This is a genomic window from uncultured Ferrovibrio sp. (genome assembly GCF_937960835.1).
Classification (GTDB): Bacteria; Pseudomonadota; Alphaproteobacteria; order Ferrovibrionales; family Ferrovibrionaceae; genus Ferrovibrio.
This window is the reverse complement of sequence record NZ_CALGPC010000009.1, coordinates 170254-341657: the sequence shown is the minus strand read 5'-3', so window position 1 is coordinate 341657 and position 171404 is coordinate 170254. Positions and strand designations below refer to the sequence as shown.

170 protein-coding genes, 1 tRNA gene and 2 pseudogenes (1 of these 173 running past the window's edge) are annotated in these 171404 nt (G+C 63.5%); 91 read left to right on the top strand and 82 right to left on the bottom strand.

What is annotated here, in order from left to right:
• On the bottom strand, nucleotides 1-1922 hold a 1922-nt coding region (locus Q0603_RS09995), incomplete at its 3' end, for a methyl-accepting chemotaxis protein (RefSeq protein WP_298725149.1).
• 583 nt (nucleotides 1923-2505) lie between these two features.
• On the opposite strand from Q0603_RS09995, the gene Q0603_RS09990 reads away from it, so the two are divergent.
• Nucleotides 2506-2961: a helix-turn-helix domain-containing protein gene (locus Q0603_RS09990; protein ID WP_298725147.1), complete on the top strand. Its 456-nt coding sequence runs from the start codon at nucleotides 2506-2508 to the stop codon at nucleotides 2959-2961.
• A 243-nt stretch (nucleotides 2962-3204) separates the two neighbouring features.
• A complete protein-coding gene (locus Q0603_RS09985) occupies nucleotides 3205-4053 on the top strand; it encodes a hypothetical protein (protein ID WP_298725145.1) in 849 nt (282 codons plus the stop codon).
• A gap of 10 nt (nucleotides 4054-4063) precedes the next feature.
• On the opposite strand, the gene Q0603_RS09980 is transcribed toward Q0603_RS09985, so the two are convergent.
• Nucleotides 4064-4927 (bottom strand): hypothetical protein, encoded by an 864-nt coding sequence (locus tag Q0603_RS09980; RefSeq protein WP_298725143.1) that lies wholly within the window; start codon nucleotides 4925-4927, stop codon nucleotides 4064-4066.
• A gap of 215 nt (nucleotides 4928-5142) precedes the next feature.
• Here Q0603_RS09980 and hslV point away from each other — a divergent pair, with 215 nt between their 5' ends.
• The 3 genes from hslV to Q0603_RS09965 all read left to right on the top strand — a co-directional run bounded on the left by hslV (nucleotide 5143) and on the right by Q0603_RS09965 (nucleotide 7901).
• On the top strand, nucleotides 5143-5700 hold the full coding sequence (gene hslV, locus Q0603_RS09975) for an ATP-dependent protease subunit HslV (RefSeq protein ID WP_298725140.1): 558 nt from the start codon (nucleotides 5143-5145) through the stop codon (nucleotides 5698-5700).
• Nucleotides 5697-7010 carry an ATP-dependent protease ATPase subunit HslU gene (gene hslU / locus Q0603_RS09970; RefSeq protein ID WP_298725138.1) on the top strand — a complete coding sequence of 438 codons (1314 nt, stop codon included), beginning with the start codon at nucleotides 5697-5699 and terminating at the stop codon, nucleotides 7008-7010. Before hslV ends, hslU begins: the two co-directional genes overlap by 4 nt.
• 99 nt (nucleotides 7011-7109) lie before the next feature.
• Nucleotides 7110-7901: an SDR family oxidoreductase gene (locus tag Q0603_RS09965; RefSeq protein WP_298725136.1), complete on the top strand. Its 792-nt coding sequence runs from the start codon at nucleotides 7110-7112 to the stop codon at nucleotides 7899-7901.
• 18 nt (nucleotides 7902-7919) lie between these two features.
• On the opposite strand, the gene Q0603_RS09960 is transcribed toward Q0603_RS09965, so the two are convergent.
• The 9 genes from Q0603_RS09960 to Q0603_RS09920 form a co-directional block, all read right to left on the bottom strand.
• Complete coding sequence (locus Q0603_RS09960) at nucleotides 7920-8696, bottom strand: endonuclease/exonuclease/phosphatase family protein (protein ID WP_298725135.1); 777 nt, start codon at nucleotides 8694-8696, stop codon at nucleotides 7920-7922.
• Nucleotides 8693-10882 (bottom strand): VTT domain-containing protein, encoded by a 2190-nt coding sequence (locus Q0603_RS09955; RefSeq protein ID WP_298725132.1) that lies wholly within the window; start codon nucleotides 10880-10882, stop codon nucleotides 8693-8695. Before Q0603_RS09955 ends, Q0603_RS09960 begins: the two co-directional genes overlap by 4 nt.
• A 191-nt stretch (nucleotides 10883-11073) precedes the next feature.
• Nucleotides 11074-11424, bottom strand: a complete 351-nt coding sequence (locus tag Q0603_RS09950; RefSeq protein WP_298725129.1) for a helix-turn-helix domain-containing protein — start codon at nucleotides 11422-11424, stop codon at nucleotides 11074-11076.
• On the bottom strand, nucleotides 11421-12524 hold the full coding sequence (locus Q0603_RS09945) for a M14 family metallopeptidase (RefSeq protein WP_298725126.1): 1104 nt from the start codon (nucleotides 12522-12524) through the stop codon (nucleotides 11421-11423). Before Q0603_RS09945 ends, Q0603_RS09950 begins: the two co-directional genes overlap by 4 nt.
• 75 nt (nucleotides 12525-12599) lie before the next feature.
• Nucleotides 12600-13166: a Smr/MutS family protein gene (locus Q0603_RS09940; protein WP_298725124.1), complete on the bottom strand. Its 567-nt coding sequence runs from the start codon at nucleotides 13164-13166 to the stop codon at nucleotides 12600-12602.
• A 28-nt stretch (nucleotides 13167-13194) separates the two neighbouring features.
• Nucleotides 13195-13896 carry an LUD domain-containing protein gene (locus Q0603_RS09935; RefSeq protein WP_298725121.1) on the bottom strand — a complete coding sequence of 234 codons (702 nt, stop codon included), beginning with the start codon at nucleotides 13894-13896 and terminating at the stop codon, nucleotides 13195-13197.
• Nucleotide 13897: 1 nt separating this feature from the next.
• On the bottom strand, nucleotides 13898-15340 hold the full coding sequence (locus tag Q0603_RS09930; protein ID WP_298725169.1) for a LutB/LldF family L-lactate oxidation iron-sulfur protein: 1443 nt from the start codon (nucleotides 15338-15340) through the stop codon (nucleotides 13898-13900).
• 15 nt (nucleotides 15341-15355) lie between these two features.
• Nucleotides 15356-16147, bottom strand: a complete 792-nt coding sequence (locus tag Q0603_RS09925) for a (Fe-S)-binding protein (protein WP_298725120.1) — start codon at nucleotides 16145-16147, stop codon at nucleotides 15356-15358.
• A gap of 24 nt (nucleotides 16148-16171) precedes the next feature.
• On the bottom strand, nucleotides 16172-16876 hold the full coding sequence (locus Q0603_RS09920; protein WP_298725117.1) for an FCD domain-containing protein: 705 nt from the start codon (nucleotides 16874-16876) through the stop codon (nucleotides 16172-16174).
• Nucleotides 16877-17074: 198 nt separating this feature from the next.
• Between Q0603_RS09920 and Q0603_RS09915 the strand changes: the two genes are divergently transcribed.
• Both Q0603_RS09915 and Q0603_RS09910 read left to right on the top strand, forming a co-directional pair.
• Nucleotides 17075-18226 (top strand): PqqD family peptide modification chaperone, encoded by a 1152-nt coding sequence (locus Q0603_RS09915; RefSeq protein WP_298725114.1) that lies wholly within the window; start codon nucleotides 17075-17077, stop codon nucleotides 18224-18226.
• Nucleotides 18223-19341 (top strand): nucleotidyltransferase family protein, encoded by a 1119-nt coding sequence (locus Q0603_RS09910; RefSeq protein ID WP_298725111.1) that lies wholly within the window; start codon nucleotides 18223-18225, stop codon nucleotides 19339-19341. Before Q0603_RS09915 ends, Q0603_RS09910 begins: the two co-directional genes overlap by 4 nt.
• 13 nt (nucleotides 19342-19354) lie before the next feature.
• Here the strand turns inward: Q0603_RS09910 and Q0603_RS09905 are convergent, their stop codons facing one another.
• The 5 genes from Q0603_RS09905 to Q0603_RS09885 form a co-directional block, all read right to left on the bottom strand.
• The gene (locus Q0603_RS09905) at nucleotides 19355-19618 is read right to left on the bottom strand and encodes a hypothetical protein (protein WP_298725108.1); all 264 of its coding nucleotides are present in this window, start codon (nucleotides 19616-19618) and stop codon (nucleotides 19355-19357) included.
• A gap of 111 nt (nucleotides 19619-19729) precedes the next feature.
• The gene (locus Q0603_RS09900; protein ID WP_298725105.1) at nucleotides 19730-20053 is read right to left on the bottom strand and encodes a hypothetical protein; all 324 of its coding nucleotides are present in this window, start codon (nucleotides 20051-20053) and stop codon (nucleotides 19730-19732) included.
• 125 nt (nucleotides 20054-20178) lie between these two features.
• Entirely contained in the window at nucleotides 20179-20739 is a 561-nt protein-coding gene (locus Q0603_RS09895; protein WP_298725104.1) for a GNAT family N-acetyltransferase, read from the bottom strand.
• A gap of 134 nt (nucleotides 20740-20873) precedes the next feature.
• The gene (locus Q0603_RS09890; RefSeq protein ID WP_298725103.1) at nucleotides 20874-22070 is read right to left on the bottom strand and encodes an MltA domain-containing protein; all 1197 of its coding nucleotides are present in this window, start codon (nucleotides 22068-22070) and stop codon (nucleotides 20874-20876) included.
• A gap of 12 nt (nucleotides 22071-22082) precedes the next feature.
• Entirely contained in the window at nucleotides 22083-22757 is a 675-nt protein-coding gene (locus tag Q0603_RS09885) for a Tim44/TimA family putative adaptor protein (protein ID WP_298725102.1), read from the bottom strand.
• 251 nt (nucleotides 22758-23008) lie between these two features.
• Between Q0603_RS09885 and secB the strand changes: the two genes are divergently transcribed.
• The gene (gene secB, locus Q0603_RS09880; RefSeq protein ID WP_298725101.1) at nucleotides 23009-23497 is read left to right on the top strand and encodes a protein-export chaperone SecB; all 489 of its coding nucleotides are present in this window, start codon (nucleotides 23009-23011) and stop codon (nucleotides 23495-23497) included.
• Nucleotides 23498-23536: 39 nt separating this feature from the next.
• Here secB and Q0603_RS09875 read toward each other — a convergent pair whose 3' ends face one another.
• The 7 genes from Q0603_RS09875 to Q0603_RS09845 form a co-directional block, all read right to left on the bottom strand.
• Nucleotides 23537-25123, bottom strand: a complete 1587-nt coding sequence (locus Q0603_RS09875; RefSeq protein WP_298725099.1) for a GMC family oxidoreductase — start codon at nucleotides 25121-25123, stop codon at nucleotides 23537-23539.
• Nucleotides 25120-25587, bottom strand: coding sequence for a sugar dehydrogenase complex small subunit (locus Q0603_RS09870; RefSeq protein WP_298725097.1), 468 nt, complete (start codon nucleotides 25585-25587; stop codon nucleotides 25120-25122). Before Q0603_RS09870 ends, Q0603_RS09875 begins: the two co-directional genes overlap by 4 nt.
• A gap of 86 nt (nucleotides 25588-25673) precedes the next feature.
• Nucleotides 25674-26363 carry a DNA polymerase III subunit epsilon gene (gene dnaQ / locus Q0603_RS09865; RefSeq protein WP_298725095.1) on the bottom strand — a complete coding sequence of 230 codons (690 nt, stop codon included), beginning with the start codon at nucleotides 26361-26363 and terminating at the stop codon, nucleotides 25674-25676.
• On the bottom strand, nucleotides 26363-26974 hold the full coding sequence (gene coaE, locus Q0603_RS09860) for a dephospho-CoA kinase (RefSeq protein ID WP_298725093.1): 612 nt from the start codon (nucleotides 26972-26974) through the stop codon (nucleotides 26363-26365). Before coaE ends, dnaQ begins: the two co-directional genes overlap by 1 nt.
• Nucleotides 26975-27007: 33 nt before the next feature.
• Nucleotides 27008-27856 carry a shikimate dehydrogenase gene (locus Q0603_RS09855; protein WP_298725091.1) on the bottom strand — a complete coding sequence of 283 codons (849 nt, stop codon included), beginning with the start codon at nucleotides 27854-27856 and terminating at the stop codon, nucleotides 27008-27010.
• Nucleotides 27853-28446 carry a Maf family protein gene (locus Q0603_RS09850; protein ID WP_298725089.1) on the bottom strand — a complete coding sequence of 198 codons (594 nt, stop codon included), beginning with the start codon at nucleotides 28444-28446 and terminating at the stop codon, nucleotides 27853-27855. Before Q0603_RS09850 ends, Q0603_RS09855 begins: the two co-directional genes overlap by 4 nt.
• Nucleotides 28443-29294 (bottom strand): pyruvate, water dikinase regulatory protein, encoded by an 852-nt coding sequence (locus tag Q0603_RS09845; protein ID WP_298725087.1) that lies wholly within the window; start codon nucleotides 29292-29294, stop codon nucleotides 28443-28445. The genes Q0603_RS09850 and Q0603_RS09845 overlap by 4 nt, the downstream gene beginning before the upstream one ends.
• Before the next feature lie 394 nt (nucleotides 29295-29688).
• On the opposite strand from Q0603_RS09845, the gene hemE reads away from it, so the two are divergent.
• Nucleotides 29689-30759: a uroporphyrinogen decarboxylase gene (gene hemE / locus Q0603_RS09840; protein WP_298725085.1), complete on the top strand. Its 1071-nt coding sequence runs from the start codon at nucleotides 29689-29691 to the stop codon at nucleotides 30757-30759.
• A gap of 170 nt (nucleotides 30760-30929) precedes the next feature.
• A complete protein-coding gene (hemH, locus tag Q0603_RS09835; protein WP_298725083.1) occupies nucleotides 30930-31970 on the top strand; it encodes a ferrochelatase in 1041 nt (346 codons plus the stop codon).
• A gap of 38 nt (nucleotides 31971-32008) precedes the next feature.
• On the opposite strand, the gene Q0603_RS09830 is transcribed toward hemH, so the two are convergent.
• Nucleotides 32009-32221: a hypothetical protein gene (locus tag Q0603_RS09830; RefSeq protein ID WP_298725081.1), complete on the bottom strand. Its 213-nt coding sequence runs from the start codon at nucleotides 32219-32221 to the stop codon at nucleotides 32009-32011.
• A 2-nt stretch (nucleotides 32222-32223) separates the two neighbouring features.
• The gene (locus Q0603_RS09825; RefSeq protein WP_298725079.1) at nucleotides 32224-32688 is read right to left on the bottom strand and encodes a thioesterase family protein; all 465 of its coding nucleotides are present in this window, start codon (nucleotides 32686-32688) and stop codon (nucleotides 32224-32226) included.
• A 103-nt stretch (nucleotides 32689-32791) separates the two neighbouring features.
• On the opposite strand from Q0603_RS09825, the gene Q0603_RS09820 reads away from it, so the two are divergent.
• The 5 genes from Q0603_RS09820 to Q0603_RS09800 all read left to right on the top strand — a co-directional run bounded on the left by Q0603_RS09820 (nucleotide 32792) and on the right by Q0603_RS09800 (nucleotide 39550).
• Nucleotides 32792-33367, top strand: a complete 576-nt coding sequence (locus tag Q0603_RS09820; RefSeq protein WP_298725077.1) for a MarR family transcriptional regulator — start codon at nucleotides 32792-32794, stop codon at nucleotides 33365-33367.
• Between the two features lie 8 nt (nucleotides 33368-33375).
• Complete coding sequence (gene hemJ / locus Q0603_RS09815; RefSeq protein ID WP_298725075.1) at nucleotides 33376-33801, top strand: protoporphyrinogen oxidase HemJ; 426 nt, start codon at nucleotides 33376-33378, stop codon at nucleotides 33799-33801.
• A gap of 346 nt (nucleotides 33802-34147) precedes the next feature.
• Nucleotides 34148-35434, top strand: a complete 1287-nt coding sequence (locus Q0603_RS09810; RefSeq protein ID WP_298725074.1) for an efflux RND transporter periplasmic adaptor subunit — start codon at nucleotides 34148-34150, stop codon at nucleotides 35432-35434.
• A gap of 21 nt (nucleotides 35435-35455) precedes the next feature.
• Nucleotides 35456-38647: a multidrug efflux RND transporter permease subunit gene (locus Q0603_RS09805; protein WP_298725072.1), complete on the top strand. Its 3192-nt coding sequence runs from the start codon at nucleotides 35456-35458 to the stop codon at nucleotides 38645-38647.
• 183 nt (nucleotides 38648-38830) lie between these two features.
• Nucleotides 38831-39550: a type 1 glutamine amidotransferase domain-containing protein gene (locus Q0603_RS09800; RefSeq protein WP_298725070.1), complete on the top strand. Its 720-nt coding sequence runs from the start codon at nucleotides 38831-38833 to the stop codon at nucleotides 39548-39550.
• Between the two features lie 15 nt (nucleotides 39551-39565).
• Here the strand turns inward: Q0603_RS09800 and Q0603_RS09795 are convergent, their stop codons facing one another.
• The gene (locus Q0603_RS09795) at nucleotides 39566-40750 is read right to left on the bottom strand and encodes an adenylate/guanylate cyclase domain-containing protein (RefSeq protein ID WP_298725068.1); all 1185 of its coding nucleotides are present in this window, start codon (nucleotides 40748-40750) and stop codon (nucleotides 39566-39568) included.
• Nucleotides 40751-41028: 278 nt separating this feature from the next.
• On the opposite strand from Q0603_RS09795, the gene Q0603_RS09790 reads away from it, so the two are divergent.
• The 5 genes from Q0603_RS09790 (at nucleotide 41029) to Q0603_RS09770 (ending at nucleotide 46903) form a co-directional block, all read left to right on the top strand.
• Nucleotides 41029-41115, top strand: a tRNA-Leu gene (locus tag Q0603_RS09790).
• A gap of 78 nt (nucleotides 41116-41193) precedes the next feature.
• Nucleotides 41194-41820 (top strand): PadR family transcriptional regulator, encoded by a 627-nt coding sequence (locus tag Q0603_RS09785; protein ID WP_298725066.1) that lies wholly within the window; start codon nucleotides 41194-41196, stop codon nucleotides 41818-41820.
• A 238-nt stretch (nucleotides 41821-42058) separates the two neighbouring features.
• Nucleotides 42059-43045 carry an HlyD family efflux transporter periplasmic adaptor subunit gene (locus Q0603_RS09780; protein WP_298725064.1) on the top strand — a complete coding sequence of 329 codons (987 nt, stop codon included), beginning with the start codon at nucleotides 42059-42061 and terminating at the stop codon, nucleotides 43043-43045.
• 10 nt (nucleotides 43046-43055) lie between these two features.
• Entirely contained in the window at nucleotides 43056-45776 is a 2721-nt protein-coding gene (gene rbbA / locus Q0603_RS09775; RefSeq protein ID WP_298725062.1) for a ribosome-associated ATPase/putative transporter RbbA, read from the top strand.
• Between the two features lie 2 nt (nucleotides 45777-45778).
• Complete coding sequence (locus Q0603_RS09770) at nucleotides 45779-46903, top strand: ABC transporter permease (RefSeq protein WP_298725060.1); 1125 nt, start codon at nucleotides 45779-45781, stop codon at nucleotides 46901-46903.
• Between the two features lie 3 nt (nucleotides 46904-46906).
• Here the strand turns inward: Q0603_RS09770 and egtD are convergent, their stop codons facing one another.
• The gene (gene egtD, locus Q0603_RS09765) at nucleotides 46907-47908 is read right to left on the bottom strand and encodes an L-histidine N(alpha)-methyltransferase (RefSeq protein ID WP_298725058.1); all 1002 of its coding nucleotides are present in this window, start codon (nucleotides 47906-47908) and stop codon (nucleotides 46907-46909) included.
• Between the two features lie 13 nt (nucleotides 47909-47921).
• Nucleotides 47922-49355: an ergothioneine biosynthesis protein EgtB gene (egtB, locus tag Q0603_RS09760; RefSeq protein WP_298725057.1), complete on the bottom strand. Its 1434-nt coding sequence runs from the start codon at nucleotides 49353-49355 to the stop codon at nucleotides 47922-47924.
• A 404-nt stretch (nucleotides 49356-49759) separates the two neighbouring features.
• On the opposite strand from egtB, the gene Q0603_RS09755 reads away from it, so the two are divergent.
• Nucleotides 49760-51010: an amidohydrolase family protein gene (locus Q0603_RS09755; protein ID WP_298725056.1), complete on the top strand. Its 1251-nt coding sequence runs from the start codon at nucleotides 49760-49762 to the stop codon at nucleotides 51008-51010.
• A gap of 79 nt (nucleotides 51011-51089) precedes the next feature.
• Here the strand turns inward: Q0603_RS09755 and Q0603_RS09750 are convergent, their stop codons facing one another.
• The gene (locus Q0603_RS09750) at nucleotides 51090-53027 is read right to left on the bottom strand and encodes a cadherin-like domain-containing protein (RefSeq protein WP_298725055.1); all 1938 of its coding nucleotides are present in this window, start codon (nucleotides 53025-53027) and stop codon (nucleotides 51090-51092) included.
• Nucleotides 53028-53322: 295 nt separating this feature from the next.
• Nucleotides 53323-55401, bottom strand: a complete 2079-nt coding sequence (locus tag Q0603_RS09745; protein WP_298725053.1) for a thioredoxin domain-containing protein — start codon at nucleotides 55399-55401, stop codon at nucleotides 53323-53325.
• 57 nt (nucleotides 55402-55458) lie between these two features.
• Here Q0603_RS09745 and Q0603_RS09740 point away from each other — a divergent pair, with 57 nt between their 5' ends.
• From Q0603_RS09740 to Q0603_RS09720, 5 genes are read left to right on the top strand one after another with little or no spacing between them, the layout of a single operon-like run.
• Nucleotides 55459-55710, top strand: a complete 252-nt coding sequence (locus tag Q0603_RS09740; RefSeq protein WP_298725051.1) for a DUF6489 family protein — start codon at nucleotides 55459-55461, stop codon at nucleotides 55708-55710.
• Nucleotides 55711-55743: 33 nt separating this feature from the next.
• Entirely contained in the window at nucleotides 55744-56121 is a 378-nt protein-coding gene (locus tag Q0603_RS09735; RefSeq protein WP_298725049.1) for a (2Fe-2S) ferredoxin domain-containing protein, read from the top strand.
• Nucleotides 56122-56134: 13 nt separating this feature from the next.
• Nucleotides 56135-57472, top strand: coding sequence for a tRNA uridine-5-carboxymethylaminomethyl(34) synthesis GTPase MnmE (gene mnmE / locus Q0603_RS09730; RefSeq protein WP_298725047.1), 1338 nt, complete (start codon nucleotides 56135-56137; stop codon nucleotides 57470-57472).
• A gap of 3 nt (nucleotides 57473-57475) precedes the next feature.
• On the top strand, nucleotides 57476-57787 hold the full coding sequence (locus Q0603_RS09725) for a hypothetical protein (protein ID WP_298725045.1): 312 nt from the start codon (nucleotides 57476-57478) through the stop codon (nucleotides 57785-57787).
• Nucleotides 57784-58368: a GNAT family protein gene (locus tag Q0603_RS09720; RefSeq protein ID WP_298725043.1), complete on the top strand. Its 585-nt coding sequence runs from the start codon at nucleotides 57784-57786 to the stop codon at nucleotides 58366-58368. The genes Q0603_RS09725 and Q0603_RS09720 overlap by 4 nt, the downstream gene beginning before the upstream one ends.
• Nucleotides 58369-58378: 10 nt before the next feature.
• Here Q0603_RS09720 and Q0603_RS09715 read toward each other — a convergent pair whose 3' ends face one another.
• From Q0603_RS09715 to Q0603_RS09705, 3 genes are read right to left on the bottom strand one after another with little or no spacing between them, the layout of a single operon-like run.
• Nucleotides 58379-58717: a hypothetical protein gene (locus Q0603_RS09715; protein WP_298725041.1), complete on the bottom strand. Its 339-nt coding sequence runs from the start codon at nucleotides 58715-58717 to the stop codon at nucleotides 58379-58381.
• A 51-nt stretch (nucleotides 58718-58768) separates the two neighbouring features.
• Nucleotides 58769-59575: an alpha/beta hydrolase gene (locus Q0603_RS09710; protein ID WP_298725038.1), complete on the bottom strand. Its 807-nt coding sequence runs from the start codon at nucleotides 59573-59575 to the stop codon at nucleotides 58769-58771.
• Nucleotides 59576-59594: 19 nt separating this feature from the next.
• Nucleotides 59595-60431 (bottom strand): MOSC domain-containing protein, encoded by an 837-nt coding sequence (locus Q0603_RS09705; protein WP_298725037.1) that lies wholly within the window; start codon nucleotides 60429-60431, stop codon nucleotides 59595-59597.
• Between the two features lie 168 nt (nucleotides 60432-60599).
• Here Q0603_RS09705 and Q0603_RS09700 point away from each other — a divergent pair, with 168 nt between their 5' ends.
• A complete protein-coding gene (locus Q0603_RS09700) occupies nucleotides 60600-61034 on the top strand; it encodes a DUF4149 domain-containing protein (protein WP_298725036.1) in 435 nt (144 codons plus the stop codon).
• A gap of 412 nt (nucleotides 61035-61446) precedes the next feature.
• Complete coding sequence (mnmG, locus tag Q0603_RS09695) at nucleotides 61447-63321, top strand: tRNA uridine-5-carboxymethylaminomethyl(34) synthesis enzyme MnmG (RefSeq protein WP_298725034.1); 1875 nt, start codon at nucleotides 61447-61449, stop codon at nucleotides 63319-63321.
• A gap of 579 nt (nucleotides 63322-63900) precedes the next feature.
• On the opposite strand, the gene Q0603_RS09690 is transcribed toward mnmG, so the two are convergent.
• Nucleotides 63901-64875, bottom strand: coding sequence for a glycosyltransferase (locus Q0603_RS09690; protein ID WP_298725032.1), 975 nt, complete (start codon nucleotides 64873-64875; stop codon nucleotides 63901-63903).
• A gap of 179 nt (nucleotides 64876-65054) precedes the next feature.
• Between Q0603_RS09690 and rsmG the strand changes: the two genes are divergently transcribed.
• The 3 genes from rsmG (at nucleotide 65055) to Q0603_RS09675 (ending at nucleotide 67789) form a co-directional block, all read left to right on the top strand.
• Nucleotides 65055-65744 (top strand): 16S rRNA (guanine(527)-N(7))-methyltransferase RsmG, encoded by a 690-nt coding sequence (gene rsmG, locus Q0603_RS09685; RefSeq protein ID WP_298725030.1) that lies wholly within the window; start codon nucleotides 65055-65057, stop codon nucleotides 65742-65744.
• A gap of 278 nt (nucleotides 65745-66022) precedes the next feature.
• Entirely contained in the window at nucleotides 66023-66805 is a 783-nt protein-coding gene (locus Q0603_RS09680; protein ID WP_298725167.1) for a ParA family protein, read from the top strand.
• Nucleotides 66806-66844: 39 nt separating this feature from the next.
• Nucleotides 66845-67789 carry a ParB/RepB/Spo0J family partition protein gene (locus Q0603_RS09675; protein WP_298725028.1) on the top strand — a complete coding sequence of 315 codons (945 nt, stop codon included), beginning with the start codon at nucleotides 66845-66847 and terminating at the stop codon, nucleotides 67787-67789.
• 10 nt (nucleotides 67790-67799) lie between these two features.
• Here the strand turns inward: Q0603_RS09675 and soxA are convergent, their stop codons facing one another.
• From soxA to Q0603_RS09640, 7 genes are all read right to left on the bottom strand, one after another.
• Complete coding sequence (gene soxA / locus Q0603_RS09670; protein ID WP_298725026.1) at nucleotides 67800-68570, bottom strand: sulfur oxidation c-type cytochrome SoxA; 771 nt, start codon at nucleotides 68568-68570, stop codon at nucleotides 67800-67802.
• Complete coding sequence (gene soxZ / locus Q0603_RS09665; protein WP_298725024.1) at nucleotides 68567-68887, bottom strand: thiosulfate oxidation carrier complex protein SoxZ; 321 nt, start codon at nucleotides 68885-68887, stop codon at nucleotides 68567-68569. The genes soxA and soxZ overlap by 4 nt, the downstream gene beginning before the upstream one ends.
• Nucleotides 68888-68891: 4 nt before the next feature.
• Nucleotides 68892-69359 carry a SoxY-related AACIE arm protein gene (locus tag Q0603_RS09660; RefSeq protein ID WP_298725022.1) on the bottom strand — a complete coding sequence of 156 codons (468 nt, stop codon included), beginning with the start codon at nucleotides 69357-69359 and terminating at the stop codon, nucleotides 68892-68894.
• 29 nt (nucleotides 69360-69388) lie between these two features.
• Nucleotides 69389-69805 carry a sulfur oxidation c-type cytochrome SoxX gene (gene soxX, locus Q0603_RS09655; protein ID WP_298725019.1) on the bottom strand — a complete coding sequence of 139 codons (417 nt, stop codon included), beginning with the start codon at nucleotides 69803-69805 and terminating at the stop codon, nucleotides 69389-69391.
• 86 nt (nucleotides 69806-69891) lie between these two features.
• Complete coding sequence (locus Q0603_RS09650; RefSeq protein WP_298725017.1) at nucleotides 69892-72087, bottom strand: molybdopterin cofactor-binding domain-containing protein; 2196 nt, start codon at nucleotides 72085-72087, stop codon at nucleotides 69892-69894.
• 19 nt (nucleotides 72088-72106) lie between these two features.
• Nucleotides 72107-72586, bottom strand: a complete 480-nt coding sequence (locus tag Q0603_RS09645; RefSeq protein ID WP_298725015.1) for a (2Fe-2S)-binding protein — start codon at nucleotides 72584-72586, stop codon at nucleotides 72107-72109.
• 25 nt (nucleotides 72587-72611) lie between these two features.
• Nucleotides 72612-72911 (bottom strand): hypothetical protein, encoded by a 300-nt coding sequence (locus Q0603_RS09640; protein WP_298725012.1) that lies wholly within the window; start codon nucleotides 72909-72911, stop codon nucleotides 72612-72614.
• Between the two features lie 413 nt (nucleotides 72912-73324).
• Here Q0603_RS09640 and Q0603_RS09635 point away from each other — a divergent pair, with 413 nt between their 5' ends.
• The 4 genes from Q0603_RS09635 to Q0603_RS09620 all read left to right on the top strand — a co-directional run bounded on the left by Q0603_RS09635 (nucleotide 73325) and on the right by Q0603_RS09620 (nucleotide 78051).
• On the top strand, nucleotides 73325-74683 hold the full coding sequence (locus Q0603_RS09635) for an ammonium transporter (RefSeq protein ID WP_298725009.1): 1359 nt from the start codon (nucleotides 73325-73327) through the stop codon (nucleotides 74681-74683).
• Between the two features lie 160 nt (nucleotides 74684-74843).
• Complete coding sequence (locus Q0603_RS09630; protein ID WP_366132473.1) at nucleotides 74844-76328, top strand: circularly permuted type 2 ATP-grasp protein; 1485 nt, start codon at nucleotides 74844-74846, stop codon at nucleotides 76326-76328.
• Nucleotides 76329-76330: 2 nt separating this feature from the next.
• On the top strand, nucleotides 76331-77278 hold the full coding sequence (locus tag Q0603_RS09625) for an alpha-E domain-containing protein (protein ID WP_298725004.1): 948 nt from the start codon (nucleotides 76331-76333) through the stop codon (nucleotides 77276-77278).
• A gap of 35 nt (nucleotides 77279-77313) precedes the next feature.
• The gene (locus Q0603_RS09620; RefSeq protein ID WP_298725003.1) at nucleotides 77314-78051 is read left to right on the top strand and encodes a peptidase; all 738 of its coding nucleotides are present in this window, start codon (nucleotides 77314-77316) and stop codon (nucleotides 78049-78051) included.
• 9 nt (nucleotides 78052-78060) lie between these two features.
• On the opposite strand, the gene Q0603_RS09615 is transcribed toward Q0603_RS09620, so the two are convergent.
• The gene (locus Q0603_RS09615; protein WP_298725002.1) at nucleotides 78061-78666 is read right to left on the bottom strand and encodes a PA14 domain-containing protein; all 606 of its coding nucleotides are present in this window, start codon (nucleotides 78664-78666) and stop codon (nucleotides 78061-78063) included.
• Between the two features lie 90 nt (nucleotides 78667-78756).
• Entirely contained in the window at nucleotides 78757-79584 is an 828-nt protein-coding gene (xth, locus tag Q0603_RS09610) for an exodeoxyribonuclease III (RefSeq protein ID WP_298725000.1), read from the bottom strand.
• Between the two features lie 104 nt (nucleotides 79585-79688).
• Between xth and Q0603_RS09605 the strand changes: the two genes are divergently transcribed.
• Nucleotides 79689-80186, top strand: a complete 498-nt coding sequence (locus Q0603_RS09605) for a GFA family protein (RefSeq protein ID WP_298724997.1) — start codon at nucleotides 79689-79691, stop codon at nucleotides 80184-80186.
• 132 nt (nucleotides 80187-80318) lie between these two features.
• On the opposite strand, the gene Q0603_RS09600 is transcribed toward Q0603_RS09605, so the two are convergent.
• Complete coding sequence (locus Q0603_RS09600; protein WP_298724995.1) at nucleotides 80319-80684, bottom strand: nuclear transport factor 2 family protein; 366 nt, start codon at nucleotides 80682-80684, stop codon at nucleotides 80319-80321.
• A 74-nt stretch (nucleotides 80685-80758) separates the two neighbouring features.
• Here Q0603_RS09600 and Q0603_RS09595 point away from each other — a divergent pair, with 74 nt between their 5' ends.
• Nucleotides 80759-81043 carry a hypothetical protein gene (locus Q0603_RS09595; RefSeq protein WP_298724993.1) on the top strand — a complete coding sequence of 95 codons (285 nt, stop codon included), beginning with the start codon at nucleotides 80759-80761 and terminating at the stop codon, nucleotides 81041-81043.
• 258 nt (nucleotides 81044-81301) lie between these two features.
• Complete coding sequence (locus Q0603_RS09590) at nucleotides 81302-81664, top strand: class I SAM-dependent methyltransferase (protein WP_298724991.1); 363 nt, start codon at nucleotides 81302-81304, stop codon at nucleotides 81662-81664.
• A 131-nt stretch (nucleotides 81665-81795) separates the two neighbouring features.
• Here the strand turns inward: Q0603_RS09590 and Q0603_RS09585 are convergent, their stop codons facing one another.
• The 5 genes from Q0603_RS09585 to Q0603_RS09565 all read right to left on the bottom strand — a co-directional run bounded on the left by Q0603_RS09585 (nucleotide 81796) and on the right by Q0603_RS09565 (nucleotide 86472).
• Entirely contained in the window at nucleotides 81796-82425 is a 630-nt protein-coding gene (locus Q0603_RS09585) for a hypothetical protein (protein ID WP_298724989.1), read from the bottom strand.
• A 137-nt stretch (nucleotides 82426-82562) separates the two neighbouring features.
• On the bottom strand, nucleotides 82563-83633 hold the full coding sequence (gene gtdA, locus Q0603_RS09580) for a gentisate 1,2-dioxygenase (RefSeq protein WP_298724987.1): 1071 nt from the start codon (nucleotides 83631-83633) through the stop codon (nucleotides 82563-82565).
• 153 nt (nucleotides 83634-83786) lie between these two features.
• On the bottom strand, nucleotides 83787-84497 hold the full coding sequence (locus tag Q0603_RS09575) for a Phenylacetic acid catabolic protein (protein WP_298724985.1): 711 nt from the start codon (nucleotides 84495-84497) through the stop codon (nucleotides 83787-83789).
• 26 nt (nucleotides 84498-84523) lie between these two features.
• A complete protein-coding gene (locus Q0603_RS09570) occupies nucleotides 84524-85444 on the bottom strand; it encodes an SDR family NAD(P)-dependent oxidoreductase (RefSeq protein ID WP_298724983.1) in 921 nt (306 codons plus the stop codon).
• Nucleotides 85441-86472, bottom strand: a complete 1032-nt coding sequence (locus Q0603_RS09565; RefSeq protein WP_298724981.1) for a 2Fe-2S iron-sulfur cluster-binding protein — start codon at nucleotides 86470-86472, stop codon at nucleotides 85441-85443. The genes Q0603_RS09570 and Q0603_RS09565 overlap by 4 nt, the downstream gene beginning before the upstream one ends.
• A 293-nt stretch (nucleotides 86473-86765) precedes the next feature.
• Between Q0603_RS09565 and Q0603_RS09560 the strand changes: the two genes are divergently transcribed.
• Nucleotides 86766-87320, top strand: coding sequence for a MarR family transcriptional regulator (locus Q0603_RS09560; protein ID WP_298724979.1), 555 nt, complete (start codon nucleotides 86766-86768; stop codon nucleotides 87318-87320).
• Nucleotides 87321-87347: 27 nt separating this feature from the next.
• Here Q0603_RS09560 and Q0603_RS09555 read toward each other — a convergent pair whose 3' ends face one another.
• The 3 genes from Q0603_RS09555 to Q0603_RS09545 are packed head-to-tail and all read right to left on the bottom strand — an operon-like array spanning nucleotide 87348 to nucleotide 89425.
• The gene (locus Q0603_RS09555) at nucleotides 87348-88181 is read right to left on the bottom strand and encodes a response regulator transcription factor (RefSeq protein WP_298724977.1); all 834 of its coding nucleotides are present in this window, start codon (nucleotides 88179-88181) and stop codon (nucleotides 87348-87350) included.
• A gap of 18 nt (nucleotides 88182-88199) precedes the next feature.
• On the bottom strand, nucleotides 88200-88838 hold the full coding sequence (locus Q0603_RS09550; RefSeq protein WP_298724975.1) for a PAS domain-containing protein: 639 nt from the start codon (nucleotides 88836-88838) through the stop codon (nucleotides 88200-88202).
• A 5-nt stretch (nucleotides 88839-88843) separates the two neighbouring features.
• Nucleotides 88844-89425 carry a PAS domain-containing protein gene (locus Q0603_RS09545; RefSeq protein ID WP_298724973.1) on the bottom strand — a complete coding sequence of 194 codons (582 nt, stop codon included), beginning with the start codon at nucleotides 89423-89425 and terminating at the stop codon, nucleotides 88844-88846.
• A 179-nt stretch (nucleotides 89426-89604) separates the two neighbouring features.
• Here Q0603_RS09545 and Q0603_RS09540 point away from each other — a divergent pair, with 179 nt between their 5' ends.
• Together Q0603_RS09540 and cueR are read left to right on the top strand one after the other, a co-directional pair.
• Nucleotides 89605-92067, top strand: coding sequence for a heavy metal translocating P-type ATPase (locus tag Q0603_RS09540; protein WP_298724971.1), 2463 nt, complete (start codon nucleotides 89605-89607; stop codon nucleotides 92065-92067).
• A gap of 38 nt (nucleotides 92068-92105) precedes the next feature.
• On the top strand, nucleotides 92106-92585 hold the full coding sequence (gene cueR, locus Q0603_RS09535) for a Cu(I)-responsive transcriptional regulator (protein WP_298724969.1): 480 nt from the start codon (nucleotides 92106-92108) through the stop codon (nucleotides 92583-92585).
• Nucleotides 92586-92602: 17 nt separating this feature from the next.
• Here the strand turns inward: cueR and Q0603_RS09530 are convergent, their stop codons facing one another.
• Nucleotides 92603-93229 (bottom strand): outer membrane beta-barrel protein, encoded by a 627-nt coding sequence (locus Q0603_RS09530; RefSeq protein ID WP_298724967.1) that lies wholly within the window; start codon nucleotides 93227-93229, stop codon nucleotides 92603-92605.
• A 395-nt stretch (nucleotides 93230-93624) separates the two neighbouring features.
• Here Q0603_RS09530 and Q0603_RS09525 point away from each other — a divergent pair, with 395 nt between their 5' ends.
• Nucleotides 93625-93939, top strand: coding sequence for a (2Fe-2S) ferredoxin domain-containing protein (locus Q0603_RS09525; RefSeq protein WP_298724965.1), 315 nt, complete (start codon nucleotides 93625-93627; stop codon nucleotides 93937-93939).
• Nucleotides 93940-94062: 123 nt separating this feature from the next.
• Entirely contained in the window at nucleotides 94063-94287 is a 225-nt protein-coding gene (locus tag Q0603_RS09520) for a hypothetical protein (protein ID WP_298724963.1), read from the top strand.
• 20 nt (nucleotides 94288-94307) lie between these two features.
• On the opposite strand, the gene Q0603_RS09515 is transcribed toward Q0603_RS09520, so the two are convergent.
• The 3 genes from Q0603_RS09515 to Q0603_RS09505 form a co-directional block, all read right to left on the bottom strand.
• Entirely contained in the window at nucleotides 94308-95636 is a 1329-nt protein-coding gene (locus tag Q0603_RS09515; protein ID WP_298724961.1) for an NAD(P)/FAD-dependent oxidoreductase, read from the bottom strand.
• Between the two features lie 72 nt (nucleotides 95637-95708).
• Complete coding sequence (locus Q0603_RS09510; protein ID WP_298724960.1) at nucleotides 95709-96857, bottom strand: hypothetical protein; 1149 nt, start codon at nucleotides 96855-96857, stop codon at nucleotides 95709-95711.
• Between the two features lies 1 nt (nucleotide 96858).
• A complete protein-coding gene (locus Q0603_RS09505) occupies nucleotides 96859-97461 on the bottom strand; it encodes a TIGR00645 family protein (protein ID WP_298724959.1) in 603 nt (200 codons plus the stop codon).
• A gap of 342 nt (nucleotides 97462-97803) precedes the next feature.
• Here Q0603_RS09505 and Q0603_RS09500 point away from each other — a divergent pair, with 342 nt between their 5' ends.
• Complete coding sequence (locus tag Q0603_RS09500; RefSeq protein ID WP_298724958.1) at nucleotides 97804-99063, top strand: glycoside hydrolase family 2 TIM barrel-domain containing protein; 1260 nt, start codon at nucleotides 97804-97806, stop codon at nucleotides 99061-99063.
• 30 nt (nucleotides 99064-99093) lie between these two features.
• Here the strand turns inward: Q0603_RS09500 and Q0603_RS09495 are convergent, their stop codons facing one another.
• Nucleotides 99094-99813 carry an extensin family protein gene (locus Q0603_RS09495; protein WP_298724957.1) on the bottom strand — a complete coding sequence of 240 codons (720 nt, stop codon included), beginning with the start codon at nucleotides 99811-99813 and terminating at the stop codon, nucleotides 99094-99096.
• 382 nt (nucleotides 99814-100195) lie between these two features.
• Between Q0603_RS09495 and Q0603_RS09490 the strand changes: the two genes are divergently transcribed.
• Nucleotides 100196-100375: a DUF1328 family protein gene (locus Q0603_RS09490; protein ID WP_298724956.1), complete on the top strand. Its 180-nt coding sequence runs from the start codon at nucleotides 100196-100198 to the stop codon at nucleotides 100373-100375.
• Nucleotides 100376-100417: 42 nt separating this feature from the next.
• On the opposite strand, the gene Q0603_RS19355 is transcribed toward Q0603_RS09490, so the two are convergent.
• The 3 genes and pseudogenes from Q0603_RS19355 to Q0603_RS09480 form a co-directional block, all read right to left on the bottom strand.
• A complete protein-coding gene (locus tag Q0603_RS19355) occupies nucleotides 100418-100780 on the bottom strand; it encodes a pentapeptide repeat-containing protein (RefSeq protein WP_366132471.1) in 363 nt (120 codons plus the stop codon).
• A 157-nt stretch (nucleotides 100781-100937) separates the two neighbouring features.
• Nucleotides 100938-102242: pseudogene (locus Q0603_RS19350) on the bottom strand (methyl-accepting chemotaxis protein); the annotation flags it as partial.
• 1107 nt (nucleotides 102243-103349) lie between these two features.
• A complete protein-coding gene (locus Q0603_RS09480) occupies nucleotides 103350-103931 on the bottom strand; it encodes a chemotaxis protein CheW (RefSeq protein ID WP_298724954.1) in 582 nt (193 codons plus the stop codon).
• Between the two features lie 164 nt (nucleotides 103932-104095).
• On the opposite strand from Q0603_RS09480, the gene araD reads away from it, so the two are divergent.
• Together araD and Q0603_RS09470 are read left to right on the top strand one after the other, a co-directional pair.
• Nucleotides 104096-105835, top strand: a complete 1740-nt coding sequence (gene araD / locus Q0603_RS09475; RefSeq protein ID WP_298724953.1) for an L-arabinonate dehydratase — start codon at nucleotides 104096-104098, stop codon at nucleotides 105833-105835.
• 18 nt (nucleotides 105836-105853) lie between these two features.
• A complete protein-coding gene (locus Q0603_RS09470) occupies nucleotides 105854-106639 on the top strand; it encodes an HpcH/HpaI aldolase/citrate lyase family protein (RefSeq protein ID WP_298724951.1) in 786 nt (261 codons plus the stop codon).
• Here Q0603_RS09470 and Q0603_RS09465 read toward each other — a convergent pair whose 3' ends face one another.
• On the bottom strand, nucleotides 106640-108769 hold the full coding sequence (locus Q0603_RS09465) for a class I SAM-dependent methyltransferase (protein WP_298724949.1): 2130 nt from the start codon (nucleotides 108767-108769) through the stop codon (nucleotides 106640-106642).
• 73 nt (nucleotides 108770-108842) lie between these two features.
• Between Q0603_RS09465 and Q0603_RS09460 the strand changes: the two genes are divergently transcribed.
• Entirely contained in the window at nucleotides 108843-109784 is a 942-nt protein-coding gene (locus tag Q0603_RS09460) for a dihydrodipicolinate synthase family protein (protein ID WP_298724948.1), read from the top strand.
• 72 nt (nucleotides 109785-109856) lie between these two features.
• Here the strand turns inward: Q0603_RS09460 and Q0603_RS09455 are convergent, their stop codons facing one another.
• Nucleotides 109857-111572, bottom strand: a complete 1716-nt coding sequence (locus tag Q0603_RS09455; protein ID WP_298724947.1) for a long-chain fatty acid--CoA ligase — start codon at nucleotides 111570-111572, stop codon at nucleotides 109857-109859.
• A gap of 170 nt (nucleotides 111573-111742) precedes the next feature.
• Between Q0603_RS09455 and Q0603_RS09450 the strand changes: the two genes are divergently transcribed.
• Complete coding sequence (locus Q0603_RS09450) at nucleotides 111743-113452, top strand: EAL domain-containing protein (RefSeq protein ID WP_298724946.1); 1710 nt, start codon at nucleotides 111743-111745, stop codon at nucleotides 113450-113452.
• Here the strand turns inward: Q0603_RS09450 and Q0603_RS09445 are convergent, their stop codons facing one another.
• On the bottom strand, nucleotides 113453-114319 hold the full coding sequence (locus Q0603_RS09445) for a MaoC/PaaZ C-terminal domain-containing protein (protein WP_298724945.1): 867 nt from the start codon (nucleotides 114317-114319) through the stop codon (nucleotides 113453-113455). It lies immediately after the preceding gene.
• A gap of 105 nt (nucleotides 114320-114424) precedes the next feature.
• Here Q0603_RS09445 and Q0603_RS09440 point away from each other — a divergent pair, with 105 nt between their 5' ends.
• Entirely contained in the window at nucleotides 114425-115273 is an 849-nt protein-coding gene (locus tag Q0603_RS09440) for a crotonase/enoyl-CoA hydratase family protein (RefSeq protein ID WP_298724944.1), read from the top strand.
• A 3-nt stretch (nucleotides 115274-115276) separates the two neighbouring features.
• Here Q0603_RS09440 and Q0603_RS09435 read toward each other — a convergent pair whose 3' ends face one another.
• Nucleotides 115277-115690 (bottom strand): PaaI family thioesterase, encoded by a 414-nt coding sequence (locus Q0603_RS09435; RefSeq protein WP_298724943.1) that lies wholly within the window; start codon nucleotides 115688-115690, stop codon nucleotides 115277-115279.
• A 138-nt stretch (nucleotides 115691-115828) separates the two neighbouring features.
• Between Q0603_RS09435 and Q0603_RS09430 the strand changes: the two genes are divergently transcribed.
• On the top strand, nucleotides 115829-117019 hold the full coding sequence (locus Q0603_RS09430) for an acyl-CoA dehydrogenase family protein (RefSeq protein ID WP_298724942.1): 1191 nt from the start codon (nucleotides 115829-115831) through the stop codon (nucleotides 117017-117019).
• Nucleotides 117020-117043: 24 nt separating this feature from the next.
• Nucleotides 117044-118177 (top strand): acyl-CoA dehydrogenase family protein, encoded by a 1134-nt coding sequence (locus Q0603_RS09425; protein ID WP_298724941.1) that lies wholly within the window; start codon nucleotides 117044-117046, stop codon nucleotides 118175-118177.
• A 171-nt stretch (nucleotides 118178-118348) separates the two neighbouring features.
• Here the strand turns inward: Q0603_RS09425 and Q0603_RS09420 are convergent, their stop codons facing one another.
• Entirely contained in the window at nucleotides 118349-118861 is a 513-nt protein-coding gene (locus Q0603_RS09420; protein ID WP_298724940.1) for a GcrA family cell cycle regulator, read from the bottom strand.
• 347 nt (nucleotides 118862-119208) lie between these two features.
• Here Q0603_RS09420 and Q0603_RS09415 point away from each other — a divergent pair, with 347 nt between their 5' ends.
• The 9 genes from Q0603_RS09415 (at nucleotide 119209) to Q0603_RS09375 (ending at nucleotide 127602) form a co-directional block, all read left to right on the top strand.
• Entirely contained in the window at nucleotides 119209-119418 is a 210-nt protein-coding gene (locus Q0603_RS09415) for a hypothetical protein (protein WP_298724939.1), read from the top strand.
• 45 nt (nucleotides 119419-119463) lie between these two features.
• Nucleotides 119464-120939, top strand: coding sequence for a glucose-6-phosphate dehydrogenase (gene zwf, locus Q0603_RS09410; protein WP_298724938.1), 1476 nt, complete (start codon nucleotides 119464-119466; stop codon nucleotides 120937-120939).
• A gap of 18 nt (nucleotides 120940-120957) precedes the next feature.
• A complete protein-coding gene (locus Q0603_RS09405; RefSeq protein WP_298724937.1) occupies nucleotides 120958-122274 on the top strand; it encodes an ActS/PrrB/RegB family redox-sensitive histidine kinase in 1317 nt (438 codons plus the stop codon).
• 87 nt (nucleotides 122275-122361) lie between these two features.
• Nucleotides 122362-122889 (top strand): ActR/PrrA/RegA family redox response regulator transcription factor, encoded by a 528-nt coding sequence (locus Q0603_RS09400; protein WP_298724936.1) that lies wholly within the window; start codon nucleotides 122362-122364, stop codon nucleotides 122887-122889.
• 6 nt (nucleotides 122890-122895) lie between these two features.
• Entirely contained in the window at nucleotides 122896-123612 is a 717-nt protein-coding gene (locus Q0603_RS09395) for a metallophosphoesterase family protein (RefSeq protein WP_298724935.1), read from the top strand.
• 112 nt (nucleotides 123613-123724) lie between these two features.
• Nucleotides 123725-125179, top strand: a complete 1455-nt coding sequence (gene hldE, locus Q0603_RS09390) for a bifunctional D-glycero-beta-D-manno-heptose-7-phosphate kinase/D-glycero-beta-D-manno-heptose 1-phosphate adenylyltransferase HldE (protein ID WP_298724934.1) — start codon at nucleotides 123725-123727, stop codon at nucleotides 125177-125179.
• Between the two features lie 3 nt (nucleotides 125180-125182).
• Nucleotides 125183-126367: an FAD-dependent oxidoreductase gene (locus Q0603_RS09385; RefSeq protein ID WP_298724932.1), complete on the top strand. Its 1185-nt coding sequence runs from the start codon at nucleotides 125183-125185 to the stop codon at nucleotides 126365-126367.
• Nucleotides 126358-127125 (top strand): aldo/keto reductase, encoded by a 768-nt coding sequence (locus Q0603_RS09380; protein WP_298724930.1) that lies wholly within the window; start codon nucleotides 126358-126360, stop codon nucleotides 127123-127125. Before Q0603_RS09385 ends, Q0603_RS09380 begins: the two co-directional genes overlap by 10 nt.
• A 9-nt stretch (nucleotides 127126-127134) precedes the next feature.
• Nucleotides 127135-127602 (top strand): hypothetical protein, encoded by a 468-nt coding sequence (locus Q0603_RS09375; RefSeq protein ID WP_298724928.1) that lies wholly within the window; start codon nucleotides 127135-127137, stop codon nucleotides 127600-127602.
• 15 nt (nucleotides 127603-127617) lie between these two features.
• Here Q0603_RS09375 and Q0603_RS09370 read toward each other — a convergent pair whose 3' ends face one another.
• From Q0603_RS09370 to Q0603_RS09360, 3 genes are read right to left on the bottom strand one after another with little or no spacing between them, the layout of a single operon-like run.
• Nucleotides 127618-128091 (bottom strand): flagellar basal body-associated FliL family protein, encoded by a 474-nt coding sequence (locus tag Q0603_RS09370; protein WP_298724926.1) that lies wholly within the window; start codon nucleotides 128089-128091, stop codon nucleotides 127618-127620.
• A complete protein-coding gene (locus Q0603_RS09365; protein ID WP_298724924.1) occupies nucleotides 128069-129688 on the bottom strand; it encodes a peptide chain release factor 3 in 1620 nt (539 codons plus the stop codon). Before Q0603_RS09365 ends, Q0603_RS09370 begins: the two co-directional genes overlap by 23 nt.
• A 47-nt stretch (nucleotides 129689-129735) precedes the next feature.
• Nucleotides 129736-131820 (bottom strand): 3-hydroxyacyl-CoA dehydrogenase NAD-binding domain-containing protein, encoded by a 2085-nt coding sequence (locus tag Q0603_RS09360; protein WP_298724922.1) that lies wholly within the window; start codon nucleotides 131818-131820, stop codon nucleotides 129736-129738.
• Between the two features lie 111 nt (nucleotides 131821-131931).
• On the opposite strand from Q0603_RS09360, the gene Q0603_RS09355 reads away from it, so the two are divergent.
• The gene (locus Q0603_RS09355) at nucleotides 131932-132777 is read left to right on the top strand and encodes a hypothetical protein (RefSeq protein WP_298724920.1); all 846 of its coding nucleotides are present in this window, start codon (nucleotides 131932-131934) and stop codon (nucleotides 132775-132777) included.
• A gap of 8 nt (nucleotides 132778-132785) precedes the next feature.
• Here Q0603_RS09355 and Q0603_RS09350 read toward each other — a convergent pair whose 3' ends face one another.
• Genes Q0603_RS09350 through Q0603_RS09340 form a run of 3 tightly spaced genes read right to left on the bottom strand, consistent with a single transcriptional unit; the run spans nucleotide 132786 to nucleotide 135962 of the window.
• Nucleotides 132786-134009: an MFS transporter gene (locus Q0603_RS09350; protein ID WP_298724918.1), complete on the bottom strand. Its 1224-nt coding sequence runs from the start codon at nucleotides 134007-134009 to the stop codon at nucleotides 132786-132788.
• A gap of 13 nt (nucleotides 134010-134022) precedes the next feature.
• A complete protein-coding gene (locus Q0603_RS09345) occupies nucleotides 134023-134682 on the bottom strand; it encodes a glutathione S-transferase family protein (RefSeq protein WP_298724916.1) in 660 nt (219 codons plus the stop codon).
• Nucleotides 134679-135962, bottom strand: coding sequence for an NAD(P)-binding protein (locus tag Q0603_RS09340; RefSeq protein ID WP_298724914.1), 1284 nt, complete (start codon nucleotides 135960-135962; stop codon nucleotides 134679-134681). The genes Q0603_RS09345 and Q0603_RS09340 overlap by 4 nt, the downstream gene beginning before the upstream one ends.
• Before the next feature lie 196 nt (nucleotides 135963-136158).
• On the opposite strand from Q0603_RS09340, the gene Q0603_RS09335 reads away from it, so the two are divergent.
• The 5 genes from Q0603_RS09335 (at nucleotide 136159) to Q0603_RS09315 (ending at nucleotide 139297) form a co-directional block, all read left to right on the top strand.
• The gene (locus Q0603_RS09335; RefSeq protein WP_298724912.1) at nucleotides 136159-136950 is read left to right on the top strand and encodes an N-formylglutamate amidohydrolase; all 792 of its coding nucleotides are present in this window, start codon (nucleotides 136159-136161) and stop codon (nucleotides 136948-136950) included.
• 19 nt (nucleotides 136951-136969) lie between these two features.
• Entirely contained in the window at nucleotides 136970-138112 is a 1143-nt protein-coding gene (locus Q0603_RS09330) for a carboxylate-amine ligase (RefSeq protein ID WP_298724910.1), read from the top strand.
• A gap of 27 nt (nucleotides 138113-138139) precedes the next feature.
• Nucleotides 138140-138460 carry a DUF1244 domain-containing protein gene (locus Q0603_RS09325; RefSeq protein WP_298724908.1) on the top strand — a complete coding sequence of 107 codons (321 nt, stop codon included), beginning with the start codon at nucleotides 138140-138142 and terminating at the stop codon, nucleotides 138458-138460.
• Nucleotides 138461-138584: 124 nt separating this feature from the next.
• On the top strand, nucleotides 138585-138875 hold the full coding sequence (locus Q0603_RS09320) for a DUF2312 domain-containing protein (RefSeq protein WP_298724906.1): 291 nt from the start codon (nucleotides 138585-138587) through the stop codon (nucleotides 138873-138875).
• A gap of 5 nt (nucleotides 138876-138880) precedes the next feature.
• Complete coding sequence (locus tag Q0603_RS09315; protein WP_298724905.1) at nucleotides 138881-139297, top strand: hypothetical protein; 417 nt, start codon at nucleotides 138881-138883, stop codon at nucleotides 139295-139297.
• A 36-nt stretch (nucleotides 139298-139333) separates the two neighbouring features.
• On the opposite strand, the gene Q0603_RS09310 is transcribed toward Q0603_RS09315, so the two are convergent.
• Both Q0603_RS09310 and Q0603_RS09305 read right to left on the bottom strand, forming a co-directional pair.
• Nucleotides 139334-140215, bottom strand: a complete 882-nt coding sequence (locus Q0603_RS09310; RefSeq protein WP_298724903.1) for an alpha/beta fold hydrolase — start codon at nucleotides 140213-140215, stop codon at nucleotides 139334-139336.
• Between the two features lie 163 nt (nucleotides 140216-140378).
• Complete coding sequence (locus Q0603_RS09305) at nucleotides 140379-143879, bottom strand: indolepyruvate ferredoxin oxidoreductase family protein (RefSeq protein WP_298724901.1); 3501 nt, start codon at nucleotides 143877-143879, stop codon at nucleotides 140379-140381.
• A gap of 187 nt (nucleotides 143880-144066) precedes the next feature.
• On the opposite strand from Q0603_RS09305, the gene Q0603_RS09300 reads away from it, so the two are divergent.
• The 13 genes and pseudogenes from Q0603_RS09300 to Q0603_RS09240 all read left to right on the top strand — a co-directional run bounded on the left by Q0603_RS09300 (nucleotide 144067) and on the right by Q0603_RS09240 (nucleotide 154384).
• Nucleotides 144067-145047, top strand: coding sequence for an NAD-dependent epimerase/dehydratase family protein (locus Q0603_RS09300; protein ID WP_298724899.1), 981 nt, complete (start codon nucleotides 144067-144069; stop codon nucleotides 145045-145047).
• A gap of 2 nt (nucleotides 145048-145049) precedes the next feature.
• Nucleotides 145050-145550, top strand: a complete 501-nt coding sequence (locus Q0603_RS09295; RefSeq protein ID WP_298724896.1) for a PaaI family thioesterase — start codon at nucleotides 145050-145052, stop codon at nucleotides 145548-145550.
• The gene (locus tag Q0603_RS09290; protein WP_298724894.1) at nucleotides 145547-145984 is read left to right on the top strand and encodes a PaaI family thioesterase; all 438 of its coding nucleotides are present in this window, start codon (nucleotides 145547-145549) and stop codon (nucleotides 145982-145984) included. Before Q0603_RS09295 ends, Q0603_RS09290 begins: the two co-directional genes overlap by 4 nt.
• Before the next feature lie 92 nt (nucleotides 145985-146076).
• On the top strand, nucleotides 146077-147879 hold the full coding sequence (locus tag Q0603_RS09285) for a M3 family oligoendopeptidase (protein WP_298724892.1): 1803 nt from the start codon (nucleotides 146077-146079) through the stop codon (nucleotides 147877-147879).
• 2 nt (nucleotides 147880-147881) lie between these two features.
• Nucleotides 147882-149225 carry an AarF/ABC1/UbiB kinase family protein gene (locus Q0603_RS09280; protein WP_298724890.1) on the top strand — a complete coding sequence of 448 codons (1344 nt, stop codon included), beginning with the start codon at nucleotides 147882-147884 and terminating at the stop codon, nucleotides 149223-149225.
• A 75-nt stretch (nucleotides 149226-149300) separates the two neighbouring features.
• Nucleotides 149301-150077, top strand: coding sequence for a putative metalloprotease CJM1_0395 family protein (locus tag Q0603_RS09275; protein ID WP_298724888.1), 777 nt, complete (start codon nucleotides 149301-149303; stop codon nucleotides 150075-150077).
• A 123-nt stretch (nucleotides 150078-150200) separates the two neighbouring features.
• Entirely contained in the window at nucleotides 150201-150350 is a 150-nt protein-coding gene (locus tag Q0603_RS09270) for an aa3-type cytochrome c oxidase subunit IV (protein ID WP_298724886.1), read from the top strand.
• Nucleotides 150351-150417: 67 nt separating this feature from the next.
• Nucleotides 150418-151569: a Re/Si-specific NAD(P)(+) transhydrogenase subunit alpha gene (locus tag Q0603_RS09265; RefSeq protein ID WP_298724884.1), complete on the top strand. Its 1152-nt coding sequence runs from the start codon at nucleotides 150418-150420 to the stop codon at nucleotides 151567-151569.
• A gap of 29 nt (nucleotides 151570-151598) precedes the next feature.
• A pseudogene (locus Q0603_RS09260) lies at nucleotides 151599-151868 on the top strand (NAD(P) transhydrogenase subunit alpha); the annotation flags it as partial.
• Nucleotides 151869-151878: 10 nt separating this feature from the next.
• On the top strand, nucleotides 151879-153276 hold the full coding sequence (locus Q0603_RS09255; RefSeq protein WP_298724882.1) for an NAD(P)(+) transhydrogenase (Re/Si-specific) subunit beta: 1398 nt from the start codon (nucleotides 151879-151881) through the stop codon (nucleotides 153274-153276).
• Nucleotides 153277-153612: 336 nt separating this feature from the next.
• Nucleotides 153613-153822 (top strand): cold-shock protein, encoded by a 210-nt coding sequence (locus tag Q0603_RS09250; RefSeq protein WP_298724880.1) that lies wholly within the window; start codon nucleotides 153613-153615, stop codon nucleotides 153820-153822.
• Between the two features lie 113 nt (nucleotides 153823-153935).
• The gene (locus Q0603_RS09245; RefSeq protein WP_298724878.1) at nucleotides 153936-154094 is read left to right on the top strand and encodes a hypothetical protein; all 159 of its coding nucleotides are present in this window, start codon (nucleotides 153936-153938) and stop codon (nucleotides 154092-154094) included.
• A 50-nt stretch (nucleotides 154095-154144) separates the two neighbouring features.
• Entirely contained in the window at nucleotides 154145-154384 is a 240-nt protein-coding gene (locus tag Q0603_RS09240; RefSeq protein ID WP_298724876.1) for a hypothetical protein, read from the top strand.
• A 188-nt stretch (nucleotides 154385-154572) separates the two neighbouring features.
• Here the strand turns inward: Q0603_RS09240 and Q0603_RS09235 are convergent, their stop codons facing one another.
• Nucleotides 154573-155031 carry a YaiI/YqxD family protein gene (locus Q0603_RS09235; protein ID WP_298725165.1) on the bottom strand — a complete coding sequence of 153 codons (459 nt, stop codon included), beginning with the start codon at nucleotides 155029-155031 and terminating at the stop codon, nucleotides 154573-154575.
• A 147-nt stretch (nucleotides 155032-155178) separates the two neighbouring features.
• Here Q0603_RS09235 and greB point away from each other — a divergent pair, with 147 nt between their 5' ends.
• Both greB and Q0603_RS09225 read left to right on the top strand, forming a co-directional pair.
• A complete protein-coding gene (gene greB, locus Q0603_RS09230; protein ID WP_298724874.1) occupies nucleotides 155179-155742 on the top strand; it encodes a transcription elongation factor GreB in 564 nt (187 codons plus the stop codon).
• 163 nt (nucleotides 155743-155905) lie between these two features.
• Entirely contained in the window at nucleotides 155906-157558 is a 1653-nt protein-coding gene (locus Q0603_RS09225) for a GMC family oxidoreductase N-terminal domain-containing protein (RefSeq protein ID WP_298724872.1), read from the top strand.
• Between the two features lie 186 nt (nucleotides 157559-157744).
• Here Q0603_RS09225 and Q0603_RS09220 read toward each other — a convergent pair whose 3' ends face one another.
• On the bottom strand, nucleotides 157745-158173 hold the full coding sequence (locus Q0603_RS09220) for a DUF2795 domain-containing protein (RefSeq protein WP_298724870.1): 429 nt from the start codon (nucleotides 158171-158173) through the stop codon (nucleotides 157745-157747).
• Nucleotides 158174-158775: 602 nt separating this feature from the next.
• Here Q0603_RS09220 and Q0603_RS09215 point away from each other — a divergent pair.
• The 6 genes from Q0603_RS09215 to Q0603_RS09190 all read left to right on the top strand — a co-directional run bounded on the left by Q0603_RS09215 (nucleotide 158776) and on the right by Q0603_RS09190 (nucleotide 162843).
• Nucleotides 158776-159606 (top strand): isocitrate lyase/phosphoenolpyruvate mutase family protein, encoded by an 831-nt coding sequence (locus tag Q0603_RS09215; protein ID WP_298724867.1) that lies wholly within the window; start codon nucleotides 158776-158778, stop codon nucleotides 159604-159606.
• Nucleotides 159606-160031 (top strand): DUF1330 domain-containing protein, encoded by a 426-nt coding sequence (locus Q0603_RS09210; RefSeq protein WP_298724865.1) that lies wholly within the window; start codon nucleotides 159606-159608, stop codon nucleotides 160029-160031. Before Q0603_RS09215 ends, Q0603_RS09210 begins: the two co-directional genes overlap by 1 nt.
• Nucleotides 160032-160171: 140 nt before the next feature.
• On the top strand, nucleotides 160172-160318 hold the full coding sequence (locus Q0603_RS09205; protein ID WP_298724862.1) for a hypothetical protein: 147 nt from the start codon (nucleotides 160172-160174) through the stop codon (nucleotides 160316-160318).
• 120 nt (nucleotides 160319-160438) lie between these two features.
• Nucleotides 160439-161290 (top strand): SDR family NAD(P)-dependent oxidoreductase, encoded by an 852-nt coding sequence (locus tag Q0603_RS09200; RefSeq protein ID WP_298724859.1) that lies wholly within the window; start codon nucleotides 160439-160441, stop codon nucleotides 161288-161290.
• A 188-nt stretch (nucleotides 161291-161478) separates the two neighbouring features.
• A complete protein-coding gene (locus tag Q0603_RS09195; protein WP_298724857.1) occupies nucleotides 161479-162183 on the top strand; it encodes a glutathione S-transferase N-terminal domain-containing protein in 705 nt (234 codons plus the stop codon).
• Between the two features lie 300 nt (nucleotides 162184-162483).
• Entirely contained in the window at nucleotides 162484-162843 is a 360-nt protein-coding gene (locus Q0603_RS09190; RefSeq protein WP_298724855.1) for a zinc ribbon domain-containing protein YjdM, read from the top strand.
• Nucleotides 162844-163351: 508 nt separating this feature from the next.
• On the opposite strand, the gene ppa is transcribed toward Q0603_RS09190, so the two are convergent.
• On the bottom strand, nucleotides 163352-163885 hold the full coding sequence (gene ppa, locus Q0603_RS09185; RefSeq protein ID WP_298724853.1) for an inorganic diphosphatase: 534 nt from the start codon (nucleotides 163883-163885) through the stop codon (nucleotides 163352-163354).
• Between the two features lie 146 nt (nucleotides 163886-164031).
• On the opposite strand from ppa, the gene pyk reads away from it, so the two are divergent.
• Together pyk and Q0603_RS09175 are read left to right on the top strand one after the other, a co-directional pair.
• A complete protein-coding gene (gene pyk / locus Q0603_RS09180) occupies nucleotides 164032-165498 on the top strand; it encodes a pyruvate kinase (protein ID WP_298724851.1) in 1467 nt (488 codons plus the stop codon).
• Nucleotides 165499-165503: 5 nt separating this feature from the next.
• Entirely contained in the window at nucleotides 165504-165836 is a 333-nt protein-coding gene (locus Q0603_RS09175; RefSeq protein WP_298724846.1) for a DMT family protein, read from the top strand.
• 14 nt (nucleotides 165837-165850) lie between these two features.
• Here the strand turns inward: Q0603_RS09175 and Q0603_RS09170 are convergent, their stop codons facing one another.
• Nucleotides 165851-166387, bottom strand: coding sequence for a tetratricopeptide repeat protein (locus tag Q0603_RS09170; RefSeq protein WP_298724844.1), 537 nt, complete (start codon nucleotides 166385-166387; stop codon nucleotides 165851-165853).
• Nucleotides 166388-166526: 139 nt separating this feature from the next.
• On the opposite strand from Q0603_RS09170, the gene Q0603_RS09165 reads away from it, so the two are divergent.
• The gene (locus tag Q0603_RS09165) at nucleotides 166527-166949 is read left to right on the top strand and encodes a hypothetical protein (RefSeq protein ID WP_298724842.1); all 423 of its coding nucleotides are present in this window, start codon (nucleotides 166527-166529) and stop codon (nucleotides 166947-166949) included.
• 63 nt (nucleotides 166950-167012) lie between these two features.
• Here Q0603_RS09165 and Q0603_RS09160 read toward each other — a convergent pair whose 3' ends face one another.
• The 5 genes from Q0603_RS09160 to Q0603_RS09140 all read right to left on the bottom strand — a co-directional run.
• Complete coding sequence (locus Q0603_RS09160; protein ID WP_298724841.1) at nucleotides 167013-167882, bottom strand: alpha/beta hydrolase; 870 nt, start codon at nucleotides 167880-167882, stop codon at nucleotides 167013-167015.
• Nucleotides 167879-168865 (bottom strand): 2-dehydropantoate 2-reductase, encoded by a 987-nt coding sequence (locus Q0603_RS09155; protein WP_298724839.1) that lies wholly within the window; start codon nucleotides 168863-168865, stop codon nucleotides 167879-167881. Before Q0603_RS09155 ends, Q0603_RS09160 begins: the two co-directional genes overlap by 4 nt.
• A 10-nt stretch (nucleotides 168866-168875) precedes the next feature.
• The gene (gene glpD, locus Q0603_RS09150) at nucleotides 168876-170402 is read right to left on the bottom strand and encodes a glycerol-3-phosphate dehydrogenase (protein ID WP_298724837.1); all 1527 of its coding nucleotides are present in this window, start codon (nucleotides 170400-170402) and stop codon (nucleotides 168876-168878) included.
• Between the two features lie 28 nt (nucleotides 170403-170430).
• Entirely contained in the window at nucleotides 170431-170874 is a 444-nt protein-coding gene (locus Q0603_RS09145) for a hypothetical protein (protein WP_298724835.1), read from the bottom strand.
• 97 nt (nucleotides 170875-170971) lie between these two features.
• Nucleotides 170972-171404, bottom strand: partial view of an adenylate/guanylate cyclase domain-containing protein gene (locus tag Q0603_RS09140; RefSeq protein ID WP_298724833.1) — the 3' end only. Its footprint extends 1421 nt past the window's final position; the window shows 433 of its 1854 coding nt (coding positions 1422-1854); its start codon lies off the right edge, out of view — the gene reads right to left on this strand; its stop codon occupies nucleotides 170972-170974.

Below are 171404 nucleotides of genomic sequence, written 5' to 3'. Positions count from 1 at the left end.
TTGAGCGCCAGCAGATTGGTCTGGAAGGCGATCTCGTCGATCAGGCCGACGATGTCGGAAATCTTCTGCGCGCTGCCCTCAATCTCGCTCATCGCCCTGACGGCTTCGCTCACCACCTTGCCGCCGGCTTCCGCCGTGCTGCGCGCGCTCAAGGCCAGCTGGTTGGCAGCCTGCGCATTTTCGGCATTCTGCTTCACCGTGGCGGTGACCTCATGCATCGAGGCTGCGGTCTGCTCCAGCGCGGCCGCCTGGCTTTCAGTGCGCTGCGACAGATCCTGGCTGCCGACCGAGATTTCGTTGGCAGCATCGCGCACGGTGTTGGCGCTGTCGGCAATCTGCCGCAGGGCATCGGCCAGGTTCGCGCTGGCGGTATTCACGTCGTCCTTGAGCTTGGCGAAGACGCCGCGGTAATCGCCGGTGACGCGATGGGTGAGATCGCCCTTGGCCAGACCCGCCAGCACGCCGCCCACCTCGTCGATGGCTGCGCCGATGGTATCCAGAAGCTGATTGACGCCGCCGCCGAGCTTGGCAGCAACGCCGGATAGCGGCGCGGTGTCGATGCGCTGGGTCAGATCGCCTGCAGCGGCAGCTGCGACGATCTCGCCCACGGCGCGATCCAGCAGGTTGTCCTGTTCGATGCGGCGCTGTTCGGCGGCGGCGCGTTCGGCCTCCACCTCGCCGCGCAGCCGCTCGTTCTCGGCGCCGTTGCGCTTGAAGACTTCGACGGCGGCGGCCATGCGGCCGATCTCGTCGCCGCGCTCAAGGCCTGGGATGGCGGCGCTGTAATCGCCTTCCGCCAGGATGCCCATGCTGGTGGTCAGCGCCGCGATGGGATTGGCGATGCTGCGGCCGATCAGCCAGGCGAAGATGATGCCGACGCCGAGCGCCGCCAGCGCCATCACCAGCACGGTGAGGAAGGTGGCGTCGAAGGCCGCATCGGCGGTGACACGCTCGTTGCGCAGCTCCTCGATCTGGCTGATCTTGATCTTTTCCAGCCGGTCGTTGATCTCGGCGATGGCGGTTTCGATTTCCTGATAGATCAGGCGATTGACGTCGCCGGCCACCTTGGAGGCTTCGAGAATGCCGGCGCCATATTGCGTGGCGAAGCCCTCGGCCTCTTCGGCCATCTTGTGCAGGTCCTTCGCATCATCGGCGAGCTGCAGCTTCAGGGACTCGCTCGCCTCCACGAAGTTGAGCACCTTGCCGCTGGCTTCGTTGGCCATGGCCATGTCGCCCTGGCCGATGAAGCGCGTGGCGGCGATGCGGATTTCGGAGAAGGTATCCAGCACCAGGCCGGCTTCGGCAGCGACGGCGAACTTGTTCTGCTGGTTGGCGGCACGGACGAGATGGACCAGCACGTCGCGGGTGCGCGGGCCGTAGACTTCCAATTGGCTGCCGTTGATTTCCTTCAGCTTGTTACGCGCCGCGATCGCCTGGCCGAGATTGTTGAATGTCTGTTTGAGCTGCGCGTCGATCTCTTTCAGAAGCTCCAGCCGCTGCTGATCGGCCGTGGTATCGATCATGGCCGCGAGCGTCTCGTTGAGCTGCGGCTCGACCCGGCGCAGGGCCAGCAGGCCACGCGGATCGTCGCGCTCGACATAGAGCAGCAGGTTGCGGCGCAGATCAAGCAGGTCGCGCTCGAATGCCTGGCCTAAGCGGCCATTTTCGACGACGGCGTCATAGGTGGTGAAAGCCTGATCGCCGCGCTTGATGCCGATGATCGCGGCAACCGCGATGATCACCAGCAGCGACAGGGAGGCGATGAAACCGATGGCAATGCGGGGGCGGATGCCCAGCTTGGAGAACCAGACGGCAAGCGGCGCCCGGCGGCGGGTCGGGACATTGTCCTGAGGCGGCGGAGCATCGGCGGCGTCGGCCATGGAGGCGGCATCATGCTCGGCAGCGGACTCGGAAACGGCCATCGGACGAAACTCCTTCGCGAACTACGATAACGCGCGCCGCAGGCTGGCGCCTTGACTAGAGATTGCAACGGCATGGCTGAAGCGGGCCGGCAGGCCGGGCTCACCGGACGCGGGGCGCCGGGCGGGCAGGGGGCGGCGGGCAGCCGAAGAGCGCATGCGCTACTCCATTGCAGTTCCGCAGAGTCCTGCGGAACGACGTGACACAAAGCCCAAAACTGGCATTCCACCCCTCAACCGGTTTCTACCCTTACGGCAGAACCGATAATGGTCAAGCGATCTACGCGCTAAGATGCATCTTTGACGCGGCCGGAATCCGGCCGCTGGGCTTACGTTACGATAAATTTACATCGCCCCGCTGGACTGGGCGGCCGCGGTCTTCCCGGGCGCCCAAAGAGCGGTTGCATTTGACTAACTCATTCTCTTACAAGGTGGATTTGGGTCCCGGCTGGAGCCCCTAAGTGCCGGAAATCCCCCGGCTTTTGTATTCATGCCAGACCCCCGAGCCCGGTAGCAACGGCTGGCAACTGATGGTAAAAACACTATCATTATTACACCAGCAGACTCACTTTTGAGGGAGAAGTCGATGCGTAAACCGAACCCGTACGACGCGCATGTCGGGGCCCGTTTGCGGGCATGTCGGACCCTCGCCGGTTTCAGCCAGGAACGTCTGGGCGCTGCCGTTAACCTGAGCTTCCAGCAGATCCAGAAGTATGAGAAGGGTTTGAACCGCATCGGCGCCAGCCGTCTTCAGCAGTTTGCCCAGATCCTCAATGTGCCGCCCTCCTACTTCTTCGAGGACATGCCCGGTATCGAGCAGCAGCCGCAGGCGCGCCCCGAGCATGCCGTGGTCTCGGAGATTGAGCAGGACAAGAGCCCGGTTTCGCGCCGTCAGGCGCTCGAACTCGTGCGCAATTTCGGCAAGATCACCGATCCCACCGTCCGCGACCGTATTTTCCAGCTGATCAAGGCGGCGGCTGCCTCCTATAGCGGCAAGCCCGAGGGCGAAGAGGACGCGTCCTCCGAACCTGCGCAGGGATAACGGCTTAAATTAAGCGCTGCCATGCGCGGCGCTTACAGATCGACTCGATCATCTCGAACACGATCGCATTCAATCAACGGGCCGCAACGCGGCCCGTTTTATTTTGCGCAATCGTTTTACATCGAGTTTCCCGTTTCACGGCGCATCGCATAACGCCTGCAACGCTGGCGGGGCGGGGTGTCGTGGACACATCACCATAACGGGATAGTCTCGTTGCTGCCTCGCATAGCAATGGAGACTGCGATGACTATCTTCACTACCGATCTTCGTCCCGCTGCAAACCGGCCGATGACGGCGTTCCGCCGCACGGCGCGTCTGCCTGACCAGATCACCGTCGAACATGGCCCGCGCGAGCAGCTCGCCCGCTTCTTCCTCGCCGCCGACAAGGCTGCGCGCGACCGCGGCGTGATGCTGACGCTGAGCACCGATTTCGAATTGCTGCGGGAGGTGAATGCCCGCAACAGCGGCAGCTGGCACGGGCTGGCACCGGCCTTCGACGCAGCCTATGGCGGCATCAATGCCAGCAACGGCTTCTGGATCATCGGCACCGATGCCGACGGACAGATCGTCACCACGCAGGCGGCGCGCTATTTCGATCTCGGCAGCGAAAGCCTGGCGGACTACCTGACCAGCCTGCGCCTGTTCTATCCCGATCCTGAGCGGCAGAAGCGGCCGGGCGAAAGCTGCACGGTCACCGCGCCGAGCGCCGCGCGCATCAGCGGCCGCATCGTCTTCTCCGGCTCGGGCTGGGTGCATCCCGATTACCGCCGGCGCCACATGATGCTGATCCTGCCGCGCATCTCGCGCGCGCTGGCGCTGACCAAATGGGATATCGGCCATACCATCAGCCTGGTCAGCATGAAGCTGGTGCAGAACAACGTCGCTGCCGCCTATGGCTATCGCAATATCGAGCCGGGAATCGAGTGGCTGAATTCGTCAGTCAGCGCGCGTTACGAAGGCGCGCTGGTCTGGATGGGCCGCGAGGAGCAGCTCAACGACATGGCGCAATTCCCCGCGCAGCTTGAAGCCGCCGAGACCAGGCAGCGCGAGATGCGCGAGGCGGCGGAGAAACCCGTGCTGCTGCCGGCCTGACCGCTGCGGGTCAGGAGGCGCAATCGAGGGGGATCGTCAGATAGGGCGGATTCAGGATCGAACTGCCGGACAGCACGATGCCGCCATCGGGCCGCTGCCAGCGCAGAATCAGGCGCTGGTAGCGGCGACGGCGCGGATCGTGATCGGGCTGCTCGATGATGGCGTCGACATCGTCGACCATCGGACCGCCGCTTTGCAGGCAGGAATCGTAGAACTGCCGCGCCCAGCTTCCGTAAGCCTTGTCCGGCTGGTCCTCGATGCCGTGACCGACCGTGTTCGACAGCGAATAGCTGTCATAGGCGGTAAAGCCCGCGCCGGAATAGATGACCCGCAGGCCATGCTCGCGATGCGGCTCCATCAGCACGGTGCGGGGATTGAGATCGGAACTGGCGAGGAATTCGATCGCGCGCTCGTCGAACACGCCATTGCGTTCGCGCCAGAGGCTGAAGAGCTGTGACAGTGAGCTGCGCTGCGTGCGCGACCAATGCGCGGGATTGTGTTCGCGGCGGATATAAAGATCGCGCAGCTTCGGCTCCCGCAGGTTGGCCAGTTCGCGCAGACGCGGGCCGATCGCCTTGGGCTCGAAGAACACCTCTTCCATCCAGCCCATGGAATAGAAGACGAGCCCGACCGGCGTGGACTTGGCGGCGTTGTTCAGGAACGGCTCGAGCGAGGAAACCGTGGCCTCTGACAGCATCCCGGCGCGGAACTGCACCAGCGTATATTCGGGCAGCACCACCAGCCAGACATAGCCAAGATTGCGCGCAAGATAGCCGGCGAGATCAAAATCCGCCCGCGGATAACCCAGTTCTGCAGCCAGATTCTCTGATGGCCAGCGGGACCAGGCCCCCTTGGGATCGACCAGAAACTCCATATTACCCCCATCGGCCTCTGCCCGCACCGATGCGGCGATTTTAGAAGCAGCCGCCGGGGTCGTCGAGTTTTCTTCCGATTACTCTTTCGTCGTAGAAAACCGATGGTAGCAAAACGCGCCGTTGTACAATTCGACAGTTACCATAACGAGCGTGCTTGCGTCCGGGCTTGGGCTTTCCTACATGAGGAGGCCACCGTAAGACGAAGGTTCCCTCAATGAGCAGCAGCGAAGACCGGCACGCCACCTGGCATGGCACTACCATTTTGGCGGTGCGTAAAAACGGACAGGTTGTGCTGGCCGGCGACGGCCAGGTCAGCCTCGGCCAGACTGTGATCAAATCGAATGCCCGCAAGGTGCGCCGTCTGGGCGACGGGTCGATCATCGGCGGCTTTGCCGGCGCGACCGCGGATGCCTTCACCCTGTTCGAGCGGCTGGAAAACAAGCTGGAGCGCTATCCCGGCCAGCTCGCCCGCGCCTGCGTGGAACTCGCCAAGGACTGGCGCACCGACCGCTATCTGCGCCGCCTGGAAGCAATGATGGCGGTGGCCGACAAAAACGTGTCCCTGGTGCTGACCGGCACCGGCGACGTGCTGGAGCCCGAGGATGGCCTGATCGGAATCGGATCGGGCGGCAATTACGCCCTGGCCGCGGCCCGCGCCCTGATTGACCGCGACGATATGGACGCCGAAGCGATCGCCCGGCGCTCTCTCGAGATCGCCGCTGACATCTGCGTCTATACCAACCGCAACATCATCATCGAAAAGATCGCATGACCTCCTTTTCGCCGCGCGAAATCGTTTCCGAACTCGACCGCTACATCGTCGGCCAGGCCGAGGCCAAGAAGGCCGTCGCCGTCGCCCTGCGCAACCGCTGGCGCCGTCAGCAGCTGCCCGAAGGCCTGCGCGAGGAAGTGCTGCCGAAGAATATCCTGATGATCGGCCCAACCGGCGTCGGCAAGACCGAGATTTCGCGCCGCCTGGCGAAACTCGCCAACGCGCCCTTCCTGAAGGTGGAAGCGACGAAATTCACCGAGGTCGGCTATGTCGGCCGTGATGTCGAGCAGATCGTGCGCGACCTCGTCGAGATCAGCGTCAGCATGACCCGCGAGCGCCGCCGCAAGGAAGTGCGCGCCCGGGCCGAGCTTGCCGCCGAGGAGCGCCTGCTCGATGCGCTGGTGGGCGAGAAGGCCAGCGTCGAGACGCGGCAGAAATTCCGCAAGATGCTGCGCGAGGGCGAACTCGATAAGCGCGAGCTGGAGATCGACCTGCCCGACAGCGGCGGCGGCATGCCGATGTTCGAGATCCCCGGCATGCCCGGCGCGCAGATGGGCATGATCAATCTGCAGGACATGCTGGGCAAGGCGCTGGGCGGCATCCGCCGGCGGCCGCGCAAGACCACCGTGGAAGAAGCCATGGCGGCGCTGACGCAGGAAGAAAGCGACAAGCTGCTGGACCAGGAGATGGTCACCAAGGAAGCGCTGACCGCGGTGGAGCAGAACGGCATCGTCTTCATCGACGAGATCGACAAGATCTGCGCGCGCAGCGAATATCGCGGCGGCGGCGACGTCTCCCGCGAGGGTGTGCAGCGCGACCTGCTGCCGCTGATCGAAGGCACCACGGTGGCGACCAAGCATGGCCCGGTGAAGACCGACCATATCCTGTTCATCGCTTCCGGCGCCTTCCATCTGGCCAAGCCGAGCGACCTGCTGCCCGAATTGCAGGGCCGCCTGCCGATCCGCGTCGAGCTGAAGGGCCTGACCCGGGAGGATTTCAAGCGCATCCTGACCGAGCCGGAAGCCAGCCTGCTGAAGCAGTATGTGGCGCTGCTGGCCACCGAGCAGGTGACGCTGGAATTCACAGAGGATGCCATCGACACGATCGCGCAGATCGCCGCCGACGTAAATGACGGGGTGGAGAATATCGGTGCCCGCCGCCTGCACACCATCCTGGAGCGCGTGCTGGAGGAAATCAGCTTCACGGCGTCCGACCATTCCGGCCAGATGGTGAAGGTGGATGCCGAATATGTGCGCAAGCGCGTCGGCGACCTCGCCAAGAACAGCGACCTCAGCAAATACATCCTTTGAAGCGGCCTGACCCGGGCAGGCTGCCGCTACGCCAAAGGTGACGGCGCGGCCGAATTCCGCCATTCTATTCGCAACGGCGAAGAATAGCGGAGGAAAGCCATGCCCGAGTCGAAGGCCGAATTGACAGATTGCGTTGCCCTGATCACCGGTGCGTCCAGCGGCATCGGTGCCGCCACGGCTAGGCTGCTGGCGCGGCGCGGCTGTTCGGTTGCGATCAATTACTCGAAAAGCAAGGAAGCCGCCGAACGCGTCGCGGCCGAATGCGAGGCGCTGGGTGCGCGGGCTTTTCTTACGCCGGGCGATGTTTCCGATGACGCCGCCTGCCGCCGCATCGTGGACGAGACGGTGGCTCATTTCGGCCACCTGAATTTCCTGGTCAACAATGCGGGCACCACCAAATTCGTCGCGCATAAGGATCTTGGCGGACTGTCAGCGGAAGATTTCCAGCGCATCTATGCCGTCAACACCATCGGCCCGTTCCAGATGATCCGCGCCGCCGAGCCGTATCTGCGCGCCACCAGGGGCGCGGTGGTGAATGTCTCGTCCACCGCCGCCATCACGGCCATGGGCTCCTCGCTTGCCTATGTCGCCTCCAAGGCAGCGCTGAACGGCATGACCTTGGGTCTGGCCCGCGTGCTGGGGCCGGAGGTGCGCATCAATTCGGTCTGCCCCGGCTTTGTCGAAGGCGAATGGCTGAAGCAGGGCATGGGCGAGGCTGGTTATCAGGCCGCGCAGGAGACCTGGAATACGCTGGCGCCGCTGCGCCGCACCAACCAGCCCGAGGATATCGCGGCAAGCATCGTCTTCTTCCTCACCTCCGCGCCGAATATCACCGGCGAGACGCTGCTGATCGACAGCGGTATGCGGCTGGCGCAGTACCGCCTCAAATGAATCTCACGGCTCAGCCAATCATGGTTCGGCCGGCAGCCGCGCCTCGGGATCGCTCAGGCTGAGCGCCTGCGGGCCGGGCACAGCCGGATCGACATTGGTATCCAGGCGAATGTCGGCAATCACCGGCAGGTGATCGGAAATTTTGCGCGCGGCAGGATCAACCCAGGAGCGGCAAAGCGCGCCATGCGGACGGCAATAGATGCGATCGAGCCGGAAAAGCGGCCGCCGCGCGGGCCAGGTCCGGTGCATGGTGCGGGTCGGCAGGATGGTTTTCAGCACGCTGCGCACCGATCCGAAGAAAAACCAGTCGTTGAAGTCGCCCATCATCACCGTGGTGCGCCGCGAGGTGCCGGCGATGGCAGCCAGCATCGCCGCCTGCTGGCGCCGCTCGTGCCAGCCGAGCCCGAGATGCACGGTGGCGAGATGCAAAGGACCGCAGGGGGTCGCCACCGTGGTTTCGATGGCGCAGCGCGGTTCGCGCCGGTAGATGGAAAGATCGTGCAGCGCGATCTCGCCCATCGGCCAGCGGCTGATCAGTGCATGGCCGTAATAGCCATCGGGCGCCAGGATGGTCTTGGCCTCCGCCGCATGGCTGCCGAGCGACTGCGCGAGAAAGGAAAACGGCGAGGTCTCGCCCTTGCCGCGGGAGTCGATCTCCTGCAGGGCGACGATATCGGGATTATGGCTGCGCACCAGATCGACGACGCGCTTGAGATCGTAGCGTCCGTCCGGACCGATGCCGCTATGGACATTCCAGGTCAGGACGCGGATGCGGGGCGCTTCCTGCTCGCTCACGCCTCCGCCTTCCGGTGCCGGGAGATGATCCGCTGCAGCCAGACGGAGACGCCGAGCCAGCCGGACAGGGTGGCAACGAAGATGAGGATGTCGACAAAGCTTGGCGAGTGCAGCATGTCGAAGACCTGCCCGCCCAGAGCCGACAGAGCGACGATGCCCGGCGCCAGGCCCAGCACGGTTCCGGCCATGTAGTCGGAGATGCGGATCCTGGCCGCGCCCGCCACCAGATTGACCAGCGTGAAGGGCGGCGTCGGCATCAGCCGGACCATGGTCATCGCAACGATGCCGTTATCCTTGACCCGGCAGGCGATGCGATGAATGCGCGGCCCCATGACCTGCCGCAGCATCTGCGCGCCCAGACGCCGGCCGATGGCATAGGTAATCAAGGCGCTGGCCAGCGCGCCCATGGTGGCAAACAGCAGTCCCTGCCAGGTGCCGAATGCCGCAGCTGTGGCCGCGATCAGCAAAGTGACCGGGAATGCCACCAGACCAGCGGCGACGAATACGCCGAGCACGATGGGCAGGGCCCAGGGGCTGTCGGCGATGCGGGCAAAAGACTCCGTCAGGTTTTCCGGCGAGATCGAAGCCGCCAGCGGCGTGTAGCGCCAGGCCAGCACGAGCAGCAGGAGGCCGATGGCGACGGTGCTGAGCTTGATCACGCGGGCAATCCGGCTGACGCGCGGCGGATCGCTGTCGGAGGAGGTGAAGTAATCCTCCGCGCCAAAGGGCCGTTCGGGATCGGCCAGCAGATTGATCGGCGCGATGAGATCGAGGCCGGCCATGGTGCGGTCTTCGACCGGCAGCAGGCGGTGCTCGCGATTTGGGAAAGCATCGAGCACGGCAAAGAGCGAGCCTTGGTTCTGCGCCAGAACCTCGGCGACCTCCTGCGCCGTCGCGCCGCAATGTTCAGCCAGCAGGCTGTTCCGCAGCAGGGTGACGCCATCGCGCTCCTGCTCATTGCTCGCCTCGATCGCAAGATCGCATTCGGTATCCAGGCCGACCGAGCGGTTGCACAGATTGGCGGAGCCGACCCGCAGAATGCGGTCGTCGACGATCATGACCTTGGAATGCACCTTGACATCGGCCTCCTGGCCATCGCGGCAGATATGCGGATAGAGCAGCCGGACACGGTGATCGACGCCGGCCTGGCGCAGGCAGCGCATGAAGCGGATGCGGCCGGACAGCATGCTCTGCTGTTCGAGCCAGCTGTAATAGGTTTTCGGCGTGACGATGACGACTTCCAGATCGGGCCGCGCCTTGAGCTGATCGACCAGAGCCTGGGCCACGATGTTGCAGGTCAGGAACTGGTTCTCGATATAGATGCTGCGGCGCGCGCTGCGGATCATATCGAGGAACAGATGCTCGATTTCGCGGATCTCTACCTCCGCGCCGTAGCGCGGATGCGTCCGCGCGATGCCGATTGTGGTATTGCGGAAATGCGGTTGCAGCGTTTCCGGCCACAGATCTGGCTCGCACGCTACCTCGTCCACAGGAACGTCCACAGGGGCGAGGCGCTCCTGCGTGACGCGCTGCCAGCGCATGCGAACAAGATCTCCCAGCGCGCGGGCAGCAGGGCCATCGACCATCATCTGCACGTCATGGAAGGGCGGGTACATCACGCCGGCAGGATCGACGCGCAGCAAATTGCCCGGCGCATGCTCGGCAGTGTCCCAGCGGCGGATGGTGAGATCGAGGCCGCCGGAGAACGCCACCGCATCATCCACCACAACGATCTTCTGGTGATGCGACGCGCCGATCGGCAGCATCTTGTCGAGGCAAAGCTCGATCTGGGGCGGCGTGCTCCATTGCAGGGTCAGGGCTGGAATCTTCTCGCGCTCCAGCGAATAGAGCGGCGCGTAATCCCACAGCAGCAGCTTGATCGACAGATCCGGGCTGCGCGCCGCCAGTTCGGACAGGAACGGCCCCAGGCGCGGCGGCAGATCGTCGCCGGTCTTGCCGTCGGCACCGACCAGCGGCGTGCGGCTGTCGATATCCCAGCCAATGATGTAGATGCTGCGCTTGGCGTTACGCAAAACCTGCCGCAGCACACCATAATAGGCGGCCGCATCCACCAGCACGGCAACACGCGCGGCCTTTTCGCATCGCCACACATTCCGTCCGGGCTGGAGCAGTGCTGACGCCGTTTTTATCTGGTCGATACCATCCGTTGCTTCGGCGAGACTCACCGGGGACCTCCTTTGACGCCTGTTCAACACGGCAGCCAAGGCTTTGGTAACGCCCGAAGGAGCTACTTAACGATGTAGGGAGGAAAACAGCGTCACCAAGGGGGCGATCACGCGGCAAAGTCGTGACATTCCTGGTCTCAGTGGAGGCCAGAGATCAGCGATACCCGTGGCGCAGGTGAAACTGTTCGCGGTTATCCGCGCAGCAGCTTGAGCATCTGGTCGAGCCTGCTGTCATCCAGGCTGGCGATCTTGCGGCTCAGCTCATTCGCCAGCAGGGTTGCCTTCGGCGACAGACCCGCCGTGTCGATGGTGACGCGCGGATGCGACAGCTTTGCCAGTTCCGCCAGTTCCTCAGCGTCATCCCAGATGATGTTGAGATAGCCGCAGATGCGCTGCAGCAGCAGCCAGGACGGGCGGCCGCGATGGCCATGCTCCAGCGCCGAGAGATAGGCGGCCGACACGCCGATATCGGCTGCCATCTGTTTCAGGGTAACGCCGCGCGCCTGACGCAGGCTGCGGATGCGGGCGCCGAAGGGCGTCATGGCGAAGGCAACGCCGCCGCCAGGCCGGCGATGGCCTGCTGCTGGATTTCCACCGCGCGCGGATAGCAGAGGCCGCGCCATTCATCGCTTTCCGGATAGAAGGCGGCGCGGATCTGCCGCTTGATCTTCTGTCCGAGCGGCGAGAAGACGTCGCCGCGCAGATGCAGCCAGTTATCGGCGATCACCGAAAGCCGCACATCCTGCGAGCTGATGGTGCCGACCTCGATGTTGATCGCCACCGTGGTGGCCGGTTCGCAGAAGCGCACAAGGCCCATGCGCAGATTGCCTTCGATGATCGGCGAGTCCGACTGGCCCATCGCCGGCGAAGTGACCGCATCGCCCCACCAGGCCTGCGCGAGCCGCAGTGCTTCGGACCCCGGCTGATGCCGGCAGATCAGTTCCGAATAGCCGAAGGGGCCAAGCCCGGTATGGAAGTCGATGACGCAGACATGCCGGGCCTGCTTCAGATATTTTTCCGCAATCGCCTTGATGGTGCGGTGCGACCAGCAGGGCTCCTTGCCGCCGTAGAAGATGCCGTCCGGATGGCTGTGCTGGCCGCCGACGATGGCAGCCGTCGCCGCCTTGGCGCCGACGCGCTCGAAATATGCCGTCAGCTTTTCCTGTATGGCGCGGGCGGTGTCGTCGTCCCAGCTTTCCGGCAGCAGCCAGGGATGCACTTCGGCATAGGCCGGGTTGGCGGGCGGCGCGGATTTTTCGAAATCAATGAAGTTGCGGTTGATGTCCATGTTGTCTTCGTTGACCCGCCGACCCCAGGAAAAGCCATAAGGGTTGGACGCATGGATCAGCAGCATCGCCATGCCGGACGGCAGGCGGTTGATATGGCCTTCCGAAAGCCATCCGACCTGGCAGCCGGAGCCGTAATAGCCTTCGATGCCATGGGTGCCCGAGACGGTGACCAGCACGGCTTGGGCATCGCGCGGGCCGAACCAGGCGAGATCGGTGAAAAGATCCTCACCCGCGATGCCTTTCAGCGGATGCGGCATGCTTTCGATGGCGGCAGCATTGGCCTGCCTGGCCGCCTTCAGGAAGGCCTGACGCGCCGTTGCGTAATCGGGGGAGAAATACTGGTGAATGGACATCGACGACTATCCAGAAATCCGAATGAAACCGTGCTCGGGCTTGGCCCGGCTCAAGCCTGCCACGGCAGGCGTCATTTATCGACCGTCATTGCGCTGCCTTCTGAGCAGTACATAAAAAGCCCCCGTGCCGCCCATATGCGGGCGCGCAGGCGTGACGCCCAGAATCTGCTCGCGCCAGGGCCCGCGTTTCAGGTAGTCCGGCAGCCAGGCGCGCAGCACGCCGCGCCCGGACATGGTACCGCTCGACAAATCATTCTCTGAAGCGCTCCGGGCGCCCTTGCCGGTGATTACCAGCAGGCAGCGCTTCTGCTGCGCGAGACTGTCGCGGATCAGCTTTGACAGCGCGCGTTCGGCATTGGCGAGCGTCAGGCCATGCAGATCGAGGCGGGCTTCGACGGGCAGTTCGCCGCGCTGGAAGCGCTGCTTCAGGCGCTTGTCCATCTGCAGCTCCGGCGGCTCGCCATGGCGGCCAGGGGAAACATGGGCCGGCAGCAGCGGACGCTTTTCCTTGGCGTCGATTTTCGCATATGCCGCCGCGCCCGCGCCTTCGGGGCGGTAGAGTTTCGGCAGCGGCGCCAGCGGCTGCGGCGCGATGTTGCTGCGCCGGATCGGCTTAACGCCGCGGGCGATTTCCTGCCACACCTCCGGATCGGGGACGAGCGGTTCCGGCTTAACTTTGCTGCGACGCGGGGCCATCGCTGATGAGTACGATATGCAGGCGCCGCGGTCCATGGGCGCCGAGCACCGGCACACCCTCGATATCGGCGGTGCGCGACGGCCCGGTGACAAGGTTCACTGTGCGGGGCCAGTTTTCGACGGAGCCGAGCTTGTCGCGCAGGCGCTGGAAGGCTTCCTCCAGAGTGCCGGTGATCTGGCTTTCATACATCACCACCAGATGATGGTCCGGCACGAAATGCAGCGTGGTCGGCGTGTTGCTGGCGGAATGCAGCATCAGGGTGCCGGTCTCGGCGATGCCGGCGAAGGCCGGCGTGACGCTGACCAGATCCTGGCTGCGGCCGGGACCGTAATCGACCTGCAGCAGCGGCCGCTCGTGCCAGGGCAGGTTCTGCAGCAGCGGATCGGGCGAGACGCGCAGATGGCTCGGCAGGTTATGGCGGGCCAGATAATCGGCGATCTTGCCGGGCACGTCCTGTTCGCTGGCGACGCTGTCGACGGTGACCGTCAATGCTTCCGCCTTGGCGGTGAACAACGCCACCTGTTCGGCATGAGGAAGCTGGGCGCGCTTCGGCATCAGGTTGCGCGGATGCTGGCCGATGCGCTCGGCCACAGCGGCGCGGCGCGCGGCATCATCGGCACCAGCCGGCAGGCCTTTGCGCAAAGTGGCGAAGATGCGGTCGCGGGACTGGCTCATCTTAGTGCTTCCGCTTCTTGTATTGCGCCATGAAGGTCTCGGCCGATTGCGGCGCCGGCAGGTCGCGGCCATTGGTCCAGCCCGAGGCCAGCGGCAGCTTCGCAAAGCGACCCTTGCCCTTGGACATCATGTTCAGCGCGGCGACGGCAATGCGCGTGCTGAGGCGATAAAGCCAGGGATGTTTGGCAGCAAAGGCCCAGGCCTCGACGCCCCAGCGCGGCAGGGCGGGGCCGATTTTGCGTTCATGCGCCTGTTCGCGCCACCAGCGCATGATGCTGGGCAGCGGAATGCGCATCGGGCAGACCTCTTCGCATTTGCCGCAGAAGGTGGAGGCGTTCGGCAGATGCCGTGCGGTTTCCAGTCCGATCATGTGCGGATCAAGCGCTGCGCCGATGGGGCCGGGATAGACCCAGCCATAGGCATGGCCGCCGACCGAATGATAGACCGGGCAGTTGTTCATGCAGGCACCGCAGCGGATGCAGCGCAACAGCGGCTGCAAGGCCGTGCCGAGCATTTCACTGCGGCCGTTATCGAGCAGCACGACATGGAATTCCTCGGGCCCATCCGGATCTTCCGGCCGCTTCGGCCCGCAGGACAGCGTCGTGTAGACGCTCATCTCCTGGCCGGTGGCCGAACGCGCAAGAATCCGCAGGATGGTGGAAAGGTCTTCCAGATTGGGGATCACCTTCTCGATGCTGGAGACCACGATATGCATCTTCGGCAATGACTGCGTCAGGTCGCCATTGCCTTCATTGGTGACGATCACCGTGGCGCCGGTTTCGGCGATCAGAAAATTCGCACCCGTGATGCCGACATCGGCCTGGAAATAGCGGTCGCGCAGGACGGCGCGCGCTTCCGTCACCAGGGTCTGCGGGTCGGTCGAGCGCGGCCCGGCCTTCACGCCCGGCGCGTTGGGCAGTTCGTAATCGGGATGGTGATCCTCGAACAGTTGGGCGATCTGCTCGCGCGTCTTGTGCAGCGCCGGGCCGATGATGTGGCTGGGCGGCTCATGGGCGAGCTGAATGATGTATTCGCCAAGATCGGTTTCGACCGGCTGAATGCCATGCTGCTCGAGGAAGCCGTTCAGGCCGATCTCCTCGGTCACCATCGACTTGCCCTTGGTCACCGTCTTGGCATTGCGCGAGCGGCACAGCGCCAGGATGGTTTCGCGCGCCTCGCGCGGCGTGCGGCACCAATGCAGCCTGCCGCCGCGCTTGGTAAGCTGTTCCTCGAACTTCTCCAGATAGAGATCGATATGCGCAAGGACGTGGTTCTTGATCTTCACGCCTTCGTCGCGCAGGGCCTCGAATTCTGGCAACGCGCTGGCGGCATCGACGCGGCGGCTGGCCATCGCGCCGCCGATGATGTCCATCGCCTTGCGCAGATTGGGATCGCGCAGGGCCTTGCTGGCATTGGCCTCGAAATCCTGGGCGGTGATCGTCATGCTCATGGCCGCGCCTCACGCTTTCTCGGCTTCGCCGATGGCCGGCGTGTCGGTCATGCCGGCCAGCACTTCCGCCACATGGCGGACCTTGACATTGCGGCCCTCGCGCTGCAGCCGCCCGGCCATGTTGAGCAGGCAGCCCATATCGCCGGCCAGCAGAAGATCCGCGCCGGTCTGCGCGATGTCTTCGGTCTTGCGGCTGACGATGTCGGTGGAGACGTCGCCGTATTTGACGCAGAAGGTGCCGCCGAAACCGCAGCAGGTTTCCGGCGTCTTCATCTCCACCAGTTCCAGGCCGGCGACGCCGTCAAGCAGTTTGCGCGGCTGCTGCTTCACGCCGAGCTCGCGCAGGCCCGAGCAGGAATCGTGATAGGTGGCCCTGGCCTCGCAGGTCACGCCGCTTATCGCATCGATCTTCAGCACGTCGACGAGGAAGCTGGTCAGCTCGAACATGCGCGCGCTCAGATTTTCCGCGCGCTTCTGCCAGACTGGATCGGCGGCGAACAGAGCCGGGTAATGCTCCTTGATCATGCCGGCGCAGGAGCCGCTGGGCGCGACGACATAATCGTAGCCTTCGAATGCGGCGATCACCTGCCTGGCGATTTCGGTCGTGTCCTTGCGGTCACCGGAATTATAGGCCGGCTGGCCGCAGCAGACCTGCGCTTCGGGAACATCGACGCTGCATCCCGCATCTTCCATCAGCTTGATGGCAGCGAAGCCGACAGAGGGGCGGAACAGGTCGACAAGGCAGGTCACGAACAGCCCTACGCGGGGCTTCTTGCCTGCTTCGATGGTTTGGGCATGCATGGGGCTGGTCTCCCTGAACTCACTTTAACCGCTCGCCGGGCGTGGCAATCCGTGGCGCTGAAGGCCGTTATCGATATGGCGCAGCACGGCGGCGCGTGCCGCTTGGGCATCGCGCGCAGCAATCGCGGCCACGATGGCGTCGTGTTCGGCCTCGATCTCATGAAGCCGGTCCTCGTAGCGCAAGCGGCTGAGACGGGCCATCTGCATCGCTTCGCGGGCATGGCGGCCGACAAAGGCCGCAAAGCGGCGCAAGGCGGGATTATGGGCCGCCGCCGCGAGCGTGTCATGGAAGTGAATGTCTTCAGCCAGGCCAAGCCCGCCCGCGGCGATGGCTTTGCGCATCGCCCTCTGGGCTGCGCGCAAGGCGGCAAGATCGGTGTCGGTATGGCGGATGGCTGCCAGCGCGGCGCAGTCGGCTTCGATCAGCGCGCGCAGTTCCAGCAGATCGGCATCCTGTTCCGCCGATAACCTGAAGGCATTGGCGCCGGGGGCTGCGGCGACGAAGGCGCCCTTGCCCTGGCGGGTTTCGACATAACCCTCGCTTTTCAGCCGCGCGATGGCCTCGCGCACCACCGCCCGGCTGACGCCATGGCGTTCGGCCAGGTCATGTTCGGACGGCAGCCGGTCATGCGGCCGCCAGGCGCCCGAAAGGATCGGCTGCAGCAGGGCTTCGGCCAGGCTGTCAGCGCGGCTGGGGACCGGGCGGGAGAGATCAGACAGGGCAGTCATGTCCTTACCTGTCTGACAAGTTACAGAAATTTTCCTTGTAAGTCAATTTTAACATCCGTCCACACACCAGCGCCTCATCTGTCGCAATTCTGTGGCCGAAGCAGCGGCCAGGCCGGGGCATCGGTCATTGCCTGCTCACAGATGCGTGCAAGCCGTTTTGCTTGAATGGCGCGGCCATTTCCGGCAACCCGCAAAACCATGAGACCCGATCCTCTATCCCCGCCTGGCTTTTCCCCCCATGTCAGCCTGCAATTCCTCGACGATGCCGGGGTGTTGTTCCGCGCCGATACCAAGCAGCTTTACGCGCTGAATACCACCGGCACCTTCATCTGGTGCCAGCTGGAAGAAGGCCTGGCGCCGGAGGAGATCGCGCCATTGCTGCAGCAGAGTTTCGGTCTTGATGCGGCTCAGGCCGCAGCCTGCCTGGAGACGGCGCTGAGCCAGTGGCGGTCGCTTGGATTGTTCCGCGACACCGAAAATGCGCCGCGCCAGCCGGAGCCCAATCCCGATTTTGAGGTCGGCTATTTCCGCCTGCTGGAGATGCCTTTCTGCCTGCGGGCTTCTTCAGCGATGCTGCGCGAGCAGCTCGCCGGATTGCTGGCACCGCTGGCCGATCCCAATCCATGCAAGGACGCGGCACTGGATATTCTGGTCGATGAGCGCGACCGCGTTCTGAAGATCGGCAATGAAGACGCGGAGATCTGCGACGACGTCAATCAGATCGTGCCGATGATCAAGGCCGGTCTGGTGCGTCTTGCACTGGAGCGCAGCAATGATGCGCTGGCCTTTCATGCGGCAGGCGTCAGCCTGAAAGGCCGCTGCCTGCTGATGCCCGGCGCATCGGGCAGCGGCAAGAGCACCTTGACCGCGGCTCTGGTGGGCGCCGGTCTGCCGCTGCTGGGCGACGACACCATCGTCCTGACTGACGATTTCCAGGCGCGGCCGATGCCATTCGCCATCTGCCTCAAGAGCGGATCCTGGGCGCTGCTGCAAAGCCGCTTCCCGCGTCTGGCGCTGCAGCCGACCTATTGCCGCATGGATGGCAAATACGTGCGCTATCTGCTGCCGCCTGATCCGAAGCGCTGGATCGACCCCTCCAGCCGCCAGCCGGTGGGCTGGATCGTGTTTCCCTCCCACGCGCCGCAGGCGAAAAGCCGCCTGGAGCCGCTGCCGCGGCCGGAGGCGCTGCGCCGCCTGATGCAGGATTGCTATCCGCTCGGCGCCGGGCTCGATGCGGCGAAAGTCGCGCAGCTTGTGGCCTGGATCCGCGAGGTCGCGTGTTTCGAGCTGCGTTTTTCAGCGCTCGAGGACGCGGTCGAGCAGCTTTGCGGCCTGGCCGCGCGGTCATGATCGCCATCCACTCCCGCCAGGCTCTGCATATCCTGACCGAGGCGCTGCGGCCGATGGCCGGCGGCGAGGCCGGCGTTGCGCATCGCCGCGAGGTCGATGACTGGCCACCCATTCTCGCCCTGGCGAATGCGCATTTCATCAGCGCCGCCCTGTATCCGTCGCTGGCGGCGGCGCAGGACTGGAACAGCCTGCCGGAAGACTTGCGCGATTACCTTGCCCTGCTGCATGAGCAGAACGGCCTGCGCAACAGCCATCTGCGCCAGCAGGCGGAGGAGGTCATCGCCGCCTTCAATGCCGCCGGCGTTGCGCCGCTGCTGCTGAAGGGCGGCGCGGCCCTGTTCCTCGATTATTACGACGATCCCGCCGCGCGGATGATCCGCGATCTCGATTTCCTGGTGCCGCGCAGTCAGGCGGATACGGCCCTGAACGCGCTGAGCCGGATCGGCTACCGCGCTGTTGCCCGCTATCCGGAAGGCCATAACGCCTATGGCGATTTCGCCCGCGATGGCGCGCCGGCAGCGATCGATCTGCATCTGGAAGTGGTCGATGCGCCCTATCTTCTGCCCGCCGCATCCTTGTGGCAGCAGGCGCGTCAGCTCTGCTTGCCCTGCGGCGTTGCCTTCGCGCCTTCGATCCAGCATGCGGTGCTGCACAACATCCTGCATGCGCAGGTCCATCACACCGGCAACTATTACCGCGGCAGTTTCGAACTGCGTCAGCTTTTGGATTTCGTCACTCTTGCGCGGCGCTATCGCGACCAGATCGACTGGACCGAATTATCCGGCCATATGCGCAGCCACCGTCTGACCGGCGTGCTGCATGCCTATCTGCTGGCGGCCGACCGGCTGCTGGGTCTGCCTTGGCCATTGCCGGAGCGGCCCGGCATGCTGACGCGCTGGCAACTGCAGCGCTGCCTGCTGCAGATCCGGATGCCAATGCTGGAGATGGCGACCCTGCCGCTGGCCAATCTGTGGAGTGCATTTGCCGCCCATCGCATGGACGGGCTTTACGGCACCAATCCGCCGCTGTTTCAGCGGCGGATTCAACACGCGGCGCAGTTTTTGCGCAAAAGCACAGGCGATGCGATGGTCGCACGCCTGTTCAAAAGCCACTAGTCAAAAAAGACGATCAGGAATCAGTGAGGCTGCGGAACTGGCGGTCGTTGACCGTCGTCCAGGGCCGGCGCCGTCCGAACACGGTTTCGAAATCGCCGTCTTTCAGATTGGCATTGACCGGAATGCCGCCGGAGCTGGCGAAGGCATAGCTGCGCCCGGACTGCGCCAGCAGCAGCGTGATCGCCGGCGGCGTAGCCGCGGCGAATGTGCCGCAATGCGCCAGGAATTTACGCCGCGCCGCATTATGCTCGGATGCAGTCTTGCTTGGTTCCGTCATGTCTGCTCCTCCCTTGGCCTCAACCCGGTGCACCCTATCGGCACACCGCAGAAAGCGGATGTCGCGACGACCATCTGCTGCCGCGACATCCTGTTCAGCGGCAATCAGTGATCAATGCCGCCCGCCGCGGCCGGAACCGCCGCCATGGCCAGGGCCACCGCCGTGACCCGGCGAACCGCCGCGGCCAGGACCGCCATGGCCGGGACCGTTATGCCCGCCGCCCTTATGGCCGCCACCAAAGCCGCCGCCGAAGCCGCCTCCGCCACCACCGCCATGATGGCCGCGGCCGGATCCGGCAAAGACATAGTTGCGGTTCGACTGCGCCAGCAGCAGCGTAATGGCCGGCGGCGTGGCGATGGCAAACTTGCCGCATGTCGCCAGAAACCGACGCCGCGCTTCGACCTGAGCGTCGGGTGTATCCTTGTCCACTTGCATTTCACTCCTCCATCGCGATCCGCCTGGGGCGGGTTCCGTTTCTTCTTCTTTGCTGGAAGAAGCCACGGTCATTCTGGGCTAAGCGCCAGAAGCGGAGGGTGATTAAATTGTGGCGCGCGACTGGCCTATCGAGCCTGCGGCGTGACCAGCTCGCCCGGCAGCGTGGCATCGCCAGGACCGAGAGGCCGCTGCATGAATACGCTATCAACCCAGCGGCCATGCTTGAAACCGACCGAAGGCAGCGTGCCGACCACGCGGAAGCCAAGCGCGGCATGAAGGCCGATGGACGGCGTGTTGCAGGTATCGCCGATCACCGCAACCATCTGCCGATAGCCCAGGGCCGCGCAGCGCGCGATCAGATCGCTGAGCAGCGCGCGGCCGATGCCGCGGCGCGGCGCATCCGGCGCCACGTAGATGGAATCCTCCAGGGTGAAGCGATAGGCGATCCGCGTCCGGTATGGTCCGGCATAGGCGTAGCCGACCACTTTTCCATCCAGCTCCGCCGTCAGATAGGGCAGGCCTTTGGCAAGAATCTCGCTGCGGCGGCGCGCCATCTCGGCGGCATCGGGCGGCACTTCCTCGAAGCTCGCCGAACCATGCAGGACATGATGTCCGTAGATCGCGGCGATCGCCGGGATATCACTTTCGTGGGAGGGGCGGACAATGAGGGTAGGCTGATTGGTCATGCGCGTCGGCAAATCCGGGATAGAGGTTCTTTTCCCTCATCTTGTCACAAGAGCGCGCGTCCGACCAAGACGACATCGAACGCCCGGCCAGACAACCAGCCGGGCTGGTCTAGCCGAAATGCAAGAGAGGCCGGCTACGAGGTCGCAGCGAGGCGCGCAGCAACAGCCTTGGGCAGCAGGATCCAGTAGCGGCCGGGATGCTTCATGCGTCCGGCAATCGCCTCCGCCGCCGGGCCATGACCCCAAAAGACATCGCCGCGCACGGCGCCGCGAATGGCGCCGCCGGTATCCTGCATCACCATCAGGCGCTGCAGCGGCTGCGGTGCATGCGGTGGCTCGGCGGCAGGATATGCGGCGCTGAGCCAGACCGGCATGCCCAGCGCGAAATGGCTGCGGTCCACCGCCAGGCTGCGGCCCGGCACCAGGGCCACGCCCTGCGCGCCCTGCGGACCGTCGGTATCGTCCTTGGGCGCGGGCAATTCGCGGAAAAAGACGTAAGAGGGGTTCTGCCGCAGCAATTCCGGCGCCGCATCCGGATTGGCGCGCAGCCAGGCGCGGATGCTCTGCATCGAGACATCCTCGCGCGGCAGCAAGCCGCGTTCGATCATCACCTTGCCGATAGCGACATAGGGAAAGCCGTTCTGCGCGGCGAAGCCGACACGGGTCTGCCGGCCATCGTCGAGCTGCACCAGGCCGGAACCTTGTACCTGCAGAAAGAAGGCGTCGGCGGCATCGTCGAGCCAGACGAGTTCGAGATTCTTGCCAGCCAGCGCGCCGGCTTCGATGCGGCTGCGGTCATCGTAGGGACGCAGGCGGCCGTCGCGCACGCGGCCGGCGATGCGCTGACCCTTCAGGCTGTCGCGGAACTCGCCGAGATCGACCTGCACCAGATCGGGCGGCTGGCGGTAGAGCGGCACCTGATAGGGTCCGCCGCGCTGGCGGCTGCCGCGCACCAGCGGCTCGTAATAGCCGGTGAACAATCCTTCCGCCTTGCCGTCGCCGACGACACCGACCGGGGCCAGATGAGCCTCTATCAGGCGGCGCAGCGCGCCATCGTCGCCCGGCTGGATGGCGGCGAGACCGGCGCAGAAAGGTGTCCATTCGGCAGTGGTACCGTAGCGTTCATAGCCATCGAGCGCGCGTTCGGCCGGGCGCGCCTGCAGCCGCGCGCAGGAGCGGCTCAGCGCCGGCAGCGCCTCGCTGACGCGGTCCTGCGCATAACCGGGCAGGTCGTTGAAGCGGGCCGGCTGAAACGCCAGCGGCGCAGGCTTAGGCGCGCAGGCGGAAACGAGCAGGAGAAGGGCAGCGGCGGCGAGGCAGGAACGCAGCACGTCGCACCAGGATCATTGCGGCGCGGAAGTGGCGATCAATGTCCAGTTCGGATCGCGCGAGCTGGTGTCGCGGGCGAAGGTCCAGATATCGGTGACCTGTTCGACGGCATTGGCATGGCCGGCGACGACATGGCCGTTGGCGTCCTTGGTGACGCTGATCAGCTCGCTTTCGAATTTCACCGTGATTTCGGCGATGCGGCCGTTGACCTGCGCATCGATGATATCGGCCGCGCGCATGCCGACGAAAGTGGTTTCCATCGTCTCGTCGCGCTTGGCACGCTCGTCGATGGCGCTGGCGAAATCGGCAAAGACCTCGCGCGACAGCAGGGGGCGCAGGGCATCCTTGTCGCCGGCGGCGAAACTGGTGACGATCATCTCGTAGGCGGCCTTGGCGCCGGCGAGGAATTCGGTACGGTCGAAGCTGGGATCGACCGCGCGCAGGCGGGCCGTGATTGCGTCTTCGGGCGCGGCCTTTTCCGCTTCACGCCGCGGCAGGGCCACGACATTGTCACGCTCGCTGCCCTTATCGGCTTCGCTTTCCTGGCTGGGACCGGCGAAGGGCGGCCGGCGGCGGCGCTGCTCATGGCCGGTGCGCTGGCCCAGAACGGCACGGAGACGCAAGGCGATAAAACCGGCAATCGCGCCAAGCAGCAGAATGTCGAGAAACTGGAAACCGCCGTCGCCCATCGGAAAAAATACCTGTCGCCGTATCGCCTGGAAGCTTAAACCTGGAAATCTGGCCGGTCCAGCCATGGAGCCGGCCTTAAAAAGACCTGCCAGTAGCCGAAAATGCCGTGCCGACAAAGAAATAGGCGGTCTGGCTCAGTTTGCAAGCTTAACGGGCGCAGCCGCCGCCGAATGCCGCCACCGCCTTGTGGGTCCGCTGCAAAGCATGCTAGGGAGGCGCGCCCTTTGGATAAGCAGAAAGATTGCCGGTCATGACCGATACCGCCAACCCGCCCCCGGGCTTCAATCCCGAGAATGCACCGCGCTTCGGGCTCAATGCCCAGTACACCAAGGATCTCTCGTTCGAGCATCCGATGGCGCCGCGCACCTTTGGCATGAATGCTGCGCCGCAGATCTCCGTGAATGTCGGAACCCAGGCCGAGCGGGTCAACGACACCATGTTCGAGGTCACCCTGCGGATTCTCTGCGAGGCCAAGCATGGCGAGGAGACCGCTTTCGTGGTGGACCTGCACTATGCCGGCCTGTTCACCATCGCCAATATCCCGCCCGAGCATATCGAGCCCCTGCTGCTGGTCGAAGCGCCGCGGCTGCTGTTCCCGTTCGCGCGGCGCATCGTGGCGGATGCCACCCGCGATGGCGGCATGCCGCCGCTGATGCTCGATCCCATCGACTTCCTGCAGCAGTATCAGCGCAGCAAGCAGCTCGAAGCCGAGCAGAAGCAGAACCAGAATCTCGCCTGAAGCTTTTTTGGCGATCCCTGACGATGAACGGCCGGCGGGCTAACCGCCGGCCGTTATCGTATCGGCCAGGCGCAAGGCCAGTGCTGCAATGGTCAGGGACGGATTGACCGTTCCCCCGCTGGCAAAGACCGACGATCCGGCGATGAAAAGATTCGGATGGTCATGCGAGCGGCATTCGCGATTCACCACCGCATGGCGGGGATCGTCCCCCATGATCGTCGTTCCCATCATATGGCTGCTGCCGCTCGGGCTGGCGCGCAGTTTGACTTCCGTGGCGCCCAGCACTGCTGCGATGCGGCGATAGCTGCGCAGGGTCTCCTTAATGCCGCGGCGGACATAATCGTCAACGCTGTAGACCGCTTCCGGACGCGGGATACCGAGAATGTCCATCTCGGTGCGGCTGGCCTGGATGCGGTTTTCCAAATCGGGAAGCTGCTCGATGAAGCAGTCGATCGCGGCCCTGCGCGCCACGCGATGGCGGATCTGCCGTTCCAGTTCCGGACCGGATAATCCCTGTTCGATCAGCGCTGCGGTGACGCCTGCCAAATCCGCCATGTTGACAAGATGCAGCTTGCGCGCCGCCTCGCTCGAGCGGAACGGCCCGTCGCGATAATCGACGATGGCCGACATCTCCTGCGGTCCGCGGCCAGGAAAGATCGGCCTGTCCCACAGGAAGCTGACGCCGACATTGAGGTGATCCATCAGGTTGCGGCCAACCTGGCCGGAGCTGTTGCCCACACCTTGCGGCAAGGCATCGGAGCGCGAGATCAGCATCAGCTTCGGCGTCTCGATGCCGTTTGCTGCCAGAACGATTCTGCGCGCGATGATGCGCGCATCGCTGCCATCCGGCCGCCTGTAGCGCAGGCCCGTGACGAGGCGGCCTTCGGCATCGGTCTCGACATGACAGGCGACGGCATTCTCGATCAGCCGCGCACCGGCCGCTTCCGCCTTTGCGACATGCATGGCAGCGCAATAAAGCGCGCCGGTGGGACAGATCGGCATGCAGTTGTTGGCGCCGCAGCAGGCGGGCCGTTCGTCGTAAGCGACCGAATTGCGCGCCGCTGGTTCGGCCACGACGCGAAAGCCATGCGCCTTCAGCTTATTCGCGAATTCGCGGTCCATGTAGCTGAGCGGCGCCGCCGGCATTGGATAAGGCGCGCGGCGCGGCGAGCCGAGATCCTCCTTTGCCGGATCAGGTCCGGCAACGCCAAGCTCTGTTTCCGCCTGCTGGTAATAGGGTTCGAGATCGTCATAGGCGATGGGCCAGTCGCGCCCGACGCCATAGGTCGAGCGCATGCAGAAATCGGCCGGCAGGAAGCGCCAGGCAATTGCCGCCCAATGCCAGGTCGTGCCGCCGACGGCGCGGATATACTGCGCCTTGAACGGCATGGCACCTTTCTGGATGACATATTCGCCCTGCGGCGCATGCGGCGGACTGGGATAGGGCGCCATGAAATCGTTCTTGCGTGGCGCGGCACGAAAGGCGGCAATGATGTCGCTGCGCTCAAGACGCGGACCGGCATCAAGCAGCACCACGCGCTGGCCTTTCAGCGCCAGCCTATATGCCACCAAAGCGCCCGCCAGACCGGCGCCGACAATTAAGGTATCGCAGTCGGCCTCGCTCATCGTTTGGGATGGTCTGGCGGCAGATCGGCGACAACGCGACCCATCAGCGCATCCTCATAACCGATCAGTATTGGCCCCTTCGGCCCCGGCAGGAGCCCGGTATACCAGCCGCGCAGCAGAAGCTTCGCACCCCCCTCACCATCGGATTTCAGGGCTGCGGCAATGGCCTGGGCATTGCTGCCTGCAAGGCGAAGCGCGTCATACAGCGCCGATACGTTCGCCAGGCGGCCGGTTTCTGCGAGAACCGCCAACATGCGCGATGCCATCTCGGCAGAAAGATCGGCATGACCGGTGACAGCGCGCGACAGGGCGAGCAGCGCCTCGACATCCATGTCTTTCGACAGCGGCCGCAGCGGTTCAGCGGCTTGAGCAGCGGCAATCCGCGGCACCATCAGCACCATAGCCGCAGCCAGCAGGCGGCGGCGGTCGATAAGGAATGCTGCTTGCTTCCCGGTCGATGGCATCGCCGAGAATCTGGATCGCGCCACTGCTGCGGCCAGCAGCCGCCTGTGGCTTCGCTGAGTCTAGTTTTCGCCTGTCATCCCAGCCTTCAGGCGTCGCGCAGCCAGAGCGGGTCTTTCAGCTTGGCGATAAAGGCCGCGTGGGCGGCCAGTTCCTCTTCGCTGGCCTGATGCGGGCGCGGCGGGCGGGCCGGGCCACGCGGCATTTGGATGGCAACTATTGTGCTGGCCTCAAGATCGAGGCCGGCCAGGCCAAGGCCCTGCTGACGGCCGCCGATCAGCTCGAGATAGACCTCGGCCAGCAATTCGGCGTCAAGCAGCGCGCCGTGCTTGGTACGGGCGGAATTGTCGATATTGAAGCGTTTGCACAGCGCGTCCAGACTGACCTGCGCGCCGGGAAATTTGCTGCGCGCCAGCCGCACGGTATCCACCGCGCGTTCGGCGGCGATATGCGGAAATCCATCCAGTCGCGCCAGTTCGGCATTCAGGAAGCCGATATCGAAGGCGGCGTTATGGATCACCAGCGGGTCTTCGCCGATGAAGTCGCAGAATTCGCGGGCGATGTCGGCAAAGACCGGCTTGTCCTTGAGGAATTCATCCGACAGGCCATGCACCTTGAAGGCCTCTTCCGGCATCGGCCGTTCGGGATTGATATAGATGTGATAATGGCGTCCGGTCGGAATGTGGTTGATCAGCTCAACGCAGCCGATTTCCACCACCCGGTCGCCATTTTGCGGATCCAGGCCCGTGGTTTCGGTATCCAGCACCACTTCGCGCATCAGTCGGTCCCTTGCTGCATTGCTTTTTGCCGCAATTTGCCGACCAGGTCACGCACCTGCTGCTCGGTTTCCGCCAGACTGACGCCGGTATCCACAACAAAATCAGCCAGGCGGCGCTTTTCCGCGTCGGGAACCTGCTGCTTCAGGATGGCGGCGAATTTTTCTTCCGTCATGCCGGGGCGGCTGAGCACCCGCTGGCGCTGCTGGTCGGCCGGTGCACTGACGACGATGACGACATCGACGCCGGCGCGGCCGCGGCCTTCGAACAGCAGCGGGATATCGAGCACCACAAAAGGCTCGCCGCGCGCTTCGGCTGCGGCCAGAAAGCGCAGCCGCTCCTCGCCGACCAGCGGATGCACGATGGATTCCAGCCGCCTGATCTCGTCAGGCTTGCCCAGCACCAGGCGCGACAGGATCGCGCGGTCCACCGCGCCATCAACCACCGCATCCGGGAAGGCAGCGCGCAAAGGTTCCACCGCTGCGCCGCCTTTGGCATAAAGCGCATGCACGGTGGCATCGGCATCGAAAAGCGGCACGCCCATCTTCGTCAGCATTTTGCCGACGGTGGACTTGCCCATGCCGATCGAGCCGGTGAGTGCGACCTTCAACATAAGTTTAGCCTTAGCCGTCCGGACTCAGCCGCGTCAATCGGCAAGCACGGCAGCTCGCAGGTCCGATGTGACCTGCGGCGCGACGCCGAACCAGGCCTCGAAGCCCGGCCGGCCCTGATGCAGCAGCATGCCCAGGCCATCGACCACCGGATTGCCGCGGGCACGGGCGCGGGCCAGCAGATCGGTTTCCAGCGGCGAATAGACAATGTCATTGACGAGCGCCGCCTTCGGCAGATCGTCAAGCGCAATCTCGAGCGGCGGCTGGCCGCTCATGCCGAGGCTTGTGGTATTCACCAGCAGACCGGCGCCGCTCAGAGCCTCAGCGCGCTTGTCCCAGGCGACCGGCTGCAACCTGTCGCCAAATTCCGCCGCCAGAGCTTCGGCCTTCTCCAGGCTGCGATTGACGATGCGCAGGACAGGCGCGCCGGCATCAAGCAGGGCAACAACGATGGCCCGCGCCGCGCCGCCGGCACCCAGCACCACCGCCGGGCCTTGCGCAGCGGACCATCCTGCCGGCGCGTCAGCTTTTAAGCTTTCGATGAAGCCAAAGGCGTCGGTATTGCTGCCAAACAGGCTGCCATCGGGCCGAATGACGATGGTGTTCACCGCGCCAATGCGCCGCGCCACGGAATCGATTTCCGCCATATAGGGCAGAACCGCCACCTTATGCGGCAAGGTGACATTGATGCCGCGAAAACCCGGCTCTTTCGGCAAAGCCTCGAGAAAGACGCCAAGGTCTTCCGGCGGCACCGGCAGTTTGTCGTAGCGTCCGGCAAGGCCATATTGCTTCAGCCAGAAGCCATGCAGTCTCGGCGAACGCGAATGGGCGACCGGCCAGCCAATCACGCCGGCACGCGGGACAATCTCATCGGTTTCACTCATGCCCGCAGCACCTTGTTCTCACGTAGAATATCCAGCAACGGCAGCAGGGGCAGGCCGAGGATGGTGAAGAAGTCGCCGCGGATGCGGCTGAACAATTGCACGCCGAGGCCTTCAAGCTGATAGCAACCGACGCTGTGCAGGACAGCCTCGCCGGCCTGGGCAAGATAAGCGTCGAGAAAGTCCTCGGAAAAATTGCGCATCGTCAAAGTGGCGATATCGACATGGCGCCAGATGATACTGCCGCCACGCGCAAGCACGACCGCCGAGATCAGGTCGTGATTTTTGCCGCGCAGGGACAAAAGATGCTCGCGCGCTTCCCCGATATCGCGCGGCTTGTCGTACCAGCGGTCTTCGCAGACCAGCATCTGATCGGCGGCAATGACGAAATCCTCGCCCGTTTTGGGCGAGACGCGATGTGCCTTCAGTTCCGCCAAAGCCTCAGCCGCGCGCTGCGGCGTTGCGCCTTCGGCTCGCAAAGCCAGCTTGATCTCTTCTTCATCGACGCGGGCCGGCTGCACATCGAATTCCAGGCCAGCCGAACGCAGCAAAGCAGCGCGCGAGGCGCTGGCGGAAGCCAGAATGATCGTCATACGCCGAGATCCTGCTGCTTGCGCTGCTCGACCCGGCGGGCATGCAGATTGAGAATGGCAGCCGCGGTTTCCTCGATGGAGCGGCGAGTGACATCAATCATCGGCCAGTTGTGGCGCGTACACAGCTTGCGCGCCATGTTGAGTTCCTCGCGCACGCGCTCCTCGTCCACATAATCGCTTTCGGTATTCTGCTGCATGGCGATCAGCCGCGTCTTGCGGATCGACAGCAGCCGTTCGGGTGAGGTGGTCAGGCCGACCACCAGCGGGCCTTTCAGATTCTCCAGCTCCGGCGGAATCGACAGGCCCGGCACAATTGGCACATTGGCCGTCTTGAAGCCGCGATTGGCGAGATACATGGAAGTCGGCGTCTTTGAGGTGCGCGATACGCCGACCAGGACGATATCGGCCTTGTCCAGATCGGAGAGATGCTGACCATCGTCATGGGCGATGGTGAAATGCATCGCATCGATGCGGCTGAAATATTCGGCATCCAGTTCATGCTGGCGGCCGGGCAGGTTCTGCGCTTTCTCGCCCAGATATTTGCCGAAGGCATGGATCACCGGATCGAGCACCGGCACGATCGGCAGCTTGGCATTGGCGCAGCCTTTGATCAGGATCTCACGCAGCTGCTGGTCGACCACGGTGAACAGCACCAGGCCGCCCATCGCCGCGATGGCCTCGATGACGCGTTCCATCTGCAGCGGCTTGCGCACCAGGGCCCAGGTATGAACCTCGACCTCTTCCTGGGATTTCTGGAACTGCACCAGCGCCGCCTTGGCCACCGATTTCAGGGTTTCACCGGTAGCGTCAGACACCAGATGGATATGCGGCCGGGCGGGTTTGGACATGACGGACGGCATCGAATTCCGTGGATAAAGGGGATAAGCGGGCAGTTGTCCCCAGATGGGACATTTTCATGCCCGTAAGCCGGTTTTCATGCAACCAACCTGTCACTCGGGGATCAAATTTCTCCTTACCCTGTGAATCCCGGGGATTGGACACCGTTCAGTCACAGATGGGGTTTTACTCACCTTTTCCCCATAATTCCTATGGCTGAAAAACGGCATCCCGGCACCATTCTCCCAGATGGTTTTCCACCATCTCCCGGAAAGGCTAGCCCATCCGGCGGAGTCTGGATGGAATCCTGCATCCCATCCGGACAACCAGTTATCCCCGTGAACCACCGCACAACCTTCCACCCCATCTCTTTTATTTTTAAATAAAATAGTAGAAGGAATAGGTATGAGCCCTGTTCCGAACGCCCAGGCGACGACGCCGACCAAACCATTCTTACGCACGCTAGCAGGCTTGCCGAGCGCGAGGCCGCCCATATGGTTGATGCGCCAGGCCGGGCGTTACCTGCCGGAATATCGCGAGACCAGGGCCAAGGCAGGCAGCTTTCTGGATCTTTGCTACAACCCCGAGCTTGCCACTGAAGTGACGCTGCAGCCGATCCGCCGCTTCGGCTTCGACGCAGCCATACTGTTTGCGGATATCCTGCTGCTGCCCCAGGCGCTGGGCCAGGGTCTGGCCTTTAAGGAGAACGAGGGGCCGGTGCTGGATGCGATCCGCACCTCGGGCGAGCTGGCCCGGCTCGACGCAAATGGCATCCACAAGAAACTGGCGCCCGTCTACGAGGCCGTATCGCGCATCAAGGCGGGCCTGCCGGACGAATGCGCGCTGATCGGTTTCGCCGGCGCGCCCTGGACGGTGGCGACCTACATGCTGGAAGGCCGCGGTTCCAGCGATCATGCTGCCGCCAAGACCTGGGCGTTTGGCAATCCGGAAGGGCTGGATGCCCTGATGGACATTCTGGTGGAAGCGACCGGCGCCTATCTGGAGCGGCAGGTGCAGGCCGGCGCCGAAGCGGTTCAGATCTTCGACACCTGGGCCGGCGTTTTGCCCGAGCAGGAATTCCGGCGCTATTGCATCGAGCCGGTCAAGCGGATCATTGCCCGCCTGAAGGGAAAATATCCGTCATTGCCGGTGATCGCTTTCCCGCGCGGCGCGGGCGTGATGTATGACGGCTATGCGGCGGCCACCGGCGCCGATGCGCTCGGCATGGATTATACCTTGCCGGTGAGCTGGGCACGCGATCATCTATGGCCGAAGACGGTGGTGCAGGGCAATCTCGATCCGCGGCTTCTGGTGGTTGGCGGGCAGGCCCTGGCGGATGGCGTGAACCGCCTGCTGCGCAGCTTTCCGCAGCAGCGCTACATCTTCAATCTCGGCCATGGCATCGTGCCGGAAACGCCGGTGCGCCATGTCGAGGAACTGGTGCGGCTGGTGAAGGGCATGCAGGTCAGCGCCTGATGAAAGTCAGATAAGCCTGGCCGGCAATTACATACCGCCGTTTGCTGCCGGGCAGCCTTTCTTTGGATTGCGGCGGCTCTGTGGCTGAACTGTCACAGGGCTGGGGCATTTTGCCCGCGCCGTCCATGAAGGGATTGCGTCGCCGGGTCCGGGGCCTACATCCTAGTCGCATGTCCAAGACCGCGATCGTTCTGTTCAATCTGGGCGGGCCCGATAGCCAGGCGGCGGTACGGCCCTTCCTGTTCAACCTGTTCAACGATCCGGCAATCATCCGCTTGCCCGGGCTGCTGCGGTATGTGCTGGCGCGCCTGATCTCGTCGCGGCGTGCGCCCAAGGCAAAGGACATCTATGCCTTGATGGGCGGCCGCTCGCCGATCCTGCCTGAGACGCAAGCACAGGCCGCGGCTTTGAAACGCAGCCTCGGATCGGACGATTACAAGGTGCTGATCAGCATGCGCTATTGGCATCCTTTTTCGACCGAAGCCGCACGCGCGGCTAAGGATTGGGGCGCCGACCGGGTTCTGCTTTTGCCGCTCTATCCGCAATTTTCCACCACCACCACCGCCTCGTCGCTGCGGGACTGGCGCCGGGCGGCCAGCAAGGTGGGGCTGAACGTGCCGACCGCAGCGATTGGCTGCTATCCCGACGAGCCGGGTTTCATCGCCGCCCAGGCGGCTTTGCTGCGTGAAGCTTTGGAGAAGATCGAAACCGATCCCGAGGCGACGAAGCAGGTCCGCATTCTCTTTTCCGCTCATGGCCTGCCGCGTTCGGTGGTACGCGACGGCGATCCCTATCAGATGCAGGTCGAGCGCAGCGTGTCAGCCGTGTTGCGCCAGCTCAACCGGCCGGATCTGGAGACGCAGATCTGCTATCAGAGCCGCGTCGGTCCGCTGGAATGGATCGGGCCGTCGACGGAATCTGAAGTCGAGCGCGGCGCGCGGGAGGGGCGCATTCTCGTGGTCGTGCCGATCGCCTTCGTTTCGGAGCATTCCGAGACCCTGGTCGAGCTGGATATCGAATATGCCGAACTGGCCAAGCAGCATGGTGCGAAGGACTACATCCGGGTGCCGACGGTCGGCACGCAGCCGGAATTCATCGCCGGCCTTGCCCGCATGATTAGGCACACAGAATCCTACGAGGGCCAGGCGATCTGCGGCAGCGGCGCGCGGCCCTGCGGCAATGCCTGGCGGCGCTGCACCTGCCAGAGCTAAGAGCAAAACGTTAGCGATCACGCCAGCCAGGCATCGTCCTAGGGCCGCCAGAACGGTTTTTTGATTTCCCGCTTTACGTCGATATCGCTCAAGCCCAGATCGCCCCAGGCCAGATCCTTCATGGCAGCGAGCTGCTGGCGTTCGCGAGCACGGCGGTACCACAGCGCCAGCAGTCCAAGCAGCGAGAAACCGCCGCCTGCCGGCTTGGCGGCCATGCGAGTGCAATCCTCCGTCATATTGCAGTCCGTCATGATCATGCCTCCACCCTGGTTCTTTCGGCCGGCGCGACGGTCTCGAATCGGATGACGCGACGGATGAGATCCAACGGCACCGGCACCGGCCGGTGGGTCTGCTGATCGACGGCGACGTAAGTGATGCTGCCTTCATTCAGCAGTGCCTCGTCACGCCAGACCGTGAACTGGACCTTCAGGCTGGTGCGGCCGAATTCGATGATGCGGACGCCGATCAGCAGCTCATCGTCGAACCTGGCCGAGGCATGGAATGTCGCTTCGCTGCGGGCGACGACGAAATCGATGCCCAGCACGCCCAGCCCCCGGGGAAAGGGAAAGCCCATCTGGCGCAGATATTCGTTCCAGCCATCGTCGAAGAAGACGTAGTAGTTCGGGTTGAACACGATATTTTGCGGGTCAACATCCGCCCAGCGCACGCGATAAGGATGGAAAAAAGCGATTTCCGTCTTCATGCGCGTACCGTTCATCGGCACCTCCTTCATATGTATGACTTATACATATATATGAGTCATACATATAATGGAAGATGGCGCAAGGCGTTGACGTCTTAAAGGAGCTGGCTTCTTATTGGTGGAAATTGCGGTAAGCGAGGCTGTGTTGCGCGAGGATACCACTGTCAATCTGCTGGGCGCGCTGGGCGTTGCCGTGATGGACCGGATCCACGAGGGTCTGGAGGAGGTGGCCGGCCATGGCGGCCAGGGCGCCGCTGCCCTGGTGACCATCGGCATGCTGCCGGGTCTTTCCATCGGCGACCTGGCCGGGGTTCTGGGGCTTACCCATCCCGGCACGGTCAGGCTGGTGGATCGTCTGGTCCAGGATGACCTCGTAGAAAAGGCGCCGGCGGAGGAGGACGGCCGCACGCTGTCGCTTAAGCTGACCCCGCTGGGCAAGCAGCGGCGGCGTGAGATTTTGGCCCTGCGCGCCAAGAGGCTGCAGCCGCTGCTGGACGTCCTCGCTCCGAACGAACGCAAGCAGTTCGATAATCTGTTGCGCAAGATGCTGAGCAATCTGACGGCGAGCCGCCGGAAGGCCTATACGGTCTGCCGCTACTGCGATGCCGGCGCCTGCTTCCGCAATAACTGCCCGGTGGATATGGGCTGTCAGGGGGCAGACGACGGTATTGCAGTGCCCATGGGCCGGCGCTAAAGAGGCGCATGCTTTACGACTGGCTGAAAGCCCTGCATGTCATATCGGTCATCGCCTGGATGGCCGGGATGCTCTACCTGCCCCGGCTGTATGTCTATCACGCGGTGGCTGAGACCGGCTCGGTGCAGTCGGAAACCTTCAAGGTGATGGAGCGCCGCCTGCTGCGCGGCATCATCAACCCGGCGATGATCGCCAGCTGGATCTTCGGCCTGAGCATGATTTATGCCGGCGATCTGTGGCTGGAGGGCTGGCTGCATGGCAAGCTGGCCCTGCTCATCGGTATGCAGATCGTGCATGCAGGCCTGTCGCGCTGGCGCCGTGCCTTCGCGGAGGACCGCAACCGCCACAGTCAGCGCTTCTATCGCATCATCAACGAAGTGCCGACGCTGCTGATGATCGGTATCGTGCTGCTGGTGATCCTCAAGCCCTTCTGATTTCAAGTCCGCTCTGGGCTTGTCACATAACGCAGCATTCATCCGTCAACGTTCATCCGTCTAAGGACGACGCGCCTGTAACACTGCGAGAATATGTTCTGGTTGTGTACTAGGGCGTTCTCTGCTAGACGGGCGCCCCTTAACGCCGGTTTGGCAAGGTTTCATTTGGGTTCGCGAATACGGACATGCGGATTGTAGCGGTTCAATGTTTCGGCGGCATCGCCGCAGCCTCGTCGCTAAAGTGCTGCAACGTCTGGTTTTCGTGGCATTCATCACAAAGCATTTGCTTGTCGTAACACGACGATATGCCTAGTTCTTCGCGCATGCGAAATTTCGGGGAAATTCAATGACAATCGTAATGGTCCGCCCAGACGGCAAAAAAGCCGAGGCAGCGCTGTTTGGTTTCGCTCTTCTCTCCGCCGTTCTGACCTCGACAGGAATCGCAGCGAACGCCAACGCCCAAGGCGGCCCGGGAGGCCCGCCGCCGGTGACGGTGTCAAAGCCGCTGGTGAAGCCGATTGTCGAGATGGACGAATATACCGGCCGTTTCGAAGCCGTGGGCTATGTCGAGATCCGCGCCCGCGTGAACGGCTATCTCGACAAGGTGCATTTCAGCGACGGCGCGGTGGTCCAGCAGGGCGATCTGCTGTTCACCATCGACCGCCGTCCCTATCAGGCGGTGCTGAACCAGGCGCAGGCCGATCTCAACGCGCTGCAGACCAGGCTCGATTTTGCGCGCAGCGACTATGAGCGCTATCAGCAGCTGGCCAAGACCGGCGCTGCGCCCGTGCGCACGCTGGAAGAGCGGCGTCAGGCCTTCCTGCAGGCCCAGGCCGACATCGCCGGCGCGCGCGCCGCCATGGATACGGCGCGGCTGAATGTGGAATTCACCGAAATCCGCGCACCGATCTCGGGCCGCATTTCCCGCAAGCTGGTGACCGAAGGCAATCTCGTGCGCGAGAACGAGACGCTGCTGACCACCATCGTGCAGCTCGACCCGATCTATTTCTATTTCGATATCGACGAGCGGTCCTATCTGGCCTATCAGCGCATCGCCAAGCGCGGCGGCGCCAGCAGCATGAACGGCAACGGCAATGGAAACAGCGCCGGCGGCCTGCCGGTGCTGGTGCAGCTGACCGACGAAAAAGAGTTCACCCATAAGGGTGTGCTCGATTTCAGCGACAACCGGCTTGATCCGGAAACCGGCACGATGCGTCAGCGCGCCGTGCTGGAGAACAAGGAACTGTTCCTGACGCCAGGCCTGTTCGGCCGCATCGCCGTGCCGGGCAGTCCGGAATATCAGGGCATCCTGCTGCCCGATGAAGCGATCCTCGCCGATCTGGAGCGCCGTTACGTCTATGTCGTGGAGGATGACGGCAGCGTGCGGCAGCAGCCGGTGCGGCTTGGCTCGCGCACCGACAAATACCGCATCATCCGCGAAGGCCTGACGGGCAACGAAACCGTGGTGATCAACGGCCTGCAGCGCGTGCGGCTTGGCGGCGGCAAGGTGACGCCGCAGCCGGTCACCCTGCCGCCGGTCTGGCCGGGACTGATGGCCCTGGCCGCGCAGCAGCAGCAGCAAGGCCAAGGCGGCCAGGCGGGCGGTCAGGCCGCCGCCGCCACCCAGCAATAAGCCGCAAGGCGCGAGGCAGATATGAAATTCGGACACTTCTTCGTCGACCGGCCGATCTTCGCCTCGGTGATCTCGATCGTGACGGTGATCATCGGCGCGATCGCCTATTTTCAGCTGCCGGTCACCGAATATCCCGAGATCGCGCCGCCGCAGATCAACGTGACGGCGCGCTATCCCGGCGCCGATCCGGAGACACTGGCCCGAACGGTGGCAACGCCGATCGAGCAGGAGATCAACGGCGTCGAGAACATGCTGTACATGTCGTCCTACTCGACATCAGACGGCCAGATGCAGCTGACCGTCACCTTCCGGCCGGGCACCGATCTGGATACTGCGCAGGTGCAGGTGCAGAACCGCGTCGCCATCGCCGAGCCGCGTCTGCCTGAAGAAGTGCGCCGCCAGGGCATCACCACGACCAAGCAGGCCGGCGACTTCCTCATGGTGGTGCATCTGCTGTCGCCCGATAAGCGCTACGACGAGCTGTATATCGCCAACTACATGAACCTGCGGATCCGCGAGCAGCTTCTGCGGCTCGACGGCGTGGGCAATGTCATCGTTTTCGGCGGCAGCGAATACGCCATCCGCATCTGGCTCGATCCCGCCCGCCTGGCTGCCTTCAGCCTGTCTGCCAACGACATCGTGACGGCGCTGCAGGCGCAGAACGTGCAGGTCTCCGGCGGTGCACTGGGTCAGCAGCCGGCTCCTGCCGACACGCCGATCCAGGCAATCGTCACCACGCAGGGCCGTTTCGAGGATGTGCGGCAGTTCCGCAATGTCATTGTCAAGGTCGGCACGGACGGCCGGCTGGTGCGCCTGCAGGATGTGGCCCGCGTCGAGCTCGGCGGCCGTGACTATGTCAGCCGCTCGTATCTCGACGGCCAGACCGCCATCGCCATGGGCGTGTTCCAGCGGCCGGGCACCAACGCGCTGGAAACCTCGAAGGCCGTCATCGCCAAGATGGACGAGCTGCAGAAGGAATTCCCGCCAGGGCTGGAATACACCATCATCTACAATCCGACCGAATTCATCGACCAGTCCATCGACGAGGTCTACAAGACCCTGATCGAAGCGATCATCCTGGTCGCGCTGGTGGTGCTGATCTTCCTGCAGAACTGGCGCGCCTCACTGATTCCGATCCTCGCCATTCCGGTCTCGCTGGTTGGCACCTTCTTCGTGATGTCGGCTTTCGGCTTCACCCTGAACGTGCTGACCCTGTTCGGTCTGGTGCTGGCAATCGGCATCGTCGTCGACGACGCCATCGTGGTGGTGGAGAATATCGAACGCAACATCGCGCTCGGCATGTCGCCGCGCGACGCCGCCCATGAAACGATGGATGAAGTCGGCCGCGCGGTGGTGGCGATTGCTGTAGTGCTGTCGGCGGTGTTCATTCCCACCGCCTTCATTCCCGGCATCTCGGGCCAGTTCTACCGCCAGTTTGCCCTGACCATCGCGGTGGCAACCATTCTGTCAGCCTTCAACTCGCTGACCCTATCGCCCGCGCTCGGCGCCATTTTGCTCAAGCCGCACAGGAAGGGCGAAGAGCATCGCTCGCGCTTCCTGCCGGTGCGGGTCGGACAGCTTTTCGCCCGCAAGTTCAACAGCGGCTTCGACAGGATGAGCGGCGGCTATGCCCGCAGCATCGGCGCCATCGTCAAGCGCCGCTTCATGATGCTGGGTGTCTATGGCGCGCTGGTTGCGGCAACGGTGTGGATTTTCGGCGCCGTGCCGCAGGGTTTCATTCCGCCGCTGGATCGCGGCTATGCCATCGTGGTGATCCAGCTTCCTGACGGCGCGACGCTGGATCGCACCGACGAGGTCGTGCAGAAGGCGACCCAGCTGGTGCAGGGCATGCCGGGCGTCGAGCATGTGGTGGGCATCCCGGGCTTTAACGGCGCCACCTTCACCAACTCGAATTCCTCGGCGGTGATGTTCACCACCTTCTCGGCCTTCGAGGACCGTCTGGCACAGGGCCTGACCGGCGATGCGATCATTGGCCAGATGATCGGCCGCCTGCAGGCCATCGAGGAAGCCTTCGTTATCGCGGTGCCGCCGCCGGCGGTGCCCGGTATTGGCTCAGGCGGCGGTTTCAAGATGCAGCTTCAAAACCGCAGCAGCGATGATATGCGCCCCTTGCTGGCGGCCGCCTATCAGATCATGGGCCGCGCGATGCAGACCCCGGGTCTGACCGGCGTGTTCACCACCTTCACGGCAGACTCGCCGCAGGTCTTCCTCAACATCGACCGCGCCAAGGCGCAGATGCTGAACGTGCCGATGGCGAATATCTTCGATGCGCTGCAGACCAATCTCGGCTCGTCCTACGTGAACGACTTCAACGCGTTCGGCCGCGTCTTCCAGGTGCGCGCCCAGGCAGCAGCTGAGTTCCGTCTCGACAAGGCAGATATCCAGCGCCTGAAGGTGCGCTCAGCAAGCGGCGAACTGGTGCCGCTCGGCACGCTGGTCGAGATTCACGAAACAGCCGGCCCGCAGCTTGTGCAGCGCTACAACATGTATGTCTCCGTGCCGCTGCAGGGCAACACCGCGCCGGGCTTCTCCACCGGCCAGGCGCTGACGGCGATGGAGAAGCTGGCCAGCGAAGTGCTGCAGCCGGGCCAGAGCTTCGAATGGACGGAAATCGCATTGCAGGAGCGTTCGACCGGCAACACCGCGATCTTCATCTTCGCGCTGTCGATCGTCTTCGTCTTCCTGGCGCTGTCGGCGCAGTATGAAAGCTGGATTCTGCCGCTGGCGATCATGCTGATCGTGCCGATGTCGATGCTGTTCGCCTTGACCGGCGTCATGCTGGTCGGGATCGACAACAACATCCTGGTCCAGATCGGCCTTGTGGTGCTGATCGGTCTGGCGGCGAAGAATGCGATCCTGATCGTCGAATTCGCCCGTCAGCTTGAGCATGAAGGCCACAAGCCGGTCGAAGCGGTCATCGAGGCCTGCCGGCTGCGTCTGCGTCCGATTCTGATGACGGCCTTTGCCTTCATCCTCGGCGTGCTGCCGCTCGTCACGGCCAGCGGCGCGGGGGCAGAGATGCGGCGCGCGCTGGGCACCGCGGTGTTCTCCGGCATGATCGGCGTGACTTTCGTGGGCCTGTTTTTGACGCCGGTCTTCTATGTCGTGCTGCGGGCGATCACAGCCCGCCGTGCCGCGGCAGCAGCACCGCAGCCAAGGCCACAGCCTGGGCCGGGACCAGCCGGCGAATAAAACGAGAGACTAAAAACCTCGCTTTGCATCATGCCCGGACTTCCATCCGGGCATGATGTTTTTCAGACCTTGTGTGAAGCGCGCTTTGCGCGGAATTTAATTCCGCCGCGCCCTGATTCGTTCCCGTTGAAACGCTTTTTCCGTTACTTATGTAACGGCCATCTTCGAGATGGAGGTTACGTTATGGGCGCCCATATTCTGGTCGTCGCGACATCGCACAATGTGATGAATGACGGGCATGCCACAGGGGTTTGGGCGGAAGAATTGGCAGCGCCGTATTACGTTTTCCTCGATTCCGGCGCGACGATCACTTTGGCGTCGATCAAGGGCGGACCGATCCCCTTCGATCCGCGCAGCGTCAATGGTGGCGAGCCGAAGCCAGATTGCGTTATGCGGTTTTTGGCGGATCGCGCCGCCATGCAGGCAGTGCAGACCACCACGCCGGTGGAGCGCGTCGATATTTCCACCGTGGATGCGATTTTCCTGCCTGGCGGTCATGGCACGATGTGGGATCTGCCGGGCAGCAAGGCTTTGGCAGAGAAGATCGCCGCGCTCGATGCAGGCGGCAAGATCGTCGCCGCTGTCTGTCACGGCCCGGCCGGCCTGACGGATGTGGTGAACAACGATGGCGATCCATTGGTGAAAGGCCGCAGAGTGACGGCTTTCACCAATTCCGAAGAGGAAAAGGTCGGCCTCACCAAAGCCGTGCCTTTCCTGCTGGAAACGAAGCTGCGCAGCCTGGGCGCCGATTTCGTCGCCGCGCCGGATTTCCAGCCGCATGCGCTTCGCGATGGCAATCTGATCACCGGGCAGAATCCGGCATCGTCTGAGCAGGTGGCACAGCTCATCCTGGAAGCGCTGGAAGCGAACCGGGTGAAGGCGGCCGAGGTTGCGGCTGAATAATTCAGCTGAAGCGCTTTAAACGCCGCGCAGCAGGATCGGGTCGAGCGTGAACAATTCCTGCGGCGATTCCACGCCGCGCAGCGCATAGCGGCCAAGCGAGACGGCTTTTTCCTGCAGGCCGCCGGCGGCCTGGCGGAAAGCGGCGGAGAAGATCACTGGCTGCTCGACCGAACGAGCAAGGCCGGAGATGCGCGACAATTCGTTCACCGCCGGCCCCACCACGGTGAAATCGAGCCGGTCCTCGCCGCCGAAATTGCCGTACAGCGCCTCGCCGACATGCAGCGCCACCGACATCTCGGTAACCGGCAGGCCGGCATTGGCGCGCCGGTTGCGCACCTCGCGCAAATTCTTGCGGCATTCGCGCAAGGCTAGCAACGCCGCATGGCAGGCATCACGCAAAGACGCGCTTTCATGATCGTTGCTGCGAAAGATCGCCAGCACGCCGTCGCCGACGAATTTCAGCACCTCGCCGCCCTGCGCATGGATCGCCGAGACGGCGGCGCCGGCGTAGTCGTTGAGCAAAGGCACGATCAGGTTGGGCGAGACGGTATCGACCAGTTTGGTGAAGCCGCGCAGGTCGCTGAACCATAAAGCTGCCGAAATCCGTTCGGCGTCGCCGCGGCCGATCGTGCCGCTCAGCACGCGGCGGGCGGCATCGCGGCCGAGATAGGTTTCGGCCAGCGTATCGGCGATGCGCCGTACGCTGGCGCCGCGCACGGCAGCGGCGGCAAAGGGGATCAATGCCTTCAAGGTCTCTAATTGCGCATCGGTATAGCCGGCATCGCTGGTGGTGGCCCAGGAGGCATAGACGGAATCGAGCTGACCGATGACACCCTTCTCGCCGAAACGCGTCATCGTTACGAGATAATCGGTGAAGCCCTGCTGCGCGAGCTCGCTCAGAACCGGATAGGGATAGTCGCCGTTATGGCCAAGCAGGCGGAATCGAAAGAGCGACTCGCCGCTTGTCTCAAGATAGTAGAAGGGGCTTTCGCGCCATTTGCGGTCGCCTTCGGCCGTCGTGGAGCGGCCGAATTCATGCAGGCCCACATCGGGTATGTCGCGATGCCAGATGAAGATGCGTCCGGCCAGCACCGGATGCAGCGTATCGGCGCCCAGCATGGCGCGCGTGACCGGAATGCCTGCCTCGTTCAGCGCGTTACCGAAACAGGCGAGGATCTCGCCTTCGGTCGAACCGTCCAATGATGCATCCGCAACGCAGCGTGCGATTTTTGTGAAGACGACAGGATCCATGGCCGCAAGATAGGGCCGGGCCTGTCGAAATGCGATAGGCTGCAGGGCTTTTTGCGTGTGAGAGTAGCGACACAATGTTGCGATCTCCCGCGATTGTGTCTGTGGCGGATGGAGTCGCTTCGCCTTTTTCGCGATGGGATGTCCGCCGCGGTACAGGCGGGGCGATGCGGATCGACCCTAGGCGGCGATTGACCGGTTGCGCCGGCAGCCCTAGAGAAGGGACGCCTGCCCGCTTGGCGGAATTGGTAGACGCACGGGACTTAAAATCCCGAGGCCGCAAGGCCGTGCCGGTTCGAGTCCGGCAGCGGGCACCACTGTTCCTGTCTTCTTGCCTTCAGCATCTACAGATATATCTTACGATATATCAAAAGAGCATTTTAGGAAGAAAACTCATGCATTCCTGCCTTAAAGCCGCCTGTCGCGGCCATTCTCTGATGGCCATGGCCCGGCATCGCCGCCATGGCGGCTTTGGTCATGGCCCCTTCGGCGGCGGCTTCGGCATGGGCGGACGCGGCTTCCGCGCCAGCCGCCTGATCGGCTCGGCCGATCTTCAGCTTCTGATCCTGGCGCTGCTGTCGGAGAAGCCCCGCCACGGTTACGAGCTGATCAAGGCATTGGAAGAGTATAGCCACGGATTTTATTCGCCCAGCCCCGGCGTGATCTATCCCGCGCTGACCTATCTGGAAGAGATTGGCCATGCGAATGTGCAAGCCGAAGGCAGCAAGAAGCTTTACCGCATCACGGCCGATGGCGAGACCTTCCTCGCAGCACGGCGCGCTCAGGTCGATGCGATGCTGATGCAGCTGGCGCGGGTCGGCGAGCGCATGGCGCGCGCGCGGCAATTCTTTGCCTGGGGTGAGGATGCCGAGGACGCGCCGGCCGATGAACCCGCCAGCCTGCGCAATGTGCGGCATGCCCTGCGGCGGGTGCTCAACGAAAAAGCCGAGGCATCGCCGGAAGAACAGCGCCGCGTCATCGATATTCTGGTGCGCGCGCTGAAGGACATCCGCGGCCAGTGAACGGCGCGAGGCCGTCGTGTCCATTTTCGCGATACGAATTTGGCAGACGGCAGCACAAGGGTTTTGCTGGCGTCGCGGCAGCATTTCGCGCGTTATCCATTCCGGAAAGAGAATTGATTTACCGCAATGAAGCAAAAGGGGATGGGCGCCAGACTTGGCGCCTTCCCGCTGGCCTGGCCGATACGTGGTGCAAGCGGCTTCTTCAGGACAGCAACACCAGGATAAACGGGCTGAGATCATGCGGCGCCTTCTGCTTTTGCTCTTGGTCATCGTCATCGGTGCCGCAGCCGCTGGCGGCTGGTATTATCTGAAGCAGAGATCGTCCCTGCCGCCTGGCATTGTTGCCGGCAACGGCCGCGTCGAAGCCAACGAGATCGACATCGCCACCAAATACGCCGCCCGCGTTCTTGAGATCGCGGTCGAGGAAGGCGAACTGGTGCAGGCCGGGCAACTGATCGCGCGGCTGGATACCCGCGATCTGGAAGCGCAGTACCGTGCCGCCGAGGCGCAGATCGCGCAGGCGGAAGAAAACCGCAAACAGGTACTGGCGGAAATCCGTCAGCGCAAAAGCGAACTCGAACTCGCCGACAAGGAGCTGCAGCGCACCCTGGTTCTGTCGGGCAAGAACTTTGTCTCCGAGCAGAAGGTCGATCAGCAACGCAACATCCGCCGCACGGCGGAGGCAGCTCTGGCTGCCGCCGAAAGCAAGCTGGGCGGTGCCGATGCCGCCATCCGCGTCGCCTCGGCCGAGGCCGAACGCATCCGCGAACTCCTGGCCGATGGCACGCTGAAAGCGCCGAAGGCCGGCCGTATTCTGTTTCGTCTGGCCGAGCCGGGCGAGGTTCTGGGCGCCGGCGGCAAGGTGGCGACTTTGCTCGATCTGTCCGATGTCTACATGACCTTCTTCCTGCCGACCGAAGTCGTCGGCCGGCTGGCCATCGGCGCGCCGGCGCGAATCCTGCTCGATGCCGTGCCCGATCTGGCGGTGCCTGCGACGATCTCGTTTGTATCCGCGCGTGCACAATTCACGCCCAAGCAGGTCGAGACGCGCAGCGAGCGCGATCGCATGATGTATCGCGTCAAGGCTCGCGTGCCGCAAAGCCTGGTGCAGCAATATCTGGAGCATGTAAAGACCGGCCTGACCGGCATGGCTTATGTGAAGCTGGATGCCGCAGCCGACTGGCCGTCATGGCTGCAATCCGATCTGACCCGCGACACCCCATGAGGGCGATGCGATGACCGCGACGGCTGGCCTGCGGATCGAAGGCGTCAGCCATCGCTACGGCAAGCTGGTTGCGCTGGAGAATATCGCGCTGTCGCTGGAGCCTGGCCGCTCGCTGGCCGTGGTGGGCCCCGATGGGGTCGGCAAGTCGACTCTGCTGGCGCTGGCCGCTGGCGTAAAAAAGATGCAGAGCGGCCAGATTTCAGCATTGGGGGCCGATCTGTCGGACCAATGGGCGCGCATGAATGTGCAGCCGCGCATCGCCTATATGCCGCAGGGGCTGGGCCGCAATCTCTATCCCAGCCTGTCGGTGCGCGAGAACATCGCCTTCTTCGCCCGTCTGTTCGGTCATGACGGCGCCGAGGAGGCGCGGCGCATCCCGCAGCTATTGGAAGCGACCGGCCTTGCGCCTTTCGCCGACCGGGCGATGCAGAAACTGTCCGGCGGCATGAAGCAGAAGCTCGGCCTGTGCTGCGCGCTGGTGCACGATCCGGATCTGCTGATCCTCGATGAGCCGACCACCGGCGTTGATCCGCTCTCGCGCCGGCAATTCTGGGATCTGATCGCCGCCGTCCAGCGCAGCCGGCCGCATCTGGCTTTGCTGGTCGCTACCTCGACCATGGACGAAGCCGAGCGTTTCGACCATGTGGCGATGATCGACCGCGGCCGCATCCTGGCCGAAGGTGCGCCTGACGAATTGCGGCGGCGCACGCAGACGGAGAGCCTGGAGGCGGCCTATATCGCCCTGCTGCCGCCAGAACGGCGGGCGGCGCTGAGCGGCAATGGCGCGCCGCCGCCCCTGGACGATGGGCCGGCGCCGGTGGTGATCGAGGCGCATGGCTTGACGCGGCGGTTCGGCGACTTCACCGCAGTCGATCACGTCGATCTCGCCATCCGGCGCGGCGAGATTTTCGGCTTTCTCGGATCGAACGGCTGCGGCAAGACCACGACCATGAAAATGCTGACCGGCCTGCTGCCGGCCAGCGAGGGTGAAGGCAAGCTGTTCGGCGAACCGGTGGCGGGCGGCGATTTCGCTCTGCGCCGCCGCATTGGCTATATGGCGCAGAGCTTCTCGCTCTATGGTGAGTTGACCGTGCGTCAGAATCTGACCTTGCATGCATCGCTCTATGGCATTGACGAGGCGGATGCGGCGAACCGTATTGCAGTCTTGGCGGAGCGGTTCGAACTGGTCGCCTGTCTCGATACGATTGCGGATTCCCTGCCGCTTGGCGTACGCCAGCGTCTGTCGCTGGCCACCGCAATCATCCACGACCCCGAAATCCTGATCCTGGATGAGCCGACTTCGGGCGTCGATCCGGTGGCCCGCGCGGTGTTCTGGCAGGATCTAACCCGTCTGTCGCGCGAGCGCGGCGTGACCATCTTCATCTCCACCCATTACATGGCCGAAGCCGCGCGCTGTGACCGTGTCGCCTTCATGCATGCTGGCCGGATCATTGCCTCCGGCGCGCCGGCTGAGCTTCAGCGGGCGCAGCATGCCGCGACACTGGAAGAGACCTTCATTGCCTATATGGAGCTTGGCGGGCGCGCGGCGGTGCAGGCCCTGCCTGAAATAGAGATGGCAACTGCCGCTTCAGTGCCGGCAAGACGCTCGCTCTTTTCGCCACGCCGCTGCTTTGCCTACGCCTGGCGCGAGGGCCTGGAATTGTGGCGCGACCCGATCCGTCTGGCCTTTGCCCTGTTCGGCACGCTGCTGCTGATGCTGGTTTTCGGTTACGGCATCACCTTCGATGTCGAGAATATCGCCTTTGCGGTATTGGACCGCGACCAGACGCCGGAAAGCCGCGCCTATATCGAGGAATATGAATCCTCAAGCTATTTCCTGCGCCGCGCGGATGTGGCGGATTCCGCGGAGTTGGTCCGGCGCCTGCGTGCCAACGAGATCGCGCTGGCCATTGAGATACCGCCCGATTTCGGCGCCGATCTGCGGCGCGGGCGCGCCACGGAACTTTCGATCTGGATCGATGGCGGCATGCCGTTCCGCGCCGAGACCATCGAGGGTTATGTCGCCGCCGCGCATCGCCAGTTCGTCGCCAATGCCGCCGAGCAGGCCGGCATTACGCTGTCATCAGTGGCCGAGATCGCCACGCGCTTCCGCTACAACCAGGCCTTCCGCAGCCTTGATGCGATGGTGCCGGCGCTGTTTGCGATGATGCTGATGCTGATCCCGGCCATTCTTGCCACTTTGGGCGTGGTGGCCGAGCGCGAACGCGGCTCGATCACCAATCTTTACGTCACCCCGGTCAGCAAGCTGGAATTCCTGCTGGGCAAGCAGATGCCCTATGTGGCACTGGCTTATATCAACCTGCTGCTGCTGATCGTCATGGCGGTGACGGTGTTTCATGTGCCGCTGAAGGGCAGCCTGGCCGGACTGCTGATCGGCGGCTTCTTTTATGTGCTGGCCAGCACCGCGATTGGCCTGTTTACCTCCAGCTTTACCCGCAGCCAGGTGGCGGCGCTGTTCGGCACTTCGGTGCTGACCATCATGCCGACGGTGCATTTCTCCGGCCTGCTGCAGCCGGTTTCCAGCCTGGAGGGCGGCGCTCGCCTGATCGGTGCGTTGTTCCCCGCCACCTATTTCCTGCGTACCAGCCTCGGCGCCTTCAGCAAGGGCCTGTCGGTGTCTGAATTGCTGCCCTTCATTGCCAGCACCGCGCTGTTCTGGCCGGTCCTGCTGGCGCTGGCCTTCGTCTTTCTGCGCAAGCAGGAGCGCTGAGGATGCTGTCGCTGCGCAACATCTGGACGCTGTGCCGCAAGGAACTGGTCAGCCTGCTGCGCGACCGCGTGCTGTTCGTCTTCATGCTTTACGCCTTCAGCCTGATGGTCTACAGCCAGGCCACCGGCGTCTCGCACGATCTGGTACGCGCCTCGGTCGGCATCGTCGATGAGGACCGTTCGGCCTTGTCGCAGCAGATCGCCGATGCCTTCCTGCCGCCGCGCTTCCAGAAACCGGTGGCGCTTGCCGCCGATGCAGTGGACGAGGCGATGGACCAGGCGCGCTATACTTTCGTGCTGGACATTCCACCCGATTTCCAGGCCGATATCCTGGCGGGCCGCCGACCGGTGCTGCAGGTGCTGATCGATGCGACCGCGATGATGCAGGCGGGGATCGGATCAAATTACATCCAGTCGATCATCAGCGACGAGGTGGGCCGTTTCCTGCGCCGCGAAGGCAAGGCTGAGGCCGATGCGGTGAGTGTGCAGGTCCGCATCGCCTTCAATCAGTCGCTGAACTCGGTGTGGTTCTCCGGCACCATGGCGCTGATCGAGGTGATCAACATGCTGGGCATCCTGCTGGCGGGCGCGGCACTGATCCGCGAGCGGGAGCGCGGCACGCTTGAGCATCTGCTGGTCATGCCGGTGCGCGCCGCCGAGATCATGCTGGCCAAGATTCTCGCCAATGGCGGCATCATCCTGGCGCTCAGCCTGGTCTCGATGTATGGCGTGGTGCGCATGCTGCTTGGGATGCCGGTGGCGGGCTCGCTCTGGCTATTTCTCGCCAGTTCTGTGATCTACCTGTTCTTCGCGACCTCGCTTGGCATCTTTCTCGCCACCATTGCGCGGTCGATGGCGCAGTTTGCGCTGCTGTTCATGCTGATTTTGATGCCGATGACCATGCTGTCGGGCGCGCTGACGCCGATCGAGGCGATGCCGCAATGGCTGCATGCCGCCGTGCAGTTTCTGCCCACCAAGCATTATGTCGCGGTAGCACAGGCAGTGTTGATGCGCGGCGCCGGCCTGGATGTGGTCTGGCCGGCGCTGGCGGCAATCCTCGCCATCGGCGCGAGCTTCTTCGCCTTCAGTCTGATCCGCTTCCGCAGTTTTCTGGCGCAGCAGCAGTAAGCATTACGCCAGTGTCAGCCAATGCAGGCTGAACAGGCGGTCCGGATCGCACCAGACGGCGCTGGGGCGGAAGCCCGCCTGCTCGGCCATGTAGCGGAAACCGGCCAGCGTGTATTTGTAGGAATTCTCGGTATGGATCGACTCGCCTTCCGAGAATTCATAAGACGCCTCGCCAATCCGCACGGTCTGCGCCGCCAGGCTGACCAGGTGCATTTCCACGCGCCGCAGATGCGGCTGGTAGAAAGCGTAATGGGCGAAGCGGTCGACCTTAAAATCACCGCCCAGTTCGCGGTTGATCCGGTGCAGCAGGTTGAGGTTGAAGGCCGCCGTCACGCCAGCGGAATCGTTATAGGCGGCATGCAGGATGTCCGGCGACTTCACCAGATCGACGCCGATCAGCAATCCGCCCGGCGAGGTCAGACCGCCCTGCTTGGCATCGTTCGACAGCATCCGCGCGGCATGGCGCAGGAAGCTATGCGCCTCCTCCGGCGTGAAATTGCCGATGGTGGAGCCTGGGAAAAAGCAGACGCGGCGCGCAGCACCTTTCTGCGGCTGCGGCAGGCGCAGCGGCGCGGTGTAATCGCCCGGCACCGGTTTCACCGCGATATGCGGATAATCAGCGGCAAGCGCCTTGACGGCTGCGGTCAGATGCGGGCCGGAGATGTCGATGGGCAGATAGGCGCGCGGGCGGATCAGCGCATCCAGCAAAAGACGCACCTTGCGCGCGGCGCCGGCACCGAATTCGATCAGCTCGACATCCGGGCCGATGATCTCGGCAATGGCGGGCGCGTTGTCCTGCAGCAGCTTCAGCTCGGTGCGGGTCGGATAGTATTCCGGCAATTCACAGATCTTCTCGAAGAGACGAGAGCCTTCGTCGTCGTAGAAATACTTCGATGGAATGGCTTTCGGCCAGCCGCGCAATCCTTCGTGGACGTCGGTGGCAAAGTCGCGAGCCGGCTGCAAGGGCAAGGTGTCGGCGTGTTGCCGCAGGGCGAGCATCGTCATCGTGACCTCTTGTCTAGGCGTCGTCCGCTAAGCGAATGCCGGAGAATTGCCAGCGCGCAGCTGGCGGGAAGAAGTTGCGGTAGCTGGGCCGCACATGACCGCGCGGCGTGGCGCAGGAGCCCCCGCGCAGCACCATCTGCCCGATCATGAACTTGCCGTTATATTCGCCGATGGCGCCAGGCGCCGGGCGATAGCCGGGATAAGGCTCGTAGGACGAGCGGGTCCATTCCCAGACTTCGCCGAACATCTGCAGGACGCCATCGGGCGCCTGCACCGTGCGCGGATGCGGATGCGTATGATCCAGGAAATTGCCATGCGCGCGGCGCTGCGGCGAGCTGGCGGCATGTTCCCATTCCGCCTCGGTCGGCAGGCGCTTGCCGGCCCAGGTGGCGAAGGCGGCCGCTTCGTAGAAGGAGACATGGCAGACCGGCTCGGCCGGATCGATGGCGCGGCGTCCGTTCAAGGTGAAGATCTGCCAGTAGCCGCGCTTGTCCTGCGACCAGTAGAGCGGCGCCTGCCAGTTTTCCGCCTGGCACAGGGCCCAGCCGTCGGACAGCCAAAGCTCGGGCCGGCGATAGCCGCCATCTTCCATGAAGGCGAGATACTCGCCGCAGGTGATCGGCCGCGATGCGATGCGGAAGGGCTGCAGAATCACCGGATGGCGCGGCTGCTCGTTGTCGAAGGCAAAACCATGGCCGTCATGGCCGATTTCGACGATGCCGCCCTCGAAGCGGATGAAGTCCAGCGCCGGCGCTGGTTCGCGGGTGAAACTCTGCGGCGGCTGATAGGCCGGCGCGTAGGGATGCCGCGAAAAGGCGTGCTTGATGTCGGTGAGGATGAGTTCCTGATGCTGTTGCTCATGCGCAAGGCCCAGCGCCAGCAGCGGCGCGATGGTTTCCAGGATGGCATCGTCGGCCTGGCTGATCAGCTCGGTCATCGCCGCATCGACATAACGGCGGTATTGCGCAATCGCGCCGGTAGTCGGACGGCTCAGGATGCCACGTTCCGGCCGCGGATGCCGTGCGCCCAAAGCTTCGTAATAGGAATTGAACAGATAAGCGAAATGCTCATCGAAAACGCAGTAGCCGGGCAGGTAGGGCTGCAGCAGGAAGGTTTCGAAGAACCAGGCGGTATGCGCGCGATGCCACTTGGTCGGGCTGGCATCGGGCATCGATTGCAGGCACTGGTCTTCCGGCGACAGCGGCGCGGCCAGCTTTTCGGTCAGCTGCCGCACCGCGCGATAGCCGCGCAGCAAGGCCGCCCGCGTGTCGCGGCCATAGGCGTCGCTGAACAGCGTCGTGCTGGCAGAAGACGGATTATCTGTCGCGGAACGTGAACTGGAAGGGGGTGTGTCCGCTCCTGTGCGATCTGATCCGACGCGATCTGGCGCAATATGCTCCGAGACGGGGTGATCCGTGCTGGTCCCGAGCGCCAGGGTTTCGTTCATCCTTGGTCTCCATTTCTTGGCGGTACCGCGCGGCACCGAACCAACATCCTTGACTGGGTTTTTGTTCCGGCTGCTTGGGGCCGGTCATAACCGCGAAGCTAGACCGCGGCAGACGGCGGAAATGTGGCCAAGGCGTGATATGACTTGGGTCATCCCAGCCTGGAAAACCCGCAGCCCGCCGGCCTTTGCGGATATCGCTTTCTACCGCGGCACCGCTGACAACATGGTGTCAGCAGCGATCATTTCATCCCCCAGCAAAGGTCGCGGTTCCACGGGGCTGCTTCGCGCCCCGCGTGCAGTCCTGCGACGAGCATCCGCATACGGATTTCTATTGACCAACATGGCCGCGCCGCGCCAACCTGCAGCCTCCCGTTTTTGTTTCGCGACCAGGAAAGTCCCAGGAAATGCCCACATTATTCATTGGCGGATTCGTATTTGATGGTCACAAGGCGCCGCAGCCGGGTTTCGGCGTGCTGGTCGAAAATGGCCGGGTGGTGAAGGTGGCGCCGGCCGGCGAGTTTGCCGGCTTTGCCGGTGAGACCGTCGATACGACCGGCGGCACCCTGATGCCGGGCCTGATCGACTGCCATGTGCATCTCACCATGGGCGGCGAAGCCGATCCGGGCACCGCGCAGTCGAAGCTGAGCGCGGCGCAGCTGACGCTGAAAACCCTGGAGCGCGCGCAACTGACGCTGCGCAGCGGCATCGTCGCGGTGCGCGATTGCGGCGGCAAGGATTATATCGAGCTGAGCGTGCGCGATGCCATCAAGCGCGGTGAGTTCACCGGGCCGGTGATCCGCGCCTCGGGCAAGATCATCTGCATGACCGGCGGCCATGGCAACCGCACCGGCCGGGTGGCCGATGGCGTGGATGAAGTGGTCAAGGCGGTGCGTGAGCAGATCCATGCCGGCGCCGATGTGATCAAGATCATGGCTACCGGCGGCGTGATGACCCCGGGTGTCGATCCGGAAGATGCGCATTACACGCGCGAGGAAATGGCGGCCGGCCTTGCCGAGGCACGCCGCTTCCGCAAGCGCTCAGCCAGCCATGCGCAGGGCGCGGAGGGCATTCTCAATGCCGTGCTGGGCGGTGTCAGCTCCATCGAGCATGGCATCTTCATGGATGACGAGTGCCTGAAGGCGATGCTGGAGCGCGGCACCTTCCTGGTGCCGACGCTGGCCGCCGTCTTGAACATCGTCAAGAACGCCGACAAGGGCATCCCGGCCTGGGCGGTGGAGAAGGCGCAGCGCGTCTTTGAGATCCACAAGCGCAACTTCAAGCGCTTCGTCGATGCCGGCGGCAAGGTGGCGATGGGCACCGATGCGGGCACGCCGTTCAACCTGCATGGCGAGAATGCCATGGAGCTGAAATACATGGTCGAAGGCGGCATGACGCCGCTGGACGCCCTGCGGGCGGGCACAAGCAACGCTGCCGATCTGTGCGACCTGCCCTCGCATGGCGTGATCAAGGAAGGCGCGCAGGCGGACTTCCTGCTGGTGGATGGCAATCCGGTCGAGGACATCAGCAAGGCTGCCGACCGCAAGAACCATCGTGCGGTTTTCTCCGGCGGCTTGCCGGCAGGCAGCGCCCTGCCGCTGATGGCCGGCGGTCTACGCGCCGCAGGCCTGCCGGGCCTGTCGAAGGCGGCGGTGTAATCGTTCAGCGCAGCTTTTTCGCTGCGTTCAGTGCGGCGGGCGGTGCAACACCGCCCGCCGTCGCTTTTTCAATGCAGCATTACAGGAACAGAAGGTCCGACTGCGCCCAGATATGGTTCGACTGCACCGATTCCGGTTGCGTCGAGGCCGTATCGAAGGTCAGCGTGTTGGTCCCCCAGCCCTTGATATCGGCCAGGGTGTAATCGGTCTTCAGCTTGTCGCCTTCGGCGCGGTTGAAATCGAGGATCTTGTCGTGGCCGCCCTTGCCTTTCAGGAACAGGAAGGTGTCGGCGCCACCGCCGCCCCATAGCTGGTCGTTGCCGCCATTGCCGTTCAGCACATTGGCATTGCCGTCGCCGCGCAGGATGTCGTTCTGCGCCGAGCCGGTCAGGTTCTCGATGCTGGACAGCGTGTCGCGGTTGGCGGCAATGGTATTCTGTTCCACGCCGAGGGATTTGAGCGCGTTGAACCAGTTGCCAGCCAGCTTCTCATAGCCCTGGTCGTTCAGATGCACGCCCCAGTCGCCGCCGAGCGGACGCACGTCGCTGAGGTTCAGATTGCTGTTGTCGACCAGCTTGATCTTCATGCCGCCCGCCGCCTTGGTGGCGACGAGGCTGGGAAGCTGCGCGTTATATTCCGCCACCTTCGAGGGCGGGATGTTGGCGACATTTTCCGGCCGCGGCGGCGGCAGGGTGCCGAGCAGGATCTGCGTGTCGGGTGAATTGGCATAGATCGTATCAAGCAGCTTGCTGAGATCGGCCTTCATCGTCGCGACCGAATCCATCTTGGCGTCGTTGCTGCCCGAGATCAGCAGAATGACATCCGGCTTGTGATCGGCGAGCGCCTTGGCGGCGATGTCATTCAGCTGGTTCGACTGCCAGCCGTTATAGCCTTCATGCTGATTGTCGTAGCCTGCCGGACCGCTGTTCTGGCTGCCGACGAAATCGAATTTCAGGCCGGCGCCCTTCAGCTTGTCAGCCAGCAGGCTGCGATAGCCGCCGCTGGTTTCGTTATTGGTGTAGCCGATCATGCCATAGGTGTGGGAATCGCCCATCGCCATGATGCGGACAGCCTGGGTCGCCACGCCGGTGGCAAGATCCGCGGTGATCGAACCGGCCGCATCAGCGTAGGAGGCAGTGTCATTGCCGGCGCCGCCGTTGAGCTGGTCGCGGCCCGGCCCGCCGATCAGCACATCGTCGCCGCCATTGCCATTCAGCACGTCATTGCCGGCAAGACCGCTGATCGTGTCGTTGCCTGCCGTGCCGTTCAGCGTGTCGGACGCTTTGGTGCCGGTGATGCTGTTGCCGGGCGTTGGCGTGGGTGTCGGCGTCGGCGTGGGAGTCGGGGCCGGCGTTGCTGTGCCGCTGCCGACCTTGATGGTGACGGTGGCGGTATCCGTGCTGCCATCGGCATCGGTGATCGTGTAGGTGAAGCTGTCAGTGCCTTCCCAGCCCTTCAGCGGGCGGTAGATCACCGTGCCATTGGCAAGCTTCTCCAGCCTGGCGCCGGATGCCGTGACATTGTCGATTGCAGCGACCTTGAGGCCACCATCGGGCGCCTTGTCGTTGAACAGCAGGTGGCTGTCGTTGAAGTATTTCACTTCGTCCCTGGCGATGGTCCATCGGTCATCGCCGGCAGTGACGGGATTGCCTTTGCCGGTGGAGGGCTGGCTCGGCGCAGGCGACGGCTCGGGCGCTGGCGCGGGGGCATTGCCGACCTGAATGAAGACGGTGCCGGTATCGGTGCTGCCATTGGCATCGACGAGCGTGTATTCGATGCTGTCAACGCCTTCCCAGCCGGGCTTGGGCCGGTAGATGACGGTGCCATCCGACCAGGTCTCGATCTTCACGCCGGCCTTGCTGGTGGCGCTGACCGTGGTGACCTTCAGACCACCATCGGCGCCCTTGTCGTTCCAGGTCAGATAGCGGGTGCTGAAATACTTGGTCTCGCCCTTGGCGATGACGTAACGGTCATCGACGGCGGTAACCGGATTGTCGACGCTGCTTGATGTGGCCATTGGAACTGCCCTTGCGATTCGTTGCTGATATGGCTGAACGCCGCGGATCGCTGTCGCCGGGCAAGGGGGGATCGTTCGCAAGCGGCAAAGCTTGACGCGACACGCCTGACCAAAACGCGGTGAAACCGGAACGCGGAAATTCGCGGCCAACTTGCAGGGAGCGGCGCAGAAATCCGAGATTAAAAACCGAATACCCACTTGCCGCGCCGCTTTTGTCACAGTTGCGTCACAGCGGATCTGCAAGTTCAGAGCAGAGTTACCGGCTCATAATGTCAAAGCTGCAAGTTACCGCGCGTCAGACTGCACGCGTTGCCTTCAGCGCGGCTGTCAATTCGCCGGGCGTTGTCACCGGCAGGCCGCAGGTCGGCCCGATGCAGACATAGGCCGTGGGTTTGCCGTCCACCTGCGTCTTGCCAAAAGCCGGATGGGTTTCCGGCAGCAGGGCGCCGGGTGCTGTGACCTGCAAGATGCGGTTGGGCAAAGAGACCTTGTAGGCCGCATCGATCAGCGCCTCGGTGGCCGCCTCGCCGCGCTGGCCGATGATCGCCACCTGCACGGCGTTGCTGAACAGGTCGAAGCCGTTCAGATAGGCGCCCATCGGGAAGAAGTTGCGCGCGACATCGCCGGCGAAGGCGTCGATCAGGTTCTGCGCGCGCTCGCGCCAGAGCAGTTCGCCGGTGAGATACCACAGCCGCGCGAAGACGCCGACCAGGGTGCCGTTGGCGGCAGGGGTGGCGTTGTCGGCGGCGCTGCGCGTGCGGGCCACTAGGCTTTCGGCTTCCTTCGAGGTGAGGAAATAGCCGCCGTTCACCGCATCAAGGTAATCGGCCTCCAGGGTCTCGCCCCAGCGTTTCGCCTGATCGAGGTAATCGGGGCTGCCGGTCGCCTCAAACAGCGCAATGGCGGCGCGCATCATGTTGGCATAGTCGTCGGCAAGGCCGGGGAAGATCAGCTTGTCATCGCGCCAGCTATGGCCGAGCTTGGCATCGCCCACCGCCATCGTATTGGTGATGAAACCATAGGCGCGCTCAGCCGCCGCGAGCCAGTCCGGCTTGCCGTATTGGCGGCTGAGATCGGCCAGGGCTGCGATCATCAGGCCGTTCCAGTCGGCCAGCACCTTGTCGTCCCAGCCCGGCTTGATGCGCTGTTCTCGCGCCGCAAACAGCTTGACGCGCGCGGCAGCGAGCCGCTCCTCTGTGGCCTCGTCGCGCAATTCCGGCGTCAGGCTGCGCCGCAGGATGGTTTTGTGTTCCCAGTTTCCGGTATCGGTGACGTCATAGGCCTCGCAGAACAGCGCCGCCTCTTCCGGCCCGAGGATCTGTTCGATCTCGCGCTTCTGCCAGACGTAGAACTTGCCTTCTTCGCCTTCCGAATCCGCATCCTGCGTGGCCGCAAAGGCGCCGCCTTTGGCGACCATCTCGCGCAGCAGCCAGCCGACGGTTTCCTCGATGCGCTGGCGCAGCAGCGGATTGTCGATCTCGGCCTCGATCAGCGCCATATGCGAGAGAAGCTGCGCATTGTCGTAGAGCATTTTCTCGAAATGCGGCGCCAGCCATTCGGCATCGGTGGAATAACGGGCAAAGCCGCCGCCGAGATGATCGTAGATGCCGCCCTGCGCCATGCGGGCGATCGTGTTGGTCACCGCCTGGGCGTAATCGACATTGCCGCTGCGCAGATAGGCACGCCAGAGCAGATCAAACAATCCGGTCTGCGGGAATTTGGGCGCGCCGCCGATGCCGCCATGCTGCGGGTCGACATGGGTGAGCAGCTGAGCGGCGATCTGATCGAGCACCTCGTTGCTCAGCATCAGGCGGTCGCGCGATTGGGGCCTGGCCAGCTCGCGCAGGCCGCCGACCAGCATCTTCACATTCTGCGCCACCGCCTTCTTGTTCTGGTGATAGGCCTCCGAGACCTTGTTCAGAACCTCGACGAAGCCGGGCCGGCCATAGCGGGGCTCGGCCGGGAAATAGGTGCCGCCCCAGAAGGGCTCGCCCTTGGGCGTCAAAAACATGGTCAGCGGCCAGCCGCCCTGCTCGCCCAGGAGATGCAGCGCGTTCATGTAGATGGCGTCGATATCCGGCCGTTCCTCGCGGTCGACCTTGATATTGACGAACAGCTCGTTCATCACCGCGGCAATTTCGGGATTCTCGAAGCTTTCATGGGCCATCACGTGGCACCAGTGGCAGGCGGCATAGCCGATGGAGAGCAGGATAGGCTTGTCCAGCGCCTGGGCGGCCGCCAGGACCTCGGGCCCCCAGACCTGCCAATGCACCGGGTTGTCGCGATGCTGCTGCAGATAAGGCGAGGCTGCCCGGTCGAGATTATTCCGGTTCAGATCGATCTGCTTGGTCCCTGACAAGGGGTCTGCGGCCATGCTAGGTATTTGTCCCGCTTCTGCTTTCGGCGTTTCACTCGAACCTAAGGTGCGGCGATGAAGATAACAGTCAATATCGATTGCACGCCAGAGGAAGCGCGCAGCTTCCTGGGCCTGCCCGATGTGCAGCCCCTGCAAAGCGCAGTCATGCAGCAGATGCAGGACCGCATCATGGGGTCGCTGAACGCCATGGATCCTGAAACCCTGCTCAAGACCTGGGCGCCGCTCGGTCTGCAAAACCTTGAACAGATTCAGAAATTCTTCTTCAGCCAGTTCCCCGGCGGCGGTGCCACAGATAAGAAGAAGTAGAATCTTGTTCTGGTTTCATGAAAGTAATTCGCGATGACATCTCTGCCCGGCGACCCGAAATCCTTCTACCGCGCCCATATCTTCGTCTGCACCAATGAGCGGCCGGAAAATCATCCGCGCGGCTCCTGCGCGCGCAAGGGCTCGGAGAAGCTGCGCAACTACATGAAGACGCGGGCCAAGGAACTGGGCCTGGTCCTGGAAGACGGCGTGCGGGTGAACAATGCCGGCTGCCTGGAGCGCTGCGAACTTGGGCCCACCATCGTGATCTATCCGGATGCCGTGTGGTACCGCGCCGAGACCTTTGCCGATATCGATGAGATTCTCGACGTGCATGTGAAGCAGGGCGGCCGCGTGCAGCGCCTGATGCTCAAGCCCGAAGACGGCCCGGATCATTCCGCCAAGAAGAAGTGACAGCGAAGAACGTGTGACGGCGCAAACTATCTACGCATTGTCTTCTGCACCAGGACGTGCCGGCGTTGCGGTGATCCGCTTGAGCGGGCCGCAGGCCGCCGAGGCCCTGCTGGCGCTGACCGGCCGCGAGGTGCCGAAGCCGCGCGTGGCCAGTCTGCGCCGCCTGAAGGATGCTGACGGCGCCCTGATCGACGAGGCGCTGGTGCTGTGGTTTGAGCGGCCGCACAGCTTCACCGGCGAGGATGTCGCCGAATTGCATGTGCATGGCGGCCGCGCCGTGCTGGCGGCTTTGTTCGAGCGGCTGGCGCAATTGCCCGGCCTGCGTCTGGCCGAACCCGGCGAGTTCAGCCGCCGCGCTTTCGAGCATGGCCGCTTCGATCTGACTCAGGCCGAGGCGCTGGGTGATCTGATCAATGCCGAAACGGAAGCGCAGCGCAAGCAGGCTCTGCGGCAGATGCAGGGCGCCTTGGCCGATCTGTATGAAGGCTGGCGTGCTAAGCTGGTGCATGCGCTGGCGCACCTGGAAGCCGATATCGATTTTCCCGACGAAGACCTGCCGGAAGGCGTAGCCGCAGAAGTGAAGCCGCAGATTGCCCGCCTGCGCGAGGAGATTGCCGGCCATCTGGCCGACAACCGCCGCGGCGAGCGTTTGCGTGACGGTCTGATGGTGGCGATTCTCGGCGCACCGAATGTGGGCAAGTCGTCGCTGCTGAATGCGCTGGCAAGACGCGAGGCCGCGATCGTGTCGGACATCCCGGGGACCACGCGCGACATCATCGAAGTGCATCTCGATCTGGGCGGTTATCCTGTTTTGCTGGCCGATACGGCGGGCCTGCGCGAGACGGCGGACCAGATCGAAAGCGAAGGCGTGAAGCGTGCGCTCAAACGCGCCGAGGCTGCCGATCTGAAGCTGGTGGTGCTGGACGCGACACGGCTGCAGGGCGCCCTGCCGCCGGAGACGCTGGCGCTGATCGACGATAACGCCATTGTCGTTGCCAACAAGGTCGATGCGGGCAGCCTGCCGCAAGGCTATGCGATCAACGGCCGGCCGGTGCTGCCGCTATCGGTCAAAAGCGGCGCGGGCATGAAGGAACTGCTCGCCATGCTGGAGCAGGAGGTAGTTGCGCGCATCGGCCTGACCGGCAGCGCGACTTTGACCCGCGCGCGCCATCGCGAAGCGCTCATTGAATGCGTGGCCGCGCTCGACCGCTTCCTGGCCGGGGGCGTCGATGCAGAACTCGCGGCTGAAGATGTGCGGCTGGCGGCGCGGGCCTTGGGACGCATCACCGGCCGGATCGACGTGGAAGACCTGCTGGATGTGATCTTCCGGGATTTTTGTATCGGGAAGTAGGCGATGACCGACGATAACCGCCGCAATCCCGAGATGGAATTTTTGGAGACGAGTTGGGACATCGCGGCGCTGCCGGAGCCGAAGCTGCGCGATGGGCTGGTTACTGGGAGAGCAAGCGTTTCGGCGACCGGTTGCTGTCGCGTTCGGATATCGAGCCGGATGGAGATCCCGCGCGGGGCCCGCTGTCTTCACTGGTTCAACCGCGCCAGGCATGAGGGGATTGGCTGGGTTGGCCTTGTCATGCCGCTGGCCAGATCAGACGCGCCGGTCGACATGTTGTGCGGTGCCCCCGCCTTTGCCGAGCTTGCACCATGAATGCCATCGATCTGTTTCCCACACTGAAGACAACCCGGCTGTTGCTGCGCCCGTTTCGTGCCGAGGATGAAGCGGCCTTTCAGGACTTTGCGGTCAAAGAGGATTTCTGGCGCTTTCTGCCGGGGCCGGAGCTGGATGCGGAGCTTGTGCATCGCTTCATCGAGGCTCGGCTGCGCGATGCCGAGGCGCCAAGCGGCCGCGACTGGGTTTTCGCCGTGGAGCAGCGCGAGATGCAGCGCGCCATCGGCATGGTGCGGCTCAGCATCGCCAGCACCGAGCACCGGCAGGGCAATATCGGATTTTCGCTGGATGGCCGCCTGCGGCGGCAGGGCTATGCGTCCGAAGCGGTTCAGGCGGCCCTGCGCTATGGCTTTGCCACGCTGGGCCTGCATCGCATCACGGCGCTGGCCGATGTGGAGAATGACCGCAGCCACATGGTGCTGACCAAACTGGGCTTCCGGCGCGAGGGACGGCTGAAGCAGAATTTCTTCGTCCGCGGCCAGTGGCGCGATTGCGATCTTTTCGCCCTGCTGCGCTCTGAATGGCCGAGCGAACAGGAGCCGGAAACGGCTATCGCGTAAAAGAGAGAAATTACTGGGCGCGCTGCGAGGGCGCGGGATTGCCGCTATTGATCGCCGAGGCGCGATCCTTGCCGGTGCGCGGATCGATCTTCATTTCGCGCTTGCCGCCGTCGCGGGTGCGGTACTCGATCTCGTAAAGCCCGTCATCGTGATCCCAGTCGATCTCGTCGATATAGGCGAAATCAGGTTCACCCTCGATCTTGATGATGATCTGCGACAGCGACAGCGAGCCGACCGGCGGTGCGCCGGGCAGTTCATTTGGCAATTGTGCACGGGAGGCCTGAGCGTGAACCGGCGCAGCAGCGCCGGCCAGCAGGGCGATGAGGAGAAGGGAAGCGAGCGAGTTCATGGCCGATATCATCCCGCAAAATCGGGCGGGAAGACGGCAAGGCTGTGACCATTACGCGATTTCTTGCGGGCCTGCGTGGCGCAACAGGAATGCCTTTAACCGCGTGGCAAAAGCATCGGGCTGCTCGTCATGCGGTGTATGGCCGCACTCCTTGAAGACGGTCAGCTCGGTCCGCGGATTGAGCGCCACCATGCGGTCGATCTCTTCGCGGGTAACCGCCCAGCTTTTGCTGCCATGCAGCAGCAGGATGGGACAGCGGATCGCTGCCCAATCGTCGCTCCAGTCGCCGGTCAACGCGGCGCGCACCGGCTTGTACCACTCATCGCTGAAACGGAAACCCCAACCATCCTCGTATTCCACGAGACTGTCGAGCAGCAGGCGGTCCATGCCGATGGGCGTGGTTTGCATGAAGGCGAGGAACTGATCCAGCGTGTCCCAGCGCAGGGGCCAGGACTCCTCCGGCGCCGGTTCGCCGAAGCGGCAGCCGATATCCTCAATGATCAGGGCGCGCACGAGATCCGGATGACGTGCGGCAAGCTGATAGGCATTCACGCCGCCGAGCGAATGCCCGAGCAGCATCACCGGGCCGCGGTTAAGATAACGGATCAGCACTGCTGCATCGGCGATGAAGGCCTCGCGGCTGCGATCCTCGCCATGATCGCTCCAGCCATGGCCGCGCTGGTCCAGCGCGATGACGCGCCAGTCGGGCCGCAGTTTCTGCGCGAGCGGCGCGAAATTGCGCGCCGAGCCCGAGCGGCCATGCAGGGCGATCAGCAGCGGCGCATCGTCATCGCCGCCAAAATCGACGTAAGACAGGCGCACGCCGTCGCGCGTGAAATATGCGCGCCGGCTAGCCATGCTTGCAACGGATCATGGTTCAGACCAGGCTGACGCGGTCATTCAGCCGGATCATGCCGCCTGCCACCACGCGGGCATAGACGCCGCAATGATGGCTGCCGTAATGGGCGCGCAGGGTGCCGACGATATCGGTATCGACCTCCGCCGTGTCCGGGTTCACATGGGTGGCGGCGCAGCGGCCGATCAGTTCTTCCACCTGCAGCACCGCCTCGCCGATCCGCAGGCGCTTGCCGATCCAGTCGCGTTCGGCCCAGGCGGGGAAGCCATCGATCAGCAGATTGGCACGGAAGCGCCGCCAGTCCACCGGCGCGTTGCCATGGGTCGGACCCAGATGCTTGCCGAGATCGGCTATCGAGGCGGTGTTCTGAATAGAGAGAAATGGCTGCGGCACATCGGAGAACCAGGTTTCCGGCGCTTCAACCACCTCGACCTTGCCGCGTGTTTCTTTCTCATCCAGCAGGAAAGCGACCAGGCGCGCCAGGGCCGCACGGCCTTCCGGCGTCGTCAGGTCGGCATTGTCGATGCCATCGTCGCTGGTTTCCGGTTCCGGATCGGCTACGGTGATCCGGGTGCCGGACGGATCAAAGGCGCAGTGCAGCGCGGCAATTTTCGGATTGCGCACCCAGGTCAGGAAATTCGCTTTTTTCTCCCAGCGCGGCTGGGCCGGGTCGAAGGCCGAGGCACCATGCGCCAGCGCGAAGCGGCGGTCGCCGGCAATCGGCTGATCGGGCGTCAGCTGGGCCTGCTCAAGCGGCTGGGCGGACAGGCCCTTGACCGGGAAGCGGGCGATGCGGGTGAGGGAGGCGAAGCTGCTGGTCATGGCAGCGACGATGGGAGAAGGCGCTTTCCGGGTCAATCATCTTCCACACCATCTTGCGGGCGTCTTCCCAGCAGAGGCGGATCGGATACCTGCCTCGATGGAATGCTGCGCCGTGCCGTCATCCGTGACAATCGGGTGCAGGAGGTGAAACTTTTTCCCGATACTGAGAGATTGTACTACTTTCGGTGATCAGGGGCGGGGGGAATGTCCGGTATCGAACTGCTGCTTTTTCTCGTTGCGATCTTTGCTGCTGCGCTGCTGCTCGGCGGCATGATGTTCTTTTCCTTCATCGTGGCGCCGACGGTGTTCCGCGTGCTGGAGCCGGTGCCGGGCCTGAAATTCCTGCGTGCGCTGTTTTCGCTCTATCACATCATCAATGCCATTCTTGCGGCCATAGCGGGCCTGGCCTTGGCGGCCATCCATGACGTGATGCTGGCCGGCACGATGGGATTTGTCGCAGTGCTGGCTGCTTTCGTGCATCAGGGCCTCATGCCGCGCATCAACAACCTGCATGACGCGGCGCGCTGGGGCGACGACAGCGCGCGGCCGAAATTCCGCCGCCTGCATCGCCTGAGCGTTATGATCAACTTCGTGCAGATCTTCGCGGTGTTTGTCGTATTGCTGCGGCTGGTGTATTGAGCCGCGCGGCATAAGCCACACAAATAAAGACAAGGGGCCGTATCGCAGAGCATGTTGCCCGATGAGGGCGATGACCTGCGCGTGGCTTTTTCGATAAGGCCTCGGGTTTCTCATCTCGTAAGGGCGATCGATTTCTCTCGCGCCGCCCTCTTCACCCCGGGAACCATGCCTAGTGAGACGATGTTGGTCGGCGGTCTTCCGGCTCGCCTCTGCGTCAGCCAGTAGCGCTTTGTTCTTTTAGACCCATAGCCCAGACTATTGGCACAATTGTTCCGAACATATCATAAACAAATGCCTCTTTTGCCTATGTTTCACGTGAAACCCCCCCATGAAATGCACCGGTTTCACATGAAACATCCCGCCTTCCGATTCTCTTTGACGCCTGAGGCCGGCTTGCGTAAAACCCGCGCCCATGGCGGATAAATTCGATGTCATCGTGATCGGCGGCGGGCATGCCGGCTGCGAAGCGGCGGCGGCTGCGGCGCGGATCGGCGCGCGCACGCTGCTGCTCACCCACAAGGTCGAGACGATCGGCGAGATGTCGTGCAACCCGGCCATCGGTGGTCTCGCCAAGGGCCATCTGGTGCGCGAGATCGACGCGCTGGACGGCGTCATGGGGCGCGCTGCCGATGCCGCCGGAATTCAGTTCCGCATGCTCAACCGCTCGAAGGGCCCGGCCGTGCGCGGGCCGCGGACGCAAGCCGACCGCAAGCTTTATCGCCAGGCCATGCAGGCCATCCTCGCCGAGCAGGAGAATCTGACGATCCGTGCTGCTGCGGCGGAAGACATCCGGATCGAAGCAGGTGAGGTGAAGGGCGTCATCTGCGCCGATGGCAGCTTCATTGCCGCGCCCAAGGTGATCCTCACCACCGGCACCTTCCTGCGCGGCCTCATTCATATCGGCGAAGAGAAGATACCGGCCGGCCGCGTCGGCGAGGCGCCGTCGCTGGGCCTGTCAAAAACCCTGGAAAGATGCGGTTTTGCCCTGGGCCGGCTGAAGACCGGCACGCCGCCGCGGCTGGACGGCAGGACCATCGACTGGAAATCCTTGGAAATGCAGGCGGCCGACGACCCGCCGGTGCCGTTCAGCTTCCTGACCGAGATGATCACCACGCCGCAGATCGAGTGCGGCGTGACCTATACTTCGCCGGCCGGTCATGACCTGATCCGAGCCAATCTGCACCGCGCGCCGATGTATTCCGGCCAGATCGAAAGCACGGGGCCGCGCTATTGCCCTTCGATCGAGGACAAGGTCGTGCGTTTCGGCCAGCGCGACCGGCATCAGATCTTCCTCGAGCCGGAGGGCCTGGACGACGACACCGTCTATCCCAACGGCATTTCGACCTCGCTGCCTCGCGATGTGCAGCTCGAACTGCTGAAAACCATCCCCGGTCTGGAGCATGCGGTGATGCTGCGGCCGGGCTATGCCATCGAATACGACTTCGTGGATCCCCGGGAGCTGAAGCCGACGCTTGAGACCAAGCGCCAGCCGGGCCTTTATTTCGCCGGCCAGATCAATGGCACGACGGGATATGAGGAGGCGGCGGCCCAGGGTCTCATCGCTGGCATCAATGCCGCCCTGACGGCAGGCGGCGGCGATCGGTCCTTCATTCTGGACCGCGCGGATGCCTATATCGGCGTTCTGATCGACGATCTGGTCACCTTGGGCACCCGCGAGCCCTACCGGATGTTCACCAGCCGGGCGGAATACCGCCTGAGCCTGCGGGCCGACAATGCCGACCAGCGCCTGACCCCGCTGGGGCTGAAGATCGGCTGCGTGGGGGTTTCACGTGAAACATCCTGGACTGCAAAGGCGGCGGCCCTGGCGGAAGCCCGCGCCCTGGTCCGGAGCCTGAAGATGACCCCGCCTGAGCTGGTCAAGCGCGGCCTGCCGGTCAACCAGGACGGCCAGATCCGCTCTGCCGCCATGCTGCTCGGCTATCCCGGCATGACTGTCGCAAAATTGGCGGAGATCTGGCCAGAATTGCGCGGCCTGCGGCCGGATATCGTCGAGCAGCTCGAGATCGATGGCCGGTATGCCGGCTATATGGAGCGGCAGGAGGCCGATATCCTGGCCTTCCGCAAGGACGAAAGCCTGAGCCTGCCGCCGGATCTGGACTATGACGCCGTCGGCGGCCTGTCCAACGAAGTCCGCACCAAGCTCAAGGAGCACCGGCCGGGTACGCTCGGCCAGGCGGCCCGGATCTCGGGCGTCACCCCGGCGGCCCTGTCCGCCTTGCTAGGCTATGTCAAAAAGGCCCGCCGCAACACCGAAGCGGCGGAATAGGGGCATCGTTTCTCTCTTTTTTATATCGCAGACTGTCAAAGGGTATGTTTCACGTGAAACATACCCCCGAAGTCCTATCCCGGCGCAATAAGCCGAGATTGGATCATTCGCTCCGCTTCCTGCGGGAGGAAGCCATGTCTCTTCGCCCGGTTCGCGCCTCGGTCAGGTGATGGCCTCAGGTTCGACCAGGATGCCAGCAAGCCGGTTCATTGATCGACCACAGTATGTCGGGGACTTTACGCTCGGTTCGCGGAGCTGGGGAGATGACATCCTCTCCGAAGCCCCCTGCGATGACCGGTCTTGCAGTCTGCTCTGAGGCTTTCAGTTGGGCCAGCAGACGAGACAGCTTGTTCTTGCCGAGCTTTTCCGCGTCGTCGGCACACGGCAGGATGGATGTCTGGATCGCCGCTGGACGACGGCATCATCCTGAAGAAATCGGAGCCAGGGACTGTCAGGCCTGGCCGCGCAGAATGCGGTGCGGCAGATGATGCAGGACTATATCAGAGGAGAATAGGCAAGCGGCCTTAGACAGCTTCGCCGAAATATCAGAACAAAACGGGTACATCCAGGTCTTCGCTGTTAGAGCGATCCTGTCGGCCACTCATAGGATTCCGAAAGCGGCATGCCGAAGGTGGTTTCCACCATGTAGCGCCCGATGCGGTCGGAGGAAAACAGCCGATGGGCTTTGGTCCAGGCGCGGCGAGCCCTATCACGCCAGGTTTTGTCGTCCTTCAGCGCGGCGCGGATGCCGACTTCGAGATCGCTCATGTCGGAGAAATAAATGACCTCGTCCTCATCGAACCAGCGCTCGAAGCCGCGGCCGCGCAGCAGGCAGGTCAGCAGGCCGTTGCCGAGGTAATGCACCATCCGGTCGGACGAATAGAGGGAGTAGTCGTTATTGCGGTCGAACGATAGGCCGATCTTCGATGCGCCGATGAGCGAAAGATGTTCCGCGCCCCAGACAAAAGGCCGCTTGACCGCCGATCCGAAGAAGCCGAGCCGCAGGTCGCCCAGATTGCGTTGCAGAACCTGCAGGTGCCGCCGCCGCGGATCTTCCGCATTGTCGGTATCCCGGCCGCCGGCAAAGAAGATGTCGAACTGGTGATCAGTGTGATCGAAGGAGCGTCCGACATCGACCGAGGGATCGACGGGGTTCGGGAAAAAGCGAATGAAGGTCTTGTTGGTCTCGAGCTGGCGCAGATACGGATCGGCGGTGGTGATGAAAATGCCGTCCGCGATGCCGACCTTCCGGGCAATCTTCCTAATGTTCTCGCCTTGCGCCAGCGAGTCCACGTTGAGATAGATGATCCGCACTGCCGGATGCTGGCGGCGTATCTCGATAATCGTCTCGTCGGGGATCATCTCGGCATGCGCCAGGATGATCAGATCCGGCACCAAGTCAGCCGCAAGCTGCAGCAGCTTTTTGGGAATATTGCGGGCGCCAAAGCTGCGGGAGCGGAAAATGGTGGTGGCGCGGGCATAGTCTCGTTCGTTGAAAACGTAGACGGCGTGGCCGCAGCGGATGAGGCCCTGCATCAGTTTGGGCCAGATCATGTAATGCTTATGCGCATTACTGAAGCCCATCACATTACCGATAAAGAGTATCTTGAACCCCGAATTCCCCCGGCGCCGAGCTGCCTGCAACCCACGCCGACAGGCCACCCCTGTTTTGGCCTGCAATGGCGGCGCTGTCTTTATGCTGTAATTTTGGGATATTCATCGCAAGGAGCGCCATGCATTGCAAGAGTTGCAAGGCTGACAATCCTGCTCAACTGCGCCATAACTGCGGCGTGACGCCAGACGATTTCCAGTGCCAGACCCAGGCCTCGCCCGAGGTGATCGACCGCCTCAAGACCTATGCCGCCCTGCTGGTCAAATGGCAGAAGGCGATCAATCTGGTGGCGCCGAACACGCTATCCGATATCTGGGGCCGGCATTTTCTGGATTCCGCGCAGCTGCTGCCGTTGGCGCCGCCGGGCGTAGGACGCTGGCTCGATCTTGGCTCGGGCGGGGGGTTCCCCGGCCTGGTCATCGCGGCCATGGGCATCCCCGGCGTTCATCTGGTTGAGAGCGACCAGCGCAAGGCGGCCTTTTTGCGTGAGGCGGCTCGTGTCATGGATGTCCCGGCGATTGTGCATGTCCAGCGGATCGAGGCTGTCGATCCCGCCGCCCTGCATGCTGCCATGGGAGGCTCGCCACAGGTGATCTCGGCCCGGGCGCTGGCGCCGCTGGCCGAGCTGCTGCCGCTTGCCCATCGGCTGGCGGGACCGGACAGCCTGTACCTTTTCCCGAAGGGCCGGCAGGCGGAGGACGAATTGACCACGGCCCAGCGATATTGGACAATCGGCACGGTGGATATGCTGCCAAGTCAAACCGATAAGGCGGCGCGGATTCTGCGCATCAGGGGACTGGAACCCGCTTGACCAGCACGGAACAAGAACACAGCCCGGAGCCCGGCTTTGAGCCGGAGCCGAACTGGCCGGACGCGCCGGGATCAGGCTCGCCAGGCGCAGGCTATCCGGGCGCAGGCTATCCGGGCGCCGGATTGCCCGACCCGGATCTGGAGGCCGAACTGGCGGCATCGGCCGCCGAGGATGCCGGCATGACCTCGGATCCCTCTACAAAGGACGGCAACTCTATAAAGAACGACAACAAGGCACAGAAAGACGACACGCCGCGCCCGCATGCCGCGCCGCAGCGTATGGGACGCGTGCTTGCGGTCGCCAATCAAAAGGGCGGGGTCGGCAAGACCACCACGGCCATCAACCTGGCCACGGCGCTGGCGGCGGTCGGCGAACGCGTGCTGCTGATCGACAGCGATCCGCAGGGCAATGCCTCGACGGGGCTTGGCCTGTCGCAGGACGAACGGCAATTCGGCACCTATGAATTGCTGATGGGCGCCGCGGTGCTGGACGAGACGATCCGCCCGACCAAGGTGCCCAATCTGCTGATCGTGCCGGCCAGCGTCGAGCTTGCCGGTGCTGAGCTTGAGATGATGGATCTCGACCGGCGCCAGCATCGCCTGAAGGATGCCATCGACGGCAAGCTGGGCGAGTTCGATCATGTGCTGATCGACTGCCCGCCATCGCTGACCCTGCTGACGGTGAATGCGATGGTCGCGGCCGATGCAGTTCTGGTGCCGCTGCAATGCGAGTTCTTCGCGCTGGAAGGTCTGTCGCAGCTGCTGCGCACCATCGAGCGCGTGCGCACCACGCTCAACCCCTCGCTCGATGTGCAGGGCGTGGTGCTGACCATGTTCGACAAGCGCAACAATCTCTCCGAACAGGTCGCTGCCGATGTGCGCGGCTTCCTCGGCGAGAAGGTCTACGAGACGGTGATCCCGCGCAATGTGCGCATTTCGGAAGCGCCCAGCCATGGCGTTCCGGCGCTGATCTATGATCATCGCGCGCCGGGCAGCACGGCCTACATGTCGCTGGCGCGCGAGGTGATCAAGCGCGAGCAGGCGATCCGCGACGCCGCGTGACGACAGACGCGTAACGATCAGAGTAGCGAAGGACAGAGTATGAGCGACGATCCGAAACGCCGCCCCGTGCCAGGCAAGGGCCTGGGCCGCGGCCTCGCCGCCCTGATGGGCGACACCGCGCCGCGGGACGGTGAGGCGGCCACGCCGCGTGGCGGCGTGCGCGAGATTCCGATCGAGCAGCTCAAGCCCAATCCCTATCAGCCGCGCAAGATATTCAATACCAGCGCGCTGGAGGAGCTGGCACGCTCGGTCAAGGAGAAGGGCCTGCTGCAGCCGCTGCTGGTACGGCGCGCACGCGACGGCCAGGGCTATGAGATCGTCGCCGGCGAACGCCGCTGGCGCGCGGCGCAGCTGGCGCAGCTGCATGCCGTGCCGGTGGTGATCAAGGAAATCACCGACCGCGACGCGCTTGAGATCGGCCTGATCGAAAACGTCCAGCGCGAGGATCTCAATCCGCTGGAAGAAGCGGGCGCTTTTCAGCGCCTGCATGATGAATTCGGCTACAGCCAGGATCAGATCGCGCAGGTGATCGGCAAGAGCCGCAGTCATGTCACCAATACCTTGCGCCTGCTGCAGCTGCCGAAAAGCGTGCAGGAGATGATCAGCCGCGGGCAGCTGACAGCCGGTCAGGCACGGCCACTCATCGGTCATGCGCTGGCCGAACAACTTGCCCAGCGCATTGCCGAAGGCAGCCTCACTGTGCGCCAGGCCGAAAAGCTGGTCGCCGTTGGCCGCGAAATCGGCACCGAAGCCGCAGCGAAGAAGGGCGGACGGCCGAGCAAGACGCCGGCGCCCACCGGCAATGCTGCTCCGGTGCGCAAGGATCCCGACACGCTGGCGTTTGAGCGCGGGCTGACGGCTGCGCTCGGCCTGAAGGCTGAGATCGAGACCGAACCCGGCAATCCGGAAGCCGGCCGCCTGGTGCTGCATTACCAGACCCTGGAACAGCTCGACGAACTCGCCAAGAAGCTGAGCCGCCGCTAGGCACGGGCGCTCAAGGCCGCACGGCGGGCGTTTCGATGTTCATGCCTGCGGCGCGCTTCATCAGATAGAGTTCAAGCTCCACCATTTCCGGCGCATCCCAGTCGAACGGCTCGGCGCGGATGCCGGTCAGGCAGTTGCGCAGGCGGCGCTGCAGCGAGCCGAGCGTCTGCCATTCCAGCCGGTAGATCGGATATCCGGTGGGATGCGCCTGCGGGATCGGCGCGCCGGCGAGCCTGCCGCCCCAGTTGTCGTCATGGCATTGCGCGCAGGACAGGCCAAGCTGTCCCATCGGCGTTTTGAAAAACTGCCTGCCGTTTTCGAGATGCGGCGCCAGCCGTGCATCTTCAGGCGGCGCAATCGGCAGGCCGCGCGACTGCGCGCCAATAAAAGCGGACAGAGCGAGCAGGGGGCGGGATTCCGGCTCGAAGGCCGGCTGCTGCTGGTTTTCGCTGCGGCATAGATTGATCCGCTGCTGCAGATTGATCGGGCGGTTGAGCCTGTCATTGAAGGCCGGATAGCGCGCTGCCGCGCCGCGCATGCTGTCTTTCGCATCGCCGTGGCATCCGGCGCAGGAGGGCGCGTTTGCCGCCTGCTGCTGCCACAGCGCTTCGCCTTCCAGCACCCAGAGCATGCCCGGATTGAGCATGTCGTCGCGCTGCATGTCCTGGCTCGAGGGCGTCATGAAATCGAAGCCGGAGCGGCGGTCGCGGGTCTTAATCTCAGCGGCCAGGACAGGCAAAGCGGCGACAAGGCAGCAGGCGAGAGAGAGCAGGCGGATCATGTCACCGTGATCGTGCCGCTCTCAACATGGCGGAAGCCGTTATCGCCTTCCCAGGTGAAGGTGAGTTCGCCGCTTTTCGTCGCCACCGTCGTGAATGAAAGATACGGATTGGCGGCGATGGCCTGCCACAGGTCGGCGCGGAAGACTTCCTCGCCATCGTAATGGCAGGTAAAGCGCCGGATGATGTCGCGCGGAACCACCTTGCCCGTGGCATCGGGACGGTAACCGGTTTCCATCACATGCGAGATCAGGGTGCGGATCTCGATAATCTCGCCCTTCTTCGCGGTCTTTGGAAAAGACAGGCGCGCCAGATTCATCGCATCAGCCCTCCACGCAAGCCGCCAGGGTGACGATCACATCCACCTGATCCGACCAGAAGCTGCCATCGCTATGCTGGGCCAGCGCGATCACCTTCTGTGAGGTCGCAAGCCGCATCCGCGTCGTGACGATGGCCCGGCCGCTGCGCGGGCTGAGATGGAAGATGGCGACATTCGGCTGCGGATTCTGTTCGGTGAACAAGGCCAAGGCGCGAACATGATCCTCGGCCGTCATCGGGCTGTCCATTCGGACGGTGACCGAAACCGAGTTGCCGTTCTCCACCAAAGGCGGCAGGTCGAGCTTCACCCGTCCGCGCTGCAGCGTTGCGCCGCCGGTAAACTCGCGGATCGCGGCAGCCAGTGCATCCGGCGTGCCCCAGGACGGCCGCACCAGCAGCAATCCAACGGCTCCGGCAGCACTGGCCGCGAGCGTTTCGCGTCGTGTCCATCGCGTTCGGCCTGGCATCGGCATGGCGGCACTCCTCAACGCAGATCGCTTCTTCACCGCAGGGTCTTCAGATACGCAATCACGTCTTCGATTTCTTCAGCCGACAGCACCGGCTTGCCCTGCCAGGCAGCGCCGACGCGCTGCAAGCCGTCGATCTTGTAATAGGCCGGCATGATGCTGGCCGGATTGAGGCGTTTCGAATCCACCAGCCGCAGCCGCAACTGTCCTTCGCTCCAGCGCGATCCTGCGCCATCCAGCGGCGGTGCCAGATTGCCCTGGAACCGCTCTTCCGGGATCGGGCCGCTGTGACAGAGCAGGCACAGACCCTTCTGCCGGCTGGCGACAATGGCGCGTCCGCGCGCTGCATCGCCAGGCACGCCGGTCAGCGATTGCGGGATCGCATCGCCAACAACCTCGTATGACACCAGCGGCTGCGCGGCGGCGGGCATGGACGCTGCCAATGTCAGCATGGCCGCCGCCAACGCCCTCAACCTCCCTCTCCCGCTTGCGGAAGAGGGTTGGGGTGAGAAGGTCTCAGCTCTGCAGCCGCCGCGATTCACGCCTGCCGGAGATCGTGCTTCTTCAGCGGCAGATCGCGGATGCGTTTGCCGGTGGCGGCGAAGATCGCGTTCAGCACGGCGGGCGCTGCAACGGCGATCGTCGGCTCGCCAACACCGCCCCAGAAGCCGCCCGATGGCACGATCACGGTTTCCACCTTCGGCATCTCGTCGATGCGCATCATCGGATAGGTATCGAAATTCTCCTGCTCGATACGTCCGTTGGCGACCGTGCATTCGCCATACAGCGCCGCCGTCAGGCCATAGACGAAGGAGCCTTCGACCTGCGCCTCGATCTGCTGCGGGTTCACCGCATGGCCCGGATCGGTGGCCGCGACGATGCGATGGATCTTCAGCTTGCCGTCCGGCGCCACCGAAACTTCCGCGCAGGCGGCGACATACGAGCCAAAGCCCATGCATTGCGCCAGACCGCGATAGATGCCCTGCGGCGCGGGCTTGTCCCAGCCGACTTTCTCCGCCACGGCATTCAGCACTGCCAGATGCTTCGGGTGGTTCGCCATCAGCTTGCGGCGCAGTTCCAGCGGATCCTTGCCGGTGGCATGCGCCACCTCATCGAGAAAGCATTCCAGGTAGATGGTGTTGTGATTGAGGTTGACGCCGCGCCAGAAACCCGGCGGCACCGGCGGGTTGCGCATCGCATGGTCGATCAAAAGGTTCGGGATCGTGTAGCCGATCGCCGCCTCCGCGCCGCCCGCATTGAGGCCCTGGAAGACCACCGGGTCCAGGCCGTTGCGGATATTCTGCGGAAAGATGCCGGCCAGAATCGACTGGCCGGAAATGCGCATATGCAGGCCGGTCAGCTCGCCCTTGTCGTCCAATGCTGCGGTGAGCTTGCATTGCGTGACCGGGTGATAGCGGCCATGCAGCATGTCCTCTTCGCGCGACCAGATCAGCTTCACGGGCGTGCCGGGCATCTCCTTGGCGATGAGAACTGCCTGGCGCACCCAGTCATGCACGGCGCCGCGCCGGCCGAAGCCGCCGCCAAGATGGATCTTGTAGACCTCGCATTGCGTCGCCGGCAGGCCCGCGGCTTCGGCTGCCGCGGCCAAGGCCGCCTCGCCATTCTGGGTCGGCGTCCAGACTTCGCAGCGCTCCGGCGTCCATTTCGCCGTCGCGTTCATCGGCTCCATGGTGGCGTGGTTCTGATACGGATAGGAATAGGTGGCGGTGATGGTGCGCGCGGCGGATTTCAGCGCCATCTCGACATCGCCCTGCCTGTTGCCAACCGCGGCTTCCCTGGCGTCCAGCCCCTCCTTCAGCATCTCGGCGATGCTCGCGCTGGAGACGTTCGCATTCGGGCCCTCGTCCCATTCGATCTCCAGCGCATCCAGCGCCGACTTGGCGCGCCACCAGGTATCGGCGATCACCGCGACGGCGCTGTCGCCGACTTGGACGACTTTCTTCACGCCGGGCCTGCTGGCGATGCTGGCGGCATTGAAGCTCTTCACCTTGCCGCCGAAGACCGGGCAATCCCTGATCGCGGCATTCAGCATGCCGGGCAGCTGCAGATCGATGCCGTAGACCTGCTTGCCGGTCAGCTTGTCGGCGGTATCCAGCCGCTTCAGCGGCTTGCCGGCGATGGTCCAGTCTTTCGGATCCTTCAGCGGCACGTCGGTTGGCGGCGCGATCTTCGCGGCTGCTTCGGCCACCTGGCCGTAAGTGACCTTGCGGCCTGACGGCACATGCGTGATCACGCTTTTCTCGGCACGGCATTCGCTGGCCGGCACATTCCATTGCTGGGCGGCCGCCTGCACCAGCATGATGCGCGCGGCGCCGCCGCCCTTGCGGACATAATCGTGGGATTCACGGATCCCGCGGCTGCCGCCGGTGGAGAAATTGCCCCAGGCCCGGTTGCGCGCGAGGTTCTGTCCCGGCGTCGGATATTCTGTGGTTACCTTCGACCAGTCGCAATCCAGTTCCTCGGCGACGAGCTGCGCCAGGCCGGTCAGCGTGCCCTGTCCCATCTCGGAGCGTGCGATGCGGATGACCACGGTGTCGTCCGGTTTGACGACAACCCAGGCATTGATCTCCGGCATGCCGCCCGATTGCGCGGCAGCTTGGCCGAACGGAATGTGAAAGCCGAGGCTCAGGCCGCCGAAAGCGGCAGACGAAGTGATGATGAAGCCGCGGCGGGAAATGGCAGTGCGGGAAACGGAAGCGGCAAGCGCGTTCATTGGCTGTCCTCCCTCGCGATCAGGTGCGGCGGCCGCTGCCATTGGCAGCGCCATTGCCGGCGGCTTCGTGGATCGCGGCGCGCACGCGGTTATAGGTCCCGCAGCGGCAGATGTTGGTGATCTCGGCATCAATATCGGCGTCGCTGGGCTTCGGGTTCTGCTGCAGCAGGGCAGCCGCCGCCATGATCATGCCGGTCTGGCAATAGCCGCATTGCGGCACATCGAGCGCCAGCCACGCCTTCTGCACGGGATGCGATCCATCCGGCGACAGGCCCTCGATGGTGACGATCTTCTGGTCCTCGGTGAAGGCAGAAACCGGCATGACGCAGGAGCGCATCGGCTGTCCGTCGACATGCACGGTACAGGCGCCGCATTGCGCGATGCCGCAGCCGTATTTGGTGCCGGTGAGCTGAAGCTGCTCGCGCAGCACCCACAAAAGCGGTGTGTCCTCCTCCGCTTCGAATTCTCTGATGACGCCGTTCACGTTGAGCTTTGGCATTGCTTATCTCCCTGTTAGCCGGCCGCTAATTGGGCGAACAAAGACCGACGACGGCATGTGACAAGGGTAACGCAACAAAAACTGTGAACGAGATCACAATCGCGGTAGCGGTGAAGAATCCGCACGCCTGGCGAGGCGTTTTCAGCGTTGGAGAAAACCACCCCTGGCGGTTCGCCATTATGAGCGCGGCGGAAAGAAAGACGACGTCATCACCGTCGCCATCGCCAGCCCTCAGCGGACTCAAAGCTTCGCCTTCGACCCGCGCGTTTGAAAACGGAGCGGCAGACTTGATAGCCGGGCGGATCCCCCCTGCCTGAAGCGCCATCCAAGGCCAGTCCTGCTCATTGTCTATCCATCAATGCCACCGGTCAGCGCCACCGATCCCCTGCTCCCGGCCGCGCCTGATTGGCACGCCAGGCTGCCTGACCGACCCCGGACAGTGACGCGAAAATCATCAGATTAGAGGCGTGTGATCAAAATTTGTGCAGCCATCCGGCACGGATACGCGGAAAAACCCGTCTTCCCCAGCGGAATCAGGCCCGACTTCTGCCTGAGTCCCGGCCCTGAGCGCTGGCACGCTTCTTGTAACTCCGGGCCTGAGAGGTATGCGCCAGAGGTGGGCCGGCCGTCGTTCCGTCAGTTGGGGGGAACCGGAGCGGTCTTCCGGAGAAGGGCCTGATCGTCAGGAACGGACCGGGATAATGGCGCGACCTTCCATGATCAGGAGGTCTTATCGTCATGCAACTTCCCACCGTCTCGCGGTCCGCGGCGCAGGTTGCCCGTGTGTCCGGTCAGCGGCAACTCGGCTGGCTCACGCTGGCTGCGGCTGCCGTCATTGCTTTGCTTCCCAGCCTTGGCTTCGCTCAGGACGCCGAACCCACGTTGAATCCCGGCGACACCGCCTGGATGCTCACGTCCACCGCGCTGGTTCTGCTGATGACCATTCCCGGTCTGGCGCTGTTCTACGGCGGCATGGTGCGCAAGCAGAACGTGCTCGCCATCATGATGCAGAGCTTCGCCATCTGCTGCTTGATGAGCATCATCTGGATGGTCGTCGGCTACAGCCTCGCCTTCGCGCCGGGCAATGCCTTCATCGGCGGCTTCGACAAGCTGTTCCTCTCGGGCGTCACCGTCGACTCGCTGAGCGGCACGATCCCCGAGACCGTGTTCATCACCTTCCAGATGACCTTCGCGATCATCACCCCGGCGCTGATCACCGGCGCTTTCGCCGACCGCATGAAGTTCTCGGCCATGCTGTGGTTCATGGGCCTGTGGTCGATCTTCGTCTATGCCCCGGTGGCCCACATGGTCTGGGGCGGCGAGGGCACGCTGATGGGTGACATGGGCGTGCTGGATTTCGCCGGCGGCACCGTCGTGCACATCAATGCCGGCGTTGCCGGCCTGGTCGCCTGCCTCGTGCTCGGCAAGCGCCAGGGCTACGGCAAGGTCAGCCATGCGCCGCATAACCTGACGCTGTCGATCATCGGCGCCTCGCTGCTGTGGGTTGGCTGGTTCGGCTTCAACGCCGGCTCGGCGCTCAGCGCTGGCGGCGGTGCGGGCATGGCCATGCTGGTCACCCAGGTTGCTACGGCTGCTGCCGCCCTGGCCTGGATGTTCTCTGAGTGGCTGGCCCGCGGCAAGCCCAGCGTTCTGGGCATCGTCTCCGGCGCCGTGGCCGGCCTCGTCGCCATCACCCCGGCCGCTGGCTTCGTCGACCCGATGGGCGCTCTGATCATCGGTATTGTCGCCGGCATCATCTGCTTCGTCGCCTCGACCAGCGTGAAGAACGCGCTGGGCTACGACGACAGCCTGGATGTCTGGGGCGTGCATGGTGTTGGCGGCATCGTCGGCGCCGTCCTCACCGGCGTCTTCGCCCGTGCGGCCATCACCGGCGCCGAAGAGCCGCTGGGCCTGCTGGACGGCAATGGCGGTCAGGTGCTGACCCAGATCTATGGTGTCGTGATCACCATCGTGTTCACCGCCATCATGTCGCTGATCATCCTCAAGATCATCGACTGGACGATTGGTCTGCGCGTCGATGAGGCCACCGAGCGCGATGGTCTCGACCTGAACCTGCACGGCGAGACGGTGCAGTAAGGGTTCGCGCGAGCAGAGCCCGGGCCGGCTTCACCCACCCGCCGGCCCGGGTTTCCTTCTTCCCTCCCACTCTTCTAGGCCCGGTTTCTATTTTGATTCGGGCAAGGGTAATCCCTCCTTTCTCGTCGTGGAGGTTGTGGTGATGTCCGCTTTCGACGAGATGAATGAGGCTCCGGCCGCCGCTTGCGAGGCACTGGCCGGCTCGGTACGCAGCCCCTATCGCGCCTACAAGCGCTGGCTCGATTCAGCCCCCGCCGATCTGCTGGCGCGCCGCCGCCAGGAAGCCGATCTGATGTTCCGCCGGCTCGGCGTGACCTTTGCCGTCTATTCCGAAGGCGGCGATACCGAACGCCTGATCCCCTTCGATGTGGTGCCGCGCATTCTGTCCGGCCGCGAATGGCGGCGCCTGGAGCGCGGCCTGGTGCAGCGCGTGCGCGCGCTCAACGCCTTCCTCACTGACATCTATCACGACCAGGAAATTCTCAAGGCCGGGAAGATCCCGGCCGAGCTGATCACCGGCAACCCCGCCTATCTCGCCGCCATGCATGGCGTGAAGATCGCGCGCCAGATTTATACCCATATCGCCGGCATCGACATCGTGCGCACCGGCGAGGACGATTTCTACGTCCTGGAAGATAACGCGCGCACGCCCAGCGGCGTCTCCTACATGCTGGAGAACCGCGAGGCGATGATGCGCCTCTTTCCCGATCTCTTCGGCCAGGTGCGCGTCGCGCCGGTCGGCCACTATCCGGACTCGCTGCTGCAGACCCTGCGCGAAAGCGCGCCGCCCAACTGCGAGGACGAGCCGACGGTGGCGCTGCTCACGCCCGGTGTGTTCAACTCCGCCTATTTCGAGCATGTCTTTCTCGCCGAGCAGATGGGCGTGGAACTCGTCGAAGGCGGCGATCTCGTTGTGAAGGACGATATCGTCTACATGCGCATGGTCGGCGGACTGAAGCGCGTCGACGTGATCTACCGCCGCCTCGACGATGCCTTCCTCGATCCGCTGGCCTTCCGCAAGGATTCGCTGATCGGCGTGCCGGGGCTGTTTGCCGCCTACAAGGCCGGCAATGTCACCTTGGCGAACGCGGTCGGCACCGGCGTCGCCGACGACAAGTCGGTCTATCCTTACGTGCCCGACATGGTGCGCTTCTATCTGGGCGAGGAGCCGCTGCTCGCCAATGTGCCCACCTATATCCTGCGCCGCGCCGAGGATCTGAAATACACGCTCAATCATCTTGACGAGCTGGTGGTCAAGGAAGTGCACGGCTCGGGCGGCTACGGCATGCTGGTCGGGCCGCGCGCCAGCAAGGCCGAGATCGAGGAATTCCGCGCCAAGATCCTGGCCAAGCCGGAAGCCTATATCGCGCAGCCCACTTTGGCGCTTTCGACCTGCCCCACCTTCGTCGAGACCGGCATCGCGCCGCGCCATGTCGATCTGCGGCCCTTCGTGCTCAGCGGCGAAACCATCCGCGTCGTGCCCGGCGGCCTGACCCGCGTCGCGCTCCGCGAAGGCTCGCTGGTGGTGAATTCCAGCCAGGGCGGCGGCACCAAGGATACCTGGGTGCTGGAAGACGGCCTGCACGATCCCGCGCCGCTGACCGCGCAGCATCAGAGCCAGCTTCAGACCGCCGGCGAGGATTGATCATGCTGAGCCGCGCAGCCGACAATCTCTACTGGATGATGCGCTATACCGAACGCGCCGAGGCGATGGCGCGCATCCTCGATGTGGCCCATCGCATGGCGCTGCAGGGCAGCGTCGGCGCGCAGCGCGGCGGACCCTGGGAGCCGGCGCTGATCATCGCGGGCTGCGACAAGGCTTTTGCGCTGCATGGCGGTCCGGCGACGCCGCGCAACGTCATCGACTTCCTCTCCTTCGCGCCCGACAATCCGTCCAGCATCTATGCCTGCCTGCGGGCGGCGCGCGAGAATGCGCGCGCCATGCGGGCGCAGATCACGTCGGAAGCCTGGCAGAGCATCAACGCCGCCTGGCTGGAGATGCGCACGCTCACCCATGACAAGGCCGAGGCGGACGGCTATTCCATTTTCTTCGACTGGGTGCGTGAACGAAGCCATCTCTTTCGCGGCGTGGCCGAGGCCACCATGCCGCGCGGCGATGCCTATCGCTTCATGCGACTCGGCACGCTGATTGAGCGCGCCGATGCCACCGCGCGCATTCTGGATGTCAAATACCATATCCTGTTGCCATCGCCCGGCGATGTCGGCGGCGCAGTGGATTATTATCAGTGGGCGGCCTTGCTGCGCTCGGTGTCCAGCTTCCGCATCTACCGCCAGATCTATCGCGACGCGATCCGCCCGATCAAGGTGGCCGAGCTGTTGATCCTGCGCGAGGATATGCCGCGCAGCCTGCATGCCTGCTTCAGCGAGATCGTCGACATCCTGCATGAACTGCGCGAAGGCTATCGCGTCAATTACCGCTCGGTGCGGCTGGCCGAGCGCATGCTGATGCGCCTGCGCTACGGCAAGATCGAGACGATCTTCGAGCGCGGCCTGCATGAATATCTGACCGAGATCGTCGACGCCAATATCGAACTCGGCGCCCAGATCGCGCAGGATTTCATGCAGCCGGCGTGACGTTGCGTTTGAAAAAGGCAGCCTAGCGTAAGCCAATGACCTATTGCGTCGGCCTCTACCTCAATGACGGCATCGTCATGCTGTCCGACAGCCGCACCAATGCCGGCGTCGATTCCATCGCCACCTTCGGCAAGATGCATCTTTGGGAAAAGCCGGGCGACCGTGCACTGGCCATTGGCACGGCGGGCAATCTGTCGCTCAGCCAGTCGGTGGTGGCCTTGCTGCGCGAGACCTTTACCGACAGCGACGGACGGCTCTGCGACCTGATGCAGGCGACCAGCATGTTCGAGGCGGCCGGCATGGTCGGCGCGGCGATCCGGGAAGTCGCCCGCCGCGATGGCGACAGCCTCAAGCAGCAGGGGCTGGAGCCTGCGCTCTCGATGCTGCTGGGCGGCCAGATCAGCGGCCGGCCGCATGAGCTTTATATGCTCTACTATGCGGGCAACTTCATCCGCGCCACGGAAGACACGCCGTTTCTGCAGATCGGCGAGATCAAATACGGCAAGCCGATCCTCGATCGTGTGATCCGGCCCGACACGCCGCTGGTGCAGGCGGCAAAATGCGCGCTGGTATCGATGGATTCCACCTTGCGTTCCAACATCTCGGTCGGCCTGCCGCTCGATCTCGTGGTGCTGCGCAAGGATCATCTGCAATTCGCGCTGCGCAAGCGCATCACCGAGGATGATCCTTATTTTACCTCGATCCGCAGCCTGTGGGGCGAAGGCCTGCGCAAGGTCTTCCAGACGATTCCCGATCCAAACTGGGGCCTCTAAACCGCCGCTTTACTTCGGCTGATGCGCCAGCACTTCGGCCGGTACGGGAGTGAACTGGCTGGCGCCCGGCGGCTGCCACAGCAATTGCAGCGTCGCGGTGTTGCGCTTCTGGAAATACCAGATGGTCAGCGGATACCAGCCTGGCTGGGTGACATTCACCGCGGCTGGCGTGGTCATGCGGTCGGCGTGCACGTCCGGATCTTCCACCAGCATCGGCCCGCCGAGGAAGACGCGCACGCCATCATTGGAATTGACAACGAAATAATGCTCGCCGCGTTCCAGCTTGATCAGCCCGTCGAAGCGGATGCCGTACAGGCTGTCCATGCGGGACTCCCACAGCTTGCCGGCGGTGCTTTCGTCCAGCACCGGGACCGGTGTGCCCACCTCGCCCTGGGACGGATCGGCGGCGGCGCGCACAAGCTCATCAATATGGTTGAACAGCAGGTTGCGGTAATAACGCGGCAGCAGGCCGGGCTTTAAGCTATCGGATGCAGGCTGCGGACTGAGCGGCTGCGGCTTACCCTGAGCCATGACCTGCGGGACGAGGCCGGTCAGAGCGGCGAAAAGCAGGCCGGCGATGACGGATCTGGCGATGAATGAGCGGCGCGCGATCATGGGCTGTTTTCCTGTTGGAGCCAGCCTATCAAGCTCGTGCCCAAGCCGGCAAGCAAGCCGTCTTGCCGGTCGCGCCTGTCCCGGATCAATCTATCCCAGATCAATGGTGACGATGATCGGTGCGTGGTCGGAAGCCTTTTCCTTGCCGCGCATTTCCTTGATCACCTGGGCATGCTTCAGCTTGCCCTTGAGCTGCGGGCTGACCCAGACATGGTCCAGCCGGCGGCCTTTATCCGCCAATTCCCAGTTGGGTGAGCGGTAGCTCCACCAGGAATACAGCTTCTGCTCCGCCGGCACGAAATGGCGCACGGCATCCACCCAGTCGCGCGCGGCCTGCATTTTCAGCATGCCTTCGGTTTCCACCGGCGTGTGGCTGACCACGTTCAGAAGCTGCTTGTGCGACCAGACATCGGTCTCCAGCGGCGCAATGTTCAGATCGCCGACCAGGATTTCCTTGCCGCCCTTCTTTTTCAGTTCCATCGACCAGGCGGTCATCTCGGCGACGACTTCCAGCTTATGGGCGAATTTGTCGTTCTTGACCGGATCGGGCACGTCGCCGCCGGCCGGCACGTAATAGTTATGCAGCACCGTGCCATCGGGCAGCTTGGCGGAGATATGGCGGCAATCGTTGCGGCCGCACAAAGCGCGCATCTCGTGCAGTTCGACCTGATGTTTGGCGAAGATGGCGACGCCGTTATAGCCGGGCTGGCCCTTGATCAGCCGCGTCGTATAGCCATGCGCATCGAACAGCTCATGCGGAAACTGGTCGTCGCGCACCTTGGTCTCCTGCAGGCAGAGCACGTCCGGCGCGTACTGGCGCAGGAAGCCGTCCATCAGATCAAGGCGGGCGCGGATGGAGTTGATATTCCAGGTGGCGAGGGTGATGGGGCCTTTCGGCGCGGCAGGTTTCTTCGGCATGGCCTTTGATTAGCACGAACCGCGCGGGCGCATAAACGGTCTCGCCCCCCTTGCCTGAGCCGGGAGGAGCCTCACTTTTTGGCTGAACGCCAAGGAGGTGCGCCATGCCGATGCGTTTGGAAGGATCCTGCCGCTGCGGCGCGGTGAAATTCTCGGTCGACAGCCATGCGCCAGTGCCCTACCAGCTCTGCTACTGCTCGATCTGCCGCAAGACCGCCGGCGGCGGCGGCTTCGCCATCAATCTCTCGGGTATTGCCGACAGCCTGAAGGTGACAGGCAAGAAGGCGCTGGGCGTCTACCGGGCGGAAATCTGCGACGACGACGGCAGCAATTGCGAGACCAGCACGGGCGAGCGGAATTTCTGCAGAAAATGCGGCTCGGCCCTGTGGCTCTACGATCCCACCTGGCCGGATCTCGTGCATCCCTTTGCATCTGCCATTGACACCGAACTGCCGGAGCCGCCCGCCAAGGTGCATCTCATGCTGCGCTACAAGCCGGGCTGGGTGAAGCCCGATATTGGCAAGCATGACGAGACCTACGATCTCTACCCGCGGCTTTCGATCGCCGACTGGCACAAGAAGCACGGCGTCTGGGTGGAGTGAGATAAGCTGGGCCGGCTTACCACTTCCGCCATGCCACGGCTGGCCGCGGCATGCACGAGTTCCTTGTCTTTGTTGTGCAGTGAAAACAACGCATGGATGGCGCGCCTGAAGGATGCCATGACGGCATAAGCCTCACCTCTTTATCTGCGCCGGATCGTAATAGAAGCGCTCGCGCCAGATCTTCTCGCCCTTCCAGGTCTGGTGCGCCAGTTCCTCGATGCGCCGCTTCGAGCCGTCCTTGAATTCAAACTCGAATACCCAATGCACCACCACGCTATCGCCCTCGATCAGCACCGGCCGGATGTATCGGCTGCGCACGCTCGCCGCGTGGTCCAGCACCTTCTGCTCATGTGCCATCAGCAGATCGCGGCCCTGGCGCGGTGGGTTTAAGTTCTCCTGCATGCTGGCATCTTCTGTGTAGAAGTCGCGGATCGCGCCGACATGGTCATTGGATTCCACGACGGCGATGAAGGCTTCGACGGTCTCTCTGCTGGGCATGTTTCCTCGGTCTTCCGGTGATTCCTGGCAGGGCCTTGCGGCATTTTGCCACTTGGCTGGACCATAGCAGCCGGATGCGCAATATTGTCATCATCGTCATCCGATCCGAGGTGACTGCGATGTTGACCCGCGCTGACAAGATTTTCGCCATTGCCATTACCGCTGCCCTGGTGGGCGCCCTGCTGGGCGCCAGCGTGATGGCGCTGCGTTTCTGGAACGGCATGCCCGGCGATCTCGATCCGGCGGCGATCACGCCGATGATCATCGGCGTCAGCTTCAGCCTGGTGGTCGGCGCGGTTGTGGTCGGCATTTTCCTCTATGGCCGCCGCAAGGAAATCGAGCGCGACAAGAAGCTCTGACTGGCAGCTCTGTCTCGCTGCCGTTCCAGTCCTGGTGGATTTAGGCGACACCTTCTCCAACCTTATCCCGCAGTACCGTAAAGCGGATATCCACCGTCTTCCGGCAAAATCGCGTACCCCGGCGGGTCGGCCAAATGATGGAGCAAGAGGCCGAGATGGACTGGTCGGGGTGGGTATGTTGCCGGCATCGGCTACACGCATGGGTTTTACCGCCAGCTGACGCCGGCGCTGCAGCAATTCGCGCTGCTGTCGCGCGGGGTGGAAAGCGGCGTCGATCTCGAGCATTTCATCTATTGCGATCTCGGCTGCGGCCAGGGCTTCAACGTCAATCTGGTGGCAGCTGCTCATCCCGGCGGCGAGTTTCACGCAACCGACTTCAATCCGGTTCATATTGCCGGCGCACGCAGGCTCGCCAGGCAGGCCGGCGCCACCAACATCCATTTCTACGATGACAGTTTCGAAGACTTCGGCCGCCGCACCGATCTGCCGGATTTCGACATCATCGTGCTGCATGGCATTTTCAGCTGGGTTTCGGCCGAGAACCGCCGCCTGATCGTCGATTTCATCCGCAGCTTCACCACCAAGCAGCTTCCGGGGCTGCAACAGCTCGGGGTCGCGTAATCTTTTATTGATTTAATCCCTCACGCGCGCCCTAGCGTCACCCGCGGGTTCGATCCGCGGGTCTTGCCGCCATGACACAAAGATGCCCGGGCCAGCCCCGGCAAGAGAGGCGTGTCTCTCAGACCAGAACGTCAGAACAGATTGAACGTGTTGCCGACAATCCCGAGCGGCAGGCGGCCAGCTTCGAACAGGCGGAACTTCACTGCAAAGGGATGCTCGGCATCGCCATCGGCGGCCAGCACCAGAGCGGCCTGATAGGCGGCCTGCGCCGCAGCCCCGGCGGCGACACGGATCAGGGCTTCATCGGCAACGCCGGCGCGCGCAGCCGAAACCGCTGCCAGGCCATGCGAAACCTCGCTTGCCTTGGTCGAGACATGGGTCAGCGCCACCATCAGGTCATGTTCGGGATTGAGGCTGAGCGCTTCCTCCAGCAAAGCCTTGCGCATCTGCTCTTCGGCCTGCCACCAATCCTGGCTCCAGTCCGGCGCCTGCGCGGCAGCGGCTGCAGCCCGCCAGTCTTCCACGGCAGCGACGCTGACATCGGGAAAGCCCAGGGCCGAGACATAGGCTTCGGCATCGGCGATCTCGGACGGCTCCAGCGGCTCGCCGACGGCAGAAAACCAGCTGATCCGGCCGCACAGCTTCGACAGCCGCGCAACCGCGCGCAGGCCTTCGAGGTCGTCGCCCCGCGCCTCGTCGCTCATCGCGTCCATCTCATCGTCGTCATTGGCCACTTCGACAATCTTGGTGATCTTGGGCATGATTCATCCACTTATCGCCGTTACCGGCCGAGCCCTCTGCTGGGTGAGAGCCGGGGTCCCTTTTCATCTCGGCGCCATTCATTTCAACAAATGGGATCCCGGCTCTCCGCTTCGCTTCGGCCAGGATGACATGAAAATTACCTGTTGCCGCGGCTTTCGCGCCACAGGCCGAGTTTCTTCTGCACCGGGCGATCCGAGAAGCTGAAGATCACCGCATCGCTATTTGGCGCATGGTGGCGATGCGGCACCCAGCTCGGGATCACGAAAGTATCGCGCTTGCGCCAGTCGAAACGCAATGCCTCCGGGCCGTCGCCGACCAGGGTATAGCCTTCACCCTCCACCACGCTGAACACCGTGGCGTCGGATGAGCGATAGCGCTCGCCTGCAAAGCCCTTCGGCAGAAGCTGCATGAACGTGCCGATGGTCGGCATCGCGCTTTCGCCATTCGCCGGATTGACATACTGCACCTTCAGCCCGTGACAAGGGTCCCATTCATTGCTGCGGCGCATGGTTTCCAGCGCCTCGCGGGTGCGGCGATAGGGATAGTTGAAAACCGGCGAGGTCGGCGTCGCCGCCTCGTAATCCACCGGCAGAAGGCCCGAGCCGTAGCGCGCCAGCGCATCGCCCACCGGCCGCGCCAGCGGCTGGCTGTCTTCCGGATAGCGTTCCATGAAGGAGCAGTCGAGCGTCTGCACGATGGGGATGTCGAGCCCGTCCATCCACACCATTGGTTTGTCGGTCTCGTTGCCGTGATCGTGCCAGGTCCAGGAGGGCGTGATGACGAAATCGCCTTCCTCCATGATGGTCTTCTCGCCATCAACCGCCGTGTAAGCGCCGCTGCCTTCCACGATGAAGCGCAGCGCCGATTGCGTATGGCGATGCGAGGGCGCCACTTCGCCCGGCATGATCAGCTGCAAGCCGGCGTAAAGCGCGGTGGTGATGCGCGATTGTCCCGGCATGCCAGGATTCTCCAGCACCAGCACGCGGCGCTCGGCTTCCTTGGCCGTGATCAGGCTGCCCGCTTCCATGATGAAGCCACGGATTTCGTCGTAATGCCAAATCGCCGGCTGGCAGGCGCTTTTCGGCTCCTTGATCACCAGGCCATGCAGCACTTCCCATAGCGGCGCGAGCTTGTGGCCGCCGATCTTGTCGTAATAGGCCTTGCGCTGCTGCAGCACCGCGGGATCGATATTGGGGCGCTGGGTCATGGCGTTTTCCTCCTCCCCGCTCGCGGGGCGCCGGTATTTTTTAGGCGAGCTATTTAACCGCCAAACCTCGAGCCCGTCACTCGCGGTCTTAATCCGCGGGTTTTCATTCGTTTGCGAAAGATGCAGATCAAGTCCGCGCATGACGGCAAAGGTTCAGGCCGCCTGCGCGGGCAGTTCGGGCAGCTTCAGCTTGAAATGGCCTTCCACCAGTTCCTTCACGCGCATCAGATAGTCGGCCAGCATGTCTTCGTTGCTGCGCTGCTTGATGCCCCATTTGCGGTAGATCTCGTTATTCTTCGAGCCCGCCCGGCCGAAGAAGGCCGGCAGATAGGGGAAGTAGCGGTTGATGGCGTCCTGCACCTCGGCGCGGCCCTCCTCGGTCTGCAGCAGCTCGTCGCAGAAATCCTTGCCGAACTGCGCATGGAAACGCTCTTCCGGCATGGTCATGCGCGAAAGATTGCGCAAGGGCAGGAAGCTGCAATGGGCGAGATCTTCCACCTGCAGGATTTCCGCCAGATCGGCGATTGCTTTGATCACGCAGAATTCCGCCCAGGTCTTGAGCGGGAATTCAAAGATCGACAGCGGGCGCTTCTCCGCATTGGGGACCATCTTCTCTTCCGGAATCCCCATCTGCTCGCCCAGTTCGCGGAAGCGCACGTGATGGCCATATTCCTCCATGGCGACGCGGCAGGTCAGCCATTTGGCATAGGGCGTCGGCGCCAGCGCGATTGCCGGCTCGTCGAACACCCGCGCGCCATACAATTCGTTGATTGCATGGCTGATCACGATCTTTTCCAGTGCGACGCGGAATTCCTCCGGCTGAGCAGCCAGTTCCTCTACGGTTTTGACGACGGGGGCGTTCATGGTTCCTCTCCTGTTATGATCTTGTCCTAAACGATGGGCTCGGTATTGAAGGCCTCCAGATCGGTCTTCAGATCCGTGTAATGCGGCGCGAACTCCTTCGCCGCGGCCTCGCTCAAGGCAGCAAAATCCCAGTCGCGGTCCAGCTTGGCGATGCGCGCAGCCGGCCGCGGCTGGTTGAACAGGAAGATCTCGCGGCCGCGCACGCCGAAAAGCTGTCCGGTAATCTGCGCGCCATGATCGGAGCATAGCCAGCTCACCAGAGTCGCCACATGTCTGGGCGCTATCTTCAGCGCGCGCTCCTTATAGGCGGCCTGCGCGTCATTCGCCGGCTTGATGCTGTCGGTGACGCGGGTGGCGGCAAAGGGCGCGATAGCATTGCAGGTCACCTGGCTGCGCGCCATGTCCATGGCAATGACGCGGGTCAGGCCCAGCAGGCCAGCCTTCGCGCTGGCATAGGCCGCCTGGCCGAAATTGCCGTAAAGCCCGGCCGAGGACGTGATGTTGACAATGCGGCCGAAAGCGCGTCCGGCCTTCTGCTGTTCGCGCATATAGGGCGTGGCGGCAGCGGCCAGATAGAAGGCCGCAAACAGATTGGTGCGCAGAACGGCTTCGAAATTCGCCGGATCGCTTTTGAAGATGAAGGCATCGCGCAGAATCGCGGCATTATTCACCACGATATCGATGGCGCCGAAGGTATCGACCGCCAGCTTCACCGCCTGGCTCGCCGCTTCGGGGCTGGCAATGCTTTGCGGAAAGGCCACCGCGCCAATATCTGCCGCTGCCGTGGCGGCCACCGCGGGATCGGCGCCCATGCCGTCGATGCCAGTGCCGTGATCGGCGATCACCACTTTTGCGCCGCGTGCCATCAGATCGGCTGCGATGGCAAGGCCGATGCCCCGGCCGCCGCCGCTGACCAATGCCACGCGATCTTTCAACTCCGTACTCATGCAGCGCCCTTGTTCAATGCGGCCTTGTCGGCCTCGGTATAAAACGCATCGGCATGGCAATGCTCGCGCGGCAGGCCAGCCGCGCTCAGCGCCGCCATGCAGGTCTCAACCATCGGCGGCGGCCCGCAGAGATAGGCTTTCGCATCGCTCAGCGCGGGATGATCAGCCTTCACCGCATCGGCCAGGAAGCCAGTGCGCCGGCTGGTCGGGCCGCCCGGCTGCGACAGCACCGGCGTGAAGGTGAAATGCGGATGCTTCCGCTCCAGCGCGCGGAAATGCTCCTCCAGATACAGGTCGCGTTCGTCGCGCACGCCGAAATACAGATGGATCGGCTGTGTCATGCCCAGATGCAGCGCGCGCTCCACAATCGACTTGATCGGCGCCAGCCCCGAGCCGCCCGCCAGCGCCAGGATCGGCCCGCCATGGTTTTCGCGCAGAAACGAAATGCCGCGCGGGCCTTCAACGGTTGCCTTGTCGCCCGGCTGCAGACGCTCCAGCACGTAAGGGCTGACTTTGCCGCCCGGCACCAGGCGGATATGGAATTCCAGCACCGGCTCGCCCGGCTGGCTGGCCATGGAATAATCGCGGGTTGGCAGGCCGGCGAAGGTGACGGCGGCATATTGCCCGGCGGAAAATACGAAGGGTCCGCCGCTGTCGATGGATAGCCGGATGCGGCGGATGTCATGCGTCATCGCATCATTGCTGATCACGCTGCAGCTGAGCTTGCGCTGCGGATGTGCGGCGATCTCACCCTCTTCCAGCCAGGCGACTTCGCAGTCAGACAGCGGCGTGGCACGGCAGGCGAGGATCAGTCCGGCACCGCGCTCTTCATCCGACAGCGCGAATTCCGAATAGGGGATCATCTCGACATCGCCGCGGATCAGCATCGATTTGCAGGCTCCGCAATTGCCCGACTGGCAGCCGCAGGGATAGTCGAAGCCGGCATATTGCGCAGCCGACAGGATGGTGTCGCCATCTTCCACAAGAACGGCTTCCGGCAGCTGACGCACAACCACACGATGGGCCACGGCTCCGTTTCCTCCCTGATTTTCGAGCCGCTCCGATACTAGGAAGCGACAGGATGCATGTCAAATTGTTTGCATGACAAACAATCAGCGTGTTTGCCGATTAATGCTCAATAGGATAGAAGAGAGATGAAGCGGTCCGGGCAAAAGAAAACGCCCGGTCGGGGGGCGAACCGGGCGTTATGCGCATATTTGGTCTGCGCCAGAGAAGTGCCGAGAGGGGGGGATCTCGCGGCACCAGCGACGGCATCGCCGCCGCTTAACTGTCATATGGGTCCGCCAAGCGGGGTTGCCAAGTGGGCGAAATCAACATTTCCGTGAAAAAAGGCCGCGCAGCCGGGAAGGGCCGCAGCTCCGCCAACGAAGCATCATCATCGTCTTCCACGACACCGCCACGCCGCATCGTTGATCGCGGAATTCTGCCGGATTTGCTGGGATACAGCCTGCGGCGCAGCCAGGAAGCGGTATTCAGCGCTTTCGTCAGCATGGTGACGGCCAAGCTCGGTGCGGCGGAACTCACGCCTGGCCAGTTTGGCGTTCTTGCGATCATCGCGGCAAATCCGGGCCTGAAGCAGATCGAACTGGGTGGCGCGCTCGGCGTTGACCGCTCCACGGTGGTTGCTGCCGTCGACAAGCTGGAAAAGCGCGGCTTGGTCGAACGCCGCGCCGTGCCGAAGGATCGCCGCGCGCATGCGCTGACGCTCACCCCGGAAGGCCAGCGCGTCTACAGGAAGGCGCTAGCTTTGGTCGAGCGTCACGAAGCAAAGATCGCGGAGAATTTGAGCGCGGCGGAACGTACAACACTGTTCGCGCTGCTGAGCAAGGTGCAGGCCGCAGCCGAAACCGCCTAGCCGCGCGTCTGTCAGGTATCGAGCGTTTCAGTTCGACGCGAATTCCGGATCGACCAGACGATAGCCCAGCCGCGGCTCGGTCAGCAGAAAGCGCGGCGCATCCGGATCTTTCTCCAGCTTGCAGCGCACCTTGCGCGCCAGCACCCGCAAAGCCTGGCGCTGCTCGGCAGTATCGTAGCCCCACAATGTTTCGGTAAGCTGGCGCGTGCCGACCGGCTGGCCGCTGCGCTGCGCCAGCATCTTCACGAACCGCGCTTCCATCGGCGACAGCCGCACCGGGCGGTCTTCGCGTCTTGTATCGCCGGTGGTGATGTCGATCTGGAACGGCCCGACCTGAACGACGCCATTGCTGGCGGCGGCAGCTTCCTGCTGGCGGCGCAGGGCGGCGCGCACGCGGGCCAGCAATTCGCCGGGATCGAAAGGCTTGGTGACGTAATCGTCGGCGCCCAGATCCAGCGCGCGGATTTTGACATCCACTTCTTCGCGGCCGGACAGGATGATCACCGGCAGGTTGGAATGCTGTCCGCCCCGCAACCGCTCCAGGACATCGAAGCCGCTGATATCCGGCAGGCCGATATCCAGCAGTATCAGATCCACGCCGGCTGTCTGCGTCAGGCCGCCCTCCCCGGTTGCCGCCTCGCGAACCGTGTAATGCGCCGCCTCTAAGGCTGCGCGCAGCGCAGCGCGGACGGGTTCGGAATCCTCGACCAGGAGGATGGTGCGCGGTGAGTCAGGCTTGCGGACGGACGCCAGGATCGTCTCCCCCTTGTTAGGGCCGCTGCCGGCCGACGTATTCGCCTTGTGGAAGAGGTTAACGGGAAAGTCCCGCGCCGCCAAGAGGTTACCATGCGTCAGGCGCAAGGCCTGTCTGCCGGCCGTTCAGCCGAGCGTCGGTATCCCGCCGCCGATATCGAGAAAGCGCAGATTTCTGCCAAGGCTGTGCGCCACCGGATCGGCGGCGCTGCCCCATTGCCAGTGTGGCAGGCGGCTCACGGCGATGAAGAGCTGGCAGGCCGCGCGGTGGTCATCGGGCAGCACCGGCGCGATGGCGAGTTCCACTTCATTGCGCTGGCCCGATTGACGGTCGATTGCCAGATGCAGCAAGGCGGCGCAGGGCTGGTTGACCATCTGCCACAGACGCTGGCCGCGCTGCGGCTGATAGGGCCGATCGGTCAGCGCAATCAGGTTGCGTTTGGTCAGCGTCGAGCCGAATTGACGCTCCACTTCGGTGCCGGCCAGGCGGATTGTCGCGCGATCCGGGCCATTCACTTCCAGGACCATGAATTGCGGCATCAGTTTGCAGATCGAGAGCAGCTCGACATCGCGCCGCAACGGCACCAGCCTGTCGCCGCGCCAGTGATGCCAGGCTTCCAGGAAATGCAGGCTTTCAGGGCTGCACGGCTCGCCGCCGATGGCGTCCGGCTCGCTGGCGGCAATGGCTGGGTTCAGCAGCCGCAAGGGTTCCGTGTGTGCAAAAGGCTCGGCGCATGAGGGAAAAAGATCGCTGTCGGAAAACATGACGGTCACTGCACCCGTTGTGCCAGCAGATGCAGATTGCCGGTCAAGGGCGGAATGCCGGCGCCGATATCGATGAAACGCAGACCTTCACCTTCGGCATAAGATTCCGGTTTTACCTTGCTTTGCCCGGGTGGTGATGTCAGCGGCGTCGCGCAGGCCAGGATCAGCGTCGCCTGCGTCGCGCCATCGGCCAGCAGCGGTGCGGAAACCAGTTCCACCGGCGTCAATCCGCCGGCCTTGCCGTCCAGCCAGTAATAGATCACCGCAGCGCAGGGCTGAGCTGCTTCGGCCAGCAGCAGCGCGGCGCGGCGGGCACGGTTCTGCGGCGTCGTCAGATCAAGATAATTGCGTCCGGACAGTTCGGTGCCCAGCAGGTCGTGCACGGTGCTGCCGGCGAAGCAGATCGTCACTTCATCTCGGCCGCGGATGCCCAGAAGCAGGCAGCGTGTCAGCAGATCGCCCAGGCTGTCGGTATCCAGCCGTCGCCGCTCCGGCAGCAGCTTGCCATCCCGCCAGCTATCCCAGATGGCGAAGAACCGGCGGCTCGGGCCGGTCAGGGGAGTGGGCAAGCTGGCGAGGAGATCCATGCTGTTAAAATAGCAAGGCTCGTTCCAAGTGAATGCTTATGTTTTGATTATGTTTTCAGCCGGTTACGGACGATTTCAGGCGGCATCTTGACCTTCCTATAATGGGAAGCCTTATCTCTCTGAGGCAGAATTCCTGAGAAATCCTACAGCGGCCGCATTCTGCCGCGGAAGAGAGTGTCATGTCCCAGCCTGCATCCGGTCTTGCCACGGCCGCGCCCACTATCAGGCCGTCAAATGACAGCGTGTCCAATGTCGTCGATCTGCCTGTCCAGGGCATGAGCTGCGCCTCCTGCGCCGGCCGGGTCGAGAAAGCCCTGAGCGCCGTTCCCGGCGTCGTCGCGGCGCGGGTCAACCTGGCCAGCGAAACCGCGCGTGTTGAATTCGCCGGCGCGCCGGAGATTGCGCCGCTGATTTCGGCTGTCGAAAAGGCCGGCTATGGCGTGCCGACCGAGCAGCTCAGCGTGCAGGTCAAGGGCATGAGCTGCGCTTCCTGCGTCGGCCGGGTCGAAAAGGCGCTCAAGGCGGTGCCCGGCGTGCAGGCAGCCAGCGTCAATCTGGCCAGCGAACAGGCAACCGTAACCGTCGCGCGCGGCGCTGCTGATCTGGCGGCGCTGATCGCTGCGGTGAAGAAGGCCGGCTACGATGCCTGCCCTTTTGACGATGCTGCCTCGCTGCAGGATGCGCGCGAGGACGAGGCAGCGCGACAGGTCGTGCGCGAACGTAATCTTGCTGTTCTGACGCTGGCGCTCAGCCTGCCGCTGCTGGCCGGCATGGGTTTCGACCTGGCGGGGCTGCATCAATTCATGCTGCCGGGCTGGATGCAATTCGCCATCGCAACGCCGGTGCAGTTCCTGCTCGGCTGGCGCTTCTATCGTGCGGGCTGGAATGCCTTGCAGGCCGGCAGCGGCAACATGGATCTGCTGGTGGCGCTCGGCACTTCGGCGGCCTGGGGTTTGAGCACCTGGATGCTGCTGACGGCAGCCGGCATGCCGCATCTTTATTTCGAAGCTTCGGTGGCGATCATCGCCTTCGTGCGGTTGGGCAAATGGCTCGAAATGCGCGCCAAGGGCCAGACGGTGGCCGCCTTGCGCGCGCTGATGAAGCTGAAGCCGCAGACCGCGCGGGTGCGCCGTGCCGACGGCCGCGAGGAAGAAGTACCAAGCGCGCTGCTGCAATCCGGCGATCTGCTGGTGGTGCGCGCCGGCGAAGCCTTCGCCGCCGATGGCACAATTATAGAAGGCAATGGCAGCGTCGATGAGGCGATGCTGACCGGCGAAAGCCTGCCGTTGGAAAAGGCGGCTGGCGACGCCGTGCATGCGGGCACCATCAACCGCGACGGTCTGATCGTCGCCCGCGTGATTGCGGTGGGCAGCGAGACCATGCTGTCGCGCATCGTGCGCCTGGTGGAAACCGCGCAGGCCAGCAAACCGTCGATCCAGAAGCTGGTCGATCGCATCAGCGCGATCTTCGTGCCGGTTGTCGTCTTCATCGCCTTGCTGACTTTCGTCTTTACGCTGTCGCTTGGCGGCGGCGATATCGAATTGGCGCTGATCCACGCCGTCGCGGTTCTGGTGATTGCCTGCCCTTGCGCGCTCGGTCTGGCGACGCCGGCAGCATTGATGGTCGGCACCGGCGTCGCAGCCAGGCATGGCATCCTGATCAAGGATTGGGAAGCACTGGAAGCGGCGCGCACGGTCGGTGTAGTCGCCTTCGATAAGACCGGTACACTCACTGAAGGCAAGCCGGTGGTCACCGATCTGATTGCCGCCGACGGCGATATGCAGGCGTTGCTCAGCGATGCCGCTGCCTTGCAGGCCGGTTCGCAGCATCCCCTGGCGATGGCGCTGCGCGAGAAGGCCGCTGGCTGTCCGCTTGTTGGCGTGGAAAATTTCCGCGACCTGCCGGGCAAGGGAATCGGGGGCGATCTGGCCGGCCGCAGCCTGCTGCTCGGCAACAGGCGCCTGTTGCAGGAGAATAACATCGATCTGGCGCCGCTGCTGAAGCGCGCCGAAAGCCTGGCGCAGCAGGGCCGCACGATCTCGTGGCTGGCCGAGATCGCGCCGCGGCCAAGGCTGCTTGGCCTGATCGCCTTCGGCGACGAGCCGAAGGCGACGGCGGCTGCAGCCGTGGCGCGGCTGAAGGCGATGGGCATCCGCACAGTGATGCTTTCAGGCGACAGCAAGGGCGCGGCATCTGCCATTGCGGCGCGGCTCGGCATCGATCAGGTCGAGGCCGAAATCCTGCCGCAGGACAAGGCGGCGCTGATTGACAGGTTGCGGCAGCAAGCCAAAACCAAGGTGGCGATGGTGGGCGATGGCGTGAACGATGCGCCCGCCCTGGCGGCTGCCGATGTCGGCATCGCCATGGGGACCGGCACCGACGTTGCCATGCATACGGCGGGATTGACCTTGATGCGCGGTGATCCGGCATTGGTGGCCGATGCCATTGCCATTGCGCGGGTCACCGATGCCAAGGTCAAGCAGAACCTGTTCTGGGCTTTCTTCTACAATGTGGTCGGCATTCCTCTGGCCGCCATCGGCCTGCTCAATCCGGTTCTGGCCGGCGCGGCAATGGCGCTGAGCTCCGTATCGGTGCTGACCAATGCGCTGCTGCTCAGGCGGTGGCGCCCGGCATCGTCGTAAGGCCCGAACCGATCGTCGGGCAGACATCGAGGGATGATATGAATATTGGCCAAGCCAGCGAAGCCTCCGGCGTCACCGCCAAGATGATCCGCTATTACGAAAGCATCGGTCTGATGCCGCCGGCGGGCAGAACCGGCAGCGGCTATCGCGTCTATGGTGAGCAGGATGTGCACATGCTGCGCTTCATCCGCCGCGCCCGCGATCTTGGCTTCGCGCTCGACGATATCCGCACGCTGCTGGGCTTATGGCGCGATCGCGAGCGGCCTTCTGCGGCAGTCAAGGCGATTGCGCTCAAGCATATCGACGAGCTGACGCAGAAAATCGCCGAATTGCAGGCGATGCGGCGCACTCTGCAGCATCTGGCGGAAGCCTGCCATGGCGATGGCCGTCCGGATTGCCCGATCCTCGATGATCTGGCTGAAACCGGTCACGACGGCGCGCGTCCTGCCAAGGCGCAGACATCCACAAAGATGCAGATCAAGAAAAACGGCGGGGATCGCTCCCCGCCGTGCCACTAGGCCGGTTTCAAGCCGGATTAGTTGAACCAGTAACGCAGGCCGATGCGGGCGACATGCTGGCTGCCGTCATCGGTGCCGTTGCCGCCATTGTTGATCCACTGCAAGCGATAGGCCGGAACGATGTCGATCTGCTGGGTCAGGCGATAGCTGACGCCGATTTCGCCGAACAGCGTCAGATCCGTGCCGTCGTCGCCCGCCGCGATCGTGTTGCCGCCCGAGGTCACAGCCCGGCGGTCGTCGCGGGTATACAGGATGCCCGCGCCCGCGCCGGCATAGGGCGTCAGGCCGACCCAGCTGCCGAAATCGTAAAAAACGGCGCCGGTCAGGCTGTATTGATCCACGCTGCCATTGGTCTGCACGGTGGCGGCCGGCGAGCGGAAGCGCACGAGGTCATGGTCGAACTGGCCGTAAGCGGCTTCGACTTCGGTGCGGAAGCCGTTGCCATAGCTGTAGCCGGCGCCCAGATAGAAGCCGTAGCCGTTATCGTGCTTCAGCTCCTCGACGGCGCCATTGCCTTCGTAATCGCGCGGCACTACCCAGGCGCCGCCCGCCGTGCCGTACCAGCCGGTCTTGAAGGAATCCTGGGCCAGGGCCGGCGTTGCGAGAAAAGCCAGAGCCGCAGCGGAAAGCAGAAGACGACGCATGTGATCAAACCTTAAACTATTGGGGAGATGGTTACGCGGATTTGCGAATTCACAGATCAGCCGGGGAGCCTCGAATCACCGAGCCTTGAATGGAGAGCGGCATGGACAGCGGCGGAACCCGGAGAGGTCCCGCCGCCCCCCAGTTCGACGCCCCCCGGCGCTGAACTGCGAAATTCGGCTGGTCAATCCCGCATCCAGGCTCACGCACCGGAATGCCAGTACCAGGCTGCGGCATGAACCGTGGTCTAACTAGTCAGAACCGCCGGAGCAGCAAGATAGTGTCGGCAGAAAACCGAGCAGCGTTGTAGATTTGCAACAGTTCCAGCGCAGCACTTGCGATTGAGTCCGACCGCGTTACATCAGGCCTTTGGACGGTCAAGGCAGGCGTTTACTTCATGTCTCGCGACGATGACGACCCGGTTCGGCCGGTGGAGCCGGACTGGTCGACAGCCTTGGTGCTGGTCTGTTCCGAATGCGACGGCGGCAGGGGCGCGGATCTCGCCAGCGAGCTTAGGCATGCGGTCAAGGATGCCGGCCACAAGAAGGATGTGCGGGTGGCACGCTGCCGCTGCCTCGGCATCTGCCCCAAGCATGGCGTTTCGGTGACGGTGGCCGGATCAACCCGCCCTACGCGCAGCTATGTCGCCGCGCCGAAGGCAAAAGGCACCATCGCAACGTTGCTGTCCGCGATTCTGAAGCGCGAAAGCTGAAAAGCTGACGAAAACCCTTCTTCCGGGAACTTCTGTGCAGAACGCGGGTTGCAGGGCTATCCCGACAATTCCAGAAACCCCGCGACCCATTCAAGAAACCCCGCGACGCATGAGGAGGAGTGAATGCGTCTGTATAGCGCCGATATTGCTTTCGTTCCGGTCCATCCTGGCCCGACGGCTTTTGTGCTCGCCACCCACCGCAACAAGACGGTGCGTGTGCGCGCCACCAAGTCGGAAGAGGCCGCCCGATCGCTGGCGGATGAATTGCAGCATGCCTTCGATGCCCATGCGCTGCCCGACGACGTGGCCGACAAGCTCAGCGACCGCTTTCAGCTTTCCAATAAATAGCAGGCGCGATGAAGTGACGGTCACGAATGCGCCTGCCACTGGCGGGCGCTCTTTTGCTGCTCGCTTGCATGGCATTCGCGCGTGATCAGGCGCGCGCTGCGCTGGCCGGTCGTGTAGATCCACAGCCAGCGGATTGCGACCAGCATGCGGTTCTCGAAGCCGACCAGCAGAAAGACATGCACGATTCCCCAGATCAACCAGGCGAGGAAGCCACGCAGCCTGGTGCGGCCGAACTGCGCCACGGCAGCATTGCGCCCGACGGTGGCGAGACTGCCGCGCTCGCGATAGCGGAAAGGCGGGATCGGCGCACCGTCGTCGAGATGCCGCGCCAGGGCATGGCCCAGATGCCGGCCCTGTTGCTGCGCGACCTGCGCAAGGCCCGGCAGCGGCTTGCCGCTTTCATCCAAGCAGGCAGCGGCATCGCCCAGCACGAAGACCTCAGGCCGTTCAGCCAGCGACAGGTCCGGCTGAACCACGACGCGCCCGGCCTTGTCGGTCGGTACCCCAAGCCAGCGTCCCAGCGGCGGCGCAGCCACGCCTGCGGCCCATAGCACGGTGGCTGCGGGCACGACGCTGCCATCGGCGGTCAGGCCGTCCGCGCGCACATCCTGGACCGGCGCGCCGGTGCGCACTTTCACGCCAAGTTTCACCAGTGCCCGCTCGGCATAGCGGGCCAGATCTTCCGGCAGTTGCGGCAGCAGCTGCGGCCCCGCCTCGAACAGAATGATCTCCGCCTGCTCGGGTTTGATGCGGCGGAACTCACGCGGCAGGGTCTCGCGCGCCAGTTCCGCCAGCGCGCCGGCCAGCTCCACGCCGGTTGGGCCGCCGCCGACCACCGCTATTGTCATCAGCCGCCGACGTTCGACCTCATTGTCGCTTTGCTCGGCATGCTCAAATGCCAACAGGATCTGGTTGCGGATCCGCCGCGCATCGTCCAGCGTCTTCAGGCCCGGCGCAAAACGTGCCCATTCGGGATGACCGAAATAGCCATGGGTCGCACCGATGGCGAGCACCATGATGTCGTAATCGAGCGGCCCGGCGCCCTCCAGCATCACGCGCTGTCGGTCGGCATCGAGGCTGGTCATCTCATCCAGCAGCACGGTCGTATTGGCGCAGTTTCGCAGAATATGGCGGATCGGTTGGGCGATTTCGCCCGCCGACAGCGCGGCGGTGGCAACCTGATACAGCAGTGGCTGGAACAGATGATGGTTCACGCGGTCCACCAGCGTCACCCGGCAGGCGGCATCCTTCAGTCCGCGCGCCACCTCCAGGCCGGCAAAGCCGCCACCTACGATCACCACATGCGGCACCGCGCGCGCCGGCCGCGCGCTGTCCTTTCGCATCGCCATTGCATAGCTCCAGTCGGTTTCCAGGACAGAAACCGGGGCGCCAGCCTTTGTTCAGGAAGAAGTTCGCCGCGTTTACGGCGTGATGCGATAGAGCCGAACGCCATAGGGCTCGAATGTGTCGTAAAAGCGCCCGCGCGCTGAATCCTGCTCCAACGACAAGGCGGCGTCAGGCCCGGTAAACCGCGCGATCCGCCGCAATGGCCTGTCGAAATCGACGCGGATCGCATGGTCATAAGCGTCGAGATTGACCGCGATCATCAGCCAGCCGTCCTCCCAGGGTTTCAGCAGGCTGCGCACCGGTGCGGGCATGGCGCTTTCAGACGATGCCAGCGCGATCATGTAGGGCTGATCGATATCGGGCCGCAGCAGGGCAGGCCTCAGCCGCGCAATCGCGCGGTTCAGCCCCGCAACCGTATCCCATAGCCTTTTTGATGCTGCGACCTCCGCCGGGCTGGCGCGGTAGGGCGGTGCCATGATTGCCACATGATCGGTCTCGCCGCGCATGCCGATGCCGTAATCGATCTGCGGCGCCGCTGCGATGCCGATGGCGCCGGCATTGCGCGCGGCATAATTGTCCTCGCCCTGCCAGATCAGGCCACTGGCGCCATGCACCAGCGCGGCATAAGCCAGTGCGCGCGCTTCATTGGGCTGCAGCAGGCGCTGCTCCGCCGTGCCATGGGCGGGCAGCAGCGCCCAGACTGGCCGCCCGTCTTTGATCGCCGCCTGTGCCGCGGCAGCGAAATCGTCGATGCGGACGGGATCGCGCGGCATGGCGATCACTGCGGCGGCCGAGGCATCGAGCAGAACCGTCAGGCCGCGATCGCTGTCATCTTCGTGCCGGGGCCGCAGCAGGCGGACGCCCGAGCCTTCTGCGGCGCGCAGCAGGGCGGGCAGCGGCTGATCGGGATCGCCAACCACGGCATTGAAATCGGCGGCGAAGGCATCGGCAAAGCCGCGGCTGACGCCGCGCCGGTAGTCGACCAGCGCGCCCCCTAAGGCCAGCGGAAGGAAGGAAAGCTGCGGATCGAAGCTGTGCCGCAGCCGGCCGGCCTCATCCAGATGCGGCAGGATCTGCAAATGCGGCCGCTGCACCGCGCTGTCTATGCGCAGATAAGCCGCGTCGCGGTCGGCGGCGCAGCCGGCCAGCAGAAGCAGGCCAGGCAGCAGCAAGCCGAACAGCCATGCGCCGGGCAGCAATGTGCTGGTCCAGCGCGGCGCCACGTCAGGACGACTTGTTCTGCTGGTTGTCCGATTTGCCATCGGATCCGTGTTCGATCACCGTGCCCTCGGCAACTACCGTTCCCTTTTCGAGATGCGGATCCTTGCCATGGCCCTCGGCGGATTCCGTCAGCCGGTCCATCAGCGCCAGCAGCACGCCGGAGACCACGAAGGTCATGTGGATACCGACCAGCCAGGCGAGGTCGGCCGTCTCCATGGCGCCGATATTCATGAAGGCGCGCAGAAGCTGAATGGCCGAGATGGCAACGATGCTTGCCACCAGTTTCAGCTTCATGCCGGAATAGTCGATCTTGCCCATCCATTCCGGGCGGTCGCGATGGTCGCCGATATCCAGCTTGGAGACGAAATTCTCATAGCCCGAGAAGATCACCAGCAGCAGCAGGTTGCCGGCCAGCGACAGATCGATCAGGGACAGGATCGACAGCACCAGCTCGCTTTCGCTCATGGCCACGACATTGGGGATGGCGTGGAACAGCTCCTGCAGGAACTTCACCAGCAGCAGCACCAGGGCAGCGGCCAGGCCGAGATAGAAAGGCGCCATCACCCAGCGGCTGGCGAAGAGGGTACGTTCGAACAGACGTTCCATGCGGGCTATCCAGAAACCATGAACCGGAAAGACGAGAAATGCGCGATAAGGTAGCGGAAGCCATTGCGAGTGCCTAGGTATAGCAGCCGGACGACTGCATTGCAGCGGCGGCGCCATCGATTGACACAGGACGGCACCGGAACCGGGACTGCCGCCGGCTGTTGCAGGGAAGCGACACTTGGAATGCTGGACCGGACCCCCCAACTTGAACGTCTCACTTTGAACCGCATCAGCCGGCCATGTCCCGCTTCGCCAGACCTGCCGTCTGCCGGTGGACGCCGCCGGAGGAAACCGCTACACGCGGCTTGCGTCCGGCTGTGCTTCTCGGCAAGAGTTGCCCGCATGCCTCATATACTCGCAAACACTTTCCGGTCCGCTGTTCTGTCGCTTGCCCTGCTGTCGCTCGCTTGCGCGTCCGGCGCGGCGGCGCAGGCGGCTGAAGTCACCATCCAGGGCGAGCGCATCCTGGTCGATGGCCGCCCCTTCACGATCCAGGGCGTTGCCGGCCAGGGCCGCCTTGGTCTGCTGCGCCAGCTCGGCGCGACCACCATCCGCACCTATGGCGATGAAACCGGCTATGTGCTCGATGAAGCGCAGAAGCATGGCCTGAAGGTGATCGCCGGCTTCTGGATGGAGCATCCACGCCGCGGCTTCAATTACACCGACCTGGCGCAGACCGGTCCGCAACTGCAGAAGCTCACCGAATTCGTCGAACGTTTCCGCGATCATCCCGCTCTTCTGATGTGGGGCATCGGCAACGAGGTCGAGGCTGAACTGACCGACGATTCCCAGGTCTGGCCCGCCATCGAGGAAGCCGCCCGCATCGTGCGCCGGCTCGACCCCAAGCATCCGACCATGGCGGTGCTGGCGGAAACCGGCACCGACAAGATCGTCAAGCTGCGCCGTCATGCGCCCAGCATCCAGGTGCTCGGCATCAACTCCTACGGCGATGCGTTGCTGACGGTTGGCGAACGCGCCCGCGCCCAGGGCTGGAAAGGCCCCCTGGTCATCACCGAGATGGGCCCGAAGGGCCAGTGGGAGGCGCCGCGCACCGACTGGGGCGCGCCGATCGAACCCTCCAGCGGCGAGAAGGCGGTGCTGCTGGCACGCTATCTGCACGCGCTGAAATCGACCACCCAGGGCCAGATCGTTTTCTACTGGGGCCAGAAGCAGGAAGTCACGCCCACCTGGCACAGCCTGCTGCTGCAAAGCGGCGAATGGCAGCGCACAGCCGAGGTAATGGCCTCTGCCTGGGGCGGAGCCACGCCCAACCGCAATCAGGCGCCGCGCATCGAAAACTTCCAGTTCGTGCAGGGCAATGAATGGAACCGCGACGCCACGGCCCGCGCCGAGATCACGGTCAGCGATCCCGATGGCGACCCGCTCGGCGTGGTATGGACCGTGATGGCGGAAAGCGCGGAGCAGCGCAAATTCGGCGATGCCGAACAGGTGCCGCCTGCCTTTCCGCAGGCGATCCGCGATCCAAGCCCGAAAGGCGTCGGCATCGCCGGATTGCAGCCGGGCCATTACCGCCTGTTCGTGACCGTGCGTGACGGCAAGGGCGCAGCGGCGACGGCGAACCTGCCCTTCCGGGTAAAGTAAATCCCAAGTGAAGCAGTCGCCACGGCATCGTCAGCGGCAGATGGTGAAGCCGCTGCCGACGCCGAGATGGAAGTGATCGTGATGGGCCGCGTTGTAATCCGGCCCCAGCACAATGCGGAAGAAGCGGCAGGCTTCATTGCGCAGGTCACGCAGGAACGCCGCCTCCGCCGCTTCGCTTTTCGTATCCTTCTGCCAGTGCCGTCGCACATCGATGCGGCGGCCATCCCGCAGCGTCAACGCCGCAAGATCGAGTGCATTGGCGGTGGCATGCTCGCTGCGGCGCGCGCTGCCGCGAACATTGCGGCAGGCATAGGATCCCAGATGCGATACGCTGTCGACCTCCTGGCCGAAATGCTTACGCGCCAGCGGCTGCAGGCCGTGGTGCTCGAACATCGCGTAAGAAACCGCCAGCGGACAGCTCGCCACAAATGAGGCGTTGAAACGCAGATGCGAGCGCGCAACCCGCACAGTGTTCAGCAGCACGCAGCCCTCCTCGCGGCTCATATCGGCGACGGGAAGATAATCGAGCTGCGACGATTCCAGTGACAGGCTGCAATAGCCGTCATCGCTGCGCAGGCGCCGGAGCTTGAAGCCGGTGACGATGGTGCGCGGGTCGGCGACATGAAGCGGCGCGAAGGGATCGTATTCGCGCGGCAACACAATCCATCCGGAACGCCAGGCCAGCACCGCGCCCAGAATGGCCAAAGGCATCAACCACACCCGTAACCATTTCTTGGGCTGCGCAGCCATGCCGATGTCCACCGCCTCGCATTTTGATGCGTCAGATTGATGCGTGACAGAACTGCGGTGACAACGGCGTGAACCCGGCCGGCGTTCCCGCACGGCGAAGCAAATGCCCCGGTATTGCCTAAATTTGAATGGAATCCCGCCCCAATCGAACCCGACCATCCTCGCATTGGAACGACGGGTTGCGTCATCTCCCTGCTCAGTTCTCCCGCGTCTCCGACCAGTCGTTACCGGAGACATGCCCTGCGGAAGCGCTCTGAAAGGCGATGGCACAAATCCGACGCAGCCGGGTTAGTGGCTAGCCGCGTCCCAATGCAAAGCGGTTCCGGTCAGGCCAGCAGGTTGCAGGCTTGCGACCGGCGGTCAGATGCAAAGGAGAGCGACCATGCTGTACTGGGCTTTGATCTTCTTCATTCTCGCGATTATCGCCGGCGTATTCGGATTCACCGGTATCGCTGCGGCTTCCGCCAGCATCGCGCAGATACTGTTCTTCGTCTTCCTGGCGGTCTTCGTGGTCAGTCTGATCGCCCATCTCATCACGGGTCGGCGACCGCCATTGACGTAAGCGTCCGATGACCCCGGCGCGGTTCAGCGGCCGCGCCGGGATCTAGTTTCCTGTCCTTCCCCCCAACTCGACGGATACTTCGGTATCCGTCATTTTTTTGTCTGCATCCTGCGATACGGATGCGGGAAGGACAGATGCAGAAAGGGTGGCTGGCTCAGAATTCCTGCCAGTCGTCGTCGTCAAACGACGGGGCGGTGTTGCTGGCCGCCGGGGCTGCAAGGGCTGCAGGCTGTGCCTTCGGCTGCGGCGCTGGTGCAGGCTTGGCCGCCGGCGCGGCTTTACGCGCTTCAGGCTCGCTCGCTTCAGCTTTGCTCTTGTCAGCCTTGGCCTTGTCAGTCTTGCTCGGCTCAATCTTGCGCGCCTCAGCAGGCTGCGTTGCAGACCTGGCTGCGGCCGGCGCGGCATTGGTATTGGCGATGCGCGCTGGCGCGGCAGAGACGGTTTCGTTGCCAGTGCGGAAGAAGGCGACCAGTCCGGCCAGATCCTGCGCCTGACTTGCCAGCGCCTGCGCCGAGGCCGAAGTCTCTTCCACCAGTGCGCCGTTGCGCTGGGTCATCTCGTCCATGCTGGCCACAGCCGTATTGATCTGCTCCAGACCCATGGCCTGCTCGCGGCTGGCGGCGGCGATCTCGGCTACGATATCGGCCACCTTCTTTACGGCATTGACGATCTCCTGCAGGCTGCCGCCGGTCTGGCCGACCAGGGTCGCGCCGGTCTTCACCTGCTGGTTCGATTCCGTGATCAGCGCCTTGATGTCCTTCGAGGCATTGGCCGAACGCTGTGCCAGCGCACGCACTTCCTGCGCCACCACGGCAAAGCCCTTGCCCGCTTCGCCCGCACGCGCGGCTTCCACCGAGGCATTGAGCGCCAGCAGGTTGGTCTGGAAGGCGATCTCGTCGATCAGCGAAACGATGTCGCTGATCTTCTGCGCGCTTTCCTCGATGCGGCTGACAGCAGCGACGGCGTCGGCCACGACCATGCCGCCCTTCTCGGCGGTATCGCGTGCGGCACCGGCAAGCTGATTGGCGGCCTGCGCATTCTCCGCGTTCTGCTTCACCGTCGTGGTGATCTCGTGCATTGATGCGGCAGTCTCTTCGATCGAAGCAGCCTGGCTTTCGGTACGCTGCGCCAGATCCTGGCTGCCGGCGGAAATCTCCGCAGACGCGATCTTCACCGACTGCGCCGTCTCGGTCAGCCGGTTGGCAAAATCACGCAGGCGGCCGGCCATGCCGTTGACGCCCTCCTTCAGCTGACCGAAGACGCCGTGATAGTTGCCCTTCACCGATCTGGTCAGGTCGCCATTGGCCATGGCGCCCGCGGTGTCGGCGAGTTCGTTCGTCATGGTCTGCAAGGTTGCGGTGAGGCGGTTCAGCTGCTGGCTGGTGGCGAGGAAGAAGCCCTCCTTGCCACTTTCGTCGATGCGACCGCTGAGATCGCCTGCGGCCACCTTGCTGACCAGCGCGGCGATCTCCTCACCGGCCGCTTTTTCACGTGCCTCGCGTTCGCGGCGCTGCTTGTCGTCCTCTTCGCGCTGGCGCGCGATCTGCGCCTCGGCCTCTTCGCGGGCGATCATGTTGTCCTTGAACACCTGCACGGCCTTCGCCATCTGGCCGATTTCCGCGCCGCGATCGACATGCGGGATTTCGACGCTGAGTTCACGGTTGGCCAGCCTCTGCATCGCGGCCGTCATATGCTGGATCGGCCCGCTGACGCGCCATTGCACGATCAGGAAGCCGATGGCTGTGAAGGCAACCGCAACAGCCAGCAGAACGCCATTCAGCACCAGACTACGGGTCGCTTCGGCAGCCTGCTTGTCAGCATGGATCACCAGAACATCCAGCGCCGCATTGGCTACCGCATTAAGCATGCTGAGGTCGGCGCTGGCATGCTCCTGATACTTGGCCTGTGGGACAGGAGATTTCTGACCGCTGCTGAACGCCTTTGCGATGAGCTTGCGCTCTTCCAGCAGTGGACCGGAGAAGAATGCCTTCGCCTTGTTGATGGCTTCGGCCACCGCTGGCGGCGTATCGATGCGCGCGCCGATGGCGGAGACGATGTTCCAGGCTGTCTGAGTACGGCCGTCATCCTCGGCGTAGGCGATGATGTCCTCGGTGCTCCAAACCTGGTCGGCAGACATGGTTGTCAGCAGCCGCAGCACCATCGATCCGGCATTGGCGCGTATCGTCCAGGCATTCTGCTTTACGCTCAGCAATTGATCGACCACGGGATCGATTAGCATCGCAGAGCTTTCGAGGAAATCGGAAGTCTCCTGCACCGTGTCGAGAAACGACTGCGTGACGCGCGGCCATTCCTGTAGGACTTGCACATCGCGCTGGGCTTTGGGCTGGGTCATGGCGGTGAACACCTTCGGGCGCAGTACTTCGACGGCGTCGTGGGTGGATTTCAGCCGCAAAAGCAGTTGCGCCGCGCCGGGCAGATCGGGGATTGCGGCAAGCGCGTTATAGCCGGCGTTGAAGGCTTCGCGAGTTCCATCGCGCTGCGCAGCGATCTCGTCGATCGACTGCTTCGTGGCGGGGGCATCGGCACGCAGGTTGATCAGAATATTGCCGCGTTCGAGGCGATGCTGCTGCAGGCTCCTGAACAAGTTCTGGCTGATCGGCGCAAGCTGGGCAACCTTATGAGCCGTACGGTTGCGCTCCAAAGCAGTGTTTAGCGCGCTGATGCTGAATACCACCAGCAGCAGGCCCAGCAGGCCGATGATCAGGCCCAATGTGGTACGAATGGAAAGCGACTTCATAGCGATGTTCCCTGTTGCCGCACCGGTACATCCGGGCGATTTGGCGGCGCATGCTACAGGCAGTGATTGTGTGTCGCTTGGTAAATTTCTTGACGTTATCGACAAATTAGATAACGGCAGCGAACCACTCTCTCATCGCCAAAGTGGCGCAGACCGCTGCGCAGAGATTTCGAGCCGACACCAACCTTCAGGGGTGTAGGTTTTGTCTGGCTCAACTTAAGCGGCGGGCTCGGCTGCGGCCGGCTGCTGCGCTGCCAGTTGCTCCAGCTGAGCGGCGGTGTCCTGGTTCACCAAGCGGTCGAGATCGATGATGGAGACCATCCGCTCTTCGCGGGCGACCAGCGCGCTCAGGAAGCGGTTATCGGCTTCCATGCCCGTTTCCGGCACAGCCTGCAGGTCGCGGTTGTCGATCGACAGGATGTCGGAAACCGAATCCACCAGCAGGCCGAAGGTGCCGTTGGCTGCCACCACGACGATCACCACATGCATGCGGGTCGGGTTGGTACGGCCGCCGCCCAGGCGAACGCGCAGATCGTAGATCGGCACGATAGTGCCGCGCAGATTGATGATGCCGCGGACGTAGTCGGGCGTATTCGGCAGGCCGGTCACCTCGGTCCAGGCGCGGATCTCGCGCACCGAGAGAATGTCGATACCGTAATACTGATTGTCGATGGCGAAGGTGAGATATTCATTGCTGCTCGAAGAAACATCCGCGCCAGCGGTCAGTGCGCGTCCGGAGGCGATGCCAGCCGGCATGCCCGGAATCGGAGTCTGGGGTGCGGTGGGAAGTTGCGTCATGATCCCTCCTTCGAGCCTGCCTGCTCTCCCGGCTCAACCATTGCCGGAAACAGTTCTAGCAAATCGGCGGCCCAGCCGGTAAGTAATTTCCTCTTGCCACGCATACATTAATTCTTCTGTTATTCCAAACTGTTCAACGAAATACCCGGGAGGAGGGGCAGTCTATGAGTGATGGCCGGCGCCGTGTGAAGCGGCCTGAGGATTTGCGGAGCCACCGCTGGTTTGGAGTCGACGATCTGCGTTCCTTCGGCCATCGTTCGCGCAGTTTCCAGATCGGGTTCAGCCGTGAGGATTTCGCCGGCAAGCCGGTGATCGGCATCATCAATACCTGGAGCGACATCAATCCCTGCCATACCCATTTCCGCCAGCGCGCCGAAGAGGTGAAGCGCGGCGTGTGGCAGGCCGGCGGCTTTCCCCTGGAACTGCCGGCGATCAGCCTGAGCGAGCCGTTCCAGAAGCCCTCCACCATGCTCTACCGCAATCTGCTGGCGATGGAGACGGAGGAACTGCTGCGCTCCTATCCGATCGACGGCGCGGTGCTGATGGGGGGCTGCGACAAGACCACCCCGGCGCTGATCATGGGCGCCATCAGCATGAACATCCCGGCGATCTTCATGCCTGCAGGGCCAATGCTGCGCGGCAACTGGCGCGGCAACACGCTGGGCAGCGGCTCGGACGCCTGGAAATACTGGGCCGAGCTGCGCGCCGGCAATATCGACCGGCAGGCCTGGGGCGAGATCGAGGAGGGCATCGCACGCGGTCCAGGCCACTGCATGACCATGGGCACGGCCTCCACCATGACCGGCATCGCCGAAACACTGGGCCTGAGCCTGCCCGGCTCGAGCTCGATCCCGGCGGCAGATTCCGGCCATGCTCGCATGGCCAGCTATACCGGACGGCGGATCGTCGAGATGGTCTGGGAGGATCTCAAGCCGACCGACATCCTTTCGGCCGATTCCTTCGACAACGCCGTTACTTTCGCGATGGCGGTCGGTGGCTCGACCAACTGCATCATCCATCTCGTCGCCATGGCGGCACGCGCCGGCGTCGATCTGCCGCTCAAGCGCTTCGACGAGATTTCCCGCGAGGTGCCGGTAATCGCCAATCTGCGGCCGAGCGGCAAATACCTCATGGAGGATTTTTACTTCGCCGGCGGCATCCGCGCCCTGCTCAGCCAGCTCGCGCCGAAGCTGAAGCTGCATTGCATGACCGCGAACGGCAAGACGCTGGGCGAGAATATCGCCGGGGCCAAGCCGCATAACGACGATGTCATCCGCTCGCTGGACAATCCGATTGCGGAAAGCGGCGGTCTCGTGGTCCTGTTCGGCAATCTCGCGCCCAATGGCGCGGTGATCAAGCCGAGCGCCGCCGATCCGAAGCTGCTCAACCATACCGGCCCGGCCATGGTGTTTGAGGACTACAACGACATGGCCGCTCGCATCGACGATCCCAATCTGCCGGTGACCCCGGACAGCGTACTCATTCTGCGCAACTCAGGCCCGCAAGGCGGCCCTGGCATGCCCGAATGGGGCATGTTGCCGATCCCGAAGAAGCTGCTGCAGCAGGGCGTGCGTGACATGGTGCGCATGTCGGATGCCCGCATGAGCGGCACGTCTTACGGTACCTGCGTGCTGCACATCTCGCCGGAGTCCTACATCGGCGGGCCGCTGGCGCTGGTGCGTACCGGCGACATGATCGAATTGAATGTGGCCGAGCGGCGGCTGGACCTGAAGGTCTCGGATGAAGAACTAGCTGCGCGCCGCGCTGCCTGGACGCCGCCGCCGCCGCGCTATCAGCGCGGCTATGGCGCGATGTTCTCACAGCACATCACGCAGGCTGAACGCGGCTGCGACTTCGACTTCCTGCATGCCGGTGCCCCCACGCCGGAACCCGAAATCCACTGAACCGACTGGAGACATAAGATGAAATTGCCAGTGAACGCGTTCAAGCGCGCGCTCAAGGAAGGACGGCCGCAGATCGGTCTGTGGAGCATGCTGTGCAGCAACATCGTGGCCGAGATCGTTGCTACGGCGGGCTTTGACTGGGTGGTGATCGACACCGAGCATTCGCCCAATGAACTGCCGATGGTGCTGCAGCAACTGCAGGCCATGCAGATCGACGCCAACACCACCGCCACCCCGGTGGTGCGCCCGGCCTGGAACGATCCGGTGCTGATCAAACGCTTTTTGGATATTGGATCGCCCAACCTGATCCTGCCCTTCGTGCAGAGTGCCGAGGAAGCGGCCCAGGCAGTGGCTGCCACGCGTTATCCGCCGCATGGCATTCGTGGCGTTTCCGGCTCACAGCGGGCCAACCGCTACGGCCTGATCGCCGATTATCACGCCAAGGCTTCGGAAGAAATTGGCGTCATCGTTCAGGTCGAGACCCGCGCGGCGCTGGAACGTATCCCGGAGATCGCCAAGGTCGACGGCATCGACGGCATCTTCATCGGCCCGGCCGATCTGTCCGCCGATGTCGGCCATCTCGGCAACCCGGCGCATCCGGAGGCGCAGGCGGCGATCATGCGCGGCCTGGAGCTTTGCAAGGCGGCAGGCAAGCCCTGCGGCATCCTGGCGCCCAACGAAGACGATGCACGGCGCTATTTCGATGCCGGCTTCACCTTCGTTGCTGTCGGCGTGGATCAGGGCCTGCTGACCAAGGCGACGCGCGAGATCGTCAAGCGCTTCCGCAGCCATCTTGGCCGCTGATCACCGCTTGCGGCGCACCCAGAAACGATAGCAATGGGCGAACAGGTCCGGGTTGTCCTGTTCGACTACTGCCCAATTGTCGAGATTGACCGCCAAAGGATCGTCGGGGAAGCGGCTGCGATACTTTGCCAGAATGCTGGGCAGGCCGAACTCGAAGCCGAGGAACTCCAGCCCGGCTCCGTCCAGCAAGGCCCGAATGCCCTGCGGCGTATAGCGATGCTCCCGGCGGTGAAACAGCAGATCGCGCAGATCGCTTAAGGCATGGAAGGCGCTGAAGCGTGCCAGACGCTCGGCCAAGGCTGCATCCAGGCGCGGCAGATCGTGCCGGAAGCGGCGTATATCTTCCGCGCTGTCGGTGTAGCCATGGCGGGCGATAAGTTCGCGGGCCGCAACCACGTCACGGCGGGTGATTTCGCTATACAGCCCCAGCATCATGAAGCCGTCGGGCTTGAGCAGGGTGATGAGCTGTGCCAGCCCGGCCGCAGGATCGCGCAAATGATGCAGCACGCCAAAGCTTTCGATTATGTCAAAGCGTCGTTCGATCTCACCCAGTCGCAGGATGTCGGCCTGGGCGAAGTCGAGATTGCAGATGCCGAGTTCGGCGGCCTTGCGGCGGGCATAGGCAAGGCTGGCGCGGCTGAGATCGACCGCCAGCACCCGGCAATTGTAGTAGCTGGTGCTGGCCAGGATGGCATGCAGTCCCGTACCACAGCCGGCGACGAGAATGTCCGGCGCGGCACAATAGGGCAGCGGCAAGGTTTGGTAGGGCAGGGCCGCGCGCAAGCGGATCGCCAAAGCCGATGGCATGCTGAGGACCGGCTGCTGCCAGCGCGGGAACGGGCTTTCCTCATACATCTCGTGCACAGCCTGGCTGGCTTCATCGATGGGGGTCAGTACCGGTGTCGAGTCCAGCAGGGCACGTTCCACCAATGGCTCGTCAAGCTGGATGCATTTCAGTTCCTGATAGGCGATCGGCCATGTCTGGTTCGACAGGCGAGGTGCATCCTCGCGCCGCCATAACGGGCGGTAGCAGGCGTAGACGGCGAATTGTGCGGCCGTCAGCAACGGGTCGGAATCTGTGAGAGTTGCGTCCAAGCGCGACAGCAGTTCCTGCTCGGCACCGCCGACCGGATCGATGTATTCCGCATGGAAGGCACTGATCGCCAGCAGCGACAGCAAGGATGCGAAGCGTTGTAATGCGGCCGGTTTATGGGCGGCGAGATACAATGCCCCGCGGCGCAAGGCATTCAGTCGATTCTGAAGCTCCAGCGAACTGACCAGACCATACCGCAGCCAGGCCGCGACAGCGGGATCTTCGGCCGGATCTGAAAAGTCAGGCAATTCCAGATGGGCCGCAACGGCATCCATCGGCAGGTTTTCCAGCACAGCCAGAGCCGAGATGCTGGGGCTCGCCAGGATGATGCCTTCGATATAGGCCGCGAGATCGCGCGGTTCGACGCCCGGTTTGCCCAGCAGGGACAGGATCAACTCTGTCAAGGCGGGATCGGGCTGCTCAATACGCTGCGCGCTCAGCGCGCGGGCGAAGCCCGTCTTGTAGCGAACGATATTGGGCGCGGTCTTCAGCGCCACGGTGAAGTGCTCCAGCGCGCGCTGTGTCTCGCCGCTGCCCAGCAGCGCATAGCCGCAAAGGTAATTGATTTCCGGATCGGGCTGCGGCGATTTTCGCTGCGCGATGGACAATGCCTCGATGGCGCTGTCGAACTTGCCCTCCGTCAGATCGGCATGAGCATGCCCGACATAGGCGCCGGCCAGCTCCGGGTCGATGGCGAGCGCTTCGTCGAAGCTTTCCCGCGCAAGGTCATAGGCGCCATCGGCGAGGAGGATATGGCCCCGCGTCAGATAATACTGTTCAACCGGCGTGCCGGTTTCGAGGGCGAGGTCGATCGCGCGCTCGATCATCTGTTTTGCCACCGGCAGATTGCCGCGCTGGAGCGCGATATGGCTCTTCAGATGCAGGGCATCGGGAAAGTCCGGCTCCTTCTGCAGTATACCGTCGAGCACCCCATCCGCCTGCCCCAACTGGCCGCCTTCGATGGCACGGATCGATGCCCGCAGAAACGGCGCGAGGTAGGTCCTTCGGTATTCGGCGTCAGCGGGGGGCAGCGACATTTCGCTTTGCAGAGGGGGGTGGAAGTTGCTTACTCTAGCAGATTAGGAGGAACGACCAGTTGGAGCAAACAGAATGAAAACGTCTCCGGTAACGCCGGCCGATCTGGCGGCGTCCGTTTTTGCGGTGCCGCCGCTGGCGCGCTATTCCGATCTGACCCTCAACGAAGAAGCGAATCGCCAGCTCATTGCGTATCTTGAGGCCGGCGGGATTCGCAGCCTGATGTATGGCGGCAACGCCAATTTCTATAACCTTCCGGTCAGTGAATACGCGGAGGTTCTGGAGTTCCTGTGCGACGCGGTCGGTCCGGATACCTGGCTGATCCCGTCCTTCGGGCCCGATTACGGCAAGCTGATCGACCAAGCCAAGATTCTGCGCGGCTCAAAGGTGCCGACAGCCATGGCGCTGCCGCAGACCTTCCCGGCCACGCCGGACGGAATTGAGGTCGGCCTGCGCCGCGCGGCAGTCACCATGGGCAAGCCGCTGATCCTCTATATCAAGTCCGACAACTACATCCATCCCGAGGCGGCGGGGCGCCTGGTGAAAGACGGCTTCGTCTGTGCGGTGAAATACGGTACCGTTCATGCCGATCCGGCGCAGGACGATTACCTGCGGCGGCTACTGGACCATGTCGATCCGAAATTGGTGATCAGCGGCATCGGCGAACGTCCGGCCATCGTGCATCTGCGCGAGTTTGGCCTGGGCGGCTTTACTTCCGGCTCCGTCTGCATCGCGCCGCGCGGTTCCAACGCGATCCTCGGCGCGATCCAGCGCGGCGATTGGGCCGAGGCGGAACGCCTGCGCGAGGCCTTCCTGCCGCTAGAGGATCTGCGCGATAGCATCAATCCGCTCCGCGTCCTGCATGATGCCGTCAGTCTGGCCGGGATCGCGGAAATGGGGCCGATGCTGCCGCTGATGAGCAATCTCAATGCCGAACAGAAGGCGAGGGTGCAGCCTGTCGCGCAGGCATTGAAGGCCTGGGATGCCAGCCTGGCCACGGCTCAGGCGGCTGAATAAAGGCAGACGCCCATACACCAAAAGCCCCGGACGGATCCGGGGCTTTTCTTTTTGCATTGCGGTCTGTGCCGCTCAGCTTGCGGCCTGTTTGCCGCTTTCGGCCTTCTTCAGCTCTTCCTCGACAAGCTCCTTCTTCGAAAGCTTGCCGATCAGGGTCTTCGGCAGGGCGTCACGGATTTCCATCGCCACCGGCATTTCATGCTTGCCGAGCTTGTCCTTGAGGAAGTCCCTGAGCTGCTCGAAGGTGAAGGGCTCCGCGCCGGGCTTCAGCTTGATGAAGGCCTTGGCCGACTGCCCGCGATACTGATCGGGAATGCCGATCACGGTGCATTCCTCGACGCTGGGATGCTCGTAGATCGCTTCCTCGATGTTGCGCGGGTAGACGTTGAAGCCGCCGGACAGGATCATGTCCTTCTTGCGGTCGACAATGAAGATATAGCCTTCCTCATCCATGTAGCCGACGTCGCCGGTATGGAAGCGGCCGCCGGCGAAGGCTTCTGCCGTTGCTTCCGGCTTGTTCCAGTAGCCCTTCATGACGTTCGGGCCGCTGATGCAGATTTCGCCGGTCTGGTTCACGCCCAGCACCTTCAGTGGATCGTCGACATCGACGATCTCGATGATCACGCCGGGCAGCGGCAGGCCGCAGGAGCCGCGCTTGCGCTTGCCGCCATAGATGGTCTGGGTACCGGCCGGCGAGGTCTCGGTCATGCCCCAGCCCTCGATCATCTTGTGGCCGGTGATCGTTTCGAACTTGTCCTGAATCTCCGCTGGCAGCGGCGCGCCGCCGGAAGCGCAGAACTTCAGGGCCGAGAGATCGTAATTCTTCAGATCCGGGAAGTTGACGATGGCGGCGTACATGGTGGGCACGCCGGGAAAGATGGTGATCTTCTTCTTGTGCAGATCCTCCACCACGGCTTTCAGCTCAAAGCGCGGATGCAGGATGAATTCGGCGCCGATGATCAGCATGCGCAGCAGCACCGCGCTCAGGCCATAGATATGGAACATGGGGAGGACCATCATGACCCTCTCCTTGCCGTCTTCCAGCTTCAGCGCCTCGCTGTTCTCGGTCCAGCTTGCATACATCTGCACCGTGGCGGTGATGTTGCCGTGGGTCAGCATCGCGCCTTTGGGCTGGCCGGTGGTGCCGCCGGTATATTGCAGGATCGCCACTTCTTCGACTGGATCCTTCACCGGGTGTGGCGTGTAACGGCCGTCATTAGCAATGAGATCGCTGAAGCGGATATGCTTGTCGTCCTTCGGGACGCTGGCGATTTCCTTGCCCTTGGCCAGGGGGAACAGAATGTTCTTCGGGAAGGGCAGCACATCGGGCAGGCGGCAGACGACGATCTTCTTCAGACGCGTGCTGCCCAGCATTTTGCTGATATTGCCGTACAGCGCCTTGAGATCGAGGGTGACGATGATGTCGGTCTGGCTGTCTTCGATCTTGTAGCGCAGCTCACGCTCGGCATCGAGCGGGCTGTAGTTCACCACCCGGCCTCCAGCCTTCAAAATGGCGAAGAAGCAGATCACGTAATGCGGGGTATTCGGCAGGAACAGGCCAACATGCACGCCGGGGCCGACGCCGAGCTGCTGGAAGCCCTTGGCGGCCCGGTCAATCAGATCCGAAATGGCGGCATAGGTATAAACTTTGCCCATGAAATTCAGGCAGGGGCGCGGGGCGAACCGGGCCACGGCATCGTCGAACAGGGTCCAGATCGGTTTGGCCTGGAAATTCTGCGCCCAGGTCACGCCGGCTGGATAGGATTTTTCCCAGAACGGTGCGGTCATCGGTTTCTCCCCCTAGACTAAAACCCCAATCACGCGGGGCCCGGGCATTGTATGAACGGGGCGAGAGTGGCGCAACGTGGCGTTACGTCAATTCGCCCCCCGCCCGGGTTGCGTGGCAGCGCAACGGCTGGCAGACTCCATCTGTCATTCCTTATCCCCAAGAGGCCAGAATGGGCGGCGGCGCCAAGGACATACGGGCGGAGCGCGACCGGTTCGTCGCTTTTGCCTTCTCCGCTGCCGATCTGATGCTGGAAGTCACTGCCGAAGGGCAGATCACCTTCGCTTCTGGCGCGGCGCGGCTGCTGACGGGGATGGAGGCCGATGCCCTGGTCGGACGGCAATTCGCCAGCCTTGTGGATGAGGCCGACCGGCATTTTATCCTCAACCTGCTCAGCACGCTTTCGGTCGGCGGCCGGATCGAGCCGGTGACGTTGCGCCTTGTAGGCGCGGATGGTGCGTCGGGTGCTCTTTGCGTGCTCGGCGGCTGCTGCCTGCCGCTGCAAGAGGGCCGCTATTACCTGACTCTGTCGAATGCCCGCTTGCCGGCCGCAGAGGCGGCCATGCTCAACAAGCGCGACTATCAGACCGGGTTGCTTGGGCCGGAGGATTTCGATGCCCGCGCCGGCGAACGGCTGAAACTTGCCCGCGAGCTTGGCGCCGAGGTCAAGCTGACTCTTTTGGAGATTGTCGGCCTGCAGGAGCTTGCGCAGACATTGCCGCCTGAGGAAGGCAAGGCGCTGATGAGCGATGTCGGCGCCCTGCTGCGCGGTAAGTCGATCGGCGGCGATACCGCCAGCCGGATCGATCCGGAGAAATACGGCATCCTGCATGCCAAGGCCCTGGATCAGGAAGCGGTGGCAGAGCAGGTCCGGCAGCTGATTGTCCGCGCCGGGCCCGATGCCGCCGCCGACATGGTCGGCATTCGCGGCGCGACATTGGACCTGCATGCCAAAGACATGAGCGACGAGGACGCCGCCAGCGCGATGGCCTTTGCCGTGCAGCGCTTCGCCCGCGACGGGGCTGAGAGTTTTTCCTTCCGCTCTACCGAAGACAGCCTGAAGGCCTTGCTGAACACCACGGTTGCGCGGGTGCGGGCCTTGCGCTCGGCCGTGGCGGGGCAAAAGTTCCAGCTTGTCTTCCAGCCCATCGTGCGACTGGATAACCGCACGCTGCACCATTACGAGGCGCTGTCGCGCTTCGAGGATGGCGGCTCACCATTCGAGACGATCCGGCTGGCCGAGGGCGTGCACATGATCGGTGAATTTGATCTGGCGGTCGTGCAGCGCGTCGTCGACCTGCTGGCCGAGCGCCGCCGGCAGGGCGAGATCATCGATGTGGCGGTGAACCTGTCTGGTCACAGCCTGGAAAGCACGGTCTTCATGGCAGCCCTGCGCGAAATCCTGGCGCCGGTGCCTGAGCTGCGCCGTCAGCTGATTTTTGAGATCACGGAATCGACGCAGATTACCGATCTGGTGCATGCGGCTAACGCCGTGCGGCAATTGCGCGAGGACGGCCATTCGGTCTGTCTGGACGATTTCGGCGCTGGCGCTGCGTCCTTCCCATATCTGCAGGCGCTGGATGTCGATTACGTCAAGATCGACGGCGCCTATGTGAAGGCGCTGCAAACCACCGGCCAGGATCGCGACCGTGCCATCCTCAAGGGCATGGTCTGGCTGTGCAAGGAATTGCGGATCGGCACGGTGGCCGAGATGGTCGAGACCGAGGATCAGGCTCGCCTGCTGCATGATTTCGGCATCGACTACGGCCAAGGTTACCTGTTCGGCCGGCCGGAATCCGAGCCCAGGCTGGAGCCGCTGCGGCTCGACGATTCAGGCGGGCATCTCGATCCAACGCAGGTGCCGGTCACCAAGCGGCGCTGATCAGCCACGCAATTCGATCTTGCCGTGGTCCAGCGCGATCACATCGCGCTCCACCAGCCGGGCGCGGAACGAAACCGTGTTCCCGTCGCGCCAGATCTCGGTATGGATCGTCTCGCCCGGAAAGACCGGGGCGGTGAAGCGTGCCTCGATATGCGCGACTTTCGACGGATCGTGATCGCAGGCGGCCTTTACGACGGCCCGCACGGCATGGCCGTAGGTGCAGAGGCCATGGAGGATCGGACGCGGAAAACCCGCCGCCTTGGCAAAGGCGGGATCGGCATGCAGCGGATTGCGGTCGCCGCAGAGGCGGTAGAACAGGGCTTGGTTCGACTGCGTCTTCGCAGTCACGCCGACATCCGGCGCGCGATCCGGAATCTGATGCGGCTCGGGCGGACCTTCTCCCGGCGCGCGCTGCGGGCCGCCGAAGCCGCCATCGCCACGGGCGAAGACAGTGGAGAGCAACGTGGCAAGCGGCGCATTGCTGACGGCATCACGGATTGCGGTTTCCACCAGCAGTACGGCGCCCTTGTTGGCGCCTTTGTCGAAGGCATCCTTGATGCGGATTTTCGACTTCACGCGTCCCTGCGGCGGCAGTGGCTGATGCAGCGTGATGCGCTGCTCGCCGTGCACGACCATGACAACGTTGATCCCAGCCTTGAAGGCCCAGGAATCGTCCCAGGCGATCACGGTGGCCTGGCTGGGCAGCGCTTTGAGGTTCTTCTCGAAGACGAAGGGCAACTCATCCAGATCCATCGGATCCTGCCCCATGCCGACACTCAATGCGTATAGCATCGTGTCGCGATCGGTATAGCTGAATTCCCGCTCGGGCAGATCGAGGCGCATCAGATCGTCGTAGACAATCGGCATGGTTCCTCCGTTTAATCTTGCCGCGACTCTAACGGGGCATTCGGGTCTGCACCAGCCTTGACGCAACGTTAGCCCGCCAGATCGGCCTGTCCAGGGAGGAAACTCATGGCCTATACCACGTTCGATTTCAGCGTTGTCGACCATGTGGCGCGGATCGTGTTCAACCGTCCCGACAAGGCCAACGCCATGGTGCTACCGTTCTGGCAGGAGATGGTCGATGTCTTCGCCGAGATTGACGACCGGCCAGAGGTGCGCGCGGTGGTGATCTCGTCCACAGGCAAGCATTTCACCGGCGGTCTCGATCTTGCGGCCTTTGCTGGCATAGCCAGCGACATGATGAAGGGCGACCGCGGCCGCGTGGGCGAGCAGATGCGCCGTACGGTGGCCGAAATGCAGGAGACTTTTGCCGTGATCGACCGCTGCCGCGTCCCGGTCTTGGCGGCGGTCCAAGGGGGCTGCGTGGGCGGCGGCGTCGACCTGATTTCGGCCTGCGACATGCGCTACTGCACGAGTGACGCCTGGTTCTGCATCCAGGAGATCAATATCGGCATGACCGCCGATGTCGGCACGCTACAGCGCTTGCCGCATCTGATGCCGTCCGGCCTAGTGCGCGAGCTGGCCTATACCGGGCGGCGGATGCCGGCCGAGGAGGCCTTCCGCTGCGGCCTCGTCAACACGGTGTTCGACAGCCACGAGGCGATGATCGATGCGGTGCTGGAGATCGCGAAAACCATCGCCTCGAAATCGCCGCTTGCGATCCACGGCACCAAGGACATGCTGAACTACACGCGCGACCACAGCGTGGCGGATGCCCTCAATTATATGCAGGTCTGGCAGGCCGGCATGTTCCTGACCAAGGACCTGATGGAGCAGATGCAGGCCAACCAGGAAAAGCGCCCGGCCAAGTTCGACGATCTGCTGCCGGCCAAGAAGCTGGTGCGGCGCCGGCGCTGAGCTTTAGTCGACGCCGAGTTTCTTCCAGATGCCGTCGGCGACCATCACGGTGCGGTCGCCGACATTCATCATGCCGTGGATGAAGACCAGGCTGCGGGTGTTGCGGACGATACGGCCGCGCATCTCCACCCAGTCGCCGGGCCGTGCGGCGGCGACGAACTGGTGGTTCAACGACACCGTGGCGCAGGGCATGCGGTCCACCGCATCCCAAACAATCCAGCCCAGCGCGTGGTCGACGAACGTCATCAGCATGCCGCCATGCACCACGCCGCGCGAATTGGTATGGCGCTCTTCGGCCAGGAAGGCGTAGGCCGAGCCTTCGGCTTCGCGTCTGACCCAGACCGGGCCGACCAGTTGGGTGAAGGGGCCTTGGCCCTGACGCTGTTTCCAGCCGGCGGTGACGGGGTCGAAGCTCATCGTTCTTGTGGTCTTGTTTCTCTGTCCTGGACTTTCATAGAGCAAAAACCGGCCCCTTGCCGCAAGCTTTACCCAACGTCACCAGCTTGCCTCGCCTGGGCGCGGGTTTTACCCTGTCGCCCATCAAGGGAGAGAAACATGAACCTCGACTTCACGCCGGAAGAGCGTGCTTTCCGCGAAGAGGTACGCAGCTTCATCCGCGACAATCTGCCCCCGGCACTGGCCGAGAAGAGCCGCCGCAACATTCACCTCGCCAAGGAAGACTACGTCGCTTGGCACAAGATCCTGCACAAGCGCGGCTGGTCGGCACCGAACTGGCCGAAGGAATATGGCGGGCCGGGCTGGACGCCGGTGCAGAAATACATCTTCGACGAGGAATGCGCCGCTGCCGATGCGCCGCCGCTTTCGCCCTTTGGCATCTCCATGGTCGGCCCGGTGATCTATACTTTTGGCTCGGAAGAGCAGAAGAAGAAATATCTGCCGAGGATTCTGAGCATGGAGGATTGGTGGTGCCAGGGCTATTCCGAGCCGGGCTCGGGCTCCGATCTCGCCTCCCTGCGTACCCGCGCCGAAAGCGAGGGGGATCATTACATCGTTAACGGTCACAAGATCTGGACCACACAGGCGCATTTCGCAAACATGATGTTCTGCCTGGTGCGCACCGATCCGAATGCCAAGCCGCAGGAGGGCATTTCCTTCCTGCTGATCGATATGACCACTCCCGGCATCAGCGTCCGTCCGATCATCTCGATCGACGAAGGCCACAGCGTCAACGAGGTCTTCCTCGACAATGTACGCGTGCCGAAGGCGAACCTGATCGGCAAGGAAGGCAAGGGCTGGACCTACGCCAAGTTCCTGCTGGGGAATGAGCGCACCACAATTGCCGAGGTCGCGCGATCCAAGCAACGGCTGCGGCGGCTCAAGGAAATCGCCCGCGCCGAACAGGCTTTCGGTGCGCCGCTCCTGGATGAGCCGAGCTTCCGTGACAAGGTCGCTGCGGTGGAGATCGATCTGTTGGCGCTGGAATACACCAATCTCCGTGTGCTGGCGGCGGAGAATGAAGGCAAGGCTTTGGGCCCTGAAGTGAGCATGCTGAAAATCCGCGGCTCGGAAATCCAGCAGACCATCACCGAACTGGCCTGCGAGGCGCTTGGCTATTATGCCGCGCCTTACGAGCATCGGCCCGATGGCTCCAACCAGCCGCCAGTCGGTCCCGACTACGCGCAGGGCCGCATGGAATCCTTCCTCTACAATCGCGCAACCACGATTTATGGCGGATCGAATGAGATCCAGCGCAACATCATCGCCAAGATGGTGCTTGGTCTGTAACCGCTCTACGCAAGGATAGGCAGAATGGATTTTCAACTTTCCGAAGAACAGAAACTGCTAGCCGACAGCGTCGAGAGCTGGCTGCAGGACAAGTACGATTTCGAGCGCTGGCGCAAGCTGGTGAAGACCGATCTCGGCTATGCTGAAGAGAACTGGAAGGCGATGGCCGAACTCGGCTGGCTGGCCATGCCGCTGCCGGAAGAGGCAGGCGGTCTGGGCGGCGGCGCAGTCGAATGCATGCTGATTGCCGAACGCTTCGGCAAGCATCTGGTGGCCGAGCCGTATCTGTCCACCGTGGTGATCGGCGCAGGTCTGATCCTTGCCGCCGGCAGCAAGGCGCAGCAGGAGGAATGGCTGCCGCAAATCGCCGAGGGCAAGGCAAAATGGGCCTTTGCCTTTGCCGAGCATGGCGCGCGTTTCGTCCTGCATGAGGTGAATACGGCTGCGAAGAAGGCGGGTGAGGGCTGGATGATCTCCGGCAAGAAGATCGTCGTCTTCGATGCGCCGTCAGCGGACAAGCTGATCGTGCTGGCGCGCAGCGATGGCGCGGCCGCCGACCGGCAGGGCCTCGGCCTTTTCGTGGTGGATGCCAACGGCAAAGGCGTGACGCGGCAGGATTACCGCACCGTCGACAATCGCCGCGCCAGCGACATCCAGTTCGATAATGTGCCGGTCCTGGGCGTGCTGGGTGATCCGGGCAATGCTCTGGAGACGGTGGAGGCCGTGGTGGACCGCGCCATCGGCTATCTCGCCTCGGAAGCCGTCGGCGCGATGCAGGCGCTCTACGAGACGACACTGGCCTATCTGAAGACGCGCAAGCAGTTCGGCCGACCGATCGGTGATTTCCAGGTGCTGCAGCACCGCATGGTCGACATGATGATCCATGTCGAAAGCTCACGTTCGCTGGCGCTCCTTGCCAATCTCAAGGCCGATGCGGCGCCGGCCGAGCGGGCCAAGGCGGCCGCCGCGGCCAAGGTGCAGATCGGCAAATCGGGCCGCTGGGTCGGCCAGCAGTCGATCCAGCTGCACGGCGGCATGGGCATGACCGACGAGCTCAATGTCGGCCATTACATGAAGCGACTGATGATGATCGACACCTATTTCGGCCATGCCGACTACCACCAGCGCCGCTTCGCGGCTCTGGCCAACGCGGCGTAAGCCAGCCGGGATTTTTTTTGCGAAATGGCCGGTCGGGGTGTCCCGGCTGGCCATTTTCATTCTGGCTATCTCAGCGGGAACGAGCCGGCCGTCGGATTGCAGGCCAGGAATAGGAAAAAGCCCGGCGGGTGACCGCCGGGCTCTTTGTGGAAACCGGAACGTCTTGGGCGCTTAGGCGGCGTTGACCGCTTTCACGGCCTCGACGGCGCTCTCCGGATTCCAGTTGGTATAGGCCATGGCGCAATGCTGGGCGCAGTAGGGCTTGCCCGGCAGGGCGACATGATCGCAGAAGTCGAATTCCGAGCTTTTCGGATCGCCGATCGGCCATTTGCAGCGCGGACCGGTGGTTGGGGTCAGGGCTGCTAGCATGGCCGGGGTGAGCTGGGCCTGCTGCGACGCCTGACCGACAGGAGCGGCCTGCGGCGCCACGGCCGGCTCGGTCTTCACCTGCACCGGAGCGCGAGGTGCTGCGGGTGGCCCGGCCTGATGGCTGGGCGCGGGCCGGGGCTGTGCCGGCTTGTCGCTGCGCATGATGGGCGAGGCCCGTTTGGCCAGACCGATGCGATGAGCCTTTCCGACCACGGCGTTACGGGTCATGCCCAGCGCCTTGCCGATCTGGGTGATCGACTGGCCGCTTTCCCAAAGTTGAACCAGAAGTTTGACCTTCTCGTCCGTCCACACCATATCTAGCCCCCATTTCTGGACTGAGACGCTAGATGCAGTAAGGCCTTATTTTGGCTTTTGGGTCAACCGGACTCTGTCCTTATCCACAAGAATCTGATTCGGGGCTAGGGTTTAAGCCTGCGACAACCAGGGCCGAATCGGAATTATCCCCAAGATGTTGCGTTTCCGGACCCGCCCACGACTGACAGAGCCGCCTGCCGGCCCCGGATGCCTTATTCCGCGGCGCCCCCATCGGGGCGGGGGAGGCCGATCCTCGACCAGGCCATGCAGGACGAGGCGTTGCACCGCGCAGGGCCCGATACAGCCGATGTGATCGACTTCACACTCGCACCCGGCGATCTGGCGCGGTGGTCGCCCTACTTGGTGCATGGCTCCAGGCCAGTCGCACCGAGGCTGACCGCCGCTTCTATATCAACAGCTTTGTCATGGCCGAGCATTGTGATCATGGCGAATGGGCCCTCCGGGGCGGCCAGCCGGTGCCACTGGGCGAGGGGTCTTCACTGGTGCATTACGAGGCTTTGCATGAACGGCCCGAGCCGCATTTCATTGAGGAGTAAGGTCTCCCGATTGAAGCAAACTACCCGTCATGTCACGGTAATCTCATGATCAATCCCAGCGGCAGTTTCTCATTCGACCTGGTGATCTTCGGCGCGACCGGCGATCTGTCGTTGCGCAAATTGCTGCCAGCGCTTTATCTGCGCGATGCCGACGGGCAGCTCAATGACGATGCCCGCATCTTCGCGGTTGCGCGCAGCGAGCATGGCGACGATGAGTTTCGCGCGGTCGCCACCAAGGCATTACAACAGCATCTGCCGGCCAGTGAGATCAGCGCCGAACGGATGCAGCGTTTCACCAGGCGCATCCGCTATATCACCGTCGATGTGGAGGATCCGGCAGGTTATGCGCGACTGAATGCGGCGCTGGACGGTGATTGCGACCGCGTCCTGGTGTTTTACCTCGCCATGGCGCCACGCTTCTTCGGTGATGTCTGCCGCAATCTCGCCAAGGCGGGGCTGAACCGCCCGGCCGCCCGCGTGGTGCTGGAAAAGCCGATCGGCCACGATCTCGCCTCGGCGCAGGCGATCAACCAGGCGGTCGGCGCGGTGTTTTCGGAAGATCAGATCTTCCGCATCGATCATTACCTCGGCAAGGAGACGGTGCAGAACCTCATGGCGCTGCGCTTTGCCAATGCGCTGTTCGAGCCAATCTGGCATCGCGGTGTCATCGACCATGTGCAGGTCACAGTGGCCGAAAAAATCGGCGTCGAGGGCCGGGCGGGGTATTACGATCATGCCGGTGCCCTGCGGGACATGGTGCAGAACCATCTATTGCAGCTTTTGTGTCTGGTGGCGATGGAGCCGCCGAACGCCTTCAACGCCGATGCGGTGCGCGACGAGAAGCTGAAGGTGCTGCAGGCATTGTGTCCGATCACTGACCGCGCGGTGACGGAACGCACGGTGCGCGGCCAGTATACGGCGGGTGCGGTGGATGGCGTCGCCGTGCCGGGATATGCCACCGAGGTCGGCGATCCCTCGACCATGACGGAAACCTTCGTGGTGGTGAAGGCCGATGTGCAGACCTGGCGCTGGGCCGGCGTGCCGTTCTACCTGCGCACCGGGAAACGGCTGCCGCAGCGGCGTTCGGAGATCGTCGTGCAGTTCCGTCCGGTGCCGCATCTGATCTTCCCCGGCGCGACGCGCGACGTGGTGCCCAATCGCCTTGTTATCCGCGTGCAGCCGGATGAAGGCATCTCACTGCATATGATGACCAAGGTGCCGGGGCCCGGCGGCATGCGCCTGCGCCAGGCGCCGCTGAATTTGAGTTTCGCCGAGACCTTTCAGGGCCGTCAGCCGGATGCCTATGAACGTCTGCTGATGGATGTGGTGCGCGGCAATCCGATGCTGTTCATGCGCGGAGACGAGGTGGAAACCGCCTGGCGCTGGATCGAGCCGATCCTGGCCGGCTGGAACATGCAGGGCGATGCGCCGAAAACCTACACGGCGGGCAGCTGGGGCCCTTCGGCTGCCATCGGGCTGATCGAGCGCGATGGCCGCACCTGGCACGAGGACATGCGCTGACAATGCCTGAGTTGAAAAATGCCTGAATTGCTGGCCCATCTGCGCGACCGGCTCGGTCCGCATCTGAATGCAGCGGACGATCCCGCCGGCCGCGTGCGTCTGCAAACGCTGGTGCTGCTGCGCTGGATCGCCATCATCGGCCAGCTGCTGGCGATCCTGTTCGTGCATTTCGGCTTGGGCTTTCGTCTGCCGCTGCTGCCGGCTTTGATGGTGGTGGCGATTTCTGCGCTCCTCAACGTCATTCTGTTCGTCGTCTATCCGACGGCGAAGCGTCTAAGCGAAGCTGGTGCGGCCGGTTATCTGGCCTTCGACCTTGTGCAGTTATGCGCCTTGCTGTTTCTGACCGGCGGCGTGGAGAACCCGTTCTCGCTGCTGATCCTCGTGCCGGTGACGGTGTCGGCGACGATCCTTACCTTGCGCTCGACCGTGGCGTTGGGGACACTGGCGCTGATCCTGGCGGCGCTGCTGACGCTGTATCACTACCCGCTGCCCTGGGGTGCCGATCAGCCGGGAATCCAGTTGCCGCTGACCTTCCAGTGGGGCGCGTTTACCGCCATCGCGCTCGGCACCCTGTTCATCGCCGCCTATGCCTGGCAGGTGGCGGAAGAAGCGCGGCGCATGTCGGATGCCTTGGCGGCGACGCAGATGGCTCTGGCGCGTGAGCAGCAGGTTTCGGCGCTTGGCGGCCTCGCGGCGGCGGCGGCGCATGAGCTCGGCTCGCCGCTGGGCACCATCGCGGTCGTCGTGAAAGAGATGAGCCGCGACGTGCAGCCAGATTCGCCGCAGGCCGAGGATATCGCGCTGCTGCAAAGCCAGGTGGACCGCTGCCGCGAAATCCTTGCGCGGCTGGCGCGCCGTCCTTCCGCGGAAGTGACCGAAACCTTCTCCGATCTTGGCATTGCCAATCTGGTCGAGATGGCGGCTCAGCCCTGGCGGCGTGATGCCATCGACTTCTCGATTAAGCTGAAGGGCAGTGGCGATGCGCCGATCCTGCCGCGCCGGCCCGAGATCATCCATGGCTTGAGCAACCTGCTGCAGAACGCGATGGAGTTCGCCCGTGCCAGCGTGGTCGTCGAAGTGGCCTGGGATGACCGCATGGTGCAGCTCGACATTCTCGACGATGGCCCTGGCTTGAATGTCGATATCCTCTCGGCGCTCGGCGAGCCTTATGTGACCAGCCGGCCCGATAGCGGCGGCATGGGGCTTGGCGTCTTCATCGCCATGAACCTGTTGCGTCGCAGCGGCGCGACCCTGTCCTTTGCGAATCGGCTGGGCGGCGGCACCCGCGCCCGGGTTCATTGGCCGCGCACGGCATTGGGCAGCAAGGCCGGGTAAACCAGCCCGCCTGCGGGCGTTATAAGACAGTAAGGTAGCACCGCCCAGGGGTTGCACGGTGCCGGGGGTGGAGTACATTCAGGCATCATGACCGACAACACTCTTCTGATCGTGGATGACGACGAGCCGCTGCGGATGCGTCTGGCGCGGGCGATGGAGAAGCGGGGCTATCAGGTGCAGACCGCCGATAGCGTCGCAGTCGGCATCCAGATGGCCCGCACGCGGCCACCTGCTTATGCGGTGGTCGATCTGCGTCTCACCGACGGTAACGGCCTAGACGTCGTCAGCGCGATCCGGCAGGTGCGTCAGGATGCCCGCGTTGTCATGCTGACCGGCTATGGCAACATCGCCACCGCGGTCGCCGCGGTGAAAGCCGGCGCTGTCGATTATCTGCCCAAGCCCGCCGATGCCGATGATGTGGATCGTGCGCTTAAGGTCGGCAATGCGGCGCATCCGCCGCCACCGGACGAGCCGATGTCGGCAGAACGCGTGCGCTGGGAGCATATCCAGCGCGTCTTCGAGCTTTGCGACCGTAACGTTTCCGAAACCGCGCGCCGCCTGAAGATGCATCGCCGCACGTTGCAGCGCATCCTCGCCAAGCGCTCGCCGCAATAGGACGCCATGTTCATCGAGGAGGCCAGGCTGCCGCCCGGACTCCGGATCTATGCGATCGGCGACATTCATGGCCGCGTCGATCTGCTTGAGCGCTTGCATGCACTGATCGAGGCCGATCTCGCCGACGCGCCCGAGCGGCGCGTGATCGTTTATCTCGGCGATTACATCGATCGCGGCGCTCATTCGGCACAGGTGATCGAGCGCATCTGTCGCCACCATCCCGGCAATGCTGAAGTGGTTGCGCTGCTCGGCAATCACGAAGCGATGATGCTGGAATTTCTCGATGCGCCTTATGGCGGTTCGCTGTGGCTCGCCAATGGCGGCGATGCGACGCTGGCCAGCTACAAGGTGCGGGTGCCGGCCTCCTATGACGAATTGCTGATCACTCAGCGCGCGCTGCGCCATGCCCTGCCGCGGCATCATTGGCAGTTCCTGGAGAGCCTGCCGGTGGAGGTACGCTTCGGCGACTATCTGTTCGTACATGCCGGAATCAAGCCGGGGCTGCCGCTCGACCGGCAGGCGCGCGAGCACATGATCTGGATTCGCGACGCCTTCCTTGATTCGGAGGCCGATCACGGGGTCGTGGTGGTGCACGGCCATACCATCGTGCATGAGGTGGAATGGCGCCCCAACCGGATCGGCATCGATACCGGAGCCTATACCACCGGGCGGCTGACCGCCCTGGTGCTGGAAGGGGCCGAGCGCCGCCTGCTGCAGACGTAGGACGCGCGAGACCCTTGTCGTCCCGGGGAAGAGGGGGCCCACAGCCACGCAGCGGGCGACCCTTCCTGACTCAAGGTCTGGAATTCAGCGCCCCGGCGGTGTATCGAAAGCCATGTCCGAACTCGTTCCCGAACTGACCGATTTCACTGGCGCCCGCGTTCTCGTGGTCGGCGACGTGATGCTGGATCGCTTCGTCTATGGCGGGGTGCAGCGCATCTCGCCCGAGGCGCCGATCCCGGTTATGCAGACCGAACGCGAGATCGTCATGCCGGGCGGCGCCGGCAACGTAGCGCGCAACCTCGCAGCTCTGGGTGCCCATGCCATGCTGATCGGCCTGGTCGGCGATGACGCCGCGGCGGATGAGTTAAACGATGCGCTGGCGCTGGATACCGGCATCACCGCGCGTCTGGTGGTGGACGAAACCCGCCGCACCATCGAGAAAACCCGTTTCATCGGCGGCCGGCAACAGCTTCTGCGCGTCGACCGCGAAAGCCGCATTCCGCCGAGCGACGAAAGCATTGAAGCCCTGATCGAAGCCGCCACCGAAGCGATGAATGACTGCGCCGTGGTGGTGCTGTCGGATTATGCCAAGGGCGCGATTTCCGAGCGCGTCATCATCGCTCTGGTCGCGGCGGCGGCAAAAGCCGGCAAGCCGGTGCTGGTCGATCCCAAGGGCAGCGATTACAGCCGCTATCACGGCGTGCATCTGGTGACGCCGAACCGGCAGGAAGCTGCGCTCGCCACCAAGCAAGCTTGCGATACCGACGACAGCGTGGTCGCTGCCGGCCGCAAGCTGCTGCAGGAATGCGGCATCGCCAATGTGCTGATCACCCGCGGCGCGGCGGGCATGACCTTGCTGCAGAACGGCGATGCGCCGTTGCATCTGCCGGCCGAGGCGCGCGAGGTCTTCGACGTCTCCGGCGCGGGAGATACCGTGATGGCGACCATCGCGGCGGCGCTCGCGGTCGGCCGCAGCTTGCCGCAGGCTGCAAGGCTTGCGAATGCCGCAGCCGGCATTGTGGTCGGCAAGGTCGGCACGGCAGTGGTGCATCCGGATGAATTGCGCCGCGCCCTGCACATGCCTGAACCGCATGGCATCGATGCGAAGGTCGTGTCGCGCCAGCAGGCAAAGGAGCGCGTCGATCTGTGGCGCAGCCATGGCGAGCGGATCGGCTTTACCAACGGCGTGTTCGATCTTCTGCATTCCGGGCATCTGGCGCTGCTGGCGGAAGCGCGCGCGGCCTGCGACCGGCTGATCGTCGCCATCAATGCCGATTCATCGGTGAAGAAGCTGAAGGGGCCGACGCGCCCCGTGCAGGACGAGCAGCATCGCGCGCGTCTCTTGGCGGCCCTGAGCATGGTGGATCTGGTGATCGTGTTCACCGAAGACACGCCGATCCCGCTGCTGGAAATTCTGCAGCCGGATCTGCTGATCAAGGGCGGCGACTATACCGTCGATCAGGTCGTCGGCGCCGATATCGTGCGCGCCTATGGCGGCGAGGTTCGCGTCTCACGCCACGTTGCCGGCCAGAGCACGACCAAGACCATCGAAAGATTGCGGAGCTAGGCGATGGCGGATTCCGCCACGCTGCAGGTCGATGTCGCAATCCTGGGCGGCGGTATTGCCGGCCTGTGGCTGCTGGCGCGGCTGCGCCAGGCGGGCTACAGCACGCTGCTGCTGGAAAGCCAGGCATTGGGTGCCGGGCAGACCATCGCCTCTCAGGGCATCATCCATGGCGGGCTCAAATACGCGATCGATCTGAAGCTGGGCGGCGCCAGCGACGCGCTGGCCGACATGCCGGCGCGCTGGCGCGCCTGCCTTAATGGAACCGGTGAGATCGACCTGCGCGCGGCAAAAGTCGCAACCGAGCGGCATCTTTTCTGGGCACGCAAGTCGCTGGTCAGCCGCATAACCGGCTTCTTCGGCAGCAAACTGCTGCGCGGCCGGGTGGATCAGCTCGATGCCACGCAGTGGCCCGAAGCCTTGCGCGACCCCGAGCATGTCGGCGCCGTCTATGCACTGGACGAAATTGTGTTGGACGTGCCAGCTTTGGTGGCGGTTTTGGCGGCGGCGCACCGGCCTTTCATCAAGAAGATCGAGCCCGGCATTCGCCTCGATGCGCGGCCGGATAGCGTGACGGTTGAAGCGCGGGACGATCGGGGCCGTGCTTACAGGATCGCCGCGGCAAGGCTGATCGCCACGGCAGGCAAGGGTAATGAAGACGTCCTGAGCCAGATCGGCGCGCCCGCGAAAGCCGCGCAGCGTCGTCCGCTGCATATGGTGATGCTGGACAATGCGGCTGCGCCGCTCTGGGCGCATTGTTTCGATGCCGGCGACAAGCCGCGTGTCACCATCACCACGCATCGGCGCAGCGATAACCGCTTGGTCTGGTATATCGGCGGACTAATCGCCGAAAACGGTGTGAAGCAGTCGCCCGCTGAACTGATCGCCACCGCCAAAACTGAATTGTCGCTGCTGCTGCCGCGGCTTGATTTCAGCCACAGCCGTTTCGCCACGCATCCGGTGGATCGCGCGGAGGGCGCGACACCTGATGGCTCCAAGCCGGACGGCCCGGTGCTGCAGCGCCACGGCGCGGTCTGGATCGCCTGGCCGACCAAGCTCGCGCTGTCGCCGCAACTGGCGGATCAGGTACTGGCGGATTTGCCGCCGGCATCGCGGCCGCCGGTAGAAGCAGCCGAATGGGCAACCCCCGATATTGCTAAAGCGCCATGGGAGACCGCGGCATGGAGCTGAGGCCGCTCGGCAGCACCGGTATCAAGGTCAGCCTGCTGGGGCTGGGCACAGTGAAGCTTGGCCGCAATGAAGGCGTGAAATATCCTCGCCCTTTCGATCTGCCGGATGACCGCAGCGTTGTCGCGCTGCTGGAAACCGCGCAATCGCTCGGCATCAATCTTCTCGATACGGCGCCAGCTTATGGCCGCAGTGAGGAGCGGCTTGGCGCCCTGCGGCCCGGCCGGCGCGAAGACTGGGTGATCGTCACCAAGGCAGGCGAGACCTTCGAGCGCGGGGAATCGTTTTTCGATTTTTCGCCAGCGGCGGTCCAGACTTCGGTCGAGCGCAGCCTGCGCCGGCTGCGCGTGGATTACCTGGATGGCGTGCTGCTGCATTCAGACGGCAGCGGCGAGGATGGCGACCGTTTCCTGCCGGCGGCTGAAGCGCTTCTGCGGCTGAAGGAGCAGGGCAAGCTGCGCGCAACCGGCTTTTCGGGCAAGACGGTCGCCGGTGGCCTGAAGATGCTTGGGCACGTCGATCTGCTGATGGTGACCTACAATGCCGGATACCGCGACGAGCAGGTGGTGATTGATGCCGCCAGGCAGGCCGGCAAGGGCATCCTGATCAAGAAGGCTCTGGCCAGCGGCCATGCCGCCGATCCGGCGCAGGCCCTGGCCGACATCGCCGCCCTGCCGGGCGTTTCCTCCATCGTCGTGGGGACCATGTCGCCCGACAATCTGCGCAAGAATGCGCAAGCGGTGACGGCCGCGCTGAGGTAAGATGAGCGGATGGACGACAGAGCGCGGATAGACAGGGAAGCAAACACGGGAGCGGAGGCCGAGGCCGCCGCGCAGGAATTCCTCGCCTTCGGCTGGCAGCCGGCCGAGCTTTCGGTTCCTGGCGCCGAGGGCGATGCGAAAACCGTCTCCGGCTTCCGCCATGGCGATTTCGGCGCCTATCTGCAGGGCGGCGCTTGGATGGTGCTGGCGATCCCGGCCAATCTGGTGCTGGGCCAATTGCCGAGCGCTTCGGCCGTGCGCCGTTTTGCTGCCAAATGCGTCAGCTTCCCGGCTCAGCCCAACGGCGCCATCATCGGTGCGGCGCGACAGGCAATGTTGCAGGCGGTCGAAGAAGAGCTTGCGATGGCACGGCAGGCGGCTGATCTTTTGGAAGCCAAGATCGAAGACCTGCTGAGCAGCATTGATGACATCCGCGCCAAGGCGATCCTGTTCGCGCGCGACGACGAAACGGAATAAGCGGACAGAGCGCGGTTAGCTGCGGCCGAGCCGCGGCACTTCCTGCAGGCTGTGGATATAAACAGCGGCCACTTGTGGCCCCTGCAGAGCGCGGTTGATCTGATACAGCAGGCGTTGCTTCAAGCCTTCCAGATCGTGCTCGTAGACGCGGCCATTGCGGCCGAGCGGCTCGCGATTGAGCTCCATGATCACGGCATTGTAGACACGCGGCATCAGGGTATCGACCGCGCGGGCGTTATCGACTGTTGCGCAATCAAGGCTGAGCGTCATGATCACCATGCTGCCCGGCGGGCCGGCTACCGGCGCGGTGACGGCATCGACAGTCAGGACCGGCGTGGTGATCGGCGGCTTCTCCGGCGGCGCGTCGGCGCTTTTCTTTTTCTTCTCCTCCTGCGCGGTGGCGGGCATGGCGGCAAAAGCCACCAAGGCCGCGCTGGCAGCCAGGAACCGGCGGCGGGGCAGGGCGCTATGAGCGTTCGCGCGTCGCATGGAAGCGGATTTTATCCCACTTTTTCTCCGTGTAGGAGAGTTCCCAGGCATTGCGGGCCAGAAAGACCGGGGCGCCGTCGCGGTCATCGGCCATGGCACCGCGATTCTGCTCGATGAACTGGTCCAGGTCCGCCTTGTTCTCGGCATCGACCCAGCGGGCGGTCTCATACGGCGCGGTCTCAAAGCCGACATCGAGGTTGTATTCCTCGGACAGGCGAGCGGCCAGCACGTCGAGCTGCAGCGGCCCGACCAGGCCAACGATCCAGTCGGCGCCGATCCGCGGGCGGAAGACCTGGGTGACGCCTTCCTCGGCCAGATCCTCCAGCGCGCGCTGCAGATGCTTGGCCTTCATCGGGTCGGACAGGCGTACGCGGCGCAGGATTTCCGGTGCAAAATTGGGGATGCCGGTAAAGCGCAGGTCTTCTGCCTCGGTCAGCGTGTCGCCCACACGCAGCGTACCGTGGTTTGGGATGCCGATGATGTCGCCCGGCCAGGCCTCGTCCGCCAGCGAACGGTCGCGGGCGAAGAACAGCGTCGGGTTGCTCACCGTGATCGGCTTGCCGCTGCGCACCTGCTTTAGCTTCATGCCGCGCTTGAAATGGCCCGAGCAGAGCCGCAGGAAGGCTACGCGGTCGCGATGGTTCTTGTCCATATTGGCCTGGACCTTGAACACGAAGCCGGTGACGGCCTTTTCGGTCGGCTCGACCATGCGCTTCTCGGACGGCTGCGGCCGTGGTGGCGGCGCGAAGCGGCCAAGGCCTTTCAGCAACTCGTCGACGCCGAAATTCTTCAACGCCGTGCCGAAATAGACCGGCGTCATATGGCCCTGCCGGTAAGCCTCAAGATCGAAAGGCGGGCAGGCGGCTTCGATCAGTTCCAGGTCTTCCCGAAGCTTGGAGCGCTGCTCGACGGTGAGCAGTTCCTCGGCGCGCGGATCGTCCAGGCCGTTTTCCAGGATGATCACTTCCGGCTCGAGATTCTTGTTCTCTTTGCCGGTCAACAGCAGCCGCCTGCCGAACAGGTCGTAGCAGCCCTTGAAATCCATGCCCATGCCGATCGGCCAGTTGGCGGGGACGCAATCGAGAGCAAGCGTGGAAGCGACTTCGTCCAGCAGCGCAAAAGGATCCTGGCTTTCGCGGTCCATCTTGTTGACGAAGGTGATGATCGGCATGTCGCGCAGGCGGCAGACCTCGAACAGCTTGCGCGTCTGGCTCTCGATACCCTTGGCGGCGTCCAGCACCATCACTGCGCTGTCGACGGCGGTCAGAGTACGGTAGGTATCCTCGCTGAAGTCTTCGTGGCCCGGCGTGTCGAGCAGGTTGAAGGTCCAGCCCTCGTATTCGAAATTCATCACCGAGGTGGAGACTGAGATGCCGCGCTGCTGCTCGATCTTCAGCCAGTCCGAACGCGCACGCCTGTTCTCGCCGCGCGCCTTCACCGCGCCGGCCAGGTGGATCGCGCCGCCGAACAGCAGCAGCTTTTCGGTCAGCGTGGTCTTACCGGCGTCAGGATGCGCGATGATGGCAAAGGTGCGCCGGGCGCCGATAGGGTCAGGTTGACCTTGGGCGCCCGGAACGGCGAGGGCGGGTTCGGACATCGTACTCTTGGACTACCTCTGAAGCTCGGCCCTCATATGGGGCATGGTCAGCGGTCGTTCCACCCCTTGCCGGCCTCTGCGCGCTCGACCAGCAGCTTGGCCGGTTCCCAGAACTTGCCGTGGATCTTGTGGAAGCCGCGGATCGTGGCGAGCACCTTGTCGAGGCCGATCTGCTCGGCCCAGAACATCGGCCCGCCCCGATAAACGGGGAAGCCATAGCCGAAAAGGTAGACAATGTCGATATCGCTGGCCCGGATGGCGATGCCTTCCTCCAGGATTTTGGCGCCCTCATTGACCAGCGGATACATGCAGCGCTGGACGATCTCCTCGTCGGAAATCTCCCGCCGTTCAATGCCTTGCTCCTTGGCGGCCTGCAGGATGATGTCCTGCACCACGGGGTCGGGCAGGGCATTGCGGCCTTCGTATTTGTAGAAGCCGGCGCCGGTTTTCTGCCCGAAACGGCCCATTTCGCAAAGCCGGTCGGCCACGGGCGAATAACGTTCGTCCTTGGGGCGCAGATGCGCCTTGCCCTTGCGGATACGCCAGCCGACATCCAGACCGGCCAGGTCGCTCATGCGGAACGGCCCCATGGCAAGGCCGAATTCCTCCAATGCGCGGTCGACCTGCTCGGGCGTGGCGCCTTCCTCCAGCAGGAAATTCGCCTCCCGCAGATAGCCGTGCAGCATGCGGTTGCCGATGAAGCCGTCGCAATTGCCGGCCAGCACGGGCACTTTCTTCAGCGTCTTGCCCAGCGCCATGACGGTCGCGATGGTCTCGGGCGAGGATTTCGCGCCGCGCACGTTTTCCAGCAGCCGCATGACATTGGCCGGGCTGAAGAAATGCGTGCCGATCACATCCTGCGGCCGCTGCGTTACAGACGCGATTTCATCGATATCGAGCGTCGAGGTGTTGGTGGCCAGTACCGCGCCCGGCTTCATGATCTTGTCGAGCCTGGCGAAGACCTCCTTCTTGACGTTCATCTCCTCGAACACTGCCTCGATGACGATATCGGCGTCGGCGATATCCTCGTAGCGTTGTGTGCCCGAGATCAGCTTCATGGCGCGGTCCATTGCTTCCTGCTTCATCGAGCCGCGCTGCACGGAGGTCGCGTAGTTCCTCTCGATCACGCCAAGGCCGCGCGCGAGCGCTTCCTGCGAGACTTCTAGGATCTTCACCGGGATGCCGGCATTGGCGAAGTTCATTGCTATGCCGCCGCCCATCGTGCCGGCGCCGATCACGGCTGCCGACCTGATCGGCTTCGGTTTCACGTCGGCCGGCAGGTCGGGGATTTTCTGCGCTTCGCGCTCGGCGAAGAAGGCATGGATCTGGGCCGCACGCTGCGGACTGTTCATGCATTCGAAAAACAGCTCACGCTCCTTCTGCAGGCCCTGGTCGATTGGCATGCTGGTAGCGGCCTCGACGGCGTCGATGCAGCGCCAGGGCGCCAGGAAGCCCTTGGCCTTGCGCTCTATGCTCTTGCGGTAGTCGGCAAACACCGCCGGATCGACATTGCTGATCTTGGCGTTCATGTCGCGCACCAGCCGCAGCGGGCGCTTCTCCGCCACCACCGTTTTGGCGAAGGCAATCGCGCCCTCGCGCAGATCGCCGCTGACGATCTGGTCGATGACGCCAAGCTCCAGTGCCTTCTTCGCCGCAATCGGATTGCCCGAGACGATCATGTCGAGCGCGAGCTTCGGCCCGATCAGGCGCGGCAGGCGCTGCGTGCCGCCGGAGCCGGGAATGACGCCGAGCTTCACTTCCGGCAGGCCGACCTGGGCGTTTTCGACGGCGACGCGCCAATGGCAGGTGAGCGACACCTCGAAGCCGCCGCCCAAAGCCGTGCCATGCAGCGCAGCCACTACGGGCTTCTTCATTGCTTCGATGCGGGCCAGCACTTCCGGCAGGTAGGGCTTCAGCGGCGGCTTGCCGAATTCCTTGATGTCGGCACCGGCAATGAAGGTGCGGCCGCCGCCGATGATCACGGCTGCCTGCACGGCAGGATCGGCATCTGCCTTGTCCAGCGCGGCAATCAGTCCGGCGCGCACCGCCTGGCTGAGTGCATTGACGGGCGGGTTTTCGACGGTGAGGATGGCGACGCCGTCCTGAACGGCGTAGACGACAGGGTCGGTCACGTTTCTCTCCCGAATTTTATGCATCGCTCTCGGATAAATCCGGTTATAGCCGACTGGTGTGAGCCCGGCAAAACTCTTGGCCTGCCGTTACGTCAGCGCTAAGTGACAAATATGTATGATTTTTCTGAGAATGAGGTCGAACGCCCGCGCTGGTATGCGGTGCTGCTGGCAGTGCTGCTGCATGCATTGCTGGTAGGTGTCCTCGTTCTCCAGCCCTGGGCCTGGCAGATACCGGCGCAGCCGCCGCAAATTCTTGCCGAGTTCGTGCTGCCCGAGCCGCCCAAGCCTGCGCCGCCGCCCGCGCCCGAGCCGCCGGCGCCGTCACCGCAGGCGCAGCCCACACCGGCCCGCCCAGCGCCACCGCCGCCGCAATTGCAGCGCGCGCCGATCGCCGAGGAATCCACCTCCGCGCCGGGTGCCGGCGACAAGGCGACCGAACAGCGCGAACCCACGGCCGAAGAAGCGCCGAAGCCGGAAGCGAGGCCGGCCCAGCGCAGTCCAGAGGCAGCGCCTCGCCCGCAAGCGCCGCGTCCGCAGCCGCAGGCCCAGCGGCAGGCCGGCAACCGTCAGGCTGGAAGCGGCCGCGCCGCCGGCAGCCCTGGCGAGACGATGACGCAGTCGGAAAGCGACTTCTTCCTCAGCCAGATCGTTGCGGCCTGGGTGATCGATTTTCGCGCGCCGCAGTTCCGCGACATCGAGATCTTCGGCAATTACATGGTGCTGCCCAACGGCATGCTGGCACCGCCGTTCGGCAAGAACGATCCTTGGGACATGCGGGCGATGATCAACAACTGGGATGAGATCGCCAATGCCGAAGGTCCACGGGCCACAGCGTTCCGCACCGCCATCGAGACCTTCCTGCGCGCCATGCGGCTGGCACAGCCTTTCAAGATGCCGCCCAATGCAGAAGGCTATCCGAAGGTACTGCGCCTCGATTTCCGCGTCGGCGATCTCTAGCCGGGATTTCAGCGCGGCGGGATGCCTTTGCGCGCCCGCACCATGCAAAGCACACCGAGCAGGGTGACAAAGGCCATCAGCAGATAGCCGTCGGCATAGGAGATGCCAAGCTTGTCATGCATCAGCGCGAAGCCGGACGGGCCGACGATGACGCCGGCAAAGGTGATGCTAAGCGTGGCGCCGGTAGCCAGCCCGATGCTCTGCCGCGGCGCCTGGCGAGCGATGACGGCCATGAAGACGCCGTTCCAGCCCACCGCGCAGAAGCCGAACAGCGCCACGACGGCGGCAATCAGCACGACCGGCCATGACACGGTGATCATCGCGGTGAGGATCGAGGCGGTCATGGCGACGATGCCGTTGAGGATCAGCACTTTCGAGCCTGAGCGCAGCCGGTCGGCCAGCCAGCCCCAGCCGAGGCGTCCGGCGGCGCCAGCGGTCTGCGCGATTGCCAGCAGACTGCCGGCCAGCACGAGATCGATGCCGACTTCCGTGACGAGATAGGTGACCAGCAATCCGGTCAGGCTGAGCTGCACGGCGGAATAGGCGAACGAGCACAGCGCCAGCCAGCGCAGAATGGGATGCCGCCAGATCAGGGTTAGCCCGGCATGCGGCGAGATGAACAGGCGTGCGTCCGCCTGACGGTCACCATCCCAGTCGGCGCGTACCCGCATCAGGATCAGGCTGAGCGCCAGAGCCAGCAGCGCGCAGGCGATCAATCCGGCCTGCCAGTTCAGCCACAGCGTGATCGGCGGAATCAGCAATCCGGCCAGGATGCCGCCGATTGGCACGCCACATTGCTTGATCGAGAAAATGAGATTCATATGCGCGCCGCTGCGGGTGCGCGACAGAAGATGCGAGGCCGCCGGATTGGTGCAGCCATAGCCCAGTCCGATCACCAGCGCGCCAAGCGCAAGGCTCGTCAGTGTGCCGATGCTGGACAGCAGGCAGCCCAGCGCAGCCAGCCAAAGTGCCAACTGGCTTGCCCGTGTGGCGCCCAGCCGTTTGACGAAGCCGCCGCCGATCAGGGACGAGACCACTGCGCCGAAATAGATGATGCTCACCTGATAGCCCACCAGCGCCGGGCCGATGCCAAGATCGGCCGCGGCCTCTGGCGCGATGGCCGAAAGCACCAGTGCGCAAAGCGTGGTCAGGGACTGCGTCGCCAGCGTCGCCGCCAGAACCTGCCAGACCGGCAGCAGAGCAGGCTCTTGGCTGGCGGCGGTGTCACTCATGGCCGGGCAGCCTTCATTGTTGAACCTGGGCGGCCTGCAGCATGGCGCGATACTTCCTCAAGCCGTCGCGCATCTCTGCCAGCACCGGCGCTGCAAACTCATTTTGCTGAATGGCCTGCCAATAGGCGAGCAGGTTAGGGCGGCGCTCGATCAGGTTCTCGCCGATCACCGGCGCCAACACTTCGGCAACGTTGAACAGCAGCGGCGCCAGCGCGCAATCGGCCTGGGTGAAGCGCTGGCCCACGGCATAGCCGCCCGGCGCAACATAAAGATCGAGATATTTCAGGCCGCGCCCGATCTCAGGCAAAGTCTGCTCGATCGCCGCGCGGTTTCCAGGCTCGGTAAACAGCAGCTTGAAGAAGTCGTTCAGGCCCGGCGAGAGATAAAGATCGGCCAGCCGCACCAGCAGCGATATCTGCGCGCATTCCACCAAATCGCCCGCATAAAGCGACGGACCCGCAAGCTCACCGTCGAGATAGGCGCAAATCACTTCCGATTCCGGCAGGATGCGGCCGTCATCCAGCACCAGCGCCGGCACTTTGCCGAGCGGCGTAATCGCACGGTATTCCTCCGCCCGTGGCGGCGGGATCAGTTCGATCTCAGCACCCTTTGCCCGCAGGAACATGCGCACCCGCGCGGCATAGGGTGACGTAGGCAGGGAATAGAGCTTCATGACACTGTTTCGCTCGATAAAGCCGCCTGTCGTAACGCGGCCCAGTCGACCAGCTTTTCGCGCGGGCTGCCCTGGCGGGCAGCCTTGATTTCGGCGGCTTCGATGCGCTTCCAGCCCATCCAGTCGACCGGTGTTAGGCCTTGCTGCGCCAGCCAGGCGTCAAGCGCGGCATTGCCCGATTTCGCCGGCGCGGTGTCGTTGGCGAAATCCGCGAGTATCCGGTCAGCCACCATTTTTGCTTCCGCGCGATTGGTCGGGATCGTGCCCGATGGACCGCGCTTGGCCCAGCCGACCACATAAAGTCCGTCGGCGACCTTGCCATCCTGGTTAGGGATGATGCCGTGCTGATCGGGTTGCGGCAGATCGCCATGCACGGCAGTGCGGTAGCCGATGGCGCTGATCACCGTGCCGACATCGAGCGTGCGATTGGCCAGTTTCAAGCCCTCGACCCGGCTCTTGCCTAGCACGGCTTCCGGCACGCTGTGGAAAAGGAAATGCAGCTTGATGGGCTTGGCGTCGCTGCGGGCGGCGAATTCATGCAGCAACTGGAGATTCTTCTCCTTGATCTTCGCTTCCGCCGGATCGATCCCGGCAGGCAAAGCGTTTGGCAGATCGGCTTTATTGACCACCGGGCGGACGCGCTCTAAGCGGCCAAGTTCGGCCAGTTCGGCGCTGGTGAAGCTCGCTTCCGCCGGCCCGCGGCGGCCGATCAGATAGAGGTCGGTCAGCGGCGCGGCAGCGATGGCTTTAGCGGCATGGGCGCAGATATCACTGGCCGCCATCTCGGCCGGGGTCTTGCCCAGCACGCGCACGATGTCGACGGCGACATTGCCCACGCCGATCACGGCGACGCCCGTCCGGTCGAGCAGCGGGTTCAGGCCGTAATAATCCGGATGGCCGTTATACCAGCCGACAAAGGCCATCGAGCCATAGCGGCCGGGCAGGTCTTCGCCGGGGATACCAAGGGGCCGGTCGGCATGGGCACCCAACGCCAGCACGATGGCGTCGTAATGCTCGGCCAGCCGGGCCAGCGGCAAATCCTGGCCGACAGCGATATTGCCGACAAATCGCAGATTGCTGCTGCCGAACAGCCGGTCGAACTGGCGGGTCACCGCCTTGGTGCCCTGATGGTCCGGGGCCACACCGAAGCGGACCAGGCCGAACGGGGTCGGCAGGCGGTCAAAGACGTCGATCTTCAGTTCGGGACGCTGCTTCAGCAGGGCGTCGGCGCAGAACAGGCCCGACGGGCCGCTGCCGATGATAGCGATATGGTGCAGCACGGCTTTATTTCAGTTATGATACGTCGACGCCGCAACCTTAGTGCAGCCTGCCCCCAGGATGCAAACTTGCCTAACGCAAACCAGCCAGAGTCTGTAAACCTGAGCCCGCCTACCGGACATTGATTCCCCGAAAAGTGATTTCGGCTTTGCCCAAGCGGTCCGGCCTTCCCCTCTTGCAAAACATCCTCTCCCAGACATGACCACGGAAGACGATCCTCCCAGTTACCGCGTCCTCAACCCCGAGGGCCGGGCGCCGGTCCTTTTGATTTGCGATCATGCCAGCCGTCTGGTGCCGGCTGAGATGAACCACCTCGGCCTGCCGGATGAAGAACTGTCCCGCCATATCGGATGGGACCCCGGCACGGCTGCGATTGCGGAACGGCTCTGCGTTGCACTGGATGCGCCGGCGGTATTGTCGGGTGTGTCGCGTCTGGTGGTCGATTGCAACCGGCGGCCGGACGATCCGACCCTGATCTGTGAGGTCAGCGACGGCACCATCGTGCCGGGCAATCGCGGCATCGATGCTGCCGAGCGCGAACGCCGCCTGCAGAGATATTTCTATCCTTATCATCGTGCAGTGGACGAGATGATGGAGGTGGTCAAGCGCCGCACGCCGACGCCGGCGCTGATCTCGATCCACAGCTTCACGCCGCGCATGCGTGTTCAGGCTGTCGACCGCCCCTGGCATATCGGCGTGGTGTGGGACCGGGACGACCGTTTGGCTGCGCCGCTGCTGCAGGCGTTGCGCGATGAAGGCGATCTCGTGGTCGGCGATAACGAGCCTTACAGCGGCCGCGATCATTCCGGCTATTCGATCTTCGCGCATGGCCAGAATCTCGGCTTGCATCATGTGATGATCGAAGTGCGCCAGGATCTGGTCAGCCACGAGGAAGGCGCGGCAGAATGGGCGGTGCGGCTGGAACGCTGCTTTCGCCGCATGCTGGCGGAAGCCGGATTGTGGACCTCCGTCGCCGCCAGCGCGGCCTGAGGATGCATTGAGGGGCAAGATGCTGGGGATCGGCGATTTCACCATCGGCATCGAGGAAGAATATCTGCTGGTGGATCGCGAAACCGGCGTGCTGGCTGTCGAGCCGCCGGAAGCGATGCTGGCCGAATGCGAAGGTTTGGTCGGCGGTCAGGTCAATCCGGAATTCCTCAAATGCCAGATCGAGGCTTCCACGAAGATCTGCCGCAACGTCACGGAACTGCGCACCGATCTGGTGCAGCTGCGCAGCGCGATCTCGGAAGTCGCGTCACGTCATGGTCTGGCGCCGATTGCCGCTTCCACGCATCCTTTCGCGCGCTGGACCGAGCAGCGCCATACCGCAAAGGAACGCTATGACCGCCTCGCCCGCGATCTTGCCGGCGTTGCTCGCCGCCTGATCATCTGCGGCATGCATGTCCATGTGGGCATTCCCGATGAGGATCTGCGCATCGACCTGATGAATCAGGTCAGCTATTTCCTGCCGCATCTGATGGCGCTGTCGGCATCCTCGCCCTTCTGGCAGGGCGAGGAGACCGGCCTGCAATCCTATCGCGTTTCCGTCTTCGACAGCCTGCCGCGCACCGGCCTGCCCGAACGGCTGGAGACCTGGGGCGAGTATCAGCGCTTGGTCAACCGCCTGGTCCAGGCCGGGCTGATCGAGGATGCCACCAAGCTGTGGTGGGACATTCGTCCCTCGGCGCGTTATCCAACCCTGGAGATGCGGGTGACCGATGTCTGCACCCGGCTGGATGATGGCATCTGCGTTGCCGCGCTGTATGTCTGCCTGCTGGCTGTTCTGACGCGGCTGAAGCAGAAAAACCAGCGCTGGCGCATCTATGCCAATACGCTGATCGACGAGAATCGCTGGCTGGCCCAGCGTTACGGCACGGCCGGCAAGCTGGTCGATTTCGGCAAGGGCGAGGCAGTGCCGTATGCCGATCTGCTGGAAGAACTGATCGAACTGACCCGAGAGGAGGCCGTAGCCTTGGGCTGCCTGGCCGAAGTCGAGCGGGCGCGCGGCATCCTCAAGCGCGGCACCTCGGCCCAGCGGCAGTTGCAAGTCTACCGCGACGCGCTACATGCTGGGATGGACAAGGACGCGGCGCTGAAAGCCGTGGTGGATTGGCTGGTTGCGGAGACAGTGAACTTCACCATTCCCGAATAGGCCGGCCAGAGTGAGAAGAGGGTGGTCATGAGCGATTTACCGAAGATCGATGAGAAGACGCAGATTGAACTCGAAGCGGCGGCCTTCCGGCGGCTGGTCGAGCATCTGCGCCAGCGCACCGATGTGCAGAATATCGATTTGATGAATTTGGCCGGCTTTTGCCGCAACTGCCTGAGCAACTGGTATCAGGACGCGGCGAAGAGCAAGGGAATCGAACTCGACAAGATGGCCGCGCGCGAGATCATCTACGGCATGCCCTATCCGGAATGGCAGAAAAAATACCAGAAAGAAGCCACGCCCGAGCAGCAGAAGGCCTTTGCCGAGGCGCAAAAAGCCCATCAGCACTGATTACCCACAGGTGCAGCGCATTCCTGTGGATAACTGCCCCCTGATCAGGCTTGAGCAGTTGGAGGGGCGGCTGGCGCCGGTATAATCCGCGCCAATCCGTGTTCTCCATTCGAGGTCCCGTCCTATGGCCACCAAGTTGATTTCCGGCAATTTCTCCGCCGACCAGCTCAATCAGATTGTCGCGCGCATCGAGCGGCTGGAGGAAGAGAAGAAGGCGCTCGCCGACGACATCCGCGAGGTCTATGCCGAGGCCAAGGCGCATGGCTTCGACACCAAGATCCTTCGCCAGGTGATCAAGCTGCGCAAGCTGGACCGCGCCGAACTGGCCGAGCAGGAAAGCCTGCTTGAGGTCTACATGGAAGCGCTCGGCATGACGGTGGATCACAGCGCCGCCGACGCCGAGGCGGCCGAGTAAGCATCATGCGCGGCCAGGTCTGGGCTGTAGTCTGGGCTGGGGCTGCGCTGGCTTGCCTCGTTTCGCAGGCGGCATCGGCGCAAACGCCGAACCGCAGCCAAGCGCCGAACCGCATCATCACCGATGATGCACAGGCCTGCATCTCGATTGCCAATCTCACCGAATACAAATGGCCGGTGACCATCCGCCGCACCGGCCGCGTCAGCTCCACCGTGATGGCGCAGCCACGCGAAGTGATGCGCTATTGCGCGCCGGATAGGCTGAAGCCAGACGAGCGCATCATCGTGACCCTCAAATCGACGTGGTTTCCCATCGGGGAATGCTCGCTGAAGAACCGCGGCACGATGGAAATCTATCGCGAGAAAAGCGATCAGACCGACAGCGGCGAGACCACCAAGGTGAAGTGCTACGAAGGGCGTTAGTGGCGCGGCTGCGGGTCCGCCCTCGCACTTGTTGCCTCAAAGCCTCAGCCACTCCCTGATCATCGGCAGCACGATCTGCGGCTTGCGCACCCAGCGGAAGTGATCGATGCCCTCGAAACCCATCGCTTTGGGATCCAGGTGATGGCGCGTCAGCTGCGCCTTGGGAAATTTACCCAGCAGACCGTCCATCGCATGTTTCGGCGCGAAGAAATCGCCCTGGAAGGAAATCGCCAGCACCGGCAGGGTCAAGGTCGCCAGATGCCGGTCATGATCGACGCGCGGATGGCCGAAGCAAAAACGCCCGGTACGCGCCTGCCGTCCCCAATCCGCGATCACGCTGCGTGCCTCCCGGCCGGCAAAGCCGAAGCGGTGGCCGGGAAAATGGCCGATCATGCGGCCGATCAGCACCATTGCCTGGCTGTAGAGCAGGAACGCCTTCGGCCAGAGTTTCCAATGCACCGATGAGCAGGCGATCAGGATCAGCCCTGCCAGTTGCTCGGGGTGATGCGCGGCATAGATGCTGCTGATCTGACCGCCCAGAGAGTGGCCCAGCAGATAGAAGGGCGCGTTGGGGAAGTGCGCCTTCACCGCCTGGATCGCCAGCGGCCAATCCTCGGTCAGCATTTCGTGATAGCCGAAATCGTAGGAGCGAGCGGGCTTGCGTCCGCCGCTTTCCTCATGGGCGCGCAATTCCGCGATGGCGACGTTGCAGCCCGCTTCGTTCAGCGCAGCCGCCAGCGGCAGGTAATAGCCGGCCTTCACGCCCATCGCCGGTTCGATCAGGATGGCCGGCGCGGCGGCATAGGCGGCCGGAAAGAGATGCACCGCAAAGCTTGTGCCTTCGGCGCGATGGAGGCGGATGCGTTCCGGTGCCATGTTCTGGCTATGGGCAGTCTGGCTATGGGCGACAACATTCATGCCGTCTATCTCGGCACGATATTGCGCGCTTGCGCAATTACCTTGTTGGTAATGTCCCAGCGGCATGCCGGCGCGACATCTGCCTCTGCGTCAGGCTTGGTTTTCAGAACCGCTAAAAAAACATGGCCGGGACGGGCCCGGCCATGACGACTAGATATCGCGTTTACTCCGCCGCGGTGGCGAGCGGTGCGGTGGGGGCGCGGAAGGCTGCCAGCAGCTTGGCTTCCTTTTCCTTCGCCGCCATCAGGTTGCGCATCTTGATATGGCCGAAGCCGCGGATCTCTTCCGGGATCTTGGCAAGCTGCACCGCCAGAGCATGGTTCTCCGGCGTCAGCTTGGCCGCCAGTTCCTCGATCAGCGCGAAGTAATCGGCGATCAGCTTGCGCTCGGTGCGGCGTTCTTCCGTGTAGCCGAAGATGTCGAGCTTGGTGCCGCGCAGGCCTTTCAGCTTGGCCAGTATCTTGAACAGGCGGAACACCCAGGGGCCAAACTCCTTCTTCTCGGCCACGCCGGTTTCCGCATCGGGATGCGCGACGATCGGCGGCGCCAGATGGAAGCTCAGCTTGAAGTCGCCTTCGAACTGCGCGTTCAGCTTCTTGAGGAAATCGCCATCAGTATAAAGCCGCGCGACCTCGTACTCGTCCTTGTAGGCCATCAGCTTGTAGGCATAGCGCGCCACCGCTTCAGCGAAGCCGGTCTTGCCCTTGGCCCGATCAGCCTCGGCGCGGCGCGCGGTTTCGACCAGAGCCTTGTAGCGTTCGGCATAGGCCTGGTTCTGATAGGCGATCAGACGCGGCATGCGGTCGGCCAGGAGCTCGTCCACCGTCTGGGCGAAGGCTTTCGGCTCCATCGCCACCACGGTCGGGCGCACGATCTCTTCCACCGCCTTTGGGTCCTGGGCATAGAGCCGGCCCCAGTTCAGCGCGCGGATATTGGCATCGACCGCCGTGCCGTTCAGCTCGATGGCCTTGAGCAGCGCATCGAGCGAAACGGGCACCAGGCCGCGCTGCACGGCATAGCCGAGCATGAACATATTGGTGGCGATGGCATCGCCCATTAGCGCGGTGGCGATCTTGGTGCCTTCCAGGAATTCCGACAGGTTTTCGCCAGCGGCCTTGCGGATCGCCTGCACCATCTCGTTGTCATCGAAGACGGTGTTGGTGTTCATGGTGAAGGCCGCGGTCGGCGTCAGATGCGTGTTGATCACGGCGCGCGTCGCACCGCGATGCATCTTCTCCAGCGCGGCATCGCCAGCCGCCACCACCATATCGCAACCCAGCACCAGATCGGCGCCGCCGGCCGCAACGCGCACGGCATGGATTTCCTCCGGACGACGGGCAATGCGGATATGGCTCAGCACGGCGCCGTTCTTCTGCGCCAGACCGGTGAAGTCCAGCACGCTGGTGCCATAACCTTCCAGATGCGCGGCCATGCCGAGAATCTGGCCGATGGTGACAACGCCCGTGCCGCCGATGCCGGTGATCAGGATGTTGTAGGGCTTGTCCAGCGAAGGTTGTTCCGGCGTCTTCAACCCGGCGAAGAGATCGGCGATGTCGTCTTCATTCGGACCCTGATGCAGCTTCACCTTGGCGCGCCTGACCTTGCCGCCATGCACGGTGACGAAGCTGGGGCAGAAACCTTTGATGCAGGAGAAATCCTTGTTGCAGGCCGACTGGTTGATCTTGCGCTTGCGGCCCAGCTCGGTTTCCAGCGGCTCGACCGAGACGCAGTTCGACTTCACCGAGCAATCGCCGCAGCCCTCGCAGACCGCATCATTGATGAAAACGCGCTTCTGCGGATCGGGGAAGGTGCCGCGCTTGCGGCGGCGGCGCTTCTCGGCGGCGCAGGTCTGATCGTAGACCAGCACGGTCACACCGGGAATCTCGCGCAGTTCCTTCTGCACGTCGTCAAGTTCGTCGCGGTGGCGGATGGTCACACCCGGCGCCCAGTCGGTGCCGACGGGATATTTCTCCGGATCGTCGGTGACAACGACGATCTTCTCCACGCCTTCGGCTGCCACTTGCCGGGTGATCTGCGGCGGCGTGAGCTGGCCGTCATGCGGCTGGCCGCCGGTCATGGCGACCGCGTCGTTGTAGAGGATCTTGTAGGTGATGTTGACCTTGGCGGCGACGGCGGCGCGCAGGGCCAGCAGGCCGGAATGGAAATAGGTGCCATCGCCCAGATTGGCGAAGATGTGGTTTTCCTCGGTGAACGGCGCCTGGCCGATCCAGGGCACGCCTTCTCCGCCCATTTGGGTGAAGGTCGCTGTCGAACGGTTCATCCACACCGCCATGAAATGGCAGCCGATGCCAGCCACCGCGCGGCTGCCCTCCGGCACGCGGGTCGAGGTGTTGTGCGGGCAGCCGGAGCAGAAATAGGGGATGCGCGCAGTCTTGGTGCTGCTGCTGGATGCGCGTTCGCGTTCCAGCTGCTCGAGGAACGAGATGCGCTCCTCAATGCGGGGATTGGTGTGGAATTTCTTGAGGCGCTTGTAGATCGCCTTGGCGACCAGTGCGGGCGACAGCTCGCCGGCAGACGGCAGCAGCCATTCGCCGCTTTCGTCGAACTTGCCGACGACGCGCGGGCGAACATCCTCGCGCCAGTTATAAAGCTGCTCTTTGAGCTGGTTTTCGATGATGGCGCGCTTTTCCTCCACCACCAGGACCTCTTCCAGTCCCTCGGCGAAACGCCGGGCACCTTCGCGTTCCAGCGGCCAGACCATGCCGACCTTGTAGACGCGGATGCCGATCTCGGCCGCCATCTTCTCGTCGATGCCAAGGTCGTCGAAGGCCTGACGCACATCGAGATAGGACTTGCCGGTGGTGATGATGCCGAAACGCGCCCGCGGACTGTCGATCACCACGCGGTCGATCTTGTTGGCCCGGGCAAAAGCGAGAGCTGCATAACCCTTGTCGCGCTGCAGCCGCAGTTCCTGATCGAGAATGCCGTCCGGCCAGCGGATGTTCAGCCCGCCCGGCGGCAGCTGGAAATCGGTCGGCAGCACGATCTGCACGCGCTGCGGATCGATCGAGACGCTGGCCGAGCTTTCCACCGTCTCGGTCTGGCATTTGAAGCCGACCCAGACGCCGGCATAGCGCGACATCGCCCAGCCTAGCAGGCCGTAATCGAGGAATTCCTGCACCGATGCCGGATTCAGCATCGGCATCATCGCGGCCATCATCATGTGCTCGGACTGATGCGCCACGGTGGAGGAGGCGGCGCCATGATCGTCGCCGCACAGCACCAGCACACCGCCATGCTTGGATGTACCGGCCGAATTGCCATGCTTGAAGACGTCCATCGAGCGGTCGACGCCAGGGCCCTTGCCGTACCACATGGCAAAGACGCCATCGTATTTCGCCCCGGGGAAGAGATTGAGCTGCTGGCTGCCCCAGACCGCCGTCGCGGCCAGGTCCTCATTCACGCCGGGCTGGAAGTGGATATGGTTTTCCTTGAGGAACTTCCGGGCACGCCAAAGCTGCTGATCGAACATGCCAAGCGGCGAGCCTCGGTAACCGGAGATGAAGCAGGCGGTGTTCAGGCCGGCGGCGAGGTCGCGCTGCCGCTGCAGCATCGGCAACCGCACCAGCGCCTGGGTGCCGGTCAGGAATACGCGGCCGCGTTCAAGGGTGTATTTGTCGTCCAGCGTAACATTCGCCAGCATCCAGTCTCCTCCCGCCTACCGGAAATAGGTAAGCAATACTGACCTAATTATAAAGCGCCGCCTATAAGAGTCGAGTAAAATCCCGAAAGGTCACACAACGGCGCCGTCTGTTGCCGTTTGAATTGGTTCTGGTAGATAGCAAAGGCTAGTCAACGCACCACGTCAACGGCGCTTTCCCGGACATCGTATGGCCATTCTGCTCACCGGCGTTGCCGGATTCATCGGTTTTCATGTTGCACAAGCGCTGCTGGCGCGTGGCGACGAAGTCATCGGAATCGACAATCTGAATGATTATTACGACCCAAAGCTGAAGCGCGCACGACTCGATCGGCTTCAGGGCAAAAAAGGGTTCAAATTTTACCAGGCCGATATCGCAGACGTTGATGCGGTGCAGCAGGCGGTTGTAGGCGCCGATATCCGCCGCATTGTTCATCTCGCCGCCCAGGCCGGCGTGCGCTATTCGCTGGTCAATCCTTTCGCCTATATCCGCGCGAATCTGATGGGCCATACGGTGATGCTGGAACTGGCCCGGAACCTCCCGAAATGCGAGCATTTCGTCTACGCGTCGTCGTCCTCGGTCTATGGCGGCAACACCAAGCTGCCGTTTGCCGTGGAAGACCGAGTCGATTCACCGGTTTCGCTTTATGCGGCGACCAAGAAGGCGGATGAATTGATCAGCCATGCCTATGCGCATCTGTTCAAATTTCCGCAGACGGGCCTGCGCTTTTTCACTGTCTACGGTCCCTGGGGCCGGCCCGACATGGCGCTCTACATCTTCACCAAGGCGATCTTCGAAGGCCGCCCGATTGAAGTGTTCAACAACGGCGATATGCAGCGCGACTTCACCTATATCGACGATATCGTGGATGGCGTGATCAAGACGCTGGACAATCCGCCACCGCCGGACGAACAGGGGCGGCCTTACCGCGTCTACAATATCGGCAACAACAAGCCCGAACCGCTGCTGCGGCTGATCGAGGTGCTGGAGAACGCCATCGGCCGCAAGGCCGAGAAGAAGATGCTGCCGATGCAGCCAGGCGACGTGAAGGCCACCTATGCGGATATCTCGGCGATCCGGCGCGATACCGGCTTCGCACCGACCACGCCCATCGATGTTGGCGTGCCGCGCTTCGTCGAGTGGTATCGCCGTTACCACAATCAGATCTGATCATGAGCGAAGCGCCACGCATAGACCCCTCGGGTGTCGACCCCAAAATCGTCGAAGCGATTGTCCAGAAGGGCATTCCGCATTGCGGGGCCATCGGCATCAAGGTGGTGAAGATCAGCCGCGAGGCCACTACCCTGTCGCTGCCCTACAATCCCGATCTGATCGGCAATCCGGTGAACGGCGTACTGCATGGCGGCGCGGTGACCACCTTGATCGACACCGTCTGCGGCATGGCTGTCTTTGCTGCGCTGCAGCGCCTTCAGGCTATCGCCACGCTGGATTTGCGCATCGACTACCTGAAGCCGGCCTCGGCGAACAAGGAACTCCACGCCACGGCTGAATGCTACAAGCTGACCAGCAACATCGCATTTACCCGCGCGCGGGCCTATCACCCCGACACGCCGGACGATCTGGTGGCCAATTGCGTCGGCGCCTTCATGATCGGCTCGTCCGAGAAGCCGCCCCTGCCGCGCGACCAGGCCAAGGTTGAGGGCCAGTCATGAGCCTCGATCTGCAGAAACTGGTGGCCGAGGCGCGCGCGGCCCGCGATTACGACCGCTTCATGCAGGCGATTCCCTATTTCCGCTTTCTTGGCCTGACGGTGCGGGACGGCGAGGGCGGTCCGGTCTGTGTGTTGCCCGCCGATCCGAAGCTGATCGGCAATGCGCAATTGCCTGCCCTGCATGGCGGGGTGGTCGGTGCGCTGCTGGAATCGGCAGCCATCGTGCATCTGATCTGGGCGGCGGAGACCGACGCGATCCCGAAGATCATCGACCTTTCGGTGGACTACCTGCGTTCGGCCCGCCCGGTCGAAACTTACGCCCGCGCGATCATCACCAAGCATGGCCGTCGCATCGCCAATGTGCGCGCCGAAGCCTGGCAGGACGACCCCGAGCGCCCGGTGGCCGCGGCGCATGCCCATTTTCTGCTCGGCTGATCCTGCTTCCGGTCCCGGACGTGATGGGCTGGGGTAGCCAAGCCCCAGCCGGCTTCCCATATAGTGCTGTCGATATTTGATTGAGGTGACGAATGTCTTCTCCTGCTGTCGCGACCGGTTCTGTTGCCAACGATCTTGGCGCTCTGCCGACCTGGGATTTGAGCGATCTTTATCCGGGGCTCGATTCCGCAGAGCTCAAGCGCGATCTTGCCGCCGTGGCGGAGCGCGCCGCCAGGCTGGAGCAGCAAAATAAGGGCCGCATCGCGGATCTGAGCGGCGACGATCTCGGCGCTGCGATTGCCGAATACGAGCAGCTGCAGGATCTGATCGGCCGCATGATGTCCTACGCGTCGCTCGCCTATGCCAGCAACATGACCGATGCCAGGATTGCCGGCTTCTATCAGGACATGCAGGAGAAGCTGAACGAGATCACTACCAAGCTTTTGTTCCTGACGCTGGAATTGAACCGCCTGGAGGATGCTGCGCTGGAACGAAAGTTATCGGAATCGGCCAAGCTGTCGCATTACCGGCCCTGGCTGCGTGATCTGCGGCTGTTCCGTGAGCATCAGCTCAGCGACGAGATCGAGCAGCTCCTGCATGAGAAGGCCGTGGCCGGCCGTGCCGCCTGGAGCCGCCTGTTCGACGAAACCATGGCGGGCCTGCGTTTTCCGTTCGGCAAGGACAAGCTCACCGCCGAACAGGTACTGCACAAGCTCTCCGATCGTGATCCTAAGGTCCGCAAGACAGCGGCGAAGTCGCTCGCCAAGGTGTTCCGCGAGAATATCCGTCTCTTCGCGCTGATCACCAATACGCTGGCCAAGGACAAGGAGGTCGAGGATCGCTGGCGCAGGTATCCGACGCCGGAAGCCTATCGCCATCTGTCGAATTGCGTCGAACCGGAAGTCGTCAACGCGCTCACCGACGCGGTCACGGCTGCCTATCCGCGGCTGTCGCATCGCTATTACAAGCTGAAGGCCAAGTGGATGGGGGCCAAGAAGCTGCCCTGGTGGGATCGCAACGCGCCCTTGCCGGAAGACCAGGACCGCGTGATCGGCTGGGACGAGGCGCGCGACATCGTGCTCAAGGCTTATGGCCGCTTTTCGCCGCAGCTTGCCGACCTGGGGCGCAAATTCTTCGACAATGCCTGGATCGATGCGCCGGCGCGGCCCGGCAAGGCCTCGGGTGCCTTCGCGCATCCGACGGTGCCCAGCGCCCATCCGTATCTGCTGCTGAACTATCAGGGCCGCACGCGCGACGTGATGACGCTTGCCCATGAGCTGGGCCATGGCGTGCATCAGTTGCTGGCGGCCGAGCAGGGGCCTTTGATGTCGGATACGCCGCTTACCCTGGCCGAGACGGCGTCGGTCTTCGGCGAGCAGTTGACCTTCCGCGCCCTGCTCGATCAGGCGGGACCGGAACGGCGCAGGATCATGCTGGCCTCCAAGGTCGAGGACATGGTCAATACCGTCGTTCGCCAGATCGCCTTCTTCAAGTTCGAGCGCCAGGTGCATGCCGCGCGCCGCGAGGGCGAACTGACGCCGGATCGCCTGGGCGAGATCTGGCTGGGCGTGCAGAAGGAAAGCCTCGGCCCGGCTTTCAAGTTCGATCAGGATTACAGCACCTTCTGGTGCTACATCCCGCATTTCATCCACTCGCCCTTCTACGTCTACGCCTATGCCTTCGGCGATTGCCTGGTGAACGCTCTTTATGCGCGTTACCAGGATGCCGAGCAGGGCTTCCAGGAGAAGTATTTCGCCATGCTAAAGGCCGGCGGTACGCTGCGGCATAAGGAATTGCTGGCGCCGTTCGGCCTCGATGCTTCCGATCCGGCTTTCTGGTCGAAGGGCCTCGGCGTGATCGAAGGCTTCATCGACGAGCTGGAGCAGCTCGGCTAGCCATGGCTGAAAAAGACAGCGCGTTTGGCCGAGCCCGCCGATATGCCCGAGTCGGGGCATCTGTCGGCGGGCTGGCCGCGCGGCTGGGCGCCGAGCGCGTGCTGGGCGTGAAGATGGATCGCGCGCGCCATGCAGCCGACCTGCGGGCGGCGCTGGGCGGCCTGAAAGGGCCACTGATGAAGGTGGCGCAGATCATGTCCACCATTCCCGATGCGTTGCCCAAGGAATATGTGCAGGAACTGGCGCAGCTTCAGGCCAATGCACCGGCGATGGGACAGGCTTTCGTCAAGCGCCGCATGGCGGCAGAACTCGGGCCCGACTGGCAGAGCAAATACAAATCCTTCGCGCTCAACGCCGCCGCGGCCGCCAGTCTCGGCCAGGTGCATCGAGCGGTAGCGAAGGACGGTCGCCTGCTGGCAGCCAAGCTGCAGTATCCTGACATGGCCTCGGCTGTCGAAGCCGATCTGCGGCAGCTGAAGCTGATCTTCTCCATCTACAGCCGCTACGACCCCGCCATCGACACGCGCCACATTCATGCCGAGATCGCGGCGCGCCTGCGCGAGGAGCTGGATTACGAGCAGGAAAGCCGCCACATGCGGCTCTATGCCGCCATGCTCAAGGACGAGCCGCATGTACATGTGCCCGAGGTGGTCCCGGAACTGACCACCAAGCGGCTGCTCACCATGTCCTGGCTTGAGGGTACGCGGCTCTTGGAATTTAAGGATGCGCCGCAGGAGGTGCGCAACCGCATCGCCTACAATCTGTTCCGCGCCTGGTATGTGCCGTTCTACCAGTGCGGCGTGATTCATGGCGATCCGCATCTGGGCAATTACACGGTGCGCGACGATCTCGACATCAACCTGCTGGATTTCGGCTGCATCCGCATCTTCGCGCCGAAATTCGTTGGCGGCGTGATTGATCTCTACCGCGCCATCTCCACCCAGGATCGCGATCTGGCCGTGCATGCCTACGAGACCTGGGGCTTCCACGATCTCAGCAACGAGGTGATCGACACGCTCAATCTCTGGGCCGAGTTCGTCTATGCCCCGCTGCTGGAGGATCGTCCGCGCCGCATTCAGGAGATGGAGCAAAGTGGCCTCTATGGCCGCGAGGTCGCAGAAGAGGTGCATCGCCGCCTGCGCCAGCATGGCGGGGTGACGCCGCCGCGCGAATTCGTCTTCATGGACCGCGCCGCCATCGGCCTGGGCGGCGTGTTTCTGCATCTCAAGGCCGAGATCAACTGGCATCGCCTGTTCCATGACCTGATCAAAGGCTTCGATATCAAGGCGCTGGCGCAGCGCCAGAAGGCAGCGCTCAAGGCCGCCGGCCTGCAGCCGCAGGATTGAACGGAACTCTTCACCTTCCGGTGAGGATGCGAAAACTGCTTGAGCGACCCTGACTGATCGCGACATGATCCGCGTATGGTTGGTGCCCTGACGCTGAATCCGCTCGGCCATATCGCCGGTCATGACAGCGCCGCCCGTTTGGGCGTGGCGGGACAGTCCGCACTCCAGCCCTCAGGGAGCCGGACCGGACAGGCAGTCCAAAGCAGCCAGGCCGTCCAGGCGGGTAGCGGCGGCACGCCGCTGAAACTGACCCTCGCGCCAGTTACCGGCAGCACGCTGCTTGCCGCGCAGGATGCCGGCCAGCTTTCCGAGGAAGAGCAGAAGCAGGTCGCCGAGCTGAAGAAGATTGACCAGCAGGTCCGCGCGCATGAACGCGCCCATGCCGCCGTCGGCGGTCAATATGCTGGCGCGCCGTCCTACGAATATACGCGCGGCCCCGATGGCCAGCTTTACGCCACCAGCGGCGAGGTGCCAATCGACCTCAGTCCAGAAGCTGATCCCGAAGCGACCTTGCAGAAGGCCGAGCAGGTGGTCGCTGCCGCTCTGGCGCCAGCTGATCCCTCCGCTGCCGACCGCGCCGTCGCCGCTGCGGCGGCCAAGCTGCGGCTGGAGGCCTTGGCCGAGATCCGGACGCAGAAGCGGGCCGGGCGTGAGGGGCAGGGCGGGCAGGACATGGCGGCGCCAGGAGCGAAAATACCATCCCCGGAAACACAGTCGCAGGACGGAGTTTCAAGCCAGCCTGCTCCCGATTCTGCCACGCCCGGCCAGAATACCCCCGCCGCAAGGGCGGCGCAGGCTTACGGCAACGACAATACCGCCCGGCTCGGCCGGCTGATCGGCCTGATTGCATAAATCCGGCCCGGATGAGTATGCCGGAGAGCAGGACGAAGGGTTGTGCCCGCTTCGGCCGCCAGCGTAATATCCCCGCGCAATTCAGTGCTTTAACACCGTCCAACCGTCATTGAGGGGATCACTATGGCCAGCCAGCATATCGGCGAGCACCAGATCGGCACCATGGATATCAGCGAGCATAAGGCGACCTGGAATATCTTCATGAAGATCACCACCTGGGGCAGCGCCGCCGTTATCGTTCTTCTGATCCTGATGGCGATTTTCCTGCTCTGATTACGGCCGCCGTCCCTGGGTTCCAGGGACGGCACCATTCTGTCGGGCCGCGGGGGGAGATAACGCCATGAAAATTGGAATTCCAAAGGAACGCCGCCCGGGCGAGAAGCGGGTCGCCGCTTCGCCGGAGACGGTGAAGAAATTCGTCGGCCTGGGCTGCACGGTCACCGTCGAGACCGGCGCTGGACTTGCAGCCGACATACCCGATTCAGACTATCAGGCGGTGGGCGCCACCATCGCCGCCGATCCGGCCACCACGCTTCAGGATGCCGATCTGGTGCTGAAGGTGCAGCGGCCGATGACCGCTGCCGAAGGCAACGACGAATTGAAGCTGCTGAAGAGGGGCGCCATTCTGGTCGCTGGCCTCGCGGCCCTGCAGCAGCGCGATCAGGTCAAGGCCTATGCCGAGGCCGGTATCACCGCTTTCGCCATGGAACTGATGCCGCGTATCACGCGCGCGCAATCCATGGATATTCTTTCTTCGCAATCCAATCTCGCCGGCTACAAGGCCGTGCTGGATGCCGCCCAGCATTTCGGCCGCGCTTTCCCGATGATGATGACTTCGGCCGGCACCATCGCGCCGGCGCGCGTCTTCGTCATGGGCGTCGGCGTCGCCGGCCTGCAGGCGATCGCCACCGCCAAGCGCCTCGGCGCCGTGGTCTCGGCCACCGACGTCCGCCCGGCCACCAAGGAGCAGGTGGAAAGCCTCGGCGGCAAGTTCATCTGGGTGGATGACGAAGAGGCGCGCGCCTCCCAGACTGCCGGCGGTTACGCCAAGGAAATGTCCGACGAATACAAGCGCAAGCAGGCCGCGCTGATCGCCGAGACGATCAAGAAGCAGGATATCGTCATCACCACGGCGCTGATCCCGGGCCGCCCGGCCCCGGTGCTGGTCACCGAAGAGATGGTCAAGACCATGCGTCCGGGCTCGGTAATCGTCGATCTGGCGGTCGAGACCGGCGGCAATTGCCCGCTGTCGAAACCTGATCAGGTGGTGGATTACAACGGCGTGCGCATCGTCGCCTACACCAACTATCCAAGCCGCGTGCCGGTGGATGCATCCAACCTGTTCGCCAAGAATCTGTGGAACTTCCTGTCGCCGCACTGGGACAAGGAAGCCAAGACCTTCAAGTTCAACTTCGAAGACGAAACCGTCAGCGGCACCTGTGTCGCCAGGGATGGCGCCATTGTCCATCCGTTGCTGAAAGAGGGGGCGTAACGATGGCCGAGGTCTATTCCTTCCTCTCGCTGCTCTCCATTTTCGTGCTGGCCTGCTTTGTCGGCTATTACGTGGTGTGGAGCGTTACGCCCGCCCTGCATACGCCGCTGATGAGCGTGACCAATGCGATCTCCTCGGTGATCATCGTCGGCGCGCTGATCGCGGCGGGTGCCTCTGCGGTGTTTGATGCATCGAAAGTCTTCGGCCTGATCGCGATCGCGCTGGCCGCGGTCAACATCTTCGGCGGTTTCCTAGTCACCCAGCGCATGCTGGCCATGTACAAGAAAAAAGAAAAGTGAGGGCCGCGCCATGCCGATCCAACTGACCGCGCTGCTCTATCTGACCAGCTCCGTCCTGTTCATCCTGGCCCTGCGCGGGCTTTCCTCGCCGGAAACCAGCCGTAAGGGCAATTTCTACGGCATGACCGGCATGGCGATTGCCGTGCTGACCACCATCTTCAATCTCGGCGACCTGTCCGGGACCATCGTCTGGGTAATCGTCGCTCTGGTAATCGGCGGCGCCATCGGCACCGTGCTGGCACGCCGCATCCAGATGACGGCGATGCCGCAGCTTGTCGCCGCCATGCACAGCCTAGTCGGCCTTGCCGCCGTGCTGGTCGCCGCGGCCGCCTTCTACAACCCGGCGCCCTACGGCATCCTCAATGCCAGCGGCGAGATCACCATCGCCTCGCGCATCGAGATGTCGCTTGGCGTGGTCATCGGCATCATCACCTTCTCCGGCTCGCTGGTTGCCTTCGCCAAGCTGCAGGGCCTGGTCTCGGGCAGCCCGGTCGTCTTCAAGGGCCAGCATGCGTTGAACGCCCTGATCGGCCTCGTCATCCTCGGCCTCGTGGTAGCCTTCTGCATCAGCCCCAGCGAGGAACTGTTCTGGGCGGTGACGGCGCTGTCGCTGATCGTCGGCTTCACCATCATCATTCCGATCGGCGGCGCCGACATGCCCGTCGTCGTCTCGATGCTGAACAGCTATTCGGGCTGGGCGGCGGCCGGCATCGGCTTCACCCTGCAGAACCCGGCGCTGATCGTCACCGGCGCGCTGGTCGGCTCTTCGGGCGCGATCCTGTCCTACATCATGTGCAAGGGCATGAACCGCTCGCTGTTCAACGTCATCCTCGGCGGCTTCGGCGGCGACAGCGCTGCCGCTGCCGGCGGCCAGAAGGTCGACCGTCCCTACAAGAAGGGCTCGGCCGATGACGCCGCCTTTATCATGAAGAATGCCGGCAAGGTGATCATCGTGCCGGGCTACGGCATGGCGGTGTCCCAGGCCCAGCATGCTCTGCGCGAGATGGCCGACAAGCTGAAGGAGGAGGGCGTGGAAGTGAAATACGCCATCCATCCGGTGGCGGGCCGCATGCCGGGCCATATGAACGTGCTGCTGGCCGAGGCCAATGTACCCTATGACGAGGTCTTCGAGCTGGAAGAGATCAATTCCGAATTCCAGACCGCCGACGTCGCCTTCGTCATCGGCGCGAACGACGTAACCAATCCGGCCGCCCGCGACGATCCGAAAAGCCCGATCTATGGCATGCCGATTCTCGACGTCGACAAGGCCAAGACCGTACTGTTCGTGAAGCGCTCGATGGCGTCCGGTTATGCGGGCATCGACAATGATCTGTTCTACAAGGACAACACGATGATGCTGCTGGCCGATGCCAAGAAGATGGTCGAGGACATCGTCAAGGGGCTGTGATTTAAGGCCTGTGGTCTCAAACAGCATCATACACCTGTAATAAACGGCCCGGATCAAAAGCCCGGGCCGTTTGCTTTCCGCTGTCAATTCACCATAAAAACGGTCGCCTCCGAGCGAATACTCAAAAATGTCACGGCTTTCTTAAGGCCCATATCGTCTTTGTTTGCTCCTCGCCCTTGCAAAACGGCTCAGGCAGCCTATCTTGTGGTCATCGATCTGCTACGGACTGCCGGCCTTCTACGTCCTCTTGGACCCAGATTCCGCGACTTCCCTACAGAATCTGATGCGTTGTTCCGATAACGGGCGGCGCGAGACTACCAAGACGGAGATACAGCAATGGCTGTCGGTACTGTAAAATGGTTCAACGGAACCAAGGGTTATGGCTTCATTCAGCCGGAAGGCGGCGGGGCGGACGTGTTCGTCCACATCTCGGCCGTTGAGCGCGCTGGCATGGCTGGCCTGAATGAGGGTCAGAAGATTTCGTTCGAGGAGCAGCGCGATCCGAAGCGCGGCAAGACCTCGGCCGTGAATCTGAAGGCGCTCTAAGCTCTTAGAGCTTAAAGAATTCGGAGGGGCATCCGGCAACGGGTGCCCCTTTGTCTTTTGCGCTGTCTTGCGCCGGGTCTTTGTTTAGGCGCCCAGATCTTCAGGAGGATGCCATGGCCTTCAAGCCGAACTACGGACAGGAACGGGCCGCGCGCAACCGGGCCAAGGAAGAGAAGAAGCAGCAGAAGCTGCAGCGCAAGCAGGAAGACTCCGAGCGCCGCAAGGCAGAGCGCGAGGCCGCCGGCAAGGCCGATGATGGCCAGGACGCGTGACCAAAGCGCATGACGCGGCTCTCTCATCGATCAGCATCAGTGGAATTGTCATGGCCAAGACGGCAAAGAAGAAAATCAATCCCAATGCCACGGTGATCATGTTCGACGTGATCTACCAGGACGGTACCCAGACCTCGAACCGGCGCGTGCCGGCGGAACTCGTCAGCGGCTTCGACAGCGACGACGAAGTGAAGGCCTATATCGAAGCGCAGGACCGCGAGATCGCCGAAAAATCCGGTCGCCCCCGCGGACCGATCAAGTCGATCGCGAAATCCGCGAAGCAGCTCTGACACCTTCGCCCGGCTCCCTCTCCCGCAAAGGAGGGGAAACGGCGGAGCGGCACTAAGAACGTGACGCCTGAAAGAATTACTCGTCATGCCCGGACTTGATCCGGGCATCTTTGTCCGCATGGCGAAAGACCCGCAAGTCAAGCGCAGGGTGACGGCTACGATGGTGCGTGACGCTTAACCTCTTGCGGCTACGGCCCCTTCCGCAATCTGACCAGCGTCTCATGCAGGGCCTGCAGGAAGGCCGAGCGGTCTTTCTGCGAGAAAGGCTTCGGGCCGCCGCCACTCATGCCGAGCGGATCGGCGGAGCGCAGCTCGGTCATCAGGTTGCGCACGGCCAGATCCATGCCGATGCTGTCGGCGGTGAACGCCCGGCCGTTTGGCGCCAGCACCCAGGCGCCGGCCTTCACGCAGCGCCCGGCCAGCGGTACGTCGGCCGTGACGACGACATCGCCAGGCTTTACCCGCTCCGCGATCCAGTCATCGGCCTCATCCAACCGGCGGCCCACCACGGTCAGCGTGATCCAGTCCACCCGCGGCACGCTGATCCAGCTATTGGCCACCACCTGCACGAGGGCCTGGTGGCGCTCGGCCACCTTGTAGATCTCCGCCTTCACCGGACAGGCATCGGCATCGACATAGATGGTGATGGGGGCAGTGACAGGCGCTTCCATTCTTTCGTCATGCCACGGCTCGGCCGTGGCATCCACGAGTTTTTCTTAAGGCCCTCCAAAGACAAATCAGGCGGCCCGCCGCCCGGCCGTGGCATGACGGGCGCGGTTTGGTAAAATCGAACCATGTCCAAAGCATTCACGAAGGAAAACGACGACGCCGATCTGGATGACGACCTTCCCGAAGAGGCCGCGGTTCCGAAAGGCGCGAAAAACTACATCACCCCGGCCGGCCTGCGCCGCCTGCAGGACGAGCTGCGCCATCTGAAGACGGTTGAGCGGCCGAAAGTGGTCGAGGTCGTCTCCTGGGCCGCCGGCAACGGCGACCGGTCGGAGAATGGCGACTATCTCTACGGCAAGAAGCGCCTGCGCGAGATCGACCGCCGCATCCGCTTCCTGCTCAAGCGGCTGGAGATCGCCGAGCCGGTTGATCCGAAGCTGCAGAAGAACCGCGACCAGGTTTTCTTCGGCGCAACCGTCACCTATGTCGACGAGCAGGACCGCGAGCGCACCGTGCGCATCGTCGGCATCGACGAGGCGCGGCTGGAGCTTGGCGAAGTGAGCTGGATCTCGCCGGTCGCCCGCGCGCTGATGAAGGCCCGCGTCGGCGACGTTGTCGATCTGCGCACGCCGCATGGCATCGAGCAGATCGAAGTGCTGAAGATCGAGTACAGCGACGGGGAGGAGTGAGGCAGGGCGCCTTATGGGCATCTCTCTCCGCATGGCGAAAGACTTGCAGTTCAAGCCGCGGGGATCCTATCCGCGTCGTTTCCTCATGTTGCGCTACCTGTTTCCCTAACCTAATCTACAGAATGGTAAGATAAAATTAGGTCAGAATCAGGGTGGAAGCGCCATGGCCGTACCGGCCCAACAAAACATCAAAAACACTGGCACATTCGATTACATCATCGTAGGCGGGGGGACAGCGGGGTCGCTGCTGGCCAACCGCCTGAGCCGTGATCCGAAAAACCGTGTGCTGGTGCTCGAAGCTGGCGGCATGGACAACTGGATCTGGTTCCGCATCCCCATCGGCTATCTCTATGCCATCGGCAATCCGCGCTCCGACTGGTGCTACAAGACCGAGCCCGTGCCGGGACTGAACGGGCGCTCCATCGGCTATGCTCGCGGCAAGGTGATCGGCGGCTGCACCTCGATCAACGCCATGGTCTACATGCGCGGCCAGGCGCGCGATTACGACACCTGGCGTCAGATGGGGCTGACCGGCTGGGGCTGGGACGACGTGTTGCCTTATTTCCTCAAGCATGAGGATCATTTCGGCGGACCGAATGTCATCGACGGCAAGCGCATTCATGCCTCGGGCGGCGAATGGCGCGTAGAAGAGCCGCGCGTGCGCTGGGACATCCTCGACCGCGTGGCCGAGGCCGGCGAGGAGATCGGCATTCCACGCACCAAGGATTTCAATACCGGCGACAATGAAGGCTCGTCCTATTTCCAGGTGAACCAGAAGCGCGGCGTGCGCTGGTCGGCCGCCACCGCCTTCCTCAAGCCCGCGCTGAAACGCCCCAATCTCGAACTGCGCACCCAGGTGCATGTCGAGCGCGTGGTGTTCGAGGGCAAGCGGGCGGTGGGGATTGAGTATACGCAGGATGGCCAGCGCTGCTTCGCCGGCGCCGAAGGTGAGGTGTTGCTGACGGCTGGCGCGATCAATTCGCCGCAGCTACTGCAGCTTTCCGGCATCGGACCGGCTGGCTTGCTGAAGGAGCATGGCATCGACGTGCTGCACGATCTGCCCGGCGTGGGCGAGAATCTGCAGGATCACCTGCAGCTTCGTCTGATCTACAAGGTCACCGGTGCGCGCACAATCAACGAGATCGACCGCTCCTTTTTCGCCAAGGCCACCATCGCCTTCAATTATGCACTGTTCCGGCGCGGCGCGCTCACCATGCCGCCCTCTCAGTTCGGCATGTTCACGCGCTCAAGCCCCGAGCATGAAACTGCCAATGTCGAATTCCATATCCAGCCGCTGTCGCTGGATAAGTTCGGCGATCCGCTGCACAGATTCCCGGCTTTTACGGCCAGCATCTGCAACCTGCGGCCCACCTCGCGCGGCTATGTGCGGATCAAGTCTGCCGATCCGCGCCAGCCGCCGGCGATCCAGCCGAACTATCTCGATACTGAGGAAGACAAGCGCGTGGCCATCGACAGCATCAAGCTGACGCGGCGGCTCGCTTCCGCCAAGGCGCTGGCACGCTATAAGCCGGAGGAATATCTGCCGGGCGCGGGGATCGAATCCGAGACTGAGATGCTGCGCGCCGCCGGCGATATCGGCGCCACCATCTTCCATCCGGTGGCGACCGCGAAGATGGGCATCGATTCCGACCCGATGGCGGTGCTGGACAGCTGCCTGCGCGTGCGCGGCGTCGAATGCCTGCGCGTCGTCGACGCCTCCGCGATGCCGCTGATCACCTCCGGTAACACTGCCTCGCCGACGCTGATGATCGCCGAAAAGGCGGCGGAGATGATTCTTGCCGATGCGCGAGGGTGAGGGGAGCGCACGACCGTCATATCGCAAGAGCGTCATATCGCAAGAGCATCACCCGCGGGCTTGACCCGCGGGGCTTGTGCCGACTGATAAAGATGCCCGGATCGAGTCCGGGCATGACGTTTGGGAGACGGCGTAGAGGGGGGAAGGTTTAGAGGAAAAAATACTGCGCCGGGTCAATCCTCATCGTCATCGTCTTTCATCCTTGTCATCTTCATCGTTGTCGTCCTCGTCCTCCTCATCATCCTCGTCGTCATCGTCTTCGTCATCTTCCTCGTCGTCATCGTCTTCGTCATCTTCCTCGTCTTCGTCGTCGTCTTCATCCTCGCCGTCATCGTCATCGGCGAAGGCGTATTCGTCACCATCCTCTGTTGCATGGACGCCGTTGTAGAAATTCTGCCCCGGCCACGAGCTGGGCACGGCGACGAGCGCCTGCATCACTTCGCCCATGCTTTCGTAAGAGCGCTTGGGCAGGCGCTCCATCAGGTTGGCGACCACGCCATCAGAACCGTGCCGGCGCAGATGCGCCACCAGCTCGTCGCGCGAGACGGGAAAATCGACATCCTTCAGATGCTGGGTGATCACGCTGGAGGCCGCACGGGTCAATCCGAAAGCCATGGCATTGTCCCTCTCATTAAAAGCTGTCTCCGGGCGCAGTTCTGAGAACTGCCCCTAAGACATGCATATGAATTCCATGGGACAAACCCAGCCAGTCCCCTGATGTTCCTGCCGTAATGGTTTCTGCCCAGATGTTCTTGCGACGCGCGGCAGGCGACGGGCGGGCGAGTGCCGTCGCGAAAGTCATTGGCGATGCCTGATGATTGGGTTTGCCGACAAGGCGGTCCGGTCTGCGGGGACGCCTCGGCACGATGGGGAGGGGGCATCGGTGGCACCCGCACCGCAGACCGGACTCCAGCCTTGCAACGGGTTGCAGGCAGGATTGTTCCGCTTGGGATTTTGGCCAGATTTCGTCTCTGGAGGCTTCACCATCCGGATTTGCGCGTTCAGCTTGTGATGCTGACGTGATATTGGGGAAAGTATCGCGTGAGGCGGTCCTGATATGGAAGATAAAGCCACACAATCGCGTGCGAAAAGCGCGATAGCTGACGTTGCGTCAGTCTTACAGCAGACAGACAATCGGGACAATATTGCTGTGTCGCGACAGAGCGCGCCGCATTAGGCTGCTGCTCCCGCAGTTCTGTTTTTGGGGGAGAAACGCCATGGGCCAGAGCCTCGCCGATAAACGTGCCGCCTTCCGCCGCCTGCATGAAAGCGGCTGCTTCATCATGCCTAATCCCTTCGATGCCGGCTCGGCCGTGCTGCTGCAAAGCCTCGGCTTCAAGGCGCTGGCCTCCACCAGCGCGGGCTTTGCCTGGAGTCAGGCGCGGCCTGATTACGGCGTCAGCCGCGACCAGGTGCTGCGTCATCTGGAAAGCCTCGTCGCCGCCGTCGATCTGCCGGTCAATGCCGATTTCGAGAATGCGTTTGCGCATGCGCCCGACGATGTCGCCGCCAATGTCGCGCTCGCGGTGCAGACCGGCGTTGCCGGCCTGTCGGTGGAAGACGCCACCGGTCTGCCAGATGAACCGCTGTATGCGGAAGACCTGGCTGCGGTGCGGGTGTCGGCTGCGCGCAAGGCGATCGACCAGAGCGGCAGCGGCGTGGTGCTGACTGCGCGGGCCGAAGCCTTCCTGCATGGCCAGACGGATCTGGATGCGGTGATCCGCCGTCTCAAGGCTTACGCGGACGCCGGCGCCGACTGCCTCTTTGCGCCCGGCGTGCGCGACGAAGCGCAGGTGCGCGCTATTGTGCAGGCCGTTGCGCCCAAGCCGGTGAACATCATCGCCACCGGCGCGCCGCTGTCGGACATCGCCGGCTGGGGCGTGCGCCGCATCAGCCTCGGCGGCCGCATCGCCCATGCCGCCTACGCCGAAATCGCCCGTATTGCCAAGGCCATGATCGGCGAGGGCAGTTTCGAGGGGTTCAAGACCGGCGCGCCCGCCATCAATCTCAACCAGATCTTTTCATCACGCGGAAAGGAGCAACGTTAATGACCGGATATGTCGATCCCACCAAGGAAGTCTTCGCGCAATTCCGCGAGATGGATCGTCCCGGCCCGATCCATATGCTGAATCTCGTGCGCCTGCGCGATCAGGCCGCCTATCCCGATGGGCGCAAGGCCACAGGCGCGGAAGCCTATGCGGCCTACGGGCGCGAAAGCGGCCCGGTCTTCGCGCGGCTCGGCGGGCGCATCGTCTGGCAGGGCAGTTTCGAACTGATGCTGATCGGTCCCAGCAGCGAACGCTGGGACAAATGCTTCATCGCGGAATATCCCTCGGTTGCGGCTTTCGTCGAGATGATTCGCGATCCCGTGTATCGCGAAGCCGTGAAGCACCGTCAGGCCGCCGTGGAAGATTCCCGCCTGATCCGCCTGCAGCCGCGCGCCCCCGGCAAGGGCTTCGGCGAGCCGGCCTGATCGGCCACAGACCCGCGGGTCAAACCCGCGGGTGACGATCTTGTATGATTCGGGCGAGAGCGCAGAACCGCGCCCCTCGCGGAACCCGCCGCGCCCCTTGCGGGTTCGTCTCCAACACCCATTCACCCTGGAGGGGCCCGATGCGCCGCTGTCTCCTCGCATTGTTTCTGCTCTGCATGCCGCTGTCGCTGACCGCCTGCCAGTACGGTGAGCAGCCGGTGCGCGTGCCCAACGAGCAGGATCCCGGCAAATACAAAAGCTGTCCGCGAGGCCATACGACCTGCTGATCAGATCACTTGCTGACCAGCGGCCTTGAAACACACCCCTAGTCATCGGCGCCTCGCATCCCATCCTTATCGCGTCACTGCAATCGTATCGTTGCATGCCAAGGCGAAATGGGAGGGTTCATGTCAGAAACCGCCGGCCGGAAGAAAATCGCTCTCGTCACCGGTGCCACCGATGGTGTCGGCCGTTATGTCGCCTCGCGCCTGGCTGCTGCGGGCTATCACGTGCTGGTCCATGGCCGCGACCAGGGCCGCGGCGAAAGCCTGATGCGCGAGATCAGCGAAGCCGGCGGAACGGCACAGTTCTATCCGGCCGATCTGTCCTCGCTGCAGCAGGTGCGCGATCTTGCGCAGGCTGTGCTGCTCACTCAGGACTGGCTCGATCTCTTGATCAACAATGCCGGCATCGGCACGACGAATGCGGAGGGCAGCGATGGGCGCGAGGAAAGCGTAGACGGCTTCGAGCTGCGCTTCGCGGTGAACTACCTCGCCGGTTTCCTGCTGACCCAGCTTCTGCTGCCGCGCCTGCTGGCCAGCCAGCCGGCACGCATCGTCAATGTCGCCTCCGCCGGCCAGCATGCCATCGATTTCGACGACCTGATGCTGACCAGAGCCTATAGCGGCGCGCGCGCCTACTGCCAGAGCAAGCTGGCGCAGATCCTCTTCACCATCGATCTGGCGCAGCAGCTCGAGGGCAGCGGCGTGACCGTGAACGCGCTGCATCCCGCCACCTATATGAACACCACCATGGTTCGCCGCAGCGGTATGCGCCCCATCAGCAGCATCGAGGAAGGCGGCGATGCGATCCTGCATCTCGCGCTCGCGGCCGAACTCGACGGACAGAGCGGCCTCTATTTCAACGGCAAGCGCCCGGCGAAGGCCGAGGCGCAGGCCTATGACCCATCGGCGCGCGCGAAGCTGCGCAAGCTCAGCTTCCGCCTCGTGGGAATCGAAGACCCTGCTGCTGCGGCGTAGCCACCCTTTATGCACACGACAACAAGGTCCCCGGGTCAAGTCCCGGACATGACGTTTGAGGAGGGCTCGTCATCCGGGCGTGGTGCAGCGTGCAACAGTGCATCACAGACACGGGATATTTCCCCGCATAAGACTCGAAAACCGTATCCCGGCATGGCATGACGGCGGAAAGCATCCGGAGGAAACCCATGCCCGATCTGTCCGCATTCCCGATCACGCAGCGCTGGCCGGCCAAGCAGCCGGACCGCTTGCAGCTTTATTCGCTGCCCACGCCGAATGGCGTGAAGGTTTCGATCATGCTGGAAGAGATCGGCCTGCCCTATGAGCCGCATCTCGTCGATATCACCAAGAACGAGAGCTGGACGCCGGAATTCCTCTCGCTCAATCCCAACGGCAAGATTCCCGCCATCCTTGATCCCGACGGTCCCAACGGCAAACCGTTGGCACTGTTTGAATCCGGCGCGATCCTCGTCTATCTCGCCGAGAAGACCGGTCAGCTCATTCCGCAGGACGCCGCTGCGCGTTACGAATGCCTGCAATGGGTGTTCTTCCAGATGGCGGGCATCGGGCCGATCTTCGGCCAGCTCGGCTTCTTCCATAAATTTGCCGGCCGGGAGATCGAGGACAAGCGCCCCCTGCAGCGTTACGCCACCGAATCCAAGCGCCTGCTCGGCGTGCTGGAAGACCGGCTTTCCAGCCGCGACTGGATCATGGGTGCGGAGTATTCGATCGCCGACATTTCCATGCTCGGCTGGGTGCGCAACCTGATCGGTTTCTACGATGCCGGCGCGCTGGTGGATTACGCCGCGCTGAAAGCCGTGCCGCGCTGGCTGGAGCAGGGCCTCGCCCGCCCGGCGGTGCAGCGCGGCCTGACGATTCCCGCGCGCGGGTGATGGTTATTCCTTTAGTCTTGCTCGTCATCCCGGGCGGTGCAGCGTGCAACGATGCGCTGCAGCCTTGGGATCTTATCCGGATATGACTCATATTCTCATCGTCATGCCTCGGCCGATGAAGCATTTAAGCGCCGTGACATCCACGAGTTTTTTGTCGATCATCCCCATGAAATGCCCGGGTCGAGCCCGGGCATGGCGATGATGAAGAGGAGCAATCCCTGACCGCCAAACCATGGCATTCGCCGCTTTGCCGCGATAGGGTCGCGCGCATCAGCACCACGACGTTCAGGCAGGCCCGATATGAGTGACGCTTTGAAATGCCCCGCATGCAATTCCGAGCATGTGTATCAGGATGGCAGCCTCTGGGTCTGTCCCGAATGCGCGCATGAATGGAACCCGGACTTGGCCGCCGGCACAGCAGGCGAGGCGGAGGCCGAAGCGGGCGTCGTGCGCGATGCCTATGGCAACATTCTCGCCGATGGCGATGCCGTCACGGTGATCAAGGACCTCAAGGTGAAAGGCTCGTCGCTCGTGGTAAAGGGTGGCACCAAGGTCAAAGGCATCCGCCTAGTGGATGGTGTCGACGGCCACAACATCGCCTGCAAGATCGACGGCATCGGCGCGATGAACCTGAAGTCGGAATTCGTGAAGAAGGCGTGAGGGACTAAGCGTTTCTCTGCGAGGACTTCGTACTCTCTGTTCCTTTCGTCATCCCCGGGCGCGGTGCAGCATGCAACGGCGCACCCGCAGGCCCGTGATCTTCTACCGGATGAAACCTGGCGCGCTCATACTATTGTTTTCTCTTTGTTCTCTATATTGAGCCATCACAGGCCCCGAGATGGTCACGGGTCCATGCGCTGTTGAACATTATGGATCAGGCAGTCGTAACGCCCCGGTAGGCGGTGGGTGTTATCCGCGCGTTTTTGCAAGGAGCTTGGGAGCGGTCTGAGCCGCGCCTGAAGGCCCGGATTGGTTCCGGATGGCCGCGTTTGGCTTAGTTTGGCTCTGTTTGACTTTGGCCCGTCCGGGCAGGTGGCTTGAAACGATAACGGCGGCCGGGAGGGCCCGGGCCGCCGTGGTGAAGCATTTCAACGAGATGCCCCGGGTCAGGCCCGGGCATGAGACGGGTTCGACTGGGGCTTGGCGCCGCCAGGCAGTGCCTTCCGCCTTACTTGATCCCGGCTGCGCGGACGATGCCGTCGGTGATCATCTTGGCGGCCTCGTCAGGGCCTACCCAGCCGGCGCTTTTGACGAACTTGCCCTTCTCCAAGTCCTTGTAATGAACGAAGAAATGCTCGATCTGCTGGAGCAGGATGGCGGGCAGCTCCTCGTAGGTCTTCACGTCGGTGTAGAAGGGGTGCAGCTTGTCCACCGGCACGGCGATGATCTTCTCGTCGCCGCCGGCCTCATCCTCCATCTTCAGCGCGCCGATTGGCCGCGAGCGGATCACCGCGCCGGCCACCACCGGCACATGGCTCACCACCATGATGTCGCAGGGATCGCCGTCATTGGACAGTGTATGCGGGATGAAGCCGTAATTGGCGGGGTAGAACATCGCCGTATGAAGGAAGCGGTCGACGAACAGCGCGCCGGAATCCTTGTCGAGTTCGTATTTCACCGGCGAACCGCCAGCCGGAATCTCGATCACGGCATTGATGTCATAGGGCGGGTTTTTCCCCACCGAGATGCGGGCAATATCCATATCTGGTCCTTTTGGACTTATGTCTTAGAGGAAGGCGGGTGCTTTTTTGCGCGTCGCAGCAAAAAACGCAACCGCTTGATGTGTAAGATTTTCGTCGAAGCCCAGGGGCGGTCTCGCCTAAGATGGGACATCATCCCGGGGGGAGTATGCATCGCGAACGGAACGTCAAGATCGTCGCCACCTTGGGGCCGGCCAGTTCCACGCCGGACCGCATCCGGGCGCTGTTCGAAGCCGGCGCCGATGTCTTCCGGCTGAATTTCAGCCATGGCAGCCATGACGATCATCTGGCCCGTATCCAGGCCGTCCGCGCGCTCGAGCGCGAGACTGGCCGCCCCATCGGCCTTCTCGCCGATCTGCAGGGGCCCAAGCTGCGCATCGGGCGTTTCTTCCCCAAGGGCGAAGGCCGCGAGGGGGAGAGCCAGGGGGGCTGGGTGGATCTGCTGCCGGGCCAGCGCTTCCGCTTCGATCTGGAGGACAGGCCCGGCGATGCGATTCGCGTGCAGCTGCCGCATCCGGAGGTGCTGAACAGCCTGAAGCCCGGCACCGAACTGCTGCTCGATGACGGCAAGCTGCGGCTGCGCGTGGTCGCCACCAGCCCGGTGGCCGGCGATGCCGCCTGGGCCGAGGCCGAGGTGATCGTCGGTGGCCGGCTGTCGGACCGCAAGGGGCTGAACCTGCCGAACATGGTCGTGCCGCTCTCGGCGCTGACGCCCAAGGACCGCGACGACCTCGCCTTCGCGCTGGAGCATGGCGTCGACTGGGTGGCGCTCAGCTTTGTGCAGCGGCCGGACGATCTGCGCGAGGCGCGCGCCCTGATCGGCGGTCGCGCGGCCCTGCTGGCGAAGATCGAGAAGCCGTCGGCCATCGACAGCCTGGACGAGATCGTCGCGCTGTCGGACGCGCTGATGGTGGCGCGCGGCGATCTCGGCGTCGAACTGCCGCTGCCGGAAGTGCCGGGCCTGCAGAAGCGCATCGTGCGCGCCGCCCGCCGCGCCGGCAAGCCGGTGGTGGTGGCGACCCAGATGCTCGACAGCATGGTCAAGGCGCCGGTGCCGACGCGGGCCGAGGTCTCCGATGTCGCCACCGCGGTTTATGACGGCGCCGATGCGGTGATGCTCTCGGCCGAGACGGCGTCGGGCGATTATCCGCTGGAGGCCGTGAAGGTGATGGATGCCATCGCCATGCAGGTCGAGCGCGATCCGCTCTATCGCGGCATCATGGATGCCGAGCATGTCTTGCCCGAGCATACCGCCGCCGATGCCATCACCGCCGCCGCGCGTCAGGTGGCCGAAACCATCAATGCCGCCGCCATCGTCACCTATACGATGTCGGGCTCGACGGCGCTGAGGGCTGCGCGCGAAAGGCCGCGGGCGCCGATTTTGTGTCTGACGCCGCTGAACGCCACGGCGCGGCAGCTCACCATTGCTTGGGGCGTCAGTCCCGTTGTATCGCCCGATGCTGTCAACTTCGCCGACATGGTTGCCAAGGCGACCGCGCTGGCCCGCAAAACCGGGCTGGCCCAGCGCGGCGACTGCATCATCGTCACCGCCGGCGTGCCGTTTGGCTCACCCGGCACCACCAACATCCTGCGCATCGCCCGTATCGAAAGCTGACCACCATGACCACGATCCTGATGCTCATCGGCTCCAACGTGCTGATGACCTTTGCCTGGTATTGGCATCTCAAGCATCCCGAGCAGGTGCTGTGGAAGGTGATCCTGATTTCTTGGGCGATCGCCTTTTTCGAATATTGCCTCGCCGTGCCGGCCAACCGCATCGGCTATTCAAGCGGCACGTTCACGGCGGCGCAGCTGAAGATCGTGCAGGAGGTGATCACGCTCGCCGTCTTCGCCGGCTTTGCGGTCTTCTATCTGGGCGAAGGGTTGCGGTGGAATTACCTTGCCGCCTTCGGCTGCCTGATCGGCGCCGTCTATTTCATCTTCCAGAAGTAGGGTAGGGATAACGCTTACAGCTCGCGCGCGTCGATGCGGCGGCGCAGTTCCCTGACTTTGTCGGCGCCGTCATCCAGATGCGGGTTGGCGGCCAGTGCCCGGCGGTAGGCTTTCAGCGCCTCCTCCAGATTGTCCAGCCGCTCCATGATGGTGCCAAGGCCAGCCAGCGCACCGAAATGACGGGGCTCCAGGTTCAGCGTGCGCTCGATGTCGGCGACGCTGCCGGCATAGTCGCCGGACAGGAAGCGTACGGTGGCACGCTTGTTATAGGCCTCCGCGAAATCGGGCTTCAGCTCGATCATGGCCGAAAAGATCTGTTCGGCGCGCTTGTGATCGCCTTTCTCCATCACCGTGATGCCGCCCTTCATCAGGGCGTCGATGGTGTCGGAGCCTGACGTCGCCCAGGCCTCCCAGATCTTGCGCTCCAGTTGCCGTGCCTCGATCGGGTTCTGCGTTTCATAGAGTTTGTCGAACAGATCGTCGATAGCGTTCTGCGCCATCGCGGGCGCAGAAAAGAGCAGGGCAGCAGCCAGGATCAGCAGGAATCGCATGACAAAAATGGTAGGAGGCCCAAGGCTTGCCGGCAAGGCCGGAAAAATCGCGATTTCGTGAAGGAAATAAAACGCGGCCCCAGCCGTATTCTTCTCAGGCGGCCGGCGGGCGGCTGCCTTAACCTGGAAGGGGCTTCTGATGAGTATCCGCAATCTCCTGCTGGCCGGCGCGCTGGCGCTTGGCGTGGCTGCCTGCTCCAATTCCGATATGTCCAACTCGTCTGGCATGTCCGATATGTCCATGGCGCCGGCCAAGGCCGGCAACAGCGCGATGGGGCCCGTGCTGGTCGATACCAGAGGCATGACGCTCTACACATTCGAACGCGACACCATCCCCGGAAAATCGGTCTGCAACGGTCCATGCGCACAGAACTGGCCTCCGCTGATGGCATCCGCGAATGCCAGGCCATCTGGCGATTGGACGGTGATCAACCGCGACGATGGCAGCAAGCAATGGGCCTATAAGGGCAGGCCGCTATATGGCTGGGTGCGCGATCAGAAGCCTGGCGACACCACGGGCGATGGTTTCATGAACGGCGCCTGGCGCGCCGCCAAGCCGTAAACGGGTGTTAGGCCGGGTGGCAATGTGATCGAACAATTTTAGCCGCCATCCGGCCGAACCGCCTTACTTCAGTCCGCATTGCCGCAGCAGCGCGGCGCCCAGCGGATGGTTCGGATCGGCCACGGCAAATTTGATGGTGAAGTGATTGCCGCCGGCCATGGACATCAGATCCGAGCGCGTGCCGACTGCGCGGCAGGCTTCGTGGAAATCCTTGCTCTGCGCCTGCCAGCCCTCCGGCTCGGCATCGCCATAGGCGACCAGCACGGGGCCCTTCATCCTCGGCGGAAACTTGGTGACGCTGTTGCGTGCTGCCATCGCGCCATCCAGCCGAATGGTTTCGTTCACGCTGATATGCAGGACCGGTTCCAGCGAAAAGACGCCGCTGATCAATCCCAGCGAGGCAACAGCAGGCTGCAGGCCAAGATCGGCAGGCCAGGGGGCTGCAACCATCATGGCCGCCAGATGCGCGCCGGCGGAATGGCCGATCAGATGAATCTTCTCAGGATCGGCACCCCATTCTTTGGCCTTGGAGGCAATATGCGCCAGTGCTTCCTGCACCTCGCGCACGATGGCATCCAGGGTCACCTGAGGGCAGAGATCGTAATTCAAGTTCACCACCACCGCGCCGCGCTCGAGATAGGGCGGGATGGTGAAGGTCATGGTGTTCTTATCCAGCCCGCGCCAATAGCCGCCATGGATCATCACCACCAGCGGCGCACCGGGCTTGGCATCCTTCGGCTTGTGCAGGTCGTAGGTCTGCAGCGGGCCGGGGCCGTAGCGCAGATCGTATTCGCCTCCGATGGCCGCCCGCGCGGCAGCAGATTTCTCGACATAGGCATCGAAATGCTGCTGGAAATCGGGCACCGACATGCGCGGATTGAAGTGGGCCTCGATCTGCTCGCTGCTCAGGCTGCGCCAATTGAAACCGCTCATGTCCCCTCCGTGTACGTGCCGGCGACGCGCGCCCGCACCTTCAGCAAAGCCAGCACCGTATCGATGGTTGGCGTTGCGATATTGAGTTTCTGTGCCAGTTCAGCGACGGCGCCGACGAGGGCGCCGATCTCCATCGGCCGGCCAGCTTCCAAATCCTGCAGCATCGAGGTCTTATGGGCGCCAACTTTCTCGGCGGCTGCCATGCGCTGCTCGATGCTGATGGGAAACTGGATGCCAAGCGCTTCGCCGATGCGGCGCGATTCCTCCATCATCTTGCCGATGACCTGCCGCGAGTCCGGATCGCGCGACAGGCTTTCCAGCGTGCCATGGGTCAATACGCTGACCGGATTATAGGACAGATTGCCCCACAGCTTGGTCCAGATTTCCTGCCGGATGTTGTCCAGCACCGGCGCGGCGATCCCGGCGGCCGTCAGCGCTTCGCTAACGCGCAGGATGCGCGGCGACTGGCTGCCATCCGGCTCACCCAGCGGCAGGCGGCTGCCGCCGCCATGATGGATCACGCCGGGTGCGGCAACGGCACCGGCGATCCATACGACGCTGCCGATGGCGCGCTCGGGGCCAATCATCGTCCACTGTTTCTCGCCGGGATCGACGGTGGCCAGGCGGATGCCATCCAGCGGGCCGCCGTGACGGTAGAAATACCAATAAGGCACGCCGTTCATCGCCGTAATCAACGCCGTATCGGGGTCAAAGAGCGGCAGCATCTTCTCGACCATGCCCGGCACGGCCGGTGCCTTGAGGCTGAGGATGACGTAATCCTGCGGCCCCGCCTCGCGCGGATTTTCGACGCAGGCCGGATGGGTGATGAAACGCTCGCCGCCGCTTTCGACCGCAAGGCCATTCTGCAGGATCGCCTCACGGTGGGCGCCGCGCGCGATCAGCGTCACGTCATGGCCTGCCCGGGCGAGCAGACCGCCGATATAGCCACCGATGGCGCCGGCGCCGACGACGGCGAACTTCATCAGGCAGCCCTCATGCCGCGGCCCCGTTCGACCGGTGCTGCGCCATCCAGTTCGCCAGGCGCTCGCGGTCCGCGGCGCTGATCCACAGGCCGCATTTGGTGCGTCGCCACAGCACGTCGTCGGCCTCGCGCGCCCATTCCTCGCGCATCAGCCAGTCGACCTCGCGCGCATAGAGCCCGCCGCCGAAATGTTCGCCCATGTCGGCCATGGTCTTGGCATCGCCAAGGATCGCATGGACATTGCTGCCATGGCGGCGCAGGAACCGGACGAGCCAGGCGCGGTCAAGCTGCGGATAGCGCTGCATCACCTGGGTCAGATAATCGGCAAAGCTCAGCCCGCCGAAATCGCCGCCCGGCAGCGGCTTCGTGCCGGACCAGGCCTTGCCCATATTCGGATAGAAGGGGGCGATCTTCTCCATCGCATGCTCGGAGAGGCGGCGATAGGTGGTCAGCTTGCCGCCATAAACCGAGAGCAGCGGCGCCTGCTTGTCGCCCGGCTTGCCATCGAGATCGAGGACATAGTCGCGGGTGATCGAGGATGGATTGTTTTCGCCATCGTCATACAGCGGCCGCACGCCGGCATAGGACCAGACGATCATGTCGCGTATCAGCGGGGTGCGGAAGTACTCGCTGGCGGCGGCCAGCAGGTATTCGGTTTCCTCCTCGCTGATGCGCGGCTGAGCGTCCAGCCTGTCGAGGGCGACATCGGTAGTGCCAACCAGCGTAAAATCGCGCTCGTAAGGAATGGCGAAGATGATGCGGCCATCCGCGTTCTGGAAGATGTAGCAGTGCTCGCCCTCGAACAGCTTCTGCGTGACGATATGGCTGCCCTTGATCAGGCGGATGGAATTCTTGGGATTGGCGCCGAATGCGCCGGTGAGCGTTTCGCGCACCCAAGGACCGGCGGCGTTGACGATGCCACGGGCGAGCACTTCCTCAGTCCGGCCGCTGACCTGATCGGTCAGCGTGGCACGCCACAATTCGCCCTCGCGCTTGGCTGCCGTCACGGCGGTACGCGTCAGGACCCGGGCTCCGAGCTGGCGGGCGCTCATCGCATTCAGCGCCACGAGACGCGCATCATCGACCCAGCAGTCGGAATATTCGAAGCCGCGCTTGAATTCAGGCTTTAGCGGCTTGCCGCGGATATCGCCGATCAGATTGACGCCTATCGAGCCCGGCAGGGTCTGGCGACTGGAAAGATGATCGTAAAGGAACAGGCCGATGCGGATCATCCAGGCAGGACGCAGGCCGGGATGGTGCGGCAGTACGAAGCGCAGCGGCCAGATGATATGCGGCGCCATGCGCATCAGTACCTCGCGTTCCCCCAGTGCCTCGCGAACCAGGCGGAATTCGTACTGCTCAAGGTAACGCAGGCCACCGTGGATCAGCTTGGTGGCGGCAGAAGAGGTAGCGCCGGCGAGATCGCCGCGCTCGGCTAGAACGACCTTCAGGCCCCGGCCGGCGGCATCGCGGGCAATCCCAGTCCCGTTTACACCACCGCCGATAACCAATAGATCGGCAGGTACAGATTGCATCATACGACCACAGATAAAGGGAGGTGGTCGTTTATACGGTCACGCTGACGGCCTGCGCAAGGTCGAGGTCCAGGCGGCCGCGCCAGGCTGCGCTGTGATAGGCCTGCGCGGCAGCGTTACGCGCCTCGCGGGACGGCTCGGCTTCGTTTGCTTGTGCCAGTTGCTGGGTGTGGAAGGTGTTAAGCCCGAACGCCTCGCGCCAGGCACGGCGGCGTTCCAAATGCGGCGGAATTTGAAGGCTGGAATCGGCCGGTTCACCCCGGTCGGTGCGACGGCGCATGAACGGCTGCTCAACCGCATCGGCAGCCGCTTTGGACCGGATCTTCGCTGCCGCCTGAGAGGACGGCGTCTCGGCGTCGGGGCTGAAGCGGGCGATGCGGAGCGCGGGCTGGCGGCGAAGGGAATCGGACGGGGAATCGACCTGGCCGCCCGAGGGCGGCAGCGCAATGCTGTTGGCGATGCTGGTGGGAGCCATACGATCCTGTCCGTTGCGCGAGGACTCAACCGGGATTCACCTAACGAAGGGTTAACCTCGAAGGTAACTTCGCCGGCGGCTCAAAAGTTCCAGCGGCCTAAAGTTCCAAACGGCATACCTCGATAGGGGCAGCGCGGCCTTTGACCGGGAAGCGGCCGATGACCTTTGGCCTGGGGTCCAGTTTTGCCGCCTCGGCTGTTTCGGCGCTGAGCAGGACCAGCACGGACGAATCGCTTTGCATATGTTCGCGTCCGAGCTGCTCGAGGCGCTGGGCGGTGTTCACCGTGTCTCCAACGACCGTGTAGTTGATGCGGCCGGGCGCCCCGATATTGCCGATCACCACCGGGCCGGTATGGATGCCGATCCGCATCCGCAGGATAGGTTTGCCCAGCATCATCCGCCGCGCGTTATCGGCTGCGAGTGCCGCCGTAATGGCCCGCGCAGCGCGGCAGGCATGGGTGGCGTGATCCGGGTCGCGCTTGATTGCGCCCCAGACCGCCATCACGGCATCGCCGATGAACTTGTCGACC

Coding starts and splice junctions, on each gene's coding strand:
- Q0603_RS09805 (WP_298725072.1), top strand. CDS start 35,456: ATGAAATTCGGACACTTCTTCGTCGACCGGCCGATCTTCGCCTCGGTG.
- Q0603_RS09325 (WP_298724908.1), top strand. CDS start 138,140: ATGAGCGATTTACCGAAGATCGATGAGAAGACGCAGATTGAACTCGAA.
- soxX (WP_298725019.1), bottom strand. CDS start 69,805: ATGCTGACATTGGCAGCGTCCATGCCCGCCGCCGCGCAGCCGCTGGTG.
- Q0603_RS09310 (WP_298724903.1), bottom strand. CDS start 140,215: ATGAATGTTGTCGCCCATAGCCAGACTGCCCATAGCCAGAACATGGCA.
- xth (WP_298725000.1), bottom strand. CDS start 79,584: ATGCCGAAGAAACCTGCCGCGCCGAAAGGCCCCATCACCCTCGCCACC.
- Q0603_RS09395 (WP_298724935.1), top strand. CDS start 122,896: ATGTTCATCGAGGAGGCCAGGCTGCCGCCCGGACTCCGGATCTATGCG.
- Q0603_RS09330 (WP_298724910.1), top strand. CDS start 136,970: ATGCTGGGGATCGGCGATTTCACCATCGGCATCGAGGAAGAATATCTG.
- Q0603_RS09250 (WP_298724880.1), top strand. CDS start 153,613: ATGGCTGTCGGTACTGTAAAATGGTTCAACGGAACCAAGGGTTATGGC.
- Q0603_RS09345 (WP_298724916.1), bottom strand. CDS start 134,682: ATGAAGCTCTATTCCCTGCCTACGTCACCCTATGCCGCGCGGGTGCGC.
- hslU (WP_298725138.1), top strand. CDS start 5,697: ATGACCTCCTTTTCGCCGCGCGAAATCGTTTCCGAACTCGACCGCTAC.
- Q0603_RS09435 (WP_298724943.1), bottom strand. CDS start 115,690: ATGAGCTTCGACCCCGTCACCGCCGGCTGGAAACAGCGTCAGGGCCAA.
- Q0603_RS09725 (WP_298725045.1), top strand. CDS start 57,476: ATGACCGACGATAACCGCCGCAATCCCGAGATGGAATTTTTGGAGACG.
- Q0603_RS09715 (WP_298725041.1), bottom strand. CDS start 58,717: ATGAACTCGCTCGCTTCCCTTCTCCTCATCGCCCTGCTGGCCGGCGCT.
- Q0603_RS09770 (WP_298725060.1), top strand. CDS start 45,779: ATGCTGTCGCTGCGCAACATCTGGACGCTGTGCCGCAAGGAACTGGTC.
- Q0603_RS09195 (WP_298724857.1), top strand. CDS start 161,479: ATGCCCGATCTGTCCGCATTCCCGATCACGCAGCGCTGGCCGGCCAAG.
- Q0603_RS09625 (WP_298725004.1), top strand. CDS start 76,331: ATGCTGAGCCGCGCAGCCGACAATCTCTACTGGATGATGCGCTATACC.
- Q0603_RS09680 (WP_298725167.1), top strand. CDS start 66,023: ATGGGACGCGTGCTTGCGGTCGCCAATCAAAAGGGCGGGGTCGGCAAG.
- egtB (WP_298725057.1), bottom strand. CDS start 49,355: ATGAACGAAACCCTGGCGCTCGGGACCAGCACGGATCACCCCGTCTCG.
- Q0603_RS09520 (WP_298724963.1), top strand. CDS start 94,063: ATGCGTCTGTATAGCGCCGATATTGCTTTCGTTCCGGTCCATCCTGGC.
- Q0603_RS09440 (WP_298724944.1), top strand. CDS start 114,425: ATGGCCTATACCACGTTCGATTTCAGCGTTGTCGACCATGTGGCGCGG.
- Q0603_RS09630 (WP_366132473.1), top strand. CDS start 74,844: ATGAATGAGGCTCCGGCCGCCGCTTGCGAGGCACTGGCCGGCTCGGTA.
- secB (WP_298725101.1), top strand. CDS start 23,009: ATGACCGATACCGCCAACCCGCCCCCGGGCTTCAATCCCGAGAATGCA.
- Q0603_RS09910 (WP_298725111.1), top strand. CDS start 18,223: ATGATCGCCATCCACTCCCGCCAGGCTCTGCATATCCTGACCGAGGCG.
- soxZ (WP_298725024.1), bottom strand. CDS start 68,887: ATGAATCTGGCGCGCCTGTCTTTTCCAAAGACCGCGAAGAAGGGCGAG.
- Q0603_RS09515 (WP_298724961.1), bottom strand. CDS start 95,636: ATGGCGATGCGAAAGGACAGCGCGCGGCCGGCGCGCGCGGTGCCGCAT.
- Q0603_RS09270 (WP_298724886.1), top strand. CDS start 150,201: ATGGCCAGCCAGCATATCGGCGAGCACCAGATCGGCACCATGGATATC.
- Q0603_RS09825 (WP_298725079.1), bottom strand. CDS start 32,688: ATGAACGGTACGCGCATGAAGACGGAAATCGCTTTTTTCCATCCTTAT.
- Q0603_RS09145 (WP_298724835.1), bottom strand. CDS start 170,874: ATGGCTCCCACCAGCATCGCCAACAGCATTGCGCTGCCGCCCTCGGGC.
- mnmG (WP_298725034.1), top strand. CDS start 61,447: ATGGCGGATAAATTCGATGTCATCGTGATCGGCGGCGGGCATGCCGGC.
- Q0603_RS09245 (WP_298724878.1), top strand. CDS start 153,936: ATGGCCTTCAAGCCGAACTACGGACAGGAACGGGCCGCGCGCAACCGG.
- Q0603_RS09740 (WP_298725051.1), top strand. CDS start 55,459: ATGAAGATAACAGTCAATATCGATTGCACGCCAGAGGAAGCGCGCAGC.
- Q0603_RS09350 (WP_298724918.1), bottom strand. CDS start 134,009: ATGAGTGACACCGCCGCCAGCCAAGAGCCTGCTCTGCTGCCGGTCTGG.
- Q0603_RS09925 (WP_298725120.1), bottom strand. CDS start 16,147: ATGCATGCCCAAACCATCGAAGCAGGCAAGAAGCCCCGCGTAGGGCTG.
- Q0603_RS09385 (WP_298724932.1), top strand. CDS start 125,183: ATGGCGGATTCCGCCACGCTGCAGGTCGATGTCGCAATCCTGGGCGGC.
- Q0603_RS09500 (WP_298724958.1), top strand. CDS start 97,804: ATGCCTCATATACTCGCAAACACTTTCCGGTCCGCTGTTCTGTCGCTT.
- Q0603_RS09895 (WP_298725104.1), bottom strand. CDS start 20,739: ATGACCAATCAGCCTACCCTCATTGTCCGCCCCTCCCACGAAAGTGAT.
- Q0603_RS09850 (WP_298725089.1), bottom strand. CDS start 28,446: ATGACGATCATTCTGGCTTCCGCCAGCGCCTCGCGCGCTGCTTTGCTG.
- Q0603_RS09175 (WP_298724846.1), top strand. CDS start 165,504: ATGACCACGATCCTGATGCTCATCGGCTCCAACGTGCTGATGACCTTT.
- Q0603_RS09645 (WP_298725015.1), bottom strand. CDS start 72,586: ATGCCAAAGCTCAACGTGAACGGCGTCATCAGAGAATTCGAAGCGGAG.
- Q0603_RS09650 (WP_298725017.1), bottom strand. CDS start 72,087: ATGAACGCGCTTGCCGCTTCCGTTTCCCGCACTGCCATTTCCCGCCGC.
- hslV (WP_298725140.1), top strand. CDS start 5,143: ATGAGCAGCAGCGAAGACCGGCACGCCACCTGGCATGGCACTACCATT.
- Q0603_RS09640 (WP_298725012.1), bottom strand. CDS start 72,911: ATGGCGCTTCAGGCAGGGGGGATCCGCCCGGCTATCAAGTCTGCCGCT.
- Q0603_RS09575 (WP_298724985.1), bottom strand. CDS start 84,497: ATGAACGCCCCCGTCGTCAAAACCGTAGAGGAACTGGCTGCTCAGCCG.
- Q0603_RS09600 (WP_298724995.1), bottom strand. CDS start 80,684: ATGCCCAGCAGAGAGACCGTCGAAGCCTTCATCGCCGTCGTGGAATCC.
- Q0603_RS09285 (WP_298724892.1), top strand. CDS start 146,077: ATGTCTTCTCCTGCTGTCGCGACCGGTTCTGTTGCCAACGATCTTGGC.
- Q0603_RS09800 (WP_298725070.1), top strand. CDS start 38,831: ATGGGCGCCCATATTCTGGTCGTCGCGACATCGCACAATGTGATGAAT.
- Q0603_RS09920 (WP_298725117.1), bottom strand. CDS start 16,876: ATGACTGCCCTGTCTGATCTCTCCCGCCCGGTCCCCAGCCGCGCTGAC.
- soxA (WP_298725026.1), bottom strand. CDS start 68,570: ATGATCCGCCTGCTCTCTCTCGCCTGCTGCCTTGTCGCCGCTTTGCCT.
- hemE (WP_298725085.1), top strand. CDS start 29,689: ATGAGCCCTGTTCCGAACGCCCAGGCGACGACGCCGACCAAACCATTC.
- Q0603_RS09355 (WP_298724920.1), top strand. CDS start 131,932: ATGTATGATTTTTCTGAGAATGAGGTCGAACGCCCGCGCTGGTATGCG.
- Q0603_RS09190 (WP_298724855.1), top strand. CDS start 162,484: ATGAGTGACGCTTTGAAATGCCCCGCATGCAATTCCGAGCATGTGTAT.
- Q0603_RS09745 (WP_298725053.1), bottom strand. CDS start 55,401: ATGGCCGCAGACCCCTTGTCAGGGACCAAGCAGATCGATCTGAACCGG.
- Q0603_RS09780 (WP_298725064.1), top strand. CDS start 42,059: ATGCGGCGCCTTCTGCTTTTGCTCTTGGTCATCGTCATCGGTGCCGCA.
- Q0603_RS09870 (WP_298725097.1), bottom strand. CDS start 25,587: ATGCCATCGACCGGGAAGCAAGCAGCATTCCTTATCGACCGCCGCCGC.
- Q0603_RS09455 (WP_298724947.1), bottom strand. CDS start 111,572: ATGACCGCACCGTTCTGGGAAAAATCCTATCCAGCCGGCGTGACCTGG.
- Q0603_RS09255 (WP_298724882.1), top strand. CDS start 151,879: ATGCCGATCCAACTGACCGCGCTGCTCTATCTGACCAGCTCCGTCCTG.
- Q0603_RS09365 (WP_298724924.1), bottom strand. CDS start 129,688: ATGTCCGAACCCGCCCTCGCCGTTCCGGGCGCCCAAGGTCAACCTGAC.
- Q0603_RS09545 (WP_298724973.1), bottom strand. CDS start 89,425: ATGGATCTCCTCGCCAGCTTGCCCACTCCCCTGACCGGCCCGAGCCGC.
- Q0603_RS09885 (WP_298725102.1), bottom strand. CDS start 22,757: ATGGGCGACGGCGGTTTCCAGTTTCTCGACATTCTGCTGCTTGGCGCG.
- Q0603_RS09300 (WP_298724899.1), top strand. CDS start 144,067: ATGGCCATTCTGCTCACCGGCGTTGCCGGATTCATCGGTTTTCATGTT.
- Q0603_RS09490 (WP_298724956.1), top strand. CDS start 100,196: ATGCTGTACTGGGCTTTGATCTTCTTCATTCTCGCGATTATCGCCGGC.
- rsmG (WP_298725030.1), top strand. CDS start 65,055: ATGCATTGCAAGAGTTGCAAGGCTGACAATCCTGCTCAACTGCGCCAT.
- Q0603_RS09935 (WP_298725121.1), bottom strand. CDS start 13,896: ATGAGCCAGTCCCGCGACCGCATCTTCGCCACTTTGCGCAAAGGCCTG.
- Q0603_RS09400 (WP_298724936.1), top strand. CDS start 122,362: ATGACCGACAACACTCTTCTGATCGTGGATGACGACGAGCCGCTGCGG.
- Q0603_RS09660 (WP_298725022.1), bottom strand. CDS start 69,359: ATGCCGATGCCAGGCCGAACGCGATGGACACGACGCGAAACGCTCGCG.
- Q0603_RS09160 (WP_298724841.1), bottom strand. CDS start 167,882: ATGAGCGGTTTCAATTGGCGCAGCCTGAGCAGCGAGCAGATCGAGGCC.
- Q0603_RS09990 (WP_298725147.1), top strand. CDS start 2,506: ATGCGTAAACCGAACCCGTACGACGCGCATGTCGGGGCCCGTTTGCGG.
- Q0603_RS09635 (WP_298725009.1), top strand. CDS start 73,325: ATGCAACTTCCCACCGTCTCGCGGTCCGCGGCGCAGGTTGCCCGTGTG.
- Q0603_RS09470 (WP_298724951.1), top strand. CDS start 105,854: ATGAAATTGCCAGTGAACGCGTTCAAGCGCGCGCTCAAGGAAGGACGG.
- Q0603_RS09985 (WP_298725145.1), top strand. CDS start 3,205: ATGACTATCTTCACTACCGATCTTCGTCCCGCTGCAAACCGGCCGATG.
- Q0603_RS09550 (WP_298724975.1), bottom strand. CDS start 88,838: ATGTTTTCCGACAGCGATCTTTTTCCCTCATGCGCCGAGCCTTTTGCA.
- Q0603_RS09905 (WP_298725108.1), bottom strand. CDS start 19,618: ATGACGGAACCAAGCAAGACTGCATCCGAGCATAATGCGGCGCGGCGT.
- Q0603_RS09200 (WP_298724859.1), top strand. CDS start 160,439: ATGTCAGAAACCGCCGGCCGGAAGAAAATCGCTCTCGTCACCGGTGCC.
- gtdA (WP_298724987.1), bottom strand. CDS start 83,633: ATGACCCAGCGCCCCAATATCGATCCCGCGGTGCTGCAGCAGCGCAAG.
- Q0603_RS09700 (WP_298725036.1), top strand. CDS start 60,600: ATGTCCGGTATCGAACTGCTGCTTTTTCTCGTTGCGATCTTTGCTGCT.
- rbbA (WP_298725062.1), top strand. CDS start 43,056: ATGACCGCGACGGCTGGCCTGCGGATCGAAGGCGTCAGCCATCGCTAC.
- Q0603_RS09265 (WP_298724884.1), top strand. CDS start 150,418: ATGAAAATTGGAATTCCAAAGGAACGCCGCCCGGGCGAGAAGCGGGTC.
- Q0603_RS09280 (WP_298724890.1), top strand. CDS start 147,882: ATGGCTGAAAAAGACAGCGCGTTTGGCCGAGCCCGCCGATATGCCCGA.
- Q0603_RS09710 (WP_298725038.1), bottom strand. CDS start 59,575: ATGGCTAGCCGGCGCGCATATTTCACGCGCGACGGCGTGCGCCTGTCT.
- glpD (WP_298724837.1), bottom strand. CDS start 170,402: ATGATGCAATCTGTACCTGCCGATCTATTGGTTATCGGCGGTGGTGTA.
- Q0603_RS09335 (WP_298724912.1), top strand. CDS start 136,159: ATGACCACGGAAGACGATCCTCCCAGTTACCGCGTCCTCAACCCCGAG.
- Q0603_RS09530 (WP_298724967.1), bottom strand. CDS start 93,229: ATGCGTCGTCTTCTGCTTTCCGCTGCGGCTCTGGCTTTTCTCGCAACG.
- pyk (WP_298724851.1), top strand. CDS start 164,032: ATGCATCGCGAACGGAACGTCAAGATCGTCGCCACCTTGGGGCCGGCC.
- Q0603_RS09915 (WP_298725114.1), top strand. CDS start 17,075: ATGAGACCCGATCCTCTATCCCCGCCTGGCTTTTCCCCCCATGTCAGC.
- dnaQ (WP_298725095.1), bottom strand. CDS start 26,363: ATGCGCGAAGTGGTGCTGGATACCGAAACCACGGGCCTGGATCCGCAA.
- Q0603_RS09465 (WP_298724949.1), bottom strand. CDS start 108,769: ATGTCGCTGCCCCCCGCTGACGCCGAATACCGAAGGACCTACCTCGCG.
- Q0603_RS09540 (WP_298724971.1), top strand. CDS start 89,605: ATGTCCCAGCCTGCATCCGGTCTTGCCACGGCCGCGCCCACTATCAGG.
- Q0603_RS09525 (WP_298724965.1), top strand. CDS start 93,625: ATGTCTCGCGACGATGACGACCCGGTTCGGCCGGTGGAGCCGGACTGG.
- cueR (WP_298724969.1), top strand. CDS start 92,106: ATGAATATTGGCCAAGCCAGCGAAGCCTCCGGCGTCACCGCCAAGATG.
- Q0603_RS09215 (WP_298724867.1), top strand. CDS start 158,776: ATGGGCCAGAGCCTCGCCGATAAACGTGCCGCCTTCCGCCGCCTGCAT.
- egtD (WP_298725058.1), bottom strand. CDS start 47,908: ATGACGATGCTCGCCCTGCGGCAACACGCCGACACCTTGCCCTTGCAG.
- Q0603_RS09445 (WP_298724945.1), bottom strand. CDS start 114,319: ATGCCGATTGTCTACGACGATCTGATGCGCCTCGATCTGCCCGAGCGG.
- Q0603_RS09370 (WP_298724926.1), bottom strand. CDS start 128,091: ATGCGACGCGCGAACGCTCATAGCGCCCTGCCCCGCCGCCGGTTCCTG.
- Q0603_RS09930 (WP_298725169.1), bottom strand. CDS start 15,340: ATGACGATCACCGCCCAGGATTTCGAGGCCAATGCCAGCAAGGCCCTG.
- Q0603_RS09605 (WP_298724997.1), top strand. CDS start 79,689: ATGCCGATGCGTTTGGAAGGATCCTGCCGCTGCGGCGCGGTGAAATTC.
- Q0603_RS09405 (WP_298724937.1), top strand. CDS start 120,958: ATGCCTGAATTGCTGGCCCATCTGCGCGACCGGCTCGGTCCGCATCTG.
- Q0603_RS09570 (WP_298724983.1), bottom strand. CDS start 85,444: ATGAGTACGGAGTTGAAAGATCGCGTGGCATTGGTCAGCGGCGGCGGC.
- Q0603_RS09755 (WP_298725056.1), top strand. CDS start 49,760: ATGCCCACATTATTCATTGGCGGATTCGTATTTGATGGTCACAAGGCG.
- Q0603_RS09210 (WP_298724865.1), top strand. CDS start 159,606: ATGACCGGATATGTCGATCCCACCAAGGAAGTCTTCGCGCAATTCCGC.
- hldE (WP_298724934.1), top strand. CDS start 123,725: ATGTCCGAACTCGTTCCCGAACTGACCGATTTCACTGGCGCCCGCGTT.
- Q0603_RS09205 (WP_298724862.1), top strand. CDS start 160,172: ATGCGCCGCTGTCTCCTCGCATTGTTTCTGCTCTGCATGCCGCTGTCG.
- araD (WP_298724953.1), top strand. CDS start 104,096: ATGAGTGATGGCCGGCGCCGTGTGAAGCGGCCTGAGGATTTGCGGAGC.
- Q0603_RS19355 (WP_366132471.1), bottom strand. CDS start 100,780: ATGCCGCGCCGGCCGCAGCCAGGTCTGCAACGCAGCCTGCTGAGGCGC.
- Q0603_RS09220 (WP_298724870.1), bottom strand. CDS start 158,173: ATGGCTTTCGGATTGACCCGTGCGGCCTCCAGCGTGATCACCCAGCAT.
- Q0603_RS09980 (WP_298725143.1), bottom strand. CDS start 4,927: ATGGAGTTTCTGGTCGATCCCAAGGGGGCCTGGTCCCGCTGGCCATCA.
- Q0603_RS09750 (WP_298725055.1), bottom strand. CDS start 53,027: ATGGCCACATCAAGCAGCGTCGACAATCCGGTTACCGCCGTCGATGAC.
- Q0603_RS09275 (WP_298724888.1), top strand. CDS start 149,301: ATGGTTGGTGCCCTGACGCTGAATCCGCTCGGCCATATCGCCGGTCAT.
- Q0603_RS09690 (WP_298725032.1), bottom strand. CDS start 64,875: ATGATCTGGCCCAAACTGATGCAGGGCCTCATCCGCTGCGGCCACGCC.
- Q0603_RS09480 (WP_298724954.1), bottom strand. CDS start 103,931: ATGACGCAACTTCCCACCGCACCCCAGACTCCGATTCCGGGCATGCCG.
- zwf (WP_298724938.1), top strand. CDS start 119,464: ATGATCAATCCCAGCGGCAGTTTCTCATTCGACCTGGTGATCTTCGGC.
- Q0603_RS09240 (WP_298724876.1), top strand. CDS start 154,145: ATGGCCAAGACGGCAAAGAAGAAAATCAATCCCAATGCCACGGTGATC.
- Q0603_RS09420 (WP_298724940.1), bottom strand. CDS start 118,861: ATGGTGTGGACGGACGAGAAGGTCAAACTTCTGGTTCAACTTTGGGAA.
- Q0603_RS09155 (WP_298724839.1), bottom strand. CDS start 168,865: ATGAAGTTCGCCGTCGTCGGCGCCGGCGCCATCGGTGGCTATATCGGC.
- Q0603_RS09305 (WP_298724901.1), bottom strand. CDS start 143,879: ATGCTGGCGAATGTTACGCTGGACGACAAATACACCCTTGAACGCGGC.
- Q0603_RS09620 (WP_298725003.1), top strand. CDS start 77,314: ATGACCTATTGCGTCGGCCTCTACCTCAATGACGGCATCGTCATGCTG.
- Q0603_RS09615 (WP_298725002.1), bottom strand. CDS start 78,666: ATGATCGCGCGCCGCTCATTCATCGCCAGATCCGTCATCGCCGGCCTG.
- Q0603_RS09735 (WP_298725049.1), top strand. CDS start 55,744: ATGACATCTCTGCCCGGCGACCCGAAATCCTTCTACCGCGCCCATATC.
- Q0603_RS09965 (WP_298725136.1), top strand. CDS start 7,110: ATGCCCGAGTCGAAGGCCGAATTGACAGATTGCGTTGCCCTGATCACC.
- Q0603_RS09375 (WP_298724928.1), top strand. CDS start 127,135: ATGGACGACAGAGCGCGGATAGACAGGGAAGCAAACACGGGAGCGGAG.
- Q0603_RS09810 (WP_298725074.1), top strand. CDS start 34,148: ATGACAATCGTAATGGTCCGCCCAGACGGCAAAAAAGCCGAGGCAGCG.
- Q0603_RS09165 (WP_298724842.1), top strand. CDS start 166,527: ATGAGTATCCGCAATCTCCTGCTGGCCGGCGCGCTGGCGCTTGGCGTG.
- Q0603_RS09495 (WP_298724957.1), bottom strand. CDS start 99,813: ATGGCTGCGCAGCCCAAGAAATGGTTACGGGTGTGGTTGATGCCTTTG.
- hemJ (WP_298725075.1), top strand. CDS start 33,376: ATGCTTTACGACTGGCTGAAAGCCCTGCATGTCATATCGGTCATCGCC.
- Q0603_RS09595 (WP_298724993.1), top strand. CDS start 80,759: ATGCGCAATATTGTCATCATCGTCATCCGATCCGAGGTGACTGCGATG.
- Q0603_RS09830 (WP_298725081.1), bottom strand. CDS start 32,221: ATGACGGACTGCAATATGACGGAGGATTGCACTCGCATGGCCGCCAAG.
- Q0603_RS09225 (WP_298724872.1), top strand. CDS start 155,906: ATGGCCGTACCGGCCCAACAAAACATCAAAAACACTGGCACATTCGAT.
- Q0603_RS09425 (WP_298724941.1), top strand. CDS start 117,044: ATGGATTTTCAACTTTCCGAAGAACAGAAACTGCTAGCCGACAGCGTC.
- Q0603_RS09720 (WP_298725043.1), top strand. CDS start 57,784: ATGAATGCCATCGATCTGTTTCCCACACTGAAGACAACCCGGCTGTTG.
- Q0603_RS09845 (WP_298725087.1), bottom strand. CDS start 29,294: ATGTCCAAACCCGCCCGGCCGCATATCCATCTGGTGTCTGACGCTACC.
- Q0603_RS09855 (WP_298725091.1), bottom strand. CDS start 27,856: ATGAGTGAAACCGATGAGATTGTCCCGCGTGCCGGCGTGATTGGCTGG.
- Q0603_RS09675 (WP_298725028.1), top strand. CDS start 66,845: ATGAGCGACGATCCGAAACGCCGCCCCGTGCCAGGCAAGGGCCTGGGC.
- Q0603_RS09290 (WP_298724894.1), top strand. CDS start 145,547: ATGAGCCTCGATCTGCAGAAACTGGTGGCCGAGGCGCGCGCGGCCCGC.
- Q0603_RS09945 (WP_298725126.1), bottom strand. CDS start 12,524: ATGTCCATTCACCAGTATTTCTCCCCCGATTACGCAACGGCGCGTCAG.
- hemH (WP_298725083.1), top strand. CDS start 30,930: ATGTCCAAGACCGCGATCGTTCTGTTCAATCTGGGCGGGCCCGATAGC.
- Q0603_RS09950 (WP_298725129.1), bottom strand. CDS start 11,424: ATGACGCCCTTCGGCGCCCGCATCCGCAGCCTGCGTCAGGCGCGCGGC.
- Q0603_RS09460 (WP_298724948.1), top strand. CDS start 108,843: ATGAAAACGTCTCCGGTAACGCCGGCCGATCTGGCGGCGTCCGTTTTT.
- greB (WP_298724874.1), top strand. CDS start 155,179: ATGTCCAAAGCATTCACGAAGGAAAACGACGACGCCGATCTGGATGAC.
- Q0603_RS09505 (WP_298724959.1), bottom strand. CDS start 97,461: ATGGAACGTCTGTTCGAACGTACCCTCTTCGCCAGCCGCTGGGTGATG.
- Q0603_RS09295 (WP_298724896.1), top strand. CDS start 145,050: ATGAGCGAAGCGCCACGCATAGACCCCTCGGGTGTCGACCCCAAAATC.
- Q0603_RS09430 (WP_298724942.1), top strand. CDS start 115,829: ATGAACCTCGACTTCACGCCGGAAGAGCGTGCTTTCCGCGAAGAGGTA.
- Q0603_RS09875 (WP_298725099.1), bottom strand. CDS start 25,123: ATGAGCGAGGCCGACTGCGATACCTTAATTGTCGGCGCCGGTCTGGCG.
- Q0603_RS09900 (WP_298725105.1), bottom strand. CDS start 20,053: ATGCAAGTGGACAAGGATACACCCGACGCTCAGGTCGAAGCGCGGCGT.
- Q0603_RS09585 (WP_298724989.1), bottom strand. CDS start 82,425: ATGCCCAAGATCACCAAGATTGTCGAAGTGGCCAATGACGACGATGAG.
- Q0603_RS09785 (WP_298725066.1), top strand. CDS start 41,194: ATGCATTCCTGCCTTAAAGCCGCCTGTCGCGGCCATTCTCTGATGGCC.
- coaE (WP_298725093.1), bottom strand. CDS start 26,974: ATGTTGAAGGTCGCACTCACCGGCTCGATCGGCATGGGCAAGTCCACC.
- Q0603_RS09450 (WP_298724946.1), top strand. CDS start 111,743: ATGGGCGGCGGCGCCAAGGACATACGGGCGGAGCGCGACCGGTTCGTC.
- ppa (WP_298724853.1), bottom strand. CDS start 163,885: ATGGATATTGCCCGCATCTCGGTGGGGAAAAACCCGCCCTATGACATC.
- Q0603_RS09170 (WP_298724844.1), bottom strand. CDS start 166,387: ATGCGATTCCTGCTGATCCTGGCTGCTGCCCTGCTCTTTTCTGCGCCC.
- Q0603_RS09320 (WP_298724906.1), top strand. CDS start 138,585: ATGGCCACCAAGTTGATTTCCGGCAATTTCTCCGCCGACCAGCTCAAT.
- Q0603_RS09380 (WP_298724930.1), top strand. CDS start 126,358: ATGGAGCTGAGGCCGCTCGGCAGCACCGGTATCAAGGTCAGCCTGCTG.
- Q0603_RS09315 (WP_298724905.1), top strand. CDS start 138,881: ATGCGCGGCCAGGTCTGGGCTGTAGTCTGGGCTGGGGCTGCGCTGGCT.